At 59.5% G+C, this 230686-nt stretch carries 222 protein-coding genes, 2 tRNA genes, 3 pseudogenes and 2 riboswitches (1 of these 229 only partly in view); of the genes and pseudogenes, 66 read left to right on the forward strand and 161 right to left on the reverse strand.

What is annotated here, in order from left to right; genetic code table 11:
* Positions 1-86: pseudogene (locus ACNAOV_RS05435) on the reverse strand (FtsX-like permease family protein); its annotated part reaches 388 nt to the left of the window's first position; the annotation flags it as partial.
* Between ACNAOV_RS05435 and ACNAOV_RS05440 the strand changes: the two are divergent.
* Positions 40-210 (forward strand): hypothetical protein, encoded by a 171-nt coding sequence (locus ACNAOV_RS05440; protein ID WP_416518203.1) that lies wholly within the window; start codon positions 40-42, stop codon positions 208-210. The pseudogene ACNAOV_RS05435 and the gene ACNAOV_RS05440 overlap by 47 nt on opposite strands.
* 16 nt (positions 211-226) lie before the next feature.
* Here ACNAOV_RS05440 and ACNAOV_RS05445 read toward each other — a convergent pair whose 3' ends face one another.
* From ACNAOV_RS05445 to ACNAOV_RS05465, 5 genes are all read right to left on the reverse strand, one after another.
* Positions 227-961, reverse strand: a complete 735-nt coding sequence (locus ACNAOV_RS05445) for an ABC transporter ATP-binding protein (RefSeq protein WP_416516910.1) — start codon at positions 959-961, stop codon at positions 227-229.
* The gene (locus tag ACNAOV_RS05450; protein WP_416516911.1) at positions 954-2180 is read right to left on the reverse strand and encodes a hypothetical protein; all 1227 of its coding nucleotides are present in this window, start codon (positions 2178-2180) and stop codon (positions 954-956) included. Before ACNAOV_RS05450 ends, ACNAOV_RS05445 begins: the two co-directional genes overlap by 8 nt.
* A gap of 61 nt (positions 2181-2241) precedes the next feature.
* Complete coding sequence (locus tag ACNAOV_RS05455; protein WP_416516912.1) at positions 2242-3099, reverse strand: ABC transporter ATP-binding protein; 858 nt, start codon at positions 3097-3099, stop codon at positions 2242-2244.
* A gap of 34 nt (positions 3100-3133) precedes the next feature.
* The gene (locus tag ACNAOV_RS05460; RefSeq protein ID WP_416516913.1) at positions 3134-3997 is read right to left on the reverse strand and encodes a hypothetical protein; all 864 of its coding nucleotides are present in this window, start codon (positions 3995-3997) and stop codon (positions 3134-3136) included.
* The gene (locus ACNAOV_RS05465; RefSeq protein ID WP_416516914.1) at positions 3984-4634 is read right to left on the reverse strand and encodes an RNA polymerase sigma factor; all 651 of its coding nucleotides are present in this window, start codon (positions 4632-4634) and stop codon (positions 3984-3986) included. Before ACNAOV_RS05465 ends, ACNAOV_RS05460 begins: the two co-directional genes overlap by 14 nt.
* Before the next feature lie 165 nt (positions 4635-4799).
* Positions 4800-4934: riboswitch (FMN riboswitch) on the forward strand.
* 5 nt (positions 4935-4939) lie between these two features.
* Here ACNAOV_RS05465 and ACNAOV_RS05470 point away from each other — a divergent pair.
* Together ACNAOV_RS05470 and ACNAOV_RS05475 are read left to right on the forward strand one after the other, a co-directional pair.
* Positions 4940-5545 (forward strand): ECF transporter S component, encoded by a 606-nt coding sequence (locus ACNAOV_RS05470; RefSeq protein WP_416516915.1) that lies wholly within the window; start codon positions 4940-4942, stop codon positions 5543-5545.
* Positions 5546-5578: 33 nt separating this feature from the next.
* The gene (locus tag ACNAOV_RS05475; RefSeq protein WP_416516916.1) at positions 5579-8011 is read left to right on the forward strand and encodes an energy-coupling factor transporter ATPase; all 2433 of its coding nucleotides are present in this window, start codon (positions 5579-5581) and stop codon (positions 8009-8011) included.
* A gap of 424 nt (positions 8012-8435) precedes the next feature.
* Here ACNAOV_RS05475 and ACNAOV_RS05480 read toward each other — a convergent pair whose 3' ends face one another.
* From ACNAOV_RS05480 to ACNAOV_RS05495, 4 genes are all read right to left on the reverse strand, one after another.
* Entirely contained in the window at positions 8436-11084 is a 2649-nt protein-coding gene (locus ACNAOV_RS05480) for an ATP-dependent Clp protease ATP-binding subunit (protein ID WP_416516917.1), read from the reverse strand.
* Between the two features lie 103 nt (positions 11085-11187).
* On the reverse strand, positions 11188-12192 hold the full coding sequence (locus ACNAOV_RS05485) for a DUF3027 domain-containing protein (protein ID WP_416516918.1): 1005 nt from the start codon (positions 12190-12192) through the stop codon (positions 11188-11190).
* A gap of 68 nt (positions 12193-12260) precedes the next feature.
* Entirely contained in the window at positions 12261-12650 is a 390-nt protein-coding gene (locus ACNAOV_RS05490) for a cold-shock protein (RefSeq protein ID WP_015022102.1), read from the reverse strand.
* Positions 12651-12736: 86 nt separating this feature from the next.
* Entirely contained in the window at positions 12737-14551 is a 1815-nt protein-coding gene (locus ACNAOV_RS05495; protein WP_416516919.1) for a sensor histidine kinase, read from the reverse strand.
* Between ACNAOV_RS05495 and ACNAOV_RS05500 the strand changes: the two genes are divergently transcribed.
* Positions 14550-14678, forward strand: a complete 129-nt coding sequence (locus ACNAOV_RS05500) for a hypothetical protein (protein WP_416516920.1) — start codon at positions 14550-14552, stop codon at positions 14676-14678. The two genes, ACNAOV_RS05495 and ACNAOV_RS05500, sit on opposite strands and share 2 nt — an antisense overlap.
* 3 nt (positions 14679-14681) lie before the next feature.
* Here ACNAOV_RS05500 and ACNAOV_RS05505 read toward each other — a convergent pair whose 3' ends face one another.
* Together ACNAOV_RS05505 and ACNAOV_RS05510 are read right to left on the reverse strand one after the other, a co-directional pair.
* Complete coding sequence (locus ACNAOV_RS05505; protein WP_416516921.1) at positions 14682-15440, reverse strand: response regulator transcription factor; 759 nt, start codon at positions 15438-15440, stop codon at positions 14682-14684.
* A 4-nt stretch (positions 15441-15444) separates the two neighbouring features.
* On the reverse strand, positions 15445-16236 hold the full coding sequence (locus tag ACNAOV_RS05510; RefSeq protein ID WP_416516922.1) for a TPM domain-containing protein: 792 nt from the start codon (positions 16234-16236) through the stop codon (positions 15445-15447).
* 69 nt (positions 16237-16305) lie between these two features.
* Between ACNAOV_RS05510 and ACNAOV_RS05515 the strand changes: the two genes are divergently transcribed.
* Positions 16306-16599, forward strand: coding sequence for a WXG100 family type VII secretion target (locus ACNAOV_RS05515; RefSeq protein WP_015022106.1), 294 nt, complete (start codon positions 16306-16308; stop codon positions 16597-16599).
* Between the two features lie 201 nt (positions 16600-16800).
* Here ACNAOV_RS05515 and groL read toward each other — a convergent pair whose 3' ends face one another.
* From groL to ACNAOV_RS05530, 3 genes are all read right to left on the reverse strand, one after another.
* Entirely contained in the window at positions 16801-18420 is a 1620-nt protein-coding gene (groL, locus tag ACNAOV_RS05520) for a chaperonin GroEL (protein WP_416516923.1), read from the reverse strand.
* 315 nt (positions 18421-18735) lie between these two features.
* The gene (locus tag ACNAOV_RS05525) at positions 18736-18939 is read right to left on the reverse strand and encodes a cold-shock protein (RefSeq protein WP_015022108.1); all 204 of its coding nucleotides are present in this window, start codon (positions 18937-18939) and stop codon (positions 18736-18738) included.
* Between the two features lie 168 nt (positions 18940-19107).
* The gene (locus ACNAOV_RS05530) at positions 19108-19752 is read right to left on the reverse strand and encodes a LytR C-terminal domain-containing protein (RefSeq protein WP_416516924.1); all 645 of its coding nucleotides are present in this window, start codon (positions 19750-19752) and stop codon (positions 19108-19110) included.
* Positions 19753-19902: 150 nt separating this feature from the next.
* Here ACNAOV_RS05530 and ACNAOV_RS05535 point away from each other — a divergent pair, with 150 nt between their 5' ends.
* The 12 genes from ACNAOV_RS05535 (at position 19903) to ACNAOV_RS05590 (ending at position 32298) form a co-directional block, all read left to right on the forward strand.
* Complete coding sequence (locus ACNAOV_RS05535; protein WP_416516925.1) at positions 19903-20691, forward strand: uracil-DNA glycosylase; 789 nt, start codon at positions 19903-19905, stop codon at positions 20689-20691.
* A gap of 45 nt (positions 20692-20736) precedes the next feature.
* Positions 20737-21792 (forward strand): AAA family ATPase, encoded by a 1056-nt coding sequence (locus tag ACNAOV_RS05540; RefSeq protein WP_416516926.1) that lies wholly within the window; start codon positions 20737-20739, stop codon positions 21790-21792.
* Positions 21789-22721: a DUF58 domain-containing protein gene (locus tag ACNAOV_RS05545; RefSeq protein WP_416516927.1), complete on the forward strand. Its 933-nt coding sequence runs from the start codon at positions 21789-21791 to the stop codon at positions 22719-22721. The genes ACNAOV_RS05540 and ACNAOV_RS05545 overlap by 4 nt, the downstream gene beginning before the upstream one ends.
* Complete coding sequence (locus tag ACNAOV_RS05550) at positions 22718-23251, forward strand: hypothetical protein (protein WP_416516928.1); 534 nt, start codon at positions 22718-22720, stop codon at positions 23249-23251. Before ACNAOV_RS05545 ends, ACNAOV_RS05550 begins: the two co-directional genes overlap by 4 nt.
* The gene (locus ACNAOV_RS05555; protein ID WP_416516929.1) at positions 23248-24324 is read left to right on the forward strand and encodes a vWA domain-containing protein; all 1077 of its coding nucleotides are present in this window, start codon (positions 23248-23250) and stop codon (positions 24322-24324) included. Before ACNAOV_RS05550 ends, ACNAOV_RS05555 begins: the two co-directional genes overlap by 4 nt.
* Complete coding sequence (locus ACNAOV_RS05560) at positions 24321-25349, forward strand: vWA domain-containing protein (protein ID WP_416516930.1); 1029 nt, start codon at positions 24321-24323, stop codon at positions 25347-25349. The genes ACNAOV_RS05555 and ACNAOV_RS05560 overlap by 4 nt, the downstream gene beginning before the upstream one ends.
* Positions 25346-25897 carry a DUF6466 family protein gene (locus ACNAOV_RS05565; RefSeq protein ID WP_416516931.1) on the forward strand — a complete coding sequence of 184 codons (552 nt, stop codon included), beginning with the start codon at positions 25346-25348 and terminating at the stop codon, positions 25895-25897. The genes ACNAOV_RS05560 and ACNAOV_RS05565 overlap by 4 nt, the downstream gene beginning before the upstream one ends.
* A gap of 201 nt (positions 25898-26098) precedes the next feature.
* Entirely contained in the window at positions 26099-26425 is a 327-nt protein-coding gene (locus ACNAOV_RS05570; protein WP_416516932.1) for a hypothetical protein, read from the forward strand.
* Positions 26422-27849, forward strand: a complete 1428-nt coding sequence (locus tag ACNAOV_RS05575; protein ID WP_416516933.1) for an esterase/lipase family protein — start codon at positions 26422-26424, stop codon at positions 27847-27849. The genes ACNAOV_RS05570 and ACNAOV_RS05575 overlap by 4 nt, the downstream gene beginning before the upstream one ends.
* Positions 27850-27921: 72 nt before the next feature.
* Entirely contained in the window at positions 27922-29367 is a 1446-nt protein-coding gene (gene purB / locus ACNAOV_RS05580; RefSeq protein ID WP_416516934.1) for an adenylosuccinate lyase, read from the forward strand.
* A gap of 2 nt (positions 29368-29369) precedes the next feature.
* A complete protein-coding gene (locus ACNAOV_RS05585; RefSeq protein ID WP_416516935.1) occupies positions 29370-31841 on the forward strand; it encodes a lysylphosphatidylglycerol synthase transmembrane domain-containing protein in 2472 nt (823 codons plus the stop codon).
* A gap of 169 nt (positions 31842-32010) precedes the next feature.
* Positions 32011-32298 (forward strand): HU family DNA-binding protein, encoded by a 288-nt coding sequence (locus tag ACNAOV_RS05590; RefSeq protein ID WP_015022121.1) that lies wholly within the window; start codon positions 32011-32013, stop codon positions 32296-32298.
* 102 nt (positions 32299-32400) lie between these two features.
* Here the strand turns inward: ACNAOV_RS05590 and ACNAOV_RS05595 are convergent, their stop codons facing one another.
* From ACNAOV_RS05595 to rpoZ, 10 genes are all read right to left on the reverse strand, one after another.
* Entirely contained in the window at positions 32401-33828 is a 1428-nt protein-coding gene (locus ACNAOV_RS05595) for a proteasome accessory factor PafA2 family protein (RefSeq protein ID WP_416516936.1), read from the reverse strand.
* Between the two features lie 3 nt (positions 33829-33831).
* A complete protein-coding gene (locus ACNAOV_RS05600) occupies positions 33832-34035 on the reverse strand; it encodes a ubiquitin-like protein Pup (protein WP_416516937.1) in 204 nt (67 codons plus the stop codon).
* Between the two features lie 24 nt (positions 34036-34059).
* On the reverse strand, positions 34060-34896 hold the full coding sequence (locus tag ACNAOV_RS05605; protein WP_154312554.1) for an inositol monophosphatase family protein: 837 nt from the start codon (positions 34894-34896) through the stop codon (positions 34060-34062).
* 93 nt (positions 34897-34989) lie between these two features.
* The gene (gene dop, locus ACNAOV_RS05610; RefSeq protein WP_416516938.1) at positions 34990-36495 is read right to left on the reverse strand and encodes a depupylase/deamidase Dop; all 1506 of its coding nucleotides are present in this window, start codon (positions 36493-36495) and stop codon (positions 34990-34992) included.
* Positions 36492-38087 (reverse strand): proteasome ATPase, encoded by a 1596-nt coding sequence (arc, locus tag ACNAOV_RS05615; protein ID WP_416516939.1) that lies wholly within the window; start codon positions 38085-38087, stop codon positions 36492-36494. The genes dop and arc overlap by 4 nt, the downstream gene beginning before the upstream one ends.
* A gap of 34 nt (positions 38088-38121) precedes the next feature.
* Entirely contained in the window at positions 38122-39096 is a 975-nt protein-coding gene (gene fmt / locus ACNAOV_RS05620) for a methionyl-tRNA formyltransferase (protein ID WP_416516940.1), read from the reverse strand.
* A 45-nt stretch (positions 39097-39141) separates the two neighbouring features.
* A complete protein-coding gene (locus ACNAOV_RS05625) occupies positions 39142-39846 on the reverse strand; it encodes an HAD family hydrolase (protein ID WP_416516941.1) in 705 nt (234 codons plus the stop codon).
* 100 nt (positions 39847-39946) lie between these two features.
* On the reverse strand, positions 39947-42250 hold the full coding sequence (locus ACNAOV_RS05630; protein WP_416516942.1) for a primosomal protein N': 2304 nt from the start codon (positions 42248-42250) through the stop codon (positions 39947-39949).
* A 92-nt stretch (positions 42251-42342) separates the two neighbouring features.
* Positions 42343-43563: a methionine adenosyltransferase gene (gene metK / locus ACNAOV_RS05635; protein WP_416516943.1), complete on the reverse strand. Its 1221-nt coding sequence runs from the start codon at positions 43561-43563 to the stop codon at positions 42343-42345.
* Between the two features lie 61 nt (positions 43564-43624).
* Positions 43625-43909: a DNA-directed RNA polymerase subunit omega gene (rpoZ, locus tag ACNAOV_RS05640; protein WP_015022131.1), complete on the reverse strand. Its 285-nt coding sequence runs from the start codon at positions 43907-43909 to the stop codon at positions 43625-43627.
* Positions 43910-44087: 178 nt separating this feature from the next.
* Here rpoZ and ilvD point away from each other — a divergent pair, with 178 nt between their 5' ends.
* The gene (ilvD, locus tag ACNAOV_RS05645) at positions 44088-45947 is read left to right on the forward strand and encodes a dihydroxy-acid dehydratase (protein ID WP_029678603.1); all 1860 of its coding nucleotides are present in this window, start codon (positions 44088-44090) and stop codon (positions 45945-45947) included.
* Positions 45948-46043: 96 nt separating this feature from the next.
* Here the strand turns inward: ilvD and ACNAOV_RS05650 are convergent, their stop codons facing one another.
* The 16 genes and pseudogenes from ACNAOV_RS05650 to ACNAOV_RS05725 form a co-directional block, all read right to left on the reverse strand.
* On the reverse strand, positions 46044-47198 hold the full coding sequence (locus tag ACNAOV_RS05650) for a PTS transporter subunit EIIC (protein WP_416516944.1): 1155 nt from the start codon (positions 47196-47198) through the stop codon (positions 46044-46046).
* Positions 47198-48184 (reverse strand): ROK family protein, encoded by a 987-nt coding sequence (locus ACNAOV_RS05655; protein ID WP_416516945.1) that lies wholly within the window; start codon positions 48182-48184, stop codon positions 47198-47200. The genes ACNAOV_RS05650 and ACNAOV_RS05655 overlap by 1 nt, the downstream gene beginning before the upstream one ends.
* A 158-nt stretch (positions 48185-48342) precedes the next feature.
* Positions 48343-49020, reverse strand: a complete 678-nt coding sequence (locus ACNAOV_RS05660) for a transaldolase family protein (protein ID WP_416516946.1) — start codon at positions 49018-49020, stop codon at positions 48343-48345.
* 80 nt (positions 49021-49100) lie between these two features.
* A complete protein-coding gene (locus tag ACNAOV_RS05665) occupies positions 49101-51527 on the reverse strand; it encodes a glycyl radical protein (RefSeq protein WP_416516947.1) in 2427 nt (808 codons plus the stop codon).
* A gap of 355 nt (positions 51528-51882) precedes the next feature.
* Positions 51883-52629, reverse strand: coding sequence for a DeoR family transcriptional regulator (locus tag ACNAOV_RS05670; RefSeq protein ID WP_416516948.1), 747 nt, complete (start codon positions 52627-52629; stop codon positions 51883-51885).
* Positions 52630-52714: 85 nt separating this feature from the next.
* Complete coding sequence (locus ACNAOV_RS05675; RefSeq protein WP_416516949.1) at positions 52715-53632, reverse strand: glycyl-radical enzyme activating protein; 918 nt, start codon at positions 53630-53632, stop codon at positions 52715-52717.
* 99 nt (positions 53633-53731) lie between these two features.
* A complete protein-coding gene (gene gmk / locus ACNAOV_RS05680; protein WP_416518162.1) occupies positions 53732-54355 on the reverse strand; it encodes a guanylate kinase in 624 nt (207 codons plus the stop codon).
* A 97-nt stretch (positions 54356-54452) separates the two neighbouring features.
* A complete protein-coding gene (carB, locus tag ACNAOV_RS05685) occupies positions 54453-57827 on the reverse strand; it encodes a carbamoyl-phosphate synthase large subunit (RefSeq protein ID WP_416516950.1) in 3375 nt (1124 codons plus the stop codon).
* A complete protein-coding gene (gene carA / locus ACNAOV_RS05690) occupies positions 57820-59049 on the reverse strand; it encodes a glutamine-hydrolyzing carbamoyl-phosphate synthase small subunit (protein ID WP_416516951.1) in 1230 nt (409 codons plus the stop codon). Before carA ends, carB begins: the two co-directional genes overlap by 8 nt.
* Before the next feature lie 439 nt (positions 59050-59488).
* Positions 59489-59950 (reverse strand): annotated as a pseudogene (gene nusB, locus ACNAOV_RS05695) (transcription antitermination factor NusB); the annotation flags it as partial.
* Positions 59951-59972: 22 nt separating this feature from the next.
* Positions 59973-60536 (reverse strand): elongation factor P, encoded by a 564-nt coding sequence (gene efp, locus ACNAOV_RS05700; RefSeq protein WP_015022137.1) that lies wholly within the window; start codon positions 60534-60536, stop codon positions 59973-59975.
* 236 nt (positions 60537-60772) lie between these two features.
* Positions 60773-61972 carry an elongation factor Tu gene (gene tuf, locus ACNAOV_RS05705; protein ID WP_416516952.1) on the reverse strand — a complete coding sequence of 400 codons (1200 nt, stop codon included), beginning with the start codon at positions 61970-61972 and terminating at the stop codon, positions 60773-60775.
* A 195-nt stretch (positions 61973-62167) separates the two neighbouring features.
* Entirely contained in the window at positions 62168-64294 is a 2127-nt protein-coding gene (gene fusA, locus ACNAOV_RS05710; protein ID WP_416516953.1) for an elongation factor G, read from the reverse strand.
* Between the two features lie 26 nt (positions 64295-64320).
* Positions 64321-64791, reverse strand: a complete 471-nt coding sequence (gene rpsG, locus ACNAOV_RS05715; RefSeq protein ID WP_015022140.1) for a 30S ribosomal protein S7 — start codon at positions 64789-64791, stop codon at positions 64321-64323.
* Between the two features lie 3 nt (positions 64792-64794).
* The gene (gene rpsL / locus ACNAOV_RS05720; protein ID WP_015022141.1) at positions 64795-65166 is read right to left on the reverse strand and encodes a 30S ribosomal protein S12; all 372 of its coding nucleotides are present in this window, start codon (positions 65164-65166) and stop codon (positions 64795-64797) included.
* 723 nt (positions 65167-65889) lie between these two features.
* The gene (locus ACNAOV_RS05725; RefSeq protein ID WP_416518163.1) at positions 65890-66258 is read right to left on the reverse strand and encodes a DUF488 domain-containing protein; all 369 of its coding nucleotides are present in this window, start codon (positions 66256-66258) and stop codon (positions 65890-65892) included.
* Between the two features lie 112 nt (positions 66259-66370).
* Between ACNAOV_RS05725 and ACNAOV_RS05730 the strand changes: the two genes are divergently transcribed.
* The 4 genes from ACNAOV_RS05730 (at position 66371) to ACNAOV_RS05745 (ending at position 68585) form a co-directional block, all read left to right on the forward strand.
* Positions 66371-67369: a YwiC-like family protein gene (locus ACNAOV_RS05730; RefSeq protein ID WP_416516954.1), complete on the forward strand. Its 999-nt coding sequence runs from the start codon at positions 66371-66373 to the stop codon at positions 67367-67369.
* Positions 67366-67941 carry a DNA-deoxyinosine glycosylase gene (locus ACNAOV_RS05735; protein ID WP_416516955.1) on the forward strand — a complete coding sequence of 192 codons (576 nt, stop codon included), beginning with the start codon at positions 67366-67368 and terminating at the stop codon, positions 67939-67941. The genes ACNAOV_RS05730 and ACNAOV_RS05735 overlap by 4 nt, the downstream gene beginning before the upstream one ends.
* On the forward strand, positions 67931-68389 hold the full coding sequence (locus tag ACNAOV_RS05740; RefSeq protein WP_416516956.1) for an ASCH domain-containing protein: 459 nt from the start codon (positions 67931-67933) through the stop codon (positions 68387-68389). The genes ACNAOV_RS05735 and ACNAOV_RS05740 overlap by 11 nt, the downstream gene beginning before the upstream one ends.
* Before the next feature lie 120 nt (positions 68390-68509).
* Positions 68510-68585, forward strand: a tRNA-His gene (locus ACNAOV_RS05745).
* A gap of 109 nt (positions 68586-68694) precedes the next feature.
* Here the strand turns inward: ACNAOV_RS05745 and ACNAOV_RS05750 are convergent.
* The 28 genes from ACNAOV_RS05750 to ACNAOV_RS05885 form a co-directional block, all read right to left on the reverse strand.
* Positions 68695-68970, reverse strand: a complete 276-nt coding sequence (locus ACNAOV_RS05750; RefSeq protein WP_416516957.1) for a hypothetical protein — start codon at positions 68968-68970, stop codon at positions 68695-68697.
* A 221-nt stretch (positions 68971-69191) separates the two neighbouring features.
* Positions 69192-69404 (reverse strand): hypothetical protein, encoded by a 213-nt coding sequence (locus ACNAOV_RS05755; RefSeq protein WP_416516958.1) that lies wholly within the window; start codon positions 69402-69404, stop codon positions 69192-69194.
* Between the two features lie 236 nt (positions 69405-69640).
* Positions 69641-70084, reverse strand: coding sequence for a helix-turn-helix domain-containing protein (locus ACNAOV_RS05760; RefSeq protein ID WP_416516959.1), 444 nt, complete (start codon positions 70082-70084; stop codon positions 69641-69643).
* Positions 70085-70176: 92 nt separating this feature from the next.
* A complete protein-coding gene (locus ACNAOV_RS05765; protein ID WP_416516960.1) occupies positions 70177-70734 on the reverse strand; it encodes a hypothetical protein in 558 nt (185 codons plus the stop codon).
* An 89-nt stretch (positions 70735-70823) separates the two neighbouring features.
* Complete coding sequence (locus ACNAOV_RS05770) at positions 70824-71786, reverse strand: SDH family Clp fold serine proteinase (protein ID WP_416516961.1); 963 nt, start codon at positions 71784-71786, stop codon at positions 70824-70826.
* Between the two features lie 183 nt (positions 71787-71969).
* Complete coding sequence (locus ACNAOV_RS05775) at positions 71970-72209, reverse strand: phage holin (RefSeq protein ID WP_416516962.1); 240 nt, start codon at positions 72207-72209, stop codon at positions 71970-71972.
* Positions 72210-72222: 13 nt separating this feature from the next.
* Complete coding sequence (locus tag ACNAOV_RS05780) at positions 72223-73470, reverse strand: GH25 family lysozyme (RefSeq protein WP_416516963.1); 1248 nt, start codon at positions 73468-73470, stop codon at positions 72223-72225.
* A gap of 71 nt (positions 73471-73541) precedes the next feature.
* Positions 73542-73883 carry a hypothetical protein gene (locus tag ACNAOV_RS05785; RefSeq protein ID WP_416516964.1) on the reverse strand — a complete coding sequence of 114 codons (342 nt, stop codon included), beginning with the start codon at positions 73881-73883 and terminating at the stop codon, positions 73542-73544.
* 13 nt (positions 73884-73896) lie between these two features.
* On the reverse strand, positions 73897-76485 hold the full coding sequence (locus tag ACNAOV_RS05790; RefSeq protein ID WP_416516965.1) for a hypothetical protein: 2589 nt from the start codon (positions 76483-76485) through the stop codon (positions 73897-73899).
* 13 nt (positions 76486-76498) lie between these two features.
* Entirely contained in the window at positions 76499-77710 is a 1212-nt protein-coding gene (locus ACNAOV_RS05795) for a hypothetical protein (RefSeq protein ID WP_416516966.1), read from the reverse strand.
* A complete protein-coding gene (locus tag ACNAOV_RS05800) occupies positions 77707-78585 on the reverse strand; it encodes a hypothetical protein (RefSeq protein ID WP_416516967.1) in 879 nt (292 codons plus the stop codon). The genes ACNAOV_RS05795 and ACNAOV_RS05800 overlap by 4 nt, the downstream gene beginning before the upstream one ends.
* 11 nt (positions 78586-78596) lie before the next feature.
* A complete protein-coding gene (locus ACNAOV_RS05805) occupies positions 78597-79472 on the reverse strand; it encodes a hypothetical protein (protein WP_416516968.1) in 876 nt (291 codons plus the stop codon).
* Entirely contained in the window at positions 79469-82765 is a 3297-nt protein-coding gene (locus tag ACNAOV_RS05810) for a phage tail tape measure protein (RefSeq protein WP_416516969.1), read from the reverse strand. Before ACNAOV_RS05810 ends, ACNAOV_RS05805 begins: the two co-directional genes overlap by 4 nt.
* Before the next feature lie 9 nt (positions 82766-82774).
* Entirely contained in the window at positions 82775-83092 is a 318-nt protein-coding gene (locus tag ACNAOV_RS05815) for a hypothetical protein (protein ID WP_416516970.1), read from the reverse strand.
* Between the two features lie 44 nt (positions 83093-83136).
* Entirely contained in the window at positions 83137-83607 is a 471-nt protein-coding gene (locus tag ACNAOV_RS05820; protein ID WP_416516971.1) for a hypothetical protein, read from the reverse strand.
* A 97-nt stretch (positions 83608-83704) separates the two neighbouring features.
* On the reverse strand, positions 83705-84289 hold the full coding sequence (locus ACNAOV_RS05825; protein ID WP_416516972.1) for a hypothetical protein: 585 nt from the start codon (positions 84287-84289) through the stop codon (positions 83705-83707).
* A 69-nt stretch (positions 84290-84358) separates the two neighbouring features.
* A complete protein-coding gene (locus ACNAOV_RS05830) occupies positions 84359-84742 on the reverse strand; it encodes a hypothetical protein (RefSeq protein WP_416516973.1) in 384 nt (127 codons plus the stop codon).
* Positions 84743-84750: 8 nt separating this feature from the next.
* Positions 84751-85122, reverse strand: coding sequence for a hypothetical protein (locus ACNAOV_RS05835; protein ID WP_416516974.1), 372 nt, complete (start codon positions 85120-85122; stop codon positions 84751-84753).
* Between the two features lies 1 nt (position 85123).
* Positions 85124-85558, reverse strand: coding sequence for a DUF6093 family protein (locus ACNAOV_RS05840; RefSeq protein ID WP_416516975.1), 435 nt, complete (start codon positions 85556-85558; stop codon positions 85124-85126).
* 2 nt (positions 85559-85560) lie between these two features.
* The gene (locus tag ACNAOV_RS05845; protein ID WP_416516976.1) at positions 85561-86055 is read right to left on the reverse strand and encodes a hypothetical protein; all 495 of its coding nucleotides are present in this window, start codon (positions 86053-86055) and stop codon (positions 85561-85563) included.
* Positions 86052-87035 (reverse strand): phage major capsid protein, encoded by a 984-nt coding sequence (locus tag ACNAOV_RS05850; RefSeq protein WP_416516977.1) that lies wholly within the window; start codon positions 87033-87035, stop codon positions 86052-86054. The genes ACNAOV_RS05845 and ACNAOV_RS05850 overlap by 4 nt, the downstream gene beginning before the upstream one ends.
* 10 nt (positions 87036-87045) lie before the next feature.
* Positions 87046-87609: a hypothetical protein gene (locus ACNAOV_RS05855; protein WP_416516978.1), complete on the reverse strand. Its 564-nt coding sequence runs from the start codon at positions 87607-87609 to the stop codon at positions 87046-87048.
* A gap of 74 nt (positions 87610-87683) precedes the next feature.
* Positions 87684-88466, reverse strand: a complete 783-nt coding sequence (locus ACNAOV_RS05860; RefSeq protein WP_416516979.1) for a hypothetical protein — start codon at positions 88464-88466, stop codon at positions 87684-87686.
* Between the two features lie 3 nt (positions 88467-88469).
* Entirely contained in the window at positions 88470-89858 is a 1389-nt protein-coding gene (locus ACNAOV_RS05865) for a phage portal protein (protein WP_416516980.1), read from the reverse strand.
* Entirely contained in the window at positions 89852-91624 is a 1773-nt protein-coding gene (locus tag ACNAOV_RS05870; RefSeq protein ID WP_416516981.1) for a terminase, read from the reverse strand. The genes ACNAOV_RS05865 and ACNAOV_RS05870 overlap by 7 nt, the downstream gene beginning before the upstream one ends.
* Positions 91625-91644: 20 nt before the next feature.
* Positions 91645-92025, reverse strand: coding sequence for a hypothetical protein (locus ACNAOV_RS05875; RefSeq protein ID WP_416516982.1), 381 nt, complete (start codon positions 92023-92025; stop codon positions 91645-91647).
* A 19-nt stretch (positions 92026-92044) separates the two neighbouring features.
* Positions 92045-92662: a hypothetical protein gene (locus ACNAOV_RS05880; protein WP_416516983.1), complete on the reverse strand. Its 618-nt coding sequence runs from the start codon at positions 92660-92662 to the stop codon at positions 92045-92047.
* A 736-nt stretch (positions 92663-93398) separates the two neighbouring features.
* The gene (locus tag ACNAOV_RS05885; RefSeq protein ID WP_416516984.1) at positions 93399-93665 is read right to left on the reverse strand and encodes a hypothetical protein; all 267 of its coding nucleotides are present in this window, start codon (positions 93663-93665) and stop codon (positions 93399-93401) included.
* A gap of 70 nt (positions 93666-93735) precedes the next feature.
* Here ACNAOV_RS05885 and ACNAOV_RS05890 point away from each other — a divergent pair, with 70 nt between their 5' ends.
* Positions 93736-93888 carry a hypothetical protein gene (locus tag ACNAOV_RS05890; protein WP_416516985.1) on the forward strand — a complete coding sequence of 51 codons (153 nt, stop codon included), beginning with the start codon at positions 93736-93738 and terminating at the stop codon, positions 93886-93888.
* A 133-nt stretch (positions 93889-94021) separates the two neighbouring features.
* Here the strand turns inward: ACNAOV_RS05890 and ACNAOV_RS05895 are convergent, their stop codons facing one another.
* From ACNAOV_RS05895 to ACNAOV_RS06010, 24 genes are all read right to left on the reverse strand, one after another.
* Positions 94022-94762 (reverse strand): hypothetical protein, encoded by a 741-nt coding sequence (locus tag ACNAOV_RS05895; RefSeq protein WP_416516986.1) that lies wholly within the window; start codon positions 94760-94762, stop codon positions 94022-94024.
* Entirely contained in the window at positions 94759-94980 is a 222-nt protein-coding gene (locus ACNAOV_RS05900; protein ID WP_416516987.1) for a hypothetical protein, read from the reverse strand. The genes ACNAOV_RS05895 and ACNAOV_RS05900 overlap by 4 nt, the downstream gene beginning before the upstream one ends.
* 29 nt (positions 94981-95009) lie before the next feature.
* Positions 95010-95333 (reverse strand): hypothetical protein, encoded by a 324-nt coding sequence (locus ACNAOV_RS05905; RefSeq protein WP_416516988.1) that lies wholly within the window; start codon positions 95331-95333, stop codon positions 95010-95012.
* Positions 95330-95515, reverse strand: a complete 186-nt coding sequence (locus tag ACNAOV_RS05910; RefSeq protein ID WP_416516989.1) for a hypothetical protein — start codon at positions 95513-95515, stop codon at positions 95330-95332. The genes ACNAOV_RS05905 and ACNAOV_RS05910 overlap by 4 nt, the downstream gene beginning before the upstream one ends.
* Before the next feature lie 190 nt (positions 95516-95705).
* The gene (locus tag ACNAOV_RS05915; protein WP_416516990.1) at positions 95706-95984 is read right to left on the reverse strand and encodes a hypothetical protein; all 279 of its coding nucleotides are present in this window, start codon (positions 95982-95984) and stop codon (positions 95706-95708) included.
* The gene (locus ACNAOV_RS05920) at positions 95981-96352 is read right to left on the reverse strand and encodes a hypothetical protein (protein WP_416516991.1); all 372 of its coding nucleotides are present in this window, start codon (positions 96350-96352) and stop codon (positions 95981-95983) included. Before ACNAOV_RS05920 ends, ACNAOV_RS05915 begins: the two co-directional genes overlap by 4 nt.
* Entirely contained in the window at positions 96349-96603 is a 255-nt protein-coding gene (locus ACNAOV_RS05925; protein ID WP_416516992.1) for a hypothetical protein, read from the reverse strand. The genes ACNAOV_RS05920 and ACNAOV_RS05925 overlap by 4 nt, the downstream gene beginning before the upstream one ends.
* Positions 96600-96863 carry a hypothetical protein gene (locus ACNAOV_RS05930; RefSeq protein ID WP_416516993.1) on the reverse strand — a complete coding sequence of 88 codons (264 nt, stop codon included), beginning with the start codon at positions 96861-96863 and terminating at the stop codon, positions 96600-96602. The genes ACNAOV_RS05925 and ACNAOV_RS05930 overlap by 4 nt, the downstream gene beginning before the upstream one ends.
* Entirely contained in the window at positions 96860-97165 is a 306-nt protein-coding gene (locus tag ACNAOV_RS05935) for a hypothetical protein (RefSeq protein WP_416516994.1), read from the reverse strand. The genes ACNAOV_RS05930 and ACNAOV_RS05935 overlap by 4 nt, the downstream gene beginning before the upstream one ends.
* Complete coding sequence (locus ACNAOV_RS05940; RefSeq protein ID WP_416516995.1) at positions 97162-97557, reverse strand: hypothetical protein; 396 nt, start codon at positions 97555-97557, stop codon at positions 97162-97164. The genes ACNAOV_RS05935 and ACNAOV_RS05940 overlap by 4 nt, the downstream gene beginning before the upstream one ends.
* Positions 97554-98057, reverse strand: a complete 504-nt coding sequence (locus tag ACNAOV_RS05945) for a hypothetical protein (protein ID WP_416516996.1) — start codon at positions 98055-98057, stop codon at positions 97554-97556. Before ACNAOV_RS05945 ends, ACNAOV_RS05940 begins: the two co-directional genes overlap by 4 nt.
* The gene (locus ACNAOV_RS05950) at positions 98054-98932 is read right to left on the reverse strand and encodes a hypothetical protein (RefSeq protein WP_416516997.1); all 879 of its coding nucleotides are present in this window, start codon (positions 98930-98932) and stop codon (positions 98054-98056) included. The genes ACNAOV_RS05945 and ACNAOV_RS05950 overlap by 4 nt, the downstream gene beginning before the upstream one ends.
* Positions 98922-99314, reverse strand: coding sequence for a hypothetical protein (locus tag ACNAOV_RS05955; RefSeq protein ID WP_416516998.1), 393 nt, complete (start codon positions 99312-99314; stop codon positions 98922-98924). The genes ACNAOV_RS05950 and ACNAOV_RS05955 overlap by 11 nt, the downstream gene beginning before the upstream one ends.
* 59 nt (positions 99315-99373) lie before the next feature.
* Positions 99374-100855, reverse strand: a complete 1482-nt coding sequence (gene dcm / locus ACNAOV_RS05960; RefSeq protein WP_416516999.1) for a DNA (cytosine-5-)-methyltransferase — start codon at positions 100853-100855, stop codon at positions 99374-99376.
* Entirely contained in the window at positions 100852-101835 is a 984-nt protein-coding gene (locus ACNAOV_RS05965; RefSeq protein ID WP_416517000.1) for a DNA-methyltransferase, read from the reverse strand. The genes dcm and ACNAOV_RS05965 overlap by 4 nt, the downstream gene beginning before the upstream one ends.
* Positions 101828-102205, reverse strand: coding sequence for a hypothetical protein (locus ACNAOV_RS05970; protein WP_416517001.1), 378 nt, complete (start codon positions 102203-102205; stop codon positions 101828-101830). The genes ACNAOV_RS05965 and ACNAOV_RS05970 overlap by 8 nt, the downstream gene beginning before the upstream one ends.
* Positions 102202-102717, reverse strand: a complete 516-nt coding sequence (locus tag ACNAOV_RS05975) for a hypothetical protein (protein WP_416517002.1) — start codon at positions 102715-102717, stop codon at positions 102202-102204. The genes ACNAOV_RS05970 and ACNAOV_RS05975 overlap by 4 nt, the downstream gene beginning before the upstream one ends.
* Complete coding sequence (locus ACNAOV_RS05980; protein ID WP_416517003.1) at positions 102698-103174, reverse strand: single-stranded DNA-binding protein; 477 nt, start codon at positions 103172-103174, stop codon at positions 102698-102700. Before ACNAOV_RS05980 ends, ACNAOV_RS05975 begins: the two co-directional genes overlap by 20 nt.
* A 207-nt stretch (positions 103175-103381) precedes the next feature.
* A complete protein-coding gene (locus ACNAOV_RS05985) occupies positions 103382-103657 on the reverse strand; it encodes a hypothetical protein (RefSeq protein WP_416517004.1) in 276 nt (91 codons plus the stop codon).
* Positions 103654-103800, reverse strand: a complete 147-nt coding sequence (locus ACNAOV_RS05990; protein ID WP_416517005.1) for a hypothetical protein — start codon at positions 103798-103800, stop codon at positions 103654-103656. Before ACNAOV_RS05990 ends, ACNAOV_RS05985 begins: the two co-directional genes overlap by 4 nt.
* 4 nt (positions 103801-103804) lie before the next feature.
* The gene (locus ACNAOV_RS05995; RefSeq protein WP_416517006.1) at positions 103805-104506 is read right to left on the reverse strand and encodes a hypothetical protein; all 702 of its coding nucleotides are present in this window, start codon (positions 104504-104506) and stop codon (positions 103805-103807) included.
* Complete coding sequence (locus ACNAOV_RS06000; protein WP_416517007.1) at positions 104499-104756, reverse strand: DivIVA domain-containing protein; 258 nt, start codon at positions 104754-104756, stop codon at positions 104499-104501. The genes ACNAOV_RS05995 and ACNAOV_RS06000 overlap by 8 nt, the downstream gene beginning before the upstream one ends.
* Positions 104757-104837: 81 nt before the next feature.
* A complete protein-coding gene (locus tag ACNAOV_RS06005; RefSeq protein WP_416517008.1) occupies positions 104838-105026 on the reverse strand; it encodes a hypothetical protein in 189 nt (62 codons plus the stop codon).
* Positions 105023-105844 carry a phage antirepressor gene (locus ACNAOV_RS06010; RefSeq protein WP_416517009.1) on the reverse strand — a complete coding sequence of 274 codons (822 nt, stop codon included), beginning with the start codon at positions 105842-105844 and terminating at the stop codon, positions 105023-105025. The genes ACNAOV_RS06005 and ACNAOV_RS06010 overlap by 4 nt, the downstream gene beginning before the upstream one ends.
* Here ACNAOV_RS06010 and ACNAOV_RS06015 point away from each other — a divergent pair.
* The gene (locus tag ACNAOV_RS06015; protein WP_416517010.1) at positions 105831-106583 is read left to right on the forward strand and encodes a hypothetical protein; all 753 of its coding nucleotides are present in this window, start codon (positions 105831-105833) and stop codon (positions 106581-106583) included. The two genes, ACNAOV_RS06010 and ACNAOV_RS06015, sit on opposite strands and share 14 nt — an antisense overlap.
* A 268-nt stretch (positions 106584-106851) precedes the next feature.
* Here ACNAOV_RS06015 and ACNAOV_RS06020 read toward each other — a convergent pair whose 3' ends face one another.
* Complete coding sequence (locus ACNAOV_RS06020; protein WP_416517011.1) at positions 106852-107124, reverse strand: hypothetical protein; 273 nt, start codon at positions 107122-107124, stop codon at positions 106852-106854.
* Between the two features lie 165 nt (positions 107125-107289).
* On the opposite strand from ACNAOV_RS06020, the gene ACNAOV_RS06025 reads away from it, so the two are divergent.
* The 4 genes from ACNAOV_RS06025 (at position 107290) to ACNAOV_RS06040 (ending at position 108693) form a co-directional block, all read left to right on the forward strand.
* Positions 107290-107607 carry a helix-turn-helix domain-containing protein gene (locus ACNAOV_RS06025; protein WP_416517012.1) on the forward strand — a complete coding sequence of 106 codons (318 nt, stop codon included), beginning with the start codon at positions 107290-107292 and terminating at the stop codon, positions 107605-107607.
* Positions 107597-108049, forward strand: coding sequence for a hypothetical protein (locus tag ACNAOV_RS06030; protein ID WP_416517013.1), 453 nt, complete (start codon positions 107597-107599; stop codon positions 108047-108049). The genes ACNAOV_RS06025 and ACNAOV_RS06030 overlap by 11 nt, the downstream gene beginning before the upstream one ends.
* A gap of 72 nt (positions 108050-108121) precedes the next feature.
* The gene (locus tag ACNAOV_RS06035) at positions 108122-108487 is read left to right on the forward strand and encodes a hypothetical protein (RefSeq protein WP_416517014.1); all 366 of its coding nucleotides are present in this window, start codon (positions 108122-108124) and stop codon (positions 108485-108487) included.
* 5 nt (positions 108488-108492) lie between these two features.
* On the forward strand, positions 108493-108693 hold the full coding sequence (locus ACNAOV_RS06040; RefSeq protein ID WP_416518164.1) for a hypothetical protein: 201 nt from the start codon (positions 108493-108495) through the stop codon (positions 108691-108693).
* A 166-nt stretch (positions 108694-108859) separates the two neighbouring features.
* Here the strand turns inward: ACNAOV_RS06040 and ACNAOV_RS06045 are convergent, their stop codons facing one another.
* Both ACNAOV_RS06045 and ACNAOV_RS06050 read right to left on the reverse strand, forming a co-directional pair.
* Positions 108860-109291: a hypothetical protein gene (locus ACNAOV_RS06045; RefSeq protein WP_416517015.1), complete on the reverse strand. Its 432-nt coding sequence runs from the start codon at positions 109289-109291 to the stop codon at positions 108860-108862.
* A gap of 95 nt (positions 109292-109386) precedes the next feature.
* The gene (locus ACNAOV_RS06050; protein ID WP_416517016.1) at positions 109387-110703 is read right to left on the reverse strand and encodes a tyrosine-type recombinase/integrase; all 1317 of its coding nucleotides are present in this window, start codon (positions 110701-110703) and stop codon (positions 109387-109389) included.
* 315 nt (positions 110704-111018) lie between these two features.
* On the opposite strand from ACNAOV_RS06050, the gene ACNAOV_RS06055 reads away from it, so the two are divergent.
* Positions 111019-111216, forward strand: coding sequence for a hypothetical protein (locus ACNAOV_RS06055; RefSeq protein ID WP_416517017.1), 198 nt, complete (start codon positions 111019-111021; stop codon positions 111214-111216).
* A gap of 217 nt (positions 111217-111433) precedes the next feature.
* Positions 111434-111868, forward strand: a complete 435-nt coding sequence (locus ACNAOV_RS06060; RefSeq protein WP_416517018.1) for a hypothetical protein — start codon at positions 111434-111436, stop codon at positions 111866-111868.
* A 174-nt stretch (positions 111869-112042) separates the two neighbouring features.
* Here ACNAOV_RS06060 and ACNAOV_RS06065 read toward each other — a convergent pair whose 3' ends face one another.
* Positions 112043-112759 (reverse strand): LysE family transporter, encoded by a 717-nt coding sequence (locus ACNAOV_RS06065; protein ID WP_416517019.1) that lies wholly within the window; start codon positions 112757-112759, stop codon positions 112043-112045.
* A gap of 35 nt (positions 112760-112794) precedes the next feature.
* Positions 112795-113772, reverse strand: a complete 978-nt coding sequence (locus tag ACNAOV_RS06070) for a DUF3737 family protein (protein WP_416517020.1) — start codon at positions 113770-113772, stop codon at positions 112795-112797.
* Positions 113773-114058: 286 nt separating this feature from the next.
* Here ACNAOV_RS06070 and ACNAOV_RS06075 point away from each other — a divergent pair, with 286 nt between their 5' ends.
* Positions 114059-114949, forward strand: coding sequence for a LysR family transcriptional regulator (locus tag ACNAOV_RS06075; protein WP_416517021.1), 891 nt, complete (start codon positions 114059-114061; stop codon positions 114947-114949).
* A gap of 132 nt (positions 114950-115081) precedes the next feature.
* Here the strand turns inward: ACNAOV_RS06075 and ACNAOV_RS06080 are convergent, their stop codons facing one another.
* Positions 115082-115465 (reverse strand): VOC family protein, encoded by a 384-nt coding sequence (locus ACNAOV_RS06080; protein ID WP_416517022.1) that lies wholly within the window; start codon positions 115463-115465, stop codon positions 115082-115084.
* A 304-nt stretch (positions 115466-115769) separates the two neighbouring features.
* On the opposite strand from ACNAOV_RS06080, the gene ACNAOV_RS06085 reads away from it, so the two are divergent.
* Complete coding sequence (locus ACNAOV_RS06085; protein WP_416517023.1) at positions 115770-116096, forward strand: carboxymuconolactone decarboxylase family protein; 327 nt, start codon at positions 115770-115772, stop codon at positions 116094-116096.
* 13 nt (positions 116097-116109) lie between these two features.
* Positions 116110-116664: an NAD(P)H-dependent oxidoreductase gene (locus ACNAOV_RS06090; protein WP_416517024.1), complete on the forward strand. Its 555-nt coding sequence runs from the start codon at positions 116110-116112 to the stop codon at positions 116662-116664.
* Positions 116665-116758: 94 nt separating this feature from the next.
* Here the strand turns inward: ACNAOV_RS06090 and ACNAOV_RS06095 are convergent, their stop codons facing one another.
* Positions 116759-117610: an aldo/keto reductase gene (locus ACNAOV_RS06095; protein WP_416517025.1), complete on the reverse strand. Its 852-nt coding sequence runs from the start codon at positions 117608-117610 to the stop codon at positions 116759-116761.
* A 147-nt stretch (positions 117611-117757) separates the two neighbouring features.
* A riboswitch (guanidine-III (ykkC-III) riboswitch) is annotated at positions 117758-117818 on the forward strand.
* A gap of 36 nt (positions 117819-117854) precedes the next feature.
* On the opposite strand from ACNAOV_RS06095, the gene ACNAOV_RS06100 reads away from it, so the two are divergent.
* The 7 genes from ACNAOV_RS06100 to ACNAOV_RS06130 all read left to right on the forward strand — a co-directional run bounded on the left by ACNAOV_RS06100 (position 117855) and on the right by ACNAOV_RS06130 (position 125658).
* Positions 117855-118496, forward strand: a complete 642-nt coding sequence (locus tag ACNAOV_RS06100) for an ACT domain-containing protein (protein WP_416518165.1) — start codon at positions 117855-117857, stop codon at positions 118494-118496.
* Between the two features lie 656 nt (positions 118497-119152).
* Positions 119153-119758 (forward strand): hypothetical protein, encoded by a 606-nt coding sequence (locus ACNAOV_RS06105; RefSeq protein ID WP_416517026.1) that lies wholly within the window; start codon positions 119153-119155, stop codon positions 119756-119758.
* A 492-nt stretch (positions 119759-120250) separates the two neighbouring features.
* Positions 120251-121441 (forward strand): NAD(P) transhydrogenase subunit alpha, encoded by a 1191-nt coding sequence (locus ACNAOV_RS06110; protein WP_416517027.1) that lies wholly within the window; start codon positions 120251-120253, stop codon positions 121439-121441.
* Positions 121438-121806: an NAD(P) transhydrogenase subunit alpha gene (locus ACNAOV_RS06115; protein WP_015022152.1), complete on the forward strand. Its 369-nt coding sequence runs from the start codon at positions 121438-121440 to the stop codon at positions 121804-121806. The genes ACNAOV_RS06110 and ACNAOV_RS06115 overlap by 4 nt, the downstream gene beginning before the upstream one ends.
* On the forward strand, positions 121803-123212 hold the full coding sequence (locus ACNAOV_RS06120) for an NAD(P)(+) transhydrogenase (Re/Si-specific) subunit beta (protein ID WP_416517028.1): 1410 nt from the start codon (positions 121803-121805) through the stop codon (positions 123210-123212). The genes ACNAOV_RS06115 and ACNAOV_RS06120 overlap by 4 nt, the downstream gene beginning before the upstream one ends.
* Before the next feature lie 102 nt (positions 123213-123314).
* Positions 123315-124340, forward strand: a complete 1026-nt coding sequence (locus ACNAOV_RS06125; RefSeq protein WP_416517029.1) for a threonine aldolase family protein — start codon at positions 123315-123317, stop codon at positions 124338-124340.
* Positions 124341-124608: 268 nt separating this feature from the next.
* Positions 124609-125658, forward strand: coding sequence for an NAD(P)-dependent alcohol dehydrogenase (locus ACNAOV_RS06130; protein ID WP_416517030.1), 1050 nt, complete (start codon positions 124609-124611; stop codon positions 125656-125658).
* A gap of 178 nt (positions 125659-125836) precedes the next feature.
* On the opposite strand, the gene ACNAOV_RS06135 is transcribed toward ACNAOV_RS06130, so the two are convergent.
* Entirely contained in the window at positions 125837-126757 is a 921-nt protein-coding gene (locus tag ACNAOV_RS06135; RefSeq protein ID WP_416517031.1) for a sensor histidine kinase, read from the reverse strand.
* 49 nt (positions 126758-126806) lie between these two features.
* Positions 126807-127499, reverse strand: a complete 693-nt coding sequence (locus ACNAOV_RS06140; protein WP_416517032.1) for a response regulator transcription factor — start codon at positions 127497-127499, stop codon at positions 126807-126809.
* 157 nt (positions 127500-127656) lie between these two features.
* On the opposite strand from ACNAOV_RS06140, the gene ACNAOV_RS06145 reads away from it, so the two are divergent.
* A complete protein-coding gene (locus ACNAOV_RS06145; protein WP_416517033.1) occupies positions 127657-128589 on the forward strand; it encodes an ABC transporter ATP-binding protein in 933 nt (310 codons plus the stop codon).
* The gene (locus ACNAOV_RS06150) at positions 128586-129362 is read left to right on the forward strand and encodes an ABC transporter permease (RefSeq protein WP_416517034.1); all 777 of its coding nucleotides are present in this window, start codon (positions 128586-128588) and stop codon (positions 129360-129362) included. Before ACNAOV_RS06145 ends, ACNAOV_RS06150 begins: the two co-directional genes overlap by 4 nt.
* 12 nt (positions 129363-129374) lie before the next feature.
* Here the strand turns inward: ACNAOV_RS06150 and ACNAOV_RS06155 are convergent, their stop codons facing one another.
* The 5 genes from ACNAOV_RS06155 to ACNAOV_RS06175 all read right to left on the reverse strand — a co-directional run bounded on the left by ACNAOV_RS06155 (position 129375) and on the right by ACNAOV_RS06175 (position 134158).
* Positions 129375-130547: a glycosyltransferase gene (locus ACNAOV_RS06155; protein WP_416517035.1), complete on the reverse strand. Its 1173-nt coding sequence runs from the start codon at positions 130545-130547 to the stop codon at positions 129375-129377.
* 77 nt (positions 130548-130624) lie between these two features.
* A complete protein-coding gene (locus ACNAOV_RS06160) occupies positions 130625-131488 on the reverse strand; it encodes a MetQ/NlpA family ABC transporter substrate-binding protein (RefSeq protein ID WP_416517036.1) in 864 nt (287 codons plus the stop codon).
* A 33-nt stretch (positions 131489-131521) separates the two neighbouring features.
* Positions 131522-132403 carry a MetQ/NlpA family ABC transporter substrate-binding protein gene (locus ACNAOV_RS06165; RefSeq protein WP_416517037.1) on the reverse strand — a complete coding sequence of 294 codons (882 nt, stop codon included), beginning with the start codon at positions 132401-132403 and terminating at the stop codon, positions 131522-131524.
* A 25-nt stretch (positions 132404-132428) separates the two neighbouring features.
* A complete protein-coding gene (locus ACNAOV_RS06170) occupies positions 132429-133109 on the reverse strand; it encodes a methionine ABC transporter permease (protein ID WP_024626621.1) in 681 nt (226 codons plus the stop codon).
* Complete coding sequence (locus ACNAOV_RS06175) at positions 133106-134158, reverse strand: methionine ABC transporter ATP-binding protein (protein WP_416517038.1); 1053 nt, start codon at positions 134156-134158, stop codon at positions 133106-133108. The genes ACNAOV_RS06170 and ACNAOV_RS06175 overlap by 4 nt, the downstream gene beginning before the upstream one ends.
* 141 nt (positions 134159-134299) lie before the next feature.
* Between ACNAOV_RS06175 and purT the strand changes: the two genes are divergently transcribed.
* The 6 genes from purT (at position 134300) to purD (ending at position 144198) form a co-directional block, all read left to right on the forward strand.
* Positions 134300-135601, forward strand: coding sequence for a formate-dependent phosphoribosylglycinamide formyltransferase (gene purT / locus ACNAOV_RS06180; RefSeq protein WP_416517039.1), 1302 nt, complete (start codon positions 134300-134302; stop codon positions 135599-135601).
* A gap of 77 nt (positions 135602-135678) precedes the next feature.
* Positions 135679-136431 (forward strand): phosphoribosylaminoimidazolesuccinocarboxamide synthase, encoded by a 753-nt coding sequence (gene purC, locus ACNAOV_RS06185; protein ID WP_198187343.1) that lies wholly within the window; start codon positions 135679-135681, stop codon positions 136429-136431.
* Between the two features lie 79 nt (positions 136432-136510).
* The gene (locus ACNAOV_RS06190) at positions 136511-140290 is read left to right on the forward strand and encodes a phosphoribosylformylglycinamidine synthase (protein ID WP_416517040.1); all 3780 of its coding nucleotides are present in this window, start codon (positions 136511-136513) and stop codon (positions 140288-140290) included.
* 17 nt (positions 140291-140307) lie between these two features.
* Positions 140308-141813: an amidophosphoribosyltransferase gene (gene purF / locus ACNAOV_RS06195; protein WP_416517041.1), complete on the forward strand. Its 1506-nt coding sequence runs from the start codon at positions 140308-140310 to the stop codon at positions 141811-141813.
* Between the two features lie 45 nt (positions 141814-141858).
* Positions 141859-142908, forward strand: coding sequence for a phosphoribosylformylglycinamidine cyclo-ligase (gene purM / locus ACNAOV_RS06200; RefSeq protein ID WP_416517042.1), 1050 nt, complete (start codon positions 141859-141861; stop codon positions 142906-142908).
* An 18-nt stretch (positions 142909-142926) separates the two neighbouring features.
* Positions 142927-144198, forward strand: coding sequence for a phosphoribosylamine--glycine ligase (purD, locus tag ACNAOV_RS06205; RefSeq protein WP_416517043.1), 1272 nt, complete (start codon positions 142927-142929; stop codon positions 144196-144198).
* Here the strand turns inward: purD and ACNAOV_RS06210 are convergent.
* The gene (locus ACNAOV_RS06210) at positions 144195-146306 is read right to left on the reverse strand and encodes an LTA synthase family protein (RefSeq protein ID WP_416517044.1); all 2112 of its coding nucleotides are present in this window, start codon (positions 146304-146306) and stop codon (positions 144195-144197) included. The two genes, purD and ACNAOV_RS06210, sit on opposite strands and share 4 nt — an antisense overlap.
* A 166-nt stretch (positions 146307-146472) precedes the next feature.
* Positions 146473-147393, reverse strand: a complete 921-nt coding sequence (locus tag ACNAOV_RS06215) for a metal ABC transporter solute-binding protein, Zn/Mn family (protein WP_416517045.1) — start codon at positions 147391-147393, stop codon at positions 146473-146475.
* Positions 147394-147583: 190 nt separating this feature from the next.
* On the opposite strand from ACNAOV_RS06215, the gene ACNAOV_RS06220 reads away from it, so the two are divergent.
* Together ACNAOV_RS06220 and ACNAOV_RS06225 are read left to right on the forward strand one after the other, a co-directional pair.
* The gene (locus ACNAOV_RS06220) at positions 147584-148948 is read left to right on the forward strand and encodes an alpha/beta hydrolase (protein WP_416517046.1); all 1365 of its coding nucleotides are present in this window, start codon (positions 147584-147586) and stop codon (positions 148946-148948) included.
* 54 nt (positions 148949-149002) lie between these two features.
* A complete protein-coding gene (locus tag ACNAOV_RS06225) occupies positions 149003-151612 on the forward strand; it encodes a bifunctional lysylphosphatidylglycerol flippase/synthetase MprF (protein ID WP_416517047.1) in 2610 nt (869 codons plus the stop codon).
* Here the strand turns inward: ACNAOV_RS06225 and ACNAOV_RS06230 are convergent.
* The 3 genes from ACNAOV_RS06230 to purE all read right to left on the reverse strand — a co-directional run bounded on the left by ACNAOV_RS06230 (position 151584) and on the right by purE (position 153753).
* Complete coding sequence (locus ACNAOV_RS06230; RefSeq protein ID WP_416517048.1) at positions 151584-152027, reverse strand: Fur family transcriptional regulator; 444 nt, start codon at positions 152025-152027, stop codon at positions 151584-151586. The genes ACNAOV_RS06225 and ACNAOV_RS06230 overlap by 29 nt on opposite strands.
* A 69-nt stretch (positions 152028-152096) precedes the next feature.
* Positions 152097-153263 (reverse strand): 5-(carboxyamino)imidazole ribonucleotide synthase, encoded by a 1167-nt coding sequence (gene purK, locus ACNAOV_RS06235; protein ID WP_416517049.1) that lies wholly within the window; start codon positions 153261-153263, stop codon positions 152097-152099.
* Positions 153247-153753, reverse strand: coding sequence for a 5-(carboxyamino)imidazole ribonucleotide mutase (gene purE / locus ACNAOV_RS06240; protein WP_416517050.1), 507 nt, complete (start codon positions 153751-153753; stop codon positions 153247-153249). Before purE ends, purK begins: the two co-directional genes overlap by 17 nt.
* A gap of 178 nt (positions 153754-153931) precedes the next feature.
* Here purE and ACNAOV_RS06245 point away from each other — a divergent pair, with 178 nt between their 5' ends.
* Positions 153932-155833: a 1-deoxy-D-xylulose-5-phosphate synthase gene (locus ACNAOV_RS06245; protein ID WP_416517051.1), complete on the forward strand. Its 1902-nt coding sequence runs from the start codon at positions 153932-153934 to the stop codon at positions 155831-155833.
* A gap of 38 nt (positions 155834-155871) precedes the next feature.
* A tRNA-Arg gene (locus ACNAOV_RS06250) sits at positions 155872-155948 on the forward strand.
* Positions 155949-155962: 14 nt separating this feature from the next.
* On the opposite strand, the gene ACNAOV_RS06255 is transcribed toward ACNAOV_RS06250, so the two are convergent.
* A complete protein-coding gene (locus ACNAOV_RS06255) occupies positions 155963-156583 on the reverse strand; it encodes an NUDIX hydrolase (RefSeq protein ID WP_416517052.1) in 621 nt (206 codons plus the stop codon).
* Between the two features lie 21 nt (positions 156584-156604).
* Positions 156605-158161 carry a hypothetical protein gene (locus ACNAOV_RS06260; RefSeq protein WP_416517053.1) on the reverse strand — a complete coding sequence of 519 codons (1557 nt, stop codon included), beginning with the start codon at positions 158159-158161 and terminating at the stop codon, positions 156605-156607.
* 839 nt (positions 158162-159000) lie between these two features.
* On the opposite strand from ACNAOV_RS06260, the gene ACNAOV_RS06265 reads away from it, so the two are divergent.
* Positions 159001-159246, forward strand: coding sequence for a TM2 domain-containing protein (locus ACNAOV_RS06265; RefSeq protein ID WP_052108376.1), 246 nt, complete (start codon positions 159001-159003; stop codon positions 159244-159246).
* A 25-nt stretch (positions 159247-159271) separates the two neighbouring features.
* On the opposite strand, the gene ACNAOV_RS06270 is transcribed toward ACNAOV_RS06265, so the two are convergent.
* Positions 159272-161929, reverse strand: a complete 2658-nt coding sequence (locus tag ACNAOV_RS06270) for a multicopper oxidase domain-containing protein (RefSeq protein WP_416517054.1) — start codon at positions 161927-161929, stop codon at positions 159272-159274.
* Positions 161930-161987: 58 nt separating this feature from the next.
* Between ACNAOV_RS06270 and ACNAOV_RS06275 the strand changes: the two genes are divergently transcribed.
* The 3 genes from ACNAOV_RS06275 to ACNAOV_RS06285 are packed head-to-tail and all read left to right on the forward strand — an operon-like array spanning position 161988 to position 163704.
* Positions 161988-162719: a helix-turn-helix transcriptional regulator gene (locus ACNAOV_RS06275; protein ID WP_416517055.1), complete on the forward strand. Its 732-nt coding sequence runs from the start codon at positions 161988-161990 to the stop codon at positions 162717-162719.
* Positions 162716-163102, forward strand: coding sequence for a ferredoxin (gene fdxA / locus ACNAOV_RS06280; RefSeq protein WP_416517056.1), 387 nt, complete (start codon positions 162716-162718; stop codon positions 163100-163102). The genes ACNAOV_RS06275 and fdxA overlap by 4 nt, the downstream gene beginning before the upstream one ends.
* Positions 163099-163704, forward strand: coding sequence for a DNA-3-methyladenine glycosylase (locus ACNAOV_RS06285; protein ID WP_416517057.1), 606 nt, complete (start codon positions 163099-163101; stop codon positions 163702-163704). The genes fdxA and ACNAOV_RS06285 overlap by 4 nt, the downstream gene beginning before the upstream one ends.
* Positions 163705-163750: 46 nt before the next feature.
* On the opposite strand, the gene ACNAOV_RS06290 is transcribed toward ACNAOV_RS06285, so the two are convergent.
* A complete protein-coding gene (locus ACNAOV_RS06290; RefSeq protein ID WP_416518166.1) occupies positions 163751-164917 on the reverse strand; it encodes an MFS transporter in 1167 nt (388 codons plus the stop codon).
* Between ACNAOV_RS06290 and ACNAOV_RS06295 the strand changes: the two genes are divergently transcribed.
* On the forward strand, positions 164859-165041 hold the full coding sequence (locus ACNAOV_RS06295; protein WP_416518204.1) for a hypothetical protein: 183 nt from the start codon (positions 164859-164861) through the stop codon (positions 165039-165041). The two genes, ACNAOV_RS06290 and ACNAOV_RS06295, sit on opposite strands and share 59 nt — an antisense overlap.
* An 11-nt stretch (positions 165042-165052) precedes the next feature.
* Here ACNAOV_RS06295 and ACNAOV_RS06300 read toward each other — a convergent pair whose 3' ends face one another.
* From ACNAOV_RS06300 to ACNAOV_RS06315, 4 genes are all read right to left on the reverse strand, one after another.
* Positions 165053-166234: an SLC13 family permease gene (locus ACNAOV_RS06300; protein ID WP_416517058.1), complete on the reverse strand. Its 1182-nt coding sequence runs from the start codon at positions 166232-166234 to the stop codon at positions 165053-165055.
* Between the two features lie 244 nt (positions 166235-166478).
* Positions 166479-167840: an MFS transporter gene (locus ACNAOV_RS06305; protein WP_416518167.1), complete on the reverse strand. Its 1362-nt coding sequence runs from the start codon at positions 167838-167840 to the stop codon at positions 166479-166481.
* A gap of 92 nt (positions 167841-167932) precedes the next feature.
* The gene (locus tag ACNAOV_RS06310; protein WP_046323844.1) at positions 167933-168877 is read right to left on the reverse strand and encodes a nucleoside hydrolase; all 945 of its coding nucleotides are present in this window, start codon (positions 168875-168877) and stop codon (positions 167933-167935) included.
* Between the two features lie 105 nt (positions 168878-168982).
* On the reverse strand, positions 168983-171103 hold the full coding sequence (locus ACNAOV_RS06315) for a DNA/RNA helicase domain-containing protein (RefSeq protein WP_416517059.1): 2121 nt from the start codon (positions 171101-171103) through the stop codon (positions 168983-168985).
* A 100-nt stretch (positions 171104-171203) separates the two neighbouring features.
* On the opposite strand from ACNAOV_RS06315, the gene ACNAOV_RS06320 reads away from it, so the two are divergent.
* On the forward strand, positions 171204-171536 hold the full coding sequence (locus tag ACNAOV_RS06320; RefSeq protein ID WP_416517060.1) for a nucleotide pyrophosphohydrolase: 333 nt from the start codon (positions 171204-171206) through the stop codon (positions 171534-171536).
* Positions 171537-171546: 10 nt separating this feature from the next.
* Here the strand turns inward: ACNAOV_RS06320 and ACNAOV_RS06325 are convergent, their stop codons facing one another.
* The 10 genes from ACNAOV_RS06325 to ACNAOV_RS06370 all read right to left on the reverse strand — a co-directional run bounded on the left by ACNAOV_RS06325 (position 171547) and on the right by ACNAOV_RS06370 (position 184540).
* Positions 171547-172320: an HAD family hydrolase gene (locus ACNAOV_RS06325; protein WP_416517061.1), complete on the reverse strand. Its 774-nt coding sequence runs from the start codon at positions 172318-172320 to the stop codon at positions 171547-171549.
* An 805-nt stretch (positions 172321-173125) separates the two neighbouring features.
* Entirely contained in the window at positions 173126-175216 is a 2091-nt protein-coding gene (gene dnaG, locus ACNAOV_RS06330; RefSeq protein WP_416517062.1) for a DNA primase, read from the reverse strand.
* Between the two features lie 57 nt (positions 175217-175273).
* On the reverse strand, positions 175274-176557 hold the full coding sequence (locus ACNAOV_RS06335; RefSeq protein WP_416517063.1) for a deoxyguanosinetriphosphate triphosphohydrolase: 1284 nt from the start codon (positions 176555-176557) through the stop codon (positions 175274-175276).
* 18 nt (positions 176558-176575) lie between these two features.
* Positions 176576-177034 (reverse strand): Ohr family peroxiredoxin, encoded by a 459-nt coding sequence (locus ACNAOV_RS06340; RefSeq protein WP_045935606.1) that lies wholly within the window; start codon positions 177032-177034, stop codon positions 176576-176578.
* Between the two features lie 70 nt (positions 177035-177104).
* Positions 177105-178463: an alanine racemase gene (gene alr, locus ACNAOV_RS06345; RefSeq protein WP_416517064.1), complete on the reverse strand. Its 1359-nt coding sequence runs from the start codon at positions 178461-178463 to the stop codon at positions 177105-177107.
* A 42-nt stretch (positions 178464-178505) separates the two neighbouring features.
* The gene (locus tag ACNAOV_RS06350) at positions 178506-179108 is read right to left on the reverse strand and encodes an N-acetyltransferase (RefSeq protein ID WP_416517065.1); all 603 of its coding nucleotides are present in this window, start codon (positions 179106-179108) and stop codon (positions 178506-178508) included.
* A 221-nt stretch (positions 179109-179329) separates the two neighbouring features.
* Positions 179330-181333 (reverse strand): glycoside hydrolase family 127 protein, encoded by a 2004-nt coding sequence (locus ACNAOV_RS06355; RefSeq protein WP_416517066.1) that lies wholly within the window; start codon positions 181331-181333, stop codon positions 179330-179332.
* Positions 181334-181370: 37 nt separating this feature from the next.
* Complete coding sequence (locus tag ACNAOV_RS06360) at positions 181371-182189, reverse strand: carbohydrate ABC transporter permease (RefSeq protein WP_198182744.1); 819 nt, start codon at positions 182187-182189, stop codon at positions 181371-181373.
* 8 nt (positions 182190-182197) lie between these two features.
* Complete coding sequence (locus ACNAOV_RS06365) at positions 182198-183118, reverse strand: carbohydrate ABC transporter permease (RefSeq protein ID WP_154312638.1); 921 nt, start codon at positions 183116-183118, stop codon at positions 182198-182200.
* Positions 183119-183217: 99 nt separating this feature from the next.
* The gene (locus ACNAOV_RS06370) at positions 183218-184540 is read right to left on the reverse strand and encodes an ABC transporter substrate-binding protein (RefSeq protein WP_416517067.1); all 1323 of its coding nucleotides are present in this window, start codon (positions 184538-184540) and stop codon (positions 183218-183220) included.
* A gap of 339 nt (positions 184541-184879) precedes the next feature.
* Between ACNAOV_RS06370 and ACNAOV_RS06375 the strand changes: the two genes are divergently transcribed.
* Positions 184880-185890, forward strand: coding sequence for a LacI family DNA-binding transcriptional regulator (locus ACNAOV_RS06375; protein ID WP_416517068.1), 1011 nt, complete (start codon positions 184880-184882; stop codon positions 185888-185890).
* Between the two features lie 58 nt (positions 185891-185948).
* Here the strand turns inward: ACNAOV_RS06375 and ACNAOV_RS06380 are convergent, their stop codons facing one another.
* From ACNAOV_RS06380 to ACNAOV_RS06425, 10 genes are all read right to left on the reverse strand, one after another.
* Positions 185949-186431 (reverse strand): S-ribosylhomocysteine lyase, encoded by a 483-nt coding sequence (locus ACNAOV_RS06380; protein WP_029678668.1) that lies wholly within the window; start codon positions 186429-186431, stop codon positions 185949-185951.
* 78 nt (positions 186432-186509) lie between these two features.
* Positions 186510-188513 (reverse strand): RecQ family ATP-dependent DNA helicase, encoded by a 2004-nt coding sequence (locus tag ACNAOV_RS06385; RefSeq protein WP_416517069.1) that lies wholly within the window; start codon positions 188511-188513, stop codon positions 186510-186512.
* A gap of 90 nt (positions 188514-188603) precedes the next feature.
* On the reverse strand, positions 188604-189566 hold the full coding sequence (locus ACNAOV_RS06390; RefSeq protein WP_416517070.1) for a hypothetical protein: 963 nt from the start codon (positions 189564-189566) through the stop codon (positions 188604-188606).
* Positions 189563-190423, reverse strand: a complete 861-nt coding sequence (locus ACNAOV_RS06395; RefSeq protein ID WP_416517071.1) for an ATP-binding cassette domain-containing protein — start codon at positions 190421-190423, stop codon at positions 189563-189565. The genes ACNAOV_RS06390 and ACNAOV_RS06395 overlap by 4 nt, the downstream gene beginning before the upstream one ends.
* Positions 190420-190785: a GntR family transcriptional regulator gene (locus ACNAOV_RS06400; RefSeq protein ID WP_416517072.1), complete on the reverse strand. Its 366-nt coding sequence runs from the start codon at positions 190783-190785 to the stop codon at positions 190420-190422. Before ACNAOV_RS06400 ends, ACNAOV_RS06395 begins: the two co-directional genes overlap by 4 nt.
* A 245-nt stretch (positions 190786-191030) precedes the next feature.
* Positions 191031-191879 carry an ABC transporter ATP-binding protein gene (locus ACNAOV_RS06405; protein WP_416517073.1) on the reverse strand — a complete coding sequence of 283 codons (849 nt, stop codon included), beginning with the start codon at positions 191877-191879 and terminating at the stop codon, positions 191031-191033.
* Positions 191866-192660, reverse strand: a complete 795-nt coding sequence (locus tag ACNAOV_RS06410; protein WP_416518168.1) for an ABC transporter ATP-binding protein — start codon at positions 192658-192660, stop codon at positions 191866-191868. Before ACNAOV_RS06410 ends, ACNAOV_RS06405 begins: the two co-directional genes overlap by 14 nt.
* On the reverse strand, positions 192644-193696 hold the full coding sequence (locus tag ACNAOV_RS06415; protein WP_416517074.1) for an ABC transporter permease: 1053 nt from the start codon (positions 193694-193696) through the stop codon (positions 192644-192646). Before ACNAOV_RS06415 ends, ACNAOV_RS06410 begins: the two co-directional genes overlap by 17 nt.
* Positions 193696-194673, reverse strand: a complete 978-nt coding sequence (locus tag ACNAOV_RS06420; protein WP_416518169.1) for an ABC transporter permease — start codon at positions 194671-194673, stop codon at positions 193696-193698. The genes ACNAOV_RS06415 and ACNAOV_RS06420 overlap by 1 nt, the downstream gene beginning before the upstream one ends.
* A gap of 2 nt (positions 194674-194675) precedes the next feature.
* Positions 194676-196322 (reverse strand): ABC transporter substrate-binding protein, encoded by a 1647-nt coding sequence (locus tag ACNAOV_RS06425; RefSeq protein WP_416517075.1) that lies wholly within the window; start codon positions 196320-196322, stop codon positions 194676-194678.
* A 145-nt stretch (positions 196323-196467) separates the two neighbouring features.
* Between ACNAOV_RS06425 and ACNAOV_RS06430 the strand changes: the two genes are divergently transcribed.
* Positions 196468-197265: a type III pantothenate kinase gene (locus ACNAOV_RS06430; RefSeq protein ID WP_416517076.1), complete on the forward strand. Its 798-nt coding sequence runs from the start codon at positions 196468-196470 to the stop codon at positions 197263-197265.
* Here ACNAOV_RS06430 and ACNAOV_RS06435 read toward each other — a convergent pair.
* The 5 genes from ACNAOV_RS06435 to ACNAOV_RS06455 all read right to left on the reverse strand — a co-directional run bounded on the left by ACNAOV_RS06435 (position 197222) and on the right by ACNAOV_RS06455 (position 205534).
* Positions 197222-199330 (reverse strand): beta-galactosidase, encoded by a 2109-nt coding sequence (locus ACNAOV_RS06435; protein WP_416517077.1) that lies wholly within the window; start codon positions 199328-199330, stop codon positions 197222-197224. The genes ACNAOV_RS06430 and ACNAOV_RS06435 overlap by 44 nt on opposite strands.
* Before the next feature lie 497 nt (positions 199331-199827).
* Positions 199828-201174 (reverse strand): ABC transporter substrate-binding protein, encoded by a 1347-nt coding sequence (locus tag ACNAOV_RS06440; RefSeq protein ID WP_416517078.1) that lies wholly within the window; start codon positions 201172-201174, stop codon positions 199828-199830.
* Between the two features lie 350 nt (positions 201175-201524).
* Entirely contained in the window at positions 201525-203606 is a 2082-nt protein-coding gene (locus ACNAOV_RS06445) for a beta-galactosidase (protein WP_416517079.1), read from the reverse strand.
* A 105-nt stretch (positions 203607-203711) separates the two neighbouring features.
* On the reverse strand, positions 203712-204701 hold the full coding sequence (locus ACNAOV_RS06450) for a carbohydrate ABC transporter permease (protein WP_416517080.1): 990 nt from the start codon (positions 204699-204701) through the stop codon (positions 203712-203714).
* Positions 204698-205534 carry a carbohydrate ABC transporter permease gene (locus ACNAOV_RS06455; protein ID WP_416518170.1) on the reverse strand — a complete coding sequence of 279 codons (837 nt, stop codon included), beginning with the start codon at positions 205532-205534 and terminating at the stop codon, positions 204698-204700. Before ACNAOV_RS06455 ends, ACNAOV_RS06450 begins: the two co-directional genes overlap by 4 nt.
* 323 nt (positions 205535-205857) lie before the next feature.
* On the opposite strand from ACNAOV_RS06455, the gene ACNAOV_RS06460 reads away from it, so the two are divergent.
* Complete coding sequence (locus ACNAOV_RS06460) at positions 205858-206841, forward strand: LacI family DNA-binding transcriptional regulator (RefSeq protein WP_416518171.1); 984 nt, start codon at positions 205858-205860, stop codon at positions 206839-206841.
* A gap of 48 nt (positions 206842-206889) precedes the next feature.
* Here ACNAOV_RS06460 and ACNAOV_RS06465 read toward each other — a convergent pair whose 3' ends face one another.
* From ACNAOV_RS06465 to ftsX, 8 genes are all read right to left on the reverse strand, one after another.
* A complete protein-coding gene (locus tag ACNAOV_RS06465) occupies positions 206890-207585 on the reverse strand; it encodes a pseudouridine synthase (protein ID WP_416518172.1) in 696 nt (231 codons plus the stop codon).
* A gap of 75 nt (positions 207586-207660) precedes the next feature.
* Positions 207661-209553, reverse strand: coding sequence for a glutamine--fructose-6-phosphate transaminase (isomerizing) (gene glmS, locus ACNAOV_RS06470; RefSeq protein WP_416518173.1), 1893 nt, complete (start codon positions 209551-209553; stop codon positions 207661-207663).
* A gap of 87 nt (positions 209554-209640) precedes the next feature.
* Complete coding sequence (locus ACNAOV_RS06475; protein WP_416517081.1) at positions 209641-210453, reverse strand: amino acid ABC transporter ATP-binding protein; 813 nt, start codon at positions 210451-210453, stop codon at positions 209641-209643.
* Positions 210454-210469: 16 nt separating this feature from the next.
* The gene (locus ACNAOV_RS06480) at positions 210470-211444 is read right to left on the reverse strand and encodes an amino acid ABC transporter permease (RefSeq protein ID WP_154312664.1); all 975 of its coding nucleotides are present in this window, start codon (positions 211442-211444) and stop codon (positions 210470-210472) included.
* A 107-nt stretch (positions 211445-211551) separates the two neighbouring features.
* Positions 211552-212490, reverse strand: coding sequence for an ABC transporter substrate-binding protein (locus ACNAOV_RS06485; RefSeq protein WP_416517082.1), 939 nt, complete (start codon positions 212488-212490; stop codon positions 211552-211554).
* A gap of 292 nt (positions 212491-212782) precedes the next feature.
* On the reverse strand, positions 212783-213259 hold the full coding sequence (gene smpB, locus ACNAOV_RS06490) for an SsrA-binding protein SmpB (protein ID WP_110413238.1): 477 nt from the start codon (positions 213257-213259) through the stop codon (positions 212783-212785).
* A 92-nt stretch (positions 213260-213351) separates the two neighbouring features.
* Entirely contained in the window at positions 213352-214776 is a 1425-nt protein-coding gene (locus ACNAOV_RS06495) for a CHAP domain-containing protein (protein WP_416517083.1), read from the reverse strand.
* Between the two features lie 85 nt (positions 214777-214861).
* Entirely contained in the window at positions 214862-215785 is a 924-nt protein-coding gene (ftsX, locus tag ACNAOV_RS06500; RefSeq protein ID WP_416517084.1) for a permease-like cell division protein FtsX, read from the reverse strand.
* Positions 215786-215860: 75 nt separating this feature from the next.
* Here ftsX and ACNAOV_RS06505 point away from each other — a divergent pair, with 75 nt between their 5' ends.
* Positions 215861-215920, forward strand: a complete 60-nt coding sequence (locus tag ACNAOV_RS06505) for a hypothetical protein (RefSeq protein ID WP_367379055.1) — start codon at positions 215861-215863, stop codon at positions 215918-215920.
* A gap of 659 nt (positions 215921-216579) precedes the next feature.
* On the opposite strand, the pseudogene ftsE reads toward ACNAOV_RS06505, so the two are convergent.
* From ftsE to ACNAOV_RS06520, 3 genes and pseudogenes are all read right to left on the reverse strand, one after another.
* Positions 216580-217611 (reverse strand): annotated as a pseudogene (gene ftsE / locus ACNAOV_RS06510) (cell division ATP-binding protein FtsE); the annotation flags it as partial.
* Positions 217612-217708: 97 nt separating this feature from the next.
* Complete coding sequence (gene prfB / locus ACNAOV_RS06515; RefSeq protein ID WP_416517085.1) at positions 217709-218842, reverse strand: peptide chain release factor 2; 1134 nt, start codon at positions 218840-218842, stop codon at positions 217709-217711.
* Positions 218843-218949: 107 nt separating this feature from the next.
* Positions 218950-219081, reverse strand: a complete 132-nt coding sequence (locus ACNAOV_RS06520; protein ID WP_255297770.1) for a hypothetical protein — start codon at positions 219079-219081, stop codon at positions 218950-218952.
* Between the two features lie 147 nt (positions 219082-219228).
* On the opposite strand from ACNAOV_RS06520, the gene dapD reads away from it, so the two are divergent.
* On the forward strand, positions 219229-220188 hold the full coding sequence (gene dapD, locus ACNAOV_RS06525) for a 2,3,4,5-tetrahydropyridine-2,6-dicarboxylate N-succinyltransferase (RefSeq protein WP_416517086.1): 960 nt from the start codon (positions 219229-219231) through the stop codon (positions 220186-220188).
* A gap of 18 nt (positions 220189-220206) precedes the next feature.
* On the opposite strand, the gene ACNAOV_RS06530 is transcribed toward dapD, so the two are convergent.
* The 3 genes from ACNAOV_RS06530 to ACNAOV_RS06540 form a co-directional block, all read right to left on the reverse strand.
* Complete coding sequence (locus tag ACNAOV_RS06530; RefSeq protein WP_416517087.1) at positions 220207-221496, reverse strand: citrate synthase; 1290 nt, start codon at positions 221494-221496, stop codon at positions 220207-220209.
* A gap of 331 nt (positions 221497-221827) precedes the next feature.
* Entirely contained in the window at positions 221828-222604 is a 777-nt protein-coding gene (map, locus tag ACNAOV_RS06535; RefSeq protein WP_416517088.1) for a type I methionyl aminopeptidase, read from the reverse strand.
* A gap of 103 nt (positions 222605-222707) precedes the next feature.
* Entirely contained in the window at positions 222708-223421 is a 714-nt protein-coding gene (locus ACNAOV_RS06540) for an HdeD family acid-resistance protein (protein ID WP_416517089.1), read from the reverse strand.
* A 173-nt stretch (positions 223422-223594) separates the two neighbouring features.
* On the opposite strand from ACNAOV_RS06540, the gene ACNAOV_RS06545 reads away from it, so the two are divergent.
* Positions 223595-225688 (forward strand): M13 family metallopeptidase, encoded by a 2094-nt coding sequence (locus ACNAOV_RS06545; RefSeq protein WP_416517090.1) that lies wholly within the window; start codon positions 223595-223597, stop codon positions 225686-225688.
* A 119-nt stretch (positions 225689-225807) separates the two neighbouring features.
* Here ACNAOV_RS06545 and ACNAOV_RS06550 read toward each other — a convergent pair whose 3' ends face one another.
* Entirely contained in the window at positions 225808-226317 is a 510-nt protein-coding gene (locus ACNAOV_RS06550; RefSeq protein ID WP_416517091.1) for a single-stranded DNA-binding protein, read from the reverse strand.
* Between the two features lie 367 nt (positions 226318-226684).
* On the opposite strand from ACNAOV_RS06550, the gene ACNAOV_RS06555 reads away from it, so the two are divergent.
* Positions 226685-227539, forward strand: coding sequence for an exodeoxyribonuclease III (locus ACNAOV_RS06555; protein WP_416517092.1), 855 nt, complete (start codon positions 226685-226687; stop codon positions 227537-227539).
* 128 nt (positions 227540-227667) lie between these two features.
* Here the strand turns inward: ACNAOV_RS06555 and ACNAOV_RS06560 are convergent, their stop codons facing one another.
* Positions 227668-229482: a proline--tRNA ligase gene (locus tag ACNAOV_RS06560; RefSeq protein WP_416517093.1), complete on the reverse strand. Its 1815-nt coding sequence runs from the start codon at positions 229480-229482 to the stop codon at positions 227668-227670.
* A 319-nt stretch (positions 229483-229801) separates the two neighbouring features.
* On the opposite strand from ACNAOV_RS06560, the gene ACNAOV_RS06565 reads away from it, so the two are divergent.
* Positions 229802-230587 (forward strand): ABC transporter ATP-binding protein, encoded by a 786-nt coding sequence (locus ACNAOV_RS06565; RefSeq protein WP_416517094.1) that lies wholly within the window; start codon positions 229802-229804, stop codon positions 230585-230587.
* Positions 230588-230686: the final 99 nt, after the last annotated feature.

Below are 230686 nucleotides of genomic sequence, written 5' to 3' on the forward strand. Positions count from 1 at the left end.
CCGATATTGTCAAAGGACTTTCCTGCCTGGTAGACCTGCATGGTCGAAGAGGTCAGCAGGGATGCCAGGCAGGTGGACAGACCCATGACCACGTACGATGCTCGATGCTTCCTGATCAGGGACAAGACCAGGGAGAACAAGGTCGGTCGACTGATCAAGGAGAATGCATGCAGGGTATCCCGTTCGGGAACTTCCCCTCTTCCTGCTTGACCTTTACACGCATGCATCATCGTACCCCCTGGCCGACCTGAGTCATGCTGGTCAGGTGAGTGGACAGCTGTTCGGCCGTATACCCCTGACAGATCGAATGCACAGTGCCGTCCACCAAGAACACCGTGCGCTGCGCCCAGGCCGCCACATTGGGGTCATGGGTCACCATGAGCACGGTCCGTCCGCTCTCCACCAGGGTCGAAAAGGCATCCAGAACCATCTGCGAACTGCGCGTATCCAGCGCCCCTGTGGGCTCGTCGGCGAAAATCATGTCTGGCTGGGCGACCAATGCTCTGGCAATGGCCACGCGTTGCCTCTGACCGCCGGATATGTCAGACGGATACTGCTGCGCATACCCATCCAGACCCAAAATCTTCAGGGCCTGCAGCGATTGGGCGACACCAACTTTGGGACCGCCGAAGAGCTGGGGCAGCATGACGCTCTGCAAGCAGGTGAAGGCCTCGACCAAGTTGTAATCCTGAAAAACGAAACCGATATGGTCGCGCCGCATCCTGGTTAGGGCGGACTCCTTCATCCTGGCTATGTTCTGGCCGGCTATCTCGACCGATCCCTGCTGTACTGGCAAGAGCCCTGAGGCGCAATAGAGCAAGGTGGTTTTCCCCGCTCCGGAAGGGCCCATAACTGCGGTCCAAGATCCTGCCGAGCATTCCAGACCGACTTGGTCTATTCCAGCTTCACCAGCCTTGTAGTGGAAGGACACCCCCTCCATTTTCAGTGGCAGTTCATTCATTGATCTTCCTTTCATTCAGATCGCCTAGGCAACAAAACTTTCTGGCCGACCACCAGCAAAGACAAAGGGCCAAAACCAGCAGGCCCAGGATTAGGTAGAGATCAATGCCGGGCAATGGCACAATCCGAGTCACCACACTGCCAATACAGCATGGATCCACGAGAAGCCAGCCGACAAAGACATGAACGGCCAGCAACACCACCGGGACTGCAAGCAAGATCAAGCGTGTGTAGGTCCTGCAGTGCATGGAAATCCAGAGAACCAAAAGAAAAACAAGAAAGGCGGACCCCAGGCAGAGCAATACGAACACAGCCAGATACTCCCCCAAAGACCAGGTGAACCAAGGCAATGCATGTCCATCAAAAACAGGAAGATCCTGCAAACCAGCGATCTTTGGCACCCACATCAGAAAGGATCCTGTTGCCACCATGAGCATCATCAGCAGGCCCACACAGACCATGGCGAACACCTGCAGCCCAGGCAAGAAGCGTCCGGTCCGTGTCGTCAACTGCGTCTGCCGGACCCCATGGACCTGGTCTTTAACAAGGCGTGGGGCCACGACGACCAAGGCTGCCAGAAGCGGGACCAGATAGATTGAAAGTCTGAAGTTGCTCTGTGTGTAGTCCAGTAATTCCGGGGCGGCCAGGCCCATGCCCGCCCTGCACTGTCCGCTTAAGTCATCAAGCCGCTTTGTTACCGATCCAGGCAGGTCGATGCCATTACTACCGCCCTTACGCAACTGTTTCGCGGCTCTTGCAGTCAGTGCTTCCCGGTTACATCCACGATAGGCATCCATGACATCATGGCAATGAGCAAGCCGACGATAGCTGGGCAAGGCATTGATGCGGCCGGTCAGTTTACCCCGGTCTGTATTCAGTACTGAAGGATTTGTCCAGCGCAAACCATCGACCGAATCGACCAGGTCCCTGGCCGACTGATAATTCTTGACGCCCAGTTGAACAGCCTGAGGACCAAGTGCCATCAGATCTTTGGATACCAGCGGTTCAAGTCTGTCAGCCTCACGCTTGAATCCGGCAATAGTGGACTGACTGACATACGGTCCGTAGCGAGCCAGGTCATGATGGGCTTCGTCAGTGGGAATCTGGTCATACATGGCTAGATTCATACAGAAAACGAATCCAAGAGACAGACTGAGCACCACCCAAAAAGAGGTACTCAGAAGGTGCCGCATCTCGTTCCTGATCACCGTCCATCTCATTAAAGACATCCTTGGCAAGAAATGAGATTGCGAGTCCGATTCGGTGAAGTATGCCGCATCGCTACTCCTCGTCCCCGTAGATCACCAGGAAGGCATCCTCCAAGTTGGCAGGAACAGCTTGGCCCTGGGACGGCGGCTCAGGTGAGTAAATTCTGAGCCGGGTCGCATCCCCGTCCAGCTCATCCTCAAGGAGCAGCTGCCCCTCCCCTAAGCTGTAATCTGCAGGAACCGAGAATATTTTGCCTTCCATCCAGCGGCTTATCTGCCTTGGGGACTGGTTGCAGCAGATCTGTCCATCCTTGAGCATGATGACCCGGTCGGCGATAGTCTCCAGGTCAGAGACGATATGAGTGGATAGGATGACGGTCCGGTCGCGTGAAAGGGCATGAACCAGGTTACGGAAACGGACGCGTTCCCGTGGATCCAACCCTGCGGTCGGCTCGTCCAAAATCATCAGTTCCGGGTCATTGATCATGGCCTGTGCCAGTCCCACGCGCTGAATCATGCCACCGGAGAGCGTCTTCATCTTCTGCTTGCCCTGGTTTTTAAGCCCCACTGTCTCCAGGAGATCTTTCGCCAAGGGCTTGGCTCGTTTGTGACCAATCCCCTGAAGGGCTGCTATGTACGTCAAAAAATCTTCAGCACTGTAGTCCGGGTAATAGCCGAATTTTTGGGGCAGATACCCCAGGAGGCCGCGATAGTCCTCGTCCATGACCATGATGTCCTGCCCGTTCCAAGTGATGTTTCCCGAATCCGGGTGGATCAGGGTGGCGATCATTTGGATCAATGTGGTCTTGCCTGCTCCGTTGGGTGCCAGGAGCCCATGGACGCCGGTTCCGATGGAGAGGCTCAGATCGTCAATGACCTGCTTGTTTCTGAAGCTCTTTGACACATGGCCCAAGTGCAGCACGAAACTCACCGTCCTTTCAAGCTAAACATGCGCGATTCTGTCCTCATACCGTCGCCAGTCTGTTCATGCGCCATGCCCGCTTCGGCAGAGGTGCCCCCACGCAGCGTCCATGTAGAACAAGCAGGAAGGTCACCAGGAGAACAAGACCCGCCGCCAGGCTCAAGGCCGGCGGAATGGAGACAAGGATGGGGGCGGTGGCGAATCGAGTCAGATAAAGCATCATGCCGAGCACAATCCAGAGTCCGAGAACCAGATAGATGGACAGTTCTCCATGCATATGCTCCTCTACCCAGATCTGTGCCAGGGAAAAGAGAAAGAGGGAGGAGAAGCTGATCCCCAGAAGGGTCATGGTGGACAGCCCCGGATTGGTCGTCCACGCCAGCAAGACCGTAGCCAAGGATGAAATCATCATGCTGACCATGCCGAACAGAAGCATCCTGACTGCGGCTATCTGACGGAATGACCACTTGCAGGTTCTGATCAGATTCAGGGTATTCAGGTTCCGTTCCTTGAGCACTACCAAAAGGTGCACCACCAGGAAAAGAGCAGGCGAGCAGACGAATATGGGGACAACCAGACCGAAGATTCTATCGACTCTGCTGGGCCAAGCAGTCTTCATGAAGGAGCCAAAGACGGTCGCCCAAACTGCCACCGTCAGAATCAAGCCGATAAAGACGCAGTCCCAGAGGCCAAAGAGCAGATTTCTCAGGCCTAGGGAACGAACCATGGCTACAAGGGTCCAGATCAACCCAGGACGTCTTCCCATCCCTTTGCGTACAATTGTTTTTATGGATCGCTCGCGCATCCTGGAACTGCCGATCTGTGATTCAGCAAAATTATCGCGTTCAAGGTCGCTACCCTGAAGAGCCGCCAGAATGGGACGGATATCAGGTTCAGACCGATTCATGACCAAACTCCTTCCTCAAATTGTCCAAAAGTCGGTAATACCGAGCCTTGACCGTGTTTTCAGGCTCTCCGCAAGCCTCGGCAATCTGCGCGAACCCATAGCCGGCATACAGATGGAGACGCAAAACTTCCTGCACCGGGACCGGAGCCTGTGAGATCTTGTCTTCAATCCGACCAACTAGGTCGTCCTTGAAGGTCTGGTCGGCGGGGTCGTCATGTTGATCGTGGCCGGATGTCACAAATACTTGCGCCTCCTGCCGCTGCCGCCTGCGGCGGATCCGCCAGTAATCAATGACCTTGTAGGTTGCGATGCGGTGGATCCAGGTACGGAAGCTGGACTTGTGCGGATCGTAGCTGCCCAAAGACCGCAGAATGGCAACGAAGGCATCCTGGGCAAGGTTCAGCGACTCCTCCTTATCGCCTACCTGAGCTCGGATGTAGGCCAGGATGTCGTCGTAGTACTTGCGAACTAGGTCATCGGCTGCGCGAAAGGACCTAGTTGACAGTATGTTTCTGATCCATTCCAGGTCCTCTGCCTGGGATTGGCCACCATCAGCGTCTCCGTCGCTGGTTTGTCTGACCAAGGCCGGATGTATAGCTTCATCCGCAGGCAGCAGATGGTCACCCATCTTCGCCATGCTCCAGCCTCCTTGCAGCATTGTGAACTTTCGACAACCTCATATTCGTTGTGCAGGCTGCAATAGTTGCATGGAAGGCGGTTTTATTTTCTTCCTGGCGTGTCTAGAAATGCACTAGCAGTGAGAAAGAATTGACCATTCCAAGGACCACAGCTATATTGAAATCGTCAGTTTCAGGGAAGGTGAAAGTCCTTACTGGCGGTATCCGGCTGAAGGCCGGGAGCCCGCGACCCGCGCAAGCGGTTGATATCGGTCAAAGTCCGAAGCCAACGGTTACAGTCCGGATGGAAGAAACGAGGCCCTCTATGAGCATGCCCAATTCTCATTCACATACCACTGCAAGCAAGGACACACGCTTCAACGATGTCCATTCCACAGGTGCAGGCGGTTCAGGACGCTGGTCGACCAAGCGGATCGCGGTTTACGCGCTCTTCGTAGCCCTGGCCATGGTTCTGAGCTTCTTCTCCTTCCCGATCTTTCCTGCTGCCCCTTGGCTCAAATACGACCCCTCAGGCATCGTCGTCCTGGTATGCGGCTTCGCCTTCGGCCCTGCTGCTGCAGCAATCATCTCCATTCTGGGATTCGTCCCGCACCTGTTCACCAACCCCTTCGGCGCTCTGATTTCGATGATCGTGGCCCTGGCGCTCAGCGTGCCGGCAGCCCTGGTCTACCGCAAGATGCACAGCCGTAAGGGAGCGGTCATCGGGATCGTCTCCGGCGCCATTCTGGGTGTGATTGCAGCTATCCTATGCAACGTGGTGATCACCCCCTTCTACGCGCACATGTCCATGGCCAAGGTGGTCGCCATGATCGTGCCGATCCTCCTGCCCTTCAACCTGATGAAGTTCGCCATTCACGGAGTGGTCACCTTCCTGATATACAAGCCCATCTCCACGCTGATCAACAAGTAGGCCACGGCAGTTCGGCACGTCATGGCAGCATCCATGACCGAATCCACAGTCTCGGATTCCACGACTTCGAAGGCAACGGTCGCCCGTCTCAGCCAGGTCTCCTTCTCCTATGATGGAGGACAGACCTGGGCCTTGGACCATCTGTCCATGGAAGTACATGCAGGTGAGCATCTGTGCATCCTGGGGGCAAATGGTTCCGGCAAATCCACGCTGGGAAACATCCTCTCGGGTGCGACAGCACCTGACCATGGCCAGGTTGAGCTTATGGGCCGTACAGTCTGCTTTGATAACCCGGATCAGGGCCGGCAGATTGACGCTGAGGCCTACCGGCAGGCACGGCGGAGCATCGGCATGGTCTTTCAGAACCCCGAAGACCAGATCGTGACCACCGTCGTCCAGGACGACGTGGCTTTCGGACCCGAGAATCTGGGCCTGCCCCGCCAAAAGATGCTCTCAAGCGTGCCAGCGGCCCTGAAGCAGGTGGATCTGCAGACACGGATGAATGACGATCCCACTCGCATGTCTGGCGGACAGCAGCAACGACTGGCCCTGGCCGGCAGCCTGGCCATGAACCCAGGCATGATGGTACTGGACGAACCTGGAGCCATGCTCGATGCGGCCGGCCGACAGGAGATTCAATCGATCCTCTGCCGACTGACAGCCCAGGGTACAGCTGTCGTCCATATCACCCATCTGCTTGAACAGGCCAGACAGGCTGATCGGGTCCTCGTGCTTGACCATGGACGCATCGTGGCCTCCGGAAGACCCGATCTGATTCTGAACAGGCAGGATCTGCCTGCCCTTGTTGGCGAACCTGACCAAAATCCACCGACCCGAAACGGGGCATCAGATCCGGACGCGAAGACCGCAGTCGATGACCACGCCGTTCCCATGGTCAAGTTATCGGATGTCTCTTACAGTTTCCCGGATGCCGACAGCAAAGCCCTCAGCCAGGTAAATCTGGAGCTGGCGGCAGGACAGACCCTGGCCATTATCGGGCGCAACGGATCCGGCAAGTCCACCCTGGCCAGGCTCATCTGTGCCCTGGCCGCTCCCGACAGCGGATCCATCCAGGTGGCCGGCCTTCCCCTGGCTGGGCCCGACAGACCCAAGGCCAAGCATCTGCGACGCCAGAATCTCAAGCTTCTGCGCCAAAGGGTCGGCTATGTCATGCAATACCCCGAACATCAGCTTTTTGCGGATACCGTAGCCCAGGACATCGCCTATGGTCCGCACAACCTGGGCTATGGACCCGAGCAGGTGCAGCAGCGGGTGGATGATGCCATGAAGCTTCTGGGCATCAGTGATCTGGCCGACCGCTCACCCTTCGACCTTTCGGGGGGTCAGCGGCGCTTGGCAGCGATTGCCGGAGTCGTGGCCTGCAGCCCTCAACTGCTGGTTTTGGACGAGGCCACCGCCAGTCTGGATCCCCAGGCCTGCGCAGGCATCATGAGACTGCTTCGAGTGCTCCACCAGCGTGGAGTCACTATCGTCATGAGCACCCACGCCGATCGGGAGGCCCTGGATCTGGCCGACCAGACCCTGCTTCTGGAGCATGGAGAAACACTAGCCTATGGGCCTACTGCTGAAGTAGTGGAGCGCTACCACCAACTGCTCGCAACAGAGGCAACGCGAAAGGAAGTCGCTGGCAAGGAAACTACCAGGAAGAAAGCGGATCACACTCAAGTCGACCAGAAACCCCTCTCCTTGCTGGCGAGGTTAGACCCGCGAGCCAAGCTGGTGACCTTCCTCCTAGCCATGTTCACCGCTTTCGCCATCTCCACGCCAGCGCAACTTATTCTGGCGCTGGTGGTCACTGTCGGTCTCTTTGCCGCCGCCCGAGCTCCACTGCGTTCCATCTTGAACTCAGTCAAGGGCTTTCTGGCCCTCATGCTTCTGCTGGCCCTGTTCAATCTTTTGGTCACACAAACTGGCCGCAGACTGGCTACCTGGGGTCCATTCGTGCTGACCACCGGCGGCATATGGGTGGCTGTGCTCTACGCCTGCCGCTTCATGCTGATCATCTTTCTGGGAGCGCTCCTGGTGGAGACCACCACCCCGACACAGATGACCGATGCCTGTGAATCCCTGCTGAGCCCGCTGTCCAGGCTGGGCATCCACACCAATGAGATCGCTCTGGTTCTATCACTGGCCCTGCGCTTCATCCCCACCCTGGGTCGTGAGGTTCAGGCCATCGTGGAAGCCCAGGCCGCCCGCGGCGGATCCATCGAGTCCGGATCGCTCTCGCAACGCTTGCATGCGGCCATAGCTATCACGGTTCCCGTCTTCGCCGGAGCCCTACGCCACGCTGACAATCTGAGCCGTGCCCTGGATGCCCGATGCTATGAGGGTAGTCGCCAAGAGCGTACCCACTACCGCCTACTGCGACTGGGCAGGATGGATATCCTGTTCATCGCTCTTATGGCTCTCTACCTGCTGGCCCTGCTGCTGCATCCCCTGTTCTGAGCAGTCAGGCTACATCAAGCGCTTACCCCGCTGTCCTTTCGGTCAACTAGGCCTTCTCCCGTGCCTGGCCTAAGTATTCCATCACGCAACTGCCCGAGTCGTCGGCTACTCGGCTACCCGAGTAAACGAGCCGTTGTGAATCGGAGGCTGACTCGGGAACGCTAGCGTCACTAACTATCAATTTCATCGCAGACGTAGGCTTGATATAAGAACATGATTAATCCCCTCGATGGACTCGTGAGGCAAAACGAATCCGGGGCTCACTCTGCCAATAGACGCCATATATCTCAAACAATGCTTTAAGGACCATATTGCAGAGATCAACATAAATTACCCTCGGCAGCACAAAATAAGAGGGGCTGGAGCACATGGACAGTGCTCCAGCCCCTCTTTAGTCAGCCGCGTCGGGCATTAACCCAGTGTCTCAGTCACTAGCAGGCGAACTCTGACCTGCCTGCTCAGAACCTTGGCCATCCTGGCTCTGACTGTCAGTCTCACCTGCTGATGGCAGATCAGCGTCGGAAGCACCTACCGAAGCTCCGACCAGTTCAGACTTCTGGTCCTGCCCATCAGCAGAGCTGGCCGCATGACGGGGTCCCTCGAAGGGCTTGCCAGTAAAGGTGAACTCACCCAGGATGCCCTCACCTTCGGCATCGACCTGAACGGACTCATTGTCCGTAAGGTCGCCCATTAGGATCTTCTCGGAGACCGCATCCTCGATGTCCCGCTGGATGACGCGGCGCAGAGGCCGGGCACCCAGGAGCGGGTCGAAGCCCTTCTCGGCCAGCAGATCCTTGGCCTTGTCGGTCAAATCCAGGGACATGTGGCGCTCAAAGAGACGATCGTTGAGCTGAGCGATGTCCAAATCGACGATCTGACGGACCTGGGGCTCAGTCAGCTGCTGGAAGACGATGATGTCATCCAAGCGGTTCAGGAACTCAGGCCTGAACTGCTGCTTGAGCTCGCTGGTCACCTGATCCTTCATCCGCTGATAGGAGGTCTCAGTGTTGCCGCTCACGTTGAAGCCGGTGTTGGCCGCCTTGGCGATGTCGCGGGTTCCCAGGTTGGTGGTCAGGATGATGATGGTGTTCTTGAAGTCCACCACGCGACCCTGTCCATCGGTCAGATGGCCGTCGTCCAGCACCTGCAGAAGGGTGTTGAAGATGTCCGGATGAGCCTTCTCGATCTCGTCGAAGAGGACCACGGAGAATGGCTTGCGCCTGACCTTCTCGGTCAGCTCGCCGCCCTCTTCGTATCCCACATACCCCGGAGGGGCGCCGAAGAGACGGGAGGTAGAGTACTTCTCCGAGAACTCGGACATATCCACCCGGATCAGGGCATCCTCATCGTCAAAGAGGAACTGGGCCAGAGCCTTGGCCAGCTCGGTCTTGCCCACGCCGGTGGGACCGGCGAAGATGAAGGAACCTGCTGGACGCTTGGGGTCCTTGAGGCCCACACGGGTACGGCGGATGGAGCGGGACAGGGCGGAGACGGCCTCATCCTGGCCGATGATCCGCTTGTGCAGCTCCTTCTCCATACCCAGGAGTTTCTTGGACTCGACCTGGGTCAGCTTGAAGACCGGGATGCCGGTGGTCGAGGAGACCACCTCGGCGATTACATCCTCGTCGACAACCATCTTGACGTCGGACTCGCCCTCGTGCCAGGCCTGCTCCTTCTCCTTGCGCTCGGCCTCCAGCTTCTCCTGGCTGTCGCGCAGCTGAGCGGCCTTCTCGAAGTCCTGGTCCTTGATGGCCTTGTCCTTCTGAGCGGAGATGCGATCCACCTTGGCATCCAGCTCCTTGAGCTCCGGCGGAGCGGTCAGCCGCTTGATGCGTAGACGTGCGCCGGCCTCATCGATCAGATCGATAGCCTTGTCAGGCAGGTTCCTGTCCTGGATGTAGCGCGCAGAGAGCTCGGCCGCCGACTGCAGGGCCTTGTCGGTGATCGTGACATGGTGATGATGCTCGTAGCGGCCACGCAGACCCTTGAGGATCTCGATGGTCTGGGCGATGGTGGGCTCTGAGACCTGAATGGGCTGGAAGCGCCGCTCCAGAGCCGCATCCTTCTCGATGTACTTGCGGTACTCGTCGGTGGTGGTCGCTCCGATGGTCTGCAGTTCTCCGCGGGCCAGCAGAGGCTTGAGCATGTCAGAGGCACCCAAGGCCCCGTCGGCCGAACCTGCGCCGACGATGGTGTGAATCTCATCGATGAAGAGGATGATGTCGCCCCGGGTCTTGATCTCCTTGAGCACCTTCTTCAGACGCTCCTCGAAGTCGCCACGATAGCGGGAACCGGCCACCATGGAACCCAGATCCAGCGAATAGACCTGCTTGCCCTTGAGGGTCTCGGGGACATCGCCGTTGTGGATCTTCTGTGCCAGGCCCTCGACCACGGCCGTCTTGCCTACGCCAGGCTCGCCGATCAGCACAGGGTTGTTCTTGGTCCTCCTGGACAGGACGACCATGACCCGCTCGATCTCGTTGGCCCGGCCGATGACCGGGTCCAGCTTGCCTTCAGCGGCTTCCTGGGTCAGGTTTCTGCCGAACTGGTCCAGGATGGCCGAACCGGTCTGTCCGCCCTTGTTGGAAACACCGCCGGCATTGGCCAGATCGCCCTTGCCTGCGTCGCCGCCCTCGTGGTTGCCGCGAATCATGTCAATAGTGGCAGTCCGCAGATCGCCCAGGTCCACACCCATCTTGATCAGCACCTGGGTGCCGACGCCCTCACCCTCGCGGATGAGTCCCAGCAGAATGTGCTCAGTGCCAATGTAAGAGTGGCCCAGCTGAAGCGCCTCGCGCAGCGACAGCTCCAGTACCTGACGGGCGTGCGGCGTAAATGGGATGTGCCCATTGGGAACCGCATTGCCCTTACCGATCATCTCCTCGACCTGTTTGCGGGTGGCATCCAGTTCCACTCCCTTGGAGGCCAGGGCCTTGGCGGCAACACCGTCACCCTCCCTGATCAGGCCCAGGAGGAGGTGCTCGGTGCCGATGTAATTGTGCTGCAGGGTGCGGGCCTCTTCCTGCGCCAGCACAATCACCCGCCGCGCACGGTCGGTAAACCGTTCGAACATACTTGTCCTTCCCTTTGATCCGTAATTCACTCTACAGATTTACGGTGACGTTTATTCTCGGCCCAGCGGGGATTGCGCTCTGAACGCAACGGGGGCCTTGGCATCAGTCCTCTGAGCCGTCTTCCGACTGTATCTGCTCCATGAGTTCCACCTCAGGGCGCTCCTCGCGGGGCTTTTGTCTGACCACATCAATATGAAGATCGTCATAGGCCGGCTGGGACTGGACCCAGAGATGAGATTCCTCCTGGGGCTCGATCTCGGAATGCTCACCGCAGCCATGATCCAGGGAGACCACACGCCCGTCATCCGGGCTCCAACGATTGGCACAGACGCCGAACATGGTTCCCAGATCACCTGCCAGGGGAATCATGAAGCCGCAGGTCTCGCAGGCCTTGCCCTTGGCCGTCCGGGTCGACAGGGACTTGGGGCCGTGCTGCCCTTCGTACCAACGCTTGGCAGTGGCAGACCTGGCCTCGGCGGTCATCAGGTGTCGACGAGTCAGAGCGAAACGGTCAACGGCCTCATCCAGGTCGTCGGAAGAAGTCTGCGCGCCAAAGGAAACCTGATCATTCTGTTCCTGCCCGTGAATGTCTTTCTCGTCACCTGAGCGATCCAACAGGCGGAAGACCGCACCGTCGGTCTCCTCATCTGTACCGTCAGCATCAACCGAGGCCGGTGCTTTCTGGCCTTCTTCATTGTCCCCTGGGGTCTGCTGCACTTCGGAAGCCTGAAGGCTAGCCTGCACAGGCTTGTATCCGGCTGTCAGCCTGGGGTCGTCGGGATCGGTTCCCATGGCATCGGTCACGCTCAGATCCGAGGGCAGGAGACGATCCTTCCAGGGAACCCAGGCCGGGGGCTGCAGGGCCGCATCGGTGGGCACCAGAGAGGATTCATCCACAGTCCAGGTATCGGCATCCTCATCATGGTAAAGAGTGACCGACCACTGCCAGCCCTCGTAGCCCTTGATGGCCGAGACAAACCGGTAGTCCCAGACTCCATCCCCAATCAGGGTGCGGCCGACCAGCCCACCGACCTCATCACTGTCGGCAGCAACGCTCAGAGCCACTCGCCTGGCCAGTTCCTCAGGATCCAGGTCCTCTTGAACCATCTATCACACCTTCATCATCAGTGGGATCGGACCAGACCGATCCACGTCGGATTCTTTTCGCCGTCCACTCAGTCCGGCACGTCAAAGTCATCGGCCACAGCCCTCAGGAGGGTGGCCAGCTTAGCGGATTCAGCCCGACCCGGATAGTGGTGCCGACGCAGGCCATTACCAGCCGAATCCAGCAGCTTTATCAGATCCTCCACGATAGCGGCCATATCGTCCGGATCGGGTCGCTTGGCACGCAGGATGGAGGGGGTCGGCCCCACCAGCTTCAGGTCCAGGGCCTGGGGGCCCTTGCGGCCCTCAGCCACCGAGAACTCCACCCGGGATCCCTTGCGTATGGTGGATACCCCAGCAGGCAGGGCTGATGAGGGCAGGAAGACATCCCCACCTTGCTCATCCGTGATGAACCCGAACCCCCGCTTGGCGTCGTACCAACGTACTCTCCCGCTGGGCATGCTCTGCCACTTCCTTACATTGCTTCTTGAACAGGTATATCCGAAATCAGTCTACCTGACCTGGACAGGCAGGACGACCCATCTTGTCATAGGCGTACGGGGCGGTTGGCAGCAGGATTGGCTTGATCCTCAACGCCACCCTGATCCCGCCTCACACCCTGGGGTATGACGATGGTGAAAGTCAAGCCGCCTCCCGGGGTCTGCGAGGCGCAGATGAACCCTTGATGGGCCTTGACGATGGACTGTACAATGGCCAGTCCAAGACCCGTGCCGCCCTTCTCCCGGGCCCTGGACGGGTCGGCCGTGTAGAAGCGCTCGAAAAGCCTTGACCTGGATTCCTCCGGGACTCCGGGCCCGTGATCGACCACGCGAATGATGGCGTAGTCGGTGCCCACATGGCTGTTCTCTGCCACCTGGATCGCCTCGGTCAATCGTCCCAGCGAAGACTCTGTGGCCTCCAACCTAGTCAGGTCCGCTGGGGCGATGGTCGCCTTGACCAGGCCCAATCCCACCTGCACCGGCGAATCAGCCGGAGTGTAGCGGTGGATATTGCCCACGATATTGGTAATCACCTGTCGTAGGCGGTTGGGGTCGCCAGTCACCTGCACCGATGGCAGGGGGCCCTTCTGAATGTCCAGGCTGACCGATGGGCCCAGGTGCCCGCCCACAGTGATTTTCTCCTTGTTGCGTCCTTTGAGGCCTGACAGTCCCTTGTTGGCGGTGGCCGGCACCTCCTGGGGGGCAGGCTGATCCTCGGTATGCAGGCAAACCTTTCCTGTAGCCACTTCTCTTCCCAGATCCAGGGCATGCAGGTCGTCCACCCCGTCTCGAACCAGTCCGGTCAGATCGACTGACAGGGTCGGGTCAATCCCCCTGCCCTCATCAAGGCGTGCAAGCGAGAGCAGATCCGTGACCAGGACCGTCATCCTGGTGGAAGAGTCCTCGATGTGCTGGATGGACTTGTCAGCCCGCTCCAGAGCCCCGGGATAGTCGCGCTGCATCCTGTAAAGCTCTGCATAGCCGTGGATGGCTGCCAGTGGGGTACGCAGCTCATGGCTGGCATCCGAAACGAACTGTTTCATCTTTTCAGTGGTCTGGCGCTGCTCCTCGAAGGAATGCTCGATTCGCGCCAGCATGGCATTCAAGGATGCCGCCAGTGAGCCTACCTCGGTATTCTCGGGGAAGCTGGGAATGCGTTGGGAAAGGTCGCCGGCCGCTATCTTCGCAGCAGTCTTCTCGATACGCTTGAGGGGAACCAGGGTGGACTGAATCAGCAGGACCGAGATGACTCCTCCCAGAAGGACCACCACGACGGAAATGATCATGCAGAAAGCCGTCAGATCATGCACAGCTTCGTCCTGGTCGCTCATGGACAGGCCGATGAAAAGCACGCCGCTGATTTCGGAATCGTCCAGCTCATTGCGCAGCTTCCACTGCATGGCCACCACACGCCAGGATGCCCGGGCCCGCTTCATGGTGTCCCGGTCGGGCGAGGCCTGCTTGGAGACGCGCAAGTAGGCAGGTACCGTGGTCGGCTGGCCCAGGGGTATCGAGCCCAGGCTGCCGTCGGCTGGTAGGCGCGGGCGAGAGATGACCCCGTTGACCTGCATGGGATTCAGATCGTCCGAAATGATGTGCAGGTCGTTGTCGCGGATCTGCAGGAAGTAATCTGTTGGACCCAGACCGTTCTTGCTCAGATCCTCCTGGCGAAGAAGGGTGGCGTTGCGAATGCCCAGGTTGGCCTGGCGGATCAACTGGGTGTCCGTGCGTTTCATCAGATAGTCGTCGGCCATCTGGCAGATGGCTACAGAAACGCCCACCGTGCCCACGATGAGCAGGATGAGCATGCTGGCCACAAGTTTGGTGCTTAGGGGGATGGCAGCCAGAGGCGATCTAGGCATGGAGCGACCCCTCGGCTTGCTGGATCCGGCTGTCTTGCCGGAGTCCGAACCCATGGAGGACCTGGACCTGTCAGCCGCCCTCGGATCGGGAGCAGCTGGTGGTTTTGCCTTGGGGGTCGGACCCTGAGGGCTAGTCGCCATCGCCGCCATCCGATGCGTTCTGCCGGGGTGCCCTGATCATGTATCCGATGCCCCGCTTGGTTTCGATCAGCGGGGTGACCTTGTGCTCCCCGCCGTGTCCGTCGTTGACGGTGATGCCATCCACCTTCTTGCGCAGGTAGGAGATGTAGGATTCCACAATGGCCGCGTCGCCGCCCCAATCGTACTGCCAGACGTGGTCCAGGATCTGCGCCTTGCTGAGCACGCGACCCTCATTGTCCATCAGGTAGCGCAACAGCTTGTATTCGGTCGGGCTCAGGTCGATAGGTCGGCCGGCCCTGGTCACGTCGTGGGAATCCTCGTTGATCTCCAGATCGCCAACGCGAATGATCGGGTCGTCCTCCTGGTGCTCGCGGGTCCTGCGCAGTATGGCCTTGATCCTGGCCACGACCTCCTCCAGGCTGAAAGGCTTGGTCACATAATCGTCGCCGCCCACAGTCAACCCCATGACCTTGTCCTGGGTGTCGTCCCTGGCGGTCAGGAAAAGCACCGGCGCATCGATTCCCTCCTGACGGATGCGGGAGGTGACCGTAAACCCATCGATGTCAGGCAGCATGACATCCAAGACAATCAAATCTGGCTGGATGCGCTCGATGACCTGAATAGCCTCGGAGCCGGATGCCGCGGTCTCGACAGCAAAGCCCGCGAAATGCAGGGAGGCCACAAGCAGATCCCTGATGGAGGGTTCGTCGTCGACCACGACCAGTTGTGCTTGCGTCGGTTTGCTCATGGCTTCAGCTTGCCGCCTCTTTCTGGGTATTGTCTGAAAGTTCGCTGACCGTCTCTGTCGGCTTTGGTTCCTTCTTCACCGCTCTGGACTTGCGATGATGAGCCCCGGCTCGGCTGCTGCGACGCCACCAGATCACAACGACCACGGCCAGAATGACCAGGACCACAGCCGTCGCCGAAAGAGCGATAATCATGATCCGGTGATGCCGTTGGTTTTGGTTCAGGGTCTCCACCTGGGTCATCATGGCCTTGGCCGAGCCCACCCAGTCAGGGTTCCGGCCCTTGGTGACCGGCTCCAGAGCAGCCTGTGAGAGCTGATCCACGCTGGTTTGATCCTTGAGCCAGGCCTGCGAGTTGCTGGAGACCGCCACGACCAATTTGCCGTCCTGAGAGGCCACGGCCAGCATGACTGTGTCGTGGGCGGGCTTCATCGATTCGAGCACCCGGGATGCCCAGGTCTCCGGCTTGACGCCCTCATAGAAATGCGGCAGGTAGAGCAGTCGGACCGATACTCCGGTTTGCTTTGCAGTCTCCTTGATTGCATCCTTGACGGAGCCCACATCAGAACCCAGCAGATTCTGCGGATCGGTTATTGTATCGGTCATGGTCCCGGCCCCGGTCTCAGGTTCATCGGCAAAAGCACTGGTCGGTCCAAGGATGCCGACCGCCAAAACCATCAAGAGCAGGAAAGCCAGAATCCGCTTCACTGCTGAAAGACTGAACGGGCTCGTCTTGTGGAGGGAAACTCGTTCGACCACATGGGTCCGCGGACGGGGCAACTGCGTGAACACTGTCATAGTGTCCACAGTAGCGGTTGACGGCATTGGACTCCCCCACCATCACCGCCATTCACGGAAAGGACAACCATGACACGATTCCAAGTTGATTCGGATCAGATACAGACAGCCTCCGGCGCGGTCAGCGGCTCGATAGGGGCCATCAGAGATGCCGTCGCAGGAATGTACACCAATCTGGACAACCTCCAAAGCGTCTGGCAGGGTTCGGCGGCAAGCCAATTCGCCACGGTGGCCCAGCAGTGGCGCGCCTCGCAGGCCCAGATGGAGCAGGCACTTGAAGGCATCCAAGCGGCCCTGACCCAGGCCTCGGCTCTCTACGCAGACACCGAAGCCCAGGCCACCCGTCTCTTCGCCGGAGCCTGAACGCCTGGGAGCTACATAGATGCAGCCCTGACTATTTGACCATCGCCTATCGGGCTCGGACCTGGCAAACATATGCTGGCGCATATAGGAAGACAGACCATAACAGAGACAGGGGCCTGCGCACCATTGTCCGGTGCGCAGGCCCCTGTCCTTGGCGATCGACAGATTCAGCCGGAAAACCTTCGGCCGAACCTATAGGGATCAGTAACCCATGTCGCCCTGAGGCTGAGCGGCAGCAGGTGCCGGAGGCTCAGGCTTGTTGGCCACGACAGCCTCGGTGGTCAGGAAGAGCCCGGCGATGGAGGCAGCGTTCTGCAGCGCGGACCGGGTCACCTTGACGGGGTCGGCCACGCCGGCCTGCAGCAGGTCCTGGTACTCGTTGTTGGCGGCGTTGAAGCCCTGGCCAGCAGGCAGCGAACGGACCTTGTTGATGACCACGTCACCGGAGACGCCGCTGTTCTCGGCAATCTGCTTGATGGGGGCCTCAATGGCGCGGAAGACGATGGAGGCACCGGTGGACTCGTCGCCGTCCAGCTTGACATCCTTCTCGGCCTTGGCAGCGGCCTGAACCAGAGCCACGCCGCCTCCGGGCAGCAGGCCCTCTTCGATGGCGGCCTTGGCGTTACGGACGGCATCCTCGATGCGGTGCTTGCGCTCCTTGGCCTCGACCTCAGTGGCTGCGCCGACCTTGATGACGGCCACGCCGCCGGCCAGCTTGGCCAGCCGCTCCTGCAGCTTCTCGCGGTCGTAATCGGAGTCGGTGTTCTCGATCTCAGTACGGATCTGGCCCACGCGTGCGGAGACCTCGTCCTTCGAACCGCCACCGGAGACGATGGTGGTCTCGTCCTTGGAGACGATGACCTTCTTGGCAGTGCCCAGCACGCTCATGTCAATGGAGTCCAGCTTGAGACCAAGCTCATCGGAGACAACCTGTGCGCCGGTCAGAATGGCCATATCCTGCAGCATGGCCTTGCGGCGGTCGCCGAAGCCAGGAGCCTTGACGGCGCAAGAGTTGAAGGTACCGCGAATCTTGTTGAGGATCAGGGTGGGCAGCGCCTCGCCGTCCACATCCTCGGCCACGATCAGCAAGGGCTTGCCGGTCTTCATGACCAGCTCGGCGATGTGGACCACGTCCTGCTGGCTGGAGACCTTGCCCGAGGTCAGCAGAATGTAGGGATCATCCAGGACAGCGGTCTGGTCATCGTTGTTGGTGACGAAGTAGGGAGCGATGTAGCCCTTGTCGAAGCGCATGCCCTCGGTGAACTCCAGGTCCAGGCCGAAGCGGTTGTTGTCCTCGACGGTGACCACGCCGTCCTGGCCGACCTTGTCCAGAGCCTCGGCGATCTCATTGCCGATCTCAGGGTCGCCTGCGGAGATGGTGGCGGTGGCAGCAATCTGGTCCTTGGTCTCGACTTCCTTGGACTGGGCCACGAGCTCCTTGACGATGGCGTCGGCAGCCTTCTCGATGCCGCGGCGCAGGGCGATCGGGTTGGACCCGGCAGCCACGTTCTTCAGACCCTCATGCACCAGGGCCTGGGCCAGCACGGTGGCGGTGGTGGTGCCGTCTCCGGCGACGTCGTCAGTCTTCTTGGCGACTTCCTTGACCAGCTCGGCGCCGATGCGCTCGTAGGGATCCTCCAGGTCGATCTCCTTGGCGATGGAGACGCCATCGTTGGTGATGGTCGGTGCGCCATAGGACTTATCCAGCACCACATTGCGACCCTTGGGGCCCAGAGTGACCTTGACTGTATCGGCCAGCTTGTCCAGGCCGGCAAGCATGCCCTGACGAGCTTCCTCGTCATACTCGATGATTTTTGCCATTGTTGCTTCCTCCGTCATGGCTTGAGGTTTCATGACCCACTGTCGGCGTGGAACGGAACCCGACCGTCAGCTGTCGCGTTATCACTCCCGCACCTCGAGTGCTAATTCAGCAGATTAGCACTCGATAAGGCCGAGTGCCAACCCGAAGTGAAAATACGCTGCAGGCTGTATGTCATATTTGCCCAGAAATATCGGTCGCGCCGACAAACAATCCGCACCCGCGCAGTCCTGGCTCAGATCTGGCTATAGGCAACGTGTCATAAAAAAGGACCCCGGAATGACCGGGGTCCCCATGACGAATACAGAAGACGACAATCAGAGCTTGGTGACCTTGGTTGCCTGCAGACCCTTGGGGCCCTGCTCCACCTGATATTCGACCTTATCTCCCTCATCAAGGGTCTTGAAGCCATCGGACTGAATGGCCGAGTAGTGCACGAACACGTCCTCGCCGCCATCGTCGGGATTGATGAATCCGTAACCCTTGCCAGCGCTGAAGAATTTCACAGTGCCTTGTGCCATAACTAACTTCCTTAACATAGGTGCCGCGTCACAACAGATACGAGACTGACCGCATCTGCCTGGTCGGCAAAGTCAGTTTAGGCCTATTTATGAGGCAATTGCAAAACGCCGAGCCGAAATTCTGAATCTTGTGCCGTCGTATTTCCTCCGCCGTCCGGTGGACGGAACTTACTTCATGAGGATGGCTTCCACCGGAGTGGAGGCCACTGAAGACTGCTCCACCTGGGCGATACCCAACACGTTGGCCACCTCTTGGGCGGTGGCCTTGTCGGCCTCGTCGCGGTAGCGGACCGTGCTTACGCCAGGCAGGGCACCTTGCGGGTTGGATGCCGTGACCGCAGTGTAACCGGCATTGACCAGAACCTGGCGCTTCTTGCCGGCATACCCGGTGACCCTGGTTCCATTGATGACAGTGACCCGCGTGCCCCGGTTGACCACAGGAGCGGGACTGCTGCTGGAAGCACTTGTCGAAGGCGACTGAGAGGACGGCTCAGAAGTTTGTTCCTGGGAGGCTTGATCGGTAGCAGTCGCGTTGCTTGAAGCCGAAGAGGATGCTGAACGCTTGGGCAGATGGCTGCTGATGACTCGGGAAGCTTCAGTGTGCGTCTGCTGCCAGGGCAGTGAGCCGCTGACGGCAGCCCATAGGCCCAGACCGCACAGCACCGCCAGGACAACTACCAGCAGATAGGGCAGGACCCTGACCGACAGGGAACGAGGCCCGCGATGCACGCCGACCGGCCCCTTGGGAGGGTTGTCGAACGCATCATGAACCTGAGGGCGCGCCTGCGTCCCATTGTCGCGCGTGCTAGCCATGAACTCTCCTCTGCTCCACCGGATCCTGAACCATTATAAGTAACGCTCCGCCGGGTCAACATTCAACTGACCACTCGACGTCCTCCGCCAACCCTGGAATGGCCGAGGCAGTCCTGACCAACCCATATCGCCAAGCGATATAGTGACCTTATGAACAGCAGCCAGCCAATTGCCACAACCTCCCCTGAGCCGACGAACCGCACCGGTACCAATCCTCCGACCATAGCAGGAGGCCAGGGCCGAACCCAGCGCAAACCTCTGAGCGCCCTGGTGGACCCCGGCTGGGCCCGTGCTCTGGCACCCGTCGAACCCAACATTCATCGAATGGGCGACTTCCTCAGGAGCGAACTGGCCCAGGGCCACCGCTATCTTCCTGCCAGCAAAAACATTCTGCGCGCCTTTACCATTCCCTTCGACTCCATCAAGGTCCTAATCGTGGGCCAGGATCCCTACCCGACACCCGGCCATCCTGTGGGCCTGAGCTTCTGCGTGGACCCTTCAGTCAGCCCAATTCCCGGCTCACTGCGCAATATCTATGCCGAGCTGAACTCCGACCTAGGCCTTCCCACGCCCTCCAACGGCGATCTGACGCCTTGGACCAGACGAGGGGTCATGTTGCTCAACCGTTGCCTGACTGTCCGGGTGGGCAAGCCTGCCAGCCACCGGAACAAGGGTTGGGAGGAAATCACCGATGCCGCCATCCGAGCCCTGAATGACAGACGCGACCAGGAGGGCAAGGTCCGGCCCCTGGTGGCCATCCTTTGGGGACGGCAAGCCCAGAGCCTAGAGCCCCTACTGACCAACGCAGCCATCATCAAATCCCCACATCCCAGCCCCTTGTCGGCCCGGTACGGTTTCTTCGGTTCCCGCCCATTCTCCAAGGCCAACCAGGCGCTGGAGGCCATGGGTGCCGAGCCGGTGGACTGGTCTCTGACCTGAGTCCTGCCGGCTGAGTCGTCAGGAAATGCCGTTACCATGTCTGCTATGGCATTATTCCCACCTCGACCCAGTCAGTCCCCATCTGTTCAGCCCAGTCAGGACCGGCAGGTTCCGCCAATCAGCCAGGACGACCTGCAACGTTGCCGTCAGTTGGTCGACCGAATCCGGACCCGCTTCTCAAGGACTCTGGTAGGCCAGGAGAACCTGCGCGAAGCCCTGATCCTGACGCTGGTGGCCTCAGGGCACATCCTGATCGAATCCGTGCCCGGTCTGGCCAAGACCACTGCCGCCCAGACCCTGGCCACCTCGGTCTCCGGCAGCTTCAAGCGGATCCAATGTACGCCCGACCTGATGCCCTCGGATCTGGTAGGCACCCAGGTCTATGACTTCTCCACACAGCGTTTCTCCACACAGCTTGGCCCCATCCACGCCAACTTCGTCCTCTTGGACGAGATCAACCGCTCCAACGCCAAGACGCAGTCAGCCATGCTGGAGGCTATGGCCGAGGGCGCCACCACCATCGGAGGCGAACGCATAGCCCTGCCCCGGCCCTTCATGGTGATCGCCACCCAGAACCCCATCGAGGAGGAGGGCACATATAACCTGCCCGAGGCCCAGATGGACCGGTTCATGCTCAAGGCCGTCATGACCTATCCTGATGCCGACCAGGAGACCCGAATGCTGCAGATGCTGACCAGTCGCGGCACCGATATGCCAGGCAAGGATGATCGGGACGCACTGACCATCGCCGATGTGGACTTCCTTAGGCAGAAGGCCCGGCAGGTCCACGTGGCACAGCCCATCATGCGATACGCAGTCGATCTGGCAGCCACCAGCAGGGGGGCCGGATCGCGACCCATCCAAGGGCTGGCCGAGCAGGTGAGGCTGGGGGCCAGTCCGCGCGCCTCTATCGCCCTGGTGCGCATCGGCCAGGCCAGAGCCCTGCTGACAGGCAGGGATTACGTCATTCCCGAGGACCTGAAGGACTGGGCCCATTCGGTGCTCCGCCATCGGATCCTGCTGACCTTCGAGGCCCAGGCCGACGGCGTCAGCAGCGACGACATCATCGACCAGATCGTCGACACGGTGCCGGTGCCATGAGCCGTCGACGCTCAGATCGCGACCCGGTCCGTAGACGGATCGAGTCCTTGGACACCAGCCTGCGCCTTCCCACGGTGCGCAGGGCCCTGGGTCTGCTTGAGGGCGAGCACTCCTCCGGCCGTCGCGGCGGTGGGGACGAGCGTGCCGACCTGCGCGCCTATGAGTTCGGAGACGAAACCCGCATGATCGACTGGCACGCCAGCGCGCGGGTGGGTCGGCCTATGGTTGTCGAGCGCGAGCGCCTGGTCACCAGCAGGGTCTGGCTGTTGCTGGACGTCGGTCGTGAGATGTCAGGAACATGCCCTGACGGGGAGCAGGCCATCCAGGTGGCGGCCAACGCCCTGTGCATGTTCGCCTCCCTCTGCCTGCGCCGCAGTGATGAGGTGGACCTGGTCCTGGTCGATTCATCCGCCATCCGCCGCATACCCTGCCAAGGCGGCTTCGCCCGATTCGAGCAGACCCTGGACCGGGCTCTGGAGTCACCGCTGGATCAGCCACGCAACCTTGAAGCCCTGCTGGGCTACGCCGCCGGCATCCAGGACCGGCAGGCCATGCTGGTCATCGCCACCGACCAGTCGGCATTGAAGGTTGACCTGGTGCCGACCATCCGCCGGCTGGCCACCACCCATCCCGTGAATCTTATCGGAGTGGAGACCATGAATCCCCTGCGTCAGCAGCCCGCTGTGGGCACGGTAACGGATGCACCCAGCGGACGGACGATCCCCGCCTTCCTGCGCACAGCAGGCGGGACAAAGGCTGTGGATCTGCACAGGCGCTATCAGATCGAAGCCTTTGGCCGGGAACTGTCCCGAATCGGAGCCTCGCTGATTCGGGCCGAATCCAGCACAGCCATGTTCAACCGGTTCATCCATCTGCTTTCAGCCGGCCGACCGGGCATCCCCATGCGACGGACGGTGATGGCGGCATGAGTGCTGTCGTCCTTATTCGTCTTGCGTCCGATCATGACCGAATCAAAATCATGCCCACCATGACCCAGCCCACCTGGCTGTTGACCCTGACGACGACCGCCATTATTCTGACCCTGGCTCTGGCTGCTGCGGCCATTTTCCTGCCCCGGTTCCGTCGTCAGCAAGAGGGACGTCCGGCCCAGGTGAGCTCCGACTCCCGCGATGCATGGCGCCAGCAGATCGATCATGTGGTGGCCCAGTACGACAACGGCCATCTGGACCGCGACCAGGCCATGACGGCACTGGCCACTATCGCTCGTGGATTTGCCTCCCACTCCTGGAACAGCGACATGAAGACCAAGACCCTGGCTGAAATCCAGGCCCAGCCCCGTACACCGAGTACGCGAAAGGGCCTGGACCTGCTTCGACAGACCATAGACGCCCTCTACCCGCCTGAATTCGCCCTTCCCCGGGACAGCGCGGGAACCGATGCCACGGTGGATCAGGCAGCCGACTGGGTACGGGATTTGATCGAACGGTGGCCGCGATGAGCATAGGCAACCTGTCCTGGAGGTGGCCCTGGCTGCCGGTTCTGGCCTTGGTCCTGGCCCTGGCGTTCGGCCTGCTGACATACCGTAAGGCGCGTCGTGGCAAGCCGGATCAGGAACCGGAAGCCCGGGTCTGGACCTTGAACAGCGACCTGGACACTGAGGAGGGCCATGAGGCCCTGCGACACTGGCGACGTTTGAACCGTTGCGCTGCAGTCCTGCTCTCGCTAGCCCTGTTGATGGTTCTGAGCCTGGCTGCAAGGCCCGCGCGGGTCGATCGGACCTTGGAGCAGGGCCATAACCGCGATATTGTCCTATGCCTGGATGTCTCAGGCTCCACCCTGCCCTATGACCGACAGGTGATCGCCTCCTACCTTGATCTGGTCCGCAATTTCCGGGGCGAACGCATGGCCCTCAGCATCTTCAACTCCACCTCGCGCACTGTTTTTCCTCTGACCGACGACTACGACATGATCACCGCCGAATTGAGCAAGGCGCGGCGAATCCTGGACGGGGTACAGTCCCAGGACCGCATCGATGCCATGAGCGGACGGCAGTATCAGGACATCAGCGACTGGCTTGAGGGCACGCAGAACCGTCGGGACACCACATCTCTGATCGGCGACGGGCTTGTAGGCTGCGCTGCTCTCCTGCCGCAATTTGCTCCCAAGGACCAGAGCGGACCGGCAAATGCCGACCAACGGTCGAGCTCCCTGGTCCTGGCCACCGATAACGTGGTCTCCGGCAAACCCACTTACACCCTGGAGGAGGCGCTCAAGCTGACCTCGGCCGCAGGAATTGCAGTGGACGGACTCTATTCGGGACCGGACCAGGGCACCGAGGATGAGAGCACCCGGCAGATGCAGCGGCTGATCGAGGCGCACGGCGGCATCTTCCTACGACGGCAGGACGGGAATTCCATCAACGCGCTGGTCCGCCGGATAGAGCACCGACACGGAGCCGATCCGCGCCAGCAGGAACAGTCCAGCCTGGTGGATGCACCCGGCTGGTGGACCTTGGCCCTGGCCCTGGCGCTGTCGGGATATCTGCTCCTAGCCTGGAGGCTGAAGCGATGAACACACTCAAGTCCCTGACCTTTGAGCCTGCCCTGGGCTGGGTGGCCGGCGGCCTTCTGGCGGGTCTGCTCCTGCTCCTGGCCATTGCGCTGGTCATCCATGGACTGCGCAGGGGTCGGGATACGGATGCCGATCGTTGGGCCCTGACCCGACGCACCGCCATGGTCCTGATCCTGGCCCTCATGGTCCTGACCCCCAGCACGGTCAGCAAGACCACCAATAAAGCCGTCAACGCCACTGATGTCTTCATTGCGGTTGACGTGACCGGTTCCATGGCGGTCAAGGATGCCGGATATGGCGACCAGGAAGGAATCAGTCGACTGGAAGCAGCCCGGGCAGCCGTCCATGACCTGACAAGCACCTACCCGGATGCCTCCTTCTCGGCCCTGAGTTTCGGCGCTTCGGCCAGCGTCGATCTGCCTTTGACTCCCGACGTGCGGGCTGTGGACAATTGGGCCAGAGGGCTGGCTACGGAGCCCACATCCAGATCCGCCGGCTCCAGCCTGGATGCTCCGCTGGATCGGCTGAGTCTGGTCATGAAGCAGACCAGGGATCGGCATCCCGACGACCGAATATTGCTCTACCTGATCAGCGACGGCGAACAGACAGGACCTGATGAACGGCGATCCTTCAGCGTGCTCAGGGAGGGGCTGGACGATGCCTTCGTTCTGGGAACGGGCTCAACCAAGGGCGGCATGGTGCCCATGAGCTCCGATGTCGCTGGCAGTGATGCCGACGGCTGGGTGACGGACCCCAAGACCGGCCAGCCTGGCATCTCCTCCATGGACCCGAAAACCCTCAAGGCCATGGCCGACGAGATGAGCGGCCACTATCAGGCCCTGGCCAAGGGGACCACGGTACGTGAGGGGGCCACGGCTGCGGTTTCCAAGCGCTACCGGGTGACCAAGGTCGATCAGGTCCGCCAGCATGTCACCCCGCTGGTCTGGCCGCTGGCTCTGGTGGAGCTGGTCCTGATCCTGATTGAGGCGGGGCTGTGGATCCGCACTTCTAGGAGACTGCTATGAGTAGGAAGTCCCAGCAGGATGCAAGAAGCGGACGCCGACTGCGGGTGCGTCTGATTTTAGCTGGCTTGGCCTTGGTCGCAGCCCTGGCAGGAGCCTGGGGCCTGATCAACGTCAGGGCCATCGCCACCTATAACGAGGGCACGCGCACGCTAAGCGCCAATGTTCGACAGGCTCAAAACCCCCATGCCGATCCAACATCCATCAAGGCCCTGCAGGACCAGGCTGAACATCTCTTCGCCCAGGTCGAACGGCCTGGACCCCTGATTCTGCCACAGACCAGGCAAGCTGCCCAGGCCAACCGCGCTGCCAACGCTGCGCTGACCAGACGCACGGAGCGACTGTTCAAGAAGCAGAATGCCGATAAGGCCCAGGACGGAAAGAACGGATCCGGCAAGGGCTCCTCCTCAGGGCTGACCAAGCAGCAGGAGGCCGAGGTGGAGGATCTGCTCAAGCGCAATCAGCAACAGAGTGAACCGTCGACCTCCCCCACGCCGACAGGCAAGGCGAGCGACAACAAGGGTCAAGGGAAGAACGTCAAACCTTGGTGACCGGCCCACACAACCTTTCGCGCGAGTCATTCCACCACCCTCTTTCCCAACAAATCGACCCCCATGCAGACGAACGTCCCATGACTATCAGACCGACAGAATTAGCGGTAAATCCGTCCACACCCAGATGAATCGGACCTCATTCGACCACATGGCCCTACGGGGATCATTTCAGGATGATTGCAATGTTGTAGTAGAGACATGCATAGGTCATCCTCGTCACTACCCACCCTGAGTCCCTTCCTTGAGCAGCAACCCTTCCTGGCCGATCCGGAAGCGGCGCAAACCTGCCCCTGTCATGCTAGAGCGGCCCGCTGCCGGGCCATGCTGTCCGATATGGCACGGCAGTCGCGAACCACTCTGGTCCATCTGAGTGAATTAGCCGACCAAGCTCTGAGGGTCGACTGGGAAGGCCGGGCTGCTGAGGCCTATAGGGCCCAGGTGCGGGCCATGGATGCCGTCTGCCAGGATCAGCGCATCCAGGCAGGTCGCACCCTGAGCCTGATCGATCAAGAGATCCGGCCATGAAGCGGACAATCACCGCCGCTCCCGACGCCAACGGCTATACGCGCACCGAGCTGGACCACCTGACCGGCATGGCGGACCGGCTCAACCAAGCAGGTGGTGCCCTGGCCACCATGCAGTCCCAATGGGTTCTGACCAGTCAGGCCATCTGCAGAACCATGCCGGGACTGCCTGCCCTCCCCTGCACCCAGGCTGCCGTACCGCAGCCGGGCCATGCCCATCTGCCCATGGATCGGATGGTGTCCTTCTGCAATGACCAGGCCCAGGCCTGCGAAGATCTGCGCACCCGGCTCCAGTCTGTGGCCGACCGACTGACCAAGGCCTACGGGCTGTACTCGCAAGCTGAATCGTTCATGGACCGGCTGATGGGCTCCCTGACCTCCAAGGCCCTGACCGTCTTTCAGCCTATTGCCCCGTTCATGCTGGGGTCCATTGGTTTGGGCCTGGGGGTGGCCAAACTAACCGGCCACCTGGACGCATCGCAATTCCAAGAATTTCTGGAAACCACAGCCAGCATCCAACAGCCCCTGCTGACCGCTGTCGCATCCGGCCTGTCTCCGGACCATCATGATCCCATCGGCGGATTGGTCACCGGCCCGGGCCTTTTGATGCCCTTGATGCTCGCTCATTTCCAGGGCGACCGAATCGCCATGGATCCGGTTCAGCCGCAGGGCAAAGGATTGGGCGAGATCAATGACATCGCCGGCGCTCTACACAACCTGGAGACCCTGGGATCCTGCCGGGACGGCATTCCCTACGCCACAGTCGCCGTACAGCGCTACCGAAAGGCCGACGGCAAGGACCACTGGCTGGTCTACATACCCGGCACCAGCTCCCATCTGGACTCCCCCATCGGCTGGGCCCAGAACATTCAGCTCATGAGCGACAAGGCTTCAGTTCGCGACAGGGCAGCCTCCCTACGTCTAGTGGACCGGGCCATGCGGGATGCGGGGGTGCGTCCGGATGATCCGGTCAGCCTGGTGGGCCATTCCCAGGGTGGCATCGTGGCCGCCACCATGGCCTCGGATCTTTCAGACCGCTACCGCTTTGATCACATCGTGACCGTCGGCTCGCCCATCGCCCATCGCAAAATACAGTCTGACACCTGGGTGACCAGCGTGGAGATGCGCGAAGAGCTGGTCTCCAGCCTTGATGGGGCCGACAACCCCTCTCGACCCAATCAGCTGACAGTCAGGGGAAGAGCGGGTGGACCTCCCCCTCCAGGCGGCAAACAGACTGGCCGAACAGTGACCACCGCTGGACCCGGCAAGGAATCCACCCACGGCATGGCCTACCAACAGGCGGCCTGGGCAGATGCCCGAGATCAGAATTCACCAGCAGTACGACGTCAGGACGACCACTTCGCCCATGCCATCGAGGGCGATTTGCAGGAGACCCGCTACTACCGTGGCAGACTACGACGATGAGCGGGACACGCTGGCCCCCAGGAGCATCCATGCCGGTTCCCGCTGGTTGACCCGGTCGTCTAGGCTGGAGGCATGAACCTGAGCCGAATCACCCCAGTCATCCCCCTCAATCCCCTGGACGGACGTTACCGCAGACAGACCGCCGATCTGGTGGACTATCTGAGCGAACCTGCCTTGAACCGCGAGCGCATGCGGGTCGAGGTCGAATGGATGATCATGTTGGCCAACGGCTACCAGGGCAACGGCCAGCACCCGGTCCTGCCGGGCGTGGAGCCTCTGACTGATGCTGAACAAGCCTACCTGCGAACCATACCCGAGGATTTCGACGCCGACGGCATCACCGAACTGGCAGGCATCGAAACCCAGACCCACCACGATGTCAAAGCTGTGGAATATTACATCGACCGCCGTCTGGATGCTGCAGCCACAGCACTTGGCCCCGAGTCCCAACTTCCGAGGCTGACACCCCTGGTCCACTTCGCCTGCACCAGCGAGGACATCAACAACCTGGCCTATGCCCGCTGCATTCGGGGTGCGGTCGAGCAGGTCTGGCTCCCCAAGGCCACCCGGATCGAGGAGCATCTGGCAACCATGGCGGAGCAGTACCGGGATCTGCCCATGCTCGCCCTGACCCACGGCCAGCCAGCCACACCCACCACCCTGGGCAAGGAGATGGCGGTCTACGTCCACCGGCTGCACCGGCAGCTGGACCGGATCCACAATCAGGACTACATGGGCAAGATGAATGGCGCCACCGGAACCTTTGGCGCCCATCTTGCCGCCCTTCCGCAGGTGGATTGGATTGATCTGACCCGGACCTTCATCGTGGAGCGGATGGGTCTGGTCTGGAACCCACTGACGACCCAGATCGAGTCGCACGACTGGCAGGCCGAGCTCTTCAGCAACATCGCCCACCTAGGGCGGATCCTGCACAATCTGGCCGTGGATATTTGGATGTACATCTCCCGCGGCGTCTTCGCCCAGGAGCCCGTCAAAGGCGCGACAGGGTCCAGTACCATGCCCCACAAGGTCAACCCCATACGATTCGAGAACGCCGAAGCCAATCTGGAGATCTCAGGAGCCCTGCTGGACACCCTGGCCACCACCCTGACCGAAACCCGCTGGCAGCGGGACCTGACTGACTCCACCACCCAGCGCAACATCGGTTCGGCCCTGGGCTACAGCCTGCTGGCTCTGGACAACCTGGACGGCGGCCTGCAGACCATCCACCCGGACAAGGCACTGATGGCCCACGAGCTGGACAGCAACTGGGAGGTCCTGGGCGAGCCCATACAGACGGCCATGCGGGCCGCTGGATTGGCTGGACGCTCAGGCATGGATCATCCCTATGAGCAGGTCAAGGAGTTGATGCGGGGCAAGAGAATCGGCCGGGAGGATGTCGAGCGCTTCATCGATGACCTGGATCTGGACCAGGACACGGCCAGTCGGCTCAAGGCCTTGACGCCGGCAACCTACACCGGCGCAGCCGGAACCTTGGTGGACTTCGATCGCGACTGACCATGACCCCGTCCCAGTCGACCATTCCCCCCGAGGACACTGATTCCGCCGAGCCTGTTAAGGCAGATCAGGTCGTCATCCGGGATACCCCTCCACAACGAGTCCATGACGCCGAGGACCTGCTTCGAGCCCTGGCAGCCCTGTTCCTGGGAATCCTGGTCACCCTGGCGGCAGTCTATCTGAAAGGCATAGCCGCCGGGGTCGAGTCAGACATGCGCCAGGCCGGCAATGCCATGGACTGGCTCATGGACGTACCCACCGCATTCCTCCAGCAGGCAGTGACCGTGACCGTGGTCCTGGCCGTGATTGTCCACCTGTTGGTCAACAGGGAATGGATTCAGGCCATCACTGCCCCCCTGGCCATGTTCCTAGGGTTCGGGCTGGTGATGCTTACCTCCAACCTGATCCTGAAGGCGGGCAACCCGACCTTGATTGCCTCATTCAGCTCCCAGAACAGCATAGGGTCGCCCGTCCTGCTGCCTGACTTCTATGCCGGTCTGGCAGCCTTCCTGAGCGCAGCAGGACCCCGTCGCCTGCGTAGCTCGGTCAAGTGGGGATGGAACGCCCTATATATTGTGGCCGTTATTATGGTCGCCATATCCTCCAATTCAGCCAGCGGAGTCCTGGTCTCGCTGATTCTGGGACGAATCATGGGCATGGTCGTCCGATATCTGGCGGGCACGCAGAACAAGGGCGCCTGGGGACAGGGAGTGGTACAAGCCATAGCCTCCATCGGCATCCATGCCGCCAGCCTGGAACGTCAGGATCCCAGTCTGGATGCCGATGGCCAACCCCTGCCCGCCCTTGACGACGACCTCATCGAGGCCTCCCGCATCTACAGGGCCCAGGATAGGGATGGCCGCAACTATACAGTGTCGGTCATGGACGGCCAGCTGCACACCATGGGCTATTTGATGCAGCTTTGGCAGTGGATCAAGTTGTCCGGAGTGTCCATGCGCCGGGACCGCTCGGTCAGAAACTCCATGCAACACCACATGGCCATGCTGGCTGAATTGCGGGACCTGGGGCTGACCACCCTGCACCCCTATGGCCTGGCAGAGAGCGCGGAATCCTCAATTCTGGTCCTGGAGGATGACGTCCACCTTCGGCCCCTGGAACCCGCAAGCCTGGACACGGACAGGGCCAAGCAGCTGATGGACTACCTGCGCCGGGCCAACGAGCGCGGCTTTACACACCGGCGTATCCGCCCGGAGACTCTGGCCATGGACCAGTCAGGCTCCATGGTCATCGCCGGCTGGGAGAACGGCGACAGCGCCAGCTCCCAGGCCAACATCGCCCTGGACCGTATCCAGCTTCTGACCTTGGTCGCCACGCTGATCGGTGTAGATCAGGCCATCGAGGCCGCCCGTGCCTCCTGGGGGGTCAAGACCCTGGCGGGGCTGTCGCCCTTCTGCCAGATGGTGGCCATTCCCTCACAGACCCAGGCCCTGCCCGGCTGGGATCGGCAGATTCTGACCGACCTGCGCAAACAGCTGCGGGCCCTGGCTCCTCCTGAGTCGGTGGCGGAGACCGGCCAGGTGACCCTCTCCCGCTTCAGCCTGCGTAGCTTCGTGGCCCTGGCCCTCCTGGTAGTGGCTGTGGCGGTCATTGTCACCCAGTTCAACCTGCCCCAGGTCATCAGCGCCGTCCGCAACGCCAACCCATGGATGGCCGGACTCTCCTTCCTGTTGGGGTCGCTGTCCTGGGTGGGCTGCGCCATTACCCTGGGAGTTTTCATTGACCCAGCCAAGCGCGACTTCAAAGGCATCTTCCTGTCCCAGGTCGCCTCCTCGTTCACCTCGGTCTCCATGCCCGCCGGGGTGGGACCAGCCTTCGTCAACCTGCAGTTCCTACGGCGGGATGGTTATGACAACACCATGGCCACGGCCATCATGAGCGCTGTGGTGGCCGTTCAGTTCGCAACCACCTTCTGTCTGCTGATCGTCATCGGGCTGTTCACCGGACGCAACACCCTGTCCGGGATGATCCCCACCAACACCTTGGTCATCGTCATCGGGACGGTGGCCATCATCGCAGCCTTGATCATGGCCGTGCCTTACACACGGCGACTGGTCATGGAGCGACTGATGCCCATCGTGGCCTCCTACGCCCGCCACCTTGTGGAGATTCTGACTCAGCCGAGGCAACTGGTGGTGGCCGTGCTTGGGGCCGTGCTGCAGTCAGCAGCCCTGGGCATGAGTTTCTGGGCCGCCCTGATGGCCTTCGGCTGCCGGACCAACGTTTTCGAGACCACCTTCGTCTTCCTCCTGGCCAACACGCTAGGCTCGGCTGTCCCCACCCCCGGTGGCCTGGGAGCCATCGAAGCGGTGCTCTTCTCTGCCTTCCGTCTGGCCGGTGTTCCCTCGGGCGTGGCCATCTCGGCCACTCTGGTCTTCCGGGTGGCCACCTACTGGCTGCGCATCCCCCTGGGAGCCCTGGCCATGCGCTGGCTTAGCAATCACAATCGCATCTGAAGGGCCCTTCGGGCAGCCCCAATCCCGAGGACCTCAAAAATCGCTTGATGAAATGTCGGAAACCCCCGGAAAATGCGGTGTTTGGGCCTAATCTGCGGTAATATCAGTCATTGACCGTTGGGCTTTCCCCAAATCAAGCAATGGGAGGCCCCCGAAAGAAGGATGTTCTATGGCATACAACAAGTCTGATCTCGTTTCGAAGATTGCGCAGAAGTCCAACCTGACCAAGGCTCAGGCGGAAGCTGCTGTCAACGCCTTCCAGGATGTCTTCGTCGAGGCCATGAAGTCCGGTGAGGGTCTCAAGCTGACCGGTCTGTTCTCGGCCGAGCGTGTCAAGCGTGCCGCCCGCACCGGACGCAACCCCCGTACCGGTGAGACCATCAAGATTCCGGCCAGCTATGGCGTGCGTATCTCTGCCGGCTCGCTGCTGAAGAAGGCCGTCACCAACAAGAAGTGAAACCAGCCTTTCTGCAAGGGCCCCTGCATCCATCCACGGGATGCGGGGGCCCTTCTTGTTTGGGCAGACCTGATGGGTGCCCCGCCAGTGCAAACCGGGCCTCTAGGCGCGAGACTCTGCGGCACTCTTTAGAAAGTCCATCAGGGAGTGGTATCGGGGCGGGCCCAGATGGTCGAAGGGGTCGGGCAGATCCACATCGACCCGACGAGAACCGCCCAGGACCAGGTGGCTCCAGTCGCATGACCATGTGCGCGTTCCCCGGTCTGCTGCACGGACGAAGTCACCACGCAGACGGGCCCGGGTATCCTCTGGAGGTTGGTTCATGGCGTGCTGCACCTTGGAGTCGTCGACCGGCGAGCGCATGAGCCCATGCCTGACCAGGCCAGGGAAGGACCTTCCCGCGCTCAGATCGTGATAGTCCAGGTCCATCGCCTCCTCCAGATCCCGTCCGGCGCCTCGTCGGCTCAGACCCTGGAGCAGCCGCAGCTTGGCAGCCCAGTCCACCCAGTCAGCCAGATCCTGCCAACGTCCTGCGTCCAACGCATCCAAGGCGGACCTCCAAAGTTGCAGGGCACGCAGAGCCTGGGACCGGTCGATGCCTATGTCCTCCTGCTGGTCCACCAAGGCCTTGCAGGACGACCAATAGACCTCTTGCAGACCCAGAGCGCTGATACCACCGGTCTTCGTGGGAGCCTGCAGGTCCAGGGTGACTCGGCCGGTCCGATCCCGGCTGACGGCCCGGACTGCTGCACCTGAATAAGCCAGGGCCCAATCTGCCAAGTCGGGCCGTCGACCTTGGCGGCAGGCTTGCTCAATCAGACTCAGGACCAGGTGCGTGCTGGCCATCTTGAACCAGGTGGCCAGCGGCGACCGGTTGGTATCCCCTACGATCACATGCAGCCGCCGCCATCGTTCGGGATCGGCCAGAGGTTCGTCACGGGTGTTGACCATGGGACGGGCACGGGTGGTGGCCGAGGAGACCGCCTCGTCCAGGAAGTCGGCCCGCTGGCTGATCCGGAACCCATCAGAGCTCAGACGACCCGCCCCGGTAATCAGTTGTCGGGTTACCAGAAAGGGGACCAGACAGGCCCCAATCATGTCCAGGGGGACCCTCCGGTCCAGCAGGTAGTTCTCATGACAGCCGAAGGCATGGCCCTGGGCATCCACATTGTTGGCAAAGACGTGAACCTTCACGGACCTGCCCAGGTCCTCCGTCAGGCGTTTCCCGGCGCGCTCTGCAAGGTCGGTCATGATCCGTTCCCCGGCCAGCACCTGGGTCAGTGCTGTCAGCGGATCGCGGGCCTCCGCCGTGGCATACTCCGGGTGTGAGCCCACGTCCAAGTAAAGTCTGGCACCGTTGGGCAGATATATGTTGGTGGACCCGTGCTTCTCAATCAGAGGGCGGAACATGGCCATGGCCACCCTGCCTGCGGCGTAGGGGGCCCTGGTGCCGGTCAGGCTCAGTCCATACTCGGTCTCAATGCCGAATATCCTGCGAAAGTCCGAGTCACTGCCCTGCCCGTCCGCCATGGATCACTGGCCGCCCTTCTGGACAAAGCCCTGCACATACTCCCTGGCGTTGGTCTCCAGGGTGGTCTCGATGTCATCCAGGACGGCATCCAGATCGGATCCAGCCGCCTGGTCCTGTTCCTGTGCACCGGTCTGTGGCAGATCCTCTTCCTGCTCCTGCTGCTGCCCGGCTGCCATGCGCCGTCCCTGCTGTGATGCCTCAGCCATGGTCACTCTCCTTCCCGGAGCGGATCAGCGCCCGCTCAGATACGTGTTCAAATCCTCGGCGATGAGCCCGTTGGTGGCCACCACGTCGTTGCTGCCCTCCCAGCGCACATGCCCACCATCCCAGCGCCAGAGGGTACCCTTGGCTTCCCGGACCACGACAGCCGCCGCAGAGACGGCAGGGATGTCCCAGGAGTGCAGGGCCGGTTCGAAGTAGGCGTCGTAACTGCCGTCCGCCACCCGGCACAGGTCCAGCGAGACCGGGCCGACGCGCTTGATGTCGGCAGGCTTGCCGGCCATGCGCGAGACGATCTGCAGGACCTTTTCAGACTCGTTGGGGAAGTAGGACATGCCGAAGCTGATCACTGATCCGGTCAGGGTGGTCATCGTGGAGGGGATGATCTTCTCCCGCTTGTCGCCCACGATGGTCCGTCGGATCCTGATGGCGCCCTGGCCCTTGGCGGCCAGATAGGTCAGGCCCAGGACCGGCGCGTGGACAATGCCCAGGACCGGTGATGCATGGCCTTTCTCGTCTACGGCAAAGAGAGAGATGGTCAGCGTCCATTCGGCCATGTTGCGCACATAGTTGACCGGACCGTCGATGTGGCCCAGGCACCAGTAGCGTCCGCCTGGACGACGGTTGCCGGCCTCCTCCTCCCAGAAGCCGTCCATGGGGTCAAGGGCGGCGATCTTGGTTCGGCAGTAGCGGATCAGACGCGTGTCAATGCTCGGCGAGAACTGGGTGCCCTGGCCGATGGCTGAGGTGGATCGGGGATCGTGGGGGTTGATCTGGTCCTGAAGGGCATGACGGCCGGCCTCCACGGCAATGGTGGCGGCCTGCATGGCCAAATCGCGCAATTCCATACTTCTCTTCTCTTTCAAACGGGTGGTCGAGGCATTGCCGACCGTGGTCCACCGGTGGTCGTCCGGTCGGATATCGGACTATTTTCTGCGCTATCAGCAGTATATGTCGCAGCCATCCCCGCAGGAAGACCGTGTGTGACCCAGCGGATCGGACAGGTCCACGACCTTGGTCCCGGGCTCTCCCTCCGGTCCCTGCTCCTCAAGGATGACACGACTCCAGGAAATGGCCCTGACTGCACCAGGACAACGGTGAAGCAGCTGGGAACGGCACCAGGCACGAGTCTGCTCAGGACCCTTGTCCATGGCTCTGGTGATCTGTTCGGGATCGGCCAGTCGAAGGACGGATCCTCTGAGTCGCCAAGGCAGGTCACGGCCGGGATCCACCCTTGCCCAGGCCAGATCCAGGGCCGCCAGACGGGGATCCGACCAGTCGGATATGGACCGACGACGGCGAAGACGCTCCAGGAGCTGCCACTTGAGCAGCCATTCCAACCTGCCTGCCTGGTCGTGCATGGCCAGACGGGCCTCGTCATCACCCGAACGCACCAGAGCCAGATCCTCGAGCGCCTGGTCCCAGAGTTTAAGAACCTGGTCATCGGCACAACCTGGCCGGTCGGCATCCCGTCTAGTCTGACGGACCGCATCCAGCAACGCCCTTTGGATGGTCAGCGCATCAGCGCATCCTCCGTTTGCCAGGGCCAGCGGCTTGGTCAGAGTTACATCTCGCGAAACCGTGTGCAGGGCCGACACCGGATCATCAAGCGTCCAGCGATCCAGCAGCTCATCGACCTGACTGGTCGAATCATCCTCGGACTCCAAGAGCCCAAGCAGCAGATCAGTGGTCCCCAGCTTGAGGACCAGGGGTGCATCCAACCGGTTGGCATCGCCCACAATCACATGGAGGCGGCGGCTGCCCGGCCCTGCATGCGACTCGTCCCGGGTATTGATGATCGGCCGCCCGAAGGTGGTCTGCAGTCCAACCCGACTGGTCAGATAGTCGGCGCGCTGGCTGAGCTGGAATCCAGTCTCCTCGCTCCTGGGCCCCAGGCCCACTCTGCCCGAACCGGTGTAAATCTGCCGGGTGACGAAATGAATGGTCATCAGGGCCGCCACCCTGGCGAAGGGCACCGCCCTATCCATCAGGTAGTTCTCATGCGATCCCCAGGCGGCACCCTTGCCGTCCACATTGTTCTTATAGATGGCCAGGCCTCCGGCCTTTTCTGCGGCCCGGGCCATCATCCGGTCACCCGCCCGGTCCTGGACCAAAGCATCGAAGGCATTGGCTGTTTCCGCCGAGGCATACTCGGGATGGGCGTGATCCACATAAATCCGCGCGCCATTGGGAGCCGCCACATCGATCAGCCGGGCACCAGGCGCATCAGTGAGCATGCTCGGCGCGGCAGCGGAACGCGGCAGCCGACCTCCCCTGGCGTCATTGACCGGATCCTCGCCCCCGTAGTCCCAGCGGATGTGCGCCAAGTCCGGCTGAGCCGCGGCCCTTACCAGACGCAGGGCCAAAGTACGTGGATCAGCGCCGGGATCCTGGGGGTCGGCAATGCCATACTCCGTCTCGGTACCCATGACCCGTCCGGGACTCATGACCGCTCTCCTGGCCCGTCGACTGGGCGAACCTCCTGGACCTGCCCCGGGCGCAGTCCGGCCAGATCAGCCCAACGGTCCGGGTCCTGGCCGCGGAGCTCCTCCAGAGTGTCCTCATACTGCCCACGGACCGCCCTCATGCAGAGCCCACGGTCAAGACCCACCTGCTGTCCCTGCTCGATGGAAGCTTTGACCGCCATGGTCTTGACCCGATCAACCAGGTTATGCAGCATGGCGCCGGAGACCACGGACTCCAGGTAGAGGGGCTGCCAGCGGCCCGTGACATTCATGATCCTGCCCAGCAGATGGTCATCATCCTGGGCGAAGAGTCCGTCGACCAGTATCTGAATCAGTTCCTCGGGCCTGGCATCATCCTCCATGGGCATATCGGAGCTCAGATACTTGCCCAGGATGGCGGCTGACCTGGTTCTGTCGGGCCGGTCGATGCGGATTTTGACATCCAGCCGTCCTGGGCGCAGAACCGCCGGGTCGATCATGTCGATGCGGTTGGAGGCACCGATGACCATGACCTGGTCCAGAGACTCGACCCCGTCAAGCTCAGTCAGAAACTGGGGGACGATGGTGGTTTCCACATCCGATGAGATGCCCGATCCCCGGGTACGCAAGAGGGCATCCATCTCGTCGATGAAGACCACAACTGGCCCACCCTGGTCTGCCAGGCTGCGGGCCCGGGCGAAGAGACGGCGGATCAGACGTTCGGACTCGCCCACAAACTTGTTGAGCACCTCGGGGCCCTTGACCGACAGGAAGACCCCGTGGCCTTCGCTCTCCTGGGCCAGGGCGCGAGCCAAGGCCTTGGCGATCATGGTCTTGCCATTGCCGGGCGGCCCATAAAGCAGGACACCCTTGGGGGCCTGGAGCCCATAACGACGCATCAGATCGGCATGCTGGAAGGGCAGCTGGACCGCATCTCGAATCCGCTCGATCTGCCTATCCAAACCGCCAATATCCGAGAAGTCCACGTCGGGAGTCTCTTCCAGCAGCATGTCTGACTGGTCCGACTCAGGCAGAACAGCCAGGGCCATTGAACAGCTTTCGTCCATGAGCAAGGCGCTGCCCGCCTCGATGGACTGGTCCTGCAGAGACCCTGCACGTGCAACAACGCGGGTCTGTCCGGAGGGATCTTCAACCAGCAAGGCACCGGATTCCAAGATCTCCCGCAGCGTGCGGACCTGCCCAGTCACCGGCTGATCGCCCACACGCACCACCACCATATCGGCATTAAGCAGAACCTCCTGTCCGGCCCTGATCCGTTCGGCACGGATATTGGGGGCAAGAGGCACCACCATCCGCCTGGAACCGTTCAGAATCAGCAGGCGGGCCTGTTGCACCCCCTGGCTGTCATAGGCGACAGAATCCACACCCAAGGCCAGGGCAACCGTCAAGGGTGGCTGACCCAGCTGGGCCAACTGGCTCTTGGCCTTGGCCAGTTCCTTGGCAGCCCTGGTAAGCGCCGCAGCCAGGGCCCGGTTGCGCCGATCCCCAGCCTGGTCCTGATCATTTGCATCGTCAGTCTGGTCAACATCATCGGACTGCATGGCTTCTCTCCTTCGTCCGTCCCTGGAACCCACCGCTCAGCCAGGACAGCCGGTCGAGCGGAAGAGCTCAGCTGCAGCGAGCCCCGGCTTCCAAGCGAGCGCCACGGGCCCAGTCCATGGCCTTCATGGCACGCTTGCCGGCGGCCTTGACCATCTGCAGCTCCAAGGGCAGGGTCTTGGTACCCACCCAGAGATGGCGACGGTCCATGGCCAGCCGACCCGGCTCCAGATGCGAAGGAAGACCAGGCTCATCCCCTCGGGCTGGTGCAGCCTTGAGCACGGTCAGTCCCGTCTGCTTGTCCTGCGGGTCATCGCCTTGCCGATACAGACACCAGGCTCCCGGTTCCGGACTGCAGGCCCGGACCTGTCGATCCAGGGCGAAAACGGGCACATCGAAACGCATGTGGGCGTCCTGGTGGGTGATTTTGGCTGCCACCTGGTAGGTGCCCTGCGTCTGCTCCTTGGGTTGAATCCGACCTTCAGCAAGGGCTTCCAGGCTGGCAGCCAGCAGGTGGGATCCGTCCTCAGCCAGGCGATCCAGCAGCTCGCCCGAGGTCTCGTGCGGCCCGATCTCCACGGTGGATTGGGCCAGGATGGGGCCTTCATCCATACCGGCCGTCAGCCGAAAGACCGTGGCGCCGGTAATGGTATCCCCGGCCCAGATGGCCCGCTGTACCGGAGCTGCCCCCCGCCACTGCGGCAGCAGTGAAAAGTGCAGGTTGTACCAGCCACCCTCAAAGGCGTCCAGAACCGGCTGGCGCAGGATCCGCCCGTAGGCCACGACGGCCGCATAGCTGGCACCCGTATCCTGCAGCCGAGCTGGAAAGTCCGGATCAGATGGGTTGTTCTCAAGAACAGGAATCCCCAGCTTCAGTGCCTCAGCCTTGACCGGACTGGGATGCAGATGCCTTCCACGCCCCTGGGGGGCATCGGGTCTGGTGAGCACGGCAGCAACCCGGAAATGCTCCTGATCGGCCGCCAACAATCTCAGAGATGGCAAGGCGACCTGAGGCGTGCCTGCAAACAGCAATGTCATGACCATATGGGCAATCTCCTTTTCATCTGACGACTGTGGACCTCTGCACGTTCACTGCACCTGAGGAATATTCACCCCTGCCTCGATCAGGGCAGTGCGCAGCCCATAAGGGTCACTGAATCGCAGGCTGCGGATGCCGGCCTTGTTGGCGCCGACTACATTCATACCCTTATCATCCACGAAGAGGGTCCTGTCAGCCCGGATTTCGAACCGATCCAGGGCATACTGGTAGATGGCCGGGTCAGGCTTACGCATGTGGATGGGCCCGGAGACCACCACTCCATCCAGCCTATGCAGGAAGGAGTCGCCGTCCCAGGCGTGATGGAAGAGCTCGGCGCCCCAGTTGGTCAACCCCCAGACGCCCAAGCCTGCCGCCTTCAGGTCCTCCACCAGCATGCGGGCACCAGGAACCGGACCGGTCAGCGAATCGACAAAGTGGTCACAGTAGTAGGCGAACATGTCATCCCAGGGGGACCCGCAGTTGGCGGCCACCCAGTCACGGGCCTGGGCACAGGTGGCTCCACCATCCATCATGTTGTTGGCCCGGTAGAAGCCGGAACGGCTGTCGTCCAGCATGGCTTCGATGCTCCTGCGCCCGTATCGGGCCACCATGGCCATCTCGGGCTGCCAACGAATCAGGACGTTGCCGAAGTCGAAGATGACCTGTTCAATGGGCTGCCCCTGGGTCTGAGCCGCTGCCTGCTCAGCCTGAATCACATCTGCCTCAACCCGGATCTCGCCCGGCCATCCCTTCATGACTCTCCACCTTTCATAAATGCGTTCATATGCGCCTCTGTCTGCGCCCCCTCATAAAACCACGCCACATAGACCCCTGCCTATCCATCTGGAACGCCAATCAGGTCAGATCCTTGGGATCCATCCGGAAGCGCAGCTCTCCTCGCCCGCGACCGGCCACGTACTTGGCCTGAGCCTGCTTGAGCTGGTCAGCCAGCTTGTCACGGCGACTGGTAGGCACCCGAACCAGGGCTCGGACCCTGTCCTGGGTTCCCTCCAGATAGCCGGCTTTCAGTGTGGACGGCGCCGGTATGGGCACCGGTCCAAGCAGGGCTGGAACAGACTCAGGGCCAACATCTGTCACAGCCTCCTGACCCGGCGTAATCCCGACGGCGTCCAGCATCCAGACCACGGCCTCCCTTTCGCCCCAGATTGCAGCCATACCGACCGCAGGGGGCATGGCAGTCAACCGACGGTCCTCCAGATCGGCAGCCGCCAACACCGGGCCCTGCCAGGTCATCAGCGCCTGGGCCAGCTGGGGATCGCACTCCCCCAGCAGGAGCACCTGACCTCCCTGTGCCCGGGAACGACAGAAGGAGGCCACGCGCATCCAGGCTCCCAGGGTGTCCATACGCGCATCGACACCAGGGGCATATAGGCTGGTCCAGGCGTCCAGAATTGCCACGGCCCGGTATCCTCGCGACAGCCGGGGCAGACCCGGCTTGTCAATGTGCTTGTTTTTACCATCGTCGCTCGAGCCAACCACCCTGGGCTCGGCGCCCGGAGTGGCGATGACCAGACTGGGGCAATCCTGTATGCGTTCGACCACCCCGCGAGGCTGGCTGGGCGAAGAGATGACGATGGGCACATTTCTGAAGAGCATGCGCAGTTCCTGGGCCGTCCCAGCCGCACCTACCCTGACCACCCGAAGCCGTGAATAACCGCAATCCGGGCAGGACCAGTCCGTAGCCGCGGCCCCGCACCAGGCACATCGGGGTGCGCCAGGCCGCCTTGCCCGCAAGGGCCCGGTGCAACGCGGGCAACGAGCCTGATGATGGCAGCGGGCACAACTCAGACTTTCGAAGATGCCGTCCTGGGGGATGGACAGCAGAACCGGACCACGCTCCAAGGCTTTGTTAATAACGGCGACGGCGGTATGAGGAACCCGGGCGCCGATGGTCGGGTCGGCCAGATGGCTCAGTTCCTCCCGATTCAGCCAACGAATCCAAGGCAGCAGGGTCGTCACCGCAGACCGCTCAATCGTCAAGGCGGTGCATGGACCGGTCACTCCCGAGTCCGCTTCGGTGGCCTCGGGCAGACTCTCCCAGTGGGAACGCACGCTTCTGGCACGGCCCATGGCCAGGAAGACACCGTCGTGGGCACGCGCCCGCAGCCGCAGCACTCCCCGGGCATTGGCGTAGGGCATCATCCCGTCGGCGTACTGGTAGCTGGCATCGTCCATCAGAGCGAAGAGGGCGGGACCTTCCACCGGGGCGTACATGGCAGCCCGCAACCCGATGGCGCAGCGGACCTGACCGGAGGCCAGCGCGAGGTAGGCCCTGTAACGCTCGGCAGGAGCCATGCCACTATCCAGAATGGAGAAATCACCGGACCAACCAGGAGCATCCTGTTGGCCAGGACCGGCGGCAACAGAGGGACCAAAGGGACGCAACCCCAGCTGCTGGAGGACAGCAGACAGATGAACCACCTGGCGGGTGCCCGGCATTACCATAACTGCAGACCGGCCAGCCAGCAGGGCCCCTATCAGCACCCTGGCAGCCAGCAGAGCAGCCTGGTCCATACCGGGCAGAATGTCAGCCAGAAAGGCGGCAAAGACGTCCTCTTCCAGCGACTGATCAAATTTCTCCAGCCCCCGATAGCCCGGATCAAGCCTTTGTTTCAGATCCTTCTGTCGCTGGGCCAATCCTGCCACCCAGGCAGGGTCGGACGCCAGTCGATGCTGACCAGGAACCAGCTGCTGCTCCTTGTCGATGCGGGCCACGCGAGGGGGCAGGGCCAGCCGCAGAATGTTGGCCTCAGTACCCCCATAGGCTCTGGCGATGGCGGTGATGTCCGCGCGCAGAGAGGGTGAAATCAGGCTGCGATCCGACACCACCCGCTCCAGGAAGCGCAGGGAGGCACGGGGAACCTCGCTGTCTGCCACACGTTCCCAGATGATGCCGTTGACCCTGCGCGCCCCGAACCGGACGCGAACCAGACATCCCGGCTGTGCATGATCGTCCTGATCAGCATCGACCAGATAGTCAAAGGTCCCACCCAGATGAGTGGCCTGCACGTCCAGCACCACCCGTGCCACAGGAAGTTCACCGGCCGGTCGGCGCGGAGGTCTCTTGCGACTGCTGCTCGAACGACGGCGCGGAGCAAGACCGTCCAGGGCGGGCTGACTGACGTCCTGCGAATCCATGGCTCCTCCCTTCGCTTTCACAATTAAGAGAGCCACGGCGGATTCCCCAGTCAATGACCCGGAAACCCGCCGTGGCTCTTGATGAACAGCTACTACCTGGTCATGCCGATGGCGGCCTTCAGCTCACCCACCTTGTCCACCTGCTCCCAGGTGAAGTCGGGATCCTCCCGGCCGAAGTGCCCATAGGCCGCAGTCTTGGCATAAATGGGCCTCAATAGATCCAGCTCATCAATGATAGCGGCAGGCCGCAGGTCGAAGACCTGACGCACGGCCTCCTGGATCTGCTCCCGGCTGACTCCCTGCTCAGTGCCGTAGGTCTCCACGTTGACGCTGACCGGCTCAGCCACGCCAATGGCATAAGCCACCTGGACCTCGACCTTGTGCGCCAGTCCAGCGGCCACGATGTTCTTGGCTACCCAACGCGCGGCGTAGGCTGCGGAACGGTCGACCTTGCTGGGATCCTTGCCGGAGAAGGCGCCACCTCCATGATGTGCCGCACCGCCATAGGTGTCCACAATGATCTTGCGTCCGGTCAGTCCTGCGTCAGCCGCAGGACCGCCCAGGACAAAGGAACCGGTCGGATTGACCAGCACCCGGTAGCCCTGGTGCTCGACGGCCTGGCCGCAGACGCGATCCAGGACGGGCGTGATGACATGCTCCATCAACTGCTCCTGCAGCCAGTCATGCCCGACCTCGGGATCATGTTGGGTGGAAATGAGGACCGTGTCCACCCGGCGGGGCCGATCATCCTGATCGTATTCGATGGTGACCTGGGTCTTGCCGTCGGGCCGCAGGTGGGGGATGATCCCCTCTTTGCGCACCTGTGCCAGCCTGAAGGCCAGCTGGTGGGCCAGATAAATGGGCAGGGGCATGAGTGTATCGGTCTCATCGCAGGCGTACCCGAACATGACCCCTTGGTCGCCGGCCCCCTGGGACTGGTAGCGCTCCTCACGTGTGGCGGCAGTCTCCTGGCTGGGCGACAGCCGCTCCACCCCCTGGTTGATTTCCTTGCTCTGCTCGCTCAGAGCCACGGTCACGCCGCAGGAATCTGCGTCCAGTCCAATATCGGACGACGTGTAGCCAATCCTGCGCAGCACCGACCGAACCTGGGACTGAATGTCCGTGTAGCCCTGGGACGACACCTCTCCGAAAACGAAGAAGAGGCCAGTAGCCGCCGAAGTCTCCACAGCCACATGCGAGTGCGGATCCTGGGCGATCAGATCGTCCAGGATGGCATCGGAAATCTGGTCGCAGACCTTGTCTGGATGGCCCTCGGTCACTGATTCAGCCGAAATCAGCCGTCGCTCTGTCATTTCATTCACCTTTGTCTAGAAACCGTCACCGTCCGAGGACCCTGCACCGAGAGTCGAAGGCTCAGTTGCCTTCGCTCAGATCGTCCTCACCCAGGGTCTCCTCAAGCAGGCCCTCGTTGATCTCACGGAAGGCGATGGACAGGGGCTTCTCCTGGTTCTGGTACTCGACCAGCGGGCCGACGTTCTGCAGCAGGCCCTCATTGAGCTGTGTGAAGTAGGAATTGATCTGACGGGCCCGCTTGGCCGCAAAAATGGACAGCGCATACTTCGAATCGGCGTGCTTCATAAGATCGTCGATGGGAGGATTCGCAAATCCCTGCGGATGGGGCTCGGTACCGAATGCCATAAGATGTTTCTCCAATTCAACTGGATGAACCATTCATTCAATCTGTATGATTTTACCGCCCGGGCTCGATTTTAGCCCCGGATGCTTCTCTGCCGGGAAAAGCATTGCAAACACGCCGGAAATTCCAACATGTGGTCATGTTCGGACCGTCGCTGTCCCCGTTCACTTGAATAAAACTATGCAGATGCGATCAGCCAAGTTGATGAAGGAACGAGAGTTCGCGGGCGCCCGTGCTCTCTATCGTGCCGCTGGCGTCAAGGGCGAGGACTTCGGCAAGCCCATCGTGGCCATCGCCAACTCCTTCTCCGAGTTCGTGCCCGGCCACGTTCACCTGAACAAGGTGGGGCGCCTGGTCTCCAAGGCCGTCAAGGAAGCGGGCGGCATCCCCCGCGAGTTCAACACCATCGCCGTGGACGACGGCATCGCCATGGGCCATACGGGCATGCTCTACTCCCTGCCCAGCCGTGACCTGATCGCGGACGCTGTGGAGTACTCGGTCAACGCCCACTGCGCCGATGCTTTGATCTGCATTTCCAACTGCGACAAGATCACCCCCGGCATGCTCATGGCCGCTCTGCGTCTGAACATTCCCACGGTCTTCGTCTCCGGCGGCCCCATGGAGGCCGGACGTACCGTCATGCCCGACGGAACGGTTCAGGAGAGCACCGATCTGATCGACGTCATGTACGCCTCGGCGGATGACAGCATCGACGATGCGGGCCTGCTGGCCCTGGAGAAGACGGTCTGCCCCACCTGCGGTTCCTGCGCCGGCATGTTCACCGCCAACTCCATGAACTGCCTGACCGAGGCCATGGGCCTGGCCCTGCCCGGCAACGGCACCACCCTTGCCTCGCACACGGCCCGGAAGATGCTCTTCGAACGGGCGGGCAAGCTGGTCGTCGAGATTGCCAACCGGTACTACCAGGATGACGACGACTCGGTCCTGCCGCGTTCCATCGCCACCAAGAAAGCCTTCGAAAACGCCATGACCATGGATGTGGCCATGGGCGGGTCGACCAACACCGTCCTGCACATTCTGGCCGCCGCACAGTCGGCGGATGTGGACTTCACCCTGGACGACATCGAGCGCATCTCCCACACGGTCCCCTGCATCTGCAAGGCCTCTCCCTCCGGAGACTGGGAGATATCCGACGTCCACCGGGCCGGTGGCATCTGCGGCATCCTGGGCGAGCTGGACCGCGGCGGAGTCCTTCACCAGGACACGCATTCCATCGACTACCCGGACCTGGAGTCCAAGCTCAACGACTGGGACATCATGCGTCCCACCTGCCTGGACCAGGCCAAGGAGCTCTACCACGCAGCGCCAGGGCACATCACCTCCCCCGAGCCCTTCAACCAGTCCAAGGAGTGGGAGGACCTGGACACCGACCGTGTCAACGGCGCCATTCACGACCTGGATCATCCTGCTGTCTCCGAAGGCGGTCTGGCCATACTGCGCGGCAATCTGGCCCCCGATGGCTGCGTGGTCAAGACCGCTGGTGTGCCCAAGGAAATCTGGAACTTCCGCGGACCGGCCCTGGTGGTCGAATCGCAGGAACAGGCCGTGGAGGTCATTCTCAACGGCACCCTGCACAAGGGCCAAGCCCTGGTCATCCGCTACGAGGGACCCAAGGGTGGCCCTGGCATGCAGGAGATGCTCTACCCCACCTCATTCGTCAAGGGCAAGGGCATCGGCAAGGACGTGGCCCTGCTGACCGACGGCCGTTACTCCGGCGGCTCATCAGGCCTGGCCATCGGCCATATCGCTCCTGAAGCAGCCAACAAGGGCCCCATCGCCCTGATCCGCAACGGCGACATGATCCGCATTGACATCCCCAACCGGCGTGTAGACGTCGAGCTGAGCGATGAGGAACTCGCCCAGCGTCGCGCAGAACTGGAGGCCGGCGAGGGCTATGTGGCCCACAGGGACCGCAAGGTTTCCCTGGCGCTGAAAGCCTATGCCGCTTTCGCCCGCTCGGCAGACAAGGGCGCCACCCGCGACCCGGATCTGATCAACCGGCTGTCCGGTCTGGACTGATAGAGGCTGAGCCCAACAGCAAGACTGACCATAATGCCCGGTCATCGATTTCCTAGCCGATGACCGGGCATTCATTATGAAAATGGGAGCATTCCCTCAGACGAGCACAGGCGTTTTGTCTGACGGGGTTTCTGGAACTTCGGCTGAAGACGGTTCCAGGTCCGCAGTTTCTTCAAGATTGTCAACTCGGAATTTGAGCACCATGGTCAGCAGGAAGGCCACGAGCAGACCAGTCAGGCAGGCGCCCAGGTAGACGACGAACCCATGACCGAAGAATATCGGCAAGGCTGCCAGACTGGGGAAGGCGAAAGCCGTGGCCTGGACACCGGAAAGCCCTGCAATAACGCCTCCTATGCCCCCGCCGGCGCAGACGGCCAACAGTGGCCTTTTTCTGGGCAGATTGACTCCGAACATGGCCGGTTCGGTGATGCCGAACAGGGCTGAGACCGCCGCTGACAGGCAGGTGGATTTGAATGCCTTGTCATGACTCTTGAACATCACAGCCAGCGCAGCTCCTGCCTGTGCGAAGACCGCCGGACCCATCATGGCCAGAACGGTATCATGACCGCTGACGGCGATATTGTTCATGGCTATGAGAATCAGACTCCAGTGGAATCCGAAAATGACCATGGGCTGGACGGTGGCCCCCAACAAGAGACCGGCAATGACCGGCGAGAGCGCATACACCCATTCATAGCCAGATGCCAGTCCGTCGCCGATGATCTTACCAATGGGGCCAAAGGCAAAGAGGGTGAGGAACCCTATGACCAGAATACATACCAGAGGCGTCAGGAATCCTCTGATCACTTCGGGTAGCACCCTATCCAGCCATCGTTCCAAATAGACCAAGGCACCAACGGCCAGGATGATGGGTATCACGCTGGATGCATACTTGACACCCAGGATAGGGATACCAAGAAACCTGATGGTTTTGCCTGCCTCCTGCACCGCAACCAGATTGGGATAGAGCAGCATGCCGGCAATGACCACAGCGATGAACGGATCGGCACCGAACTTCTTGGCTGACGTATAGGCCAGTAGCATGGGCAGGAAGGTAAACAGACTGGAGGCCATGGCGTCCAGCACAAGATAGGTCTGGTCGCTGGTGCTCAGCACATGGGTCGTAGTCAGAATAACGAGAACGCCTTTCATGATGCCAGCAGCCGACAGCAGATTGACTATCGGCAGAAAGATTCCCGATATTCCATCGATGACAATGTCAAGAAGCTCCTTGGCGGACCGCCTTTTCATCAGACACCACCAAAATCATTGACCAGAGCGGGCTCGGTGCTCTCCACCACTTCTCCGTTGGCATTCAGCTGCGGGTTCTTCCCGAAGTACTCCACTTCGTCGGCATCCTCCAGATAGCATTGGAGCGCGCCTACCAGATTCGCATCGTTCTGGAATTTGCAGGCCGTCACCTCGGCACGGGAAACGTGATAGGGACAAGTGGCATAGAGGCGGTCCAGATTGCTCCTGATGGCCTCAATCAGGGCGGGTTGGGCCGAGATGCCGCCACCTATGGCAAAGCGTTGTGGATCGCAGATGTTCTGGATGTTGTATATCTGTACCGCCACATCGCGCGCATAGGAATCAAGGCACTCCAAGGCCGTCTGGTCTTGCTCGTCGACCGCCTTGAAGAAGGCGACACCGTCCACGTCTGCGGGATCCAGGTTCTTGCGCTCGGCATAGGTCCTGCACAAACCGGTGGCACTGCATTGGTTTCCCCACACGCCATCCTGGGTCGGCGACTCCTTGGAAGAAGTCATAATGTAACTGACCTCACCGGCGGAAAAATGGTGTCCGCGGTAGAGCTGGTGATTGACGATAAAGCCACCGCCGATCATGGTGCCAAGGATAATGACAAAGCCATCCTGTACATCCTGCAGACTGCCGACTCGGGATTCGGCCATGGCTGCGCATTTTGCATCGTTTTGAATGACGATACGCACAGGACAATTGCGGAAGAGTGCGTGTCTTATATAGAAGTCGTCGTTGTATCTCAAGGCACCGCCCATGGCGCAGTAGCCTTTTTTGCTGTCGATGATTCCAGGCATGGATATGGCGATCCCCTGCACGCCCGGCTCTTGCTCGAACAACTGGGTTAGAGCCCCAATCAGCTCGTCACGCCCACGTTGAGGCGTAGGCATGGAGTTACGGGAGACGATTGAGGTGTCTTCCAGCATATAGGCATATTTGATGGTGGTACCACCAATGTCAACGGTCAGAATTTTCATGATGCATCCTTGCAGAACGAACTTCGCATATCAGAAAAGCGCTTCGTGTCATCCCCGCTCGGTTACCCAACCATTCAGGAGGAGGATACGCAGACGGGGGCATGAATACCGCTAATGCCATGCCCCCGTAGGAAAATGACCGCTTCACTCGGTCATTGCTAGCAGTCGGCCATGGTCCTTCCGGCACCTACCAGACCCTGGAAGTCGGCGTTGAAGACTTCCACTGCAGCTGTGATCGCCTGGTTCTTCACCAGGCCATCGATTATGGGCGAGCCAAGAGTAGCCGCTCCGATGCCATACTGGGCCAGTTCCAGAACCTGCTGCGAGTTCTTGAAGCTGGCGGCCAGGACCTCGCAATCAAGATCGTTGGCACGGAAGATGTCATGAATGGTCTTGGCGACCTGAACGCCGTTGTAGCCCATATTGTCAATCCTGTTGATGTATGGGGCTGCATAGGAAGCTCCGGCCTTCGCGGCCAGAAAACCTTGCAGGGGCGTGTAGATGGCTGTGGCAGTCACCTTCACGCCTTCGGCGACAAGGGTCTTCATGGCTTTGAAGCCCTGGGGGACGCTGGGAACCTTGGGGAAGGTATGGGGCCCAAGTTCATCGACGATCCTGTGCGCATCAGCCACCATGCCAGTACTGTCGTTAGCGACCACCTGTGCATGCAGCTCCAAATCCGGACCGATGATGGAGCGTATCTCTTTCAGCACCTCGAAGGGAGGCCTGCCCGCCTTGGCCAGAATGCTGGGATTGGTCGTGACCCCGTCAATAGGATAGATGTCGATCAGTCTTCTGATGGCTTGTGTGTCGGCATCGTCGATGATCAGTTTCATGCTAGCGTCCTTCACTTATCTAGATGGACTTGTTTTGTAGGGCCGGCCGGGATTGTTTCCCCGACCGGCCAAATGGGGGTTCAGAGCGTCTGCTCGGTCCGCTCGATGATGTCGTCCTGCGTAGCCTTGGACAGCACCGTGAAGAATGCGCTGTATCCAGCCACCCTGACGATCAGGTCCCTGTGCTTGTCAGGGTGAACCTGAGCATCCAGCAGGGTGTCGCGGGAGACCACGTTGTACTGCACGTGGTAGCCATGCAGCTGGTCGAAGAAGGCGCGGGTGACCTGGGAGAGCTTTACCCGGTTCTCCGGCTTGGCCAGCACCTGCGGAGTCATCTTCTGGTTGAGCAGGACCCCGCCGGTAATGTCCTCGGTCGGCAGCTTGGACACTGACTTGAAGACCGCCGTAGGACCATGCTTGTCTGCCAAGTGAGAGGGACTGCAGCCTTCGGCCAAGGGTTCGCCGTTCTTGCGGCCATCGGGGGTAGCCAGGGTTCCTGCACCCTGAGGGACGTTGGCCGAGATGGAGCTTGTGCCAGCGTTGTAGGTGCCACCGATGGGACCACGGCCGTAGCGGGTGTTGTGGTACTTCTTCATCTCGTCGATATACACGTCGTAGGCCTTGCGGATCAGGCTGTCGACGTAGTCGTCGTCGTTGCCGTACTTGGGAGCCTCCTGCATGAGCCGGCGAATGCGCTCATTCTCTTCGCCTTCCCAGTTCTCCTGCATGGCCTGCCAAAGCCTGGCAGGTGTGACCTTGTGCTCCTCGAAAACCACCTTCTTCATGGCAGCCAGGGAATCGGCCAGGTTGGCTATGCCCACCTGCAGATCGGAGATGAAGTCATAGTGCGCTCCACCTTCCTTCATATTCAGTCCACGCTCGATGCAGTCATCAGTCAGCGCGGAGCAGAGAATATCAGCGGTGTCATGTTCGAGAACCATGTCACAGGTGGCATCGATAATGACGCACTGCCTGCACATCTCTCGGATGACCTTGTCCCAGCAGGCCTCGACCTGATCGATACTGGTGAAGTTCTTGAAGTGACCGACCCCTTCGACCAGTTTGGTGCCGCTGGCCGGGTCCACGCCGTCGTTCATGGCGATCAGCAGAGCCTTGGGGAAGTTGAGGAAGCTCATACCCGTGCAGCGGTATCCCCACTTGCCGGGGACCGCGGTTTCCACGCATCCGATGGCCGAATACTCGTAAGCGTCCTCGCGAGCCACCCCCTTGTCGATGAAGCTGGGGATGATGATCTCATCATCGTTGAAGGCCGGCATGCCGAAGCCGCAACGGACCACCTCAATGCACTCTGACATGAAATCATCGGGCAGGTTCTTGTGATAACGAACTGTGAGGTTGGGCTGGGTCAGATGGCTCTGAGCCACCGACTTGAGAATGAGCCAGCTCATGGGATTGGTGGCATCCTGGGGCTGACCGTTCACCAGCTTCTGGCCGCCCACCGTCACATTCTGATACAGGGGTGAACCAGCAGAGAACTGCGTGTGGCTCCATGGACGAATCTTGTTGATGGTGTAGGTCTTCAGCCAAAGGTTGGTCATCAGTTCGACAGCCTGGGGCTCGTCAATGAGCCCGGCCTTCAGATCCCTCTCATAGAAGGGGTCCAGGTACTGGTCCATGCGTCCATAGGAGAGCGAGTGGCCGTTGGACTCGATCTGCAGTGCCAGATGCACCAGCCAGACCGACTGAACGGCTTCACGCAGATTCCTGGCAGGCTCATAGGGCACGTGCTCCAAGGCTTCCGCCATGCCACGCAGCTCCTCGGCACGCTTGTCATTGCCCTCACCGGCTGCCTGCTTGGCCTGCTCCAGCGCCAGCTCAGCATAGCGGTGAGCAAAAGTCTTCATGGCATCGATCACGATGATGATGGCCCTGTAGAAGTAGCTCTTGTGGATGTTCCGGTAATCGGTCAGATCAAGCTCATCCAGCTTCTCCTGGGCCCGACGGCTGAAGTCCTTGAGGCCACGGCTGAGGACGACGGCGTAGTTGACGGCGCAGTGGGCATCGCCAGAGGTGATGTTGCCCTCGGACTTGATGATTCCCAGGTCATAGAAGAGCTTGGAGTGGGGAGGGAAGGCTGCCAGCCCGCGATCCTGAAGGGTGTTGTGCTCCCAGAAGGGTGCGATGGAGCGCAGCTTCTCCTTATTCTCCTCAGTGATGGTGAAGACGTCGCCGTCACGCTTGTCGAATTGGTCCAGCTCGTCAATGACCCAGCCCATGGCATATTCGGGATAGATAGGTGCAGCCCGGTTGGCCGAGGCCTGATTGCCGGCAATGAGGGTTTCCGGTTCGATGTAAATGGACATCGATTCCAAAACCCGCTTGAGCATGATGGCTCTCTTGATGGCCAGCGGCTGATCCTGACAATTCTTATATACCTCAGTGGTGATCATCGCCCGTTCGACGTCGACCTGCGGGGTCACCGAGAGGAGCTGATCACGGAAGGACTCCATCCGGGGTGTCAGCTTGCCGAAATGTTCTTCGTTCATCATTCTTCCTTTCAGATCACAGCGATTCGGGTCTTCCTGTAAACCGCTAGATCCGCACCGCGGTGTGCTCTAAATCACATTTCACTAGAAAAACTATCATACGTTAGTGTTAATTGCAATTTTGAAACGCTATTTCATTTCATTCGTAAGTTACAACTAGGTTATGTAATCCAGCACCTGCGGTTTGTGCATTGATTAGGGACCTTGATGAGTTATCGGATCTTCGCTTCCTGACCCACATGAAAGAAGGTCAGTCAGCTACTCATCCACGGAAGAAAAATGGTGAAGGATCCAGTAGACACGCAACTAAAGGCAATTGATATATGGGTTCATCCGCTCGCGGTGGGTTCCCGGGTCAGACCGTCTCCAGCTCTATGTCATGCTCCACCAGCTGTTTCGACGCCTCGGCGGGAATGCTGTCATCGGTGATGACCATGGTGTTCTTTTTGGGAAGATTCAGCGAGACCGTGCTGCCATGGTCAAACTTCTCGCTCTCTGTGAGAATCACAATGCGCGTAGCGTGCATGGCCATGTCGCGGACGGCCTGAGCCCTCATCTGGTCACGGTTGGCAAATCCAGTATCGGGATCAAAGCCATCGGCACCGATGAACATCACATCCACCTGTATGCCAGTAAGGCACAAGGGGACCATGGGACCCACAAGAACCTGGGCACTGTGCTGATAGATGCCGCCAATCAGAATAATCTGGCAGTTGCCAGCCTCGCCGACATAGTGGGCCACAAAGGCGCTGTTAGTGATGATGGTGAGGTCCTTTTTGGTGTGTGCCAGCTCTACCGCCAGCAGAGCACAACAGCTGCCATTCTCTACGATGACCGTGGCTCCGTCGGGTACACAGGCGACGGCTCTGCGGGCAATCCTCAGCTTCTGCTCATAGTGTCGAGCCAGGCGACCTTCGACATTGTCTGTGCTTTTGATGGCAGCATAGCCATGCTCTCTGGTGATGAGGCCACGACTCTCCAGCTCGTTCAGATATTTGCGTACGGTCACCTGAGAGACGCCCATTTCCTTGGCGATCTCGCTGACCTCCATCCGCTCTCTGTCGATGAGCATCTCAAGGATGCCGTTGGCACGATTGTCCACCTGAACCCGTCCTTCGTCGAGGGGTCGCACGCCCCGTCATGAACATTCTAGAATGCCGGGGACCGTAGCGAAAGTCGGGTGAGCGTCAGAAGAAGGCGTGCACACCTTCCTGCTCATAGACCTGTCTGTACTCTTCCAGATCCTCCTGGTGGGTGTTGGGCACATTCCTGTACTTGTAGTCGTCACGCTGCAAAAGATCGTATTTCGACTCGCCGAAGTTGTGGAAGGGCAGAAGCTGGACCCTGTCCGCACCCAGTCTCAGCAGACGCCGTGCCATCTGTCGGGCATCATCCAGCTTATCGTTATAGTCAGGAATCACTGGGGTCCTGACCAGGACGTCCTTGCCACTATGCAGGGCGTAACTGGTGTTGCGCTCAATCAGACTCAGACCAACCCCGGTCCCCTCCTTATGGGCCTGTTCATCCCAGTGTTTCATATCGATGAAGACGTGATCCAGGTGATCAAGTGCGCTCCTGAAGACCGATTCAGGCACATGCCCGGTGGTTTCGATGTTGGTGTCGATACCCCGATCCTGCAGGGCCGACAGCAGAGCCACGCAGAAATGCCCCCACACCAAGGGTTCGCCACCCGAAAGAGTCACTCCTCCACCGCTTTGACGATAGAAGGGCAGATCCTTCATGCACTGATCGACAACCTCATCCAGGTCGCGCGTCCGCCCAACCAGACTCAACCCCTTGCATTCGCGTGCGGCCTCCAGGGCAGCGGGATCGTCATACCGCAGTGCATGCACGTCCACAGCTCTGCTTCGGTCGGTCTTGACGAATCCCGGGGACGCGGGCAGAGCATTACAGGCAGAACACCCCGAGCACGACTTTGGATCCCATTCGAACTGAGGCGTGCGGATCTGGCTCTCCGGGTTGGAGCACCAGCCGCACCTCATAGGACAGCCCTTGAGGAAGACCACCGTGCGGATGCCGGGCCCGTCATTCAGACTGAACTGCTGGATGTTGAATACCGTGGCGGATATCATGGTCGCCTCCATTGCGCAAGACCTGAATCAGCTATTCTTTCGTCTGAAGCAATAATACATTACATACGAAAGCAATACAAGGCATATTTTGCTGGCGACTGGCTCTTATATTTAAAGCCCGTACTCTTTGGCGATCACTGTCCAGAGAGCCTGCGCGGCCTTATCCACGCTGTCGTTGACTATGATCTGATCGAACTGATCCTCGGAGGCCAGCTCCACCTTGGCGGTCTCCAGCCTTCGGGCCCGCTGCTCCTCATTTTCGGTTCCCCGCATGTTCAACCGGGTAATCAAGTCCTGGAATGAGGGCGGCGCCAGGAAGACGTAGAACACTTCCAGGCCCAATTCCCCCGCCCGCTGGCGGACACGATGCGCCCCCTGCAGATCGATTTCCAGAATTGTGGGCACCCCTGCCGCCAGATGGTCCAGAACCGGCTGCAGCGGGGTGCCATAGTGGGACATGCCATGGACCAGGGCAGTCTCCAGAAAGTCCCCGGCGGCCTCCCTGCGGGCAAACTCCTGTTCATTCATGAACCAGTAGGTGATGCCGTCCTTTTCACCTGGACGCGGCGCCCGGGTGGTGGCCGAGACGGAGACCCAGACCTCGGGGTGGGCATGGCGCAGGGCCGCCTCCACTGTGCCCTTGCCTACGGCCGTGGGCCCCGTCAGCACGATCAACCGGCCGCCCGTCTTCCCCGGCCCCCCGGTCTGTTCCTCCGAAGAGTCCTGACTCGACATGTCGGCACCGCTAATCGCTGACACGGCCACTTCCTTTCCTAAAGGTCATCCTCCGGCACATCCGGACCGGAACATGGGTCAATCATATAGCCAGTACCTACCTGGCCTTCTCCAGCTCCAACAGTCGGGCCGCGTGTTCCTGGATGCTCATGACCTCGTAGTCGTCCTTTTTGACCACGTCAATGGCCATCAAGGCGGCTGAGAATTCGGTGATGGTGGTGAACTGCGGCAGATCGGCGGCTATGGCAGCCACCCGAATCAGATAGCCATCGGAGCGCGAACCCTTGGAACTGGGCGTATTGAGGATCATGTCGATGGCCCCGTCCTCAATAAGCTGGACAGGATTTCGGCCCATGTGCCTGACCCCGTCGGCATCAGTGAAGGCCCGACCCTGCTCTTCGCCATCGCTGATCTTGTCGACAACGGCCACGTCGAAGCCGTACCGACGCAGGACGGAGGCCGTGCCACTGGTGGCACAGATGCTGAAGCCCTGCTCCAACAGACGGGCGGCCAACATGGGCAGCTGGCGCTTATCCGCGTCATTGACCGACAGGAAGGCGACCCCACCGGTGGGCAAACCGCCCTGGTAGGCGGCCAACTGGCTCTTGGCAAAGGCGTGGGGGAAGTCCCGATCGAAGCCCATGACCTCTCCGGTGGAGCGCATCTCCGGACCCAGCAGGATGTCCACGGTCCGACCCACCGGAGTGCGGAAGCGCTTGAAGGGCAGGACGGACTCCTTGACCGCCACAGGCTGGCCGACACGGACCATGCCGCCGTCGCCGACGGGCAGGAGCAGACCATTGGCTCGTTGCTGCTCGATAGTCTCCCCCACCATGATCCGCGCCGCAGCCTTGGCCAGTGCCGTACCCGTGGCCTTGGAAGCGAAGGGAACGGTCCGGGAGGCGCGAGGATTGGCCTCGATCACATAGAGGGTGTTGGCCATAAAGGCATACTGAACATTGATCAGCCCCTGGACCCCGCATCCTTGGGCTATTGCCAAAGTAGCCTGCCGCAAACGATTGATCTGGTCGTCAGAGAGAGTCGAGGGCGGCAGGGTGCAGGCAGCATCACCGGAGTGGACCCCGGCCTCCTCCACATGCTCCATGATTCCGCCAATATAGAGCTCCTGCCCGTCATAGAGGGCATCCACATCGATCTCGATGGCATCCTGAAGGAACTTGTCAATCAGCAGGGGCGAGGGCAGGCGGCCAGAGACCACCGTATCGGCCTTGGCCTCATCCAGGGCGCGATCCACGTAGGTGGCCAGCTGCTGGTCATCGTAGACGATCTCCATGCCCCGTCCGCCCAGCACGTAGGAGGGCCTTACCAGAACCGGGTAGCCGATGGCGTGGGCCGCCTCCTTGGCCTCATCCAGGGAGAGAGCGGTGCCGTACCGTGGAGCGTTCAGATGCTCCTTGCTGAGCACCTGGCCGAAGAGTTCGCGGTTCTCGGCCAGGTCGATGGACTCGGGACTGGTTCCAAGAATGGGGACCCCGGCCTCCTTGAGCCTGGCCGCCAGGGACAAGGGCGTCTGACCGCCCAGCTGGACGATGACGCCCTTGACAGGTCCCATGGCCTTCTCGGCCCGGTAGATCTCCAGAACGTCCTCGAAGGTCAGCGGCTCGAAATAGAGCCTATCCGACATGTCATAGTCAGTGGAGACCGTCTCGGGATTGCAGTTGACCATGATGGTGTCATAGTCCTTGCCCAGCTCCTGGACGGCGTGCACGCAGGTGTAGTCGAACTCGACCCCCTGGCCGATCCGGTTGGGCCCCGAACCCAGGATGATGACCGCCTCGCGTTCACGGGGTCGCAGCTCGGACTCGTCGGCGTAGCAGGAGTAGTAGTAGGGCGTGACGGCATCGAACTCAGCTGCGCAGGTGTCCACAGTCTTGTAGACAGGATGAAGGCCAAAGGCCCAGCGAAGCTCCCTGACGACTGCCTCGCCCTGGTCGCCCATACCGCGCAGGTGGGCGATCTGCAGGTCGCTCAGTCCTGATTGCTTGGCCCGGCGCAGCAGGTCATCGTCCAGGACCTCGGATTCGCGCACCTGAAGGGCCAGGTCATTGATCATGCTGATCTGCTCCAGGAACCAGGGATCGATCCTGGTAGCCCGGTGGACCTGCTCCACAGTGGCTCCGCCCCAGAAGGCCCGCTGGATCTGCAGGTAACGGTGCTCGGTGGGGGTGTGCATGGCCTCCAGTAGCTGGTCAGTCTCAGCCTGGTCGGGCCGTGGGCCGTCCCAGGAGAAGGTCATGTGCCGTTTGTCGATGGAGCGCATGGCCTTGCCCAAGGATTCGCGGAAGTTTCCGCCAAGTGCCATGGCCTCGCCCACGGACTTCATCGAGGTGGTCAGGGTGGTGTCCGCCCCGGGGAACTTCTCAAAGGTGAAGCGTGGGATCTTGGTGACCACATAGTCGATGGTCGGTTCGAAGGAGGCAGGCGTTGAGCGGGTGATGTCGTTCTCGATCTCATCCAGGGTGTATCCCAGGGCCAGCTTGACCGCGATCTTGGCAATGGGGAAGCCGGTGGCCTTGGATGCCAGAGCCGAGGAGCGCGAAACACGCGGATTCATTTCGATGACGATGATCCGGCCGTTCTTCGGGTTGACGGCGAATTGGATATTGCAGCCGCCTGTATCCACCCCCACGCCGCGGATGATGGCGATGCCAATGTCACGCATGCGCTGATACTCACGGTCGGTCAGGGTGAAGACCGGGGCCACAGTGATGGAATCGCCGGTGTGCACGCCGACCGGGTCCACGTTCTCGATGGGGCAGACCACAACCACATTGTCCAGACGGTCGCGCATGAGCTCCAGCTCATACTCCTTCCACCCCTCGATGCCCTCCTCCAGAAGGATCTCATCAGTGGGCGAATAATGAATGCCTGCGCCGGCGATCCGCCTCAGCTCCTCGCGATCATGGGCGATGCCCGAGCCCAAGCCGCCCATGGTGAAGGAGGGACGAACAACCAGGGGGTAACCCAGTTCGGCGGCTACTGCTTCGGCCTCATCCAGGCTGTGGGCAATGCGGGACTTGGCCGACTCGGCGCCAGCCTGGTCCACCACCTGCTTGAAGAGCTCGCGGTCCTCTCCCCTGTCGATGGCCTCCAGCGAAGCGCCGATCAGCTCAACCCCGTAGCGCTCCAGCACTCCGGCTTTGCCCAGCTCCACGGCAGCGTTCAAAGCGGTCTGGCCGCCCAGGGTGGGCAGTAGCGCATCCGGCCGCTCCTTGGCGATGATCCGCTCCAGGAAGGGCAGGGCGATGGGCTCGATATAGGTGGCATCGGCCATCTCGGGGTCCGTCATGATGGTGGCGGGATTGGAATTGACCAGGATGACACGAATCCCCTCTTCGCGCAGCACTCGGCAGGCCTGGGTCCCCGAATAGTCGAACTCGGCCGCTTGCCCGATGACGATGGGCCCCGAGCCGATAACCATGACCGAATGGATGTCCTGCCGCTTAGGCATGTGCCTTCCCTTCCTTGGCGTCCTGCATCAAAGTGACGAACCTGTCAAACAGGTAGGAGGCATCGTGCGGACCAGCCGCCGCCTCCGGATGGTATTGAACGGAGAAAGCCGGAATGTCCAGACACTCCAGACCCTCGACCACGCCGTCGTTGAGATCGACATGAGAGACTCGGACACGGCCATATCGGCCTTCACCATAGGGTGAGGGCACTGGTTCTCCCTTGGGTGCCTTGACTGCGAATCCGTGATTATGGGCGGTAATCTCAACCTTGCCAGTGCTGAGATCCATGACCGGCTGATTGATGCCGCGATGACCGAATTTCAGCTTATAGGTCTCGAAGCCCAGGGCACGGCCCAGAAGCTGATTGCCCAGGCAGATTCCAAAGAATGGCAGTCCTGCATCCAGGACCTGCCTGAGGAGCGACACCTCCTCGTCTGCGGTCGATGGGTCGCCTGGACCGTTGGAGAAGAAAACCCCGTCAGGCCCCAGGGCCTGTATCTGCTCGATGGTGGTGTCGACGGGAAGTACGTGGACCCTGCACCCGCGCTCAGCCAGCCTGTGAGGGGTCATGGACTTGATTCCCAAATCCACCGCCGCCACCGTGCAGACAGGCTCTTTCGCCTGACGGTCTCCGACTGGTTCGACGATATAGGACCTGTCTGTGCTGACCTCGCCAGTCAGGTGGGACCCGGTCATCTTGGGGGCCGAACGGACCTGATTGAGGAGTTCCTGCATGGTTCTGGGCCTACCGCCGTCGTTGAGCATTGGGTCCGGGTCTGAAAAAATACCGGCCCGCATGACACCTGCAGAACGCAAGTGTCGCACGAGCCGGCGGGTGTCTATGTGACTGATACCGACGATGCCCTGATCGACCAGCTGGTCATGGAGACTGCCCCGAGCCCGCCAGTTGCTGACGTTGGGGCTGGGTTCGCGGACTACATACCCTGCCACCCAGATTCTGTCCGACTCCCCGTCCTGGTCATTGACACCGGTATTACCGATGTGGGGGAAGGTCTGTACAACGATCTGCCGAGCATAGCTGGGATCCGTCAGGGTTTCTTGATACCCCGTCATCCCGGTCGAGAAAACAATTTCACCTATGGTAGTGCCCACCGCTCCGAAGGCTCTCCCCACATACACTTCCCCATCCTCAAGGATGAGCAAGGCACGATTGGAGAAACGGCTATCGGAGGTGATGGTGTTGGTGTCTTTCAGGTTCACCGAACCCCCTTGATTACCGCGGATATTCGCACCCATATTAATGACCCCCATGGATTATGCCGGTCGAATCACCCAAAAGACGGTTGGGCAAATCTTCCAGGATAGACCGCAAGTCAACCAGTCTGAATATGGCAAAAGACCGACCTGATGCCCTGATAGCCAACGGGCATCGGTCGGCCTTTATCCAAATCATTGCTTAGTTGTCTAAAGGACGATCCACATCGGGGGTCAGTTCCTCCGGCAAGGTCAATTTCAGCTGGTCCAGACTGGGGACCGACTGATCGACCATATGGTCAGGGGCCTGATCGGAATCCCCTTCTTCATGTCTACTCGTTGCCGCTTCCGAATTGCTGTCAGCATGGGCATCCTCGAAGGAACCGGGCTTGGAGGGTGCGATCCCTGCTTTTACCTTACCGAATTCATCATCTGAAACGTCTGAATCGGCCTCGGCATCAGCCAGGGCAGCGATTTGATCGGCTTGCTCACGACGAGCTTGGTGCTCATCCTTCTCCTGCTCCAGGGCGCTCAGAACGCCATGAATGAAGGAGGGGGCATCGGCATCCGACAGGGTCTTGGCCAGGGACAGAGCCTCATCGATGGCCACCTTGTCGGGAACATCGGGATTGTAGAGCATCTCCCAGGCGGCGATGCGCAGAATGTTGCGGTCAATGGCGTGCATGCGGCTCAGCGGCCACCGGGTGGAGTGGGTCTGCAGGGCATCGTCGATGTCTCGACGATGCTCCGCTACACCCTCAACGAGGGTCACGGCGTAGGCGGGCAGAGGTGTCTGCGCCCCCGGCCTAGCTTTGCGCTCCTCCAGCAGGGAGAGGAAATCCTGGCTCTTCTCATCGGCCTCATACAGGGTGTTCAAGGCCCGCTTGCGGGCTGTGGAACGTGCCATGGATGTGTGGTTTCCGCCTTGCTCAGTTCTCGCGGCCCAGGTAGGAGCCGTCGCGGGTGTCCACCTTGACCTTCTCGCCCTCGCCTACGAAGAGGGGAACCTGAATCTCGGCCCCGGTCTCCACAGTGGCGGGCTTGGTGCCGGCGTTGGAGCGGTTGCCCTGGACGCCGGGCTCGGTTGCAGTCACGGTCAGCACCACGGACGCAGGCAGCTCCACGGACAGGGGATTGCCATCGTGGAAGCTGATGATGCAGTCGGTGCCCTCAAGCAGGAAGCGCTCCTGATCGCCGACCAGGGCCTCGGGGATGTTGACCTGCTCATAGGTATTCATGTCCATGAAGACAAAGGAGTCACCGTCCCGGTAGGAGTACTGCATGGTCCGGTTGTCGACGGTCTCGAAGTCCATCTTCATACCAGCGTTGAATGTACGGTCCACAATCTTGCCCGAGAGGACGTCCTTGATGGTCGTGCGCACAAAGGCCGGCCCCTTGCCCGGTTTGACGTGCTGGAACTTGATGACGGTCCAAAGCTTGCCATCCAGGTTGATGACCGATCCGTTCTTGATGTCGTTGGAAGTCTGTGCCACCTTGATACCACCTCATTCTGATGAACGTTCCTTCGGAGGGCTCCTGGCCATCTGCCGAAAGCACCGGGCCACACAGGATCCGGCCCGCTCGCGATAAATCCTCGCCTATTATGCCACGGCGCATGAACACCGTGAATGGTCCGGCGGCGAGACCTGCCGGATATGGGCGGGGCCCGGAATCACAGGAAGGATTCCGGGCCCCGTCATTGGATTGTGCCGATAAGCGACAGGCAATCCTACTCGATGATCTTGGTGACTCGACCTGAACCGACCGTGTGGCCGCCTTCACGAACAGCGAAGGTCAGGCCCTCCTCCATGGCGACGGGCTGAATCAGCTCGACGGAGAAGGTGGCGTGATCGCCAGGCTGAACCATCTCCACGCCCTCGGGCAGGGTGATGACGCCGGTGACGTCGGTGGTCCGGAAGTAGAACTGCGGACGGTAGTTGGAGAAGAACGGCGAGTGGCGTCCACCCTCGTCCTTGGTCAGCACGTAGACCTCGCCCTCGAACTTGTGGTGAGGGGTCACGGTGCCGGGAGCGGCCACGACCTGTCCGCGCTCGACGTCCTCACGGCCGATGCCGCGCAGCAGCAGACCGGTGTTGTCGCCAGCCTCGGCCTCGTCCATCTGCTTGTGGAAGGTCTCGATGGAGGTGACGGTGGTGGACTGGGTGTCCCGCAGACCGACGATCTCCACGTTGGTGTTCACGGGCAGCTTGCCACGCTCGACACGACCGGTCACCACAGTGCCACGGCCGGAGATGGTGAAGACATCCTCAATGGGCATCAGGAAGGGCTTGTCCAGGTCATGGACAGGGGTGGGGATGTAGTCGTCGACGGCATCCATGAGGTCCTTGATGGTCTGAACCCACTTGTCATGGTCAGGGGCATCGTCATGCAGGGCGCCGTAGGCGGAGGTGCGGATGACGGGGCAGTCGCGGTCGAAGCCGTTCTCATCCAGCAGATCGCGGACTTCCTCCTCGACCAGCTCGATCAGCTCTTCGTCGTCGACCATGTCGCACTTGTTCAGGGCGACCAGGATCCTCGGCACGCCGACCTGGCGGGCCAGCAGCACGTGCTCACGGGTCTGGGCCATGGGGCCGTCGGTGGCGGCGACCACCAGGATGGCACCATCCATCTGAGCAGCGCCGGTGATCATGTTCTTGACGAAGTCGGCGTGTCCGGGGCAGTCCACGTGGGCGTAATGGCGCTTGGCGGTCTGGTACTCGATGTGCGCGATGTTGATGGTGATGCCGCGCTCCTTCTCCTCAGGAGCAGCATCAATCTGAGCGAAATCGTACTCGGGGTTGACGTCCGGGTACTCCTCATGCAGCACCTTGGAGATGGCCGCGGTCAGGGTGGTCTTGCCGTGATCGACGTGGCCGATGGTGCCAATGTTAACGTGCGGCTTGGTCCGCTCGTACTTTTCCTTTGCCATTGTGTTTTGTCCTCCTGGACGTCTCGTAGGTTGCCTGCGCGAACCACGCACAGAGCACTCGCTACATATTACTGGGTTATCAGGTTCTTTGCCACTTTTGCCCTCCGCCCAGTCAGCGCTACAAGAGTGTAACGCCGACTTGTGACAGAAGAGCTTTTTTGCGGCGGCCCGCCGTGGCGGCGGGCCGGACCGGCATTACTCGCCCCGCTGGGCCTTGATGATCTCGTCGCTGACGGCCTTGGGGACCTCAGCGTAGGAGTCCATCTGCATGGTGAACATGGCGCGCCCCTGGGTCTTGGACCTGAGGTCGCCGATGTAACCGAACATCTCCGACAGGGGCACCTTGGCGTCGATGACCTTGACGCCGGTGGCGTCGGTCATGGACTGGATGGAGCCACGACGGGAGTTGATGTCGCCCATGACGTCGCCCATGTACTCCTCGGGAGTACGAACCTCGACGGCCATGATGGGCTCGAGAATGACGGGCTTGGCCTTGGGAGCAGCCTCCTTGAAGCACATGGAGCCAGCGATCTTGAAGGCCATCTCCGAAGAGTCGACCTCGTGGATCTGGCCATCGGTCAGGGTCGCCTTGACACCCACGACCGGGAAGCCTGCCAGCACACCGGACTCCATGGCCTCCTGCACACCAGCATCGACCGAGGGGATGAACTCCTTGGTGATGTGGCCGCCGGTGACCTTGTTCTCGAAGACGTAGGTCTCGCCCTCGGTGGTATCCAGGGGCTCGAAGTTCATGAGCACCTTGGCGAACTGGCCGGAGCCGCCGGTCTGCTTCTTGTGGGTGTACTCCTGGTTCATGACGGCCTTGCGGATGGTCTCGCGGTAAGCCACCTGGGGCTTGCCCACGTTGCACTCCACATGGAACTCGCGACGCATGCGGTCCACCAGGATGTCCAGCTGGAGCTCGCCCATGCCGGAGATCAGGGTCTGGCCGGACTCCTCATCCGTCTTGACCTGGAAGGTGGGATCCTCCTCGGAGAGCTTCTGCAGGGCGATGCCCATCTTCTCCTGATCGGCCTTGGTCTTGGGCTCCACGGCCACCTCGATCACGGGATCGGGGAAGGTCATGGATTCCAGCACCACCGGTTCCTTCTCGTCGCACAGGGTGTCACCGGTGGTGACGCTCTTGAGCCCGACAAAGGCGTAGATGTTGCCGGCGATGGCCTCGTCGACCGGATTCTCCTTGTTGGAATGCATCTGGAAGAGCTTGCCGACGCGTTCCTTCTTGCCCTTGGTGGAGTCCAGGACGGTATCGCCCTGGGCCACCTTGCCGGAGTAGACACGCACATAGATCAGCTTGCCATAGAAGGGGTGGGTGGCAACCTTGAAGGCCAGGGCCGAGAAGGGCTCGTCCGCGGTGGGCTTGCGGTCGATTTCGACGGACTCGTCACCGATCTTGTAACCCTTGATGGCCGGCACGTCCTCGGGGCTGGGCAGATAGTCCACGACCGCATCCAGCATGGGCTGCACGCCCTTGTCCTTGAAGGCGGATCCGCAGAAGACCGGGAAGGCCGACTGCTCGATGGTCATCTTGCGCACCGCGGTGCGGATCTCCTGCTGGGAGATCTCCTCGCCGCCCAGGTACTTCTCCAGCAGATCCTCGTCCGACTCGGCCACGGCCTCAAGCAGCTCGGTGTGGTACTGCTCGGCCTTGTCCTTAAGGTCGTCGGGTATGTCGATGGTGTCGTACTTGGCGCCCAGGTCGGCCTCGTCCTTCCAGTAGTAGGCCACCATACGAACCAGGTCGACCACGCCGTGGAAGTCGCTCTCAGCGCCGATAGGCAGCTGCATGACCAGCGGCTTGACACCCAACTTGTCCTTGATGGTGTCCACCGAGTAGTAGAAGTCGGCGCCCAGCTTGTCCATCTTGTTGATGAAGCAGATGCGGGGCACACCATACTTGTCGGCCTGACGCCAGACGGTCTCGGACTGGGGCTCCACGCCCTCCTTGCCGTCGAACACCGCCACAGCGCCATCGAGCACGCGCAGGGAGCGCTCCACCTCGGCGGTGAAGTCCACGTGGCCGGGGGTGTCGATGATGTTGATCTGATAGCGGTCCTCAGGATCGTGGGACTGGCGGTTCCAGAAGGCCGTGATGGCGGCGGAGGTGATTGTGATGCCACGCTCCTTCTCCTGGTCCATCCAGTCCATGGTGGAGGCGCCGTCGTGGGTCTCGCCAATCTTGTAGTTGACTCCGGTGTAGTAGAGGATACGCTCGGTCGTCGTTGTCTTGCCAGCATCGATGTGGGCCATGATGCCGATGTTGCGGACCTTGGTCAGGTCCGTGAGCACGTCTTGTGCCATAATTCCTTGTTCTCGCTCTCTTGGGATTACCAGCGATAGTGGGCGAACGCCTTGTTGGCCTCGGCCATCTTGTGGGTGTCCTCACGGCGCTTGACCGCTGCACCCAGACCGTTGGAGGCATCAAGGATCTCGTTGGCCAGCCGCTCCGACATGGTCTTCTCACGACGGGCGCGGCTGTAATCGGTCAGCCACCGCAATGAGAGCGTATTGGCGCGGTTCGGCTTGACCTCGACGGGGACCTGGTAGGTGGCGCCGCCGACACGACGGCTGCGGACCTCCAGGCTGGGACGAATGTTGTCCAGGGCACGCTTGAGCACGGCCACGGGCTCCTGGTCGGTCTTCTCCTTGACCTGCTCCAGAGCGGTGTAGACGATGTTCTCGGCGATGGACTTCTTGCCGTCCAGCAGGATCTTGTTAATCAGCTGGGCCACCACGGTTGAACCGTAGATGGGATCGGGCAGGAGCTGGTGCTTTTTAGCTGGTCCTTTGCGTGACATGTGTTACTTGGCCTTCTTTGCTCCGTACAGGGAACGGCCCTGCTTGCGATCCTTGACTCCCTGGGTATCCAGCGCACCGCGCACGATGTGGTAGCGCACGCCGGGCAGATCCTTGACACGTCCGCCGCGCACCAGCACGATGGAGTGCTCCTGCAGATTGTGGCCCTCGCCGGGGATGTAGGCGGAAACCTCAATGCCGGAGCTCAGGCGGACACGGGCAACCTTACGCAGAGCCGAATTCGGCTTCTTAGGTGTGGTGGTGTAGACACGGGTGCACACGCCGCGACGCAGCGGGCTGCCCTTGAGTGCCAAAGTCTTCGACTTGCGAGGCTTGGCCTTGCGCCCTTTGCGGACGAGCTGTTCAATTGTTGGCAACTGACTCTCTCCGATTCCTTCGATGAACTTGTCTTCGTTTGCACTGCGAGACCGCCGCACCGCAGCCGCAGTCGCTCCCAGGAGGAGAGATCAGCCACTGTCCACCGGCCCGATGGCCCCTGATCCTCCTGCAGGACATTGCTGCCTGCATTCTTCGGATTCGGGGATATCCCGACAAGCTCACCTGTGACATAAGGCGTGCTGTCGGCACACACGCTGAAAAGTATATCACCGGACCAGACATCGTTACGCCTGGCACGTGTCTGTATGCTCTAGGCTTTGTTCACTGTGATGTCGCCTCGGAAACGTCTTTGGGAAAGCTCTTGCAGCAGACCCCTAACAGGCCTTTTCACATACCCTATATATGCAGGTCCCAGTAATCGGGTACCCGCGTCCAACAGATTCCTAATCCATAGGCGTTGCAGGTGACGGAATATGAATACATAGGAATACATATCTAAACCAGGACAGATAAATACCAGGAACAATGGTGGGCCTGGCTTTGCGGGAGCCGCCGGTTACGTTCCGGATTCAGCGAACAGCGCCGACAAAGACGTGCCATTGTCCTGAATAGTGTCCGAACAGGCGAGGGCGTTCCTGTTTCATATTCCAAAAAGATGGCCGCTTAAGGACTTGCGCTGGCATCGTGCCTAGGTGGAGCAGCTTTGGCTCCATCAATGCCAGTGTCCCGAAACGCCTTGGAATTTGTATATGGCCAAGCGTCTACTTGTCTTCCTTTTCAAGAGCCTGCCGGATGTAGTCGCGAAGGACCAGAGCGTGGTTGACGGCTGGATCCTTGGCTGCATAGACCAGTGTCGTCCGATCATGTTCGCGCACAATGCTCAGCAGATCCTCCAAGGCGGGATTGTCATCCAGCTCAGTGCGGTAGCGGCGCGCGAAGTCCTGGAAGCGGTCAGGATCATGGTGCCACCAGCGCCGCAGGTCCGGACTGGGCGCGACATCCTTGAGCCAGCCGGACAGGGCTGCCCGCTCCTTGCTGACGCCGCGCGGCCAAAGCCTGTCGACCAGGATACGGACCCCGTCCTCATCAGCTGCCTGCTCGTATACACGCTTGATGTCCACCTGACCCATCATCTGCCTCCTGAATCCAGGAACCCATGTGATTCGTGACTCCTTCGACCATGATATTGACCGAATCGGCATTACGGAAGAGGCAGTGACAGCCATACCGGGGCGTAGGCTGATGAGTATGCTTACAGACGCAGACAGGGGCAAGGCCGCCGGGTCGAACGGCAGCAGACCAAACCCTCAAGCCCGCAAATCGACTACCACCAACGGATCACGACCTAAAGGACGGCAGTGGCGGCGGCTATGGATCCCCGACCAAATAGGCGGATGGGCCATGGCTTTGATGCCGGGCCTGGCTGGGCTGCTGGTCGGAGGCCCGACCTGGAGGAGCCTGCTGCTCATGGTTGCCTGGGCTTTCTGCTACTGCTTTGAGTTCACCGGCTCAAGGTGGATGGTTTCGCACCGAGCCGCCAGATTCGCACCACCAGCTTTGGGGTACGCTCTGCTCACGGCCGTGACCGGGCTTATCCTATTGGTCGGCACCCCAGGGCTCCTGCGATGGGCCCCGCTCTACCTGGTGCTAGGTGTGCTGAACTTTGCCGCCGCCTGGCTGCGCACGGAACGCTCCTGGTGGAACGATACCGTAGCCGTGATTGCGGCCTGCATGCTCTGTCTGATCGCCGTCTCCCTAGGGTCACGATTCCAGACGCCGGGACCGAGTCCGGAAAGCGCCAAGGCCAGCTACTTCGGATGCCAACCGAATCCTGCTGTGGACTGCTTCGCCAGCGGATTTTTCCCAAGCGCTGCCCTGCCATCGATTGGAGTGGTCAGTGCAGCTGTCTTCGCTGTAACCCAGTTCGGTTCGGTCATCTTCGTCAAGACCATGATCCGCGAGCGCGGCAAGACCTGGTGCTACCTGCTTTCGCTGGCTTGGAACCTGGTCCTCTGCCTGATCGGGGTCGCCATGGTACGCACCGCAGGATGGTGGCCTCTGTTGACCGCCCTGGTGCTGCTGGTTCGCGCGGCCTTGCTGCCAGCCATCTCCCGCCGGCGCCGCGTTCCCATTCTGTATGTGGGCCTGGTCGAATGCGCAACCAGCCTGCTGGTCTTCATTCTGGTGATTGCACAGGCTAACGTGATGACCGCGTCTCTGACTGGACTGCTTGGCGCATGACTGCAGGTTCGACCACACACGTCACCCACGAGTTCGGACCCATTTGGGATGACCGATCTCGTGTGCTGATCCTGGGATCCATTCCCAGCCCGAGTTCGCGTGAAGCCGGCTTCTACTACATGTTTCCGCACAACCGCTTCTGGCCCGTGCTGGCTGCACTCTTCGACCAGCCTGTTCCAGAGCCTGATCCGGCTGTCCGTGCTAGGTTTGCCCTCAATCATTGCATAGCACTCTGGGATGTCATCCAGGAATGCGACATCCACGGTGCCTCCGACGCTTCAATAACCAATGTCGTGCCGACCGACATCGCTGGCTTGCTGGACCGTGTGCCCATCGGCACCATATTCACCACAGGACGCAAGGCCGGCCAGCTTTACCGTCGCTACTGCCTGCCGATCCTGCAGGAGAAGCGATATCGACCGACGATGATCAATCTGCCATCCACCAGTCCCGCCAATGCCGCTATGAGCCTGGCCGATCTGATCAAGGAATACCAACCCATAAGAAAAGCGCTCGACGACAAAGAGCCTAAGTCTGATAGGCAAGACAATCACAACCACTATGAAAAATAAGCAAATACCAGCGGTCAAAGCCCAAGATGTTGCGAATCTTCCCAAGGATGAATTCGCCTTCCCCGGCCCAGAACGTGATTGCCTGGTGGAAGCGATCCGGGAGGGGCGCAAAACCGCTACGACCAGCCTGATGGCAGAGTTCATCCATGATCATGAGCCACTTCCCTCCTCCGGCCGACGAACGCTTCTGTTGAACTCAGATGACCAGCCAATTGCCATCCTCAGATATGCCTCGGTGAGCGTGACCCGACTTGGCCTGGTCACACTGCAGCATGTTCTGAATGAGGGAGAAGGCTATAAAAGCCTTCCTGAGTGGCGCGAGGCTCATGAGTCTTTCTGGACCTCAGAAAACATGCGACAGGCATTGGATGATCCGGACTTCACCGTCGATGATCAGACCCTGGTGGTGCTGGAGACTTTTTATGTAGAGGCCAGGGTCGTGAACTGAAGGTCCAAAGACAAAGCACGGTCTTTAGGCATGGGTCACACTTCACCGGCGTGCCATGTCATGCCATCGTGTATAGTTTCATCTGTTGCATTGATTCGCGATGCGGGTTGATTCACCATGGTGGCTATAGCTCAGTTGGTAGAGCACCTGATTGTGGTTCAGGAGGTCGCGCGTTCGAGCCGCGTTAGCCACCCCAGCTCAGGCCCCTACTCCCGACTGGGAAGCAGGGGTTTTCTCATATTCCCGACACACCCTCGATGCCAATACGTGTGACCCATGTGTGACCCAAAATCAGAAAAACGGGATTAGCGACTCTCCCGATATCTGCGCTCGATCTCCCTCACGCTCCGCTCTGTGGCCCCGTATCGGATGGCGGCCAGGTCTGCTCTGACCTGCTGGTGGATGGTGGCGAGGCGCTCGCGGTCCTGCCGGCTGAGTCCTGCCTGCTGCTCCTGGTCGATGATCTGGTCGAGTCTCTTGTGCAGGAGGATGGTCAGTCGCTCCCGCTCATCATCGGAGGCGGGCACATAGCCAGGGTGGTTGTCGGGGATCTGAGAGACATCATCAGGGATATAGGCCATACCTGGGATAATAGGCCGGGATTGGCAGAATCATGCGGAAAGCAGACGCTCAGTTATTGCGACATGCACCACCACGCCATGGAAGGCAAAGCCGCCATCACCCTCAGCCAATACCTCGAATGAAAAAGTTATGCCGTCCGCATTATTGGGGGAGCCAGACGACATGACAAGACCAGATTACAGGTTATCGGACAAAATTATGTAGAGAAGGCTTATGAAGCTTATTTTTTGGTCTCTGGTCTTTTTACCTCGATATCCGAAAAAGCCGCATCACCCTGTTGCACCACAGGGAGGACCGGTATAGGCACTTCCATGTTCCCGGCCATCTGCGTCAGTGTGGCTCTGAAATACGGGTAGACGAGGAAGAAAGCGACCTTGTTGAAGAACTCGGTCAACACGGCATCGTCCACGTCGGATTCATTGAGATCTTTCATCCGGTAATAGGCTGAGTATGCGATTGTGTAGCAAGCACCTTCGCCATTAAGCTGCAGTGATGCGGTGAAAGCAAACCTATCCTGTCCACACACGCACATTGCGTCCCAAGTGCCTTCATTCTTGGATAGATTCTTGTACCCATCCGGCGGGTTTGCTCCAGAGGGCACCCTTACGCCTTGCACCAAATCCAGACTGAGGCTATTAAACTCAGACCTTTCCAATAATGTCTCTACTCTCACCGCATCTCCAGTTTCAGCGTCTTATAAGTCACCTTAAAGCCACTGCCTTCACGTCGCTCCGACCCGTTAATGGCACGGAGCCACGCGTTAAGAGATAAAATCAAATTCTCTGTTACCTGATTCTCGTACCGATTGACCACCTTTTCTTCAACACAACTACTTGGACTACCATCATCAGGCTCTACATGATGTGAAATTACACACCCCAAAGCATTCGCGTATCGGCGCAGTGTACCAAGCTTCGGATCCGTGTTCCCAGATTCAATTGAAGATACAGCAGGCTGTGTGATCCCCATCTTGAAGGCGAGATCCTCCTGGGACACTCCCTGCTGCTCTCTTATTGTTTTCAGCTGTTCCACGAGCTGTCCGTCAAGACGAATCTGCTTACGAGCCCTGTGCAGACGCTCTTCGCGGCTCTTCACACCCGCTTGCTCCTTCAAAGTGCCCTCCTATATAAAGTGCAGTTTATATAAAGTACCCTACAAAGACCGTACTGGCAAATCAAAACCTCCGTGAGCGGAAATAATCACTTCTACACTGAAGGTGGTACTTCCACAAGTTTTTCCCAGCGGGATCTCCGGCATTCGTCAAACCTGAAGGCCGCTGACTTAGCTGCCTCGTCTTGGTTAATGTGTGCATCTTCTTTCCCCTGATCAACTTTTGCATACAAGTAGACACAAATTACCCCGTTCGGTTTTGATTCATCCTGACCGTGGAATAGCCGAGCGCCTATATAGCCGGTTCTCTTACTCGATCGTTGGGAATTAGGATAATGCGTTTTAATCTCATATATTATTTCCGGCTCGGTTGTCGCAGGGTTAATGAGCTGAATTTGTCGTATCCCTTCGAGCATCCCTTTACGAGCCAAATCGAGTGTGTGCTCAAACTCCACCTGAGCCTGTACGAATTGATCATCATTATAAAATTTATTACTGAACTGCTCCTGAAAAGCGTCTTCAAGTGTTTGGCACTCACCATAAGGGAACCAAAATATGGTATTAGTGCTTCCCCGTTTTGAACATATTGACTCTGGCAACTGGTCTTCTTCGCCCCTATGTGTTTGTGCTCCAGAGGAATGCATGTTATGCATATTACTCCATATGTAACATTGAACGCAAAAATCGCCCCCGCTCCGGTCTCCCGAAGCGAGGGCGATTTAACTATTGAATGCGAGATTGTTCAGTTGGCAACGCCTGCAGGGCTTTCGATGTGTGAAACTCTTTTGCCCTCGTATACTGCCGTGCTGCCGGCTGGGAAGCTGCCGATCGCATAGTAGTGTGTCCAAAGGGACCACAGCACTTTCCATTCCCTGCCGCCTAGATCTGGTCTTGTGACGGGCAGGCCGCAACGCTTTGCGTTCTCATAAGAGAATACAGCTGCATGGTTCGTGGGCACATCAATCAGAGGCCCCTTTAATTGATCGCATAGGCGGTCCACGTCATCTTTGCCTCGTGTTGTAACCGCTTCCAGCGCCTCTCTCATCAATGTTTCCGAACGGGCAATAGCTGATTTTGACTGCTCGTATGTCAGCATATTAACTTCAGACAATAAAGACGAATACAAGGCAAACGCTCCGGGATTATCCCGTACTTTTGCCTCGGCGTCCTCCACAGCCTGTACCAGTTCCTTTGCGCTGACCATGAATCTTGACTTAAGGATCATCTGGGGGTCGATGGGACCCAGATCACCAGCCGGGCCCATCACTATCTCGTCAGCACCTAGGCAAAGCACGGTAGCAGCGCTTTTTGCCATATCAGGCACGATCACGCGCACGGCTCGGCACTGATCCTGCATGGATTGCACCATGCGTAACGCCATCTCCCCGCTCCCGCCGGGTGACGACAAGAGCACATCAAGCTCTTTATCCGGGTCGCAATCGCCCAGGAGCTCCTGGAATACGGTCATCTTCCCTTCGTATATCTGATCGACGACTGCAATCAGATTCCTGCCGGTGATTTGCTCGTATCCCCTGATGAGTTTCTGGCGTTCATACCGCCCTGAATGCTCCGACGCATACAGAGGGGTCCTGCTGTCTATAAGGAGATCCTCCCAATTGTTTTCTGGAAGCTTATCGGCTTTCCTTCGCGTAGCTTTGCTCCGAGAGCCCTTGCTTCTAACGCCATCGTTTTCTGCTCCTGCCATGAAGTATCCACCTTCTTTTCAAGGAGCTTTCGACGCTCCTTCTTCGTTTCCTCCATAGAGTCCTCCAAGGGTAGGTATCGGACATTATTACACTGGGCCCGGATTAACGTTGGCTATCAGAATTTAAAACCGCCCCCGCCCTGAAAGTACCGGAGCGGAGGCGATTGTGTTATGGGCAGGCCGCTACTTGCTGAAAGCTGCTTTGGCCTGGCTGCCTGCGATGCAGCCTGCGATGAGCACTCCCAGCGCGTAGATCGTAGTCACGATGGCGTCCGTATGGGGCAGACCCCAGACGGGGCCGACGCTGTGGATGAAAGCGCCCAGCAAGGGCAGGAATGCAAGTCCCACCCATTTGAGGATCTGGTAGAGCCAGTCGGGCAGCCAGTACGGCCTGCCCTCCTCCTCGATTGTGTTATCGGTCATATATGTCACCTCCTTAGTAGTGGAGTACTTCTCCGACCTGGATCCGGTTGGGGTTGCCGGACCGGTAGCCGTGCAGCCGGCTTTGGGGGATGCCGAGCCTGGCGGCGATCCCGGAGAGTGTGTCTCCTCGCTGCACGGTCACGGTCCGTCCTCCGCCGCCTCCACCGCTGCCGGTGGCGAGACGCTGGCCGGGATGGATGATGTAGGGCGGGCTGATGCCGTTGAGTCTGGCGACGGTGGGCCAGCTGCCGCCGAAGACGGCGCTCAGGCAGTCGCCGGGACGCACCACATAGGTGCCGTTCCCTGTGCCTCCGCCCGTGTTGCCTCGCAGACGTTCGTTGACCACGGCCATGACCTCCGCATAGCGGTTGCCCAGCAAGGCGTGGCGCTGCGGGTCGTTGCCGTACTCGCCGCGGATCACCGCCGTGGCGAGACTGCCCACGTCGCCGACAGGCGCACCCTGGGAAGGCGTGGGAGCCGGCGTGACAGGATTGGCCTGCGTGCCTACCGGAGCGTTGGCATAGCGCGCCCAGGTGGCCGCATCCCCATAAAACCAGTTGACATCCACGGCGTTGCCCACGCCGGGCACATGCCCCGAGGAGGAGTACTGCCAGGCGGCGGCGAAAGGCCAGGGTGCCACCGAGTAGGGCGGTGCCCCGGGGTCCCGCAGGCGCTCGCCCTTGTACCCGTGCGGGTAGCCGGCGACCCAGAGCCCGTAGTCGGCTCCGGCCACAGCAGACCAGTCCCCAGCCTTGATGTTTGAGGCCTGCATGTAGATGATCGGCTTGGTCCCCCAATGAGCGGACACCCGGTCGAGCCATCTCTTGGCCCAGTCTGTGTGCTTGTTATACGGTGCTGGCGGTTCCCAGTCCAGGAATGGGATCACTCCCGCGTGCACCAAGCCTCTGGCGTCCGCCTGGGCGTTGAAGAAATCGGCCTCGGCCTCCGGGCTGGTGCCTTTCTCGGGCCGGGCGTACCCGTAGGCCCCCAGCCGCAGGCCCGCAGCACGGTTGGCGGCGAGCTGGCAGTCGGCGGCGGGATTGACATACCAGGTGCCCTCCGTGATCTTCGTGATGCTAAAACTGGCTCCCGAGTCTTTGGCGGCCTGCGCGTTGTAGCACCCCTGGTAGCTCGCGTTGTCGAAACCCGCGTCCGCGTAGGCGGCTCCCGGGGTGAGCATGGCCAGGACGGCGAGCGCCCCGACCATGATCCGCCCGTACCGGGGCTTGGCGCGGGCGTGCCGCGCATGGGACCATCGCATTTATCCTCCTTGTGTGTAGGCATGAAAAAGCCGCCCGGACGGGCGGCTGGACAGGTTGAGGTCAGGCAGGGCTACGCATCGTGGCCCACGTCATCGTCCAGGTAGGCGTCCAGGCGCATGATCTGCTGGTGCATCATGGTGCCTGTCCCGTTGCCTCCCAGGCTGTGGTAGGCGCGGTAGACCCGGTCGGCCTCATCCTGGATGGATACGCTGATCGGCTCGTGATGCACCACATGACGGGTGTGGATCTCCAGCAGTTCGGCCCTGAGGAGGGTGCGCAGGCCCGTCTCCATGGCCTGGTCGCGCGCCTCCTCCTTGCGGTGGCTTTTGAGCAGCCATCCGCACAGGCCTCCCACCCCGGTCAGGAGCATGGGCACGATGGATTCGAGGATGGTCATCAGCACGTCAGGCATCCGAAAAGCCTCCTTAGAAGGGCAGGAGCGTGGCGATCAGGTAGTTGGCTCCCCCGCCGACCTGCAGGCTCGACGCGCTGCGCCACATGACCACATCCCCGGCCTGCAGGTACTCCACCGTCGACGGCACCGCCTGCGTGACCCAGGTGTTGGGAGAGGTGGTGAAATCGATGATGAAGCCGTCCCAGAAGGTGTTCAGGCTGCCGGACGTCGGGTCGTATATGCCCAGGCCGATGGCCGCCTCGTTCCCCGTCCCGGTGCAGTTGACCGCGCCCGAGACCAGCCAGTACCCCGTGCACGGGATACGCAGCCCCTGCACCCCGTTCGCGCTGCTTGGATTGCCGCCAGTCGTGAACGACAGATCCCCGTACCTGCTGGACGCCTGCTTGAAGCTGATCTCCCAGGCTCCCTGATGATGCGAGTAGCCGCCCGACGCGATGCCACTGACCGGCAGCCTGACCCCCCGCACCCAGATCGCATCAGCATCCAGACGGATGCTCTTATGCCCCGTCAGACGCACATCATCGGATTCGACCTCAGTCGAATCGAAGCCGCTGATGCCAACGCTGTTGGCCGTCAGGCTGACGTTATTCCGCCCCTTATCATCCCTGAAGACACAAATCTCCGACTGCTGCGTGCTGGTGCCCATCATCAGCCGGCTCGCTATCCCGTCCTCGTCGTGGTCCCCCCAGATCAGCCAGTACGGGGTCTCCGGATCATCACCGATGCCCTGCAGGCCTCCTATCGTGCTCCCCTTGAACAAAATCTGGCTCAGCTGGATGCGGTCCCCGCTGGCGGCGGTCTGGAAGCCGCCAGTCGCCTGCACGCCGTCCCCGGAGGCGCGGAAGATGTAGTTGCCGTCCTTGCCTTTGGCCCAGAAACCCGACGAGTCGAAGCCCACCAGGCCGTCAGGCGTGGAAAACAAACCCGACTTGACTATGGCGGCCGTGAGCATCCCCACATCAATCTCGTCAGCCTTGATCTTGCGCACGAGCAACTTTTCCAGCAAAGCCTCAGACGCGGTCACCTTGTCCGCGACCACGGCACCGTCCGCCAGGCAGATGGTGCCCACGCTGCCCGCCACCAGCACCTCCTGCGCCAACAGCACGTAGTCCACGAAAGCCTTGCCGTTCCACACCTGAATGCCCACGACATTATTCGCCTTGTCCAATGGCATCCACAGGTCGCCCAGGGCCAGACCACCGTGCACCGGCTCGGATGCGGCGGCGATGATCCGGTTCTTCCCGTCAGCCGTTGTCTGCGCCCTGGCGGCCTGGTCCTTGGCGGCCTGGCTGTCGGTCACGTCCCGGACGGTCAGGCCGGTGATCCACCAGCCCGTGGCCTGATCCCCGTAGCCGGCGATGTTGAGCCACACGCTCAGACTGTGGTCCGTGTCGGTCCACTGGTCGGGCGTGCCGACGACGGCCTCCCGCCACACCCAGGACGAGGCCTCCTCCTGCGTGACCGTGACCGCCTGATCCCAATGCGTATTGGGGTTGACATACCGCCAGCCGATCCGCAGATCCTCGCGACCCTTGCCGTCGCAGATGGCCCAGAAGCCGAAACGATACCTGCGGCCTTTGTCCAAGGGGAAGCGCCAGCTGCTGAAATAATCCCTCTGTGTGAGCGCACCGTAGGTGGCATAGGGCAGGGGCGGCTTGGCCGGGGCACCGCTCGCGCCCATGCTCAGCCCGAAGCCATCCAGATCGCCCAGGGCCGGGTCGAAGGCCGGGTTGCGGACCAGCTCCACGCCACGCGAGAGGGCCGTGTCGGCCTTGCTGCTGGCCGCCGCGCTCTGGCTGACCGCCGTGCTGGCACTGGACGCGGCCTCGCTGGCTTTCTGCTTGGCGTCGCCGGCGTCCTTCGACGCCTGCTTGGCCGACGCTGCTGCACTGTTGGCCGTGGACACGGCCGTGCCCACGCTGCCTGACAGGCCGTCGGCGATGCTCTTGGCCTGGCTGGCCGTGCTGCCGGCGTCTGCAGCGGCCTTGCCCGCGTCGGCGGCCGCCTTGCTCGCATTGGACGCGGTCTGCCGCACCCCGGCGACCTCGTTGATGGCCTGCTGGGCCTTGTCCTGCGCCTCTTTGATCTCGTCGGCGTCCACGACGCTCTTGACCGTCACGCTCACCGGCTTGGTGGGATCGGACCAGTTGGGGGCGGGGCTGCCGTCCTCCGCATGCGCATCATCCCATGCCCTGGCGGTCACCTGGTGGACGCTGTCAGCCTCATACGGGCCCAGGGTCGCCGTACCACGGACCCGCAGCTGGCCAGCCTCCGCGCCGTCCACCAGGATCTGGACGTGGTCGAAGTCGGCAGGGATGCCGCCCTGCAGGCTGCCGTCCCAGGAGACCAGGATCATGCCGGCAGCCGAGTCCACGCCGATGCCCGTGGGAATGCCCGGAGGGGTCGTGTCCCCCACCCAGGGGGCGATGCCCTGCAGTCCGGCCGCCTCGCCGGCGATCAGCTTGGTGCCGTTCGCCGTGGGGATGGTGACGCTGCCGATGTTGCCCGTCTGCTGCCTGGTGGCCATGTCCAGGGCCCCCGCGGCCAGGGCGGCCAGCTGCTCCCCCGGGCTCTGCGGGGTGATCAGCGTATGCTGCACGATACGCTCCTTACTACTGGTATGGGTCTTCCATCACATCGAAGGTGACCTTGGCCGTATCGGTCTGGTCGCCGGACAGGAGCATGACCGCCGTCCGGTAGTCGCCGTCCGGCAGGCTGGGAAACCCCTGGATGCTCAGCACGACCGGCATGCCCGGACGCAGGCTGGCGGGTGAAAGCACGACGTTGCCGGCGGTCAGGTCCCCGAAATGCACCTGCGCGGTGATCTGGATCAGCTTGCGCCGGCCCGCCTGCAGCTGCGCCTGCGCGTGGGACCTGAGCACGTCCAGGTTGTCGGTGTCCGTGTCCGACCAGGCGGCCTCCCGGAGGATCTGCGGGTCCGGGCCGCCGGTGATGCCCGACAGGTCCTGGGCCAGGGCCGTGAGCACGCTCTCATCGCTGCCGGCACCCGTCGCATACACGCGCTGGACCGGGGAGGCGTGCGCCACCTGCAGGTCATCCAGCAGGCTCGCCCCCGGATGATAGGCCAGACAGACCGGAGGCGTGGAGGCGAACAAACGCCGGTCCCCGTCAGAGCCGGCCTCGAAACGCACCCGCACATGCGTCCCGTCCCCGGTCAGGTACGGGATGAAGGCGAAGTCGGGCCCGTCCTGCAGGTCGGCGATGTCACACAGGAGCTTTTTCGCGCCGTTGTTCTGGATGTTCCACGCCTTCCAGCTGGTCTTCTGCCGGCTGCCTTTCTCCCCCTGGTAGGGCCAGTCGATGGGCAGGGTGCCGCCCTGCTTGCGGTTGGTGGCGTACAGGCCGGCCTCGCACATGATGCCCCGGTAGGACAGGCCGCCCAGGCCGATCACATCCGTGCTCTTCCCGTCCCGGTAGGCACCCTCGCGGACGACCAGCCGCTGACTCAAAAGCTCCAAAGGCGAGGAGAGGGGGAAGCTGGTGTCCTGTTGCGTGTCCTGCCGCTCCCCGATCACGCCCCAGATGGCCGGGTCGCCGAAATCATCACCCGCCATCGAGCCGGCCCAGGTCAGGCACAGGGCCCGCCTGGTCGAATCCAGCAGCAGGCTCCGCTGGTCGGGCGTGGAGGCCGGCAGCGCCGACCATGGAAGGGTAAGATTCGAGGCGCTCCGGTCGCCGGGCTCACGCGACGTCGTGGTGAAGGAGGAGTCTCTTATCCCCATCTGCCATTGGAAGCTGGGCACGTCCACTGGGGCGATGACCTGCCCGTCGCGTGCGTCGGTCAGCCAGGTCCTCCAGCTCACTGGGCCACACCCTCGTCGATGACCTCCACCGTGCGCAGCCCCTCCCAACGGAAGCGGGGCCGTCCCAGGTTCGGCCTGGCCAGGACATCCACTGTATGCGAGATGCCTCCTTTGAGGACCAGCCGCCACTCCACATGCTGGCGCGCCCACACATACGACACCTGGCACTCGTCCAGGCCGTCGCCCATATCCTGATCGTCGACCACAGGCATCGTGTAGAAGCTGCCCACCTTCTCCCCGCCGACGCTCGCGCGGAAGGTAAAACGCACGGTGACCAGCCGGTCCGTGGGCATCATCCGCGTCACCGTCGGAGCCTGCGGCCACCAATCGGTGGACCAGTCCTGATCGACCGTGCTCGTGTTGCTCCCGTAGCCGATGCGACCCATCCGAGCCCCATACGGGATCGCATAGTCCACATCCCCGTACGCCATGGCCGATGCGGTGCTCATCGCCCCGGCAGGCAGCATCCGGTAGCCGACCACCAGGCCCCCGGCCTCCACCTCCGGAGGCTGCGGGCTGGCCGAAGGCTCCCCCTGGGCCACCTTCACATGCACACGGTTATCCGGCTGGCCCGTATAGGCGATGATGTAGACCGCATCGATCCGCGGATAGGCCGAATCGCCCGCAGCCACGGCATTCTCCGTATACGGGCTGCCTGCACCATCCCACCAGGCGATGCTCATCCCGTCCGCATCCCCCATGGAGCACACGGCGGCACCCGGGCTGACCCCGTAGCGCAGATCCTGACGGCCCGACACCACCAGGCCCGACACCACGCCCGGGCTCTCCCACTGGGAGGCGATCACCCTCCGGTGGGTCAGCGCATCACACCCCTGCCCCTCGCTGTCCGGGGCCACACCCAAAGCTGTAGACATAGATCACTCCTCTATAAATACGTGTCACGGACGCTCACGGTCGCCCAGCCCGAGCCGGGAGACATCAGCTGCACCGACAAAGACCCCATCGGCGGGATCGATGGGAAGCCTCGGCGTGTGAGCCGCCTGCTCACATCCACGCCCCCCATGGACGCCGTCTGCGTCCGGCAATCCAAAACCAGCGGGACACGGCCCACGCTCCCCGACCACTGCACCGCCTTTCCGTCCGAACCCACCAGGAGCACCCCGTCAGGCATCGGGCCCGTCACCGTGATCACCGGATACGCCGTGGCCGAGCCGGCATTGCGCAGCAGGGCCACACTCTGCGGGGAGCCCGCATCAGCCCCATACGAGAGCGGATAGGCCAGGCCCAGACCCTTCTCCCCGTAATAGAGGCCCCCAGAAGAGGAGGACACGGGGAAAAGCTGCACATCCGTCGACCGCCAGGACAAGCGCTCAGGACGCCGGCACAGGACGGTGATCAGGCCCGTATCGGTCTGCATGGCCATGTTTTGCGGAGCCTTGTCGGGGAGCACCTGCAGCACTTCGCCCACCTGGTAGGTGTCCTCGGGGGGGTCCACGACCCGCAGGCGGACCAGCCGGTGCGTCAAAGCGCCAAGCATGCCGCGCAGATGCTCCAGCCTGCCCCGGTCGCCGGCCAGCAGCCGGTAGGAGATGGGCACGGTGCGGGCCCCGTAGGCGATGTCCGACTCGCCCACATCATGGTCGCCGTCACCCCACTTGCGGGGCGCGGCCTCCGTTCGCGACTCAGGAGTGCCATACCAGCCGTCGATCTCCCGCAGGATCATCTCCCGGTCACCGTCATCCCCGTACAGGCGGCACAGCTCCTTATCGCCGCTTTGCGGGTAGAGGATCACCGTGCTCACAGCATCCCCCCTCTCCTCAGCAGGCCGAGGGTCGCGTGACGCACCCTGGCCGAATCCAAAGCCGACTGCGCGTAAGGATCCTGCACCACATGCTGGTGGAAAGTGACCGGCTGCTCATACACAATCCGCGGCTCCTGCTGGGCCGGCAGCGGCAGGTTGGCGGGAAGCGGCGTGGCCTCGTACTTCTGCACGTAGCCTCCGGTCGCATACCGCTGCCAGTTGATGGCGTTGAGCATCTCCGTGCCGTACTGGCGGACTGCGGCAGCTCGTATCACGTACTCCCCGTTGGACAGGCGGGCCGGGATGTCATCGCTGGTGCCCGTCCCAGGCCCGGTGATCAGACCGCCGACCGCATGACCACCGGTGGCGCTGATGTTGACGTGGAAGACCTTGCCCAGAATGCTGTTGACGACGCTCCAGAAGCCGCTCGCCTCAGCCCCCACATGCACTGTCTTGTCTTTGATGGTGGCGTTGTCGACTGCTTTTCTGACAGCCATGAACGGCCCGTCATTGCCGGAGATCACGCCGGTCTTGGGGTCGATCTTCCACCCGTTGGACTGGGCGATCTTCTTCCAGTGGTCACTGTTGTCGCCCTTCAGCTGGCCGGTCTTGGTGTCGATGGTCGCCCCGTTGGCCAGGGCGAGCGCCATGTCGTACTGGTGCTTGTCCAGGGTCAGCTTGGAGTGCTTGTCGTCGATCTTCGCGCCGGTCACCTCATGGATGGCCATCATGGCATCCTTGTTCTTGCCGGTGATCTGGATGGTCTTGCCGTCGGGCAGCCCCTTGGCAGCCAGACCCACCTGCTTGAGGGTCTTCGATGCCTGGTCCTGTATCTTGAGGGGCTTGGCATTAGCTTTTTCAATCTGGGATACCAGATCCTTGACCCGTCCCGAGGACAGGCCCACGGAGTCGGCGAAAGCTGCGGCGTCGCCGTCGCTCATGCCCATGGCTTTCGCATAGGCGATGACCTTCTGCCGGCCCTGCTCCATGACCTGGCTGACCTTGTCGATGCCTTCACCGTCGCGGGCGTGCGCTTCGGCGGATTGCTGGGCCGCTTCCACCAGTCCTCTCAGTGCATCCCTGTTGGCCTGCCCTTTGGCGGTGTTCTTATCCAGAGTCACGCCGTTCTTCTTCACTGCCTCGTCGGCTGCGGATACTGCTTTGCCCCACTTGGTGTCCGCGTCAAAAGCCGACAGTTTGAAGCCGTAGTACTGTTTGAGCGCGTCCACAGCCTCGCCAAGCGCGGAGGATTCCTCGTCCAGCCCTTTGCTGGAGGCACCAAGCTGGGTGGAGAGGATGGATGATGCGTCGGCGGCTTTCTGGGTCTGCTCGGCTGACTGGCCTTGCGCCTGGGCGTGCTGGCCGGCCGCGTCGGCGGCCTTCTTGTCGCTGGCTGCCAGTTCGTCCTTGCCTTCCTTGTTGCGTTTCGTCTCTTCCGTGGAGTTCTTGTACTCCCTGGTCAGCTGGGAGAGCTTGGTCTGGCCCTCGGTGATGACCCCGTAGTACTGGCTGCCGGACTGCTTATTGGCCTCCAACGCCTTGTTGACCTGGTTGATGGCATCCTTGTCGCCCTGTATGGCTCGGGCGAAAGTGCCGGCGCTGATCCCGCAGGCCTGAAGCATGTCGTCAAGAGTATGGAAACCCGTGTCGACGTATTGCACCCAGCCCCAGTCGACGTTGTTACCGCTGGTGATCATGTCGACGAGCTTTTCGCTGGCATCCCCGCCTTCGGCCATGGCCTGGGTCAGCTCATCCTGCGCGGCCTTGGCCTGGGCCGCGTGCTTAGCGAAAACATCAAGCACGGCTCCGGCAACACCGAGAGCGATCCCCCATTTCCCGCCGAGTAGGTCGACGAGGCCGCTACCGGCGCTTTTGAGTGCGCCCATACGCAGGGCTGAGCCGCTGGTGGCGGTCCCCACGCGGCGCATCTGCTCCTCATAGGTGAGCGTGGACAGTTTGATCTGCTCCACCGCCGAGCCGAAATTGCCCATGGCGGCCTGCACACGCTGCACCGGGTCCACGACCAGGCCGAAGCTGCGGCTCAGCGCGCTGGTGCTCTGCGCCGTCTGGCCGAAGACCTTGTGCAGGCCCACTCCGGCACCGGCGGCCAATCCGAGCATGACGACCGTCTGCTGCACAGGGGCGGGCAGGTCGCCGAATGCGGTCACCAGGCTGGTGACCGACTGGATGACGCTGCGGATGGGCCCGTTGGCCCCGGACCCGATCTTGATCAGGGAAGTCTCAACTGCGCCGCCGAATTGTTCGACATCGCCTTTGAGGTTGTCGGTCAGCGCTGCGGCCTGCTTGGCTGCGAAGCCCTGTTGGTTGACCTGCCTGGTGAACTTGCTGACTCCTTCGGCACCCTGCTCGTAGAGGGTGTTGCCCACGCTCATGGCCGCGTTCGAGAACAGTACGCCCATGGCGTTGGCCCGCTGTTCGGGGGTTAGGGCGGCCAGCTTCTCCTTGAGCTGGCCGGCGAAATTTGCCAAGCCAACGAAGTTGCCCTGACTGTCGTACATGCTGATGCCCAGCTGCTGCATCTCGGCCTTGGCTGGACCGGAGGCGCTGGTCAGGCCGATCAGCGCGGATCTGAGCTGCGTGCCAGCATCGGAGCCGACGATGCCCTGGGAGGCCATCATGGTGATGGCTCCGGTGGTGTCCTCGATGCTCATGCCCAGCTGGCTTGCGGTCGTGCCCACCATCTTCAAAGCCTCGCCCATGTCGGAGACCCCGCCCTGGGCTGTGTTCGCGCCGGCTGCCAGCAGGTCGGCCACATGGCTGGCCTGGTTGCCCTGCAGGCCGAACTCGTTGAGGGCGGATGCAGTGAGTTCGGCGGCGTCGGCGACGCCCATCTGCCCGGAGGCGGCCAGGTCGAGGGCACCGTCCAGTCCGCCCTGGAGGATGTCCGTCGTGGATACGCCGGCCTTGGCCAGCTCGTTGATCGCGTCGGCGGACTCGGTGGCGCTGTACACGGTGCGTGCCCCGGCCTCCAGGGCCGCATCCCTGAGCCTGCCCATTGTGGCGGCGGAAGCGCCGGTGTTGGCCTGCACGGCGCTCATTGACTGGTCGAAATCAGCGAAGGCCTTGACGGCTGCCACGCCAATGGCGGCACTCAGAGCGCCCACGCCCAGGGCCACCTTCTGACCCATGGCGGAGAACCGCTCGCCCTTGCTCATGGGGCGTTCCAGGGCTGTGGACAGCTCCGTGGCGGAGGCTGAGGCGGCCTGCATCTTGGCGGTGTAGTCCGTGCTGTCCGCCATGAGCCTGATGACGATGTTCTGGTTGAGCGCCACGATGCACCTCTATCTGGGGTTGAGTCTGGTGGTCTGGGAGTTGGGGGCTTCGACCGTGCCCGATTGGGCGAACCGGTCCATGGCCAGTTCGCGCATCCGCCCCACATAGCAGGTGTCCACGGCGGCGTCCCTGAAGACGGTGGCGACGGCAACCTGGTCGTGACAAAATTCAATGTCCATGCCGCATACGGGGCACTTGTGGGCCCGCTCGTACGTGTCCAGGGCCATCATCCAGTCGCGTTCGTACTCGTCCCATTCGACGGGGTCGTCGGGGGTGGGCTGCCAGCCGAGCCAGCGCTTGTAGGAGATGCCCAGGCTGCGGGCCACGCGCAGCTGGGCCAGAACGTCGGGGTGGCGCGCGAGCCAGTCCGCTAGCCGATCAGGTCGCGCACCGCTTTTGGGAGCGCGTCGATTGGGGTGTTGAGGGTCTGGATGGTCTGGATCAGGTCGGCCACCTGGATGTCGGTCAGCGAGCCTGTCAGCCCGGCCAGGTCCTCCCCGCCCAGGTCGATGTCCTCACCGTCCTTGTAGCGGGCTTTGACCAGCATGCGGGGCACCGCATCGGCGACCATGCCCTGCAGGTCCTTGACGGCCCGGTCGCCCTTGACCTGCGTATGGTCGATGACGATCGCGTTCCAAGGACTGGAGGGCAGGCCCCGGAGGGTGAGCACCAGGGTGCTTCTGTCCAGGTCCCTGACCATGCCGGCCAGACGCTCCTTGTCCTGCTTGTTTGGCTTGTCCTGGGCGTTGATCCGGTTGCTCAGGTCGATGATGTCGCTCATCAGCTGCAGGTCGGTGACGATCTCCACATCCCTGGTGATGGGCTTGACGGCGATAGGCATGCGTGCTCCTCAAAAAGATATGTAATGTGCTCCCGGAAACGGTTGGAAGGTCCCCGCATGGCCGGAGCACAGGGTCATGCGGGGAAGCATCATTTGGTCAGGCCGTGGCCGTGACGGTGGCGGTCTCGTCCTGGGAGCCGGGCGCGACCGAGAAGCTGATGGTGCTCATCATGCGGGCATTGTCCGCGTGGGCCACGGGGGTGGCGATGCCGATCACGGTCTTGAACACGGATACCTTCTGGCCGGCCTTGTATGCGGCCTGGCCTGCGCCTCTGCGGCGCACCAGATACCCCTTGGTCCCCTTGACCAGGGTCTCTATGGCGGCGTTGGCATAGCCCTCGTTGTTGACGTTGTTGATCACCTGCAGGGACCCGCCGTCGTACTTTTCGGCTCCCGGGATCTCGCCCACGTCGGCGGAGGCTTCGCGGTCGTCCTTGATGCTCTCCTGCGTGTGGTTGAGTTTCCACCCGGTCGAGGTCAGGTATGCGGAGACGTTCAGGTTCCCTTCGGCGTTGAGCTCGGCCTCGGTGGGCTTGGTCATGTCCTTGATGCTTCCGTGGCCGGGCACGAAGGTGGTCAGGATGTTGCCGTCCTCGAGGATCGCGGCAGGCAGCCCCGTCTCCTCGTTGACAGCCGGGGTGGTCGTGGTGGTGTTTTCGTTGGTATCAGTGGTGTCAGGCATGGGTGCCTCCAGATTGTTTATTGGGTTTGGATATGAAAAAGCCCCGCGGGCGAGCGGGGCGAATGCTGGTCAGCTGGTCCAGGCGAAGCGCCAGGTGAGCACACGCATGAGGAAGGGGATGGATGTCTTCGGGTCGGTCAGTTCGGCCGCATACAGACCGGAATCCTGGTCGGGGATCAGCCTGCTGATCCTCCGGTCGGCGGGCATGGCACCGTCCAGGGCGGCTTTGAGCCGGTCCATGGCGATGCTGATGCCGTCGCCCTGACGGCCGACGACACGGATGTCGAGCACCCCATCATGGGAGACGGCATGCAGGTCCTCGGCCCCGCTGCGACCGGTCTCGGAGACGCGCACCACTATCCAGGGCGGGCTCTGCCCGGTGGCCACGTCCTCATATACTTTCCACCCGGGCATGTCCGGCACCAGGGCCATGACGGCTTGTCTTACCTCCACGGTCCGGCTCATAGCTTGGACGCCGCCTCTCTGACATACCGGGCGGTCGGCTCCAGCTCGTCAGCGCCATGCTCGTAAAAACGATGGTGGCCGCCTCCACGGCTGGTGCCGAAGAAGGCGATGTTGGCCAGGCTGGACGCGCCGCCCTGCTCGGGGCCGATGTCCGCCTCCACGACCGGTCCGCGTTCCCTCATGTCGTACCGGATGCGGATGCGGCGGAAGGCATGATTCTTGGAGGATTGCAGGTCCTCGCTCACGCTCTGCTTGATGTTCTGCGCCCCATGCTTGACCGCCGCAGCGACCAGCGTCTGGTTGCGCAGGGGCACGGCGGCGAGCGCCTTGGCCAGGTCCTCGACCTGGCTTACGTCGATGGTCGGCATGTCAGTCCTCCTCGGGTATCTCCTGCACGTTCCAACGTCTGGCTGTCGCCAGGGTCTTCTCGGATTGCATGTTGACCAGGCGCATGCACCTGCCCTTCAGGTCCGGATCACGGGAGTCGACCACCAGGGCCACATCCTTCTCCCGCAGTCCAGTGGCGCTGATGGGCAGGTGCAGGTAGAGGCTCCATTCGAGGACGAGACCGCCCGCGTTGGAGGAGTCGCCGGAAGCGGTGGTTGTCTGGGAGGCCATGCCTCCGGAGGTCTGCACCTTGCCCGGCCCCTCGTACAGCACCTCGCCGGTGGGTGTCTCCGCGCCGGTCACCGGGTCCACATCTGGCTTTCCGGGCCGGGTGATGCGGATGGTGTCGGTCATGCGGCTTTCGGCGTAGGCGCGCAGCTTACCCATATCGGGCTGGCGGAACCGTCTTCTGGTCATGCTTACCCCGTGATTCTGGCGAAGAGGAACCGGTCGCCGTCGTCCCAGTCTTGGCGCATGTCGCTGCTGGCGGCCTCTCCTCGGGTAGTGCCGATGACGCCGATGCCGGCGATGACCGGGGACTGCCTGGCGGTGAGCCTGGACAGGGTGGCTTTCTCGGTGGCGGTCAGGTACAGGCCCGACTCCTCCACTTTCCGGCTGCCCCCGTCCATGCCGTCGTCCGCCTGCAGGTTCCACTGGGTCTCCGCATTCGGATTGGTGTACATGCGTCCGGCGCAGGCCAGGCACACGTCCTGCAGCTCCTCGGGCAGATCATCGGGCAGTTTCCCGTCCTCGCCGGTCCAGTCTCGGCCGGTCTGGCTGCGGATCAGGTTGGATGCCGCCCGCAGGCACCGCTGGGCGCGTTTGCGGTCGGCATCGTCCTCATCGGCTGGGATGTCCTCTCCAAGCCATTCGGCCAGGTCTTCGGGCTCGGCAAAGGCCGGGCGCGTGCTCACTTCGCGTCCTGGTCGCCGCCAGTGGCCTTCTTCGTGCCGGGCGCTGCCGGGGCTGCTGGGGTGACGAAGCCGGCGGGGTACTGCTGGCCCTTCTTCTTGACTCGGGTCAGCGGGTTGGCGACGGCGAAGCCGACGCGCATGACCACGCGCAGCGCCTGGGCGTCCTGCTGCATCAGGTTGTACACGACCTTGCCGTCCTCATCGGAGATGACGCCCTGGTCGAAAACCTGATAGCGGATGTCCTGTCGGACGCCGTAGACGAATTTCGTCCAGTCGGCTCCCAGCAGGACAGCCTTGTCAGTGGTCCAAGCTCCGTTCATCACCTCGTTGAGCGGGTACCCGTACAGGGTGGACGGCTTGCCTTGAGCCAGGGAGGGCACGTAGATGGGGGTGCCGTTCGCATTGCGCAGGCCGGCAAGCTGCCAGCCGAAGCCGGGCATGGTGGCGAATCCATTGAGGGCGAACCCTGCTTCGCTGAGCTTACGGCCCAGCTTGGCGACATCGTCGGCGAGGTCCTTGCCGGTGCCTTCGGCGACATTGTTGTCTGCGGCTGTGGCTCCGGCGAGGATGTCGGTGCCCCAGGATGCTGGCTTGTCGATTCCGAAGATGGCGGCCTGGTCGACCTTCTTGCCCATGGCTTCGGCGATGAGCGGCTTGATGGTGTCCCAGAGGTTGATCTGGCTGTCGTCCACGACGCTGTCGGGGATGGGTACGATGACGGCCATCTCCTCGGCGGTCATGGTCACGTCCTCCCATCCGGTCTTGGTGGTCTGCTTGAGGCCACCCTCACTTACCCAGTAGGCGTCGGGCAGGGATGCCAGGACGGGCTGCTTGTCCTTCTTGGCGCTCATGGGCACTTTCTTCGCCCGCGTCATGATGACGGAGCTTTGCGGCATGGCCTGGATGATCTCCTTGCTTACCTGGTCGGGGATCAGGGAGCCGGACAGGTCGTCGCGGGTGATTACGTTTGGTTCGCTCATTGGTTGTCTCCTAGCGGTTGTTTTCCAGTGCGTCGCGCACCCAGTCCTTGGACTGCGTGGTTGTCGGATCGTTGCCTCCGGTCGGGTTGGCGCGCAGCACCGGGTTGGTTGGTTTCCTTCCCGCATCAGAGGCGGCCTGCGCTTCGATGCGTGCCGCGAGCTTCGCGGCCTTGTCGGCGATCTGCTCGGGGGTTCCTGCCCCGATCAGGTCATAGTCTTCCTCGCTCAGGCAGGGGTGCTTGGCGCGGGCTTCGGCCCATGCGGCCTTGGCCTGCACTTGGGCGAGCCTGTCCTGCGCCTCCTTCAGGTCGCGGTCGGCCTTCTGCCTGGCGGTGAGCTTCTCGTCCTCGTAGGCGCGGTTCTTCTGGGCGAGGTCCTCCTTCTCGTGGCGGAGGTTCTCGATCAGATGCCAGGCCTTCTCCGGGTCGAAGTCCTCACCGTTCCGCTCCCAAGGGGGTTGCTGCTTGGCCTCCTCGTGCCCGCCCTGCTGGTCATCCTGCTGGGTCTGCTGGGTCTGGTCCTTTGCTGCGTCCTGCTGGGCGCTGTCCTCGACGGGGTCGGCTTCGTCGGCCATGGCTGCTCCTTTCCCGCCCGTCCTGCGGGCATAGAAAAACCGCAGGGCACTTCCCTGCGGCGAAATACTGTTAGTCAGCGTCCTTGCGGGCTGTCCCGGTATGCGCCCTTCCGGCGCATGATGGGCAGGATCCTGTCATAGGTCCTTGGGTCGCCCTTGGGCAGGCTTTCGGCGGCCCGGTAGTAGTCATCGACCCATTGCCGTTCCCGCCTGTCCGGCTTCCAGTCGCCGTAGACGACTTCGACGGTGCATCCGCAGTGCGGGTGGTAGGCTCCGCCTCCCCGCTGGGAGAGGGCCTTGCGTTCGCTGGTGTATACGGGGCCTCTGCCGACGAGCATGGCGCAGAAGGTGCAGGGGTTGCCGTCCGCGACCCTCCGGTAGCCGATGGCCCTGGCGTCCTTCCGCGCCCACTCCTGGACCGTGCCCCGGCCGCCGGCGAGGACGGCCTCGTGGAAAGCGCCGAGGAAGAGCCGTCTGGCGGCCTCGTACGCGTCCTGCTGGGTCTGGCCCATGCTCAGGTGCCATTTGACGTTCGTGGAGCCCATCCAGTCAAGCTGGCCTCCTACCGCATCCCTGTCGAATCGGGGCACGGAAACGCGGATGCCGGCCCCGCCTTCAAGCTCGGCCTGCCGGAATCGCGGCAGGTAGAGGAGCGCCTCCTGCTGGCTGATGTGGTACCAGGTCTCCAAAAGGTTGAGCATGGTCTGCTTCCAGACGGGCTGGCTGGCGTCCAGGTCGGCCAGGTTCAGGCTGGAATCCCAGAGCCTCCTGGCCTGGCTGTCGGCGGTGATGGCGAGCCTGACCTGGCTGCGCCGGTGCCGGTCCGTGAGCACGGCCCCCTCGCGGGTGAGCGCCATGGCCTACTCCCCTGTGTTCTGGGCGAGCTGCGCGGTATAGGCTTTCACGGCCATGTCGTCCGGGGTGGGGTGGGCCTGCTGGTAGTCGCGCCAGGAGTCGGCCATTGTCTTGGTCACGCCGGGGATCATGTCCCACAGCTCCTGCTGGGGCACGCCCAGCATCTGTGCGGCCTTGCCGAGCGCGTCCACGGCCTGGCTCATGGTCCTGGTGTCTGTGTCCTTCCACATGGGGGTCATCGCGAAGCAGGAGGCATCCTCGTACCGGCCTTCCACGGCGGCGCACAGGCGCAGCGTGTCCAGGTGGCTGATGCCGAAGGACGCCCGGCGTTCGTTGCGTTTGGCGTAGAAGCCGGCCCGGCTTTCCTCGATGCCCGCGTCGCCCACGTTGACCATCTTGCCGAAGGCGGTGGTGGGGGTCTGGCTGACTGCTGCCAGCTCCTCCACGTCGGACTGTTTGGACTCCACCAGGTTGCCCAGGTCCGTCTCAGCCAGGGTGCCGAAGCTGACGCCCCGGCCGCCGGCCAGCATGTCGTCCTGGCTCATCTGGATCTTTTTCTCGTTCTTTTGTTGTTCGGTCAGCGCGTCCGAGTCCAGTCCGGTGGCGGTGCGCACCTTCCACGAGTTGTAATGCTGGGCCAGGAGCTTGTCGTAGTTGTCCTTGTTCAGCCTGGACGCGAGGGGTATGTACGGCTCCACCTCGCCGGGGGTGCGCCCCTCCAGGTCCTGCTGGTTGGCATAGCGCACTACAGGGCATACGGGGCTCTCGTGCGGGTCTGTCGCCAGGTGGGGCGTGCAGGATACGAACGTGTAGGAGCCTTGCTCCCGGGTCCACAGCCACACGTTCCAGCTGTCCCACAGTTCGAAGCTCTCCTGCGTGGGGCTGATCCTGCGCACCCGCAGGAAGATTTGCGGGAAAGTGTCGCTTGCCGGGTCGTCGTACAGGGCGATGGACTCCCTGGGCGAATAGCAGTCGATCCGCGACTCCACACCTCCGTCAGGCGCGTCCACGGCCCTGACCGCCGTGTAGGCGGTCCCATAGGCGAGGGCGGACTGGTGCAGGGCGATCTGCCGGCGTCCCATCCGGCTGCGCTCCCATGGCTGCCAGAAGTCGGCCTCCCGCTGCTGGTTGTCGGCACCCTGGATGTCCACACCCTCCAGGTAGAGGGTCTGGGCGAGAGTGGTGACCACCAGGCGCAGCCAGGGGGTCTGGCCCATGTCCCTGAGCATCCGGTGCTCCTGGGTGGCTTTCTTGAGCCTGATGGGCTTGGGGTTCCACCGCCACCACCGGTCGATCCTGTTCATGGCGGGCAGTTCGGAGTCCCAGGCGGGCAGGAGCAGGCTCCGGAGCGCGTTCCGCGCCTCCTGCTCGGTGGAGTATTCGGTGGTCACCATACCTGTCCGCCTCCCTGCTTGCGGGTGTTGAGGTACTCGCGTCTGATCATGCGTGCGCCGATGGCGCATATGGCCAAGTCGATCTTGCGCCTGGACTCGCGGCCTTCCTTGGCGATGCTCATGCCCGCCCTGGTGGGCTGACGGCGGGCGTTGAGCATATGCTGGCGCAGCCGGGCGTCCCCGTCGTGGGGAAAGTCCCCTGCCGTGATGTCCGAGTAGGCCTGGTCGACTGCCACGACGAAACGCTTCTGCACGTCCATGCGCACCATGTCGAACATGACCGCATGCTTGTCGCGGCCTTGGGGCTGGGCCCAGACCTTCAGCCTCCGGCCGTAGTCGCGGTGCCAGGCGTCGAAGAGCGAATCCCAGTAGCGCAGGCCGGTTTCATCATCCAAAACATGGCTGGGGTCGCCCCAGAAGCCGACCACCCGGTAATCATTCATGGCCTTGCGGATCGCGTCGTCGACGCTTCCCCTGGGCACACGCCACCCGTCGCCCCGCTTGCCTGCGGGCCGCTGCCACATGCCCAGCGGCTTGACGAACCCGTCGCTTACGCGGCAGGCGACCAGGCCGGTGGCGTCATCGTTCAGCGAGCAGTCCAGGAAGAGGGTGATCCGTTCGCCGTGCTCCAGCATGAGGTCGGTCCGTTCGTTCGCGTCCCATTCCTGGGCGGTCACATAGGCATCCTCGGGGGCCATGCACTGGTTGTACCATTTGCGCCTTGATTCGCTGACCGGGTTCTTGGGGTTGATGATCTCCTTGACGATGCGCTTGGTGGACAGCCAGACGGAGTCGCCGCGGATGTCCTCGATGACCCTGGGGATCGTCTCCTCGCTCATGGGCGTGTCAGGAGCGGCCTCGATGCTGTCGTACAGGAGGCCGAAATCCATGTATTTGGGCCGTTTGCCCACATCGTCGCTGTCCGGGTCGCCCTGCGTGCCCTCCCAGGCTTCCCTGACCCGCTGGGCGACGGAATCCTCGCCGTCCCTGTAGGCGTTGCAGATGTCCAGCATCTTCACGCTCACGCTGTCCTCGCGCTTGGCCGTGTTGCCCGAGAGCACCCCGTCCATGTCAAGGCCGCCGTTTGAACTGTTCCAGTTCTGCGTCTCGTTGCGCACCAGGAAGGTGGGCCGACCTCCCTCCAGGGCCAGGGGGCTGCTGGTGACGGCCTCGATCTGCCGGCTGTCGCCCATCGCGTACATGTTCAGCTTGCCCAGCTGGATGCCGTAGTAGCGTCTGGTCTCGGCGGGGATCAGGCCGGGCAGGAGCTTCATGGTGTTTTTGGTCTGCTCCTGGGAGACCGCGCACACCTGCACCCAGGCGTTCGGCTCGTCCCGGCCCACCGGGTCGCCGCTCGTCTGGTCCCAATGGTCGAAGGTCAGGGGGGCGAAGCAGCTGGTGACTGCGCCGCCGGCGGCCATGGGATCCTTGCCCCAGCCTTTCAGCCGCTGGAGCACCGCATTGTCGTGTAGCGGGTGACCGGTCTCGTCCAGCGCGTAGTACCACAGCCAGAAGCGCGCCTGTTCAGGCGTCCACTTCCATGGCGCTCCGGCTTTCGAGTCGCGCAGCCAGTAGCCGCTCCAGGCCAGGAAATCCCAGCCCAGGGTGATCTTCGGCAGCAGCCAGCCGTCCTTGTCACGCTTCCAGGTGGGGCCGATGCACACCGGCGCGGTATGCCATTGGGGTGCAGGCTCCGAGGCGAGCGACTCACGGTACCAGGCCTTGATCTCCTCAAGCTCCCCGGAACGGTCCGGGACGACCGACACCCGTTTGAGGAGTCTTGCCATCAGACAGCCCCGTATGCCTTCCCCCACCTGCTCTGCGCCACCGACCGCATCGTGGAGGAGCGGGATTCGCCGGAATCCATGCTTTCCTGCTCGTCGGGGATGTCGATCTGCTTCATCAGCGCCGCGAAATGCGCCTCATCCTGTCGAAGGTTCACCAGCAGCGGGTGGGCTACGATCTGCCCCTGGCTGCCCTTCACCGTCAGATGGTCACCGATGGCCCGACGCTCCTTGGCTATCCGATCTTCCGTGTAGCAGGCGTTCTCCAGGATGCGCAGCTCCACGTCGGTGAACTCAATATATGCGGTCAGGTCCTTCCACAGGCGCTGCCCCTTGCCGCCCTTGACCAGCCCCTGGGGCATGCGCTGAGTCTTCCTCGCCACAACGCACCCCCTAAGATGCTTACACGGCCAGTTTGCCGATGATGTCGAAAAGAAAAGTAAGATCCGTGAGCCTGGCCGGGCTGTCACGCCAGGCGTGGCCCGTGTAGGTCATGTACCGGCCCTGCGAGTAGGCTTCCGCGTCCATCAGGCCGCGCACCTTGATGCCCTTGCGTTCGGCGCACCTCCCCCAGATGTGCAGGCCATGGCCGGAGGGGCTGATCTCGACCCATGTCCTGCCGACAATGGGGGCGAGCAGCATCTTGGCCCAGTCGGCCAGGTGGCCCCGTGAGTCGTAGCAGTGGTCCAGGTCGACGCAGGCGAACCCGCCGCCCAGAGCGAAGCCCAAGCCGTCACCAGTCTGGGACTGTTCGGCTGTGGGCAGGCTGGTCCAGGTGGCAGGGTCGGTGCTGGATGCCGGTGCCCCGTCGAAGCGGATCGGACGCTTGCTGGTTCCGTCGCCTCTGTGGGCCAGTTGCCAGCGCAGCCACCGGTCGGCCATGGCCATGTCCGGGGGCACCGGCATCCTCCTGCCCGCCCGGTGCGCCCGCTGACGGCAGGCGTCCGAGCAGAACCTGCGCCGGCGACCCCTCCCAGCATGCTCAGTCAGCAGCTTGCCGCAGAACTCGCATTGTGTCATGCTTTAATTATATCGTGACAAGACTCAGAAAACAAGAAAACCAAACAATATCAGGCATTAAATTCATTACGTGACAACGGTAAAAACATGGCTTCTGTCACGGAATGCAGAGCCTGGCGCATTTCCGGGATGCCCCTGCAAGCCACGGAAACGGACCATAGGACGGCCAGTGTCGAGAGACTCGGGAAAGACGGAATCCAGGAGAAAAACGAACGGAAAGGCGCACGCATAATCGGAGGTGCTATCCGGCGGTTAATCCGCGGTGCCCGGGGAGGTACCCCCCACCCCGGGAGGGATCGATCCCGGATTTTTTTCGACGGGATGAAGCCTGGTTTTACGATACCATGAATTGCGCGCTGCGGTTTCTCTTGCTGTTTTGGCTTTGTGGCAAGCGTTTGAAAGCCATTGCAAATTGTCCAGGCTGTTGTCGTCGCCTGGGATGATGTGGTCGCAGTCTGTTCCTATTCCGTTGCAGCCTTTGGCATGATGTTTGGCTTGGCATCTGCCGTTTGCTCTGGCTTTGACTTCGGCTCTGATCCGCTGCCAGTCTGGGGGAAGCCGGTCATGCCTGTGTGATGTGTTCCATCTGCTGCGCTTGCTCGCCATGGCCGCTCCTGGGTGGATAGGGATAGGGTGCCTGGCTCGCGTCCAGAGGTTGATGGTTGTGGCGTGGCCAGGCAAGTAAGGTGCCCGCAGGGAGACGAAGGGAAGAAAAGAGCCTGCGGGCAAGTGTTGGTTAGTCGGTGACTTCGCCTGTGGCGTCGCACAGCTGCCAGTCGTCGGACAGGAGCTCGATCTGGGTGGGGATCCAGGGGATGAACCCGTGTCGTGATGCGGCTGTCAGGTAGTCGTGAGTGGGCTGGCCTGCTGACCTGGTCGGATAATCATCCTGTGCTTTGCGCAGCATGATGCCCACGTTCTTTTTCCAGTGGGGCAGGCGGACGGTTACGACCTCGTCGCGATGATCCTTTAAGTATTTGAGTGCTTGGTCGAATCCAGCCATGATGGCTCCTTTCGGGATTGTTTTAAGATGGTTTTGTCCAACGATGGAATGAAGGGAGGTGATGATAATCATGAAGGTTGCTGCATATTATTCGACCGTCGACAAGCCGCCTTATGTCTGGCATGACGACTCGAACTGCCCTACTGGCAAACAGATCAAGGACAGCGATAAGGCGTATGGCAAGCCGGCAGGCTACACGCACTGCAAGGATTGCAATGCGTGATTCATGATCGGGTGCGGCGTGGAAGCGTCGCACCTTTTAACGATTAAGGGCCGGACATCTCTGCCCGACCCTTACAATAAAACCAACTGTAACAGTTGTACGGCAACAGACCGGTTTTGTCAAGTCCCGTTGCTCATGCGCACGCTAAGAGCTCACTGGTATCGAACCTCCATTTTCCGGGTTCCTCTGCTTTAACGACTGAGGGCAGTTTCCCGCGTCTGATCCACATGGTCACCTGCTTGCGATTCACCTTTCTGCCGGTCTGCCATTGTGTCCAGTCGGCTGCGTCTTTGGGTGTGCAGGTGATGGTCCTGCCTTTGAGCTCCTCCATCCTGGCCTGCCTGATGGCGGCCACGCTCCACACGCTGCCGCATGCGGGGCATGTCGCCATCTGGTCGTCCGCTAGGCCGATGAGCTGGGCTCCGCACTGGGGGTTGAGGCAGTGTCCGTGGATGATCCGGTCCTGCGGCGGCGTGGTGCGCAGCTTGACCCGGTGGAGGGCGTTGGTTAGGCACTTGTAGTCGCGTCCGCTGTTTGGTGCGTCGGCGAGCCTGCCCATCCTGGCGGCCAGCTTGGCGAGCAGCTGGGGCGCTTTGCCTCCCCACAGGCCTATGTCGCCGGCCACGTCCTGGATGGTGTCCTCGACCTGGTCGTACAGGTCGGCTGCACTGATGTCGATGGGCGTCGGGGCAAAGGCAGGATGCGATGCTCCCCCGCCGTGAGCGGTGTAGCGGATTTCCCGCCGCTCCAACTGCTTGAGCTCGTGCATGCCGAGCCTGAGCTCGTGGATGGTCCTGGAGAGCTCCTGCCGATGAGTCTTACACAATGGGCCTCGTGGCAGTCCCTCGCAGATCGGGCATTTGGCTTGGCTCACCGGCTGCCTCCAATGCCGAAGGTACCAAAAGCTTGCCTGACAACGTTGAAGACCATGGCAGAGACGCGGGCACCATGTGCTTTCACATATCCGACCTGCGTGGCCAGCCAGTCTTTCGCATAGGTGCGGAATCCCTTGGAATGGTCGTCTTCCTGGCCCCAGTCGTAGAGTATGGCTACTGGAGTGCCGACTATGCCGATGGGCAGCCAGACAATCATCAGAGCAATTATTCCCATTAGCAGACTTCTCATGATTTGACCGTCTCTTCGCTCGCTTCAACAGTGTCAATTTCCCGTTGGCGTTCCCGCGACATCTGGAATCCTCTGAAGAACTCGCTGACTCCGTTGAACAGGATGCCGACTTCGTACCCTAGCTTGCGCCGTTGCCTGTAGTAATCCTCTTCAAAACTCAGCGCTTTCATGATGGCATCAGCCTGCGGCAGGTTATTGGGCGCTGCCTTGGCGTGCTTCCATCGGTTTTCGTCGGGCTTGCTGACATGGTCGATGTGATCGTCGCCTAGTGCCCACGGGTTGATCGTCGGTTCGCTGATGTTCGTTACCCTGTAGCTCAAAATTCCGGTCCTTCCATGTCCGAATCCAGATTATCGGCTTGCTGAGGTAACTCACGCGAGACTGTCACTCTCATGGTTTGGATGACTGCCTGCGAGTATCCGTATTTGCGTTTCAGCTCCTCGTCGGATGCATGATTGCGGATGTCCTGCAGAGCCTTGGCCTGCTGGCTGGCACGGGTCATGCGATCACCAGGTCGGAAACGAGGAATGCTAGCGATACAAGCAGAGTGCCTCCGCACACTGCGCTAAGTACCGTCAGGCCAACGCTGAGTATGTCCCACCCATGTTGCCGGCATGCCTGGGCGGATGCCAGACCAATCACCGTCAGCGCCAAGAGCACTAGACACAGGCAGATTTCTACACTCGGGCTGTTCATGACTCCTCCCTTGGTCCCAATTCACAGTGATCGTCGTCCGGGTCCAGGAACCAGTGACGCTCGCAGAAGCAGCCTTTCCCGTACACGAACAGCCAGTCCGTGTCCGGGTGATTTCCCAGAACGAACATCGCATCTTTGGTGGGCTTGGATCTCACGTATTGCTCAAGCAGCTGCTGCGCATCCAGGCTCATCCGGCTTTCGCATCCAGGCCAGGCGCAGACGACCTCTTGCCCACGTTTGTGTGTCGACGCAGTTTCCTGCTTCGTGTTGTTCATGATCTCTCCTGTGGACATATCCGCGTTGGGCTCTTGAGAGCACTTTCAATCCGGTCGGCGGCCACGTCAGGCGTGTGCCCGTCCCATTCGGGGGCCATTTCGACCTCCGGGCAGTCGAACAGGTCCCAGTACTTGTTTTCGTAGTGGTTGCTTACCTGCCCGGATGGAAGCTGGGCGCTGACGATGAACCATCCGCCGCCGAAGCACTGCTCCCCGTCGTGGTGCCGGTGCGACTTGACGACCGGCCATCCTGCCTGCCGCCAGGCTTTGACGGCCCAGGCATGGTAGAGCATCCGGTACCGGTACAGCTCGTCGAACGTGTGGTAGCCGTCGCTGATCTGTCCTATGTCCTGCGTTGTTGTGCTCATGCTTCCTCCCTGAGCGTGGTGGCTTTCATGTCCGGACCGACATTTAGCGGCATCCCGGTGGTGGTGACATAACAGTCCGCGAGGCATACCAGTATGTTCATGCCCATGTTGATTGCCAGAACCAGGCTGACGACCGCCGCCACCCATTCGTGCGATGCGATTGTCAATCCGGCGCAGATACCATCCAGAACCGCCGTCACTGCATACAGGACGATCATCCAATATTTGGGCCGGTATTTGATGATTCTCATGCTTGCTCCTCTAATTTTTTTGAATCTTCCGGGTCGGGTCCTGGGACTGGTTCGTCGTCCTCCCAATGCCAGTGTCTGCCGCAGTAGTCTTTCCGGTTTTCCGCATCGTGGTACCATTCATCGCCATTGTCCAGGTCTTCCAGTACTTCGATGGCATCCTTGTAGCTGGGCCAGCCACTCCATTCGTCGTCACTGCCCAGTACTCCGCATCCGGGCCAGTCGCATCGTGCCGTATGGCTGTGTCTTATCAGGTCGCTCATGATTCCTCCTCTGCTGCTGGGCCTGGCACCCTGTGCACCGGTATGCCGGGCTTCGGATGCCACTGCCGGTCTTCGTGCCAGTGTTTCGGGCAGTAGTCTTTCCCGGTCTGCGGATCGTGCAGCCAAAACCCCTCTGTCGCGGTGCACCACTGCGGCTTGTACCCTTCGTTTGGTGTGTAGGCCCACCACCTGATCGCTTCATACCGGTCTCTGCACGCCCAGGTTTCTTCGTCCTGTGATTCGTGTCCGCAGCCGGTCCAGTCGCATTTGAGGGCATGACCCTCCTCTTTCACGTCGCTCATGATTCCACCCCACTATGCTCTGAAACTGATTCTTTGCCGTCCTCCTGCCGTTTTCCCGTTCTGCCCGCACTCGGACTAGGGTCGGCGGCTGAACGGGGCTTGTAGGCCCGTTTAAACGCTTCGATGTATCGAGTTGCGGGCGGCAACCCTGCCTCCCGAGGATCCTCGCCCTTGTCGATGGCTTCGCGTATGCGCTGCTGCATGGGCGTATCCGTGACCGGCGGCCTGCCTGACAGGGCTCTCAGGCTGACCGCGATATCCACCAGGGCCAGCGACGATACATCCAGCGACCGTGTGTAATCTTCTCTGACCCACATGTCACACTGCGACCAGTCCATCGCATCAGCCAGCGTGTCGATCGGCATCGTCATTTTCGTTCTCCTCTTGCTCATGCTGCTCCTCCTAGGGTGTCTTTGAGGCTCATGGCCCCGATCTGCGACTGCCCGTGGCCCGCGAAGTGATAACGCTTCGGGCGTGGCTTGGCCGGCTTGGGCGCTTCGATGGCCTGCCTGTGCGCGGCTTCCACGGCTAGTGCGTGCGCCTGCTGGATGGGCATGCCCTGCTTTGCTTCCCTGATGAGCTTTTGCCGATATGCAAGAGCCTGCTCCGATCTGATGCCCGCCTGGTCCATGAGCTGTCCGATTGTCGCTTCGTCGGGGATGCGGGCTGTCTGGATGGCGCGGATGCCGGCGTTCACATCGCCGCTGAGCATCCACCGGCCCGTGTCGTTGGCCGAGTAGAAGCGTCTGACGGCTTCCAGCGCGTCCGGCAGGGTCGCGTCCTTGAGCAGTTCCTCGTGGAAGGTTCGGGCTTCCAGGTCGGTGATGGGCGCGTTGCCGTGGTGGGCACGGATCTTCACCAGCACCAGGGTGCTTTCCTTGAGGGTCATCATGCGGCTATCTCCTTTCTCGACTGCTGGTCTTCCTCCTGCGCGTAGCTGTTGACGAGCGTTGCGTTCCATTCCAGGTTCTGCTGCGACCGGCTCACACTGAGGTCAGGCTGGCGCGCTCGCGGTTTGGGTTTGTTCTTCCAGCCTCCGTTGCGCAGCCAGTTGCCCAGGGTGGGCACGTACTGGGGGTCACGGCCTTCGTTGGCGAGGATCTGCGCCCCGTTGAGGAGGGCCGCGAAGCTGGTGTGCGGGCTCTTCCGGTGCAGGACGCGCTTGAGCTCTCGGCGGCCGTCGTCGGGGTTGTCGTGGTTCGGGTAGATGCTCATGATCTGCTCGTACTCGCGGGTGGGTTGCGAGGAGGGCTGCCGGTATTCGGGCTCGTCGTCGCCCTCGCCCCCCGTTGGGGGGCTGTAGGGGGATTTATCGTTAGATAAATCTTCTTGTGTTCTTGTGTTCTTGTGTTTTGTCCGACTCAGGTCGAATTCATCCGTCTGAAAGTCGTCTGAATCTTCATCCTTGCTGTCTGAATGGTGGCTGTGCTTGCGTTTCCGGTAGTCTTCGGCGTTCCTTTCGCGTTTCTTCTCCACCTGGTCACGCCGGCAGTTGTGCTCCGTGTAGTCGTGGATCACATACCCGCTGTCCCCGTCGCGCTCCAGCAGGTCGACCGCGCACATCGCGTCGATCTCCTCGTCCGTGACCCCCAGCACGTAGCGCAGGTCCCGGCCGGGGATCCGCCCGTCGGTCAGATTGTCCGAGCAGTAGGCGATGGCGAAAACGAACGCCCCCACAGCTGACGGGCAGCAGGCCCGCAGTTCACGGATCTTCCCGTTCAGATAGAAGTCGTTCTTCAGCTTCGCGTATCCGCGTCTACCGGCCATGGCCACTTCCTCCCTTCCTGCCTCGATGGAAGCCGCAGGACCAGGCGTGCCCGTTGCGCAGGTTGCTGCCGGAGTAGACTCCTGTCCGTCCGCAGTCGCACCGGCAGGACCACACGATCACCCCGCCACGCTTGCCCGCATACCCGAGCACGGTCAGCCTGCCGAACCCCCTGCCGGTCAGATCCGTGATGGGACGCCGACAGTCGGGCACACGGATCATGGGCTTGCTCTCCTCACGCCGGCCAAGCAGGTAATCCCTGGACGGCCACACTTTGCGCCTGGATTTGACCCAGCGCAGGCGACGCTCATACTCGCCCCTGCTGAAGGTCGGCTCACGCAGCGTCCTGGCGATCATCAGGGTCCGCTCATCAAGCCACGTCATGATGCCCTCCCATCCAGGCAAGCAGGACAGACACCGCCAGCAGAGCCAAGGCCTGCAGATCATCCGTGCTCATGGCAGCCCTCCTCCGTCTGCTGGATGCGTCGGCCGATCCAGGCCATGACCGGCACGGCCATCGAGTTGCCGAGGGCCTTGTAGCGTGGGCTGTCGGGCGCATGCTCCTTGCCCCGGTAGGGCACGTCGGTCCACCCGTCCGGGAAGCCCTGCAGCCGCTCGCACTCCGTGGGCGTGAGACGACGCACCACGTTTTGGGCTGACACGCTCGGCTGCTTGGTGGTGGAGAGTGTCGGGCTGGTTTCAGCGTCAAGGCTCAGGCCGGCCCGCGCGGAGTTCTGCCCGGAGAACACGTAGCTGGCGCTCTTGCCCTCATGGGCGGTCAGCGTGGGCGTGAGATCCTCCTCGACTGCCGAGTTGGATCTGCTGTCCGTTGCACAAACGGGAGCTATAGCAACGGCATGCCGGTCGGAGGTGGTCAGCGTGTATGCGCCATCCTCATCCGGATTGCACACGCCCAAGTGGTGGCCGCCGTTGATTTTGCTCACGCGGCCGATCGCATTGCCTGCGATCTCGTAGACGGCCGGATTATGGTCGGTCTTGAGCGTGGGGCTCAGCTCCTCGCTGACCGCTATCGACCCTGCTTTGTGTCCTGCGTTGGGGAGGAAAGCCACGGCTTTGGCCTCCTGCACGAGGGGCACGTTGTTGCCGCCGGTGCCCATGCGTGCTGACAGTGTCTGGCTCACATCCTCATCGGCATACCTGATGCGCGAATCCTGCGGATGGTAGTCCAAGGCCACGGCCCTGCCGTCGCCACCTGAGCGCGCCCTGGTGTCCAGGGTCGGCCAAGCACCGTCAGGCCGGTAGATGCGACGTGACTGCGTATCCCATGGGGTCAGGCAGCCTCCGCCATCATCTGCGCCTCCAGCGCCGCCTTGAGCCTGCCGGGTAAGGGCCTGCCTCTTTTCTCGGCTCGTCGGATGATCCCAGCGCAGGCAGTCGGGCTCAAAGAGTACGTCGCAGCAACGTGTGTTTCCAAGACTGCCGACAAGGAACACACGGCGGCGTCGCTGGGCCACTCCGTAGTACTGCGCGTCCAAAATTCTCCATGCCAGACCATACCCGAGCCCATCCAGGGCTCTGAGCAGGCAGGCGAAATCCTCCCCGTGCGAGCTTGATAACGCTCCCGGGACGTTCTCCCAGACAAGCCAGCGAGGCATGAGCTCGCGTACTGCGCGCACATACTCCCACATGAGGCCGCTTGCCCCATTAAGCCCGGTCCGACTCCCTGCGACACTGAAAGACTGGCAGGGGCTGCCTCCGACCAGAACGTCGGCTGATACGCACTCACTATGCTGACTCCAATCAATCCTGGTGATGTCACCGTAATTCGGCACTTGCGGATACCTGTGTTTGAGGACAGCCGATGGGAAGGCCTCTATCTCGCTGAAAGCGATCGGCTCCCAGCCCAAAGGCTCCCAGGCCACGGATGCCGCCTCGATGCCGCTGAAAACGCTCACGTACCTCATGACACCGCCTCCAGGGTCCCCTGTGCGAGCCTGGTGTGCAGGCTCAGGTCCAGGTAGTCGCGGCTGATGTCGATGCCCACGTACCGGCAGCCGGCCTTGAGAGCCGCCAGGCCGGTCGTCCCCGACCCGCTGAACGGATCCATGACCACGCCCCCGGGACGGCATCCAGCCTTGATGCAGGTGGCCGGTAGCCGCTCCGGGAAGACGGCGAAATGTGCGCCTGCAAAAGGCTGGTTGGGGATGTCCCACACGTCGCCCGGATTGGCTGTCGAAAGTGCGGGGCCGTGCTGCTCTTTCCTCCCGTGCCGGTGCTGGCTGTACGCCTGGCCCGGCCGTCGCGGCTCGTCGCTGTCCCTGTCCCAGGACAGGGCGGCCTCGGACTGCACCGTGGCAGGCACCTTGATGGCATCAAGGCCGAACCGGTAATGCTCGCTCCTGGTCAAGAGGAAAATGTCCTCATGCTTGACCGTGAGCCGGTCAGAGGCACTGGAAGGCATGGAGTTGCGCTTATGCCAGATGATGTCGTTGCGCAGGATCCATCCGTCGTCCTGCAGGCGGAAAGCCACCCGCCAGGGGATGCCCAGCAGGCTCTTGCGCCGGACCGTCCGGCATGGGTGGTTGAGTCGTCCGGAGCATGCTCCCCTGTCGGAGGCCTGCTTGCCGGTCGCCGTCCCCCGCGTGCCGTCGGCCCTGCGGCCCTTTCCCGAGCCGGCATAGGAGTCGGCCAAATTAAGCCAGAGCGTCCCATCATCCTTGAGCACCCGGGCAGCCTCGTGGATGACAGCCGCCAGACGGTCCACATACTCGTCCGGAGTGTCCTCCAGGCCGATCTGGCCGTCCACTCCGTAGTCGCGCAGACCGTAGTAGGGCGGCGAGGTGACCACGCAGTCCACGCTCGACTCCGGCATGTCCTCCATCACACGGAGCGCGTCACCAAGCCACAGGCACACCGATCCATCCTGATAGTACGGCTCACTCATGGCTAGCCTCCTCGTCGGGTGCTCCTGCGAGCCGGGCGAGGGTGTCCAGGTCCATGAGCACGTACTGGTCGCCCATATGCGTGGCGCCCATGCCGGGACGGTGGAAGACCACCATCCCGTAGTCGGCTCCGGCGTTCGCGGCCTCCTGCCTGGCCTGGTCCATCCAGTCCGCGAGCGCGAAGCGTTTCTTGTTCTTGCATTCGAGGATCAGGCTTCTGGTGTGGATGTACAGGCCTTTGATGTCGCCTTCGTCCGCGTTGCCGTGGAGGGCCTCCCTGTGGATCATGCCCTCCGGGTCGCCGATACGGGCGCGCAGATAGTCCAGGACGGCGGTCTCGTATCTGGTGCCCTTGTCTTTCTGCCTGCTCATGACTGCTCCCTCTCGTGGTTGGCCTGTACGATCTGCCAGAGCATTTCGCTGGCCACGCGCTTCCTGTATGACTGTCTCTGGGGGTCGTAGCCGAAGGCCGGGTGCGGGATGAGGCTGAGACCGGAGCGTGACGGGCATAGGACGGCGTTGACCGCTTCGAGCATGATCTCCTGCTCCTTCAGCTGCTCGTACAGGCTGAGGGGGCAGGCCAGGTAGTTGACATCCCCGTAGAAGGTCAAGCCGTTGCCCGACGTGAAGTCGGCCATGCAGCTTTTGACCTCGTAGCAGACGAAGATGCCTTTTTCGACGCTGGTCGGCTCCACCGCGTAGTTGGGGGTGAAGGGTTTGAAGCCCACGTAGTCGATGCGCCGCTCCTGGGGTGTGCCCTTGTCGAAGCTCACCTCGGAAGCCCAGTAGTAATGCCTGGACTTGAGCCGGTGTTCGACCAGCCGGCCGAGCATCGCCGTCGTCTCCTTACGCGACCCTGACTGGTCAGAATTCAGGCTCGTCATTGCCTGCTCCTCCCCATGGATCCTGCGGTGGCAGGGTCGAACCCTGCGCCTGCCGTCCGCCGTTGCCGTTGCTGTTGCTGGTGGGGTTCTTGGTCACCTGGGCGGTGTTCCGGGACAAGGCGGGCCCGATCTCGTCAAGGTGCAGCTCCATCACGCTCCGGTTGTTGCCGTCCCTGTCCTGGTAGGAGCGTTGCACCAGCCTGCCGTGGGCGATCACCCGCATCCCCTTGGCCAGGCTGGCCTGGATGTTCGAAGCCATGGGGCTGTAGGTGGAGTCCCAGGCCGAGCAGCGCATGAACAGCGCCTCCCCGTCCACCCACTGGCTCGTGTTCCGGTCGTACTGTCTGGGCGTGGATGCGATGGTCAGGTTCGCCACCGTGCTTCCGTTGGACGTGGTGCGCAGCACCGGGTCGGCCGTCAAATTGCCCACCACCGTCAGATACGTGTCTCCAGCCATGTCACTTCCTCCTATGGGATCTGGAATTTCCGGTATCGCCCTTCACCTGGTGGAGCCGGGTGATTGCGTGTCTGTCCTCGGCCTCTTGGTTGCACATGAACCCGTGCCACCGGGCGCGGGCGCAGGATGAGGAATGGCACTGGTCGCATACGCCTGTGGTGGTGTGCGTGCAGTATTGGCATTGGCAGCCGGGGCTGGTGGGCAGGCTCATGGCCGGGCCTCCTTGCTGTGTTCGGGGCAGTAGCAGTGTGGGTGCAGCCGGGTGTCGCGCGTCCACCCGTAGTGGGTGGCGCCCAGGTCGAAGGCCGTCCTGGCGTCGTCGAACCCGCAGACCAGGTGGTCCTCCTCGTCGGTGGCCCCATCGAAGACGTGCCCGTCCGCGTGGATGGTGATATGACGGTCGCAGCCCGTATGGTCACAGCCGAAGCGCCAACCCTCCTCCGGGACATGCGTGGTGTATCCGTGCACATGGCTCATGCTCATGAGCGGTCTTCCTTCCCCATGCACCAGCCCCAGCCGGCCAGGGCGGCCAGGTCGACCAGGCCAAGCTGCGGGTATACGAGCGTCCAGATGGTGCTGAACAAGCCCATCGTGCCGCAGACGGCGGCCGCGAACAGCCATCTCATGCGTTCATCTCCCCGTACTCGCTGTCGATCCGCCAGCGATGGAAGTCTTCGGCATCAAATACTGGATCAGACCCTCAAACGGACCGGCGTCGTCGCTCTCCTCGTCCTCCCCGACCGCAAAATGCGCAGGGGTCAGGGGCATGAGATTGGCCATATCCTTATCGCTCTTGGCTGGCTGACCGAGGGAATCAAGCTCCAAAGACCACCAGGGCCCATCGTCTGTCGACTTCACGGACCTAGCCCAAAACTTGCCCAATCTATCCTGATAAAAGCCGGGTTTTACAGGCACGTTCACCTTGCGACGGAGGGCGCAGGACACGAGGTACACGGGGATGCACTGCCCTAAAGGAGTATCCGTGAGGACCTGCGAGTAAAACGAGCCCGGCATGATGGCTGATACCTTATACAGTCGGCCATTGGCCACTACAGCGTCGCCATGATGCAGGTCCTTGACATCTATCAGCCCCCAGTCGTGCTCATCCCACACCAGTTCCAAGCTCTCCACGTTTTCCGTCAGCAGCCATCGGCTTTCTCCAATGCCCCTCAGAACATAGTTTCCTTCACTTGGACTCCCGGCCGTGACCAGCCATTTACCCCAAAATGCCAGACGGCCCTCGATCACTGTGCCGCTGTCCATGACAGCCCGCACATGCTTACCCTCTATCTCATTGCGGGCGATGCCCTCATACCATGGTTTCTCACTCATTTGTCTTCCCTTTACGAGTGTTTCTGATTGCTTTCCGACGTCTCTTCAGCGAGCGCCGACGGTGCTGATGTCCGGCCTGCAGGGCGTGCATCCTGGAGTGGGTGATCAGCGCCCACAGGCTCACCTGCTCCAAACTGTCCGCCGCATCATCCAGCAGGTCATCCACCTCGTCAGCGTCATAACCCTGGTGGAGCCAGCCGCGCGTGGTAAGCAGTCTGGTTCGGATCTCATGGGGTGTGATCAGAGCCATCAGACCCACCCCCCAGTCCGTAGAGGGCGCGAGTAGCCGGGTCAAGGCGCTCCAGCTCCAGCTGGGCCAGCTCTTCCCTGCTCATTTGCCAGCCTCCGGCTGAGAGCCATATACAAGGCTCGCTACAACATCGTCAAGGTCTTTTGGCCTGTAGTAGTTGCGCTTGCCCAGACGGATCACATGGTCGCCGAAATACTTGTCGAAAGTGCGTTCCGGGAGTCCTCCCACATACTCTTGGGCCTCGTCCTCACGCAAGAGTGCCTTGTTCATGCGGCCCTCCTCAGATCCTTGCTTCGGACGGCGTCGAGCCGGTCCTGGCTGACATGCCTGGCGATCAGGCTCAAACCTTTGGCGGTCACCCTCACCTGAGGGGCGAAAGCAAACGATGAGCCATCCTTGAGCCGGCCGGTGCTCTCATAGGAGCGCATCATCAGATGGCCAGCATTCACCCGCTCCTGCGAGGCGACCCAATGCCCGTCACGCCGGTACACCCAGCCGTTCGAGGACAGCCAGTCGGCCAGGTCCCTGACGCGCATCGCGCAGCCCGCGCCGCTGAGCATCTTCGCCGCCTCGGCAACCGAATAGGAGCCCGAAGCATCAGCCAGCAGGTCCAGCGCTTTGGCCTTGGGCTGCAATTCACCTACTTTCTGCTCGGCCACGGCCCTTGCCGCTCGTTCCTTCTTGATCTCGTTAGCCAGACGGATCAGATAATCGGGGTCAGATAGGGTGTGCTCGACCACATCTTCAGACATGTACGCACCATGCCGGCGGACGGAAGGCAGCACCTCATGCGTCACCCAGCGCTGGAACTCCCTGGCCTGCGGTTTGTCCGAGCGGAGCACAATCTTGTACAGGCCGGACTCGTTGACGATGTTGACCGGCTCGTTGCTGCGTGACCCTAACCCAGCCTTAGGGTCAAACTTGGTCACCTCGTCGGAGTCCAGACGCTGCGCCACCCTGCTTGGGTTGGTGAGTTCAAGCGCATCACACACGTCCTTGAGCACCCACCAGGTCTGCCCCGTCTCAAAAGTCAGCGTTCTTACTTGATGACCCTTAAAATCAAAGGGCTGTATAATGTCAGTTGACATTGGATATTTACCTACTTTCTTTGTCATCGCCGCAGTTGCAGCTGCGGCATTCTTCTTATATGGAAAGATGCGGATCATGCTCACTAAGGCGAGACAGGCCATCAAAAGATGGCGGCTGGCGCACCTCAACCGGCAGATAGCCAAAATCAGAGGGTCCTCATGGGTGCTGCCATACATCGACGAATACGGGCACCGGACACCCTGCGTTTCGACCAAGCCGCTCTTCTTCACCAATGCGGAATCGCTCAAAGCCTTCGTCGACGAAGTGGCACATGGACAAGGCCAGCCACAATACACAGTGCTCATCAACTCCACATTTGAAGAGCACCTTACCGAGCACGAACAGCTCGAAAGATTTATCAACGCCGCGCCAGGGTCTAGAACTCGACTGCAGATCGATTTCTCAGGCCACACGACACAGCATGCTTCCAGTCCCGAGCACCTCACCATTACGTTCGCATCCAAAACCCGCTTCGAAAAAGCACATACCGAGATCACCGGAACGCAGGACAAACAGCTGGGGATGATCATCATGGCCGCATGCGACCGCCAAGCAAAGCCCATTGGCCCCATCCAACGCCATCGCACCATTCCGATGGTCGAACCCATTGACGCAAAGGAGGAGTCCGACAGGCGCAACCGGTGGGAAACCAACTGGAAAAACATCCTCGTATCAGCCATGGCAGGCCTCATCAGCGGCACCCTCCCCATGCTGGTCCGCGCCATCCTGCATATCTGACATGCTCCGTTCCAGGCGACGAAGCAACCACGGGTGCCGGACATGCGGCTCAGCCATCTGGAGTTCTCGCAACACCCTGCCCACGGTCAGACCATCCAGGAACGGGCTCTCGTCGCACAGATCCATGACCACATGACGGGCTTTGTCCGGGGATAGACCCCGATAGACACCAAACCCCATCATCAAGGTCAACATCGCCCACGCCAGCGAATCATTCCAGCGCAAAGCATGGTAAAGAAACCACAACGTCCTCAACTTGTGCCACATGTCACGCCGCCAGCCGGTTGTCAGACAGATCTTGCCTATGCATGGAGGCATCGAATTCCGCTGATTTAATCAAATCGTCAAAGGTAATACCAAGCCATTCAGCCACCTGATTCAGATCCTCGGTTGAGAATGGCCTCTGAAACCTGAACCGCTCGTATACATATTTCGGGTCCCTGCCCAATGCTTTTGCTACGTCCTTGCCGCTGTACCCGCAACGGGCCGCTTCCGCCCTCACTGCCCGGATGATCCGGGTGGAGGATTGCTTAAGTCTCATTTCTGGCACACCTTGATAGTGCCATATTTGGGACTATCTGTCAACTCAAAGCGGGACTTATTGTAAAAAGTGCCAAAATTGGTTACTATAAGGACTATGAAAAAGAGAGACACGTTCACTGACCAAGCAATCAAAACTATTGAGTCCACTCGGCAGGAAGTGGGCATGACGACCCAGGAGCTCATCCGACGCTCCGGCATCAGGAGATCCACATTCTTCAGGAAGATGCGCGGGGATACCAGCTTCACCACCGAGGACATCGATGCGTTGGCCAAGGCCATGGGCGTCGACCCATTCCTTATCCTCAGCAACGCAGCCGAAAGAGCCGATACACTTAAGAAGACACATTTGGACCTCTCCCAGCTTCCCGAGGATGAGAAGGTGGCCTACGTGCTGGACAAGGTCAAGGCCGGCGACCAGTCCCTGGCGGCCATGAAGGATCCCAACAAGGAGAAGGAGGCAGAAGGCGGCGATGGCAGATAAGGATCCAAGGCTCCTGGACGGTCTGACGTCGACGATGACGTACGGGCAGATGCGCCGCTACGCCGACACTCTGAACGTCACTATCGGCAGCGCGCTCCTGCCGGCAGGCATGACCGGCTTCTACGATGAAGCCACCAGGACCATCCTCATCGACAGGCAGCTCATCTACTGCCAGAAACGCTGCACCCTCGTCCACGAGCTCATCCACTGGCAGCATGCCGACGCCACCAGGAACGGCATATTCGGAGCACGTCTGGAACGTAGGACGCGACGCGAAACCGCGCTGAAGCTCATCAACCCACTCGAATACCAGACGGCGGAAGCCATGTACGAAGGCGACCCCTACCAGATCGCCTGCGAACTCGACGTCACCCTCCAGATCATCCAGGACTACCAGCGCATACTCGATTCGAGCGTGATGCGCTGCAAAGTACAGAGCTGATCCCAACAAGCATGACCACCGTACAGAACAACTGGTAGTCTGCTGGTAGTCACAGAAGACGAAAGGAATCACATGGTCAAGAAATTGGCCTCGCTGCTCCTGGCGGTATGCGCATTAGTCTCGCTCGCTGCATGCGGAGGACAGAGCTCCGATGCAGTACAGCGGCTCAACGCCGAATGCAGCAAAGCATCCGATGCCATCCAGTACAACAAAAAAGAGAACAGCATACTGTACATATCTGAATTGGAGTCGAGCTCAAGCCCGGAGCCTTTGCCGGGCCTTTCATGCATCACAAAAACCATCGGCGTTACCGCTGACGAGCTGAACGACCAGGTGCAAGAAAACGGCAGCGGGTATTTGGAAAAGAATGGATACAGCATAGGCATATCTTCTACCGGGCAAAATGTCATGCTTACCATAGAAGACCAAGAGAAGTGACAGTAATGAAGTTCGGTATGCGCACGCCCAGTCCCAGGCGCTCCCTCAAGGCGCGAACCACGGGCAAGTGGAAGAGGCAGGCGAAGAAGGCCCTCATCCCCGGCTACGGGAGGAAGGGCATGGGGTGGATACGGAACCCCAGGAAAGCCGCCTACAACAAGATCTACCGGAAGACAACGTTCAGCATCTGGGACCTGTTCAAGTAAACAGGATGTCCGGCTCCACTTCGGGGAGGCTTCGGATACCCTTTTGAACGGCAGAAACCTTTAAGGGCTAATTAGTTTAAATACCGACCGTGGTTCAAGAGATGCTATGAAGACAGTTCTCAACTAAATACTTAATAGTATTTAATCATGACGGTTGTGGATACACTTATACCAATCCGAGTACAGCTAGCATGAACGCAACAACAACAAGCAGAGCCCTCATCAATTCGCTAAAGCTAAGTTTATCCTTATATACATCAGTTTTCTTTATGGCATCAGCCGCATCTTTGGAAAGCATAACATCAAGAGTATTATTCATATTTCTTATCTCCCAATCAAACACTCCACTGACTGCAGCGGCCGTTGGCGCCAAGAGCTTCATAAACGGTTGAAAAGCCAAAAATATCTTTGGGAAGCAAAAGTCTAGTAAAAGCAGTACGCAGTAAAGCACAACCAGAATGACACAGGAACCAATACATTGTCTCTTTCTTTTCGTGCTATAGTATCCACCATCCAGTTTACTTTTTGCATAATTTTCTAGGACATTTATACTTATCGTTTTATCGTCTGTTTGTTCTTCATCTTTTTTCTTACGCATAGCCGCTTACCTTTCAAAATAAAACAAATATGCATCCTGGAAAAAGAGACTACTCATAAATTGGACGGAAATCGAACAATCAGGATGAAATGAATTCACTCGATGCCTAGCGCGCTGTCTATTTTGAGCATGGCCTGCTTGCGTTCCTCTAGGCCTGCGGTGCGGTAGTGCATGGTCATGGCCTCGCTGGAGTGGCCGACGATCTCCTGGATGAGCTGCAGGTCCACGCCCTGGCTGGCCAGGAGGGTGACAGCGCTGTACCTGGTCTCATGCCCGGTGTGCCCTTGAGGGTCGACGCGGGCTTCCTCCATGAGCTTGCGGAAAGCTGCGTTGTCCTGTTTCTTGCCTATGGGGGTGCCGTCCTCGCGCGCGAAGATGAGTCCGTATGGGTCTGGTCGGTTTTTCACTGCTTTCCGGTATCGGCGCATGACCTCCGCGAGCGGCGGCACGATGGGCACGATCCTGCCGGTGCGCGATTTGGGCCTGGTCAGCGCGTAGGGTCCGCAAAGGGGCTTCATGTCGTACCCGTCCGGGGTGAGCCACTGCGCGTCCGGGCATAGGGACGGCTTCTTCTTCTTGCATGGGTAGATGCCATTCTTTGGATCGCCGCATCCGTGGACTTTGGTGACGGTCTGCAGCTTCCAGTCCACCGTGTATACGCCGCGGCGCAGGTCGAGGCTGTCCCAGGTCGCGCCGAGTATCTCGCCCTGCCGCATCCCTGTCAGCATCCGCCACCACCAGACGGCCCCCTCGTCCACGGGCTTCTGGGATGCGACCTCGAGCATGGCGCGCAGCTCGGGCACGCTGAAAGCGCTACGGCCCTCCCCCTGATCCTTCCGGCTCGGAGTTTTGACAGCCTGGACAGGATTGGAGGGGATGAGCCTGTCCGCCCATGCGGCCTGCATGATCTGGTTCAGGCAGGTGCGTATCTGACGTTTGAGGCTGACCCCTGCTGGCCCTTTGGGCTTGCCTTTGTGGTCGTATGCCTGGGCATCCTCAAGGATGGTGCGCACGGTGCTGGGCACGATCTTGGTCAGCTTGGTTCCGGAGTACCGTGCGAGATGGCGGTCGACGATGGTCCGGTACATCTCTATGGTCTTCGGGTCGGCCTCGTGCGTCTTGTGTTCGAGCCACTGGCGGGCGTAGTCGCCGAGCCTAACATCGTCGTTGTCCACATAGCCGGAGTCGGCAAGCTTCTTCCGTGCTTTCGTGAGTTTTTCCTTTACGTCGGCGCTGGTCTTGCCTGTGAGGGTCTTGCGGATGCGCCGGCCCGACGCGTCATAGCCGAGGTCAACCCTGGCCATCCACCGTTGGGTGCGCTTGGTGACCATCCTGCCGTCCTTGTCTTTGACCTTGTAGGTGTGCCAGTACGTGTATGGCTTGGCCGCTCCTGTGGCCCGCTGCTTGGGCATGATGCCTCCTGACCAGAAATGTGTGACCCATGTGTAACCCATCCTAAGCCAGCGCTATAGCATATCTAGAGCATTGCAGTAGCCCGGCAAACGCTGATATTCCGCCATTCCTGCATTCGGATGGGTTCTGCCGGATAGCCTAGCACATAATTGTGGTTCAGGAGGTCGCGCGTTCGAGCCGCGTTAGCCACCCCAGCTCGAACCCCTACTCCCGATTGGGAAACAGGGTTTTATCATATATGTGATTCCTGCTTATGGTCGAATCTTGTGCGCCATTTGTGTGCCAAAATCGGGAAAAATATAGCGACCCGCCCTATGCCTACGCTCGATCTCCCTGACGGTCCTTTCGATGGCCCCGTACCAGATAGCGGCCAAATCTGCCCTGATCTGCTGATGAATACTTGCGGAGTGCTCATGGTCCTGCCGGCTGAGGCCGGCCTGCTGCTACTGGTCGATGACCTGGTCGAGAAGCTTGTGAAGGAGGATGGTCAGCCACTTCCGCGAATCTTCTGACGCGGGCACATAGCCGGGATGGTTGTCGGGGATCTGGGAAATGTCATCAGGAATATAGGCCATACATGGATGATAGACCGGACTCATATGATGATATGAACAGGGCCGGGAGGTCGCCGCCCCAGTGCGACTCGTCCGAGTATCCCCATCCTGCATCACATCGTTAGAGATGTAATATAGGCATCAGCAGGAGGTACACGCAGCCAGGGAGGACAAGATGGCACTCTGCGGCATCACCTACAGATGTGGACACACGGACACGGTGCAGATCAAGGGCATCAACTGGTTCGGGAAGCGTAAGAAGAAGATCGCCTGGTATGGAACCATCGACTGCCCAGCCTGCCGGTTGGCGAAGGCCCGTCAGGAGCACGATGGCCTGCCCGCGCTTGAAGGCAGTGACGAGCAGGTGGTCCGCGCCGCCGATATACGCGAGAAGATGGTGGTGTTGCTGAAGGTGCTGGAGAGGCTGGACGAGGCACAGAAAGAACACGACCGCCGGGCCGGGCTCGGGACCACCGAAGAGCAGAAAGCATTTGCCCGCACCGTCGCCTGGATCAAGGCCCAAGCATCCGCATCATGGTGGATCGATCACCAGGACCAGTCCGAAGTTATGCTGGCCGCTCGGGAGGCGCTGCACGAGCAGGAGGCCTGACATGGGCATAATCCCCATCACACAGTATAAGGAACCAATCCTCTGTCGCGAACCTGCACAACGCTTTCCTCCCCAAGGGTGAGGCGAATATTCAGACGAAATACATCGACAACAACATGCGATGCGTTGGTTTGATACGTCAGAAATACCCTCTTATCTAAAGAGCAGCACAGCTCACAAGTTGAAGATGAAGACCGAGATTCCGAATATGATAAGGAGCAGGTTGCCAGCCAAATCGAACCAAATTACGATGCGTGGCTGTGTCTTCTTTTGTAATACCTCCACCATGGCAGTCAAGAGGAACCACCAAGTCATCATCCCTGCAAATATGCCAATTATGATCCATATACCCGAACAAGAGTTCTGATTCCAGTCAGCATTGAGAACAGAGCGAGAGAGCGACAGTCCAAGCATTGAAACTGGATTGGTAACACCTGTAGCCAGACCCAAAGCGAAAGAAATTAGATTATATCGGTTACCGATATTAGGTGTCATGAACAGCTGCGATTGCGAATATATAAGCTGCTCACAACTACCAGATGCTATTTCGTCCCCCGCAAGGCGAACATCGCTTTTTTGGCAATCAGCTCGTTCGGCAGGCCTTTCTGGCTTAAGGAAGTCGTAAAGTCTGAGGACCCCGATCGCCACAGCCAGTATGGCTCCCGCGAATACAATCGGCTTTTGATAACTGAGGAAAGTCTGAGAAAGCAAGCTGGGGCCAAAAAATCCGAAAGCACCATACAAGCACACTGCCACGGATGACCCCATGCCGGTGATGAAACCAGCTGCAGGCCCTGCAGACAGGGTCCTCTGCATGCTCATAATTCCTGCAGCTCCAACAGGCATTCCAAAAACCAGTCCGATTGCGAGACCTGTCAGCAAGCTGATCATTATTACTCCTGATAGGACAACGGCTTCCGACGCAATTACCGCGTACGCGAAGTCGCAGAATTTTCTTCAATGATGGTTTTCTCAGGATCGACTCGCTCAGGCTCCAGAGCAATCTTGCCGAATCCATCCGCCCGAATGGTTCCAAACTGCGGATTGAGTATGCTGTCTACATAACCCCTGGCTTCCACATCCACATTTGAATACTCGAAAGCCAGGGTTGTGTTGATCAGACGGCAGTTGCGCAGAACAAGGTTATCTATGTAGCACATGCCCTGCAGGCTTTCGATCTGGCAATTCTCAAAAGTCAGGTTTTTAGAGTTCCAACCCAGGTATTCCCCTGAGATGGTCGAATTCCGGACCGTTACATTCTCCGAATTCCAGAATGCGTCCTTGGACAGTATTCGGGCATGGTCAATATTTATGTCACTGGCACCATCAAAGGAATAATTGCCATCCAAGCTGAAATCGCGTGCTCTGATGCCGTGGCTGTTCATGGCAAAATAATCGCCTTGCGCGCTGACGTGCTCCATATCGATGTCGCTACAATTCCATAGGGTCTCATCCGCATTAGGCATGGTTACATCCCTCATTACTATGCCGCTGGAGCGCCTGAAAGTTTTGGGGGCCTGAATAGTGGTGTCCTCAAGGCTTATGTTTTGTGTATACCAGATTCCAGCTCTGGCCATGGTGAACAGCCTGCAATCCTTCAAGGAAATATCTTTGCAATACCATAGCGGATACTTCCACTGAAAACCGCTTTGGTTAAGACGTATATCACTGGCATGCTTGAGCGGGGATTCCCCATCCGCAAAGGTGACCGAGTCAAAATCATGATGTTTGCAGAAGAAAGCCGCGCGTTCACCCGTCAATCGTCTTTGCACTGTTTTAAGACGCGGGCCGAGTTCTGCTTCCACTTCATTTGACTCTCTCACCCCAGAGACCTGCGACTTCCCCTTAATTTGAACTCCAGATTCAGATCTATTTGTATTGATTTGAAATGAACTGGAAGTCATTAACTGTTCCTTTCGTCAAAGCAGCAAGCAATTAGATGGAATTCACTAGAGCGATGACGCCCATGTGCTGAAACTAAAAACAGTAAACATCAATGGTTGATTCATATCAAATACCTATATTTAATGTATAATCATGCTTAATAGATATGGCGAAATAAGGGATCTGACATTTAATATGCCCATGAATGTCAGATTGACATAGGTAGAATCATCATCCAAAGAACCAAGCCATTGATCATGAGCTCGTCAAAAGTGAACCACTTGGAGGCTTAGATTGAATTTACGAGTGCTGAGGTATTTCCTGGCCATCGTTGAAGAGGGAAGCATCACTGGGGCAGCTGAGTACCTGAGCATATCCCAACCATCCCTGTCCAGGCAGATAAAAGATCTGGAAGAGCATCTAGGACACAAACTCTTTGACCGCGGAAGCCGCACAATCACACTGACTCCGGCCGGGGAACTGTTGCGCGACCGGGCACGCGAGATCGTACTCATGGCCGACCGTGCCGAGGTCGAGCTCACAAGCATGGACAGGCCAGTCAACGGCAACGTCTACATCGGCACAGGGGAAACAGAAGCCGTACGCTTCCTGGCCAGGGCCGCAGAGTGCATGCTGCAGCAATATCCTCAGGTAAAATTCCACATTTTCAGCGGCAACGGTCAGGCCGTAACAGATCAATTAGAATCAGGGCTTCTGGATTTTGGCCTGCTATTTGAGCCCTCGGACAACACCAAATACTCCTATATCAGCTTGCCTACAGCCGACAGATGGGGATTGCTCATGCGCAAGGACTCAACGTTGGCCAGCCATGATGGCATCCGCCAGGAAGATCTTGAGCAGATACCCCTCCTGCTCTCGCGGCAAGTCAGGTTCGACAGAGAATTCAGCGGGTGGAGTTCCTTCTCGGAGCACGAACTGCATGTTGTAGGAACCTACAATCTGCTCTTCAACGCGTCACTATTCGTCAGTGAAGGTTGTGGTTACGCGCTCTGCCTGGACCGGATCATCAATCTGACCGAGGACTCGAATCTGGTCTTCAAACCTCTGGTGCCTGAACTTAGAACAAGAGTGAACCTGGTTTGGAAGAGCAATAGACATTTTTCATCAGCGGCGAGTCGGTACCTGGAAATATTACGAAGGCAGATTGGAACAGAAAACGCCTGCAAATCGGCATAAGCCGGGAAAACCCTATGATTCGACTCGGAATATAAACAGAAACACGAAATCCAACCTGCACTTATCGAACCACCGGCTCAGAGAATCTAGCCGCAGGATGCATGCGCTGGTGCATCCGGTTCTTCTCCAGTATCAGTCCTGGTCGTATCTGGAAAGCTCGATCAGGTTCCTGTCGGGATCCCTGACATACACCGAGGTGATGGCCCCATGGGCGCCGGTCCTGCTGACCGGACCCAGATAGTCGACACGATGCTCACGGAGCGCGGCAACCACATCATCCAGCGGATCCTCCACCAGCAAACACAAATCAGCAGAGCCGGGCGTAGGCCTGTCCGCCTTAGGGTCAATCTCGTGGCCGGCCTCATGAATGTTGATCTTCTGCCGGCCGAATCTCAACGCCAACCGCCCATCGCCGAACATCCGCACCTGCATGCCCAGCACATCACGGTAAAAGGCGCAGGTCGCATCGACATCCCGCACTGTGATGACCAGATGATCCAAACCAGTGATCCTCATTTACTCAACTCCGATCGCAGAACAACCCAAAAGACAGCCTATACCCCCGCAAGCCAAAAAGCGGCATTGCAGCCAGCAAAGAAGGCGACCCATTGCCACAACAGACAAGTCCTCTACCCGAGCCAAAAAGAAACCGATCGGGCAGAGGCATGACAATAAACCCATGCAAAAAACGAATACCTACATATAAGCAATCAGCATTATACATACCGTTTCGAGAGCCCTAGACTGTTGCCGTTCACATCCAAGACAGCAGTGAACCTGCGTCTTGGACCATCATACAGTCAGCAAGGAAGAGAAGATCATGGCCACAAAACAAACAGCAGGAAGAGAGCAGTTGGGTGAATTCGCACCTCAGTTCGCAGCTCTGAATGACGATGTTCCATTCGGCGAAGTCTGGGCTGATGAACAAGCACTGTCTGCACACGACAGAAGCATGATCACCATAGCTGCATTGATTGCCATGGGCAGCACAGAACAGCTCGACGCTCATCTGAACATCGGAAAAAAGAACGGCATCACCAAGGACGAGATAGTAGCGGAAATTACCCATCTGGCCTTCTACGCAGGCTGGCCGAAGGCCTGGTCGGTCTTCAACCGTGCCAAGCAAATCTGGCAAAATGATGACTGAAGGAGAGCAAGGAATGGAACAAAACACCAAGACGGCGGTCCTGGTCTTCCACCCCCATATGGAAGCCTCACGGATCAACGCCCGCCTCATGCGGGAAGCCATGGGGCATGATGATGAGGGCATCCTGGTCCGGGACGAATACGCTGCCTTGCGCTCAGGTCAAATCGACATTCCCGGCGAACAAGCATTCGTCAAAGGCTGCGACCGTCTGGTTTGGCAGTTTCCCATGTACTGGTACAGCTGCCCTCCCCTGCTCAAAGAGTGGGAAGACCTGGTGCTCACCTACGGATGGGCCTACGGTACCCACGGCGATGCCCTGAAAGGCAAGGAACTCATGCTCGCCGTCTCGGTCGGCTCTGCTGGAGAGAACTATCACCATGAGGGTGAATTCGGCTATACGGTGGACGAGCTCCTGGCTCCGTTCAAAGCTACCAGCAATCTCATCGGAACCGTCTATCGGAAGCCCTTTATTCTCACAGGAGTCAGCTCAGGCATGAGCGATCAGAACCTGGAAAAGGCAGCCAAGGATTATTTGAGCCGTCTGCAAGACGACTGGCCAGCACAATAAGCCTCAGCGACGATCCCTGATATCAGGACGAGGGCTTCCACACTGGAATCTTCAAGTGCGGGCGCCCTCGTCTTATCGACTCAGCGAGCCTCAGTCACTGTGTATGGGATATCCCATGCAGACGTGTAGCCTCCTCGGGCGTATCCACATCAAGAATGAGCGGCACTCCCGTATCCATAGCACTGATGTCATGCATATCGTCATCATCAAGACTGAAATCTGCAATATTGTGGTTCTCACGAATCCGTTCCTCATGCACGGATTTCGGGATGGCGCATATCCCCTGCTGGGTCAGCCAACGCAATACCACCTGGGCCGGGGTCTTGCCATAGCGCTGACCAATACGCTTGAGGACAGGATTGTCGAAAATGCCCCGACGACCCTCAGCCAGGGGCGCCCAGGCCATGGGTGCAACCCCCTGCTCGGCCATGACCTTTCGAAGTGCGATCTGCTGGGTGAAAGGATGTAGCTCAATCTGATTGACCATGGGCGCGATTCGGCTGGAAAGAATCAAATCAATCAGCCGGTCAGGCAGAAAATTGCAGACTCCGATGGCACGAACTCGACCCTGCTCGTACAGGTCTTCCATAGCTCTCCACGACCCCTGATAATCGCCATAAGGCATATGGATGAGGTACAGATCCAGGTAGTCCGTCTGCAGGTTCATCAATGTTTTTTCAAAGGACTGTATCGTCCCCTCATAACCCTTTTGCTGAATCCAGACCTTTGAGGAGATGCTCACCTCCCCTCGAGGAATGGCGGCTTCACTCAGAGCATCCCCCACTGCTCTCTCATTGCCGTAGCAGGCGGCCGTATCGATAAGGCGGTAGCCGTCATCGAGGGCCGACGCCACCCCACGCTTGCATTCATCCAAATCATCTATCTGGTAGACTCCGTATCCCAATATGGGCAGCTCGAAGCCATTGCTCAGTTGCAGGTCTTCCATGCGCTATCGTCTCCTTGGTGATGCCCTCCTGCAATCTAACAAAGCGTGGGAAAACAGTACAATGCCTGCAGTATATGGTTGCCCATTCATCTTCTGCATATGCGGCACACCAGACCTTCGGCCTCCTACCAGTGGTGCTACAGTGTCTTTCCGGAAGCATCCCTTCCCCGGACGAGACGCGCCGTACCCGGATTGACGACGACGCTCATTAGGTCACTCGTGGAAGGATGTGGTTGGTTTGTTCATGCTGGTTCCACTTTTTGGATTTTTGCTGCTGCTCATGGCCTTCGCTTCGCGGCAACTGCCAGGCCTGCCCGGCAGCAGCCGGGCCAACCTTATCCTAAACCTTGTTGGCGCAAGCTTGCTGGCCGTCGATGCCCTGGCTAACCGGCAGTGGGCCCTTTTTGCCCTTGAGTGTGGATGGGCCCTAGTTGCGCTATACGCCTTCACCCGTTCCCACTCAAAAAGCAAGTCACTTACGACCAAGAATTGCAGCTCCGCGACAAGGCAGGGGCAAGGCATCTGCATTCAGCCTATAGAAGCGGAGCTGACTGTCTGCAAAGTTGCTAATTACACAGGGGTTGATCTGAACTCACCCTATGTTTTTACAGGGCGAACCGATCAAGAGGCTTCATTGGTCTGTCCAGCCAACATGGTTCCCAGCCAGACCCTGGAACGCAGCGACGGCTGGCGGGCCTTCCGCATCCAAGGCATTCTCGATTTTTCGCTCATTGGCATCCTGGCGCCGATTGCCACAATTCTGGCAGACAAGGGCATAGGTATTTTCGCCGTCTCCACCTACAACACAGACTATGTCCTTACCAAGGCCGATGACTTCCCTGCCGCCCTGGACGCCCTCGACAAGTCAGGATATACAATCATCTGATTGATCCACAGTAACATAGTGGCGCAGGATACATCTTCTGCATAAAAATGAGCAGAGGAATAAAAGTACGTGAGAGTGCACAAGCAGCCTAGTCAAGAGTCGAAGTCTAGAATATGACCGCTGATTCTGCACGTCCATAAACAAACGTCTTTCGTCTTTGAATACACTGCAACGAATCCAGCACTTCACCCGCAAAAGTCGATATCAAAATGATGCTGGCCTAGTGCCGGTCAATGCCGCTTTTACAAGAAAAGGACACATACACTGGCCTCAACGGAGGTTGCTTCCTGAAAATGGGCAGGCCGCCAGATGACCTGCCACAAGTAATGGGGAAGAACAAGCCTGGAGGTCAGATGAGCAACAATCGAAACGAACGTGCAAATAAGAACCAAGGCAGGCATGAGGAATCGCGGGTGCCCGATAACCAGCAAAAGAGGTACGAAGGCAATTCCTCGCAGAGCAACGACACCCGGGAAAGTTCCCAACAATCAACAATGAACGACAAGAATCGCATGCCGAAACCTGTGGAGAATGCGAACAGCGGAAAAGAAAGCAAAGCAGAAAATGCTTCCAAGCCCAAGCCTGCATCAGGACAAACAGGCGAGAAGGAAGGCAGGGATCCATCCAGCAAGAACGCTGACCATAGCAGACCTGAAATGCAAAATAAGCAGGAACAGGCTCTACCCGCCAGCAATGGAAAAGCCGGCCATCCGGACAAAGAGCATGGCCCCTCCCCTGACGACAAGCCGAATCAACCCAGTAAGCCTGTCAACAAGCCATCTCAGCCGACGAGCGCTGCCAGCTTACCTAAACCGCGCAAGGCGAAAAACCATGATTCCTTCTATCTGGGCCTGGCCTCGGCAGTCCTGGTCGCAGCTCTGGGCCTCAGCCTGAGCACCATGCCGATCTTCTTCTCCCTGCCTCTTGCCGCTGTCCTCTTTGGAATCGGCATCTGGCTCCTCTCCTATGCCAGCTTCAAGTCTCCAGGCAAACCAGAAGGAGAGGGAACGGAGACGGACAGGCACACCAGGACGGTAGTTGTGGCAACGGTCCTTCTGGTTCTGCAGACCTTCATCATGGATGTATTCATCTTCACCCGCATGGGAACAGTCGGCAAACATCAGAACGCCATCGTCATAGCCTGGATCGTCGCCAGCATGATCGAGACCCTGGCTGCCTTCGCCCTTATCTACCATCACAATCCACTGCAGTCCAAGCCAAAGGACCCTGCGGCGAATGATCAACACGAAGGAAAGGAATAAGGCACTGCGGCGAGCATGGATCTGAAACGGCACAGAAGACCAGAAAGGCCGAATGACCGGCCGTGGATGTGAAATTGCCACAACGTTCTGTTCGTCAAGGCCTTCCGCCTCAGGGTGCCACTCATCATTTTTAAAGATGCGTGGCACCCCTGCATGATCATGTCCCTCTGCTGCAGCTTGACACCGACCGCGATGCCATTAACCATGCCAACCGGCCTACAAAAAAATCCGGCATGAAAACCGCAAAACCACTCTTCAGACAATCCATGAGCTGCATGGTCTCAACTAGGCGAGCATGGCTTTTTACTTTTTCTATTTTTCATCCGCTTTAGCAAGACACCTTACAAGGTACCTTGAACTTGGTTTCTCCCCGGCTGATACTTATAAAACACATTCGCATAACAGTTATGTTGACCTCCCAGTAGCAACAATCAGCCACTAGAATCATTGATGAAATTACTTACACACAGTTGTGCTTGGAAAAGGAAAGACATGAGTGGACCAGAACAACCTCACGTAACCTTCGGGGTCCTCAAGGAAACAGACGAGGAGGAGTCGCGCGTGGCTCTGACCCCTGACATCGTGACCCGGCTGACCAGGCAAGATATTACCTGCCTACTGGAGTCCGGGGCCGGGGCTCAAGCCGGCTTCCGGGATGAGGACTACCAGCAGACGGGAGCCACAGTCACCGACAGGGATACCGTCCTATCCAAATCACAGGTCCTGGGGTTTGTCAACAGACCGGTTGGCTCCTTGCTGAAGCGGATTCCAGCCGGAACATGGATCATCGGCATGTTGGGGTCTTTGACCGACAGCGACTACATCAAGTGCTTGGAGGCGGCCGGGCTTACAGGAATCGCTATGGAGCGCCTCCCCCGACAGCTCAGCTCCGCCCAGTCCATGGATGAGCTGACCTCGCAGAACTCGGTCATGGGATACAAGGCGGCACTGGTGGCTGCCGATGCCTATGGATCCTTCTTCCCCATGATGACCACTGCAGCAGGAACCATCCGACCAGCCAAGGTCCTGGTCCTGGGTGCGGGGATTGCAGGCTTGCAGGCCATCGGGACCGCAAAACGTCTGGGAGCCGTGGTCACCGCCTATGATGTCAGACCCGCTTCCAGGCAGGAGGTGGAATCCTTGGGAGCCAAGTTCCTCGACCTGGGACTGGACTTCTCCAAGGGACAGGGCCAGGGCGGCTATGCGCGGCAACTGACCGATCAGGAGCAGTCCCAGCAGCAGGCTGCGGTGGATGCCAAAGCGGCCGGCTTCGATGTGGTCATCACCACAGCCAAGGTTCCGGGTGGAAAGCCCCCTCGCCTCCTGAGCGCCAAGGGTGTGGCCAACCTGCATCCCGGAGCCGTGGTCGTGGATTGCGCTGCCAGCGACCTGGGCGGCAATGTCGAGGGTTCACAGGTGGGGACCAGGACCACCGACAAGGGTGTCATCATGATCGGAGCACCATACCTGGCCAGCGGCGTAGCCACGACGGCTTCCAACCTTCTGTCCAGAAATGTAGCGGACGTGCTGGTGCACTTCCTTCGCGATGGCGCGCTCAGCATCAAAGCGGACGACGAGATCGATCAAGCACTGGTTGTAACTGGAGCAGCCGAATCCGGCACACATGGGAGCACGGATGTTCCAGATGCCGAAGAGACCGGGGAGAAAGGTCAGGAGCAATGAATTCTTTGGTCATAGCAATTACGCTTTTCATTCTGGCCCTGCTGATCGGCGTGGAGGTGATTGGCAAGGTTCCGGCCACGCTTCACACACCGCTCATGTCGGGTGCCAACTCCATTCATGGCATTGTGATCGTCGGGGTGGTCATCATCGCGGCGGAGGCTCACTCCCCTCTTTCCTACGTACTTATATTCCTGGCTGCCGTCCTTGGCGCCATGAACGTGGTGGGCGGCTACGTGGTGACCGACAGGATGCTGGAAATGTTCAAGTCCTCAAAACCCGATAAGGGGAAGGATAAGGCCAGCCAGGACGAACAGGCTTCGTCCGTCACGACTCAGACCGCCAAGAACGAGGGAGCCGACAAGTGAATACCCTCGACATCATCACCTGGTTCGTCTACCTCCTTTCCTCGGTCATGTTCGTCATGGGCCTGCACTACATGAATTCCCCCAAGACGGCCCGTACAGGCAATCGGATTTCAGCAGCAGGCATGGTCATCGCCGTGGCCATGGCCTTCATCCACCTGTTCGCCACCGGTTTCACCTCCTCCCTGGCCATCGTTCTGCTCGTGCTCGGCATTCTGATCGGATCTGCAGCAGGGGTCTACTCAGCCAAAAAGGTCAAAATGACGGACATGCCTCAGCTGGTTTCCGTCTTCAACACGGTCGGCGGCGGCGCTGCAGCCCTGGTCGCCCTAAACGACATATTGACTTCAGAGGGCACACCGACTCTGGTAGTGCTGATCACCGCCGGCCTGGGCGTAGTCATCGGTTCCATCACCTTCACCGGCTCCCTGATAGCTGCCGGCAAGCTCCAGGGCATCAGCCTGATCAAAAACCTGAAGCTGCCAGCAAAGGCTGTCTGGAATGTGCTTTTCGCCCTGTTGACGGTCCTCTGCCTGGTCATGCTCTGCCTGAATCCTGTCAATCGGACCCTGTGGGCCATCCTCACAGCCATCTTCGCCCTATGCTACGGACTGGTTTTCGTCATCCCCATCGGCGGCGCCGACATGCCAGTGGTCATCTCTGTTTTGAACGCCTGCACGGGCACAGCTGTAGCCATGAACGGCCTGGCCATTGACAATGTGGCTCTGATTGTGGCAGGCGCTTTGGTCGGCGCAGCAGGTGCCACCCTATCCGTCCTGATGGCCCAAGCCATGAACAGGCCGCTCCTGAGCGTCCTGGCAGGAGGATTCGGGAGCTCCTCGACCAGTGCCGCCCTTGATCCGACCGCCCAAGGAACCATGAGGGAGACCACACCCGACGATGTGGCCGTTCAGCTGGTCTATGCCGACAAGGTCATCTTCGTCCCCGGCTTTGGTCTGGCTCAGGCCCAAGCCCAACGCGAACTGGCCGACCTAGGCGAACTGCTCAAGGGCCGTGGCGTGGATGTATCCTATGCCATCCATCCGGTGGCCGGCCGTATGCCCGGACACATGAACGTCCTCCTGGCCGAGGCCAACGTTCCCTATGAGGAATTGATCGACCTTGATGACATCAACCCCCAATTCCCATCAGCCAACGTCGCCTTGGTGGTCGGCGCCAATGACGTGACCAACCCGGCAGCCCGCCGACCGGGGACCGCAGTCTCCGGCATGCCCATCCTGGACGTTGACAAGGCCCAGCATGTCGTCGTCCTCAAGCGAGGCAGAGGTAAGGGGTATGCCGGCATCGAGAACGAGCTCTACTTCAATCCAAACACGCAGATGCTCTTCAACGACGCCAAGGTCAGCCTGCAAGCGATCATTGCATCCGTCAAGGAACTCATCGCCTGAGTATCTGATGGGCGACACGTCGCATATGCTGTAGTGAGAACCATGGCTCCGGATCGGCTTGGCTGGTCCGGAGCCAATCATCCTCGAACAGGAAGGACCCGCATGCTGTCATTCGTCAACGACTATTCCGAGGGCGCCCATCCCGAGGTCTTGCAACGGCTGATTGATACCAACATGGAGCACCTTCCCGGCTACGGCAAGGATCGGTACTGCCTCTCCGCCGCTCAGAAGATCGCCCAAGCCTGTGGCTGCCCGCAAGCGCAGGTGTATTTCCTGACCGGTGGAACCCAGACCAACCAGGTCGTCACCTCCTGCCTACTGAAGTCCTATCAGGGAGTGGTCGCCGCGGACACGGGCCACGTCAACGTCCACGAGGCTGGAGCCATTGAAGCTGTTGGCCACAAGGTCCTGGCCATTCCCGGCGAACAGGGCAAGATTCGCGCAGAGGATCTCAACGCTTTTCTGGAAGGCTTCTATGCAGACGGAAACCATGAGCAAATGGTTTTCCCCGGCATGGTCTACATTTCCCACCCCACTGAGTATGGAACCCTCTACACCAGCCAGGAGTTGGAGGATCTCTCGCAAATCTGTCGAGAGCACAAGATTCCGCTATACCTGGACGGGGCCAGGCTGGGATACGGGTTGGTTGCCCCCGGAACCGACGTCGACCTGACGGACATAGCCCGTCTCTGCGACGTCTTCTACATCGGCGGGACCAAGGTCGGAGCACTCTGTGGCGAAGCGGTGGTCTTCCCCAGGGGGAATGCCCCCGAACATTTCAACACCATGATCAAAAGGAGGGGTGCACTCCTGGCCAAGGGAAGGCTCCTGGGGGTGCAGTTCGATGCCCTCTTTACCGACGACCTCTACTCACGAATCAGCCGCAACGCCATACAGACGGCAGCGATGATCAAGAAGGCCCTGCGCGAGAAGGGATATCAGATCGTCATGGACTCCCCCACCAATCAGACCTTCGTCCGCTTGGACAATGAGCGCATGGAGGAGCTGTCCAAACAGGTCGCCTTCGATTTCTGGGAACGCAGCGATGCCACCCACACGGTGATCCGGCTGGCCACCTCCTGGGCGACGACAGTCGAAGACACCCAGGCTCTGATCAATCTGCTGTAAAAGCCGCTCAAGCTAAACCCAGGCAAACCAAGGTCATCTTGCCACCCCTCCCACTGCTGGTCATCCTGAGGGGAGGGGTATTCGTATATATACGAGAATTTTTCATCCGTCCCGTAAACACGGCCAATCCCACATTGTTGGACATATCACACTCGTTCGGGTGAGTGCGAAGTTGGTCTTCAGTAAGATTTTTATTGCAACGATGCTGATGCACACACCTCCGCTCTGAGCATAGGGGCGGAAATGCTTCAACGATGAAAGGAAACTTATGAAAGCCGTTGTTTTCGAAGAATTCAACACCTTCCCCACCCTCAAGGAAGTGCCGGAACCGACTCCCGGGAGCGGCGAGGTTCTGCTCAAGGTGGCTGGGGCAGGTTGCTGCCATTCAGACGTCTCAGTCTTCCATGACTACACCCCCGAAACCGGCAGCCACACCAAGCCGCCGTTCATTCTGGGGCATGAGACCACCGGCTGGGTCGAAGAGGTAGGACCCGATGTCACAGGCTTCAAGAAGGGCGATGCCTACATCGTCTATGGGCCCACCGGATGCGGCCACTGCCCTCACTGCGTAGCGGGACAGGAGAACTACTGCTCCAGCGCCGCGACCAATAAGTCACTGGCCCTGGGACTGGGACGCGACGGCGGCATGGCCGAATACATGACCGTCCCGGCCCGCAACCTGGTGCCTTTGGGAGATGCGGATCCAATCGGCGCAGCACCCCTGGCTGACGCTGCCCTGACTCCTTACCACGCCATCCGGGCTGCCATGCCTCACCTCAATGGTGGCGGAAAGTATGCTCTGGTCATTGGCCTCGGCGGACTGGGCCAGATTGCCATTCAGATTCTTCACGCACTGACCGGCGCCACGGTGATCGCCACAGACACCAAGCCTGAGGCCCTGGCCAAGGCTGAAGCCAAGGGTGCCATCCCTGTGGTCAGCGACGAGCACCAGGTGGAGAACATCAGGAAGATCACCCATGGCGAGGGCGTGGATGCTGCCTTCGATTTCGTGGGTGTGGCCCCGACCATCGCTGCCGCACAGGCTTCGGGCGGCCCGGGATCCCGGGTGACCGTGGTCGGCATCGCCGGCGGCAAGGCGGAGTACGACTGGTACTCCAAGCCCTGGGAGCAGGAGCTGCTTGGCGTTTACTGGGGCTCCATCCCTGAGCTCTACGATGTGGCCAACATGTATCGCAACGGCCAGATCGAGACCGAGATCGAAACCTACTCGCTGGACAATGCCCTGGATGCCTACCACAAGCTGGTCGACAACAAGCTCTCGGCCAGAGCGGTTATAGTCCCCCACGCCAAGGCTTGATTTTCCCTTGTGCGTAGGCGGAGAAACGGCTTATCTGCCAGTCGGATTCAAGCACGATCAGATTCAAGAAATCTCAGACTCATGCGCTGACCCCATTTTTCCACCTACGCACACTCGGTGGCCTGTCACGATCTTGTCATAGAGGACGCGACAGGTCACAGCACCTCTCCAAGGGGTCTTAAACCCGAACGAGATACAGCTCTCTCGATCGCGGGGCATCGCTCAGCAGCAAGTGGACGAGGAAAATACCGTTGGCGGATTCCAGCCGCATGGAGCCGCCCAGCGAATCCACCAGGGAATCGACAATACTGAGACCCAGGCCTGTGCTTCTGATCTTGGTCCGTGATTGGTCATCGGTCTGGAACCGTTCCATGAGCCTGTCCACATCGACTGCTTCGCCCGTAGTTTTGTTGCCGAAGACCAAATGAATTCGTCCATCTTCACTCTTGTGCAGGTCCACCCAGGCTGATTCCTCCGCATACTTGAGCCAGTTGCCAATCAGGTTCTGAATTATTCGACTCATCATGATCTGATCCGTCGTAATTTCCACACCAGTTTGAATTCTGGGCTCCACCGTGACGGACCGCGCGGTCAGAGAATCGAAGGCATTGAAGAGCTCCTGCTGAACCAATGCCGATAGGTTCACCCTGGTCAGATCCAGGCTCACGCTCTTCTCCTGTATCAGATTGAAATCCATCAGGTAATGCAGATAGTGATCCACCGATTGCAGGTTGTTGAGGATCTTACCCAATTGCTCCTGATCAGCCGATCCCTCCTTGAGCAGCTGGGCGTATCCCCTGGCCACGGTCAGCGGGGTCTTGATGTCATGGGTTAGGTTGGTCAGCATCTGCCGGACTTGCTTGTTCTGCTCAGCCTGGGTGATCTGCAGCCGTCTGGTCTTGTTCAGAACGGCGTTGATCCTATCCGCCAGAGTGCGGATGAGCCCGATATTGGACCCAGTGGTTACCAAGGCATTAGTGTCGGCATGGTTGATGAAGTCCAGATCATCACTGATCCGTTTGAGGTCGGTAATCAGCATTATCAGGCCAATCGCCAGGGCGAGGGCGACAAGACCCAAAACAAGTGCGGCCACCTTCACGAATTCACCTCCGACGACCCTTATTCATCGTTCTTTCTTCCATCCGAATTCAGACCAGGCGAACGCCGATGCCCCAGACCGACACGATGTAGCGCTGACTGCCGGCGTATCTGTTCAGACTGGTCCGCAAGGTGCTCAGGTGCACATTGAGAGTATTCTCGGCATTGATGTATGGCTGGTTCCAAACCTGCCGATAGAGATCCTCCTTCTCGAAGACCCGATGTGGATGGTCCATCAGAAGCTCAAGGATGGCGAATTCCTTGCATGCCAGTTCGACCCTGTGCCCATCAACGCTGACCGTGTGCTCCATCCGGTCCAGCTCGATCCCCTGAAAACAAATCTTGGCGTCGGATTCACCTGCTGCATCCGCATCGGCTTTCAGTGCCCCGGATTGGCGCAGCTGGACCTGGACACGAGCGCGGAGCTCGTCAATGTCGAAAGGCTTGGTCACATAATCATTGGCGCCCTGCTCCAGGAGGCTGACGGTTCTGGTCTTATCCTGAATGGCCGTGAGGATGATGACCGGCACCGACGAGATACGCCGGATGGCCTTGAGGACGCTGTCCCCGGTGACTACAGGGAGCATCAGATCCAGAAGGATCAGGTCGGGTTCCTCCTGCTGAAAGCGGGCCAAGGCCTGGGCGCCCGTCGTCGCCTGGATAATCCTGTAGGTCTCGCCCAGCACATCCTTGAGCAGGGACTGGATGTCCTCCTGATCCTCCACGACCAGAATCGTCGGCATACTGTCTTCCTTTCGCAGGTCACTCTCATGTTACTGAAGCCACCTAACGAGGCCGGTCTCGCCCAAGCGGATTTATGCAATTCTTAATGATTTCTTAGCCATGCAATTAAGAAAGGCACTTTAGATTCTCTGATAGCGACATAGAGAAAGGAACCCCATGGACGATACCATTCTGGATATTAGCCATGCCAGCAAACGGTTCGGACGCTTTCAGGCACTGGACGATGTCAGCCTTTCCATAAACAAGGGCGAGGTCTACGGGCTGATCGGTGAGAACGGCGCCGGCAAAACCACTCTTATGCGTCTGATCACCGGGCTCTCCCCCATCCAGGAGGGAACCATAAGGCTGATGGGGCACACAATTGGCAAGGACAGCCGGATACTGAGGAGAATAGGCTCGATCATTGAGGCTCCGGCCGCCTTTAAAAAACTCACCGTCAGCCAGAACATGGAACTGACAGCCATCCAGCACGGGCTGACCGACGACAAGGCCATCGCTCAGACCATCGACTTCGTCGGCCTGAGCGAAAAGGCCAAGACTCGTGCCGGTCACCTCTCTCTGGGCCAGCGTCAGCGCCTGGGGTTGGCCATGGCCATCCTCACCCGACCCGATTTCCTGATTCTGGACGAACCCATCAACGGCCTGGACCCGGGAGGAATCATGGAATTCAGAACACTCCTGGACAGGCTCAACAAGGAGCGCCGGACGACCATCCTCATTTCCAGTCACATTCTGAGCGAACTCTACCTGGTCTCCTCCCGGTTCGGGTTCATCAGCCACGGTCGCCTGATCAAGGAAGTAAACAAGGATGAACTGGACCGGATCAATCAAAATGGACTGTTGATAGACGTGGACCAGAGCTCCAGGGCCGCCATGATCCTGGATCGCCGGGGAATCGGCCCCTTCCAAGTCCTTGACGACCATCAGATTCTGATCAGGCAGGAGAACCTGGAGCCGGGCCCCATCAACAGACTTCTGGTTCAGGAAGGCATCCTGGTCAATCAAATCAGCCAGCAGAAGGGATCGTTGGAGGAATATTTCACAGATCTGCTCAACAAGGATTCTCAAGAGTCGAGGAAACAACAATGATTAACCAAATCAGGGCCGACTTTTACAGGCAGCGACGTTCCATCGGCATGCTGATTCTGCTGATTGCCACTGTGGCACTCGGCATAGTGACCACATGGGGCAAGACGACCATAGGAATCACCACCGAAGGCGAAGAATACGCTCATAAACTGTCGGAAATCGCAGGGCAAAGCTGGACCATTAGGACAGGCCTGCAAGCAGGTGTCGCCTCCGCCTCGTCTCTAATCTACTTTTACATCGCGGTCTTCGTCATTGTCATTGGTGCGGAATACAGCCAGCACACTCTGAAGAACACGCTGACATCGGGCATCTCGCGCATACAGTTCATCCTCGGCAAGTATGTGACCATCCTGACTGACATCATCCTTTTGACCCTGTGCTACTTCGTCGCTATTCTGCTGACCGGACTGGCCCTAGGAAGGAAACCTGGAGCCGGTTGGGGCATCCTATGCAAGGATGTGGCCGTCATGACCCTATCGGTCAGCTTCTGCATCTCCGTCATCATCAGCCTGGGCATTATCCTATTGATCCTTACCAAATCCCTGGTCATCCCAGCGGTGGTGATCGTGATATGGCCCATGCTGATCGGCCTCGTGGAGTTGACTGCGAAATGGCAATGGCTGAAATACCTCGACTTCGTCGGGTTCGGCGAACAGATCATCCTTAACACTCTGAAGGCTGATCAGGCCTGGATCTATGCCGGAGTATCCGCAGGCGTGGTCCTGGTGGCCATCTTCGGATCGGCTCTGATCATATCCAAGCAGGAGATCTAAGCCAGGTCAGGCCTATACCCGGCCCGGCTCCTGATCGCTGACGGCCTGCACGGCCATATGGGCAAAGGCCCTGACGGAGGCGTCCAGTGAGTAATGTTCCTTGGTATGTTCGGCATAGCGACTGGACCAGACTGAAAGGGCATGAGGATGGTCTACCCACCAGTCGATTTGCGAAGCTAGCGCCTGAGCCTTACCGACCGGGAAGAGCGAATGCTGCGTCAAGGCGAAATGACCGGCGGCGCTCAGGCTGGATCGGGCGATAACCGGGACTGCGCCGCAGGCCATCCCCTCCAGGACGCTGACCGATTCCAGATCCGCTATTGATGGGTGAACCAGCAGGTCGGCCTGCCTGAGCAGATCGGGCATGGTCGCGTTCTGATGGAATCCAATAGAGACCTGCATGCCGTCCAGTTGCCGGGCGGCTTCTGCCTTCAGTCGGCGCTCCATGGGTCCTGTGCCAGCTATGGTCAGACGGATCCTGCGTCTGTTCCTGCACAGGGCCAAGGCACGGATCAAAGTCAGATGGTCCTTTTCCCGGGCTAGCCTGCCAGAGGCCACAACCTGGATCAGCCGACCGGATCGCTGCCGTTCGTATCGGTCCCGCTCATATCGGTCACCAGGGTTGAACCTGGGCTGGTACCCGTTGGATATGACGTGCAGGCAGGCCTTGTACCCATGCGAGCGCAGCAGGTCGGCCGTCAGCTGGGTGGGAACGTGGATGTGTCTGACATGGTCGTAGAGCCAGAACCGAAACAGCCTGTAAATGGCCGCATCCACCCCGGGCAGGTAACGCAATGGGCCAGAGGAATAGGTGATGTTCTCAGGCTGAATGTGAAAGCCGGCTGTCACCGGTATGCCCATGGATCTAGCTTGGGACAGGGCGGCGCGGCCGAAGGCGAAAGGTTCGTAAATATGAACCAGATCCACACCGGCAAAGGCTCTTCGGAAGAGATCCGGATCAGCACAAGCGAAGCTCATCTGTTGCCTGGCCGCCACACGTGAGACCAGAGGAATTCGATGCACCCGCGCCGGATAGTCGGTCGAACCCACCCCCACCAGACGGACCCGGTGTCCCAACGCTTCCAGACCCTGGGCGTATTGGATGGCGGAGTTGGAGGTCCCATTACCCCTGTTGCCGAAGGAGTCCAGAACCAGGGCCAGCGTCAGGCGATCATGATCCCTCATCAGCGCTCCCTCCGCTGTCCATCATCAGCAGCTTCGGGCCGGACCAAGACAGGGCGACGACCCGATTGCACCCAATATTAGTAGGAGAAGGCCGGGACGGCTGCCCCACGGTAGTAGCGGTTGATGGCGTCAGCCACATATCGGCTGTGGTAGGCGGCAACCAGGGACTTGTAGGCGGGGTCGTTCTTGTCGGCCTGCCTGGCCACGATGATGTTGACATAGGGGTGATTGGCTGGCGATTTGAGATCGCCGGGCACCTGGTAGATGGCATCCTGGATTTTCATGCCGGCATCCAGAATGAAATTGGTGTTGGTGATGCCGGCCGCATAGTCGGGCAGAACCTTGACAATCCCCGGAGGATCTACCTGGTCCAGGATCAGCCCGCGCGGATTGTCGACGATGTCTTCAGGAACCGGCGTGGTGGCCTTGGGGTCGCGCAACCCGATCAGCCCGGCGCTGGCAAGCACCTTCAGGGAGCGGCCCAGATCGATGGGATCACTGGGTATGGCCAGACGCTCGCCATAGCCAATCTGGTCAACGCTCCGGTACTTCTTTGAGTAGAGGTTGAGGGGTGAGATGTAAGTGTCGCCGATGGCTGCGAACCGGTACCCGTGCTGCTTGGACTCCTGCTCCAGAAAGGCGTAGTGCTGGAAGGCATTCAGGTCGATCTCCCCATTGGCCAGCGCCTGATTGGCGTAACGCCCATATTGGAAGGACCGGAGCTTGATTTTTATGCCGGCCCGGCGCTGGTCCAGTTCGTGCTGAACGGCCTTCCAGATTTCCTCATCGGCATCGCCTACCAGGCCGATGCTGATCTCCCGCTGGCCGCGGTCGGGCTGGTTGACCTTGACATAGGCCACTCCCATCAGGACGGCTACCACCAGGATGACGACCGAGACAGCCGCCAGCTCTCGTTTGGCCTTGGTTCTTCTGGTGCTCATATCCGTCCTCCTTCATTGCTGGAACCTATCGCATCAGGAAACCTTGAAGGCCGGCAGGCAGGCGCCCTTGTAGACACGGACGATGGTGTCGGCCACGGGCTTGGAATGGTAGGCGCGCACCACCGCGGCGTAGGTGGGGTTGTCCCGCTGATCCTTGGTGGTGACGATGATGTTGATGTAAGGCTTGTTGGCCGGGTTCTGCAGATCGTAGGGAACCTCGTGGATGGCATCGTGCACGCTGCGACCTGCGTCGACCACGAAGTTGGCATTGGTGACCCCGCCCGCATAGTCAGGCAGCAGGTTGAGGATACCGGCCGGATCCACCTGCTCGATGCGCAGATGCTTGGGATTGTCCACCACATCCTCGGGCAGCGGGTTGGTGGCCTTGGGATCGCGCAGACCGATCAGCTTGGCATCGGCAAGGACCTTCAGGGCCCGGCCCATGTTGGTGGCGTTGTTGGGGATGGCCACCCGGTCGCCGTCCTGGAACTGTGAGGGCTTGGCATAGCGCTGCGAATAGAGGTTCATGGGCGAGATGTAGGTATTGCCAAGCACGGCCAGCTGGTAGTGGTTGGTCTTCACGTCGTCCTCCAAGTATGCGTAATGCTGTGCGGCGTTGAAGTCCACCTCGCGGTTGGACGTGGCCTGGTTGACGTAGATGGCATCCTGGAAGGGCTTGAGCTCGATCCTGATGCGTTCGCCCCGCCGATCCAGCTCCGCCTGGACGGCCTTCCAGATCTGATCGTCCGAGCTGCCGATGACCCCGACCTTGACGACCTTGACATCGGCACCCACCTGGTTCAGGCGGACATCGGTGCCAACCACCAGCGCCAGCAGGAGGACGATGACCAGGCTGAGCGCCGCCAGCTGGACCTTGGCTCTGTTCTTTTTGCCGACGTGACTACGACCGACCACGATAATCTGACCTTTCCCGGGTTGTTCAGTGTTCGACGACCTCGGCCAGAAGCCGGCCGAACAGTTCGATCAGGGCGATGAAGATGACCAGAACGATGATGGTGGCGATGGTCACGTCGTTCATGGACCGCTGGTAGCCCAGGCGAATGGCAAAGTCGCCCAGACCGCCGCCGCCCACGATGCCCACGGTCGCGGTCTCGCCCACCAGGCTGACGATGGTGATGGTGGTCACCCGGATGATGGAGGGGATGCCCTCACGCAGGTAGACATGCCAGATGATCTGCCAGGTGGTCATGCCCATGGACTCCGCCGCCTCGACGTACCCAGGGTCCAGACCGGCAAGGGCCGACTCGATCTGCCGGGAAAAGAAGGGCGTGATGCCCACGACCAGGGGAAAGATCGCCCCCTTGGGCCCGATGGCCGTGCCCATGAGCATCCTGGTGACCGGAACCAGGGCCGCCGCCAGAATGATGAAGGGGATGGAGCGGAAAAGGTCGATCAGCTTGTCCAGGATGGTGAAGACCAGGCCGTTGCGACGGATGCCATCGCGTCGGCTGATGATCAGTCCCACCCCGATGACCAGAGCCAGCAGGAAGGAGATCACCCCGGAGACGCCGACCATGACCAGGGTCTGAACCATACTGCTGAAGAACTCCGGCAGCCGGCTCATGACGTTGGGGAACCAGGTGGTAAGCAGGGACGTCATGACTTGAGAACCTCGATTCCGATGTTGCGCGAGCGCAGGTATTCCATGGCCTGGCGGATATTTTCAGCGTCGCCGCCCATCCTGACCACCAGTCCACCCAGGGGCGCCCCCTCCACCACATCGATGTCGCCGAAGATGATGTTGACGTCCAGATTGTAGCGACGGCTGATGGTGGAGACCAGGGCCTCGGATACCTCCTTGGAGACATAGGACATGCGCATGAGGATCTGCCCGGGCTCCAGGGCCACCAGGGGCGAATCGGCGGCCATCAGATCCTTGACCTTGTCCAGGTTGGAGGTTGTGGCCACGAAGGATTTGGTCAGCTGGGCCTTGGGATCTGCAAAGACGTCGAAGACCCTGCCCTGCTCCACGATGACACCCTGGTCGATGACCGCCACCCGGTTGCAGATCTGCCGGATGACCGACATCTCATGGGTGATCATGACCACGGTGATGCCCAGCTGGTCGTGCAGGTCACGCAGCAGCTGAAGAATGGAGCGTGTGGTGGTCGGATCCAGTGCGCTGGTGGCCTCATCACTGAGCAGGATATCCGGCTCGTTGGCCAGGGCCCGGGCGATGGCCACGCGCTGCTGCTGGCCGCCGGAGAGCTCAGCGGGATAGTGGTCGGCCAGCTCGGTCAGCCCTACCAGTTCCAGAAGCTCCGACACCCGGGCCCGTCGAGAGGCACGGTCGCGTCCGCTCCCCCGCAGGGGAAGACCCACATTGTCGGCCACCGTCCTGGAGGGCATCAGGTTGAAGTGCTGGAAGATCATGCCGGTACGACGCCTCAAGTCCCTCAACTCAGCCGGTGACAGATCCTTGACCTCACGGCCGCGAACCTTGACGCTGCCCGAGTCGTAATCCTCCAGCCCGTTGATGCAGCGGACCAGAGTGGACTTGCCCGCCCCACTCAGTCCGATGATGCCAAAAATATCCCCGGTCTCGACGGTCAGATCGATGTCGGCCAGTGCCGTCTTGTCTTCGTCGTCGTCGCTGTGATAGGTCTTGGTCAGGTGCTCCATCCGCACCGCCGGTGTCCGCTCGCTCACGTTCCCGCCTTCCCTGGTCGACTGCATGACATGGTAATCGTCCCGGCGGCCAGTGGACAAGAAGGCCTCTATAGATGTCGTTTATAGGCATGTATCGATACTTGGCCTGCTTGGTCTACGGGTCGGTGGCAGAATGTGGGTATGAGCGCATCCGGTCAGCAGCGGATTATCAACACCATCAATCCCGGGGAGCGACCGTTCGGCTCTCCTCTGGGGCCAAGACCTACACGAGTCCTTCTCCTGGGAGCCGGCGAACTCGGCCGCGAGATTGCCATCAGCCTGATGCGGCTGGGTGCATGGGTAGGTGCGGCGGACTCCTACCCTGGCGCACCGGCCACCCAGGTGGCCCATGCCGGCTACCAGGTGAAGATGAGTGATCCGCAGGCCCTGGAGGACCTGATCGACAAGGTCCAGCCTGATTTGATCGTGCCAGAGGTCGAGGCCATCGCCACAGACCGCCTGGTCGGCGCCGCGGCCCGGGGCATCCAGGTGGTGCCTGCCGCCCCACTGGCGGCCATGTGTATGGACCGCCGGGCCCTGCGCGTCTTCGCCCACGAGCAGGTGGGCCTGCCCACCACCCCCTACCGATTCGCCGACTCACCCGAAGAGCTGGCCAGCGCGGCGGATCAGGTGGGCTACCCTTGCATGGTCAAACCCCTGATGAGCTCCTCCGGCCACGGACAAACCCTGGTGCGAAGCAAGGAGGACTTGCCGCAAGCCTGGAATTCGGCACTGACCCAGGGCCGGGCGGCCACCAGGCACCAGGGCAAGGCCGAGGTCATTGTGGAGGCTCTGGCCCCACTGGCCCATGAGCTGACTGTTCTGACCCTGGCTTCCTCTGCCGGCGTGGCCACTTGCACGCCCATCGGCCAACGGCAGGAGGATGGGGACTATCGCCTCTCCTGGCAACCGGCGGAGCTCAATCCCGACATCTTACAGCAGGCCCGGAGTATGGCCACCCGGCTGGTTGGTGCCATGACCTCCCTGGCCCGCCAGAGTGGCGAGACTGGTTGGGGGATCTACGGTGTGGAGATCTTCGTCCTACGCGACGGGTCGCTCCTCTTCAACGAGGTGGCCCCCCGCCCGCATGACACCGGCATGGTGACCATGATCTCCCAGCGGCTGAGCGAATTCGACCTTCATGCCCGGGCCATCCTCGGCATTCCCGTCCACCAGGAGGATCTGGCCCTGAATCTGCCGGAAGGCACATGCGCGGTCAGCCGACCCATCCTGGTCAGGGGCCAGGGACCGGTCAGCTTCCAAGGCCTGCCGCAGGCCCTGGACCACCCAGGCACTGATCTGCGCATCTTCTCCAAGCCCGAAGTGCATGGCCTGCGCCGCATGGGCGTGGCCCTGGCCCTGGGGCCGGATCTACAGACTGCCACCGAACGTGCCGAAGCCGTGGTCCGCGATCTGAAACCCCGGGTGGGAACGGGGATGTAACCCGGGCTTGCTATGGTGGTCGTGTCCCAAGCAGTGCAGAAGTTTCCAATTCGCAACAAACTCGAGGAAGGCGAACAGTGGAAAAGTTGGGAATGCGCTATCAAGGCAAGGCCAAGAAACTGTACGAGACGGATGACCCGGACATACTCTGGGTCGAGTACACAGACCAGGCCACCGCGGGGAACGGGGCCAAGAAGGCCAATATCGAAGGCAAGGCCAGACTGAACAACAGGATCACCACGGTGATATTCTCCCTGCTGGCCCGCCGGGGCATCCCCAGCCACTTCGTACGCAGCATCTCGGATACCGAACAGCTCAACCGTCGGCTGGACATGTTCCCCCTGGAGATCGTCATGCGCAACCGGGCTGCAGGCTCCTTCGCCCAACGGTACGGGGTTGCGGAGGGCACCGCCCTGAAGCAGCCGGTGCTGGAATTCTTCTACAAGTCCGACCCCCTGGATGATCCGTTTATCAACCGGGATGACATTCTGGCCCTGGGACTGGCCACCGAGCAGGATCTGGACATCATCGCCGCCAAGACCCGGGAGATCAACGGGGCACTGACCGGCATCTTCCGCGCCATCAACGTGGAGCTGGTGGATTTCAAGATCGAAATGGGCAAGACCGGATCGGGCATCATCCTTCTCGGCGACGAAATCACCCCCGACACCTGTCGGCTCTGGGCGATTGGCAACAATAATGACGGCCATGTCACCCACCTGGACAAGGACATTTTCCGCAGGGATCTGGGCAGCATCATTCCGGCTTATCAAACCATTCTGGATGGGCTGACCGAATTGGAGGAGCGCGAAAGCCAATCGAACAGCTGAATCGGTGGACCCGGAAGCGAGCATATCGCCTCCGGGTTTTTCATTGGTCCCCAACCAGTCCATCGCGAAAGGATCCATTGTGCTCTTCCGTGTCTATACCGAGAAAAAGCAGGGCTTCGACCAGGCCGCCGAAAGGCTTGCCGAACAGCTCCGCACCCTGCCGGGCGTGCAAGGGCTGACCGGCCTGCGCATGATCAACCGCTACGATCTGGAGGGAATCGACGAAGACCTCTTCAAACGTTGCCTGCCCACGGTCTTCGCCCAGCCCCAGACCGACCTGGTGGCCACCCAGCTGGAGCAGGCCCTGCGCATGAAGGGCGATGAGGATACGCCACCGCTGGACTCTCCCATGCTCTTCGCCGTGGCCCCTCTGCCCGGTCAGTTCGATCAGCGAGCCGACTCCGCAGCCCAGTGTGTCCAGCTGATCGGTCAGGGCGCCCGCCCCTTGGTGGCCACGGCCACCGTCTATCTGCTCCAGGGCGACCTGAATGCCGAGCAGATCGAGGCCATCCGCAATTACCTGGTCAACCCGGTCGACTCCCGGGTGGTAGGGCTGGAGCTGCCCAAGACCCTGGCCATGCCTGATGATGACCCGGATCCAGTACCAGTGTTGGACGGGTTCCGCGATCTGGATGATCCTGAACTTGAAGCGCTGATTGACAAGCTGGATCTGGCCATGGATCTGCCGGATGCCCGCTTCTGCCGGGACCACTACCGCCAGGAAAAGCGCGACCCCACCCTGACCGAGCTCAAGGTAATCGACACCTACTGGTCCGACCACTGCCGGCACACCACCTTCAATACCAGGCTGGAGCGAATCGAGGCGGACAACCCCCGAGTCCTGGCAACGCTGGAACAGTATCGGGCAATCCGAGGAGAGCTGGGCCGTCAGAACCGACCTGAATGCCTGATGGACATGGCCACCATCGGAGCCAAATACCTACAGAAGCGCGGAATCCTGAACGACGTGGACCAGTCCGAAGAGGTCAACGCCTGCACGATCCGGACCAAAGTCGACGTGGACGGCCAGGATCAAAACTGGCTCTTCCTCTTCAAAAACGAAACCCATAATCACCCCACCGAGATCGAACCATTCGGCGGTGCCGCAACCTGCATCGGCGGAGCCATCCGTGATCCGCTGTCCGGAAGGGGCTACGTCTACCAGGCCATGAGGGTCAGCGGGGCAGCAGATCCACGTAAACCCCTGAATCAGACCCTGCCGGGCAAACTACCCCAGAGCCGGATCGTCCGTCAAGCGGCCGATGGCTACTCCTCCTATGGCAACCAGATCGGGCTGGCCACCGGGCAGGTTCGTGAGATCTACCACCCCGGCTATGCGGCCAAGCGGATGGAGGTGGGCGCAGTGGTGGCAGCCACCCCGGCCGACCATGTAATCCATCGCCGACCCGCCCCCGGTGATCTGATCATCCTGGTGGGCGGGAGGACCGGCCGTGACGGAATCGGCGGCGCCACAGGAGCTTCCAAGTCCCAGGATGAAGAAAGTCTGGAACGCTGCGGGGCCGAGGTGCAGAAGGGCGATGCTCCCGAGGAGCGCAAGCTCCAGCGCCTCTTCCGACGTCCGGAGGCAGCCAGGCTGATTAAACGCTGCAACGACTTCGGAGCCGGCGGCGTTGCCGTGGCCGTAGGCGAGCTGGCGGACGGGCTGAGCGTGGACCTGGACCGGGTGCCGCTCAAGTACCAGGGGCTGGACGGGACCGAAATCGCCATTTCCGAGAGTCAGGAACGCATGGCCGTGGCCCTGGCTGCCGAAGACGCGCCTGCCTTCATCGACTACGCCCGGCAGGAGGACCTTGAGGCCACCGTCATCGCCGAGGTCACCGAGGAACCCCGGCTTCGGATGACCTGGCGGTCAGAAACCATCGTGGATATCCCCCGAGCATTCCTAGCCTCCAACGGCGCCCCTCATAAGGCCGATGCCCAGGTGGCGGTTCCCGCTCCCTACCACGCCCCCTTCGAGGTTCAAGGCAGCCTGGACGCACGCATGAGGGCCCTGCTTGCAGACATCAATGTCTGTTCCCAACAGGGTCTGGCCGAGCAGTTCGACTCCACCATCGGCGCAGGCACCGTCCTCATGCCCTTTGGCGGAGCCCGACAGTTGACGCCGGCACAGGCCATGGTGGCCAAATTGCCAGTGGACGGGCACACCACCACCGCCTCGGCCATGGCCTGGGGATTCAACCCCTGGATCAGCAGCCAGGACCCTTACACCGGCGCCTACCTGGCCGTGGTCGAGAGCCTGGCCAAGCTGGTCGCCAGCGGCTTCAGCCGGTCAAGGGCCCACCTAAGCCTGCAGGAGTATTACCCCAAGCCCGGCGACGACCCCCGGCGCTGGGGTCTGCCGGTAGCCGGCGTCCTGGGAGCCCTCCAGGCCCAGCTGGACCTGGCAGTGGGTGCCATAGGCGGCAAGGACTCCATGTCCGGCAGTTTCGAGGACCTGGATGTGCCGCCCACCCTGATCAGCTTTGCAGTAGCCCTGGGGCAGGCCAAGGATGCGGTCTCCCCGGAGTTCAAGGCCCCCAACCGGCAGGTCTACCTAGTGACGCCCGAATACCGGACGGACGGATTGCTGCCCGATCCGGAGAGCCTGCGGACCGTCATGGACCAGGTGGAGGCGTTGATCAGTCAGGGTCTGGTTGATGCGGTAGCCACTCCGGGGTACGGATGCATGGCCCAGTCCATGATGGAGATGTGCCTGGGCAACAGGATCGGCTTGGACCTGGCGCCAGACACCGCCATACCTGCCCTCTTCCGTCCCGCCTATGGGAGCTTCATTCTGGAGGCCTCTGGTTCAGAGCCTCTGTCCATTCAGGATTCCGGTCTGCATTTGTGCCTCCTTGGACACACTCGCGAGGATTACCGCCTGCGCTGCGGCAGCGAGGATCTGGACCTGGCCGGGCTTGAGGAAATCCGTGCCAGGGGTCTGGAATCGATCTTCCCATACCGGGGCCAAGGCGACCCGGTGCCGACCATTGGCCGCACCGACCGTGAGCCTGGCAGGCCTGCTGCGCGCAGAGCCAAGGGGACTTCCATGACCGCCCGACCCAGGGTCGTCATGCCCGTCTTCCCCGGCACCAACTGCGAATTCGACTCCGCACGAGCCTTCCGGGATGCTGGAGCCCAGGTGGAGACTGTGGTCATCCGCAACCTGAATGCCGAGGACGTGACCGAGAGCTCCCGCCGCCTGGCCCAGGCCATCCGCAACAGCCAGATACTGATGCTGCCCGGTGGCTTCTCCGGCGGCGATGAACCCGACGGCTCGGCCAAACTAGTGGCCTCCTTCCTGCGATCGAACCAGGTTGCCGATGCCCTCCAGGAGCTTTTGCAGGACCGGGACGGACTGGTCCTGGGCGTTTGCAACGGCTTTCAGGCGCTGATCAAGCTGGGCCTGGTTCCCTATGGCAAAATCGTCACCGGCTCACCCGAGGATCCCACCCTGGCTGTCAATACCATCGGACGCCATCAGAGCCGTCTGGTCCACACCCGGATCAGCTCCACACGCTCCCCCTGGCTGAGTGCCTGCCGGGTGGGCGACATCCACACCATGCCCATCAGCCACGGCGAAGGACGGTTCGTGGCCGAGCCTAGCCTCCTGCGCACCCTGATCGACCGAGGACAGGTGGCTGCCCAGTATGTGGATGAGCAGGGCCGCCCCTCCATGGATCCGCTGGTCAACCCCAATGGATCCGACATGGCCGTTGAGGCCATCACCAGCCCGGACGGCCGGGTGCTGGGCAAGATGGGCCATACGGAACGCAGCGGCTCTGACCTGTATCTGAATGTGCCAGGAAACCGCACGCAGCCGCTATTCCAGTCTGGAGTGGATTACTTTGCCGCCTAGGGGAAAGGACACAGACCATGTCGTTGGAGCTTGAAGGCATCCACGAGGAGTGCGGAATCTTCGGAGTCTGGGGCCATCCCGATGCCGCCCGACTGACCTACTTCGGCCTGCATGCCCTGCAGCACCGTGGTCAGGAGGGTGCCGGCATCGTTTCCAACGACCAGGGGCATCTGATCGGACGGCGGGGTCTGGGCCTGCTGACTCAGGTCTTCCCGGACGAGTCCAGCCTGACACCGCTGACCGGGGACCGGGCCGTCGGGCATGTGCGCTACGCCACGACAGGTTCAGGGTCCATCGAGAACATCCAGCCCTTCGTCTTCCGCTTCCATGACGGGGATATAGCCCTGGCCCACAACGGCAACCTGACCAACTGCAACAGCCTCAAGGCGCAACTGGAGGATCAGGGGGCCATCTTCCACTCCAACTCCGACACCGAGGTGCTCATGCACCTGATTCGCCGTAGCCCTGAAAAGGACTTCATGGCGGCGCTCAAACAGGCTCTGCGCCAGGTCCATGGCGGCTTCGCCTACCTGCTCATGACCGAGGATGCCATGATTGGAGCCATGGATCCCAACGGCTTCCGTCCCCTCTCCCTGGGCCGGCTGCCAGGTGGGGCCTACGTTCTGGCTTCGGAAACCTGTGCATTGGACCTGGTCGGTGCCACCCTGGTGCGTGACATCGGCCCCGGCGAAATCGTCCGGGTGGATGACTCGGGTTACAGCATCGAGCGCTATACCAATCAGACCTGCCTGTCCATCTGCTCCATGGAGTTCATCTACTTCGCCAGGCCCGACTCCAATATTTATGGGGTCAATGTCCACTCGGCCCGCAAGAGGATGGGGGCCAGGCTGGCCCGCGAGGCCCCTGTGGACGCCGACATGGTCATCGGAGTGCCCAACTCCTCCCTGTCGGCAGCATCAGGCTATGCCGAGGCGGCCGGACTACCCAACGAGATGGGGCTGATCAAGAATCAGTATGTGGCACGCACCTTCATCCAGCCCAGCCAGGCCATGCGCGAGCAGGGTGTCAGGATGAAACTGGCCGCGGTACGCGGCGTCGTGGCCGGCAAACGGGTGGTGGTCATCGACGATTCCATCGTCCGAGGCACCACCTCGCGCAGAATCGTCCGTCTGCTTCGGGAGGCCGGGGCGAGCGAGGTGCACATGCGTATCGCATCCCCGCCCCTACGCTACCCCTGCTACTACGGCATCGACATTCAACGGACCTCCGAACTGATTGCCGCCAAGAAGTCCGTGGAGCAGATCAGAGAAGCCATTGAGGCCGATTCCCTGGCCTACCTGAGCCTGGACGGTCTGGTGGATTCCATAGGCCTGGGTCGTGATGCACCCTACCAGGGACTCTGCGTGGCCTACTTCAACGGAGACTACCCAACGCGGCTTGATGATTACGAGCAGGGCTTCCTGGCCTCGCTGACCCCAGAGGACCGGGCCCGGCTGGAAGCCTCCAAGGGATCCTATGGACTTGACATGCCTGCAGGGTCGGGGCAGAGAACAGATCAATGAGCACTAACGAAGAGCAGGACAGACAAAGCAGAGAAAGGGGAGTCCATGCCGAAGGCATATGAGCAGGCTGGGGTATCGGTGGAGGCCGGATACGAACTGATCGACAGGATTCGTTCCCACACGGCCAGAACCCGTAGGCCGGGCGCCGGCGACATCGGCGGCTTCGGCGGCGACTTCGACCTGTCTGCGCTCGATTACCGCCATCCGGTCCTGGTCTCGGGCACTGACGGCGTGGGCACCAAGCTGATGGTGGCCCGGGAGGCCGGTCGTCATGACACCATCGGCCAGGACTGCGTGGCCATGTGCGTCAATGACATCATCGCCCAAGGGGCCGAGCCGCTGATCTTCCTGGACTACATCGCCTGCGGGCATAACGACCCAGCCCTGCTGGAACAGGTGGTCAAGGGAGTGGCTGACGGCTGCGTCCAGGCCGGGGCCGCCCTGGTAGGCGGGGAGACCGCCGAGATGCCTGACATGTACCAGCCCGATGAGTACGACCTGGCCGGATTCACCGTGGGTGTGGTCGAACGGGAGTCCCTTGTGGACGGTTCAGCCATCAGAGAGGGCGACCAGCTGATCGGTCTACCCTCCTCGGGAGTCCACTCAAACGGATTCTCCCTGATTCGCCAGGTCCTGCTGGATCAGGGGGGCATGAAGCTGGAGGACCGGCCCTACCAGCTTGGCGGACGGACTCTGGGAGAGGAACTGCTGACACCCACCCGCATCTATGTCAGGGCCCTGCGCCCGCTCTTCGCCTCAGGCCTGCTCAGAGGTGCTGCACACATCACCGGCGGCGGCTTCGTGGAGAAGGTGCCCCGGATTCTGCCCGAGGGTCTGGCTGCCAGCTTCAACCTGGATGCCTGGGAGGTGCCGCCCATCTTCACGATGATCGAGGAGATGGGCGGGGTCGACCACCTGGAGATGTACAACATCTTCAACATGGGCATAGGGATGGTTCTGGTCGTCTCCCCTGACCAGCTGGACCAGGCCCGCGCAGTCCTGGATGAGGAGCAGGAGCCCTACAGCCTGATCGGACAGGTGACAGGTGCTCAAAACGGCCAGCGGGTCATCCTTAACGAAAACGATCGTCAGTAATAGCGAGAGGAGCCCATCGTGGCGGACAAGGTACTGGTCATTGGGTCGGGAGCCAGGGAGCACGTTATCGCCACCACCCTGCTGTCCGGGCCAGGAGTGGATCGGGTCTGGTGCGCCCCGGGCAACCCGGGCATGGAGCCGGACGGCATCAACCTGCTGCGAGAGGATTCCTCACAGCCTGAAAAACTGATCACTGCAATACGCGAGCTGGGAATCGACTGGGTCTTCGTTGGACCCGAGGCCCCTTTGACGGCCGGATTGGTCGACGAACTGCAGGCTGCCGGCATCCCCGCCTTTGGACCCGGCAAGGCTGCGGCCCGCATAGAGGGGTCCAAGGGCTTTGCCAAGGACCTGATGCACAGGCATGGAATCCCGACCGCTGATTATGCGGTCTTCCATGACCTTGAGACAGCCAAGGCCTATGTACGCTCGCATGGCGCGCCCGTGGTCATCAAGGCTGACGGGCTGGCAGCTGGCAAGGGCGTGACGGTGGCCGCCGACCTTGACCAGGCCATGCAGGCCCTGGATGCCATCTTCATCGATCATAAGTTCGGACAGGCCGGAGCCCAGGTGGTCATCGAGGATCAGCTGGTGGGTCAGGAGTGCTCGCTCATGTGCTTCGTCAGAGGTGAGCAGTTCTGGCCCATGCCTCTGTCCCAGGACCACAAGCCGGCCTATGACGGGGATAGGGGTCCCAACACCGGTGGCATGGGGGCCTACTCCCCTCTGCCGCAGTTCGGCCCGGAACTGACCCAAAAGGCCCTGGATACCATCGTCGCTCCCACCGTCCGTGCCCTGGCCCAGGAGGGCAGTCCCTTCACCGGAGTTCTGTACACAGGGCTGATGGTCACTGACAAGGGTCCTGAAGTCATCGAATTCAACGCACGACTGGGAGACCCGGAGACCGAGGTGGTGCTGCCTGCCCTTACCAGCGACCTGGGTACAGCCATCCGCACGCTGATGCAGGGTGGAGAGCCGCAATTCACCTGGGACGACTCCCACAGCCGCCTGGGTGTGGTCCTGGCAGCAGAAGGCTATCCCGGCAATCCCAAGACCGGGGTGCCCGTGCCCTTGATCGCTCCGGAGCAGGACCTCAGAGCCTACTACGCCGGAGTGTCCGGCTCGGCTTCGACTGGTCTGACATCTTCCTCGGGACGGACCGCTCTGGTGGTGGCCCGAGGTGACGACCTGACCCAGGCAGCCCGCCGAGTCTATGACCGTCTGGACGGATTGTCGATGCCTGGCCTCTTCTATCGGCACGACATCGGCCACCGCGGCCTGGAAGCCTAATTGGCCGAGCTGGTCGAGCCCTCGCTGTCGCTGTCCTTATCCTGGCTTTGCTCCTCCTGGCGGGCTTGTTCCTTGACCTTCTGACGGGCTGCATCCGAACGGCGGGTGGGAGTGGTGTTGAAGCCGGTCCCCTGCAGGTAGTGCTTACCTGCCATGATGTCGTACTGGATCAGTTTGTAGTCATTCAAGAGCTGCCGGGTGGACCGGTCGAAGTCACGGGCATTCATGGGCTGACCCTGGGCATCCAGATAGTTGGTCTGCCCTGCCGGGATCCTGTTCCAGTCCTGGATCTGGTTGGCAACCGGAGGCTCAATGGCGCTGATCTTTTCGTGCAGCTGGGTCAGAAAGGCCGTGAATGGCGAAACCTTGGCATCCATGTGCTCTGCCGCCTGTGCCTGGAAGAAGTTGGGCGAGGAATAGGCGCTGTTGCTTACCTGGGTTCCCGAGGCATCCGAGGCCTTGTTGGACCAGATGAAGTAGTCGGTCAGATGCAGGGCCAGGGAGTTGCGCTCGTCCCAGCTGGCCGTGCCATAAATGCCGGGCAGGTGATCCCCATAGAAGACCACGGTGACCGGCTTACTCTGGGAATCCAGGCTGTTCAGGAAATCAGCAGTGGCCTGATCGGTCAGACTGACCCCCTTGGCATAGGTGCGGATGGACTGCATCTCATCGTCGCCCAGGGGCATGTTGGGGTCGGAGGAGCTTACCGAGAAATTATTGTCGTCATACCAGTCGTTGTAGGGCATATGGTTCTGCATGGTGATGACCTCGACGAACTGGTTGCCCTTGTCGTCGCCCATCTGTTCCAAGGCGGAATCGTAGGCGGAACGATCCCCCACATACTGGCTGCGGTCGATGCGGTCCTGGTGGGCTATCTGGTCAGGGCCGGTCAGCGAGTAGAAGTGTGAAAAACCGAACTTCTTGTAGTTCTCAGCCCTGGAGTACATGGAAGACTCATAAGGATGGAAGGCCAGGGACTTGGATGGCGACCCCCAGGCCTGATTGACCGTTGGTATCCAATTCAGATGAGGGATGACCTGCTGGTAGGGGGATGTCAGCGAAGGGTCGAAGTTGGCCATGGACAGGCCGGTCATGGCTTGGAACTCCAGATTGGCCGTGCCCCCACCGTAACCGGAGGAGAGCATGAGCCCGCTGGTGGTGCCCTCCTTGATGGATCTGATATGGGGCATGGGGTCCTGGTTGAGCGCGACGCCCGGCACCCGCGTGGGATCCGAGAAAGACTCAGAGAGAATGTAGACCAGGCTCGACTCATTCATATAGGACTTGCGGTCACGGTTGATGCGGTCAGCCGAAATCTGGTAGCGGTGGGCCAGAGACCGCATGGTGGCACGGCTGTAGCCTGCGGGCTGGTCCATGACCTTGGGCCGCAGCTGCCGGGAGAAGGACACGAAGACCCCGTTGCGCTGGGCGTCATATACCGAGTCCCACATGGAGGGTATATCTCCCATGAACTGAGAGAAGCGATAGGCGGGGCTGCCGTAGGTGCCCACAGTAGACATGAAGAGCGCCACCACCAGGACCGGGACCAGGACTCCTACGGTACGCAGTCCAGCGCCTAGGGGCTTGTTGCCGGTGGCCACCGGACGGCCACGACGAGCATCCATCCGTGTCACCACCCAGCAGAGCACTCCGAGAATGATCAGGGCCACGACACCCAACCCGATCATGATCAGGGACCGGGCCGGGAGGAAGGAGACCAGATTGGCTGCATCGGCATGGAGGAAATCCAGATCGGAGGGCAGGACGGCTTCGTAGCGTGCACGCACCTTGAAGCGCTCGATGACCGCGATGACCGCGCAGATGGCCAGGATCAGCCCCGATGCCGCCCAGAAGCGATTGGTCAGGTAGACCAGAGCCAGGTAGACCAGGCCCACAGCCAGCATGTTGAGCACCAGGACGAATCGACGCTGGGTCCACATGGCCGAGATGAAGCCCCAGAAGCCGATCAATGGGTTGGACAGCTCTACGCGGGAGCTGTTCAGGGAGACCCCCCACTGCAGGATGCCCACTGACAGGAAGTCAATCAGGATGAAGGCGAGCAGATAGACCCACCCACGCACCCGAAGACGTCCGGTTATGTTCTGCATCCAAGATGTCCACCGGCCGGGCTGACGCTTACAATCCTTCACCGCTTACTCCTGACTTTGGCAACTGGGCCCCATGGGCTTTTACCGATACCTGTGCCATTGTTCCCATTAAGGACGACAAGCCTCTTGAAAACACCCCTTAGCGAACATAAGAGCGAACGGGCAGTCAGGCCTTGGAGCCCGGCACCCGCTGGACCAAGGCGCTGATCCAATCCTCCAGGTTCCGGTACTTGTCGGGTCGCTGCTCGCTGACCTCGAAAACCGGCACATGGGCCTTGCGGGCCTCAATGGCTAGCTCCTTGGAGGTTCGATTGACCTCCTGAACGTTGAGCACCAGCATGTCCAACTGCCCGGAGGTCAGCAGGTGGCGGAAGGCCACCAGGTCCTCGGGCGAGGGTTCGCTCTCGTTGGCGGCCGCCCGCAGATACCCCTCTGGGGTCAGGTCCTCCATGCCCAGATCATGGCAGAGGTAGTAGGCAGCCGATTCCGTGGCCGCGTAGTGACGTCCCTGGGTCTGCTTGCGCGCATCGGCTATCAGATTATCCAGCCGGGCCTGTCGACCCTGCCAGTCCTGGTAGGCCTTGTCAAAGTCGGCCTCGCGACCTGGACGCAGCTGCCGGTAAGCCTCATGCACAGCCTTGGCCGCTGCTCTCCTGCCCTGGGAGGAGAACCAAAGATGGGGGTTGTCGCCGGTCTTGCGCCCCGATGCCTTGGATATGTCCACCAGCCCGGCCTGTCCGGTTTCAGCTGCCTTGACCGCCCAGTCGTCGATGCCGGCCCCGTTGACTATGACCAGATCGGCACGGCTGATTCGGGCGATGTCAGCCGTTGTCGGCTCATAGTCATGGGCATCAGTCGAGGTGTTGCTCAGAATGGTGTCCACCCGGGCCTGGTTGCCGCCCAGGTCCTCGGCCAGGGATTGCCACTGATTAATGCTGGCCACTACCTGCAAAGGGCCGGACCCGGTGGGCGATGATGACGATTCGCTATTCCCGCAGCCTGCCAGACTGGTCAGCAGGGACAGTCCGGCCAGAAGGGAGGCGACCAAGGCACGGGTCCGGCGAAGGCGTGGGCTGCTGGCATGCATGGATGAAGGTTCCTTCCTGGCGACGACGTGGGGCCAGTTGACAAGCCCTACAAGCGTTACTGAGATTGATTATCAATAAATCTACCATAGAATAACGAATGGCCAGAACTGGTGCCTATAAAAATGGCAGTCATCCGCCCAAACACTCCCTATACTGAACTGCGGATACGTTTTGGCTGGAAGGAATTGCATGGGTACATGGCTGGCAAAGGTCCATCTGACCCAGGGATGGCTTCCCGCGACGCTGTTCACCCTGACGGCCCTGGCCCTGGTTCTGCTGGTGTTGACCGGACTGACCCATGGACGCTGGCGGACCCTGTTGAAACAGGTCGCCATCGCCGCAGGCATAGGAGCCCTGGGACTGCTGGCCACCTGGCTGGTCTCCGATGTCTTCATGCTCTTCGGAGTTTCCCTGGGCTGGATGGTCATTATCACCGTGGCCCTGGGCTTCCTAGCTGTGGGGTTCACCATTTGCGTCCTGGTCACTTCCCGGGGATGGCGCCGCCTCCTGGCAGCCCTGAGCATCCTGCTCTGCCTGCTGTCCACCGGGCTTAGAGTGGATATCATCTACGGAGAGTTCACCACTCTGGGATCCCTGTTCGACGTCACTCTCTATCCCGACTACGGGAGCCACCAGGCAGTCAGACCAGCCATGAGTGTGGCCCAGTGGCGTGCCCGGGCCTCCAAAGGCAACCTGCCGGCCTATCCCCACACCGGCCGCTCCTACAGCGTGCGCATCCCCAATGACAGCTCACGTTTCCTGGCACGTCCAGCCGATATTTACCTGCCGCCCGCCGCGTTGAGCAAGAAGCCTCCCGCTCTGCCCGTCTTCGTCCTGCTGGCCGGTCAACCAGGTAGCCCCGACCGGCTCTTCACCGCCGGGTCCATCCCCGCCTTGATGGATGCCTACGCCGCCGAACATGATGGACTGGCTCCAGTGGTGGTCTCTCCCGACCAGAACGGATCCTCCTTCCACAACAGCCTGTGTGTAGACTCCCCCGTCTACGGAAAGGCCGAAACCTATTTGAGCCGTGACGTGCCTGCCTGGATCCGGGCCAATCTGCCGGTCGACGGCAAACCTCAGCTCTGGACCATAGGAGGATTCTCTCAGGGAGGGACCTGCTCCACTCAGCTGGGAGCGCGGCATCCCGATGTCTACGGGAACATGCTCCCGGCCGACGGGGAACTGGAGCCAACCCAGGGTCGACAGGACCAGATGATCCAGGACTACTTCGGCGGCGACCGGAAACGCTTCCTGGCCCAGGTCCCTGCAAAAGCCATCACGGATCGGGCCCCATCGAACCAGCGGCTATTCACTGCCGCTGGTTCCAACGACAAGGAGTCCCAACACAATATGATGGTCATCGCCAGGGCCGCCGACCAGGCTGGCATGAGCGTGGAGGCCGTCATAACCCAAGGGTCGGGCCATGACTGGCATACAGTCAAGACCGCCTGGAAGCCCGGACTGGAATGGCTGGGCGAAGCCATGGGTCTTGGACCAATGTCCCAACCAGTCCAGGACTTTCCGGATATTGTTGAGATGAACATCAGCTGAAACGCCGATACAGCGGATCGATAGAGATCATCAGCAGAAAGAGCCACCGCAATCATGCAGACAACGAACAAGGGAACCAGACTGATGGAACCTTCAGCCAAGAGTGTCTTGCTGACAGACTTGGCACGATGGGCCAGACGTCACGCCCTTGCACTGGCCTTCAGCCTCGGACTGATCCTGCTCAATCTGATCAGCTGGCTGCTGATCTGGCTACTGCGCATTCCTGGCAGAAACCGGCTGGGCATGCCTCTGTCCGATCTGATTATTCGTCAGGCTTCCCGGCCCTTCCATGGACAGGGTCGGCCCTCGCTCCTGGTCCAGTTTGCACGACTGCTGGTATCCCTGGTCATCACCCCGGGTCCCCTGCCGCTGGTTATAGATGTTGCCCTGGTGCTGGTCATGCTGTGCATCGCAGAAACCAGGCTGGGGCGCAGGCGCACCGTGCTGGCAGCGGTCATCAGTGCCGTAGGCGGCGCGGCGGTCGGTCTGATCATCTGCTGGCTGATCAACGCCCTCCAGAATCATTGGGCCTGGTTCATCAAAGTGCCCATGTCGCTCAGCCCCATCATCCTGGTGGTCGGTTCCCTGATGGCATCCATCCCCTTCAGCGACTTCCTCTGGCGACGCAGGATTGCCACCATCGGTTACACAGCGCTGATCCTCATGGTGCTCTACACCGGCAATCCGGGCTCCTATTGCGCCCTGGCGGCAGCGCTGATCGGACACATGACCGGACACCTCTGGCACGGACCGGTCCAGGATGCCAATCCGCACGGCCATAGCGGATCCTACGAGACCCGCCACCTGCTGGGAGCGGTCGCCACGGTTCTGGCACTTGGCCCCTTGGTCACCGTTTCCTCCCGCATCCGCGCCGGCTTCCTCACCCCCCTGGGTACATTCATGGGCTCCAATACCGGAGGAAGCGCTGCACTGTCTCGCTGCCTTGCAGAAAACAATCAGGTCAGCTGCTACGCCCACTACGGTCTGGTAGCCGGCCACGCCCCCACTGGCATCTCCTCCCTGATCATGCCCACCCTGGTTATGCTGGTTGCGGCTTGGGGCATCTACCACGGCCGCCGGGTCGCCGCTGTCACCGGTGTGGTCCTCAACGCCCTGACCGTCGTCATGGCCCTGCTCTATTTCCTGGTATTCCCACTGACCATCGGCGAAGGGCTGCCCCAGGCCATACGTCACGGCGCCCTGCCCTCGCTGCTGATCATCACCCTGCCGCCTTTGATTCTCAGCTGGTTCCTGGTGCGCAACATAGGAATCTTCCTGGTGCGGACCAAGACCTCACGTCTGCAACTGGGCTGGGCTGCCATCGTCCTGGCCTTCATGGCCACCGCCATGGGCTACATGGCCTTCACTGCCATCAGTCCCGGCTCCTTCAATCCCCGGCCCACCACCAGCAGGGCACTCTCCCAGTTGCCTGCGCTCTACCTGCCCAATGGAGTGGCTTCACGCTTCCTTCCAGCCCTGGTGCCACGCACCCCCACGGGGAGAATGGTCAGCCATGGAATAGGGCTGATCTTCTGGCTGGTGGTTCTGGTGGTTCTGCTCTCCTGGATGCGCAGCTCGGTCATCCAGAATGGCAGCGAACGCCAGGAAGCTGACAAGCTGGTCGAGTACGGTGGCGAAAGCATGTCCTTCATGACCACCTGGGAGGGCAACAGCTACTGGTTCTCCCCCAGCGGCCACTCTGGCATCGCCTACCGGCTTTTGCACGGCATAGCCTTGACCACCACTGGCCCATTCGGCGACCCTGAGGAGTATGCGGACGACCTGGACGAATTCACGCGCTTCTGCAACGCCCACTCCTGGTCACCGGTCTTCTACAGCGTCCACAAGCCCCAACGTGATCTGCTGGCCGCACGTGGCTGGTCCACTTTGACAGTCGGCACAGAGATGGTGGTCACCCCCAGTCTTTGGCAGACCAAAGGCAAAAAGTGGCAGGATATTCGCACAGCCATCAACAAGGCCAAGCGAGACAACATCACCGATGTGCTGACCACATTCAACGATGCCTCCTGGGACGTCCAATCGCAAATCGTGGACATCTCCGAGCAATGGGCCGAACTCAAGGCGCTGCCTGAGATGAAATTCACCCTGGGTGGCCTTGACGAACTGAGGGATCCGCGCATGGCCATCCTCTACGCGGTAGACGACCGGGGCAAAGTATTGGCCGTGACCAGCTGGATGCCGACCTACCGCCAGGGTCAGGTGATCGGCTGGACCCTGGACTTCATGAGGCACAGGACCGACAGCCCCAACGGAATCATGGAGTTCCTGATAGCGCGAATGGCCGAACGGCTGCGCGATCAGGGCACAGTGGAATTCATGAGCCTGTCGGCCGCTCCCCTGGCCGGCATGGACAGCAGCGGAGACGATGACGATGATCAGGGCGAAGATCGGACTGCTTTCCTGCAGCATGCCCTGCATCTGGTGGCCGACCTGATGGAGCCGGCCTACGGCTTCCGCTCGCTCTTCTTCTTCAAGAAGAAGTTCCAGCCCAGCGAGCAGCCGGTCTATATCTGCTATCCCGACCCGGCTCAACTAGCCCAGATCGGACTGGCTGTAGTCCAGGCCTACCTGCCCAATCTCAAGGCTTCACAGGCCTGGGATGCCATCAGGACCATCATGCCCAAGGGCCGGGAGAATCACTGACGCCTGTCCGACCGGAGCGGTCCCGGCAGCTGCTGCACAGCCCGTAGACCTCCAAGGTGTGCGAGGAGACCGTAAAGCCATGTTCAGCCGCCACGGCCTTCAGCCAGCCATCGTCGGGCGGGCTGATTTCGACGGTCCTGCCACAGCGTTCACAGACCAGATGGTGATGGTGCCTCCGCTGGGCCAGGCAGACCCGGTAGAGACGAATGCCTCCATGCTCAATGCAGTCCAGGCTTCCGGACATATGCAGGGACCCCAGCTGACGGTAGACCGTGGCCAAGCCGATTCGCTGGCCCGAGTCGCGAAGAAGCCTGTGCAGCTCCTTGGCTGAGACGAAGTCGTTCTGGGCCTGAAGAACCCTCCAGATGGCGTTCTTCTGCCGCGTCCGGCGGCCGACGGATGAGCCAGCGTTCATGATTAGACACACTCCTTGGGCTCCATCAAGCCTACATCCGGATTGCCGGTACAGATGTGAGGATTCGGTTCAGTCCAGGTCGGACCAGCAGCCTGTGGCATCCAGATCCTTGGCTGTCCGCTCCGGATTGTCGGTCAGCACCGTCAGATGCCCCATTTTGCGGTCGGTGCGCACCTCGGCCTTGCCGTAATCATGCAGGAACCATTCGGGATGCTCACCCAGCAGCCGCCTGACCGGAGCCACATGCTGGCCCAGAACGTTGACCATGACCGCCGGACTGAGCAGGCGGGGGTTGGGCAGGGGCCACCCGGCGATGCCCCGAACATGTGCATCGAACTGGTCCATGGAACAGGCCTCGATTGTGTAGTGGCCTGAGTTATGGGGGCGCGGGGCCAACTCGTTGACCACCAGACCGCCACCAGGCATGGCAAAGAGCTCAAGGGCCAAGGTCCCGGCCAGTTTGAAGCCGTCAGCCAGGGTCAGGGCCATGTCACGCGCGCGGTCCGCAATCTCGGGTTCGACCCGGGCAGGCGCCAGAGTCATGTGCAGGATGTTGTGACGGTGTTCGTTGCGCACCATGGGGAAGGTGACATAGTCCTTCCCGTTGCCTGAGACCAATATAGAGGCCTCGAAGGCGAAGTCCACGAACCCCTCCAGCACCGAGGGCGGAAAATCTCGGCCATTCATCCGCGTTTTCAGGGCCTGCAGATCCTCCTCTGTGCGCAGAACTGCCTGGCCGTGGCCGTCATAGCCGCCGGTTCGCGTCTTGAGCACAGCGGGCATTCCCAACTCTTTCAGAGCCGTGTCCAGCTGGTCAAGACTGTCAACCTGCCTCCAAGGAGCGGTATCGATGCCATGGCGGTTGATGAAGGTCTTCTCGTGGACGCGGTCCTGGGTGACCCTGAGCAGGTCGGTCCCCTGTGGGATGGCCACGCGGTCCCTCACCTGGTCCAGCGCGTCGGCATCCACATTCTCGAATTCGTAGGTGAGCACATCACTGCGTTCGGCAAGCCGTTTGAGGGCATCGAGGTTGCCATAGTCGGCTGTCTCCTGGAAGTCGGCCACCTGGGCCGCAGGAGCATCGGGCGTGGGATCCAGCACACCTACGCGGAATCCGTGGTAGCGGGCGCTCAAGGCCATCATCCGTCCCAGCTGGCCGCCGCCCACGATCCCGATGACGGACCCCGGTTCCAGGTGGTCAATTCTTCCCTTGGTCTCCTCAGACAAGCTTGGCATTGGAAGCCTCCACGGATCGGGCCAGCTCGGCCCGGTAGTCATCCAGGGCCTGAGCCAGCCTTGGATTGTTGATGGAAAGGATCGAAGCCGCCAGCAGACCGGCGTTGGTAGCCCCGGATGCCCCTATGGCCGTGGTCGCAACAGGAATACCGGCAGGCATCTGCACGATGGACAGGAGCGAATCAACCCCGCTCAAGGCATGGGACTTCACTGGCACCCCGATGACCGGCAGAGTGGTCTGGGCCGCCACCATGCCCGGCAGATGCGCTGCCCCACCGGCCCCGGCGATGATGACCCCTATACCCTGGCTACGGGCCTGATGCGCAAACTCCGCCATGCGCCCAGGTGTGCGATGGGCGGAGATGACCTCCTTGGTGTAGACGATAGCGAACCGGTCCAGCATCCGACAGGCTTCCTTCATCGTCTCCCAGTCGCTTGATGATCCCATGATCACTGCGACGTGTGCCCCTTCATGTGTATTGTCAGCCATCGGCCCTCCAATGTTCATGCACATTCGATACTACGCAAGACCGGGGAGAAGCAGCCAATCGTGACGGTCCTATGGATGTAAGGGCCGGGCCTGGTGAACATCGGGCTTTCAGCGGCTCCAAACCCCCGCCCCAGACCTAGAATCATTGGATTGCATCACGGAAATCGACAGGAGGGTTATGGGCAAGCTTCTGGACAGCATCGACTCCCCACAGGATCTGAAGGTTCTCTCCGTGGAAGAGCTGAATCGACTGGCAGATGAGATCCGTCAGTTGCTGATCCGCTTCTGTCGACGTCATGGCGGACACCTGGGCTCCAATCTAGCCACCATCGAGCCCATCATCGCCCTGCACTACGTCTTCGATATGCCTCATGATCATCTGATCTTCGACGTCTCCCATCAGGCCTACACCCACAAGATTCTGACCGGTCGGCGCAGGGCCTACACGGATCCCGAGCATCATGAGGATCTGTCCGGATTCACCTCGCCCAAGGAGAGCCCCTACGACGACTTCATGCTGGGGCATACCGGCACCTCCATCGGTCTGGCCTGTGGAATGGCCACCCAGCGGGATGCGACCGGCGGCAAGGCCAACATCATCGCCTTCATCGGGGATGGTTCCCTGAGCAGCGGGCCGGCTTTCGAGGGGCTGAACTGGGCTGCAGAACAAGGTGGCAACCTGATCATCGTGGTTAATGACAACGAAATGTCCATCGCCGAGAACCACGGGGGACTCTACAAGAGTCTGGCGGCCCTGCGTGCCAGTGGAGGACGCAGCCCGGACAACCCCTTCCGCGCCCTTGGACTGGACTACCGCTACGTGGAGAAGGGCAACCGAATCGAGGATCTGATCGAGGCTTTCCGCCAGGTCAAGAACACCGATCATCCAGTGGTGGTCCATATTCGCACCCGCAAGGGTTTGGGGCTGGGACAGGGCAGTCAGGGACAAATCGGCCCGACTTCCATAGCTCAGAGCGATGGACAAACAGCTCATATGACTTCCCTGCCGGATTTGCCCGCTGAAGGTCCGGTGGAGGCCAACCACTGGCAGGACGGCTTGGACTCTCTTGGTCGCCTGCCCAACTCACGAAAGACTTACGGAAGAATGGCCATGCAGGCCCTGGAGGCCAGGTTCCCACAAGAGCCGGGCCTGGTGGTCATCTCCCCTGCTACGCCGCTGTCCAACGGTATCGATCCCGACTTCCGCCAGCGGGCCGGGAACCACTACCGGGACGTGGGCATCGCCGAATCCCACGCGATAGCCTACGCTGCGGGCATCGCCAAGGCCGGAGGCACGCCCGTGGTCGCCACATCGGCCACCTTCTTCCAGAGGGCCTACGACCAGATTGAGCAGGAGATGGCCTTGAACGGCAGTGCGGTGACTCTGCTGGTCTTCTCCACCGGCGTTGCCAAAACCGATGCCACACATTCCGGCGCGGCCGACATGGTCATGATGCGAGGCATCCCCGGACTGACCTGCCTGGCTCCGACAAGCGGGACTGAGTTCCTGGACATGCTGGCCTGGGCCACGGGTCCGGCCCGGCAGCCGGTGGTCATCAGGGTGCCCGGCGAGCGCACGCTGGCGACAGAACGCGCAGGCAAGCCAATGGAGCTGGCTGCAAATCCCTCGAAGACCAATGCTGAATGCGGATCGGACGCTGCTCCCTGGGATCACTATCGAATCCTGCAAGAAGGTAAGACCGTAGCCCTACTGGCTCTCGGCGATGCCCTTCCACTTGGCCGCGATCTTGCTGATTCATTGGAGAGGTCCACGGGGCTGAAGCCCACACTGGTGGACCCACATCGCTATGACCAACTGGATGAGCAGACCCTGGACGCTCTGGCCAGTACCCACCCCCTGGTGGTCACCATCGAAGACGGTCAGCTGGACGGCGGCTGGGGCCAAGCCGTGGCTGCATACTACGGACCTAGTCAGGTTCACACCCTGGCCTTCGGAGCGGCCAAGGAGTTCAACGACCGGGTCCCCAAGACCACCCTGCTGGAAAGGTATGGCATGACCGTTCCGGCAATGACTCGAGCCATATCGGATGCCCTTACCGACCAGGCTTCATGGATCTGACCCGCCGGTGGACCCAGGCGGGTACAATGAAAGGGTTTGGCCCCGTAGCTCAGCTGGATAGAGCAACTGACTTCTAATCTGTAGGTCGAGAGTTCGAATCTCTCCGGGGTCACCAATTGCACTACGAACTTACTGCCTGTGCTTATCAATCTCTCGTATTGAGAATGCGGCTATGGTAGGCCCATCGATCAGTCGTCCATCACGGATCATACTGGTGATATCAGCTGACCGCAGCCATTGCAGATCCTCCAATTCCCAATCACCGCCTTGCTTGACGCTATCGAGTACAGGAATGGATGAAACGTCATCAAGCCGTATTTCCATCACCCGCACGTCGTCTTGAAGCACTCCGGCATCGGCATGAAGCCTGTGCAACTGACGGACGGCGTCAGGCTGAGCCCACAGTCCGGTCTCTTCGTGCAATTCACGGATGGCTGTAGTCTGTGGATTCTCGCCTTGCTCCCCCATACCTCGCGGAAATTCCCATAGCCAGTCTTCTACAGCGACCCGCCAGTGGCGCGCTATCAGATAGAAGTCCTCACCCCCTCGTTCTACTACCGTCACACAGATCACACCCGGTCGACCCTGTTTGACGGACGCCACGTGCAAGGTCATGTCTGCACCTGTGTCCCTCACCTTGACGTCCACAGCAGTCACGGTAAAGTCGGCTCCCCCGGCTTCCTCGAAGACTTTCCTACGCCTTATTTCCTGCAGAGGAACCCTAGGCCTCAACTCATCAGCGTTTTTCACAGTCACCTTCCTGGTCGATGATTACCGTTGAGCGAATACCATGGTTTGTGTTGCCGTATGCTGATCGTGCATCCACTCCATCATTGTCAGCAACTCGGGAAATACTTCAATGAACCAAGCTCCAGTCAATATCACGATAATGGATATCGAACTTGAAAAAATGATCTTGTCACAAAAAACGGATATGGATGCGATGACCAGGGTCGCAATAAACTGTTTGATAATTTTAAAGTTGTCCTGTTTTCGGTCTAGCTGCGATGCAAACTTCTGCACGCAATAAGCAATGTTACGAATATGCTGCTGCTGGTCAGAGTCCGGGGCGTTCGGTCGACAATTACGCCACTGCTGTATCGCATCTCTTGACTGATAACAGAACTGCACGAAACAGCCGGAAGGCATCTGCCCGAACAATTCTGTTACCTTGCCCGACAGCATCAATGAGCGCCCACCTGTCCGGCCAGTATAGCGCTCATACGAATTCGGTTTGCTTTGTACGGCCATAAGGCAGCAGCCCAGGTAATCCGCCATTGCTAAGCGGTAGACGAACTGGTACCAGTCCACCAGCGTTTGCTGGTCGCATTCCATGGTCCTATTGCAATCAGTCGTGCCCAAGGGCAAAGCAGAATGCCTGATGAGCGCAAAGGCCTTGGACCGCCTCGGCTCATGGCTTATCTTGTCCAAGACATCCCGAAATGCGGTCTTTTCTACCTCGTTCGCCTTGGATGTGGAACACCAGGAACGCAGGCAATCGGCGTTTTCGCTGACAACAGGAAGAAAGGCATCATTGAAGCTGCGGACGATGCCGGAATTCGACTCGGTTTGAGAACGTTGTTGCTCATACCTGATGAGACCCTTCCGTTCGGCATCTATCCATTCCTGCCAGCGCTGAGCCAGCAATTGGCAGGTACCCTCAGACGGATCCTGCTGGCAGTATGCGGAGCACAAGCAAGCGATCCTGTGAGCTATTGACCAATTATCCTCTGCATGCTCACTCAAGACGGCTCTGGCCTGGGGAACGAACCGTTGGCTTTCTTCAGAGGTGATGGTCTTCTGCAAAACCTGATATTGCAGCGGACGCAACGTACCTATATCCTGCAGGGTAATCGTCTCTGCTCCGGATGAAAGTTGATGCTGATGGTCGAGCGGCACTGTAGTGAACCTCAGCAGGCACTGCTCCAAGGTCGGTTGTCTGCCGGAAACGGTGAGGAAAGGCGCTTCATAACCATTCTGCCCCAGAAGGTCAAGGACGACATCAGGACCAAATGCCAGAAAATAGACGCCATCAAAGAGCTCAGCATCAGTGACAAGGACACGGGGACTATAAAGGAATGCCGTTCTGAGAATGCCGGCAAATCGTTCTAGGAACTCCGGATGCTGCTGAATGGTTCTTTCACAGACGCTCACGCCGTCAGGACCATCTGACCAGAACTTCGAATTCACCTCTGGAATGCGCTCTTGATCGCATTTCTGCTTATGCTTGCTGTTGCATAGAAGCCTGACCTGATTCCAATCGTTCAGCTGTTCCTCCGAATCGAAATTAGTCAGCATGATGGCATATGAACCTACGCTCTGACTCATGTCTATATGCTAGACCTCGTGTTTACCTGCTCGTTCAGCACATTCCCCCCCCCCCTTAAAGCCGGTACAAGCAACTGAGTCATGAAAGAAAACGCCGAAAAGACCGATTGCTGGTCATGGAGACGCGGGATGTTCCACACCACGGTTGCCGCTTCCCTTGGGAACCATCTGCAAATAAACACAAACTCGAATATGCCTGTAGCTATGAATGAGAACCTTGCTCACTGACCCTCTCTGGCTGTCTGCAAGCCCGCGCTCTGCTCTTGCAAAGCATATTCGATTCAACAACCAAACCCAGGATCAGCCGTTTTCCATAGAACCCACAGAACAGCCGACGCCACCGGTGCAAAGCACATATCCATAGTCAAATAATGACCAAATAATTCTTTGCCCTACTTTTTTAAGTCTTGGCTGAACAGATTTCAGGGCCAAGTCCTCTCTTTAGTCAAACCCTCTTGGAGATATAATGTTGCATTCCCACAATGGTATGGACAAGAAAGGCAACCATGAACGATTGGCATCAACCCACAGATAAGCAAACAGGTGAGAACCAAGACCCGACGGCTCAGGCAAGCCAGAATTACTCAGGCTACAGGGGATACGGTGAAGAGCCTTCCAACCAAAACTACGAGTCTGCTTCCCAGCAGGGTAATCCCTCAGCAACTGCCAATGGGTACCCGGATACGAATCAAACTTGGCAGGCTCCGAGCACGAGCACCCAGGGAGGTCCACAGAATCCCTATGGCCAAACCGCATATACGCCTCAATCCAACGGCACCAGCGGACCGGCCCAAATTCAACCTTGGCAGCTTCAGGCCCAATATGTCAGCGGGCCGGGCATGTCGAACAAGTCGAAGGTCACGGCGGCCATCCTGGCTTTCTTCCTGGGCGGCTTCGGCATACACAACTTCTATCTGGGCAAGACCGGGCGCGGGGTCGCTCAGCTGCTGATCACCATCTTCGTCCTCTTCATCGGCCCTCTCATCTCTTCAATCTGGGCCATCGTCGAAGGTGCGCAGATTCTTGGCTCACATCCAGGCTCGCCTTACCACATGGACGGCAAGGGACTCCAGCTGCAGGATTGAAGACGGCAGACGCAGATTAATTGCGTCACGACACCCGCAGGATGCCATGCGCACCCTTCTCGGCCAGGCTCATGACATGGTTGACTATGGAATAGTCGCCTGGCTGATCGACCTTGAGCTCGACAAAGCCACCTTGGGCCGGCAGCAGGGGCAGGACCTGCGTTCCAGCCGATGAAGCACCGGCAGGATTCACGCCTGCACCTCCGCCTATCAGATAACGGCCCTCGGTCCAGACCGTATCGAACTGGGTTCCCACGATATGGAAGGACAGCGGCTGGTTGGGACCCGCATCCAGAACCCAGATGCGGACCCTTTGCCCCTTCTCCAGCTTGAGAGGGTGGGCGTCATATTGAAAGGCCCGTCCGTTGAAGGTCATGATATCCGGGTTCATGGCCGCCACCTTTTCAGCATCGGCAGTCCCTCCATTGGGCCCCAGATAAATTTCGGACTGGACCAGAACATACTCCGCAGCCACTGGCGGCAGGGTACCGTCATCGACAACCACAGCCCCATACATGCCGTTGGCGATATGGTTTGACATGGGGTCGCTGCTGCAGTGATACATCCAAATGCCAGCCCGATCAGCGGTGAAGGTATACAGGAGCTCCTTGCCTGGCTCTATGTTGCGCATCATGGTCTGAGGGACGGCCGGGCCGGCGTGAAAGTCAATGGAATGGCTCATGCTTCCCTTGTTCCTGATGGTTACTTCAAAGGTGTCTCCCACCCGGCCTCTGAGCACCGGACCTTGAGCCAGGGGCCGCGATCCCTTATCCCGTGAATCGCTCGCGTCGTCGAAGCTCCAGACCGTGCGCTCAAACCCTGCAGCCACCTGCTCCTTGCGCTCTTTGACGTCCAGCGTGTACTTTCTGGTTCCAGCCCTCCCCTGATTGTCCAGTGGCGCAAGGGCGGCCTCGGCGGGGTCGCTCTTCTCAGCCTGTGACTTGAGCTTGGCAGCTGATGGGCTATGACTTTGGGCTGCCCGCCCAGCAGAGGACTGCACTTGCTCGGTGGTTGTTCCACCCTTTACCTGGACCTTGAGCTCCATACCCATCTGGCGATGCCCTGCCAGCGAGCACCAGCCCAGTGTGTCGTCCCCCAGGACCCCCACGTCGACCGAGACGCTCTGGCCCACCGGAACTGACCCGGTGCTCTTGCCATTGGCGAAAACCAGGTCATGCCGCTGATCTCCAGTATTTTGAAAATCTACAACCAGCCGGTCGCCTGCCTCGATGTTGATGACATCCGGCACAAAGGCCATACCCCGTACCCTGATTGAAGCTCTGCTGGTGTGACCCGTCGGCTGGACGCTCTTCGACGAAGCCTCATGGACGCCTCCGACACTAGGTGCTGCCCCGACCGAGACAGCCAGCGTCGGCCGCAGAGCCATCAAAACCACGGCGGCCACCAGGACCAACACTGTAGCCGAGGTGGCAATCAGGTCCGTCCTCAGGGCCAGGGTCCCAACTCGTTCGTTTTGCGAATCCTCGGGCTGACACCGACGGTAGCGTTTGGATGCCAGAACCTGCTTGCCGTGAGCAGCCAGATACACCACGGTCAGCATCATGGAGAGGATTCCCAGAACATTCAGCAGGTTCCCCGCCTTCCACAAGGGCGTGTATAATCTGATGGCTCCAAGGAGCCTGATCAGCAAACCAACCTGCATAAGTGCCCAGGCACCCCAAAGGAGCGGGTGGAAGGGCAGAGGCCTCCGAATGACCGAAGGGACAATCATGCAGACATGTGCGATGACCATGGTCATGATGAATCCGACAGCCAGCGCGTGCAGCGCCATGTCGCCCCAGTAGGTGCTGGAATCCAGAGGTGCCGCCATCCATATGAAAGCAGCCAAAAGCCCCCAAGCGTAGGCCGACAGCATGCAGGTGCCCATGAATCCCGGCAGACCACCATGACGGAAGGTGCCCTTGGCCACATCATGACTGGCCATCACGAGAAGGAGCAGGCACAGAGACAGCCCCAGAAGTGGATAGCCGACCGAAGGCGCCATGGCCTGGACCGGCAGCATCAGGGCGGTCAGGAGGCTGAGCCCCAGGATTCCTGATTCAAGAAGGATATCCGAGAAGACCGCCCTGGCCAGCTCCACCCGCTCACCGACGATGGTCAGAACCAGAAAAAAGAGCCAGGTTGGAGCTAGAACCGCGGCATCCAATCCTGCAACCCAGCCAGCGGCCCCGACCAGACCCACCAAGGATCCGAGAACCTGTATGAGCACCTCTGCAGAAGGCTGCCGACGCCAGATGGCCAAGTACATGGCCGTCAGAACCAGCATGGACAAAGTCCACGGAATGCCGCCAAAAAGCTCCACCCTGACCCATGCCGGAGCAGCAGCGCGGCTTGAAACTATCAACGTCAGCAGGCAGAGCAGGGACCCCAGCAGGCCCAAGGCAGGAGCGAGAAACCCCCAAGATGGTTTGCTGGATCCGCCGCTGCGATAGGCCACTGCCCTCTCCAGGCCAATGGCAGCGCCCAAAAACCCATAGACCATGAGCATGCCATGCAGATCAGCCAAGGGCACCCTGCCCGAGGGGTGGATCAGATCCGAACGGATCAACGCCGCAACAAGGCCAAGCAATGCAGCCAGACCTGCGCCGATAAGGAGGACCGTCCTGGACCTGGGCAAGGCCATTCTGCCGCCGGACTTGCGCATCTTCTGGTCATTGTGCATGAGTCTGTCCGCCTTGTCCTGGGTTGATAATTGATTTGATAGTTATACAATTTAATCGATGAGTCAGGAATTTCAAGCCCACGGCAAGCGTAGAAGCGGGGAGGAGATCCGTTCTGCAATCTTGGATTATCTGCATATGGCGGCCGAACAGACCGGTACAGGTCTAACCGCACAGCAGATCGGAAAAGCCTTTGACATCCATCCGACGACCGCTCGTTTCCATCTTGAACGTCTGGTCGAACAGGGCGAAGCAGTCCGTCAGAGAAAAGACAGCGACGGTCAATCAACCGGTCGAGGCAGACCGGCTGTCATCTACTCCCCCACATTCATGAACCGGGTCAGGGAGGATATGATCTCCTCGCTTTGCATGGCTCTGGAAACCGCCTGCCCCGATACTGACAGCAGGGATAGAGCCGCACTGAAAGCAGGTCAGGTCTGGGGTCGTGCCCTGGCCAGACGAAGCAGAGGGAATGCAGAAAAGGACCTGTCATCGAGCATGACGCAGACACTGTTAGATACTCTGGCCACCCTGGGTTTTGCTCCTGTTACGGCAGAACCGGATTCATCAAGCCTGTATCTGACCTCATGTCCCTTCCTGGACAGCGTCAACGCCCATCCCATTATTTGCACAATCCATTTGGGTATGGTCCAGGGACTTGTGGAGAACAGCAGCAGAGCGGTCAAGAATAAAAAAGCCAGTATACTGCTGACACCTCTGTCTTCGCCAAAGGGATGCTTCCTGAAAGTAGCGACAGCAGACAACCAACCAAGAAGGAGCCTAAATCAATGACCTACGTGATTGCCCAGCCCTGCGTGGACGTCAAGGACAAGGCCTGCGTGGACGAATGCCCGGTGGATTGCATCTACGAGGGCCCAAGGAACCTGTATATCAACCCCAACGAATGCATCGACTGCGGCGCATGCGAGCCCGTTTGCCCCGTGGAAGCGATCTTCTACGAAGAGGATCTGCCGGAGGAATGGACCTGGTTCAAGGATGCCTCCGAAGACTTCTTTGCCCAGGTCGGTGATGCAGGCGGTGCCCAGGCCCAGGGACCCTACGATCACGACCATCCACAGGTCGTAGCTTTGCCCCACCAGGATAATTTCGTCTGCATTCAGCCGGAATCACGCGGCCAGCGCGCGGTCTGGGTCCGCAAGGACCAAACGGAATGAGAGCCGGTTCAAGCCAGGACGATCACCTGGTCTTCCCTGACTTTCTGGACCGTCCTGTGGAGGAGGCCGCCCGGATGCTTCTGGGCTGCCTGATCATCCGGGACTACGAGACGGAAGGTGAACAGGCCAGGGTTCGGATCGTGGAAACCGAAGCCTACGATCAGAAAGATCCGGCCAGCCATGCCTATCATGGACGATCGGCCCGCAATGATGCCCTTTTCGGCCCAAGCGGACACATGTATGTCTACTTCACCTATGGAATGCACTACTGCATGAACATCTCCTGTCAGGAGGACGGATTCGGCGCCGGGGTACTGATTCGAGCCTGCCAACCAGTGCAGGGTCTGGATCTTCTACGCAGCCACAGACACGGCCGTCACCCGGACCAGGAACTGACCAACGGTCCCGCCAAGCTCTGTCAGGCCTTGGACATCGACAAGCGCAACTACGGCCATGACCTCAGGAAACCGCCCATCCGCCTGGCAGCCGCAGGGCTGGCCCAGGACGAGACCATCACGGCAACCCCCCGAATAGGCATATCCCATGCCAAAGAGACCCTACGACGGTTTGTCATCACCGGCAACCCCTACCTGTCGCGATGAAAGGGCAGGATCCTCAACTTCTGACTTCTACAGCCTAAAGGGCGGCTTATTGCTCAATGTAGCGCGATTCCACACAGCTCTGGAATCGGACAAGCGAGAGAATGACAGCAGCCAGCAGAGCAATGATCAGCATGCCTATGAAACTGCCTGTTACCGGATTCAGTCCGAACACTGATGAAAAAGCCTTGAAGGCCCAGGTGGATGCCGTAAAACCGAGGCTGGTGGTGGCCGAAAAGATCCCCATGACCAGTGGATAGCGCTTGTGTGGAGTCAGATTGGACAGGAGGAAGGGGCAGGTGGCCATATTGATGGCACTTCCCGAACCAACCAGGAAGGCGGATAAGCAGACCAACGGGAAGGAGCGGGTAGTCAGGAAGAGCAGGGCGCCCAGGGCCATCAGAAGGAAGGCGACCGGAATGGTCCATTGTCGACAAATCCGCTTGATGCCGTTGATACTAAGCCCGATCACGACCGAGGAACCCGTGTTGAACATCAGGGCCACCCCGGCTGCACTGGTGCCGCCCAGACCGTACTTGGCTATGTAGACCGCGAGCTTGTTGTAGAGGACCGCGACCAGGAAAATGCTCAGAAACCCGATAAGAATACATGAAATGGTAGCCCACCAGCATTGTCCGCTTTTTCGGGAGGACGATACTTTAGAACCTACGACCTTTCCCGACTCCTCCTCGACGGCACCGACCCCGGGGATCATGAAGATGACCAGGACCAGGGCAGGCAAGGCCAGGAAATAAAGCCAATAGTTGTGCAGCCACCCTCCCTTAGCCAGAACACCGCCCAGGGCAAGAACCAGCATGGAAGAGCCATCCTGAACAGCCAGGACCAGCCCCATCAGCGCCGCCAACTGCTTCCCGCAGAAGAACCTGGCCGACAGACTAGGGAGAACCGTGGTAGCGATACCCACGCCAAACCCGACTACCAAAGCAAACAGGAGAAGCTGGCTTACGCTGCTGTGCAAAACCAAGGGGCTCAAGCCGCCCAAGGCGACGCACAGACAGCTGATGCAGGCAGCAATCCTGAAACTCATTCTGGTCAAGAGTTGGCCAAATAAAAGAGCTGAAACTATAGCTGCCGAAGAGCCTATGGAGACCACCGATTCAACGGTGGAGGGATCGGTATGAGGAAAGGATGCCTGGATGGCTGCAACGGAAGGAGAGATGATGGAGTCAAACCGCGACATGATGGCCAAGGCCATGATTCCGACCAGAACCCCAAGATTCCGTCTGGTCAATATCCTTGTGTCCTTGGGCTTAGATGTGCACGGGGCCGGTTCCATCGTTCCTGCCTCCCTCTCAATGCTAGCGGCACCATTTGGTTGATGGAGGGCAGTCTACTCCAGCAGCAGGGCCATGCCAACCAAAACAATCAGGAAAAGCAGATTAAGTGATGTATATATCTTCAGATAATCGCCTTTCTTGTCAGGGTACTGCTTGACCACAGCCTTATAGGAGATCAGTGAGGCCATTGAAGCCACCAGGGTGCCGAGCCCACCCAGGTTGGTGCCCAGAATGATCGGGCGCCAGGCTGTCGAAAACCCTGAGACCAGAAGGGCCGTCGGCACATTGCTGATGAGCTGGCTGCACAGGACCGATGTGATCAAAGGATGGATATTGACCAGGCTGCTGACCAGGTTGTAGAACTGGGGGATCCGCCTGGCATTGCCTATGAAAATGAAGAAAGCCACGAAGGTCAGCAGCAGTCCCCAATCCACATGCAGAAAGACCCGCCTGTCACAGATCAGGAAAGTCACCGCCACCACCAGGACCATGACCCATTGGGGAATCAGCTTGGCCACACCGAGCAGACAGACAAAAAAGAGCATGAGGTATACAGCAATGCGCCATCCACTGGACTGCTGCATTTCTTTCACCTGAGGCTGTATCCCATCCTCCCTGGGCGCCAGTACGCTGCGGCGAATCTCTTGCGGATCCATACCCTCGAACTTGTTCAGATGTTGATTCCTGAAAGCAAACCAGCAGCACAGGAAGAGCATCAGGGCCGCAACCAGGGCGTAAGGCGCCATAAGGAGGAGGAACTCCCCAGTAGGCATCTCGGAGCGGGCCTTGAGATATAAGTTGTGGGCATTACCAATCGGCGTCAGCATACTGCCCACATTGGCGCCCAGGGTCATCAAGGTGACAATCAGCAGGGCATGGTTTTCCAGACCGGCCATGATGAGAACAGCGATGGCAAAAGGCACGAAAGTAACCAGAGCCACATCATTCGTGATGAACATACTGGAGAAGAAAGGCAGAGAAACCAGGACCAAGGCCAGGCCCCGCACCGAGCGGACACGACTCAGCAGGCCGGCTCCGATGGCATGGAAGACCCCGATGCGCTGAAATCCGCAAACCACCATCATCAGGGATCCCAGCTGGGTGAGGGTATTGACGTGGATGTAACCCAGATATTGCCGGTCGGGAGGAATGAGGATGCAGGATACGAGAGCGATGACTGCCGCGACGACCAGGACGGTCTCGTTTTTCAGCAGTCCGATCACCCGATGTTGCATGGTCACCTCCGGCGAACGAATTCCTCACTTAGTTTACGCGCCCGCCCCCGGCTTACAGGACCTTGCCAGGCGCTATTTTCCGCTTCTGAGCCTATGGTCGGGGCACTCGGCACTTACTGGCTGCTAGCCTGTCTGGCCCCGACTTTCGGCCCTTGTCGAATGTTCATAGAGTCGGATGCCAGTGAAGCATGGAAAGGGGTCCTGCGAATCAGTGCGTTCGCAGAACCCCTATCAAATGGCAATATTACTTGTCGTTCATTCGCTCCGGATCCGGAATCAGATAGGACAGAGCCAGGGCAATCAGCACCAGCACGCCGCCGCCGATCATGGCCGCCACATAGCCGGTACGGGCTCCACCGGAAGCCGCCAAGCCGCTCATGAATGCATAGAGGACCGCATAGCTCAGGCCTGAGCCAAGGTTGAAGGCTCCGGCGTTAAGTCCCGGCAGATAGCCGGTGTTGTCCGAAGGAGACAGGACCACGCCCAGCCCGTTGAGCATGATGTTGGCCGTACCCGCATAGGAGACGCCCAGGATCAGGGAGAGGAGCACCAGACTCCAGATGCTGGGAACCAGGCAGACGTAGATGCCAAAGACCAGTCCCAGCACGCTGACCAGCTGACCCACCCTCAGAACCTTGAGGTAGCCGAAGCGCGAGGCCAGCATCCCGGCAACCGGGCCAAAGACCAGGCCAACCAGGGCATATGGGGTCAGTGTGGCAAAGGAGACGATACTGGCCTTCAGACCGACACCGACCTCGCCATCCTGGGCCAGAGCCGGAACGATCCCGTTCATGATGGCGAAGACACCGACCATGGTGGTGAGAGTCGTCAGCAGCAGGCCCCAGGTACGCCGCTGCCTCAAATAGGTGGTGGTGACCATGGGCGCCGAAGTGGTGCTCTCGACTTTCCAGAAGATCATGAAGAAGACCGCAGCCACCAGGATCTCGACGACTACCAGAATCCAGCGCGCCTGGGCCAGCTTCTCGACCTCATTGATGGCCAGGTAGGCCGCCAGGAAGGCGATACAGAGGAAGACCACACCGGCCCAGTCCATGCGAGGACGATCGTCCGCATAGCTCTCACGGGCGAAGAGGGCCACCAGGAGTACGGCGATTACAGCAATGGCCACCATGAACCAGAAGACCGAGCGGAAGCCGAAAGTGCCGGCCAACCAGCCACCCAGGATGGCATCCACGCCGCCGATGCCACCGTTGACCGCCGTCAAAACGGCCATGAGCTTGGCGTAGCGGGCCTCATCAGTCACTTCGGCGTGCAGCATGATCAGGGTCATGGGAACGACCGGACCGGCCACCCCCTGAATGACGCGACCAATCATGAGCACCGTCACATTGGGAGCCAGAGCGGAAACCACGCATCCCAGGGCCGTCAGGCTCAGCATGCCCAGCAGCACCTTCTTGCGGCCGGCCAGATCGCCAAGCCGAGGCAGGAAGAGGGAGAAGACCGCACAGGAGGTGAAGAACACCGTCTGGGTCAGACCGATGCTGGAGCTGCTGGCATTGAGCTCGGTCCCCATGGTCGTCAGGGCCGGCGAGAGCATGGAGGCGTTGAGCTGGAAGGCGAAGACGGCGGCCATGAGGGCCGTCATCAAGGCGACTATAGAGGCGCCGGAGCCACCAGCGGTCGTGGCAACGTGCTTGTCATTCTTGGGTTCGGCTGTGTTCGAAGTCTTCATTGATCTCATCCAATCGCGGTGATGGCCTTGACCACCAGGTCCCAGAATCCCTGGAAGTCCAGCTTGACGGCCACCTGGGTGTGGCAGTCCTCAGCAGAAGGCTCGGGACCACGCAGATCGGCCACGGTCATCCCGCAGGTCAGGTCCCCGCGCAGTTCCACATCAACCGGGCAGCGACGGGTGCTCACAATAGAGGGGTCAATCAGATAGGCCACAGTGCAGGGATCATGCACGGGCGGGTCCACGAAGTCCTGGTTGTCCTGGTAGGACTTGCGGAAGAAGTCCATGAGCCCACTGACGAAGTGGGCCAAATCGGTGCCGATGCCCTCGATGCGCTGCTGAACCTCGGGAGTGCATAGGGCCTGGTGGGTCAGATCCAGCCCCACCATGGTGACCGGCCAAGGCTCATTGAAGACGATATGAGCAGCCTCGGGATCCACCTTGATATTGAATTCAGCAACAGCGCTCCAGTTACCCACATGGTAGCCGCCGCCCATGAGCACGACCTCGCGGACGCGATCGACAATGCGGGGTTCCTTGCGAACGGCCATGGCGATGTTGGTCAGGGGTCCAGTCGGAACCAGAGTCACTGTGCCTGGCTCCTCGCGCATGATGGTCTCGATGATCCAATCGACTGCATGGCCAGGATCCAGGGGCCGGGTAGGCTCAGGCAGCTCGACACCATCAAGACCAGTCTGGCCATGGATGGAAGCGGCCACCTCCTGAGGACGCACCAACGGCCTATCACATCCGGCATGGACCGGCACCTGACGCGCATGTGCCTTCTCCAGCACAGCCCTCGCATTGTAGGTAACCTTGTCCAGACTCTGGTTGCCGCCAACCGTAGTCACTCCGATCAGGTCGATCCGTGGATCGCCTACGGCCAGAAGGATAGCCACCGCATCGTCATGACCTGGATCGCAGTCCAGGATGATCTTGCGCGTCGTCATATACTCGCCTACGCCTTTCTCATGGGTATGTCCTGGGCCATGGATCATGGCCCAGGACATGATACCGCTGATTGACGTTCAATCGATGTAGGCGCGTTAGGCTGGTCAGTCCCGGACCTGGGCGAACCCACCCACTGCCCAGGCCAGTCGATCACGAAGCTCGGGATCCACCGCGAATAGCCCCAATCCGTGCACCCCTCGCTTGAGCAGCACATTGAACTCGTGCCGAAGATTATCCACAGGATTCATCTCCGGCTCCGACCGCTGATTGGTCGCCAATGTGTTAAAACTGAGCTTCGGTTCGAATTCGATCTTTCCGTTCCTGTAGGTGACCGAGGGTCCTATTATGACCCCCGCATAGTTGAGATCAAAACCTTGAATGGTGAAGATGGAGCCCACCTCATCAATAGTGAAAGGCAACTCGGCCCAGGCGATCCGGTGATTTGCAGCAGAGTTTCCCTGTGCCTCATATAGCTCGTAATTCCAGGGCATGGCAAATTCGCCTTCACCGTCCTGCCCCTTTTCGGCCCAAACCCACTGGCCTGAATCCTCTTGGCGTAGTACAACCTGCCAGTGGCGGGAGGGATCGCTTGGATCCGGGTGATTCTTGCTGCTATAAGGCCAGTCATAGGTGGCCAGGAGTCGGCAGAGGCCCAAAGAGCCCTCGTCCCTTTTCCCCCTGTCTTTTTGACGAATGAACTTCCTCAAGTCTGTAGGCGAGTCAAACACCTTGATCTCATAAGGATGTTCCGAAGGATCCGGATGCAAGAGGCCAATGACGCCATCCTTGGCTGTCATCCGATCCAGCCAGGCGCAGGTTGCGGGGTCTGCCTGAATGCGCATCTGGTGATCCAAACGAACATGACTGACCTGAAAGGTATCCTCGCGTTCATGCTGGCCGTCTCGTGACCTTTCGCGGATGAGCATGGGTCGCGAGAAGGTTTTGTCGGATTCAGAACCCGTCAATCCCAGAAGTCGACTTTCCTGGGCATCCACGAACTGGGATCCACGCAAGACCTGTTCAGGGTCGAAGACCACGATCGCCACTTTTGCCCGTCGCAGAATGTCGTAGAGCTGGTTGCTTCCGGAATAGCTCTGCGACCCTTGCGTCAGCAGCAGGTGCGCCTCGTCAATCAGCACCACATCTGCCTTGGCATCGACGCTATTCATGGGGTCCGCTGCCCTGCCTGTGGACCGACCATTTCGATTGGTGTGCTTGCTAAACCGGTTGATGAACTGAACCGCGCCAACCACGCACTGTCCGCGTTGCTTTTGCAATCCCAGCTTCAGAGCCATCTGGTTGTAGACGTTAGCCTGCTCGACCTGGTTGACAATGATGTAGGAACGCTGCCTGGCTTTTGCCGAACGGTTATCGTCCTTGCCGTTCAGGTTCCCATAGATGCCATATCTTGCACATATCTGATAGAAGAGATGACTGAGCAAAACGGTCTTGCCAGTCCCTGACATACCCTGAACAACAATAACCTGGGTATGAGCTTTATCGTTGATCCGAACCGGTCCTGTAGATTCCGTCAACGAGTGGAAACCCTCGTCACGATTTTGAACAATGACCGACTCCAGCACGTGCAGAACGGCCTCTTCAGCCCGCCGTTGTTCGTCGGTAAGTTTGCGGAAGGGCGAGGCTTTGAACAGGACGGAATCCAGAATCGCCTTCTCTTCCGGGAACAGATCGGGCTCCATTTCGTGCAGGGTCTGCCAGGCCTTGGAAAAGATGCTGTCGAATTCATCGCTGGTGTAGTACATGTCCTGAGCATTGGTTCTACGGTTCATAACCAGCTTGACCGCATCGACGCTCTGCATATACCCCATCAACCGGTTTTCCATATCCAGAGTCAAGGACTTATTGAAGTGGCGATCACCGATAATGTACTGGCAGACCCTGTCCTGATGATAGCGCATGAATCGCACCAAGCGTTCCCAATCCGTCCTGGTCCGTGGATCCAGCTCAATGTGCTGCCTGGTTCGAGAACGGATGTCGTTGGTTTCCCCGACGTAAACCACATAAGGGGGCCCACCACCATGCTTTTTGCTGCTGTCCCTTTCGTCGGCAGAGACAATGTATACAGTGGGATAGCGCAAGAAGAGCTCCTCAAGCAGCCTCTCCTCGAATTTGCTGTCCTGGTTGCCAACAGCTTCCGCCTGCTTATACTCGGCAATAGCCTTGGAAAAATCCTCATCCCTGAAATTTCCATAGGGCAAAGTCATCACCACAGGCTGCGGTGCGCTTGATGAATCCATGGTTTTCACTATGCCACGAACCCACACCAATCCGATGACAGGAGGGCCGGCTGATAGGCTCGCAATCATGATCAGCAAGGAAACAGAAACAGCGGTGATGGATTTTGTGCACGAGCGCGACTGGGATCAATTCCACACGCCCGCCAACCTGGCTAAATCAATCTGCATCGAAGCTGCCGAGCTCTTGGAATGCTATCAGTGGGGGGATGATCCCAGGGACGGAGATGAAGACCATGTGGCCGACGAGCTGGCGGATGTGCTCACCTATTGCATCCAGCTGGCGGATCGGCTGAATCTGGATATGGACCGAATCATCGTGGATAAACTGCAGAGGACGGCCGAAAGATATCCGGTGGCCACTTCACGCGGCTCCAGCCGAAAATACCGGCCCCTGCACTGACTACATCAATTCAACAAGTCTGTAGGTCCAGCGACCCCGATCGTCCCAGTCGCTTGGCGATCAGCGCGGACAGGTTATCCAAGGTGACTCCCCTATAGCTGTTTATGGAAGTGAACTGGGGGCCGGATGAGGTGTCGACCGGGTTGGTACCGGTATAGGCCACGGTGGTGGCTCCTGATGCCACAGCCGATGTGATGCCGGTCAAGGTATCCTCGAAGGCCAGGCAGGAGGCCATCGAATCAGGGCTGTTGATGCCCACCAGACTGGCCGCATGCAGATAGGGGGCAGGATCAGGCTTCTGCGCCAGCCCATCATCCCCGCAGACATAATCGGCAAAAGCCCCTTCGGGTGCCTTAGCGACCACACCCTGAGCCATACGTCGTGGCGAAGTAGTGACCAGAATCGAGGGGATGCCGGCCTTAACCAGGTCTGTCAGGATGGCACGAACCCCTTCAATCCAAGGCATGTGACACTCCTCCATAGCAATCACTCCATCGATTAACAGATCTGGAATTTGATTCTCAGGAAGGTCAAGACCCCGATCGCACATCATCCTCGCCACCTTGGTCAGGGGTTTGCCGGAAACCTGCCAACCCATGTCGGCATTCCAGTCTCCTCCATGCTCGCGCGCTAAATCGACCTCCGCCTGATGCCAGTAGGGCTCTGAGTCGATCAGGGTTCCGTCCATGTCCCAGAAAACCGCAAGCGGTCGGCGACCCACAGCAGGCCGGGCTTTGTCAGTCGACCCAACACGGCTTTCTTCCTTTTGATGCTCCGTATTCATGCATTCACCCTATCGGCAAGGCTCGTCTTGAGCATAGCGCTGCTGCGCATTACTTGGCATGAAGATCCGGCCATGGATCAGGTAGCAGCTCATCCAGACTCAGATCAAGCACTTGAGCAACTGCCATTATGTTGATCAAACTGGGATTGGCTGGGCTCCCGGGTCGCGACTGACCATGCTCCAACTGTTGATATGCGAATCGGGAAAGGTTGGCATTATAGGCGACGAACTCTTGGCTGTAATGTAAAGCCGTCCTTCGGCGTTGTATGTTCAAGCCTAATACCACGGCGTATTCCGCCCACCCGCTCGGTACCTGAGAATGTGCCATACAGCCAAAGTAGGGACAAAGAGTGAGTTATCATGCTTTACTAGTAATACTATATCTGTAAGGCATTACGGGTTTATAAACAAGGGAGAATTCTCAAACTCTGCCTTGCATCAACAATGGATTTGTCGCTGTTCAAGCTACTGCATTGCTTGTAGTAGCACCTGGATATGGATATTTCTTCGTCATCGGAGCCAACAGTCTTTTTGGTATCGACACGCAGACACCCGACTGGATGCTGACACCCTTGGTCCAACTGGCCGTCCTACATCTGAAGGCTCAGGCGATTTACCGTCACACCAGGAATTCCTTTCTGGGTGGCATCATGACTGCGATTATGGTCACCGTGATGACCTGAATCAACTCCCAGCTCTACTTCTCCGCCTTACAGGAAACTAAAAAACCCAAGTCCTTCCCGCCCCTGTTCGGAAGCAAAGATGTCAACAAGGACAGGGAGGACCAACCTATCTGATCACCAGTTCACTCGGCGTTGCCGAAGACCTGGTTGCGCAATTCGTTGCGCTGGGTCTCGTATTGGGTGAGCTGGCCAAGAAGATTGAACTTCTCCTGTCCGTCTGGCAACTGGTTCATCCGGTGCTTGGCTGAGGCAATCAGCCGCATGTAAGTGGCATCCAGCAACCTTGCCAGCAGCTCGGAGGCGTACTGACGCTCCTCCGGGCTAGGCTGCTTCAGCTGAACATCCACGTCATCAGAGCCTGCGCCCTGATCGCCCCCCTCATTGCCTTTCTTGGAGCCCGGCCCTGAACCCCTCTGCTTATCCTCCTGCTTATCCAAATTCAGCGGCAGGGGCATGACGGCCAGCTCATTGATGGCCGACTCCAGCATGGGCCCGCCCGCCTTGGTCAGATTATGCATCCACAGTCCCTGAGGCATCTTTCTGTCAGGCAGCCCTCCGGCGGCCTGCACAGCCCGATAGAGCGAGCGGAAAATCGGAACCTCAAAACTGTCCGGACTCAGCTGGGCGAAAGCATCCGCTCCAACCGCTCTAGGTATCTGGATAAGCACGCCCATGAACTGCTGCTCACAAATGAAGACAGAATCATCGATGTGATGGTAGCCCTGCCGAAGGGCATCCTCACGTTGTATTCTGCGGCGTTGCATGGCATCGTCACTGCCATGGCCCGCGCGACCCTCCGATTCACCCGCACCGCGGTGAGGAGTGCGAACCGCATAGGCATCCTGATCCTTCACATGCAGCTTGCGGCGGGCCCTGTTGACCTCCTGGCGCAGCAGATCCAGATCCACGCCGATTTTTCTGGCGGTCTTGCGGGTATAGGCCCCCACCAGGGAGCGATCCCTGATCTGGGCCAGAATGGGTGCTACGGCCTTGACCGCCCCCATTTGCCCGGTGGTGTACTGGGTGTCGAACATGGCCACGGCGGTGTCGATGACGAAATCATACAACGGCCGGGCATGCTCGACCAGAGAACGCACGGCCTCATCGCCGTAACGAATACGCAGGTCGCAGGGATCCAGATTCTCCCGAGCCACCGCCACGAAGGTCTGCGTCAGAAAGCTCCCGTCAAGGCCAAAAGCATGCAGGGCGGCCTTCTGACCGGCAGCATCACCGTCGAAGGTGAAGACCACCCGGGAGCCTTGGACCGGCCCCACCAGCTGGATGGCACCAAGGGCATCGTCGGAGATGAGCCGGCGGACGATCTTGGCATGGTCCTCGCCGAAGGCAGTGCCACAGGTGGCTACAGCCGTGTCGACACCGGCAAGGTGGCAGGCCATGACGTCGGTATAGCCCTCCACGATGACCACCTGCCGCTTTTTGACGATGGCATCCTTGGCCAGGTCGATGCCGTAGAGCACCTGATTCTTGCGGTAGAGCTGGGTGTCAGGCGTGTTGATGTACTTGGCGTTGATGCCGTCGTCCTCGTAGAGCTTGCGAGCGCCGAAGCCCAGGGTGCGGCCCGTGGAATCCCTGATAGGCCAGGTGACCCTGCCCCTGAAGTAATCGTAGACTCCCCGCTGCCCCTGCCTGGCCAGTCCGGCATCCAGCATCTCCTGCTGAGTGAAACCCTTGGTGGACAGGTGGCGAACCAGGTTGTCCCATCCGCGCGGGGCATATCCGCAGCCAAAATGCGCGCTGTCAGCCTGGGAGAAGGTCCTGCCCGCCAAGAGCTTGCGCGCCGCCAACGCCTCCTTGCTCATGATCTGCGAGACGAAGAACCGCTGGGCCTCCTCGTTGGCCTCCAGCAAGCGGGAACGCTTGGACCCACGACGCTTGTCCTGACGGGAGTTTTCGTAATGCAGTTCGATCTGGTACTTGTCTGCCAGAATCTCGACGGCATCGCCGAATTCGACGTTCTCCTCCTGCTCCACGTAGGTGAAGACATCGCCGCCAAGACCGCAACCGAAGCAGTGCCAGACCCCCATGGATGGACGCACCGAAAAAGAAGGAGACTTTTCGTCATGGAAGGGGCACAGACCCATGTAAGTACCGGAACCGGAAGGCTTCAGGGTCACGCTTTCAGATACGATCTCATACAAATCGGCCTTGGCTCTGACCTTCTCGATGTCTTCCTTCTTGATCATTCCGGACATGACACCCAGCCTACCGGCCCAGGAGGATGTGTTGCGCCCGGCATAAATGCCGCAGACCTATGGGCAGACCAAGGAATGTAGGGCCAGCGCCGAACCGTCCGTCAGTGAGGCCACCTGGTCGATGGCCACCCGCAGGCGCTCCCCATCCGAACCCGCCTGACGCCAATCCTCCAGGAAGACATCCTCCAGAGCATCCGAGGGTGCTGGCGAGTCGGCCATCATCACCTCAACCAGGTCGGTCACTATTTTCAGTTGCTCTGCGTGGAAGGGTTCCTTCTCGCGTGGAGCCATGACGAAGTAGACGGCAATCCCCTTCAAAGCCACAATCTCATAGGAGGTCCGGGGAGGAATGACCAGCCCTGCCGAGTACCTGGTCAGCGGACCTTGGCCATGGCGGCTTCGGGTGGCTGCCTCCACGGAGTCGGCGAAGCGGCCTATCAGATAGCTGGTGGTGTTCTTCAACGTAGCCAGCGCCCGGCGTGAACCGTCGAAGCCCGTCGGCAGCATGCCACGGACGGTCTCCAAGGCTCGGACCAGCTGGTCGGCATCCCAGCGGTCGCCATACCAGGATCGGGCAGCCTGGACCACGCCATCGACGATTCGAGGCTCAGCCAGTCGTTCAGGCACGAATGAGCCGACCACGATGGCATCCTCCACGTCGTGGACACTGTAGGCGATGTCATCAGCCAGGTCCATGACCTGGCACTCCATAGGCGTGCTGGCCTGCGGCGCCCCCTGCTTAAGCCAGCGGAAGACCTCTTGATCATCTGGATAGACGCAGAACTTGGTGGTCCTCTCCCCCTTGGGATGAGCCGAGGCCTCGGCCAGGGTCCAGGGATATTTGACCGCAGCGTCCAAGGCTGCCCTGGTCAGGTTGACCCCTGCTGAACGTCCGTCCGGGTGGAAGACCTTGGGCTCCAACCTGGTCAGAAGTCGAAGGGTCTGCGCGTTGCCCTCGAACCCTCCTATGTCGGAGGCCAGCGAGGACAGGGCACGCTCGCCGTTGTGGCCGAAGGGCGGATGGCCCAAGTCATGGGCCAGACAGGCACAGTCCACCACGTCCGGATCGCAGCCCAGCATGGTGCCAATCTGCCGTCCGATCTGGGCCACTTCCAGGGTATGGGTCAGTCGTGTGCGGGCAAAGTCGTCAGTGCCAGCGACAAGAATCTGCGTCTTGGCTCCCAACCGACGCAGCGCCGAAGAATGGACCAGGCGCGCCCGATCACGTTCGAAGGCAGTCCTGCTACTGGTCTTCGGGGGCTCCGGCGCCCACCGTTCCTGATCATGGGCGGAGTAGCCCTCAGCCAGCAGGCGGGATCCGCCCTCCTCGTCAGTGCCCATCAGGCGCGCCCGCTCCGTTCAGTCCAGATTGTCCACGACCACTACTTCGGTGGGCACATTGCCTGCCGTGGCCTTGGAATAGGGGCAGAGTTCCTGAGTGCGTTCCACCAGACGGGTGGCCAGATCACGGTCGACCCCCGGCAGGCAGACTTCAATCAGAGCCTTGATACCAAAGGACTCGCCCTGGTCACCAAGGGATATATGAGTGCGCACCCTGCTCTGAGCCAGCTTGGTGGCCGGCACGCGCAACTCCTTGCCAGCCAGTCCCATGGCTCCCTGGAAGCAGGCACCCCAGCCGATAGCGAAAAGTTGTTCGGGATTGGTGCCCTGGCCCTTGCCCCCCATGGCCTTGGGTGTGTCCAGGTCCAGGGAGAGATCGGGCTCATGGCTGTCCGCATGGCCTTCGCGGCCTCCGGTGATGTCAGCTACGGCTGTGTATGATATATTGCTTGGTTCATTTCCTGTATATGTAGTCATAACCTCATCTCACCACTTATATTGCCCCTTGACAAGGCCCCGAGCCCAGGTTCTACCTGTGATAGTGGTCTCAAAGGATGGATTCAGGGGCGATCAGGTGCAGGTCGGAGGGGTCGACCACCTCATGCACACCCATGTAGAGCCGTGGAATCCTGCTACGCAGGCAGGTGAAGATCTCATAACTTATGGTATCGGCGGCCCGGGCCCAGTCATCGGCGGTTGGCTCAGCCTGATCCTCCCCCTTGCCCGGCCCGAAGAGAACCACGGTATCGCCCTCGCTCACTCCCAAGTCGGAAGCCATGCCCTCTAGATCAAGTACGCACTGGTCCATGCAGACCCTTCCAGCGACGCGAACCAACTTGGGCCCTTGGCGAGTCATCAGACGGACGGGACCTCCCAGGTGCTTCCGGCCCATAGCGCCCTCGCGGTCGAAGCCTGAGGCTGATCGATGGATACCATCGGCGTAACCCAGGGGCATGATGGCCGTGCTTGTCGGTTTCTCCGTCAGATAGGTACGCCCGTAAGAGATGCCATGACCGGTCGGCATATCCTTGACGGTGCCCAACTGGGCCTGAAGGGTCATTGCCGGATGCAGACCATAATCGGCCGAAACCCCCATGGAGGGATCGGGCTCGTAACCGTACAGGCCGATGCCAGGACGTGTCAGGTCATAACGTATCCCTGGACGGGTGAGCGTAGCGGCGGTGTTGGCCAGATGCCGGATTGCGGGCTTCATGCCGGCGGCCGTCATCCTGTCAGAAAACTCCTCGAACAGGGCGATTTGCTCGTCAGTGGACGACACGAACTCGTCAACTTCAGGCATGTCGGCCACTGCCAGGTGGCTGAAGAGCCCCACAGGTTCCAACAGACCCTGGGCGGCCAGGCGGGAGAGTTCACGCAGGGCATCCTCGAAGGTTTCAGGAGTGAAGCCGTTGCGTCCAAAGCCGGTGTCCACCTTGATATGGACACGGGCAGGTCTGCCGACCTGATCTGCCGCCTGCGCCGCCATGTCCATGGTCTTCAGGGAACCGATGCCCAGGTCAATGTCAGACTGAATCAGCTGGTCGAAGGGCGCGCAGTCCCCATTGAACATCCAGGACAAAATCCGGCAACGGTCGGGGCCGATGCCTGCTCGACGCAGACGAAGGGCCTCGCTGGACTGGGCCGTACCCAGCCAGGTGGCCCCGCCGGACAAGGCCGCCAGAGCGGCGGGGATGAGCCCGTGGCCGTAGGCATCGGCCTTTACCACACCCATGACTGCAGCGGCAGGGTTCGTGGAATGAACCATATTCACCAGGGTGGCCATATTGGCCTTCAAGGTCCGCAAGTCCACGATGATCTGTCCAGGATAGGCCCGAAGAGCTTGCTCGTAATGCTGCTGGCCCTCGGGCCCGGAGAACCGCCATGCTGGCGCTGCACTCAATGTCATGGCTCCATTGTGCGACAGCGCTGCGACGGTCGGCACCCGCCCTCAGACGGCAACCAAATGCTTGGCCGCCCTCTCGCGCTCAGCCAGGTCAAGTGGACGATCGTGCCGCTGGTAGGCCACCCTCACGTTCTCGATCTCCTTGTTCTCAGGCATGATGATGTTGCCGCAGCGGGTGAACCCATGAGTCTCCAGGATGTGCTGCATGGCGTAGTTCTTCAGTCCTGTATCGGCGCGGATGTTCTCGTACCGGCGCATGCTCCAGTCAAGCAGGTCCCCGGCCGCGTGACGCCCCAGCCCCGAGGCGGCCACCCGATGGATGGTGGTATAGGGCCGATCGTCCAGCCAGCTGCCATCAATGACCTTATAATCTGGTTCCGGGTCATGGAAGAGGGCGAAAACACCGATGATGCGCTCGTGGCTGCCCTTATGCTCGTCCAACTCAGGTTCAGGGTAGACGGGATCCTCAGGGATTTGATCCATACCAGCTGCATCGTCAACCAAGAGCATGGTGTGGCCCCCGGCAATGTCCTCGCGGATGCGCTCAGGGAGGGGATACTTGTCCCCCCACTGACGGGGGTTGCCGGTCTCGGCCATCCGCTTTCTGGCGTAGGCGTAGACAGGCATGATCGTTTCAAAGTCGTCCATTGTGGCATGACGGATCCAACGTGCAGTTTCCATCGCGTACCTGCTCACTGTGGCTACCTCTTTCTCGACCGGTGCGGCAGGGGCGAAACCCGCCCCTGCGATTGCCGAAGTACGAGTGTATCCATCAGCAGGCAGTCACGAAGTGAGTACGCATTGAGCGAATCAGGGAATAGTTTGGGCTATCGTGTGCCCCACATCAAAAGTCAGAACCTTTTTCTTTATCAGCTTCGCAGCCAGACTTTCATGCTTCCCGTCTCCCGATTGGCCCAAGCATAGTAAGGAACCAACTTCATGTTTACGGACCGCTCGTGCTTATTCGAAAGGGGCATGTAGAGAGGATCATCAGGGCCATCCTCGGAATCAAGCTTGGCTGGTACGGTCAGCACATCAACGCCGCCAAGCAGATCCTGGTGGAATTCAGATGTCACTTTCTGAGGATTGACAAGGACCCGGTACTGCCACAGCTCCCCCGGGTTATCAGTCGACTCGGCACAATAGACCAGGGGGCCTCGCATAAGCGCAACAGATCCGGCATCCGACGCAACCCGCGAGTTGGCTCTCATGAGCCTAACGGCCATATCCATTTCCAGATGAACATGGCTCTTTTGGCCCGGAGCCAGATCCACATAAAGGAATCCGCGGTCAAGCTTCGTCGATTCTTCGAATCCGTCAAGGGTCAATTTGTACGAATCCGCCGTCCAACTGGGCACTCTGATGCCGAAACGAACTGGTCCGGAAGCATCCGTGGACATCTCCAAGTCGTAGTCAACAAGACCACTCCATGGGAAATTCGTGGACTCCACAACTTCAAGGCCATTGTCAAAGCTGGCCTGATTGGCGATGAACTGATGGCTGAGCACCGTGGAGTCATCGGGCCTTGCATAAATATATCTATCCACAGAGGCAATCAGTCTGGCGATGTTGGCGGGACAGCAGGCGCAGCCAAACCAGTCCACTCTGTGTGCCAGAACGTGATGACGATCCGGATTGTCCACCCCCTCGGGATCAACCTGGAGGGGATTGACATAGAAGTACTGACGTCCATCCAGACTGATGCCTGCCAAGGCACCGTTGAAAAGCTCGCGCTCCAGTATGTCGCCATATTCACCATCTGCATCCAGCGCAAGCATTCTCTCGGCCAGCATGGTAGCTCCGACCGATGCACATGTTTCACCGTACATAGTGTCATTGGGAAGGTCATAATCGTAGGTAAGGGACTCGCCGACATGGGTGGACCCGATATTCCCGGTGATGTACATACGCTTGTCGACCAAGTTGCGCCATAGTCGGCGTACCGTTCGTTCCAAGTCTGGATCTTGGGTAATGGCGGCCAGGTGAGCCATACCCGTGCATAAATACATCAACCTCACTGCATGGCCATTGGCTGTTTGTTGCTGGCGAACCGGGCGGTCAGCCTGAAAGTACTCCAGAGGATAATCAGCCATATCGGGCGTAATTTGCTCACCTGGCGCGCTCTCTTGTTGCTTTGCGTAGAAACCTGGATCCTGCCCACGAACATCGATGAGGTAGGCAGCCAATTGCTTATACCGCTCTTCACCAGTGGCCTCAAAGAGCTTGCAGAGGGCAAGCTCGATTTCAGGATGACCATCGGCTCCGTGGATTTTCCCCTCTTCAGGTCCTATATGCGCATCAATGCAATCAGCCATCCGACGAGCTATATCCAGGGCCTGCCTGTTGCCGGTGACTTGGTAATAGGCCAGTCCCGCTTCTATGTAGTGACCCATGCTGTAGGTTTCATGGGATTGCTGCAGTTGCGTGAAAGGCCTGCGATCCGCCCAAGAACCCGTCCCAATCTGAAAAGCGGTGACCAGGTACCCGTCTGGAGCCTGAGCCCGGGAAATAATGTCCACAGTGCTGTCACAGACCTCTTGCAGATGAGGATCCGGATGGTACTTCAGCACATAGGCGGCCTCCTCCAGCCACTTGTAAACATCGGAATCCTGGAAGACCATGCCCTTGAATTCTCCATCCTGCTCACCAGCGGCAATGCGCAGATTGCTGACGGCATGACTGAGCGGGTCGGAACCCTGATTGCCGGCTGGATCATCAGGCACATTTACATCGACTTGATCATTGAGAACCTGCCACTGATAGGGCAAAACCACACGTGCGATCTGCTCCCGCCGTTGTTTCCAAAAAGTTGATGTAATCCTGACTCGGGGTTCACTAGGCAGTGGCTTCCCTCGCAACTGTGATTCTCTCATTCTTTCTCCTTCTGTCGACGATCATCGACGCGGACCGTCAGCCCTTGACTGCGCCTGCCATGAATCCCTTGACGTAATACTTCTGAAGCGCCAGGAAGAGGATTGCTGCAGGCAAGAGCAGCACAACCACACCAGCCTCTGTAGCCCCATAGTCAATGACGCCCATGGTCTGCTGACGCATGTTGACCAAGGCCAACGGTAGGGGGGCGTGCGAGGACCCGACAAGATAGAGGGGAATCATGAAATTATTCCATGCTTCAAGGAAGGCCAGCAGTCCCACGGTCACCATGGAAGGTTTGACCACAGGCATCAGGATCTTGACCAGGGCCTGCAGGCTGTTGCATCCGTCCACCATGGCGGCCTCCTCCATATCCTTGGGAATGGCATCAAAAGCTATCCGCATAATGAAGGTGCTCATGGGCAGCTGGAAAAGAGTCAGGACAAGACCGACGCCAACCAGGGAATCGTTCAGACCGATGTCCTTGTACCAAACCATGAGCGGTATCAGCAGGGATGCATACGGGACCATGAGAATGGACAGCGTTACCATGAATCCCAGATCATGACCTGGATACTCGAATCTGGAGAAGGAGTACCCAGCCATAGTGCAGACGATTACGGAAAGAACCACCGTAACCAGGGTGATTACCACCGAATTGGCCAAGTAGGTAGGTAACCCGTCCTGGTAATGCAACAAGGTCAGATAATTGCCCGGCCCCCAGCCGTCCGTCTGGGCAGATCCTGTCTGCGGACTGAAGGAGCAGATGACCACCCATATCAGGGGAGCAATGAAGACCAGAGCCAGCAGGGCCTGAAGAATCCTGCTTATACAGCGTTTCCACAAGGGCGTAGTCATGATTCCCCTTACTTGGTATTGTCGCGCAGACCGCGCATTTGAATGGAATTGATGACGACCAGGGCCAACAGCACAATCAAAGAGAGCGCTGCAGCCATGCCCAGGTCTTTCTTGGAGTCGAAGGCAAAGTTGTAAATGAGCTCGACCACGGTCATGGTCGCGTTGTTGGGTCCACCCTTGGTCAGGATGAAGAACTGATCGAAAGCGAGAATGGACCCGGTAACGCAGTAAACCAAGCACATGATGATGGTCGGCCGCATCAAAGGCAGGGTGATTGATCTGAAAATCCGCCAAGTACCCGCCCCATCCATGCGTGCGGCTTCGTAAAGATCACCCGGAATGGATTGCAGACCAATCATCATGAGCAGCATGTAGTAACCCGAGAACCGCCAAACAATGACAATAATGGTGGCCCAAAGCGCACTCTGTCCGGTGGCCAGCACAGAACCATTGGCATCCATGAGACCCAGATGAGCCAGGATTTTTGTGACCGGTCCCACCTGAGGAGAATATAGAGCATAGAAGAGCAAGGAAGCTGAAGCCAATCCGGTGGCGCTAGGCAGCAGGAAGCAGGTCCTAAGTACGTTGTTCCACGCACTGGACTCCTGCACGAGCAAGGCCAATCCCAGCCCGAGTACCAGGAGAATAACGGTTACTATGACCGTGTACTCCAATGTGAACCCGATGGCATGGCCAAGCAGTTCATTGTGCAGAACCTTGGTGAAATTCGTCGGGAAATTCCAACCCCGATTACCACCCATCAAGGTCCAGCGAGAACCCGCCATGACGATCAGCAGGACGATTGGAACGACGAAGAGAACGATAATGAACAGCCAATCCGGGAGGGCATAAATCATCCCTCGGCGCATTCTTCTTCCGCGTACCCTGCTTCGTCTTCGTGTTACTGCTTGCTCACTGCTGCCTGACATATTGCACCCCTTCGTTGGTCATACCAATCCTCGGCTATCGTCAGAAAGGTTCCTCCGCAACCCTTCTGGCGAAACCGATGGATCCGTATTTACGGCCATTCACTCCTTGGACAGGACCTTGCTGACCGCCTGATTGTCGGCTTGCAAATTACCCTTGCCCCAGACAGCATTTTGAATCAGCAGCTGCCAGGGTGACCCGGCGGCATTGAATGCCTCGTTGAAGGCCGGAGACTTGGGAGTCTGACCATGACCATCGATAATGACGGAATTGATGGTCTGCACCCGCGGATCAGCATCGGTATAAGCGGTCTTCAGAGTACGGATGTTCGAAGCGGTATCACCCTTGTCGGCGAACACCTGCTTCTGGCTGTCTGCTTGCATCAGCCAGGAAAGGAAGTTCCAAGCCTGAGCGACATGCTTGCTGTCCTTGGAAATTCCCATGGCATCCCCACCGAGGAAAGTTGCGGTCTTGCCCTCCTCAGTGCCGGGTATAGGAGCCACACCAACCTTGAAACCGCCCTTCTTCTCTGCCTCAATGACTGCGGTCACCGAGGTGTTGGGATAGGGCATCACACCGACCTTTCCGTTGGCGAATGGGGCTGTCCAGGTAGCGCCCGTCTCCTCCTTGGAGCCTGCTCCCAGGCCATTGGTGGTCTCAGCAAGCTGATGGTAGGCGTCCAGGGTGGCCTTCATAGAGGAGTTGTCCAGAGAGGCCTTGCTGCCGTCATCGTTCATCACTTCATGACCATCAGCCCATGAGGACGGGAAAAGATCGAACGCCAGCGCCCCGCCTGATTGGCCAGCCAGATATGATCCTGAGACCCCGTCCTTGTTCAAACCGGCGATCTTCTTGGCCTGACTTGTGAATTCCTCTATGCTGGCTGGACCTTTCTCCGGGTCCAGACCGGCTTGCTGGTATAGGTCCTTGTTCCAGACCATGATCGATACATCGGTGATGAATGGCAGCGTGTATTTCTTGCCATCCACGGTTCCAGCCTTGATGTGTCCCTGTTGAAGATCGGCTTTATTCGACAGGGCATCGATCTGCTTGGTGATGTCCTTGAAGATGCCCTCAGAAGCCCAATAGGGAATACGGACCACATCACCCGCCAGAATATCGGGCAGCGAACCAGTCTGGGATGCTCCGCCAACCTTGCCTTCCATATCGTCGTTGGGGATGATTTCCAACTTGACCTTATTCTTATGGGACTTGTTGTACACCCCAACCACATTTTTTGCCTGCCGCTCCAGTGGCGATCTGGTCCACAGGGTGATTTGCGCCCCGTCGTCCGTTCCCTTGGCCGGTATCTTGTCGGAAACCGCGCCGGACTGCGATCCTCCTCCACATGCGGCCAATGGCAGGAGCATGGCGGCAGCGGCTATGGCCGTCGTCGTACGTACGATGCTCTTCATCGAGATCATATCTGCTTCTTTCTCTACGTTCCCGCTCATCGTTGAGAGCTGGCAGCGGAAACTCCGCTTACATTCGACGAGCGTCATTTAAGTCCAACCGAATGATCCGCGCCGAAAGCTCTTTCATAATATGCAATATAAGCGAAAATGTAAAATCGCTTTCTCATAATGTTACAAAGCCATTGAATATTATTAACTGGATTATTTTCTTCTACTTTCAATGCACTAATGCGAAAATATCCGTTCTGAGTTTTCGCGACTACCGAAATCCTCGGAAGGCCGCACTAGCATAAGGATTAATACACGATACAATCAACTGCTCGGAAAACTCGCGAACTGGAGTCGGACATGGAGAAGACAACACGGACTGTCAGGCTGTCGGATGTGGCACAAATGGCTCAGGTGTCACTGTCGACGGCTTCTAAAGCTCTTCATGACCAGCCCAGGGTAAGTCCCGCGACCAGAAAAAAGGTTCGGGCAGCGGCAGAACGTCTGCACTACAGCCCAAACAAGATGGCTCAGTCCTTGGCCAGCGGCAAGAGCGGCATCATCGGCCTGGTCACCTCCGACCTGACCGGCCGTTTTTCAACCCCTATCCTGATTGGGGCCGAAAACGAGCTGCGCGCTGGCTCCGTATCTGTTTTGCTGGCGAACGCACGAGGTGACGAAGCACTGGAGCGTAGCCATGTTGAAAAACTGCTCTCGTTGAATGTAGACGGCCTGCTCATCGTGCAAAGGGAAACCAATCCCCGTTCCAGTCTGGGAAACGTAGGTGTTCCTTTGGTCTATGCATATGGACCGTCGACCAATCCCAATGATGCTTCTGTCACCTGCGACAATGTCGATGCCGGACGAATCGCAGTCAATTCGCTCATCTCCTGCGGACGCAACAAAATAGCCATCATTGGAGGCGACGAAACTTTTACGGCGGCCACAGACCGGACCAAGGGATCACTAGAGGCACTGGCAGAATTCGGCCTTGAACCTGCTGGGCCAATCCGATACGGTCGCTGGAATGAAAATTGGGGACGCGCTGCTACCAGGCTATTGATTGACCAAGGTGTCGATTTTGATGCAGTCGTCTGCCAAAGCGACCAACTGGCAAGGGGCTGCATCGATGCACTGAAGCAACAGGGACTGTCGATTCCCGATGATGTGGCGGTAGTAGGCCATGACAACTGGGATGTGCTGGTCAACGCCTCCAGACCTTCATTGACTAGCATAGACAACAACACCGAGCTGATTGGCCGCATTGCCGCTCGGCAGCTCATGGATGCCATCAAAGGACAGCCGCACCATGGGATTGAATACGTACCCTGCCGTCTGATTCAACGCGAGTCAACGGTACCCATGGATTAAAGCAAGATAGGGACCCAGGCCGAACTCCCATCTTCAGCCTGGGCCCCTCTGTCAGCGTTCAGACCAGCTTGCGCTCGTAAGGATCGGAGCTGATGCCGGCAGCCACGATGTCGCGGCTCCACTGCTTGGCCGAGAAGAGCGAATGGTCACGGTAGTTGCCGCAGGAGGTGATCTCGGTGCCGGGCACGTCGTCCCAGGTGGCCTTTTCGGCGATGAACTCCAGCGACTCCTTCAGAGCCTTGGCTACATCCTCGGTCGAATGACGGCCCCAGGCAAGCAGGTGGAAGCCCGTCCGGCAGCCGAAGGGCGAGCAGTCGATATAACCGGGGATGCGCTCGCGCAGGAGCACAGCGATGGTGTGCTCGATGGTATGCAGCCCGGCAGTTGGGATGGCGTTCTGGTTGGGCTGGACCAAGCGCAGATCATAGTTGGAGATGATGTCTCCCTGGGGGCCCTTCTCCTCGTCGATCAAACGAACATAGGGCGCCTTAACCTTGGTGTGATCCAGCTGGAAGCTCTCCACAATAGGTTTGTCAGCCATTGTTATTTCCTTTCCTGTCGGGCGCCCGGTATGAAAGGCAACCTTGATGAAGTCATGTACATCTCATGGTAGGCCGACCTACCTATCAGATCCGGCGGCACCCATGACCACATTCACTGCTTTTCTGGCCGAGAACTCTGAGATGACCCCCATGAACTGGGGCCCATACTGCTCCAGCTTGTGCTGCCCCACTCCGTTGACAGCCAGGAAGGTCGCATCATCGACGGGCCGAAGGCGACACATATCTCGCAGTGCCTTGTCGGAGAAGACGATATAGGGAGGCTTGCCGATCTCGCGGGCTATGCTGGTCCGCAGGTCGCGCAGCTTCTGGAAAAGTTCCTCGTCCTCTGGGCTGGCATCGCTTGCACCAGCCTGCTCGAGACCGTCATCGTCGAGTGTCGAAGAAGACCCGCTACCGAAGACCTTGCCTGAAGCACTCGGGCGTTCCGTCCGTTTGATCTCATAATGAAAGTCCGGACTGACCGTCTGCGCGGCCTTGGGCCCGAAATGGACCATGGGCAGCCGTCCTTCGGTGATGTACAGATACCCGTCCGAGGCCATCTGGTTGAGCACGTCGCGGATTCGCGCCTCTGGAACCTGGGCCAGAGCGCCATAGCTGGGGCACCGATCCAACCCGCGCCGAAGAAGGTCCTGCGAGCGCGAGCCCCGGAGAATCTGGGCTATCTTGCCGGAGCCGAACCCCTGGTTCACATCATGCACACACCTGCTGATGGCACGGGCCACATCGCTGACATCGATGGTCGTGAAGGTGCTCAGACAGTTGGAACAGTTCTGGCAGCCACCGCTTCCCGTCTCGGGATGCCCTACTGGTACGGATTTGCCCTTATCGGCCTCGGCAGGAGAAAGACCTGCAGCAGCCTGGTCCACCTCCTCGCCGAAGTAACGCAGCATATACTGGTGAAGGCAGCCAGTGGTTCGACAGTAGCCAATCATGACATTGAGCAAACGCCGGTGTTCGGCCCTGACGGCTTCAGCCTGCTCGCCAGTCAGTCTGTCGTTGCCGTTGTCCATGTCCAGCAGGCGCCTGCGAGTGACGATGTCGCTCTCGTTCCACAGCAGGGAGCAACGAGCCGGCTCGCCGTCGCGTCCCGCCCTGCCTGCCTCCTGGTAGTAGGCCTCGATACTCTCAGGCATGTTGTGATGAATGACATAGCGCACATTGGACTTGTCGATGCCCATACCGAAGGCGTTGGTGGCCACGACCACCTGCACCTTGTCGTTGACGAAGTCCCGTTGCGCCTGCTCCCTGTCCTGGGTATCCATGCCAGCGTGATAGCTGACAGCGCTGACACCGGCCTTGGTCAGATCATCCGCCAGGGCTTCGGTCTCCTTGCGGGTGGCGCAATAAACGATACCTGAGTCATCGCCATGCTTCAGGGCGTACCGGACCACCCAGCGATTCTTGTATTTGCTCTCCAGCTTGATCACGTCGAAGAAAAGGTTGGGCCTGTCGAATCCCGTCACTGCTACGTAAGGATCGTTCAGACCCAGCATGTATACGATATCGCGCCGGACCTTCTCGGTCGCCGTAGCGGTGAAGGCCGCCACCGTGGGCCGGTTAGGCAGGGATCCGATGAAGTCGCCGATGCCCAAGTAGGCAGGGCGGAAGTCCTGACCCCACTGGGATACGCAGTGGGCTTCATCCACTGCCAGCAGGGGAATTTTCGTATGCTGGGCGAAATCTCTGAACCTGGGGGCATCCAGCCGCTCGGGAGCCACGTAGAGAATCTTGCTGCGTCCCTGGGCAGCCTGAGCCAGGGCCAGGGACTGCTCATCCATATCCTGGGTGGAATTGACGAAGGAAGCCGGGATGCCGGCATCCTCCAGCCCGTCCACCTGGTCCTTCATCAGGGAGACCAAAGGAGAGATGACGATGGTCAGACCGTCCAGGAGGGTGGCAGGAATCTGATAGCAGATGGACTTGCCGGCCCCGGTCGGCATAACACCCAGGCAGTCCCGCCCATTCAGGATGGCCTTGACCAGATCCTCCTGACCCGGGCGAAAGGACTCATATCCGAAATACCGCTTCAGCGCCTGCCCTGCATCCTGGATGTCCACCATGATTCCCCAGTCTATTGCCCCGGCAGGAGTCAAGCAGTGGGCGAACGACCATGTGGTCAATTGTCGCCGGAATGCATGGCTATCCTGGCACTAACCCAGAATGCTGAACCCTTGGATGGCCGATAGCTGCCGACGGCTGGTGAGCCAGTAGCTGAAGAGGACGCACATGGCGGAGAAGACCAGGGTGAAGACCACCTGGGGCCAGAGCACATACACGGTGAAGTATCCCCAGAGGTCCGTATTCATGAAGGGGCTCAAGGTCTTGTACATCCAATGGCCACGCATAAGGTTGATGATCTGAACCGCCGCTTGCTGCCATCCCCAGAAATTCCAGCCGGAAATCGAATGCCAGAAACCAACACAAATCAACAGTCCTGCCAACAGCAGGCATCTGCCTTTTCGATCAAGACGGGCGGCCAGGTCACCCAGCACCTGGCCAAGCAGAACGAAGGCTACCTGCACCATAAAGACATGCAGCGCCAGAGCCAGCCAACGGGACGGCTGCTGGGCATACGACTGGTTAAAGCATGACACACTCCAGGGATCAAGAGTCAGTCTCCAAGGCGAACAGCCCTGTACGAGAAACCTTTGGTAACTTTCCGTAAAGGGCATCCATCCGATTTGGCCTAGGCTGCTGATAATCGCGACCACGATCATGAAAGTGCTTGTCGCCAGGGCCATGACCACATTGGAGATGATCTGGGTCCATGCGATTGTGGAACGGGTCACGGCGTTGGAGACCAGGGGCCGAAAAGTCGTCAGTGAGCAGACAAAGGCGGTGGCCATGAGCACCATCTCGGTGAATAGACCGGTGAATCCAGAACTCAAGGGGATAAACCCCATAACCCCCAGAGCGAGGACGAGGGCCCAAATCAAAAAGACGATCAGCCTCGGCGTCACCTGTACGCGCAGGGCCATACGGGTCTGCACCGCAGGCGACAGGAAGCGCTTGATTTGAGCCCAGCCTTCAGCAGGTCCGGCACCTAGGTCGGGGCTGTCTGACCCCGGCTTGGTCTTCGTTCCTACCGTCTCTGCAACTTGCGTGTTACTCATTGTGCCGCACCTTCCGTAATCTGGACGAAGTAGGTCTGCAAGTCCATGGGGGCGACAATAAGCCCCTTGGGCTGCTCGTCGGGCACCGGACCCTCAAAGCTGACGCGCAGCAGGTCGCCGATGCGCTGTCTGCCCAGCAGCTTCGGGTCGCCCTGTGCAAGGTAGCCCTCCACGTCACGCGGACGGCCAGTGACAGTGGTCCCCAGACCTGACAGATCATCCACGCTGAAAGATCGCAGGACCCGCCCCTGGTCGATGATCGTGGCGCGGGAGATGAGCTGGCTGACCTCGTTGATGATATGGGTAGCGATGATAATGGTCGGTCCGCGGCGCTGATAGGACTCCAGAAGGAAGGAGTAGATCCTCTCCCTGGCCGCCGCATCCATTCCTGTCATCGGTTCATCCAGAATGAGATATTCCACAGGCAGGCAGAGTCCGATGACGTCCTTGACCACCTGACGCTGCCCCATGGAAAGGGAGGCAAAAGTGTCAGTCAGCCTCAATGCGAAGCTCTTAAGAATACTCTCAGCCAAGGGCCAGTCGAAACCGCCGTAAAACCCCTCGGCCATGGCAAATGCCTGTCTAATGCGCCGTCTGGATGGATAGGGCCAGGTTTCGTTGACCAAGGCCACGCGGCGAACGATTCTTGAGTCGTTGACCAGATCGCTCCCATCAAGGTGGACCAGCCCATGGTCAGGAAGCATCCTGCCCGTCATCAGGTTGCACAGGGTGGACTTGCCGGCCCCGTTCCGCCCGAAGAGTCCGTATATATTGCCGGGCTCAAAGCAGAGCGAGATCTCATCCAAGGCCTTCAGCTTTCCGTACGCTTTGTCTACCTTGGAAACTGTCAGACTCATTGGTAGACCCTTTCTATGATGGCGTCCAGGTCCTCACGGGATACGTTCAGAGACTTGGCTTCTTCGACCAGATTCTGGAACCTTCCGTTCAGGAGCTCGTTCCTCCGGCGCTCACGAACGCTCCGCCCAGCACCGGCAGTGACAAACATGCCCAGCCCCCGCCGTTTCTCCAGAAGACCCCGGTCGACCAGCAGGTTCATCCCCTTGAGGACAGTGGCCGGGTTGATCTGGTAGGCGGTCGAGATTTCCGTGGTGCTGGGAACCCTTTCACCTTCGGCGACCAGACCCTCGGCTATGGCTTCGGCCAACCGGTCTGCCACTTTCACAAAAACAGGCCGACCATCCGGTATTTCGATCGCCATCGTTTGACCGCCTTATCTGCCTTGATTCAGGGCGTCGAGTCAGGACCTTTACTGCTGTTTATTACTTAGTTACTTGAGTAACTAACCAATAGTCTACGATTTGCTTTCCCAACCGTCAAATCAGGTGCTGTTTTAATCTGCCCGCTTGCTCCGCACATATGCCCCCGCCGCCCTCTCTTATCCGGCAAGGACGGGCATGCCCTCATGTAATTCTGCTTGCCCGGATGCCGGACAAGTCCCGGTACCTATAGGGTTGCAGCTGCCAGTAGCTGACGAGTATAGGACTGACTGGGGTGATTGAGGATGGTCCTCACAGGCCCCTCTTCCACCACCTTCCCCTGGCTAAGCACCATGACCCTGTCCGCGATGTGCTGGACCACCCCCAAATCATGGGAAATGATGATCAAGGACATGCCCTTGGACGGATCGCTCTGCTGCCTGGACTGGGCCATGATGGATTGAAGGGTATGGAGAATTCCGACGCGTGCCGAGACGTCGATGGCGCTCATTGGCTCATCGGCCAAGAGTATCCGGGGCTCGACGATCAGGGCCCGGGCTATGGCCGCCCGCTGGGCCTGGCCGCCAGACAGATCTGAAGGATAAGCCGTCATGATTCTGCCTGGGTCAAGCTGAACCTCTGACAAGACCTTGGCCACCCGATCAGCAAGGTCTCGCTCCCTCTGATATCGATGCCAGCCGTATCTGCTCGCCCTGAGCCTGGCAGCCAGAAGAGGTTCGGCGACCGATCGGCCGATGGTCCACCGGGGATCAAGGGAGGCAAAGGGGTTCTGAAAGACCAGAGCAGAGTCCCGTACAAGTGCCTTGGCGGCCCGGGAACCATGTAGTACGGGTCCGCCCCCATACGCCACCTGCCCGACATCAGGCCTCAACTGGCCCAGGAGCAGACGTGAAAGCGTGGTTTTTCCTGAACCAGACTCCCCTATGATCGCCAGGCACTCCCCTGGCAGGAGGGAGACATCGATGCCGTCAACCGCAGCCTTTCGAGCCGTTCCACTTCCTGTGGAGACATAGACCTTGGTCAGGCCCTTCCCTGTCAGGATCGGAACGGTATGTGCACCGTCAGTCGGCCTCATGCTTGCCTCCATCTGCACTCAGCGTCAACTCTCTTGCCGCCCTCACCAAGGTCCTGCCCTGTGGACTGCAGGGACTGTGCAGAATGCTCTGAGTCTGCCCGCTTTCCACCACTCGCCCAGCGTCAAGGATGTAGCAGTAATCAGCAACCCGAGCCAGTACGGAGAAGTCGTGGGTGATGAACAGGAGGGAAGCCCCGCTCTGATCGACCAGGGAAACCAGCAGATCCACAATCTGCCGCTGGGTGATGGCATCCAGGGCCGTGGTCGGCTCGTCTGCCAGTATCAGTCTGGGCTTGGTGACCAAGGCCGTGGCTATGGCCGCCCGCTGCTGCTGGCCCCCGGACAGCTCATGCGGATAAGAGCCGGCCAGATCCGCATCCAACCCGACCTGGTCCAATATTTCCATGACCCGTCTGTGCCGTTCCTGGACGCTCAGCCGATAGTGGCGACGAAGAGGAAGCTCGACCTGGTTGTATATCTTCTTTACCGGGTTCAGGGCAGTGGAGGGATTCTGAAAGATCATGCCCATCCGGGAGCCGCGCAAATCCGCCAGGGACCGGTCATCGGAACCGAGAATCTGAAGCCCATCCACGAGAATGGATCCCGATAGAGAGGCCGTCAGCGGTGGGATGCCCAAAACACTGCGGGCGATCATCGACTTTCCGGAGCCGGAGGAGCCGATCAGGCCGACCCGTTGGCCGTCTGCCACTCTGAGGTCCACCTGGTCAAGAATGGTCCGGCCATTGATGGACAGGTTCAGGCCGTCAATTCTCAGCGACATCATTGCCTCCCTGGCCTGCATGGATCGCATTCTCGACATGACGACCGGAGTCATCCAATTGCGCAGAAGTCTCCTGGCGCGCGAAGTGAAGAGCGGACCGCCCGGCGACAGCCACGGCGGCCCTGAGCCCGGGGTTGGCAACCGGATCGATGGCATCACGCAGGGCATCACCGAACAGGTTCAGAGCCAACACCACCATGGTGACCACCAGGCCGGGCCAGAGCACGTTCAGCGGGAAGACGTTGATGAACTTGACCGAAGTGGTCAGCGAATGCCCCCAGGAGGGCAGACCGGAGGGAACGCCCACCCCCAAGTAGGTCAACCCGGCTTCAGCCAGGACGGAAGTCCCCGCCGACATGGAGAGCTGCACGCACAGAACCGGAATGACATTGGGCACCAGGTGGGTGCAGAAGATTCTGAAGGACCCGACCCCACTGTGTCGTGCGGATCGCACATAGTCCGACTCTGCCGCCAGGAGCGCCTGGGGCAGTACAATCCGGGCCAGGTTGAGTCCGTAGCCGAATCCACAGGCCACCACAACCACGACGATGCTGGGTCCCAGGGGGACGGCCAGGATCAGGGCCAGCAACACTGTAGGCAGAGAGATCAGAGCATCGACCATGACAACGACCGCCTGCGATACTCCAGAACGGCGCGAGACCATGGCCATGACCAGAAGAAGTCCCAATACGCCCGACAGGATGACAGCCAGAAGGCTGATGGCCAGGTTGGTGGCCGACCCCGCCATCAGCCAGGAAAGGATGTCCGCTCCGGTACCGTCCGTTCCCAGAAGGTGGGCGCGGCTGGGGGCCTGCCAGATCCGATAACCATCGGTGTTCCAGATAGGGACCGGGGTCCAGAACCTGGAGACCAGAGAGACCAGAATCCAAATGGCCAGAACGATCAGGGAGTATCGCCCCGAGGCCTTGCGCCACATGCTGGCCAGCACCACCCGCATCCGCACGAAGAATCCCAGTCGGCCGGGGAAAGCGGCTTTCGATCCTGGACGAGGCCCGTCTGCATGCTCCCAACTCATCAGTCAGCCACCTCCTGCCTGACTACACCTCGAAAACGCGGATCGATCAGTCTATGGATAACGTCGACCAGTAGTCCCAGAAAGAGGAAGAAGGCCGCCAGAAGAAGCAGCTCGGACTGAACGGCCGGAAGATCCCGGTTGCCCACGTCGGTGATCAGCATGGAGCCCAGTCCTGGCAGAGCAAACAGATTCTCGCTGACCATGACCCCCGTGATCATCTCGGCCATGGTCAGCCCGACCACGGAGACCAGCTGGGGGGAAGCCAGCCGCAGACCGATGCGCAGGGCGGCCTGGGTTCGGGTCATCCCGCAGGCCATGCCCATGTCCACATACCCCGAAGAGAGCATGTCAGTAAGGAGGGATCGGGTGTACCGCATGATGCCGGCGCCCACGATGATGCCGGTGGACAGAGCAGGCAGAATCAAGGACGACAGGGCATGCCCCGGCTGAGCCCAGCCGAGAGCAGGAAAGCCCTGGGAGGGCAGCAGACCGATTAGGCCGCTTCCCTTGGCAAAGAGCATAATCAGAAGCAGCCCTGACCAGAGGGCCGGCACGGATCCGCCCACGATGGCTGCCATGTGGCTGAAGGTCTGCATTCGTGGCGAACGTGCCAGAGCTGCCGCACAACCCAGGGGAATACCCAGCAGCAGGGCCACGCCCAATCCCAAAAGAATCAGCGGGAAGGTGATCTGGGCCCGGATGCCCACCTGAGAGGCAATGGAACGGTTGGTCAGAATGGATCTGCCCAGGTCCCCTTTAAGAAAGTCGCTGATCCAATCCAGATACTGCCGCGGGTAGGAGCGGTCCATGCCCATCTGCCGACGCAGCCGGTCGACGCGCCCAGCCGGGGCATCCAGCCCGGCCATGACTGCGGCAACATCCCCGGGCAGGATACGCAGGGCCAGGAAGATCAGCAGGGAGATGCCCATCAGTGCCAGGATGAAGAGCAGCACGCGCCGCATCAGGAATCTGGCCATGGTCATGCCCGCCTGTAGGTCACGTCGTGCAAGGGCATGAGAGACTGGTTCAAATCGACCGGAAAGCCCTCCAACCCTGTCCGCCAGGCCGTGGTCACCCGGTAATTGAAGAGCCAGTCCGCCGCCGCGTCGTTGCTGACGATTCGGGCGGCCTGGGCCAGGAGCCTGTCGGAGTCATCGGCGGAGGTCGTGGCCATGGCCTTCTGGTAGAGCTCCTGGACCTGATGATTGTCATAGTTGTAGTAGTAGCTGGGGTTGGCCCACTGATGGAAGTCGTGGCTCTCGCCATGATCCACCAGTGACAGGTCGTAGTCCTTGTTGGCATGCACGTCCTGCAGCCAGACCGAGAACTCCACCACCCGCACGTCCAGGTCGATGCCCACTTGATGCAGTTGCGAGCGCAGCTGATCGCCCAACTCGCTGCCGTAGGTGTTGGCGTAGGTCAGCCGTAGCTTGAGCGGGTGGTCGGTACCATACCCGGCCTGGGCCAGAAGCTGCCGCGCCTGCTCCGGATCATGGGGGTAGAGCCCGGTCAGATCCTGATAGCCGGGATCCAGGGAGGGTATGGGTCCACCCAGGGCACTGTCCGATCCGCCCCGGGAGGCAATCAGCTGCCGATGATCGATGGCATAGCGGATGGCCTGCCGCACCCGCAGGTCGGATGTAGCAACACCCTTGCCGTTCATAGCCAAGACGTACTTGTCGGTGTCGTCGCCCGCCTTGACCTGGAAGTCGGGGTTGTTGCGGAAGGGACTGGCCAGGTTCTCAGTGACCGGAGCCAGCACCTGCACATCCCCACTGCGCAGGGCATTGACGGCAGCGTTGTCGTCATTGAGGTAACGGATGATGATGGTTTGCGTCTTAGGCTTATCGCTGCCCCAGTAGTGCGGATCGGCCTTAAGTGTAACCGAGTCGTTTGGACGGAAGCTTTCCAGCAGATACGGGCCGGATCCCACGGCCTGGGTCTTCATGTCGTAATGGGCCCGCCGGTCATAGACCAGGCCAGCACGACCGCTCAATTGCCAGAGCAGGTCCTGGTAGGGCCTGGACAGCGTCAGGCGCACCGTCAGCGGATCCAAAGCCTGAACGCCCTGGAAGCCCTCCAGCATCTCGCTGCCCTGATAGTGGCCTGCCATGAGCCCGCGAAGGGAGTCGACCACGTCCTGGGCCCGGAGAGGGTGACCGTTTGAGAAGCGGATGCCCTCATGCAGATGGAAGGTGTAGACCAGTCCGTCCTCGGAGACATTCCAGGTCCTGGCCAGGCCCGGACGCACCCGGTTCCGGGAATCCCGTGACACCAGGCCCTGATAGACGTTGCCGATCAGAAGCTGATCGAGCGCCGTGCCCGACTGGTTGCGGATGTCCAGATTGGTGGGAGCCAGCTTGAGCCCCACTGTGACCGTGTCCGCCACGGTTGCTCCCCCGGCTTGCCCAGCGGCTCCACGATGCCCGGTCCACAGGGAGAACGCCAAGGCCAGGGCCAGCAGGAGACTGAGCAGCTTCCAGGGCAGGGTGTTGCCGCCCGACCTCATGGGCCTGATTCTGGCGTTGAGTTCGGGGTCAGTGCTGGGGCCTGGCTCCTGGGCCGCGTCTGTATCTGTCGCGGTCACGCTGCCATGCGCATGCGTGCCGTGTCGATCTGCATTCATTGACGAATCCTTATGCTGCGGTTGACCGCCATTCTGGTCGATCACCGCCCACCAGCATACTCCCCGAAGCCATCACTAGGGCTTATGCGCTTAGGATGGATTCGAAAAGCGCCACGCGCCCGGACGACGGCAGGGAGGAAGAGACATGCTGCTGGCCATCGACATCGGCAACACCAACATTGAGGTCGGATTCATGGAGGGCGACCGGGTCGCCGCCTCCTACAGGCTGACCACAAGAATCGACCACACAGCTGACGAGTTCGGGCTTCTGCTCGGACAGCTCATGGCCCTGGCCGGCTACAAGACTGCGGATGTGCAGGACGCCATCATCTCCTCTGTGGCTCCCGCGGTCATGCACGCCGTCAGGTCCTGCCTGATCCGTTTCTTTTCCATCGACCCTATGGTGGTGGGCCCCGGCGTGAAGACCGGCATGAACATACGGCTGGATGACCCGCGTTCCCTGGGCGCCGACTGTCTTGCTGACTGCGTGGGCGCCTTCCACCGCTACGGAGGGCCGGTCCTGGTCATCGACTTCGGCACGGCCACCACCTTCAACTATGTGGACGCCAAGGGCGCCATCCGCTCAGGCCTGATCGTACCGGGCATCCGCTCGGGAGCCCAGGCCCTTGCCGGCCAGACCGCCCAGCTGCCCCAGGTGGAAATCACCCGCCCTCAGACCATCATGGCCACGGGTACCAAAACGGCTATGCAGGCCGGACTCTACTACAACTTCCTAGGCGGCCTGGAGCGGATCATCCGCCAGTACCGCAGCGAGATAGGCCGTGACTTCCATGTGGTGGCCACGGGCGGCATGGGCCGTACCTTCTCACAGGACACCGACCTGATCGAGGTCTACGATCCCGAGCTGATCTTCGCCGGCATGTACAGGATTCACCAGCTCAATGCCGATGGCCGACCACACGCTGCACCAGCGCGCCATTGACCTGCAGAATGGCCTGTTTGCCGTCCTTGTCGATGCCGGTCAGCGAGCCCACCAGGACCTGGCCCTCCACCTGAACCTGCACCGGATGTCTGGTGCGATTAAATAGGAAGACGAACCGGTTGCGGCCGTCCTCGCTGACCCGCTCTACACGTAAGTGATCACCTTGGGACTCGTCGGGCTTCTGGAGATCCTTCACCTTCATGGCCTCCAGGAGCTCGGGCAGGGTCTTTCTGAGCCCCTCTCGACCCAGCCTGCACCCAAGGTAGGCCGCCTTCCCTTGCTTCCAGTTGCGCAGGGTGAGGGCCGGGACACCATCCATCCCCGTCCAGGAATCGGCTTGGTAGCTGGCAAGAACATGGGTGTCGTCGGCTAGGGAGGTGATGACGTCCGCCCAGTCGTGGGCAACGGTTCCATTGGTCAGGTCAAGGTGGTCCATGGAGCCTTCGATGCTCCGGTCCATGGGGGCGAACTCCTCGATCCTGATGCCCAGAAGGTCGCGGATGGTGCCGGGATATCCACCCAACCAGATACGGTCATGGTTATCGCTTATGCCGCTCAGGTATGTGACGATGACCCTGCCGCCCTTGGATACGTAATCATGCAGCCGTTCTGAGGTCTTCCTGCTGAGCAGGTAGAGGGAGGGCAGAACAACCAACGGATAGGTATCCCAACCGGAACGCACCGGGACCACATCAGCCCTGACACCCAGATCCAGAAGGGCCCTGTACCAGTCCAAGGGCTCGGTGCTGTGCTGGACGTTCCGGCTGGGAACCGAACTGTGCTCACTGGCCCACTGACTCTCATAGTCGAAGACCAGGGCCACCGGAGACTTGTCGAGTACGGTTCCTGCCAAGCCTGCATCAGAGAGGTCCTCCATGTCATTGCCCAGCTCGCAGACATCCCGGAAGACCTGTGAGTCCTCACCGGCATGCGGAAGCATGGCCGAATGAAACTTCTCGGCACCGGCCTGTGACTGACGCCACTGGAAGTAGCAGATGGCGTCCGCCCCCAGCGAGAGATGGGCCAAGGCATCCCTTACCAGCTGCCCGGGTTCCTTCCGGAGGTTGACCGGCCGCCAATTGACCGCGGAGGTGGAATGCTCCATCAGCCACCAAGGCATCCGCCTGGCTATGGAGTCCACTAGGCCGGAAGAGTAGGTAAGTTCATCCAGATGGGACTCGCCCGGCATGAAGTAGTGGTCGTTGGAAACAAAATCGACCTGGCTCCCCCAGTCGTCATAGTCCAGGGTGAACCCCTGGGAACTGACCATGAAGTTTGTGGTCAGGGGGATGTCCGGGGTGATTTTGGCTAGCGTGTCACGCTCGGCCATAAAGAATTCCTTGAGTGCGTCGGAGCTGAACCGCTCAAAATCCAGGAGCCTGCCTGGGTTCTGAAAGTTCCCGGCACCGATGTACCTCGGGGGGAGAATCTGCGAAAAATCGTTGAGCCTCTGGGACCAAAAGGAGGTGCCCCAAGCCTCATTAACCACATCAATGGTACCGTAACGGTGCTTGCACCACCGCTGGAAGGCGCGCATGGCGTCATCCGAGTAGTCAAAACGGTTATGGCAACCGTACTCGTTGCCCACATGCCAGGCCACCACATAGGGGTTGTTCTGATAATGCTCGGCCATGGCCTCGCAGAGTTTCAGGGCATATGTACGGAAGACCGGCGAGGTGGGCCGCCAGTGCTGACGAGCCCCGGGCCAAACCGTATCTCCCCGTTCGTCCTTCCAGAGAATCTCCGGATGGGATTGGGCCAGCCAAGCGGGCGGCGATGCGGTGGCAGAGGCCAGGTTCACTCCGATATTGGCCTTCCCCAACTTGGTGATAATCCGGTCCAACCAGTCGAAGTCGAAGACACCCTCCCTGGGCTCAATCCGCGACCAAGAGAAGACCGCCAGGGCAACCACGTTGACTCCGGCCTGGTTCATGAGACGGATGTCTTCGTCCCAGACATCTTCCGGCCACTGATCCGGGTTGTAGTCACAGCCGTACCAGAGTTGGGATGTCTGCTTCTTCAGGTGACTGGGCCAATGGTAGGGACGAAGTTCAGATTTACTCATGAAACGAATCCTCCTGGATGCTCTTCAGTACTGTTTTACACAGGCCTCTGACAGCCAGCCCAACACCCCATCTTCGAGATTCAGCATAATCACTACCTAGTATCGGATACCATCACTCTATTATGGCCTTGGTCGGTGACGGAGTCGAAGAATGTCCGGGGGGGGGGGGGGGGGGAGAGAGAATTTCCTTTCCCCTCCCGAATAGAAGTCGCTAATCGTCAGTGAACGAGCGACCGGGCAAAGAGAAAAGAAACGGAACTGATATTCAAACGCACACAAACGCACAGCCTTTATCCACAATTTTAATACCCTTAGTTACCATGGCATTAGTTCATCATATTCAAAAAAGCCCGCCTGCCCATGGGTAATAACAGCATTGATAGCCACAGACCTAAAATAGTAAACAACGGATGGGGACCGAGCACCTGCATCTTGTTCTGAGCTGTTTGTCGTCAATACTCTAAAGGGCAGCCGAGCTTACTTAGCCGAGATTGAAGTCACTTCACTTTGAAGCCTTGCCGACCTGCATAGGTTGTCAAATCTTTTTGATAATTAGCCATCTCCTTACTAAAGGGTGAACCATTGGAATATACCTTACTGATGTAATCCTTGAACTTCCCACGCGCGTATTCCTCAAACGGGAGGAATTGCCAATCCGTCGAAACGTTCTTGGCGCTTTCAGCAAAAACCTTGTTTATTTGTTGACCACCAAAGTAGTCAACTTCTTCACCCTTGGAATTTTTTATTTTGGTGGATTCCAGGAACTTTTGGGACTTAAGTGTAGCCTCATCCGATGGGAAAGCACCACCGTCCACCCTGGACTTGATTCCTTCCTTATCGTGATTTATGAACTCGATATACTTGTAGGCAGCATCGACCTTCTTGCTTGAAGAAAGTATCGCCAAAGACGAACCACCATATTCGGAACTCCTTTTCGACCCATCAGGTGTGGGAAGTGTTGCCACACGCCACTTTCCAGCTCCAGCCGGGGCTGAATTGACCATATTTGTCGGCATCCAGGCACCGATCAACAAAGACGCAATCGAATCATCCGTCATGCTCCTGAACCACTCATCGCTCCAGTTCGGAGTCTTGGTGTCAACCAAGTCCTCGCTGACCATCTTTTGCCAGAAATCAACATAAGTCTTCACTCCGGGATCAGATGTCAGATTGACCTTGATCTCGGAGCCATCCTGCGAGGTCTTATAGGGCTTACCGCCCGCAGCCCACGACATAGCTTCGAAGAAACCGCCATCACCCTCTTCACTGGTAATGTACGATCCAGTCGCCCTAATCTTCTTGGCTGCCTGGTAGTAGTCGTCCCAAGTCTTGATTGACGTAGGGTCCACACCACTCTTGTCGAATACCTCCTTATTGTAGAAGAAGGCCATAGGTCCTGAGTCCATGGGTAAGCCATAGGTCTTGCCACCCCATTGCACTGCATTCCAGGTACCTGGTGTGTAGAATTTATCGAATCCGCTCGTCCGGTCAGTAATATCTACCAAGTGTTTGTTGATGGCATACTGGGCCAATGCCAGATACTCCATCTGTGTAACATCGGGCGCCCCTGATCCAGCCTGAATTGCATTGTCCAGAGCAATATAGTGCTTATTGCCCGAACCGACATTACGCAACTTCACTTTTATATTCGGATACTTGGCTTCAAACTTCTTCGTTGCATCAGTCAATGTGGCTTCCCAAGCCCAAACATTCAGTTCAACATTGCCCTGGCTGTCGGTTTCCTCTTTGGACCCACCTGACGAACCACACGCCGCGAAGCCAATCATGGACGGAATAACGCAGATGGCCGCTATTACTTTTATGAATCTACTGTTACTTTTCATTACTGCTCCATATCCAGGTCGGCAATCAAGTCGACCTTTTGATTGATTGACGTCATTATCACCAACGCCGTTATTTAGGGATTTGGGATATCATCCCCCTTTCGTTTTTCACCTTTGACAACAACAGTTCTTTGTGAAACATATGAAAACTGACGATAACAGCGGTAAGTACCGAGATCATTCTTCATGACCCTTGTCGGGGGGGGGGGGGGGTCGTTATTGGGTAAACTATCATCTCAGCAGTAATAGTAGATACCAACGTTGATAACGATAACATTTCTACATAAACGATGCACCCTCCAAGTCTCTTTTCTACCTCTTTTCAGATTCAAGAAATTGAACCATAATCATTAAATCTTCGTCACCGCAACGCCATTAGGATGAAGAAGAATGTCACCCTCCTTCTCTCGGGCTACTGCGCAAGAAAGTACAACAGGTTTGCCCTCACACAGGATGGGGACATCCTGGTTTTCCCTATTGAAATAGAAAATGAATCGAGCTCCATCTCTCGATCCTGATCGTTCAAGGCGGAGAACCTTGCCACTGTAACCTTGATAGGTGCGATTAATTCCCATAAGGTTCAATAATTCAGGCAAAGTGGAGGCAAGCCCCTCCCTACCCAAATGACAACCTATATATGCAGACTGTCCCTTGCCGTAAGTATTCAATGTCACCGCAGGCACACCATTCATTCCAGTATGTTCCTCTGCCCTATATGAACTGATTACCTCGGTGGTATCCGCAATGGAAGTGATGCAATCAGCAATATCATGAGCAGTCATGCCATTGTCCAGTTGCAGCTCTCTGATGTTGGTATCACCTTCTTCAATCATCGGTACAAGTTCTTCCGAACGAACTCCCACAACGTCGCCTATAAGCCCCGGATAGCCATCAAGCCAAGCTCTGTTCTTTTCATCACAAATGCCCGTATAGTAAGTAACAAAAAGTCGGCCGCCCTTTTTGACATAATCACGGATCCTGTCAGCATTCTTCTCGCTCAGCAGGAAAACACCTGGCAGCACAACGGCTTTGTAGGTTTCCCATTGCTTGCTCAGGGGAACTACATCCGCAGCCAGACCTTCATCTTCCAAGGCTTGAAACCAATCCAATGCCTCTGCCCAATGGTGAATCTTTTGAGACGGCATAGCAATATACTGGTCGGCCCATTCGCTCTGATAGTCAAATACGATGGCAATCTGTGACTGCACCGGCCTGGTTCCAAGCATCCCTTCGTCAGTCAGACAAGACAAGTGAGACCCGAGTTCACAGACCTCATGGAAAACTCGGCTATCCTTACCGGCGTGAGGCAACATGGCCGAGTGAAACATCTCCGCTCCTGCTTTTGACTGCCTCCACTGGAAAAAGCAGATACCGTCGGCCCCTTGGGCAAGATGCGCAAGGGCATCGCGCGATATCTGACCAGGCTCCTTCCTCTCATTCACCGGCCTCCAATTGACTGCGCCTGTGGAATGTTCCATCAACAACCAGGGATTCTTGCTTGCAATATTGTTCACCAATGAAGAGGAATATGCCAGCTCGTCAAGATGCTGTTTCCCTGGCGTAAAGTAATGATCATTTGAGATAAAGTCAACTTCGGAGCCCCAATCATCATTGTCAAGAATGGAGTTGCTCGCGGTCACCATGAAGTTCGTGGTCAGGGGTATATATGGTGTGATCTTAGAAAGGACATCACGTTCTGCAATAAAGAACTGCTTGAGAGCATCGGAACTGAACCGCTTGAAGTCCAAAACCTTCCCCGGATTCATGAAGTTGCCTTCACCAACAAAACGAGGTGGTAGAATCTGCGAAAAGTCAGTGATGGTCTGAGACCAGAAGGCAGTTCCCCACGCATCATTGACAGCTTCGACACTTCCATATTCCTTTTTGCACCATCGCTGGAATGCCTTCATGGCGTCATCAGAATAATCAAATCGATTGTGGCATCCGTATTCATTGCTCACATGCCAAGCCACCACGTATGGATTATCCTTGAAATGCTTCGCCATCTGTTCGCATAAGCGTAAAGCATATTTTCGGAAAACGGGACTGGTGGGTCTCCAATGCTGACGAGCACCAGGCCAGCATACGTCTCCCCGCTCATCCCTCCAAAGCACTTCAGGGTGTGCCTGGGTGAGCCACAGGGGTGGTGATGCTGTTGCGGATGCGAGGTCTACGGCAATCCCAGCCTTGCCGAGCATCTCAATAATCTCATCCAACCATGAAAAATCATATACCCCATCTCGCGGCTCTATCTTCGACCATGCGAATACACCGACAGACAGGATGTTCACTCCTGCTTCCTTCATCAAATCGATGTCTTCACGCCATACATTCTTTGGCCACTGTTCCGGATTGTAATCACCGCCATACCAAATCCGGTTGTCTTGCCCTCTCAAAGGAGCTGGCCAACGAAAATTGCTCTTGCTGCTCATTACCGAGTTCACTCCTATTCATATGCATAGATGGTTTCAAGGCTTTGGCCTAAATAGGTTGTCTCACACTTCGTTGGGATAGCCCGCTGGGGGAAACTGAACCTCTCACTCTTTGACCGCGCCTGCCGCCAGCCCGGATTGCCAATATCTCTGGAGAGTAAGGAAAGCTATAACAAGTGGAATGATGGTGATCATACTTCCGGTAATGACCAGGTTCTGAATTGCCTGGCCTCCTGTCGTGCTCGCCTGATCCTTCCACTGATTCAAGCCGATGGTCAGGGGATACCAATCCGAATCCTTGAGCATAATCAAGGGCAGAAAATAGTTGTTCCAAGTAGCCACAATGGCGAACAAGGATGTTGTGACGATTCCAGGTGCCAGCAAGGGCAGACTTACACTCCAGAATGTTCTGAACTCGCCGGCACCGTCGACACGGGCCGCCTCCAGCAATTCAGTGGGAACAGCCTGTTCGGTGAATATCCACATCAGATAGAGGCCAAATGGACTGATAAGGCTGGGGATGATCATGGCCCAAGGGGTATCGGTTAGCCCCAATTTCGCAAAGAGTAGGAATTGGGGTACGGCAAGAGCTATTCCGGGAACGCTGATTGAACCTATGATGACCGCAAAAACCGCTTTGCGACCAGGGAACCTAAACTTAGCCAAGGCATACCCCCCCATGATTGCCAGCAAGGTGGCACCCCCAGCCCCGACTACTACGTAAATCAGAGTATTTACGAACCAACGTAGGAAGATACCGTTCTGATAAATACCGAGTAATTTCAGATTTTCACCGAGTGCAAAGGTGTGCCCAAACCCCAAACCAAACGTACTGGTGAAGTCTTCTTGTGTCTTTGTTGAATTTATCACCAGATAGACAAACGGGAAGAGGCAATATATCGCAAAGACCGCCGTAATGAACGTCAAAGACCAACTGCGACGTGGATTTGTTGGGTTCGAGAATCCGCTGGCGGCCGACCTCTTGCGTTCAGCAGCTTCATCTTTCGCCAATTTTTTCTTCCTATTTCTTCTTTCCTGGGTAGAAGAAAGGCGGGAAACGGAATCTGTTTTTACATGTTCGGCAGATATACTCATTTCATCTGCTCCTTCATCGTATTGAGCTGAACCGCATATGCGATAGACATGGTTATTACGGCCATTACAATCGCCAACGCAGCCGCGTAATTGGACTGGTTCCCAGAGAAGCTGAGATTATAGGCATACATATTGGGTGTGTAGAAAGTGGTAATCGCGTTCCTGGGCACCATATTCTGCATGATGCTGGGTTCATTGAACAGCTGGAAACTTCCAATGATGCTGAATATGACGGTAATCGCCAAAGACCCCCTCAACTCCGGCATCTTGATCCTCCGGACAATCTGCCACTCCGAAGCACCATCAATTGCAGCTGCCTCATACAGGGAATGAGGAATAGTCGATAAGGACGAATAAAAAATCAGCATATTATAACCGGTGAACTCCCAAGTAACAATGTTGCCAATTGAAGCCAACAGAACATTCGGAGATAGGACATCAAGATGAATTCCCAGCCATGTATTCAGAGAACCGACCAACCCATATTTCGCTCCATACATAAATGCCCAAATCAAAGTGGATACGACTGCCGGAACCGCATAGGGAAGAAAAGTCGATATACGGAAAAACTTCGTTCCATGAAGTTTCATAGAATCAATCGCCAAGGCCAACAAAGCCGCAATACAGAGCATGACGGGAACCTGAATGATCGTGAAGAGAGAAACCCTCCCGACTGCACTCCAGAACAGACCGTCGGCAAACAGGCGCTTATAATTCTCAAACCCTACGAATACGGTTCCACCGACCATCCTGCTTTCAAAGAACGATATATAAATCGCATAGAGGATGGGAATGATGAACACAAAAAGGAAAACCAAAACAAACGGTCCCATGAACTTCCATCCGCGCCAGTCCAATCTCTGCTTATGAACGTATTTGGGAGTTAAATCCTCAGATTGCCCCGGCGACTGATAAGCTTGACCAGATACGGTCGAACCTTCTTTGATAGCCATTGCGACCTTCTCCTTTGATAGCCAACGTCCGATAGTAAGAAGAACTGCAGCGCTGCATTGCTATATCAAATGTTTACGTTACCATAATAACTCTCCTTCTTGGATACTGCAAACACAGATCGGGAATTCCTACTAAGGTCTATGATTTAGACATAGCGGAACATGTCAAGGCAGGACTTATGAAACATACTCAATCACCGTCAATGCATGACGTTGCCAAGGCAGCCGGCGTGTCTACTCAGACGGTCTCGCGTGTGGCAAATGACAGCACCTCGGTTCGTCCTGAAACACGACAACGGGTCTTATTCGCCATGAATAAGCTGGGCTACAGACCCAACTATGCAGCACGTGCGTTGAAACGCGGACGTTTCAGGGACATCGGCGTTGTCATATCCAACATTGAAACCTACGGAAATACAAAAATTCTCAAAAGTATTGCGAGGACAGCGAATGATGCGGGTTATGCGATTACGCTTTTAACTATGCGGCGAGGCACAAATCGCGATATTCAGGCATCAATGGAAAGGATGAAACAACTCCCAGTCGATGGGGTTATCTTTATCCTTGATGAGAAAATCAACGATTTCGCTCCGTTCCATCCCTCCCCTGATCTACCTCTTGTTCTTTATTCCGAGATTCCCTCCGAGTCTTGCCCGACTATTGATACCGATCAATATGGAACAGCGGGAGCAATAGTCGACTACTTCCTCACTCGCGGTCACAGAACCGTCTACCACATTGCTGGCCCGTCAACATCCATGGCTGCCGTCAGCAGAACCAAGGGATGGAAGGATTCACTCCTCAAAGCAGGAAGAGAAGTTCCGCCGGTCTATCTCGGGGATTGGGAATCCGATAGTGGATACCAGGCCGGTCTATCGCTAGCATCCAAAATGGATTGCACCGCGATTTTTGCCGCTAATGACCAGATGGCCTATGGAGTCATGCAAGGACTGGCGGCAGGGGGAAAAACCGTTCCTGACGATGTCAGTATCATTGGGTTCGATGACTCTCTGGTCGGTATCGTACCCCGTCTCAACTTGACGACTATGCGACCACGCTTCGAAGATATCGGGCAAGAGGCATTCGCTATGATCAAGCGCCAATGCGAGGGCGAACAGCTGACACCAGGCGAAAAAATCGTCATTCCGTCGGAACTTATCGAACGACAGTCCGTAAAAACTCTATGAAGCTTGCTCTCTTGTGACCTATGTGTTGGAAGACCGCAAATCTCATGTTCATGTCAAGCTAAGAGGCATTTGGGAAATGAAATGTCGTTCTTCCTTACTCACCGGATCTATAAAGGAAAGTGATCGGGCGACCAAGGCCAGTGGCTTCCCAAAATCATCCTCTGCGTCATCTCTCAGCGATGGGTATAGGTTATCATACTTTATAGGAATGCCTATAGAGTTCATGTGTACTCTGAGCTGATGGGTTTTGCCCGTAAGCGGACGCAAAGAATACTTTCGATATCCACCTTGCGTTTGCTCAGGGGGCTGCTCTGTCGCCAAGTCCACAATCGTCTTGGCATTCACTGACCCACGCTCTTCATATGCCTGTAGAATGCCTCTATGCTTGAGAATTCTGGAACTACGCAACAGGGGGAATACGCTTGGTGGGTTCAGTGGTTTTACAGTACCGAATCGGGGTTGCTTCAGGGGCTTCGCTGGTGAAAGGCATTCATATTCCTTATGCACCTGCCGATTTTGGAACAACATCTGGTATTTTCCCCTGTACCTGCGATCGCGGATGAAGACCAAGACACCAGCGGTGGCCCGGTCGAGACGATGGGCAGGAATGATGTCAGGCTCACCAGTCATCTCACGAAGCCGGATTAGGGCCGTACTCCGGTACCACATCCCCCGCGGTGTGGAGGCCAGGAAGTGGGGTTTGTCGACCACAATAATCCTAGAATCCTCATAGAGGATGGGCATATCGAAGGGAATATCAGGCTCGTCCAGAACCCAACGATGGGGCCGTTCCACCCGCCGATCAGACACCACTCACTACTACTCTACGGTAACAGACTTGGCTAGGTTGCGCGGCTTGTCCACATCCAGCCCCTTGAGACGGGCCGTGTCCAGAGCGAAGAGCTGGAGGGGGACCACGTCAACCAGGGGGCTCATCAGAGTCGGGCACTGGGGTCTGCGGAAGACGACGTCTGCGTATCTGGAAGCGTCCTCGTCCTCCTCTTCGGCCACAGCGATGGTGAAGGCGCCACGGGCCTTCACCTCCTCAATGGATGAGATCACCTTGTTGTGTAGGACATCCCTCCCGCGGGGGCTGGGGACGATCACCACGACAGGTTCCCCCGGTTCAACCAGTGCAATGGGGCCGTGCTTCAGCTCACCAGCCGCAAAACCCTCGGTGAAGGTGTAGGCGATTTCCTTGAGTTTCAGGGCACCCTCGAGGGCAACCGGATACCCTACGTGACGGCCCAGAAAGAGGAAGGAATGGGCATCGATCATCCGCTTGGCGGTCTCCAGGACCTTCTGCGACTGGGTGGCCAGAACCCACTGGATCTTGGCAGGCATGGCCTTGAGGTTGTCGATGGTCTGGTGAATCTCGTCTCGATACATGGTTCCCTTGACCTGGGCCAGGTAAAGCCCCAGCAGGTAGGCCGCCACGATCTGGGCCAGGAAGGCCTTGGTGGAGGCCACAGCCACCTCGGGGCCGGCGTGCGTGTAGAGCACGGCATCGGACTCCCTGGGAATGGTGGACCCCTGGGTATTGCAGATGGCCAGAACCCGTGAACCCTGCTCACGCGCATGCCGGAGCGCCATCAGCGTGTCCATGGTCTCCCCGGACTGGGAAATAGCCACGACCAGGGTGCGCGGGGTCAGAATGGGATCACGGTAGCGGAACTCGTGGGCCAGCTCGACCTCCACCGGAATGCGGACCCAATGCTCGATGGCGTACTTGGCCACCAGGCCCGCGTAGGAGGCCGTGCCACAGGCCACCACGATGATCTTGTCGATCTGACGGAAGACATCCTCATCGATGTGGACCTCGTCCAGATCCAGGTCGCCTGACTCGTCGTACCTACCCAGCAGAGTGTTGGAAACCGCCGCAGGATCCTCGTGAATCTCCTTGTCCATAAAGGAATCCCATCCGCCCTTTTCGGCGGCCGAGGCATCCCAGTCGATGGTGTAGCGGCGCGGATGCTCCACCGGATGTCCTTGGAAGTCGGTGACCAGGACCTGGTCCGCGCTGATGCAGACCGCCTGGTCCTGCCCCAGCTCCATGGCCCGACGGGTATAGGCCACGAAGGCGGCCACATCGGATCCCAGATAGTTCTCTCCGTCTCCCAGACCAACCACCAGCGGCGAATCGTGTCGGATGCCCACCACCAGATCGGGCTGCCTCGAGTCCACGACCAAGATGGTGAAAGCCCCTTTGAGCATACGGGCCAGCCGCCTGACGGCCTCGAAGATGTCCGGCTGGCCGGTGGCATCGATAATCTCTTGGGCGATCTTGCCCAGAAGCTTGGCAGCCACCTCGGTGTCCGTGGAGGAGACGAAGGTGTACCCCTCGGTCTCCAGGTCCAGACGAAGCCTGGATGCGTTCTCGATGATCCCGTTGTGAATCAGCGCGACCTTGCCGTCGCGGCTGATGTGGGGATGGGCGTTGACGTCAGTGGGTTCGCCATTGGTGGCCCAACGGGTGTGGCCGATGCCCACAGTTGCCTCGGGCATTGGCTTGGCCTTCAGATCGGCGACCAGATTGCCCAGGCGCCCCGCCTTCTTGCGTACGGCCACCCGCGCCATCCCAGGGGCAGCCAGGGCCACTCCGGCCGAGTCATAGCCCCGGTATTCCAGGCGTTCCAGGCCCTTGAGGCAGACCTCCAGGGGTCTACCGCAGGCCGTCCGTACTGATCCCGCATAACCGACGATTCCGCACATGGGCCCCAGTCTAGCCACGGGAGTTCCACCTCTGCCCGTCCAGAAGGCTTCTTGCCGGAATTTCTACAACCCGAACAGCGCCTGTTTCTAGAGCACGGTATGCAGGAACTCAGCGAACCTCTCGGTGCGCGGATTGTCGATGATGTCAGGACCCCCCTGTTCCACTACGACACCCTGGTCCATAAAGACAATCTGCTCGGCCACCTCGCGGGCAAAGCCCATCTCATGGGTGACCACCACCATGGTCATGCCTTGTTGAGCCACCTGCCGCATGACCCCCAGAACCTCCCCCACCAGCTCCGGATCCAGGGCTGAGGTGGGCTCATCGAAGAGCATGATGTCAGGGTGCATGGCCAGGGCTCGCGCGATGGCCACACGCTGTTGCTGGCCGCCGGAGAGCTGAGCGGGATAATAGTCCATCCTGTCCTCCAGCCCTACACGTTCCAGCTGTGCCTGTGCCTCCTTGCGGGCATCGGTCTTGGGAACCCGTCCCACATGGACCGGCGCCTCCATGACGTTTTCCAAGGCGGTCATGTGGGGGAAGAGGTTGAAACGCTGGAAGACCATGCCGATCTTGGAGCGCTGCCTGGCAATGGCCTTGTCGTCCAGGGTCTGCAGCACAGGGCCCTTGCTGGTATCGACCTTCCGGTATCCGGTCAGCTCGCCGTCTACATAAATCTCGCCGGCTGTACGGGTCTCCAACTGGTTGATCAGCCTCAGTAGCGTTGACTTGCCGGAACCGGAAGGCCCCAGGACGGCCGTTACCGTGCCGGGCATGACCTCCAGGTTGATTCCACGCAGCACATGCTGATCGCCGAATACCTTGTGCACATTTCTGATGACGATGGCCGGATCCTTGCCGCCTTGACGGTCTTTCCTGGTCTGCCTGTCCTCGTCCATGATTCTCCTCCTGCGCTCAGGCGTTCAGCCCGGCCATCATGACCTTGTTGACCTTGTCAGTCTCCTGACGGGTCTGCGGGTCCTCGCCATCCTTGCCGTCCTTGGCCCCCGATCCGGCCAGGGGCCGCGAGTCGAAGCCCTTGCCGTAATGCTTCTCCAACTGGGCCTGGATGACCATGAGCACAGAGGTGATGACCAGGTACCAGATGCAGGCCACAATCAGCAGCGGGATGGTCTTGTAGATGCGGTTGGCGATGGCGTTGGTGGCGAACTGGAGTTCCAGGGTGAAGGGCACGGCAAGAGCCAGGGACGTGGTCTTGAGCATGCCGATGGTCTCATTGCCGGTAGGCGGCACAATGATGCGCATGGCTTGGGGCAGGACGATCCGCCGCATGATCATGGACGGCGGCATGCCCAGAGCCTTGGCTGCCTCCTCCTGGCCGGGATCCACAGCCTCGATGCCGGCACGGACGATTTCAGAAAGATAGGCGGCCTCATTGAGACCCAGACCCAGAACCGTAGCCACGGTGGCGTTCAGCACGGTCTTGGTGTCAATACTCCAGAATTCGGGACCGAAGGGAATGCCGATGGCCAGCTTGGGTATCAGCACGGAGAGCAGACCCCAGAAGACCAACTGGGTATATACAGGAGTGCCACGGAAGAACCAGATGAAGAACCAACTGACCCAGCGCAGGACCGGATTGGAGGATTTGCGCATGACTGCCAGGATGATGGCCAGTATTGTGGCAAGGACCATGGCATAGACGGTCAGCAGAAGGGTCCACTTGATGCCGTCCAGGACGTGCTCATTGAAGAGGTACTTCCAGACCGTGGGCCAATCAAAGTTGGGGTTGGTCACCATGCCGTGGATCAGCATGGCCACGAAGATGGCCACGATGACTGCAGCCACGATCGGCCCTGGCTTACGCACCGGCCTGGCATGTATTCTGCCGGGGATCTGAATCTGGTCCGTCCCCTTCTTGGTATGCATCTCCTGCTTCCTTCCGCACCGCTGTACTTGTTCAGGCCTAGCCTATTGGCCGAATCACCTGATTAGGCGCGGGTCGCCCGAAGTGACGACCCGCGCCTGGCCTTGTCTCAGTCAGAGACCGCAGGATTGATCTCGGCCTTTTCGACCGCACCGCTCTGGACGCCCCAGTTCTTGAGGATCTTGGCGTAGACGCCGTCGTCGATCAGCTTCTGAAGAGCCGCCTGGGTGGCCTCGGCCATGCCGCTGCCCTTCTTGAGAGCGGCACCTTGCAGGACGATGTCGGTATCCTTGCCCAGCTTCTCCAGCTGGCCGTTGGTCTGCTTGATGGCATACCCGGTCACCTGGGAGTCGGCGTAGAAGACGTCGATCTTTCCGTTGACCACTGCCGTGGCGGCATCGGTCTGCTGCTTGTAGGACTGCACATCCACGGGCTTCTTGCCCTTGGCCTTGCACTCGGCCGAGATCTTGTCAGCCGCCTGCTGCTCTTCGATGGTCCCGGTCTGCACGCCGACCTTGACACCACAGATGTCGTCAGGATTGATTTTGGAAGGGTTGCCCTTCTTGACGGCAAAAGCCGTGCCCGCCTTGAAGGTGGTGACGAAGTCGACCGACTGCATCCGCTCCTTGGTGATGGTGAAGCTGGAGATGCCCGCGTCATACTTGCTACCGATGGCTGGGATGATGGTATCGAAGGAGGCGCTGACCATCTCCCCCTCGAGCCCCATGACCTTGGCAATGGCGTTCGACAGGTCAACGTCATAGCCAATGGGGGTCTTTCCGTCCTCATTCATGAACTCGCCAGGTGCATATGAGGTCTCCATACCCACGGTCAGCTTGCCGTCCTTGGAAACCGACTCGGGCACCTTGGCCGCGATGGCTGGATCCTTCTTGATGCCGCTGACGTCAAAAGCCGCTGGATGGGAGCTGGTGGTGGCCTTGCCCGACGCACTGCTGGTGTCCGCCTCGTCGGTGGTTCCGCAGGCTCCGACGGAGGCCAGCAGGGTGATACTCAGAGCCGCCGCCAACACCGCCTTGATCTTGCCCATGTCTTCTCCTCTTCCGGACCGCCCCGAAGCGACCCCTCATTGCCCTTGATTGACATGCACTATTATGCACACATTTGTATTTTTATGCATACAGAATAAGGTTAACTCAATCCTGCTGACTGACTACCCTGTTATTTTTGGCTCTATAGCAGGCCACAGACGCTATTCAACACTGTCGATTGCCTCTAGCCCCGGGCGTGTCGAATGTGTATAGAACGGGAAGCCCTCAGTGGGCGATTGTCGGTCGTTATGAAATTCAGGGAATTCAGTAGGTTTATCTAAGTGTAAGTGCTCAGCCCCGCCGGTTGCGGTAGCGCATGGCCCTTTGAGCCTCGCGGCGATCCTGCTCCTCCCTCAGAGACTGGCGCTTGTCATACTCACGCTTTCCTCGGGCCACAGCGATCTCGACCTTAACCCTGCCGTCCTTGAAATACAGACTCAAAGGGACGATTGTATAGCCCTTGGCCTGAATCTGCCGCTCCAAACGAACGATCTGCTTGGCATGGAGGAGCAACTTGCGCTTGCGCTTGGGGGCGTGGTTGTTCCAGGTGCCATTGAGGTATTCAGGGATATTGGCGTTCTCCAGCCAGACCTCGTGCCGCCGGTCAATGCTGACGAATGACTCGGCCAGGGAGGCACGCCCCTCGCGCAGAGACTTGACCTCGGTCCCGGTCAGCGCGATGCCGGCCTCGTACCGATCCTCGATCTGGTAGTCATGACGGGCCCTGCGGTTCTGGGCGATCATCGACGTGCCGGTTTCCTTAGCCATAATATCCTCCTCCTGATCGCGCCAAGGAGGCTACTTGGCACTCCGGACAGCGATAATACCGTTCCAAGCGGCGGACCTGGCCCGCATCGGCATCAGTAATGAATGTATTGGTAGTTGCCTGCCCCATAGACCGTTTCATAGGTAGGGAAGGAGGCGAAGCCTGCACCTCCTTCGGAGATGAGTACCGATCCATCTGCATTGACCCGCTCGACCACAGCTACGTGGCCATAGGTCCAGTTGGCGTTCCAACGAGTTACCCGCTGGCCACGGGCGAAGACCATGGCAGCACCGACATGGGGAGTATTATTGACTAAATAGCCCAATTTACGTGCATTGCCAGCCCAATCAGCCCCATTACCCATATAGGATCCCACAGGAAGAGACAGCTGCGAGCGGCGTGTATAGGCCCAAAGCGTACACTGCGGGTAAGAATAAGCACTACCGCCCACTGTGTTGCCAGTCTTATGGCCATAGCAGAATCCAGAACCTGAAGGACAGCTGCCGGGCACCGCATAATTCATACCGGAGGCGCCGCTACCGCCACCGTTGCCTCTGCCACTATTGCCACCGCCGCCATTGTTACTGGGCGGGTTAGGCCGTGAATTCTGTGCTGGACGGGTGCCGCCACCATTGCTGATTTGCTGTGCTCCGCCGGAATGCGGGTCAGCTCTGCCGCCCGCATTGCCTGTGTTCAGAGAGTCAATCATGGATTCGGTGGCTACAATTTCTGCAGCCTCTCGGGCAGACTGTGTGGTCAGGGCAGCCTTTTGGCTTTCCAACTGCTTGCGGGCTGCAGTACCTTGGTCACGTAGGGCCTGCAAGTGGTCCTGTTTGGCCTGAGCCGCCGCTACAGCCTGCTGGGCTAACGCCTGCTGTTGGTCAGCCTTGGCCTTAAGCGTGCTGATCTGCTCCTCAATGGCCTCCAGACGCTGCTTCCGGTTCATGGAGGAGTTGAGGGTGTTGGCCGCATCGTTGGCCGCATTGGCTTCGGACCTGGTTACAGCCGCATCGGACTGCATCTTGTCTACAAAATCCTGGGTACTTGAAGACTTGGTCACCACATCCATGATCTGAGAAGTCTCGGACCCATGAAAACTCTTTCTGGCCATCTGTGCCACGCCAGCCTTGGCATCGTCATAATCGAGACCTGTCTGACGTATCTTGGCCTCCAGGTCTGCACGGTCCTTGCGGGCAGCCTCCAGGCGGTCGTTGGTGGCCTGAACCAAGCTGTCGGCCTGTTCGGCCTGCTGCTGGGCATCGTTAGCGCTTTGCTGCGCAGCCGGAATCTGGTTGGAGGTCAAATCATCGAGACTCAGTATCTGATTGGCCAGCTGGGCGCTGACACCAGCCAGCTTGCTCTTCAGGGCCGCGTGGTTCTGAACTTGCTGCTGGTAGCTGCTCCAGTCGGCTCGGGCGGGTTCGGGGGCTACTGACAGTCCGAGGATTCCGCCGCCCAGCATCATGGCCAACGATCCGACGAGACCGCAAATAGCCTCCCACCGTTTGGTACGATTCATGGTCAAGTCCCTCACTATCGTTTTCCATGCTAGTCACCATTATGACAGAGATTGCGCCCCCAATCGATTGGCCAGTCGCCGAAAATCAGGTACGCAAATACCGCCGCAAAGAGATGGAAGAGGCCAGTGCGGATAAGAGCATGGCCCCCAGGATCAAGGCTGGCGCTATGAGCAGTACTGTGGACTGGTTCACAAAAGGCATCCATTGGACCGTGCGAGCCAGCCAGTCGGTAATGAAGAGCTTAACGATGGCGCTTAGCGCTCCGACAGCCAGAAGCGAACCCAGCAGGGAGGCCACCACGCCCTCCAGGATGAAAGGCAAACGGATAGTCCAGTTGGATGCTCCCACCAGCCTCATGATTTCCGTCTCGTTCCGACGGGAGGCAGCGCTCATTCTGATAGTGGTGCCGGTCAGCAGAATGGCTACAATCACCATGACCACAGCCAGGACCAAGGTGACCGCTGTGGCCCTGTTGAGAATTTTGAAGACCGGGTCGAATATCTGACGCTGGTCGGAGACCTCTTCTACGCCATCGCGTCCTGACAAGACCTCGGAGACCACCTGGTACTTGGTCGGGTCCTTGAGCTTGAGCCGCAGGGAGGCCTGCATGTCCGCCGCGGTCATGGTCCTTCCCTCGTAAGTGCCGTCAGGGTACTGCTTGAGGAAGGTGTTCTTGAAAAAGTCCTCACGGCTCTGATAGGTGATCTTGGCCACGGAGTCGCTCAGCTCGTTGTTAATGGTGTTCTCCAGCCTGACAATCTCGTCATCGGTGGGCGCCTTGCCGGTCGCGCATGAGGCCGCCTGGCTGGTGCCGTCCGGGCAGAGCCAGACCACCACCTCCACCTGGTCGTACCAGTCTCCCTTGGCCTTGCTGATTTGAGCCTGCATGAGTCCCGAGGCACCTATGAACAGGAAGGAGATGAAGGTGACCAGCATGACCGAGAGGATCATGGACCCGTTGCGGCGCAGGTTGTCCCAGGTGCTGGAAAGGATGAACCGCAGTCTCATCGTGCCGCCTTCTTCTTGTCATCATGCTCATCCCGAGCCTGTGCTTCGTTCTCTCGACGGGACTTCCTGGCCGTCTTGGGGGCTTCAGGCGGAGCAGGAGGAGCCGGCGGGGCTCCCATGGGCTCAGCATCATGATGATTTTCGCTCACTGAGACCTTTTTATCGGCCCTGCTCTTCTCGGAAGCCTGTTTTGAGGATTTCGCGACGTCCTGCTTCATCTGGACCGCAGTATGACCTGACTTTCCGGTCGGCTCTGCCGGGCTGGAGCCATCAGCTCCCGAAGGCTGATTGGGCCTCTTGAACCGTTGCTCACTATCAGAAGTCCTGGCAGAAGAGTTCTTCACCGACCGGCGGTCATTGGTCCTGTCATCATTTTTGGGAGCACTTTGACTCCGATCACGATTGCGTTCGTCATGCTCAAGACCCTTGCTGTCATCGCTTCGTTTCCCGTCCTGCACCCTGTTGCTCGATTCCTCGGTCTGCCGACCCTGGAATCTGCCCTCAGCGGTTGTCTTGCGCTGATCAGCATCCGAACCGCTGGTAGGCTTGGGAGATTTTCTGGAAACTGTACGTTCAGTATGGGCGTGATTGACGGACTCATCATGATCGGTACCTGCCTTGTCGCGGTCCCTGTCACCGGAACCGTCGCTCGACTGACCTGATTGATCCTTGCTGCTCTGAGCCACAGGCCTGCGGAATCGCTCATCCGAGTTCGAGTCGGTCCTCCGATCGGCCTGTCCTGCAGCCGCGTCTTCATGGCGGCTGGAATCTTCCTGCGCAGATTCAAGACTGCCCAGACCTTTGCCCCAGGTCAGGGTATCCTCAACCGAGGTGAAGACCTGCCCATAACGTCCGGTTCTGCCCGAATGCATGGACTTGGCCAGCCGTGCGATTCCTTCGTCGCCGTACTGACCCTGGTTGACGGCCTGTGCCACCGCTTGGACCACCTGCTTGGCCCCCTTGGTTCCATCCGCGATTGGCTCGGCAGCCGGACTGTTCCCATCCTGCACAACGACCTGCACCGGGCGGCGTCCTCCAACTCCAGCCTTACGTGCACGGTCCAGGGCATCGCCGTCGGCAGGGTCACCGATGGCATGATGAGAGCGCGCAGCCACTTCGGCATCGGGGAAGAAGCGTGAAGAATCGTAGGAGCCGTGGGCCTCGTCGCGCATGATCCGACCAGTATGCAATTCCACCACCCGCTTGCGCATGGAGTTGACTATCTCCTCGTTGTGGGTGGCCATGACCACGGTGGTGCCGGTCCTGTTGATGGCATCCAGGACCTCCATGATCCCCAGGGAGGTGGTGGGATCAAGATTGCCGGTGGGCTCATCTGCCAGCAGAATTTCCGGGTTGTTGACGTAGGCCCTGGCCAGAGCCACACGCTGGGCCTCGCCGCCGGAAAGCTCGTGCGGGTAGTTGTGTTCCTTGCCCGTCAAACCCACTGTCTTGAGAACCTGGGGCACCAGGGTCTTGATAGTGGACCGACGGGCGCCGATAACCTCAAGTGTAAAGGCCACGTTCTGCCACACGGTCTTGTTGTTGAGCAGTTTGTAATCCTGGAAAACGAAGCCAATGGAACGCCGGTAGCCGGGAATCTCGCGGTTGCGCAGACGTCGCAGGTCGTTGCCGGCCACGCGGATCTCCCCATCGGTGGCTTCCTCCTCGCGCAAGAGCAGACGCAACAGGGTGGTCTTGCCCGATCCGCTGGCACCCACCAGAAAAACGAAATCCCCTCGATTGACATCCAGGCTGATGTTATCCAAGGCTGGACGGGACCCCTTGGGGTAAATCTTGGTCACGCCCTTGAGCGAAATCAACGCCATTTACACTCCGTTCCTCGGTATTCCCATACAGAGGCTATCAAGAAGACCGACACTACTCACTCATGAAACACCGACCAGACCTGAGCTGGACGAAGCTCTACTTGCTGGCTTCCTCCTCGCGAGCCTGGACCCGCTGCTGATGCCGCCAGCGAATGCCAGCCTCGATGAAGGCGTCGATGTCACCGTCAAAGACCCCCTGCGTATCGGAGGTCTCGTATCCGGTGCGCAGATCCTTGACCATCTGGTAGGGATGCAGCACGTAGGAGCGCATCTGATCCCCCCAGCTGGCCTTGATGTCCCCGGCCAGTTCTTTCTTCTTCTTGGCCTCCTCCTCGTGCCGCAGAACCAACAGCCGGGACTGCAGAACAGCCATGGCAGCCGCGCGGTTCTGAATCTGGCTGCGTTCATCCTGCATGGTCACCACGATGTTGGTCGGCAGGTGGGTGATACGCACGGCCGAATAGGTGGTGTTGACACCCTGGCCGCCGGGGCCGGAAGAGCAGTAAGTGTCCACCCGGATGTCCGAATCGGGGATGTCGATGTGGTCGGTGGGCTCCACCAGGGGGATGACCTCGACAGCAGCGAAAGAGGTCTGCCGGCGACCCTGGTTGTCAAAGGGCGAGATCCGCACTAGACGATGGGTGCCGCCCTCCACCGACAGACGGCCGTAAGCATAGGGGGCATCCACCTGGAAGGTGGCCGACTTGATTCCTGCCTCCTCCGCGTAGGAGGTGTCCATGACCTTGGTGGAGAAGCCGTGCCTCTCAGCCCAGCGCATGTACATGCGCAGAAGCATCTGCGCCCAGTCGGCCGCATCCACCCCGCCGGCACCCGAGCGGATGGTGACCACGGCAGCGCGCTCGTCGTACTCCCCGTCCAGCAGGGTCTGAATCTCCATGTCATCCAGGTCGGACCTCAAAGAGTCGATCTCCTTGCGGGCCTCCACCAGGGTGTCCTGATCATGCTCCTCCTGGCCCAGCTCCTCCAGGGCCTGCACATCGTCCAGCCGGGAGGAGGCGGACTCCAGGTGCTTGAGCTGGGATTGCAGGGCCGAGAGCCTGCTGGTCACCTTCTGAGCATTTTCCTGGTCGTCCCAGAGTCCGGGCGCGCTGGCCTGACGCTCCAGATCCGCAATCCGCGAGCGCAGACCCTCCGGGTCCAGCGCCTTGGAAATCATCTCGTACTTGGCCTTGGCCTGCTCCAATGCTTGGGCAAAATCCATCTCTGCCATGCCGTCTCACCGCTTTCCAGACCGACTCCGCACGAGCCGGCCACCGTCTTCATTCCTATTTGCCTTTGCCTGCAACAGCCGGAATCCCGCCGACTGAACGGGCCCGGTCAAAGGCCGCTGAAGATGGCTGGGATGACAAGACTGGCCAGCAAAGCCACAGCGATGACCAGGCAGACCGCCCTGGCCGTATTGCGGCGCCGGCGCTCCCGGCGCTCCCGCTCATGACTGTAGGCACTCATAGTTGATAATTTTACCTATCGGCTGGGACCTGGCTGACGACGCTTCAGACCCGGCTGTCGGACGGACCGCCTGTATTTGAGCGTCGACCGGCTTATCCTGTAAGACAACTTGATGTCAACACGACCGCATCGCCTGAAGGAGGAACGATGAGCACAGCACGCACCGCATGGGGTTGGGGCCTTGCCAGCCAGGACGAGCAGGGCCGGACCCTGGACGTTTGGTACCCCAAGGCCGAGATCTCCACACCGCCGACCCCGGCCAACCGTCCCAACCACGACTTCGGCGACCAGGTCCATAACCAGCCCGACGCCCGCGGCATCCGAAGGGTACCGGTCTTCACCGTGGCTGACCTGGATGGCCCGATAGCCGATGCCACCGACGCCTATCTGCGGCTTCATCTGCTCAGCATGCGCCTGACCCCGCCCAACAGCATGAACCTGGACGGGATCTTCGAACAGCTGACCACGGTGGTCTGGACCAATTACGGACCCTTCGCCGTGGAGGACTTCGCCCTGCGACGGTCTGACGTCATGGCTGCAGCCAGCCGGTCCATGCCGGGCATCCCGGTGACGCAGGTAACGGTGCTGAGCGTGGACAAGTTCCCCCGCATGGTGGATTACGTAGTCCCCGAAGGGGTACGCATCGGCAACGCCGACAGGATTCGGCTCGGCGCCCATCTGGCACCGGGAACGACGGTCATGCATGAAGGCTTCGTCAACTTCAACGCCGGAACCCTGGGCCACTCCATGGTCGAAGGGCGCATCTCACAGGGGGTCGTGGTAGGAGACGGTTCGGACATCGGCGGCGGAGCCTCCATCATGGGCACCCTGTCCGGCGGAGGCCGTCATCGGGTCTCCATCGGTCAGCACTCCTTGCTGGGAGCCAACGCCGGTATCGGCATTTCCCTGGGAGATGACTGCGTGGTCGAAGCCGGGCTCTACGTCACCGCCGGCACCAAGATCGGCCTAGGCGACCAGGTGGTCAAGGGGGCAGAACTGAGCGGAAGGGATCATCTGCTCTTCATCCGTGACTCCCGCACCGGCCAGGTCAGAGCTCTGCCTCGCAAGAAGGGAATCGAGCTGAACGAGCGGCTGCACGCCAACTGAGCCAGGCGGCCATGGGCCTCAGCGCTGCTCCATGGGCAGGTAATCGCGTGGGCCTTGGCCGGTATAGACCTGCCTGGGACGACCGATTTTCGTGTCAGGATCGTCCAACATCTCCCTGTACTGGGCGATCCATCCAGGAATGCGTCCTAATGCGAAGAGCGTGGTGAACATCTCCGGGTCGAAGCCGATGTCGCGGTAGATGAGCCCGGTGTAGAAGTCCACGTTGGGATAGAGGTGGCGTTCGACGAAGTAATCGTCGTGCAGTGCCAGGTCCTCCAGCTCCAAGGCCACGTCGAAGAGCTCCGCATCCGCGGCATTCCTATCCTGGTCGGGTTCATCCATGAGCTTGTAGAGCCACTGCTTGGCGATGGCCGCGCGCGGGTCATAGGATTTATAGACCCGGTGGCCCAGACCCGCTATTTTCCGCCCCTCGCTCTTGGCCTGCTCCACATAGCCCCGCACGCCCAGACCGGAATCACGTATGCTCTTCAACTGACGCAGCACGGCCTCGTTGGCGCCGCCGTGCAGGGGACCTGACAGGGTATTGATGCCGGCAGCCACTGCCGAATACAGGTTGGCCCGGGCTGATCCGGCAATCCGGACCACTGAGGTGGAGCAGTTCTGTTCATGGTCGGCATGGATGATCAGAAGCTTGTCCAGGGCCTGCACCTTGAGAGGGTCGACCTGATAGGGCTGGTAGGGCATAGCGAAGCTCATCCGCAGGAAGTCCTCCACATAGCCCCAGGTCCTGTCCGGGTAGAGCAGGGGCTGGTCGCGGCGACGACGGTGGATCAGGGAAACGATGGTGCGAACCTTGGCCATAATGATGGCGCTGGCCTCATCCAACTGGTCGGGATCGTCAATATCACAGGTGTCCGGGTGGAAGCCAGCCAGAGCATTGACTGCCGCAGCCAGCACACTCATGGGATGGGCCTGGCGGGGGAAGGACGATAGCAAATGGCGGAAGTCCTCCCCTACGAGCGTATGACCCAGGACATGGCTGCGGAACCGTTGGTACTGCTCGGCATCAGGCAACTCGCCATGGGACAGCAGCCAGGCCACTTCAAGGAAATTGGACTGGGCGCACAGATCCTCTATGGCATAGCCCCTATAGCGCAGTATGGACCGCTTGCCGTCAATGAAGGTGATTCCCGAGACACACTGGGCCGTGGTCTGGAAGCCCGGATCCAGCGTGACCCAGCCGTCGTTGCGCAGGGAGGAGACCAGAATGCCATCGGGCCCTTCGGTGGCGCGAACCAGGGGAAGATCAACCTGTTCGGAATCGATGGACAACCGTGCAGTAGACACCACGCACCTCCTGTTAATCAACCAGTGAGGTGCCAATGAGAGTCGACGGCCATGCCGGATCAGGCTACCGGCACCTGTACCGGCGTGGAATTGCCGACATGCTAGCAGAAACAACCACGACTTCGATTACCGGCATGTAACCACAAGCAGGAATCTGTCACCCCAGCCACGACGCGCAGGTCCAAGCCAGTGCCGTCTTCGTTCCCGCAACAGCCTGCGGGCACAAGACCAGGAGAGAAGGACCAGTATCAAAGAGGGACCCAGAAGCATCCACATTGTGGACATTCCTGGGTCCCTTATAGTCCTATTTCGGCCTCGAACAGCCTCCGGCTCAGTCCCTGGTCGTCAGGATGACAGGTCCCTGCTCGGTGATGGCAATGGTGTGCTCGCTGTGAGCGCCGCGCGATCCGTCTGCAGAACGCAGGGTCCACCCGTCCTTGGGATCCTGGTAAATCTGATCGGTGGTCGCCAGGAACCAAGGCTCAATGGCGATGACCAGACCTGGACGCAGCTTGTAGCCGTGATGAGGCGTGCCGTCGTTGGGCACATGGGGATCGCCGTGCATGATTCGTCCTACCCCGTGTCCGCCGAACTCCAGGTTGACGCTGTATCCGTTTTCATGGGCAACCTGACCGACTGCAGCGGAAATGTCACCCAGACGGTTGCCAGGCTGAGCCTGTGCGATGCCCGCCTTCAGGGCCTCTTCGGTGGTCCGAATCAGTCGCAGATCCTCTGGATCGGCATGCTCACCCACTACGAAGCTGATAGCCGAGTCGCCCACCCAGCCGTCCACGTTGATGGCCAGATCCAGAGAGAGCAGGTCACCATCCTTGAGGTTGTAGTCATAAGGCACCCCATGCAGGACGGCATCGTTGACGGACAGGCAGATGTAGTGGGCGAAGGGGCCGGTGCCGAAATCAGGTGCGTAGTTCACATAGCAGGAGGTGGCTCCCTTACGGGAGTTGATCCTGTCCTTGACGTAGTCGTCCAGCTCCAGCAGGTTGACCCCGGGTTTGCTCATGGTTTTGAGCTCCTTGAGGATGCTGCCGACGAACCTGCCCGCCGGCTTCATCTGTTCGATCTCCTGCTTGGTTTTGAGCTCGATCATCCTCTGTGTCCTTTCATGATTGGTGCCCGTGGGTGCCGCCCCTCAGGATCCTGCCCAAGTACTACCTCTCAGTATTATCGGGTCAGTCGGACGAGTCCGGGTCTCAGTTCCGGCCGAAGGTGAAGGCCCTGATGATGGAGACGACCCCCAGCACCAGAAGAGCGCACCCGCTGAAGATGACCAGGAAGATGACTGAGCTCAGCGGGTAGATCATGACGATGATTCCGGCGATGATTGAAACGATGCCCGAGAAGATGGCCCAGCCTGAATGCGGGAGTCCCCAGGAGGCGGCCAGACTCATCACGCCCTCCATGATCCAGCTGATGCCCACGATGATGGTGACCAGCAGGGTCAGCGCTGAAGCGGACAGAGCCGTGTTCCTGACGATGACAATGCCGCCGACTGCGATCAGGGCGCCAAAAAGGACGCCCAGCACACGCCAACCACCTGGAAGCCCCTTGGTCACGATGGAGGTGGCCAGACGGACCACGCCGGAGATGATGAAGTAGATACCCAGCACCACGGTCACGGCGATCAGGGTCTTATCCGGCCTGAGCAGAAGGGCCAGGCCCAGGATGACTCCAATCACGCCCATGACGCCCATAATGATGCGGATGGCCCGCAGGGTTCTGAATCCCAGATCCTCGGCGATCATGGAGAATGGATCCATCCGTGGCGGGCGCCCCTGGTAGCCGGGATATTGCCCATACTGACCATAATTATTCTGGCCATAATTGTTCGGATATTGGCCGTTATTCTGCGAAGAATCCTGACCACCGTACTGATTGGGCTGACCGCCCTGCATGGGATCTGTCATACCGTCCTCTTTCGCTCGCTCAGGGCAGCTGAGCAGCCGTCCTGTTACCGTCTTCCAAGTTTAAATCACCAAGGAGGCAATCGCTGCTTTTCCCTACGGCGGATGGTGCGCCGGTCCACTGATTCCCGGCAACCCAGGCATGGCATGTCACCAAAGATGGCTAGGCTTGTGGCATGGCACAATCAACTGAATCCAAGACCTCCTCCGGACTTGATCCGGCATCTTTCTCTTCGGTCATTCGGCCGCAGGACGACCTCTTCCGCTTCGTCAACGGCCCCTGGATCGACACCTACAGCCTGCCCGAGGATCGCTCCCGGTTCGGCTCCTTCGACAAGCTTGCCGAGGATGCCGAAGCACAGATCCATGAAATCCTTGAGGACCCGGAGTCCCCAGCTGTCAAGTCAGCCCTGCTCTATCGCAGTTTCCTGGACACCGATGCCATCGAAGCCGCAGGAATGGAACCCATCCGCTCCGACCTGCAGGCCATTGATGCCGTGCCCGACAAGAAGGCACTGACCAGCCTGCTGGGCCAACTCAATCCCACCGGCGGTCCCGATCTGTTCGGCATTGCCATCTACGGTGATCCAGGCAACGCCGGCGTCAACGTGGCTCATATGGAACAGGCCGGGCTGGGACTTCCCGACGAGGCCTACTACCGTGAGAAGAGCTACACTCCGGTCCGACAGGCCTACACCGACATGGTGGCCTCCCTGCTCAGGCTCTCCGGCTACGCCGACGACCAGGAGGATGCCCACAGGCAGGCGGAGTCCTTCCTTGAGGTCGAGACTCGTATAGCTTCACGCCACTGGGACAACGTGTCCACCCGTGATGAGGATCGTACCTATAACCCCACCACCCTGGCCGACCTGGAATCAACGCTCGCCGATTTCGATCTGCACACCTGGATCGAGTCCTGGCAGAAGGCATATGGAGCCAGCCCTGTCGCCAATATGCAACCGGTCGATCTGAGATCAGCCCTGTCCAGGACCATTGTGCATGAGCCCTCCTTCCTGCAGGGTTTGAACGAGCTCTGGAAGGCCAGCGACCTGGAGGATCTCAAACTCTGGGCCCGCGTGCACACCCTGATCGAGTGGGCAGGTCTACTCAGCAGCGACTTCGATCAGGCCAGGTTCGACTTCTATGGCAAGGTCCTTTCAGGCACGACCAAGATGCGTGACCGCTGGAAGCGAGCCGTTTCCCTGGTCAACGGCATTTGCGGCGAGGAGGTCGGACGCGAATATGTGCGCCGGCACTTCCCTGCCTCCAGCAAGGCACGAATGGAGGCCCTGGTTGGGGACCTGATCGATGCCTACCGGGTCTCCATCACCTCAAGCGACTGGCTGGGCGAACAGACCAAGGTCAAGGCTCTAGCCAAGCTGGACAAATTCTCGCCCAAGATCGGCTACACCGAGCACTGGCGCGACTATACGGCTCTGGCTGTGGACGAAAAGCTGGGTCTGGTCGACAATGTGCGACAGGCCAACCTCTATGAGTCTGGCTACCAGTTCGGCAAAGCCGGTCAGCCTGTGGACAAGGAAGAGTGGCTGATGAATCCTCAGACTGTCAACGCCTACTACGAGCCCACCCTGAACGTCATCGTCTTCCCAGCAGCCATTCTGCAGCCGCCCTTCTTCGATCCAGAAGCCGACGATGCCGTCAACTACGGAGGCATCGGGTCGGTCATCGGCCACGAAATCGGCCACGGATTCGACGACCAGGGCTCCAAGTACGACGGTGACGGACGTCTGCAAGACTGGTGGACCCCGCAGGACCGTGAGAACTTCGAGCAGCGGACCAAGGCTCTCATCGAGCAGTACAACGGCTTCGTCCCCCAACAGCTTGCCGAGAAGTACGCCGACAAGCCCGAGCAGGCACCCCATGTCAATGGAGCGCTGACCATCGGCGAGAACATCGGGGACCTGGGAGGCGTCAACATCGCCATCAAGGCCTATGCCCTCTCCTTGCAGAAGAAGGAGGGCGGCACGGCCAGGACAGACGATGCGGCTATGGACCAGGCACTGGCCTCGGCTCCGGTCATGGACGGCTACACCGGCCTGCAGCGGTTCTTCCTGTCCTACGCCTCCATCTGGAGGACCAAGAACAGGGATCAGCTGGCCGAACAGTATCTGCAGATCGATCCCCACTCCCCTGCTGAATTCCGCACCAACGGCATCGTTAGGAACGTGGATCGCTTCTATCAGGCCTTCGGAGTCACAGCTGACGACGGCATGTGGCTGGAACCCGAAGCACGGGTCAAGATCTGGTAAACCTGTTCTGATTGAAACCGTTGGTTGACGGTTTCAATCAGTCTGCTGATCAAGGCGGGAGGCCGACGGGAATCAGTCGGCCTCCCGCCTTCGTTTTGCTTGGCCGGAGCAACCTTTGTTCATCTAGCATTGGCAGCCTCTACGGATACCCCCTCCGGCGCAAATGAGGCAGGTGACGCAGAGGCTGTTCCGGACGGTGAAGATGCCAGCGGTGTGGTCCAAGGATCCGGACCGGCAGCCCCCTCATCAATAGGCGCAGAACTCGATCGGATCCTAGTGAAGGTATCTTGTCCACGTGCTAAGTCGTGGCCAATGCCATCCGCAATCAAAACCAGACTGCTATGTGGCTGGCCGTCACTGGTCCACTCCTCCGTCACCAAGGATCCCGTCACCATGACTGGATCACCCTTGTGCAGACAAGCCAAGGCATTCATCGCCAGAGTCCTGAAGGCCTTGACCGTCAACCAGGTGGTGGATTTTCGTTTCCACACCCCAGCCGCAGCATCGTAATAGGCCGGCGTAGAGCCCAACCTGAAGGAGCAGGCCGGTGTGGACCCCGGCTGTCCCAGACGAGTCGGCTGGGTCCCCATAAAGCCGAAGACGGTCGTTTTTATTTCGTTGATAGACATACCGGCACCTCTCTGTGTGTTATGAATCCGACGCTGTAAATCTGCCGGCCGATTCCTGCTCGCGCGGCAGTGAGGCCGTTCGACGGAGGATCCCGGACCGGAACGCGGATAATCGGAGCGGGGGAAGGTACTGGCCCCGGTCAGAAACCCTCCATCGAACGGTGAATCCATCCTGCCTCCACCCACGTCTCCGCACCTGACCCACAGACCATTGTGGTCGAACAGTCTCGGCCTGTTTCGCGAGGTGGACAACCCTGCCCATGTCTGGTTTGGCAATGTCCCTTTCAGTACCTAGGCAATCGAGCATTGGTCCTGGGCTAAACTGTGAGAGCAGATACATCGGTACGGTTCGGAAGGACCCGCAGTCATGGTTCACACGCTGGTCAGTTGGAATATCGATTCGCTCAACGCCGCCCTGCTGGGCAAGAGCAGCCGCAGCGCCCTCTCACTGAAAGTGGTGGAGACCATCCGGGATCTGGATCCCGATGTCGTAGCCATCCAGGAAACCAAACTCAACGGCGATCAGAAGAAATCCGCAGGCATCCTTAAGGCACTCATGCGATACTTCCCCGATTACGAGGAGGTGGACCGTCGCTCTGAGCCCCCGGCCCGCACAGGCTACGCAGGCACGCTCATGCTCTACCGCAAGAGCCTGCCGGAACCTACCGTGACGCGACCCCGCATCGGCGCTCCGGACACCATGGACGACGAGGGCCGCATGCTCACTCTGGAGTTCCCGGACTGCTTCGTCACCACGGTCTACACCCCCAATTCAGGATCGGGACTGGTCAGGCTCAAGCCGCGCGGCGTCTGGGACGATCGCTACCGTCGCTACCTGCAGGAACTGGATGCCCGTAAGCCGGTCCTGGCCTGTGGTGACTTCAATGTCGCCCACGAGGAGATCGACATCGCCAACCCGGCCTCCAACCACCATTCAGCCGGCTTCACCGACCAGGAGCGCGAGAAGTTCGGCCTTCTGCTGGACGCCGGCTTCACCGACACCTTCCGAAAGATCCATGGAGATGCCGCCGGGTTCTACGATGACCACCGCAGCGTCTACACCTGGTTCGCCCAGCGGGCTCCAAAGAGCAAGATCAACAACTCCGGCTGGCGCATCGACTACTGGCTGACCTCCAATCGGATCGCAGATCAGGTCAGCACCAGCGAGCCTGTGGACACCGGGGAACGCCAGGACCATCTGCCGATTCTGCTGCGCATCTGACCGAATGGATTCCTGAACCCAAACCGACATAGCAAAAGGGTGGGGCCTTGGTCGCGTAGATCATGACACGGCCAAGACCCCACCCCCTCTATATTGGTTGCGATAAGCAACTATGAGTGTGGCATAACCTACTGCAGAGCCGCAATCCGATCCACGATCATCTGAGCGGCCTGATTGGCAGGAACAGCCTGCACATCCGAACCGTCGCGGTTGCGAATCTCGATGGTGCCGTTGGCGATGGTGTCGCGACCGGCGATGGCGACCAGGGGGACCCCGATCAGCTCGGCATCCTTGAACTTGACCCCGGGAGACACCTTGGGACGGTCGTCGTAGATGACCTCCACACCACGGTCCTCCAGGTCGGCGACCAGCTTCTCGGCGGCATCGAAGGCCTCCTGCTTCTTGCCGGTGGCCACCACATGGACCGCGGCAGGAGCAACAGCCTTGGGCCAGGCCAGACCCTTGTCATCGTGATGCATCTCGGCAATGCAAGCCAGCACGCGGGAGATGCCGATGCCATAGCAGCCCATCCAGACCGGTACTGCCTTGCCGTTACGGTCCAGAACCTTCAGCCCCAGTGCGTCAGAGTACTTCAGTCCAAGCTGGAAGACCTGGCCAATCTCCACGCCACGTTCGAAGCTGAGCGGCCCTGATCCGTCAGGACTCATGTCCCCGTGACGGACCTCGGCAGCCTCAACCACTCCGTCGGCTTGGAAGTCACGTCCGTAGACCGCATTGGCCAGATGCACGCCTTGGGCATCCGCACCGGTCACCCAGGCTGAGCCAGGTGCCACATGAGCATCGAGGAAGTAGCGGATATGGGCGGCAGACTCGGTATCCGAACGCTGAGGACCCAGAACACGGGGACCGATGTATCCCTTGACCAGCTCGGGGTGGGCAGCCAGGTCAGCCTCGCTGGCCTCCTCAATCTCGGCCGGGGCGAACTGGGCCTCCAAGCGCTTCATGTCCACCTGACGGTCACCCGGCAGGCCGACGGCCACCAGTTCCCGCCAGCCCTCGGGATGGTCATCGTCCGCAGGGTGCTTGACGGCCACAATCAGGTTCTTCAGAGTATCGGCAGCGGTCCAGTCACGGCCATCCTCACGAGGATGCAGCTGGTTGAACCGCTCCACCAGAGTGTCGATGGTGGTCGAGTCGGGGGTGTCCAGCTCCTGCATGGCCGAGGTCTCGGCATAGTCGACGGAATCGGGACGCGGGGTGGTCAGCGCCTCAACATTCCATGCCTTCCCCGAGGGAGCCAGGGCAAAGGTGTCCTCACCTATGGGCAGCGGAGCCAGGAATTCCTCGGACTCGGACCCTCCCATGGGCCCGGAGACCGCATGGACGATTACGTAATTGACACCCAGACGCTTGAAGATTCGTTCATAGGCGCCGCGCTCATCCTGGTAGGCCTTCTTCAGCCCCTCCTCATCCACAGTGAAGGAGTAAGCGTCCTTCATAATGAACTCCCGACCCCTGATCAGCCCGGCGCGGGGACGGAACTCGTCGCGGTACTTGGTCTGAATCTGGTAAAGAACCACCGGCAGGTCCTTGTATGAGGAGTACATGTCCTTGACCAAAAGGGTGAACATCTCCTCATGGGTGGGAGCCAGCAGGTAATCAGCGCCGTGCCTGTCCTGGAGGCGGAAGAGATTCTCGCCGTACTCCTCCCATCGGTGGGTAGCCTCGTAGGGCTCGCGAGGCAGCAGGGCCGGGAAGTGGACCTCCTGGGCGCCAATGCCGTTAATCTCCTCACGGACCACGGCCTGGACCTTGTCAAGGACTTTCAGACCCAGTGGCAGCCAGGTGAAGATGCCCGGGGCCACCTTGCGGACGTACCCGGCACGCTGAAGGAGTTTGGCCGAGTCCACATCGGCGTCGGCCGGATCCTCCCTGAGGGTCCGCAGAAAGAGGGTTGACATGCGCATGGCTTTGGTTCTCATACCTCCCAAAGATATGCGCGCAAAGGGACAAGCAGCCATAGAAGATGACCCGGGACAATTTGCTGCAGGAGAGCCCGAAATACGGGAATTATTGATGGCACCCATCATACATTTCCATCGTTCCGGTGGTCACGCCTTGGATAAGCACTGGAGCCCGATTATGACGCTGCGGAATACAGAGCCCGCATCTTCATAGGACAATTCCGAATACCGTTCATGCGCATTGTCAAGCACACCAATTTGACTCGAACAGTTATCTAATGTATAATTAAATAAATTTTGAAGTAAAATTAGTTCAATCTTTTATTAGTTTGGTTCAATGGTGACTTATAAAGTAGACGTTTCCCTCTCGCACGTGTCTTTCTCCTACGGCCATAAACAGGCGCTGTCGGATGTGTCCTTGAGCTTCGGCAATGGCATATTCGGACTCTTGGGTCCCAATGGTGCCGGCAAGACGACGCTGATGAATATTGTGACCACCTTGTCGCGTCCTTCCTCGGGGAGTGTAAGGATTGCCAGAGCGAATGTGTTGACAAGCGCTGGACGACGTCGGGCCAGGAGTCGGATTGGATATTTGCCGCAATCGTTCGAGCTGATGAATGCCTCCAGCCTGATGCGCAATGTTCGATACGCCGCATGGGCGCGCGGTCTGTCCTGGAAAGCTTCCTGTGATGCAGCGGTGTGGGCCCTGGAGCAGGTGGGCTTGTCCGAGGAATCCCGGCATCAGGTGCGCAGCTTGTCCGGTGGCATGCGTCAACGAGCGGGCATCGCATGTGCGATTGTGGCCCGTCCAGACGTGCTCGTCTTGGACGAGCCGACCGTCGGCCTCGACCCGGTGCAGCGCATTGAGGTACGTAAATTCCTTGATGCCTATGCGAATAGTCACACGGTGCTGGTGAGCACGCATTTGGTCGAAGACCTGGCCGCAATTGCCGACCGCGTACTGGTGCTCGACCACGGGCATCTGCTCCTGGACGGACGCATGGATGATCTCGCCGCACTGGCCAATCCTGAGGACTCAATGGCATCGCCCTGGGAATCCGGTTATCGACAGCTTCTGACGAGGACTGGACACATGCCATCCGACCAAGATGAGGTCTCATAATGGCCTGGCTGCTCAATCCCCTGTCACCGCTGAGCTCGCTGGTGTTCTTTCTGTCAATGATGGCATATCCGGCCGCATTATCGGTGCGCAACTACGGAG

This window comes from Bifidobacterium asteroides (assembly GCF_048001765.1).
GTDB lineage: Bacteria > Actinomycetota > Actinomycetes > Actinomycetales > Bifidobacteriaceae > Bombiscardovia > Bombiscardovia asteroides_K.

Coding starts and splice junctions, on each gene's coding strand:
- ACNAOV_RS06315 (WP_416517059.1), bottom strand. CDS start 171,103: ATGACTTTGCCCTATGGAAATTTCAGGGATGAGGATTTTTCCAAGGCT.
- ACNAOV_RS05475 (WP_416516916.1), top strand. CDS start 5,579: ATGACCGAATCCACAGTCTCGGATTCCACGACTTCGAAGGCAACGGTC.
- ACNAOV_RS06160 (WP_416517036.1), bottom strand. CDS start 131,488: ATGAGCACCAGAAGAACCAAGGCCAAACGAGAGCTGGCGGCTGTCTCG.
- ACNAOV_RS06440 (WP_416517078.1), bottom strand. CDS start 201,174: ATGAAAAGTAACAGTAGATTCATAAAAGTAATAGCGGCCATCTGCGTT.
- ACNAOV_RS06045 (WP_416517015.1), bottom strand. CDS start 109,291: ATGCGTAAGAAAAAAGATGAAGAACAAACAGACGATAAAACGATAAGT.
- ACNAOV_RS06170 (WP_024626621.1), bottom strand. CDS start 133,109: ATGACGTCCCTGCTTACCACCTGGTTCCCCAACGTCATGAGCCGGCTG.
- ACNAOV_RS06010 (WP_416517009.1), bottom strand. CDS start 105,844: ATGTCAACTGACATTATACAGCCCTTTGATTTTAAGGGTCATCAAGTA.
- ACNAOV_RS06335 (WP_416517063.1), bottom strand. CDS start 176,557: ATGGGCACTGACGAGGAGGGCGGATCCCGCCTGCTGGCTGAGGGCTAC.
- ACNAOV_RS06085 (WP_416517023.1), top strand. CDS start 115,770: ATGGCCACAAAACAAACAGCAGGAAGAGAGCAGTTGGGTGAATTCGCA.
- ACNAOV_RS06485 (WP_416517082.1), bottom strand. CDS start 212,490: ATGGGCAAGATCAAGGCGGTGTTGGCGGCGGCTCTGAGTATCACCCTG.
- ACNAOV_RS06475 (WP_416517081.1), bottom strand. CDS start 210,453: ATGGACGAGGACAGGCAGACCAGGAAAGACCGTCAAGGCGGCAAGGAT.
- ACNAOV_RS06225 (WP_416517047.1), top strand. CDS start 149,003: ATGCAGACAACGAACAAGGGAACCAGACTGATGGAACCTTCAGCCAAG.
- ACNAOV_RS06130 (WP_416517030.1), top strand. CDS start 124,609: ATGAAAGCCGTTGTTTTCGAAGAATTCAACACCTTCCCCACCCTCAAG.
- ACNAOV_RS06370 (WP_416517067.1), bottom strand. CDS start 184,540: ATGATCTCGATGAAGAGCATCGTACGTACGACGACGGCCATAGCCGCT.
- fusA (WP_416516953.1), bottom strand. CDS start 64,294: ATGGCACAAGACGTGCTCACGGACCTGACCAAGGTCCGCAACATCGGC.
- ACNAOV_RS05535 (WP_416516925.1), top strand. CDS start 19,903: ATGAACAGCAGCCAGCCAATTGCCACAACCTCCCCTGAGCCGACGAAC.
- ACNAOV_RS06450 (WP_416517080.1), bottom strand. CDS start 204,701: ATGAGTATATCTGCCGAACATGTAAAAACAGATTCCGTTTCCCGCCTT.
- purK (WP_416517049.1), bottom strand. CDS start 153,263: ATGCCAAGCTTGTCTGAGGAGACCAAGGGAAGAATTGACCACCTGGAA.
- ACNAOV_RS06100 (WP_416518165.1), top strand. CDS start 117,855: ATGCTGGTTCCACTTTTTGGATTTTTGCTGCTGCTCATGGCCTTCGCT.
- ACNAOV_RS05600 (WP_416516937.1), bottom strand. CDS start 34,035: ATGGCTGAGGCATCACAGCAGGGACGGCGCATGGCAGCCGGGCAGCAG.
- ACNAOV_RS06105 (WP_416517026.1), top strand. CDS start 119,153: ATGCAAAATAAGCAGGAACAGGCTCTACCCGCCAGCAATGGAAAAGCC.
- ACNAOV_RS06115 (WP_015022152.1), top strand. CDS start 121,438: ATGAATTCTTTGGTCATAGCAATTACGCTTTTCATTCTGGCCCTGCTG.
- ACNAOV_RS06415 (WP_416517074.1), bottom strand. CDS start 193,696: ATGAGTTGGGAGCATGCAGACGGGCCTCGTCCAGGATCGAAAGCCGCT.
- ACNAOV_RS05995 (WP_416517006.1), bottom strand. CDS start 104,506: ATGAGTGAGAAACCATGGTATGAGGGCATCGCCCGCAATGAGATAGAG.
- ACNAOV_RS05460 (WP_416516913.1), bottom strand. CDS start 3,997: ATGAATCGGTCTGAACCTGATATCCGTCCCATTCTGGCGGCTCTTCAG.
- ACNAOV_RS05575 (WP_416516933.1), top strand. CDS start 26,422: ATGAAGCGGACAATCACCGCCGCTCCCGACGCCAACGGCTATACGCGC.
- ACNAOV_RS06460 (WP_416518171.1), top strand. CDS start 205,858: ATGCATGACGTTGCCAAGGCAGCCGGCGTGTCTACTCAGACGGTCTCG.
- ACNAOV_RS05935 (WP_416516994.1), bottom strand. CDS start 97,165: ATGAGCGACGTGAAAGAGGAGGGTCATGCCCTCAAATGCGACTGGACC.
- ACNAOV_RS05630 (WP_416516942.1), bottom strand. CDS start 42,250: ATGGATTCGCAGGACGTCAGTCAGCCCGCCCTGGACGGTCTTGCTCCG.
- ACNAOV_RS06030 (WP_416517013.1), top strand. CDS start 107,597: ATGGCAGATAAGGATCCAAGGCTCCTGGACGGTCTGACGTCGACGATG.
- ACNAOV_RS05515 (WP_015022106.1), top strand. CDS start 16,306: ATGACACGATTCCAAGTTGATTCGGATCAGATACAGACAGCCTCCGGC.
- map (WP_416517088.1), bottom strand. CDS start 222,604: ATGATCGAGCTCAAAACCAAGCAGGAGATCGAACAGATGAAGCCGGCG.
- ACNAOV_RS06350 (WP_416517065.1), bottom strand. CDS start 179,108: ATGGACGACTTTGAAACGATCATGCCTGTCTACGCCTACGCCAGAAAG.
- ACNAOV_RS05545 (WP_416516927.1), top strand. CDS start 21,789: ATGAGCCGTCGACGCTCAGATCGCGACCCGGTCCGTAGACGGATCGAG.
- ACNAOV_RS06220 (WP_416517046.1), top strand. CDS start 147,584: ATGGGTACATGGCTGGCAAAGGTCCATCTGACCCAGGGATGGCTTCCC.
- ACNAOV_RS05445 (WP_416516910.1), bottom strand. CDS start 961: ATGAATGAACTGCCACTGAAAATGGAGGGGGTGTCCTTCCACTACAAG.
- ACNAOV_RS06145 (WP_416517033.1), top strand. CDS start 127,657: ATGGACGATACCATTCTGGATATTAGCCATGCCAGCAAACGGTTCGGA.
- ACNAOV_RS05800 (WP_416516967.1), bottom strand. CDS start 78,585: ATGTCTACAGCTTTGGGTGTGGCCCCGGACAGCGAGGGGCAGGGGTGT.
- ACNAOV_RS05965 (WP_416517000.1), bottom strand. CDS start 101,835: ATGAGTGAGCCGTACTATCAGGATGGATCGGTGTGCCTGTGGCTTGGT.
- ACNAOV_RS06270 (WP_416517054.1), bottom strand. CDS start 161,929: ATGCACAATGACCAGAAGATGCGCAAGTCCGGCGGCAGAATGGCCTTG.
- ACNAOV_RS06035 (WP_416517014.1), top strand. CDS start 108,122: ATGGTCAAGAAATTGGCCTCGCTGCTCCTGGCGGTATGCGCATTAGTC.
- ACNAOV_RS06420 (WP_416518169.1), bottom strand. CDS start 194,673: ATGGCCAGATTCCTGATGCGGCGCGTGCTGCTCTTCATCCTGGCACTG.
- ACNAOV_RS06065 (WP_416517019.1), bottom strand. CDS start 112,759: ATGATCAGCTTGCTGACAGGTCTCGCAATCGGACTGGTTTTTGGAATG.
- ACNAOV_RS05500 (WP_416516920.1), top strand. CDS start 14,550: ATGGAGCGACCCCTCGGCTTGCTGGATCCGGCTGTCTTGCCGGAGTCC.
- ACNAOV_RS06150 (WP_416517034.1), top strand. CDS start 128,586: ATGATTAACCAAATCAGGGCCGACTTTTACAGGCAGCGACGTTCCATC.
- ACNAOV_RS05590 (WP_015022121.1), top strand. CDS start 32,011: ATGGCATACAACAAGTCTGATCTCGTTTCGAAGATTGCGCAGAAGTCC.
- ACNAOV_RS05750 (WP_416516957.1), bottom strand. CDS start 68,970: ATGGCCTATATCCCTGATGATGTCTCTCAGATCCCCGACAACCACCCT.
- ACNAOV_RS05465 (WP_416516914.1), bottom strand. CDS start 4,634: ATGGCGAAGATGGGTGACCATCTGCTGCCTGCGGATGAAGCTATACAT.
- fdxA (WP_416517056.1), top strand. CDS start 162,716: ATGACCTACGTGATTGCCCAGCCCTGCGTGGACGTCAAGGACAAGGCC.
- smpB (WP_110413238.1), bottom strand. CDS start 213,259: ATGGCTAAGGAAACCGGCACGTCGATGATCGCCCAGAACCGCAGGGCC.
- ACNAOV_RS05585 (WP_416516935.1), top strand. CDS start 29,370: ATGACCCCGTCCCAGTCGACCATTCCCCCCGAGGACACTGATTCCGCC.
- ACNAOV_RS06545 (WP_416517090.1), top strand. CDS start 223,595: ATGGCACAATCAACTGAATCCAAGACCTCCTCCGGACTTGATCCGGCA.
- ACNAOV_RS05990 (WP_416517005.1), bottom strand. CDS start 103,800: ATGAGATGGCTGTTCGCGGCCGCCGTCTGCGGCACGATGGGCTTGTTC.
- ACNAOV_RS05755 (WP_416516958.1), bottom strand. CDS start 69,404: ATGAAAGATCTCAATGAATCCGACGTGGACGATGCCGTGTTGACCGAG.
- ftsX (WP_416517084.1), bottom strand. CDS start 215,785: ATGAGACTGCGGTTCATCCTTTCCAGCACCTGGGACAACCTGCGCCGC.
- ACNAOV_RS05490 (WP_015022102.1), bottom strand. CDS start 12,650: ATGCCCAGCGGGAGAGTACGTTGGTACGACGCCAAGCGGGGGTTCGGG.
- ACNAOV_RS06305 (WP_416518167.1), bottom strand. CDS start 167,840: ATGACGGCCCTCATGGCCGCCGTCTTCGCCTTCCAGCTCAACGCCTCC.
- ACNAOV_RS05865 (WP_416516980.1), bottom strand. CDS start 89,858: ATGGTGACCACCGAATACTCCACCGAGCAGGAGGCGCGGAACGCGCTC.
- glmS (WP_416518173.1), bottom strand. CDS start 209,553: ATGTGCGGAATCGTCGGTTATGCGGGATCAGTACGGACGGCCTGCGGT.
- ACNAOV_RS06395 (WP_416517071.1), bottom strand. CDS start 190,423: ATGAGTCTGACAGTTTCCAAGGTAGACAAAGCGTACGGAAAGCTGAAG.
- ACNAOV_RS05980 (WP_416517003.1), bottom strand. CDS start 103,174: ATGGCTGGAGACACGTATCTGACGGTGGTGGGCAATTTGACGGCCGAC.
- ACNAOV_RS05950 (WP_416516997.1), bottom strand. CDS start 98,932: ATGGCCGGTAGACGCGGATACGCGAAGCTGAAGAACGACTTCTATCTG.
- ACNAOV_RS05880 (WP_416516983.1), bottom strand. CDS start 92,662: ATGACACAATGCGAGTTCTGCGGCAAGCTGCTGACTGAGCATGCTGGG.
- rpoZ (WP_015022131.1), bottom strand. CDS start 43,909: ATGGCATTCGGTACCGAGCCCCATCCGCAGGGATTTGCGAATCCTCCC.
- ACNAOV_RS05625 (WP_416516941.1), bottom strand. CDS start 39,846: ATGAAGGGATGGCCGGGCGAGATCCGGGTTGAGGCAGATGTGATTCAG.
- ACNAOV_RS05785 (WP_416516964.1), bottom strand. CDS start 73,883: ATGCCTGACGTGCTGATGACCATCCTCGAATCCATCGTGCCCATGCTC.
- ACNAOV_RS05525 (WP_015022108.1), bottom strand. CDS start 18,939: ATGGCACAAGGCACTGTGAAATTCTTCAGCGCTGGCAAGGGTTACGGA.
- ACNAOV_RS05550 (WP_416516928.1), top strand. CDS start 22,718: ATGAGTGCTGTCGTCCTTATTCGTCTTGCGTCCGATCATGACCGAATC.
- ACNAOV_RS05885 (WP_416516984.1), bottom strand. CDS start 93,665: ATGGCTGGATTCGACCAAGCACTCAAATACTTAAAGGATCATCGCGAC.
- ACNAOV_RS05440 (WP_416518203.1), top strand. CDS start 40: ATGGTCGAAGAGGTCAGCAGGGATGCCAGGCAGGTGGACAGACCCATG.
- ACNAOV_RS06265 (WP_052108376.1), top strand. CDS start 159,001: ATGTCGAACAAGTCGAAGGTCACGGCGGCCATCCTGGCTTTCTTCCTG.
- ACNAOV_RS06090 (WP_416517024.1), top strand. CDS start 116,110: ATGGAACAAAACACCAAGACGGCGGTCCTGGTCTTCCACCCCCATATG.
- ACNAOV_RS06340 (WP_045935606.1), bottom strand. CDS start 177,034: ATGACTACATATACAGGAAATGAACCAAGCAATATATCATACACAGCC.
- ACNAOV_RS05605 (WP_154312554.1), bottom strand. CDS start 34,896: ATGGAATTGCGCGATTTGGCCATGCAGGCCGCCACCATTGCCGTGGAG.
- ACNAOV_RS06015 (WP_416517010.1), top strand. CDS start 105,831: ATGTCAGTTGACATTGGATATTTACCTACTTTCTTTGTCATCGCCGCA.
- ACNAOV_RS06495 (WP_416517083.1), bottom strand. CDS start 214,776: ATGAATCGTACCAAACGGTGGGAGGCTATTTGCGGTCTCGTCGGATCG.
- ACNAOV_RS05570 (WP_416516932.1), top strand. CDS start 26,099: ATGCATAGGTCATCCTCGTCACTACCCACCCTGAGTCCCTTCCTTGAG.
- ACNAOV_RS05955 (WP_416516998.1), bottom strand. CDS start 99,314: ATGACGTGGCTTGATGAGCGGACCCTGATGATCGCCAGGACGCTGCGT.
- ACNAOV_RS06465 (WP_416518172.1), bottom strand. CDS start 207,585: ATGCCCATCCTCTATGAGGATTCTAGGATTATTGTGGTCGACAAACCC.
- ACNAOV_RS05555 (WP_416516929.1), top strand. CDS start 23,248: ATGAGCATAGGCAACCTGTCCTGGAGGTGGCCCTGGCTGCCGGTTCTG.
- ACNAOV_RS06360 (WP_198182744.1), bottom strand. CDS start 182,189: ATGACTACGCCCTTGTGGAAACGCTGTATAAGCAGGATTCTTCAGGCC.
- ACNAOV_RS06215 (WP_416517045.1), bottom strand. CDS start 147,393: ATGCATGCCAGCAGCCCACGCCTTCGCCGGACCCGTGCCTTGGTCGCC.
- ACNAOV_RS05660 (WP_416516946.1), bottom strand. CDS start 49,020: ATGAAACTGATCATCGACGATGCCGACACACAAGCCATCAGAAGACTG.
- ACNAOV_RS06560 (WP_416517093.1), bottom strand. CDS start 229,482: ATGAGAACCAAAGCCATGCGCATGTCAACCCTCTTTCTGCGGACCCTC.
- ACNAOV_RS05530 (WP_416516924.1), bottom strand. CDS start 19,752: ATGGCTAGCACGCGCGACAATGGGACGCAGGCGCGCCCTCAGGTTCAT.
- ACNAOV_RS06425 (WP_416517075.1), bottom strand. CDS start 196,322: ATGAATGCAGATCGACACGGCACGCATGCGCATGGCAGCGTGACCGCG.
- ACNAOV_RS06155 (WP_416517035.1), bottom strand. CDS start 130,547: ATGAGGGATCATGATCGCCTGACGCTGGCCCTGGTTCTGGACTCCTTC.
- ACNAOV_RS06390 (WP_416517070.1), bottom strand. CDS start 189,566: ATGAGTAACACGCAAGTTGCAGAGACGGTAGGAACGAAGACCAAGCCG.
- ACNAOV_RS05770 (WP_416516961.1), bottom strand. CDS start 71,786: ATGGCAGGAGCAGAAAACGATGGCGTTAGAAGCAAGGGCTCTCGGAGC.
- ACNAOV_RS06455 (WP_416518170.1), bottom strand. CDS start 205,534: ATGGGACCGTTTGTTTTGGTTTTCCTTTTTGTGTTCATCATTCCCATC.
- purF (WP_416517041.1), top strand. CDS start 140,308: ATGTCGTTGGAGCTTGAAGGCATCCACGAGGAGTGCGGAATCTTCGGA.
- ACNAOV_RS06260 (WP_416517053.1), bottom strand. CDS start 158,161: ATGAGTCAGAGCGTAGGTTCATATGCCATCATGCTGACTAATTTCGAT.
- ACNAOV_RS06005 (WP_416517008.1), bottom strand. CDS start 105,026: ATGAACAAGGCACTCTTGCGTGAGGACGAGGCCCAAGAGTATGTGGGA.
- ACNAOV_RS06410 (WP_416518168.1), bottom strand. CDS start 192,660: ATGTCGCTGAGAATTGACGGCCTGAACCTGTCCATCAATGGCCGGACC.
- ACNAOV_RS06555 (WP_416517092.1), top strand. CDS start 226,685: ATGGTTCACACGCTGGTCAGTTGGAATATCGATTCGCTCAACGCCGCC.
- prfB (WP_416517085.1), bottom strand. CDS start 218,842: ATGGCAGAGATGGATTTTGCCCAAGCATTGGAGCAGGCCAAGGCCAAG.
- purB (WP_416516934.1), top strand. CDS start 27,922: ATGAACCTGAGCCGAATCACCCCAGTCATCCCCCTCAATCCCCTGGAC.
- ACNAOV_RS06540 (WP_416517089.1), bottom strand. CDS start 223,421: ATGACAGATCCCATGCAGGGCGGTCAGCCCAATCAGTACGGTGGTCAG.
- ACNAOV_RS05655 (WP_416516945.1), bottom strand. CDS start 48,184: ATGAAAATTCTGACCGTTGACATTGGTGGTACCACCATCAAATATGCC.
- ACNAOV_RS06230 (WP_416517048.1), bottom strand. CDS start 152,027: ATGAACGCTGGCTCATCCGTCGGCCGCCGGACGCGGCAGAAGAACGCC.
- ACNAOV_RS06385 (WP_416517069.1), bottom strand. CDS start 188,513: ATGGTGGACATCCAGGATGCAGGGCAGGCGCTGAAGCGGTATTTCGGA.
- ACNAOV_RS05835 (WP_416516974.1), bottom strand. CDS start 85,122: ATGCCGACCATCGACGTAAGCCAGGTCGAGGACCTGGCCAAGGCGCTC.
- ACNAOV_RS05730 (WP_416516954.1), top strand. CDS start 66,371: ATGAGTATGCTTACAGACGCAGACAGGGGCAAGGCCGCCGGGTCGAAC.
- ACNAOV_RS05970 (WP_416517001.1), bottom strand. CDS start 102,205: ATGAGCAGGCAGAAAGACAAGGGCACCAGATACGAGACCGCCGTCCTG.
- ACNAOV_RS06070 (WP_416517020.1), bottom strand. CDS start 113,772: ATGACTTCCAGTTCATTTCAAATCAATACAAATAGATCTGAATCTGGA.
- ACNAOV_RS06125 (WP_416517029.1), top strand. CDS start 123,315: ATGCTGTCATTCGTCAACGACTATTCCGAGGGCGCCCATCCCGAGGTC.
- ACNAOV_RS05505 (WP_416516921.1), bottom strand. CDS start 15,440: ATGAGCAAACCGACGCAAGCACAACTGGTCGTGGTCGACGACGAACCC.
- ACNAOV_RS06110 (WP_416517027.1), top strand. CDS start 120,251: ATGAGTGGACCAGAACAACCTCACGTAACCTTCGGGGTCCTCAAGGAA.
- purT (WP_416517039.1), top strand. CDS start 134,300: ATGAGCGCATCCGGTCAGCAGCGGATTATCAACACCATCAATCCCGGG.
- ACNAOV_RS05775 (WP_416516962.1), bottom strand. CDS start 72,209: ATGACCGATAACACAATCGAGGAGGAGGGCAGGCCGTACTGGCTGCCC.
- ACNAOV_RS05480 (WP_416516917.1), bottom strand. CDS start 11,084: ATGTTCGAACGGTTTACCGACCGTGCGCGGCGGGTGATTGTGCTGGCG.
- alr (WP_416517064.1), bottom strand. CDS start 178,463: ATGACATTGAGTGCAGCGCCAGCATGGCGGTTCTCCGGGCCCGAGGGC.
- ACNAOV_RS05985 (WP_416517004.1), bottom strand. CDS start 103,657: ATGAGCATGAGCCATGTGCACGGATACACCACGCATGTCCCGGAGGAG.
- ACNAOV_RS06400 (WP_416517072.1), bottom strand. CDS start 190,785: ATGGCGATCGAAATACCGGATGGTCGGCCTGTTTTTGTGAAAGTGGCA.
- ACNAOV_RS05650 (WP_416516944.1), bottom strand. CDS start 47,198: ATGAAAAGGCGGTCCGCCAAGGAGCTTCTTGACATTGTCATCGATGGA.
- fmt (WP_416516940.1), bottom strand. CDS start 39,096: ATGGTCATGACATTGCTGTTTGCAGGCACGCCTCAGGTCGCCTTGCCA.
- ACNAOV_RS06210 (WP_416517044.1), bottom strand. CDS start 146,306: ATGCAGAACATAACCGGACGTCTTCGGGTGCGTGGGTGGGTCTATCTG.
- ACNAOV_RS06020 (WP_416517011.1), bottom strand. CDS start 107,124: ATGAGACTTAAGCAATCCTCCACCCGGATCATCCGGGCAGTGAGGGCG.
- ACNAOV_RS06405 (WP_416517073.1), bottom strand. CDS start 191,879: ATGAGGCCGACTGACGGTGCACATACCGTTCCGATCCTGACAGGGAAG.
- ACNAOV_RS06300 (WP_416517058.1), bottom strand. CDS start 166,234: ATGCAACATCGGGTGATCGGACTGCTGAAAAACGAGACCGTCCTGGTC.
- ACNAOV_RS06310 (WP_046323844.1), bottom strand. CDS start 168,877: ATGACGACGCGCAAGATCATCCTGGACTGCGATCCAGGTCATGACGAT.
- ACNAOV_RS06445 (WP_416517079.1), bottom strand. CDS start 203,606: ATGAGCAGCAAGAGCAATTTTCGTTGGCCAGCTCCTTTGAGAGGGCAA.
- ACNAOV_RS06295 (WP_416518204.1), top strand. CDS start 164,859: ATGGCTGCAACGGAAGGAGAGATGATGGAGTCAAACCGCGACATGATG.
- ilvD (WP_029678603.1), top strand. CDS start 44,088: ATGCAGATGCGATCAGCCAAGTTGATGAAGGAACGAGAGTTCGCGGGC.
- ACNAOV_RS06080 (WP_416517022.1), bottom strand. CDS start 115,465: ATGAGGATCACTGGTTTGGATCATCTGGTCATCACAGTGCGGGATGTC.
- ACNAOV_RS05560 (WP_416516930.1), top strand. CDS start 24,321: ATGAACACACTCAAGTCCCTGACCTTTGAGCCTGCCCTGGGCTGGGTG.
- dcm (WP_416516999.1), bottom strand. CDS start 100,855: ATGAGGTACGTGAGCGTTTTCAGCGGCATCGAGGCGGCATCCGTGGCC.
- ACNAOV_RS06140 (WP_416517032.1), bottom strand. CDS start 127,499: ATGCCGACGATTCTGGTCGTGGAGGATCAGGAGGACATCCAGTCCCTG.
- ACNAOV_RS05975 (WP_416517002.1), bottom strand. CDS start 102,717: ATGACGAGCCTGAATTCTGACCAGTCAGGGTCGCGTAAGGAGACGACG.
- ACNAOV_RS06320 (WP_416517060.1), top strand. CDS start 171,204: ATGATCAGCAAGGAAACAGAAACAGCGGTGATGGATTTTGTGCACGAG.
- ACNAOV_RS06000 (WP_416517007.1), bottom strand. CDS start 104,756: ATGGCTCTGATCACACCCCATGAGATCCGAACCAGACTGCTTACCACG.
- ACNAOV_RS05665 (WP_416516947.1), bottom strand. CDS start 51,527: ATGAACGAAGAACATTTCGGCAAGCTGACACCCCGGATGGAGTCCTTC.
- ACNAOV_RS05450 (WP_416516911.1), bottom strand. CDS start 2,180: ATGAGATGGACGGTGATCAGGAACGAGATGCGGCACCTTCTGAGTACC.
- gmk (WP_416518162.1), bottom strand. CDS start 54,355: ATGTCGAGTCAGGACTCTTCGGAGGAACAGACCGGGGGGCCGGGGAAG.
- ACNAOV_RS06050 (WP_416517016.1), bottom strand. CDS start 110,703: ATGCCCAAGCAGCGGGCCACAGGAGCGGCCAAGCCATACACGTACTGG.
- ACNAOV_RS05485 (WP_416516918.1), bottom strand. CDS start 12,192: ATGGTTCAAGAGGACCTGGATCCTGAGGAACTGGCCAGGCGAGTGGCT.
- ACNAOV_RS05540 (WP_416516926.1), top strand. CDS start 20,737: ATGGCATTATTCCCACCTCGACCCAGTCAGTCCCCATCTGTTCAGCCC.
- tuf (WP_416516952.1), bottom strand. CDS start 61,972: ATGGCAAAGGAAAAGTACGAGCGGACCAAGCCGCACGTTAACATTGGC.
- ACNAOV_RS06060 (WP_416517018.1), top strand. CDS start 111,434: ATGGCACTCTGCGGCATCACCTACAGATGTGGACACACGGACACGGTG.
- ACNAOV_RS05850 (WP_416516977.1), bottom strand. CDS start 87,035: ATGAGCGAACCAAACGTAATCACCCGCGACGACCTGTCCGGCTCCCTG.
- ACNAOV_RS05925 (WP_416516992.1), bottom strand. CDS start 96,603: ATGAGAATCATCAAATACCGGCCCAAATATTGGATGATCGTCCTGTAT.
- ACNAOV_RS05890 (WP_416516985.1), top strand. CDS start 93,736: ATGAAGGTTGCTGCATATTATTCGACCGTCGACAAGCCGCCTTATGTC.
- ACNAOV_RS05940 (WP_416516995.1), bottom strand. CDS start 97,557: ATGAGCAAGAGGAGAACGAAAATGACGATGCCGATCGACACGCTGGCT.
- ACNAOV_RS05910 (WP_416516989.1), bottom strand. CDS start 95,515: ATGACCCGTGCCAGCCAGCAGGCCAAGGCTCTGCAGGACATCCGCAAT.
- ACNAOV_RS06040 (WP_416518164.1), top strand. CDS start 108,493: ATGAAGTTCGGTATGCGCACGCCCAGTCCCAGGCGCTCCCTCAAGGCG.
- ACNAOV_RS05920 (WP_416516991.1), bottom strand. CDS start 96,352: ATGAGCACAACAACGCAGGACATAGGACAGATCAGCGACGGCTACCAC.
- groL (WP_416516923.1), bottom strand. CDS start 18,420: ATGGCAAAAATCATCGAGTATGACGAGGAAGCTCGTCAGGGCATGCTT.
- purE (WP_416517050.1), bottom strand. CDS start 153,753: ATGGCTGACAATACACATGAAGGGGCACACGTCGCAGTGATCATGGGA.
- ACNAOV_RS05675 (WP_416516949.1), bottom strand. CDS start 53,632: ATGGAGGCGACCATGATATCCGCCACGGTATTCAACATCCAGCAGTTC.
- ACNAOV_RS05735 (WP_416516955.1), top strand. CDS start 67,366: ATGACTGCAGGTTCGACCACACACGTCACCCACGAGTTCGGACCCATT.
- ACNAOV_RS06245 (WP_416517051.1), top strand. CDS start 153,932: ATGGGCAAGCTTCTGGACAGCATCGACTCCCCACAGGATCTGAAGGTT.
- ACNAOV_RS06365 (WP_154312638.1), bottom strand. CDS start 183,118: ATGTCAGGCAGCAGTGAGCAAGCAGTAACACGAAGACGAAGCAGGGTA.
- ACNAOV_RS05780 (WP_416516963.1), bottom strand. CDS start 73,470: ATGCGATGGTCCCATGCGCGGCACGCCCGCGCCAAGCCCCGGTACGGG.
- purM (WP_416517042.1), top strand. CDS start 141,859: ATGCCGAAGGCATATGAGCAGGCTGGGGTATCGGTGGAGGCCGGATAC.
- ACNAOV_RS06380 (WP_029678668.1), bottom strand. CDS start 186,431: ATGGCTGACAAACCTATTGTGGAGAGCTTCCAGCTGGATCACACCAAG.
- ACNAOV_RS05820 (WP_416516971.1), bottom strand. CDS start 83,607: ATGCCTATCGCCGTCAAGCCCATCACCAGGGATGTGGAGATCGTCACC.
- dop (WP_416516938.1), bottom strand. CDS start 36,495: ATGAGTCCCGGACGGGTCATGGGTACCGAGACGGAGTATGGCATTGCC.
- ACNAOV_RS05725 (WP_416518163.1), bottom strand. CDS start 66,258: ATGGGTCAGGTGGACATCAAGCGTGTATACGAGCAGGCAGCTGATGAG.
- ACNAOV_RS05740 (WP_416516956.1), top strand. CDS start 67,931: ATGAAAAATAAGCAAATACCAGCGGTCAAAGCCCAAGATGTTGCGAAT.
- ACNAOV_RS06325 (WP_416517061.1), bottom strand. CDS start 172,320: ATGAATACGGAGCATCAAAAGGAAGAAAGCCGTGTTGGGTCGACTGAC.
- ACNAOV_RS05510 (WP_416516922.1), bottom strand. CDS start 16,236: ATGACAGTGTTCACGCAGTTGCCCCGTCCGCGGACCCATGTGGTCGAA.
- ACNAOV_RS05595 (WP_416516936.1), bottom strand. CDS start 33,828: ATGGCGGACGGGCAGGGCAGTGACTCGGACTTTCGCAGGATATTCGGC.
- ACNAOV_RS05470 (WP_416516915.1), top strand. CDS start 4,940: ATGAGCATGCCCAATTCTCATTCACATACCACTGCAAGCAAGGACACA.
- ACNAOV_RS06025 (WP_416517012.1), top strand. CDS start 107,290: ATGACGACCCAGGAGCTCATCCGACGCTCCGGCATCAGGAGATCCACA.
- ACNAOV_RS05825 (WP_416516972.1), bottom strand. CDS start 84,289: ATGCCTGACACCACTGATACCAACGAAAACACCACCACGACCACCCCG.
- ACNAOV_RS05840 (WP_416516975.1), bottom strand. CDS start 85,558: ATGACCAGAAGACGGTTCCGCCAGCCCGATATGGGTAAGCTGCGCGCC.
- ACNAOV_RS05900 (WP_416516987.1), bottom strand. CDS start 94,980: ATGATTGTCTGGCTGCCCATCGGCATAGTCGGCACTCCAGTAGCCATA.
- carB (WP_416516950.1), bottom strand. CDS start 57,827: ATGCCTAAGCGGCAGGACATCCATTCGGTCATGGTTATCGGCTCGGGG.
- ACNAOV_RS06430 (WP_416517076.1), top strand. CDS start 196,468: ATGCTGCTGGCCATCGACATCGGCAACACCAACATTGAGGTCGGATTC.
- ACNAOV_RS06435 (WP_416517077.1), bottom strand. CDS start 199,330: ATGAGTAAATCTGAACTTCGTCCCTACCATTGGCCCAGTCACCTGAAG.
- ACNAOV_RS06480 (WP_154312664.1), bottom strand. CDS start 211,444: ATGCATACCAAGAAGGGGACGGACCAGATTCAGATCCCCGGCAGAATA.
- ACNAOV_RS06285 (WP_416517057.1), top strand. CDS start 163,099: ATGAGAGCCGGTTCAAGCCAGGACGATCACCTGGTCTTCCCTGACTTT.
- ACNAOV_RS06275 (WP_416517055.1), top strand. CDS start 161,988: ATGAGTCAGGAATTTCAAGCCCACGGCAAGCGTAGAAGCGGGGAGGAG.
- ACNAOV_RS06355 (WP_416517066.1), bottom strand. CDS start 181,333: ATGAGAGAATCACAGTTGCGAGGGAAGCCACTGCCTAGTGAACCCCGA.
- ACNAOV_RS05765 (WP_416516960.1), bottom strand. CDS start 70,734: ATGCATAACATGCATTCCTCTGGAGCACAAACACATAGGGGCGAAGAA.
- ACNAOV_RS05945 (WP_416516996.1), bottom strand. CDS start 98,057: ATGATGACCCTCAAGGAAAGCACCCTGGTGCTGGTGAAGATCCGTGCC.
- dnaG (WP_416517062.1), bottom strand. CDS start 175,216: ATGTCCGGAATGATCAAGAAGGAAGACATCGAGAAGGTCAGAGCCAAG.
- ACNAOV_RS05855 (WP_416516978.1), bottom strand. CDS start 87,609: ATGGCCGACGAAGCCGACCCCGTCGAGGACAGCGCCCAGCAGGACGCA.
- ACNAOV_RS05930 (WP_416516993.1), bottom strand. CDS start 96,863: ATGAGCGACCTGATAAGACACAGCCATACGGCACGATGCGACTGGCCC.
- dapD (WP_416517086.1), top strand. CDS start 219,229: ATGAGCACAGCACGCACCGCATGGGGTTGGGGCCTTGCCAGCCAGGAC.
- ACNAOV_RS06055 (WP_416517017.1), top strand. CDS start 111,019: ATGCCTACGCTCGATCTCCCTGACGGTCCTTTCGATGGCCCCGTACCA.
- ACNAOV_RS05915 (WP_416516990.1), bottom strand. CDS start 95,984: ATGAACAACACGAAGCAGGAAACTGCGTCGACACACAAACGTGGGCAA.
- ACNAOV_RS05860 (WP_416516979.1), bottom strand. CDS start 88,466: ATGGCGCTCACCCGCGAGGGGGCCGTGCTCACGGACCGGCACCGGCGC.
- ACNAOV_RS06565 (WP_416517094.1), top strand. CDS start 229,802: ATGGTGACTTATAAAGTAGACGTTTCCCTCTCGCACGTGTCTTTCTCC.
- ACNAOV_RS06375 (WP_416517068.1), top strand. CDS start 184,880: ATGGAGAAGACAACACGGACTGTCAGGCTGTCGGATGTGGCACAAATG.
- ACNAOV_RS06290 (WP_416518166.1), bottom strand. CDS start 164,917: ATGGCCTTGGCCATCATGTCGCGGTTTGACTCCATCATCTCTCCTTCC.
- rpsG (WP_015022140.1), bottom strand. CDS start 64,791: ATGTCACGCAAAGGACCAGCTAAAAAGCACCAGCTCCTGCCCGATCCC.
- metK (WP_416516943.1), bottom strand. CDS start 43,563: ATGACAGAGCGACGGCTGATTTCGGCTGAATCAGTGACCGAGGGCCAT.
- ACNAOV_RS06550 (WP_416517091.1), bottom strand. CDS start 226,317: ATGTCTATCAACGAAATAAAAACGACCGTCTTCGGCTTTATGGGGACC.
- ACNAOV_RS06095 (WP_416517025.1), bottom strand. CDS start 117,610: ATGGAAGACCTGCAACTGAGCAATGGCTTCGAGCTGCCCATATTGGGA.
- ACNAOV_RS06520 (WP_255297770.1), bottom strand. CDS start 219,081: ATGAGTGCCTACAGTCATGAGCGGGAGCGCCGGGAGCGCCGGCGCCGC.
- ACNAOV_RS05495 (WP_416516919.1), bottom strand. CDS start 14,551: ATGCCTAGATCGCCTCTGGCTGCCATCCCCCTAAGCACCAAACTTGTG.
- ACNAOV_RS05565 (WP_416516931.1), top strand. CDS start 25,346: ATGAGTAGGAAGTCCCAGCAGGATGCAAGAAGCGGACGCCGACTGCGG.